The sequence below is a fragment of the Frigoribacterium sp. CFBP9030 genome (assembly GCF_034045195.1).
GTDB lineage: Bacteria > Actinomycetota > Actinomycetes > Actinomycetales > Microbacteriaceae > Frigoribacterium.
Map to the genome: position 1 here is coordinate 57,672 of NZ_JAXCWG010000002.1, position 228,859 is coordinate 286,530.

General features: G+C 70.6%; 204 protein-coding genes and 1 tRNA gene (2 of these 205 only partly in view). 111 read left to right on the forward strand and 94 right to left on the reverse strand.

Going from position 1 to position 228,859, the window contains the following annotated elements; genetic code table 11:
- The 3 genes from SOM13_RS02510 to SOM13_RS02520 form a co-directional block, all read left to right on the forward strand.
- Positions 1–650: the 3' portion of an alpha-L-glutamate ligase gene (locus SOM13_RS02510; RefSeq protein WP_320478830.1), read on the forward strand. Its footprint begins 310 nt before the window's first position; only the last 650 of its 960 coding nucleotides appear in the window; the start codon falls outside the window, past its left edge; the stop codon is at positions 648–650.
- Between the two features lie 194 nt (positions 651–844).
- Positions 845–4,369: a TM0106 family RecB-like putative nuclease gene (locus SOM13_RS02515; RefSeq protein WP_320478831.1), complete on the forward strand. Its 3,525-nt coding sequence runs from the start codon at positions 845–847 to the stop codon at positions 4,367–4,369.
- Between the two features lie 107 nt (positions 4,370–4,476).
- Positions 4,477–5,499, forward strand: a complete 1,023-nt coding sequence (locus SOM13_RS02520) for an SseB family protein (RefSeq protein WP_320478832.1) — start codon at positions 4,477–4,479, stop codon at positions 5,497–5,499.
- 493 nt (positions 5,500–5,992) lie between these two features.
- Here the strand turns inward: SOM13_RS02520 and SOM13_RS02525 are convergent, their stop codons facing one another.
- From SOM13_RS02525 to SOM13_RS02540, 4 genes are all read right to left on the reverse strand, one after another.
- Positions 5,993–6,406, reverse strand: a complete 414-nt coding sequence (locus SOM13_RS02525; RefSeq protein ID WP_320478833.1) for a hypothetical protein — start codon at positions 6,404–6,406, stop codon at positions 5,993–5,995.
- A gap of 66 nt (positions 6,407–6,472) precedes the next feature.
- Complete coding sequence (locus SOM13_RS02530; protein WP_192060513.1) at positions 6,473–8,299, reverse strand: DEAD/DEAH box helicase; 1,827 nt, start codon at positions 8,297–8,299, stop codon at positions 6,473–6,475.
- A 102-nt stretch (positions 8,300–8,401) separates the two neighbouring features.
- Complete coding sequence (locus tag SOM13_RS02535) at positions 8,402–9,916, reverse strand: threonine/serine ThrE exporter family protein (protein WP_320478834.1); 1,515 nt, start codon at positions 9,914–9,916, stop codon at positions 8,402–8,404.
- Positions 9,917–10,039: 123 nt separating this feature from the next.
- Positions 10,040–10,621, reverse strand: a complete 582-nt coding sequence (locus SOM13_RS02540; RefSeq protein ID WP_320478835.1) for a hypothetical protein — start codon at positions 10,619–10,621, stop codon at positions 10,040–10,042.
- A gap of 108 nt (positions 10,622–10,729) precedes the next feature.
- On the opposite strand from SOM13_RS02540, the gene SOM13_RS02545 reads away from it, so the two are divergent.
- Together SOM13_RS02545 and SOM13_RS02550 are read left to right on the forward strand one after the other, a co-directional pair.
- Positions 10,730–11,941: an SDR family oxidoreductase gene (locus SOM13_RS02545; RefSeq protein WP_320478836.1), complete on the forward strand. Its 1,212-nt coding sequence runs from the start codon at positions 10,730–10,732 to the stop codon at positions 11,939–11,941.
- Positions 11,942–12,225: 284 nt separating this feature from the next.
- Complete coding sequence (locus SOM13_RS02550; RefSeq protein ID WP_320478837.1) at positions 12,226–13,953, forward strand: alpha-amylase family protein; 1,728 nt, start codon at positions 12,226–12,228, stop codon at positions 13,951–13,953.
- A gap of 247 nt (positions 13,954–14,200) precedes the next feature.
- Here SOM13_RS02550 and SOM13_RS02555 read toward each other — a convergent pair whose 3' ends face one another.
- Positions 14,201–15,643, reverse strand: coding sequence for an APC family permease (locus SOM13_RS02555; RefSeq protein ID WP_320478838.1), 1,443 nt, complete (start codon positions 15,641–15,643; stop codon positions 14,201–14,203).
- A gap of 266 nt (positions 15,644–15,909) precedes the next feature.
- Here SOM13_RS02555 and SOM13_RS02560 point away from each other — a divergent pair, with 266 nt between their 5' ends.
- On the forward strand, positions 15,910–16,212 hold the full coding sequence (locus tag SOM13_RS02560) for a putative quinol monooxygenase (RefSeq protein ID WP_192060508.1): 303 nt from the start codon (positions 15,910–15,912) through the stop codon (positions 16,210–16,212).
- A 94-nt stretch (positions 16,213–16,306) separates the two neighbouring features.
- Here the strand turns inward: SOM13_RS02560 and SOM13_RS02565 are convergent, their stop codons facing one another.
- Together SOM13_RS02565 and SOM13_RS02570 are read right to left on the reverse strand one after the other, a co-directional pair.
- Entirely contained in the window at positions 16,307–19,756 is a 3,450-nt protein-coding gene (locus SOM13_RS02565) for a DEAD/DEAH box helicase (RefSeq protein ID WP_320478839.1), read from the reverse strand.
- A gap of 78 nt (positions 19,757–19,834) precedes the next feature.
- Positions 19,835–21,352, reverse strand: coding sequence for an MFS transporter (locus tag SOM13_RS02570; protein ID WP_320477282.1), 1,518 nt, complete (start codon positions 21,350–21,352; stop codon positions 19,835–19,837).
- Positions 21,353–21,427: 75 nt separating this feature from the next.
- Between SOM13_RS02570 and SOM13_RS02575 the strand changes: the two genes are divergently transcribed.
- From SOM13_RS02575 to SOM13_RS02590, 4 genes are all read left to right on the forward strand, one after another.
- Positions 21,428–22,048, forward strand: a complete 621-nt coding sequence (locus SOM13_RS02575) for a TetR/AcrR family transcriptional regulator (protein ID WP_192060505.1) — start codon at positions 21,428–21,430, stop codon at positions 22,046–22,048.
- Positions 22,049–22,189: 141 nt separating this feature from the next.
- Entirely contained in the window at positions 22,190–24,826 is a 2,637-nt protein-coding gene (locus SOM13_RS02580; RefSeq protein WP_320478840.1) for a carboxylate--amine ligase/circularly permuted type 2 ATP-grasp protein, read from the forward strand.
- A 129-nt stretch (positions 24,827–24,955) separates the two neighbouring features.
- Positions 24,956–25,816 carry a beta-phosphoglucomutase family hydrolase gene (locus tag SOM13_RS02585; protein WP_320478841.1) on the forward strand — a complete coding sequence of 287 codons (861 nt, stop codon included), beginning with the start codon at positions 24,956–24,958 and terminating at the stop codon, positions 25,814–25,816.
- Positions 25,813–28,323, forward strand: a complete 2,511-nt coding sequence (locus SOM13_RS02590) for a glycoside hydrolase family 65 protein (protein WP_192060503.1) — start codon at positions 25,813–25,815, stop codon at positions 28,321–28,323. The genes SOM13_RS02585 and SOM13_RS02590 overlap by 4 nt, the downstream gene beginning before the upstream one ends.
- Before the next feature lie 189 nt (positions 28,324–28,512).
- On the opposite strand, the gene SOM13_RS02595 is transcribed toward SOM13_RS02590, so the two are convergent.
- The gene (locus SOM13_RS02595) at positions 28,513–28,878 is read right to left on the reverse strand and encodes a hypothetical protein (protein WP_192060502.1); all 366 of its coding nucleotides are present in this window, start codon (positions 28,876–28,878) and stop codon (positions 28,513–28,515) included.
- A 262-nt stretch (positions 28,879–29,140) separates the two neighbouring features.
- On the opposite strand from SOM13_RS02595, the gene ligD reads away from it, so the two are divergent.
- The gene (gene ligD, locus SOM13_RS02600; RefSeq protein ID WP_320478842.1) at positions 29,141–30,157 is read left to right on the forward strand and encodes a non-homologous end-joining DNA ligase; all 1,017 of its coding nucleotides are present in this window, start codon (positions 29,141–29,143) and stop codon (positions 30,155–30,157) included.
- 126 nt (positions 30,158–30,283) lie between these two features.
- Here the strand turns inward: ligD and SOM13_RS02605 are convergent, their stop codons facing one another.
- The gene (locus tag SOM13_RS02605; protein WP_320478843.1) at positions 30,284–31,447 is read right to left on the reverse strand and encodes an ATP-dependent DNA ligase; all 1,164 of its coding nucleotides are present in this window, start codon (positions 31,445–31,447) and stop codon (positions 30,284–30,286) included.
- A gap of 39 nt (positions 31,448–31,486) precedes the next feature.
- Between SOM13_RS02605 and SOM13_RS02610 the strand changes: the two genes are divergently transcribed.
- Positions 31,487–31,780: a hypothetical protein gene (locus SOM13_RS02610; protein WP_192060500.1), complete on the forward strand. Its 294-nt coding sequence runs from the start codon at positions 31,487–31,489 to the stop codon at positions 31,778–31,780.
- A 55-nt stretch (positions 31,781–31,835) separates the two neighbouring features.
- On the forward strand, positions 31,836–33,455 hold the full coding sequence (locus SOM13_RS02615; RefSeq protein ID WP_320478844.1) for a molybdopterin-dependent oxidoreductase: 1,620 nt from the start codon (positions 31,836–31,838) through the stop codon (positions 33,453–33,455).
- A gap of 85 nt (positions 33,456–33,540) precedes the next feature.
- Here the strand turns inward: SOM13_RS02615 and SOM13_RS02620 are convergent, their stop codons facing one another.
- Together SOM13_RS02620 and SOM13_RS02625 are read right to left on the reverse strand one after the other, a co-directional pair.
- Positions 33,541–34,269, reverse strand: coding sequence for a response regulator (locus tag SOM13_RS02620; RefSeq protein WP_320478845.1), 729 nt, complete (start codon positions 34,267–34,269; stop codon positions 33,541–33,543).
- Positions 34,263–35,927, reverse strand: a complete 1,665-nt coding sequence (locus SOM13_RS02625; protein ID WP_320478846.1) for a sensor histidine kinase — start codon at positions 35,925–35,927, stop codon at positions 34,263–34,265. Before SOM13_RS02625 ends, SOM13_RS02620 begins: the two co-directional genes overlap by 7 nt.
- 252 nt (positions 35,928–36,179) lie before the next feature.
- On the opposite strand from SOM13_RS02625, the gene SOM13_RS02630 reads away from it, so the two are divergent.
- The 3 genes from SOM13_RS02630 (at position 36,180) to SOM13_RS02640 (ending at position 40,398) form a co-directional block, all read left to right on the forward strand.
- Positions 36,180–37,643: a cation:dicarboxylate symporter family transporter gene (locus SOM13_RS02630; RefSeq protein ID WP_320478847.1), complete on the forward strand. Its 1,464-nt coding sequence runs from the start codon at positions 36,180–36,182 to the stop codon at positions 37,641–37,643.
- A 122-nt stretch (positions 37,644–37,765) separates the two neighbouring features.
- Positions 37,766–38,767, forward strand: a complete 1,002-nt coding sequence (locus SOM13_RS02635) for a zinc-binding dehydrogenase (protein WP_320478848.1) — start codon at positions 37,766–37,768, stop codon at positions 38,765–38,767.
- Positions 38,764–40,398 (forward strand): NAD(P)/FAD-dependent oxidoreductase, encoded by a 1,635-nt coding sequence (locus SOM13_RS02640; protein WP_320478849.1) that lies wholly within the window; start codon positions 38,764–38,766, stop codon positions 40,396–40,398. Before SOM13_RS02635 ends, SOM13_RS02640 begins: the two co-directional genes overlap by 4 nt.
- An 83-nt stretch (positions 40,399–40,481) precedes the next feature.
- Here SOM13_RS02640 and SOM13_RS02645 read toward each other — a convergent pair whose 3' ends face one another.
- Both SOM13_RS02645 and SOM13_RS02650 read right to left on the reverse strand, forming a co-directional pair.
- Positions 40,482–42,605, reverse strand: coding sequence for a RecQ family ATP-dependent DNA helicase (locus tag SOM13_RS02645; protein WP_320478850.1), 2,124 nt, complete (start codon positions 42,603–42,605; stop codon positions 40,482–40,484).
- 321 nt (positions 42,606–42,926) lie between these two features.
- Positions 42,927–43,424, reverse strand: coding sequence for a DoxX family protein (locus SOM13_RS02650; RefSeq protein WP_192060496.1), 498 nt, complete (start codon positions 43,422–43,424; stop codon positions 42,927–42,929).
- 120 nt (positions 43,425–43,544) lie between these two features.
- Between SOM13_RS02650 and SOM13_RS02655 the strand changes: the two genes are divergently transcribed.
- Complete coding sequence (locus SOM13_RS02655; protein WP_192060495.1) at positions 43,545–43,997, forward strand: DoxX family protein; 453 nt, start codon at positions 43,545–43,547, stop codon at positions 43,995–43,997.
- A 25-nt stretch (positions 43,998–44,022) separates the two neighbouring features.
- On the opposite strand, the gene SOM13_RS02660 is transcribed toward SOM13_RS02655, so the two are convergent.
- Positions 44,023–44,682, reverse strand: coding sequence for a TetR/AcrR family transcriptional regulator (locus tag SOM13_RS02660; protein ID WP_192060494.1), 660 nt, complete (start codon positions 44,680–44,682; stop codon positions 44,023–44,025).
- Between the two features lie 104 nt (positions 44,683–44,786).
- On the opposite strand from SOM13_RS02660, the gene SOM13_RS02665 reads away from it, so the two are divergent.
- Genes SOM13_RS02665 through SOM13_RS02680 form a run of 4 tightly spaced genes read left to right on the forward strand, consistent with a single transcriptional unit; the run spans position 44,787 to position 51,209 of the window.
- The gene (locus tag SOM13_RS02665) at positions 44,787–46,124 is read left to right on the forward strand and encodes an ABC transporter substrate-binding protein (protein WP_192060493.1); all 1,338 of its coding nucleotides are present in this window, start codon (positions 44,787–44,789) and stop codon (positions 46,122–46,124) included.
- A complete protein-coding gene (locus SOM13_RS02670) occupies positions 46,121–47,017 on the forward strand; it encodes a carbohydrate ABC transporter permease (RefSeq protein ID WP_192060492.1) in 897 nt (298 codons plus the stop codon). Before SOM13_RS02665 ends, SOM13_RS02670 begins: the two co-directional genes overlap by 4 nt.
- The gene (locus SOM13_RS02675; protein WP_192060491.1) at positions 47,014–47,988 is read left to right on the forward strand and encodes a carbohydrate ABC transporter permease; all 975 of its coding nucleotides are present in this window, start codon (positions 47,014–47,016) and stop codon (positions 47,986–47,988) included. The genes SOM13_RS02670 and SOM13_RS02675 overlap by 4 nt, the downstream gene beginning before the upstream one ends.
- Positions 47,985–51,209 carry a glycoside hydrolase family 2 TIM barrel-domain containing protein gene (locus SOM13_RS02680; protein WP_320478851.1) on the forward strand — a complete coding sequence of 1,075 codons (3,225 nt, stop codon included), beginning with the start codon at positions 47,985–47,987 and terminating at the stop codon, positions 51,207–51,209. Before SOM13_RS02675 ends, SOM13_RS02680 begins: the two co-directional genes overlap by 4 nt.
- Here the strand turns inward: SOM13_RS02680 and SOM13_RS02685 are convergent.
- Positions 51,196–53,001 carry a bifunctional NAD(P)/FAD-dependent oxidoreductase/class I SAM-dependent methyltransferase gene (locus tag SOM13_RS02685; RefSeq protein ID WP_320478852.1) on the reverse strand — a complete coding sequence of 602 codons (1,806 nt, stop codon included), beginning with the start codon at positions 52,999–53,001 and terminating at the stop codon, positions 51,196–51,198. The two genes, SOM13_RS02680 and SOM13_RS02685, sit on opposite strands and share 14 nt — an antisense overlap.
- 129 nt (positions 53,002–53,130) lie before the next feature.
- On the opposite strand from SOM13_RS02685, the gene SOM13_RS02690 reads away from it, so the two are divergent.
- Together SOM13_RS02690 and SOM13_RS02695 are read left to right on the forward strand one after the other, a co-directional pair.
- Complete coding sequence (locus tag SOM13_RS02690) at positions 53,131–53,643, forward strand: hypothetical protein (RefSeq protein WP_320478853.1); 513 nt, start codon at positions 53,131–53,133, stop codon at positions 53,641–53,643.
- Between the two features lie 44 nt (positions 53,644–53,687).
- The gene (locus SOM13_RS02695; protein WP_243216327.1) at positions 53,688–54,197 is read left to right on the forward strand and encodes a DUF427 domain-containing protein; all 510 of its coding nucleotides are present in this window, start codon (positions 53,688–53,690) and stop codon (positions 54,195–54,197) included.
- 141 nt (positions 54,198–54,338) lie between these two features.
- Here the strand turns inward: SOM13_RS02695 and SOM13_RS02700 are convergent, their stop codons facing one another.
- From SOM13_RS02700 to SOM13_RS02740, 9 genes are all read right to left on the reverse strand, one after another.
- Complete coding sequence (locus SOM13_RS02700; RefSeq protein WP_192060486.1) at positions 54,339–54,935, reverse strand: hypothetical protein; 597 nt, start codon at positions 54,933–54,935, stop codon at positions 54,339–54,341.
- A 209-nt stretch (positions 54,936–55,144) separates the two neighbouring features.
- Positions 55,145–55,660 carry a hypothetical protein gene (locus SOM13_RS02705; protein WP_192060485.1) on the reverse strand — a complete coding sequence of 172 codons (516 nt, stop codon included), beginning with the start codon at positions 55,658–55,660 and terminating at the stop codon, positions 55,145–55,147.
- A gap of 19 nt (positions 55,661–55,679) precedes the next feature.
- A complete protein-coding gene (locus SOM13_RS02710) occupies positions 55,680–56,159 on the reverse strand; it encodes a heme-degrading domain-containing protein (protein ID WP_243216322.1) in 480 nt (159 codons plus the stop codon).
- 98 nt (positions 56,160–56,257) lie between these two features.
- On the reverse strand, positions 56,258–57,547 hold the full coding sequence (locus SOM13_RS02715; protein WP_192060483.1) for a glycosyltransferase: 1,290 nt from the start codon (positions 57,545–57,547) through the stop codon (positions 56,258–56,260).
- A 127-nt stretch (positions 57,548–57,674) separates the two neighbouring features.
- A complete protein-coding gene (locus tag SOM13_RS02720) occupies positions 57,675–58,553 on the reverse strand; it encodes a patatin-like phospholipase family protein (protein WP_320478854.1) in 879 nt (292 codons plus the stop codon).
- Positions 58,554–58,668: 115 nt separating this feature from the next.
- Positions 58,669–59,832, reverse strand: coding sequence for an MBL fold metallo-hydrolase (locus SOM13_RS02725; protein WP_320478855.1), 1,164 nt, complete (start codon positions 59,830–59,832; stop codon positions 58,669–58,671).
- Positions 59,833–60,039: 207 nt separating this feature from the next.
- Entirely contained in the window at positions 60,040–61,071 is a 1,032-nt protein-coding gene (locus SOM13_RS02730; RefSeq protein ID WP_320478856.1) for an NADPH:quinone reductase, read from the reverse strand.
- Between the two features lie 141 nt (positions 61,072–61,212).
- Positions 61,213–62,175 carry an acetylxylan esterase gene (locus SOM13_RS02735; RefSeq protein ID WP_320477259.1) on the reverse strand — a complete coding sequence of 321 codons (963 nt, stop codon included), beginning with the start codon at positions 62,173–62,175 and terminating at the stop codon, positions 61,213–61,215.
- A gap of 143 nt (positions 62,176–62,318) precedes the next feature.
- Positions 62,319–63,362: an LLM class flavin-dependent oxidoreductase gene (locus SOM13_RS02740; RefSeq protein ID WP_320478857.1), complete on the reverse strand. Its 1,044-nt coding sequence runs from the start codon at positions 63,360–63,362 to the stop codon at positions 62,319–62,321.
- Positions 63,363–63,428: 66 nt separating this feature from the next.
- Here SOM13_RS02740 and SOM13_RS02745 point away from each other — a divergent pair, with 66 nt between their 5' ends.
- A complete protein-coding gene (locus SOM13_RS02745) occupies positions 63,429–63,830 on the forward strand; it encodes a hypothetical protein (RefSeq protein ID WP_192060478.1) in 402 nt (133 codons plus the stop codon).
- Positions 63,831–63,941: 111 nt separating this feature from the next.
- Positions 63,942–65,513 carry a hypothetical protein gene (locus tag SOM13_RS02750; protein ID WP_320478858.1) on the forward strand — a complete coding sequence of 524 codons (1,572 nt, stop codon included), beginning with the start codon at positions 63,942–63,944 and terminating at the stop codon, positions 65,511–65,513.
- Positions 65,514–65,651: 138 nt separating this feature from the next.
- Here SOM13_RS02750 and SOM13_RS02755 read toward each other — a convergent pair whose 3' ends face one another.
- Positions 65,652–66,980: an MFS transporter gene (locus SOM13_RS02755; protein WP_320478859.1), complete on the reverse strand. Its 1,329-nt coding sequence runs from the start codon at positions 66,978–66,980 to the stop codon at positions 65,652–65,654.
- Between the two features lie 91 nt (positions 66,981–67,071).
- On the opposite strand from SOM13_RS02755, the gene SOM13_RS02760 reads away from it, so the two are divergent.
- From SOM13_RS02760 to SOM13_RS02785, 6 genes are all read left to right on the forward strand, one after another.
- Positions 67,072–67,929, forward strand: a complete 858-nt coding sequence (locus tag SOM13_RS02760; RefSeq protein ID WP_192060476.1) for a LysR substrate-binding domain-containing protein — start codon at positions 67,072–67,074, stop codon at positions 67,927–67,929.
- 116 nt (positions 67,930–68,045) lie between these two features.
- Entirely contained in the window at positions 68,046–68,489 is a 444-nt protein-coding gene (locus SOM13_RS02765; protein ID WP_320478860.1) for a hypothetical protein, read from the forward strand.
- 118 nt (positions 68,490–68,607) lie between these two features.
- A complete protein-coding gene (locus SOM13_RS02770) occupies positions 68,608–69,492 on the forward strand; it encodes a 5-oxoprolinase subunit PxpA (protein WP_320478861.1) in 885 nt (294 codons plus the stop codon).
- A complete protein-coding gene (locus tag SOM13_RS02775) occupies positions 69,489–71,318 on the forward strand; it encodes an urea amidolyase family protein (protein WP_320478862.1) in 1,830 nt (609 codons plus the stop codon). Before SOM13_RS02770 ends, SOM13_RS02775 begins: the two co-directional genes overlap by 4 nt.
- Entirely contained in the window at positions 71,315–72,841 is a 1,527-nt protein-coding gene (locus SOM13_RS02780; RefSeq protein ID WP_320478863.1) for a biotin carboxylase N-terminal domain-containing protein, read from the forward strand. The genes SOM13_RS02775 and SOM13_RS02780 overlap by 4 nt, the downstream gene beginning before the upstream one ends.
- 54 nt (positions 72,842–72,895) lie before the next feature.
- Positions 72,896–74,371, forward strand: a complete 1,476-nt coding sequence (locus tag SOM13_RS02785; protein ID WP_320478864.1) for an NCS2 family permease — start codon at positions 72,896–72,898, stop codon at positions 74,369–74,371.
- Positions 74,372–74,469: 98 nt separating this feature from the next.
- On the opposite strand, the gene SOM13_RS02790 is transcribed toward SOM13_RS02785, so the two are convergent.
- Both SOM13_RS02790 and SOM13_RS02795 read right to left on the reverse strand, forming a co-directional pair.
- The gene (locus tag SOM13_RS02790; protein ID WP_320478865.1) at positions 74,470–75,330 is read right to left on the reverse strand and encodes an aldo/keto reductase; all 861 of its coding nucleotides are present in this window, start codon (positions 75,328–75,330) and stop codon (positions 74,470–74,472) included.
- On the reverse strand, positions 75,327–76,100 hold the full coding sequence (locus tag SOM13_RS02795; protein WP_320478866.1) for an EI24 domain-containing protein: 774 nt from the start codon (positions 76,098–76,100) through the stop codon (positions 75,327–75,329). Before SOM13_RS02795 ends, SOM13_RS02790 begins: the two co-directional genes overlap by 4 nt.
- 73 nt (positions 76,101–76,173) lie before the next feature.
- Here SOM13_RS02795 and SOM13_RS02800 point away from each other — a divergent pair, with 73 nt between their 5' ends.
- Positions 76,174–76,689 carry a hypothetical protein gene (locus SOM13_RS02800; protein WP_320478867.1) on the forward strand — a complete coding sequence of 172 codons (516 nt, stop codon included), beginning with the start codon at positions 76,174–76,176 and terminating at the stop codon, positions 76,687–76,689.
- 3 nt (positions 76,690–76,692) lie between these two features.
- Positions 76,693–77,184, forward strand: a complete 492-nt coding sequence (locus SOM13_RS02805) for a hypothetical protein (protein ID WP_320478868.1) — start codon at positions 76,693–76,695, stop codon at positions 77,182–77,184.
- Here the strand turns inward: SOM13_RS02805 and SOM13_RS02810 are convergent.
- Both SOM13_RS02810 and SOM13_RS02815 read right to left on the reverse strand, forming a co-directional pair.
- Positions 77,150–77,701 carry a YbhB/YbcL family Raf kinase inhibitor-like protein gene (locus SOM13_RS02810; RefSeq protein WP_320478869.1) on the reverse strand — a complete coding sequence of 184 codons (552 nt, stop codon included), beginning with the start codon at positions 77,699–77,701 and terminating at the stop codon, positions 77,150–77,152. The two genes, SOM13_RS02805 and SOM13_RS02810, sit on opposite strands and share 35 nt — an antisense overlap.
- Positions 77,702–77,816: 115 nt before the next feature.
- Entirely contained in the window at positions 77,817–78,680 is an 864-nt protein-coding gene (locus tag SOM13_RS02815; protein WP_192060468.1) for an aldo/keto reductase, read from the reverse strand.
- Positions 78,681–78,867: 187 nt separating this feature from the next.
- Here SOM13_RS02815 and SOM13_RS02820 point away from each other — a divergent pair, with 187 nt between their 5' ends.
- Genes SOM13_RS02820 through SOM13_RS02830 form a run of 3 tightly spaced genes read left to right on the forward strand, consistent with a single transcriptional unit; the run spans position 78,868 to position 81,217 of the window.
- Positions 78,868–79,302 carry a PGPGW domain-containing protein gene (locus SOM13_RS02820; RefSeq protein ID WP_320478870.1) on the forward strand — a complete coding sequence of 145 codons (435 nt, stop codon included), beginning with the start codon at positions 78,868–78,870 and terminating at the stop codon, positions 79,300–79,302.
- A 46-nt stretch (positions 79,303–79,348) separates the two neighbouring features.
- Entirely contained in the window at positions 79,349–80,293 is a 945-nt protein-coding gene (locus SOM13_RS02825; protein WP_192060467.1) for a DnaJ domain-containing protein, read from the forward strand.
- Positions 80,294–80,323: 30 nt separating this feature from the next.
- Complete coding sequence (locus SOM13_RS02830) at positions 80,324–81,217, forward strand: NUDIX domain-containing protein (RefSeq protein WP_320478871.1); 894 nt, start codon at positions 80,324–80,326, stop codon at positions 81,215–81,217.
- Positions 81,218–81,275: 58 nt separating this feature from the next.
- Here SOM13_RS02830 and SOM13_RS02835 read toward each other — a convergent pair whose 3' ends face one another.
- On the reverse strand, positions 81,276–82,775 hold the full coding sequence (locus SOM13_RS02835; protein WP_320478872.1) for a S1C family serine protease: 1,500 nt from the start codon (positions 82,773–82,775) through the stop codon (positions 81,276–81,278).
- A gap of 231 nt (positions 82,776–83,006) precedes the next feature.
- Here SOM13_RS02835 and SOM13_RS02840 point away from each other — a divergent pair, with 231 nt between their 5' ends.
- The 3 genes from SOM13_RS02840 to SOM13_RS02850 all read left to right on the forward strand — a co-directional run bounded on the left by SOM13_RS02840 (position 83,007) and on the right by SOM13_RS02850 (position 84,899).
- A complete protein-coding gene (locus SOM13_RS02840; RefSeq protein ID WP_320478873.1) occupies positions 83,007–83,495 on the forward strand; it encodes an FHA domain-containing protein in 489 nt (162 codons plus the stop codon).
- On the forward strand, positions 83,495–84,193 hold the full coding sequence (locus tag SOM13_RS02845; RefSeq protein ID WP_192060464.1) for a MerR family transcriptional regulator: 699 nt from the start codon (positions 83,495–83,497) through the stop codon (positions 84,191–84,193). The genes SOM13_RS02840 and SOM13_RS02845 overlap by 1 nt, the downstream gene beginning before the upstream one ends.
- A 157-nt stretch (positions 84,194–84,350) precedes the next feature.
- Positions 84,351–84,899, forward strand: coding sequence for a MerR family transcriptional regulator (locus tag SOM13_RS02850; protein WP_192060463.1), 549 nt, complete (start codon positions 84,351–84,353; stop codon positions 84,897–84,899).
- Positions 84,900–85,018: 119 nt separating this feature from the next.
- Here SOM13_RS02850 and SOM13_RS02855 read toward each other — a convergent pair whose 3' ends face one another.
- Positions 85,019–85,831, reverse strand: coding sequence for a ParA family protein (locus SOM13_RS02855; protein WP_192060462.1), 813 nt, complete (start codon positions 85,829–85,831; stop codon positions 85,019–85,021).
- 93 nt (positions 85,832–85,924) lie between these two features.
- Between SOM13_RS02855 and SOM13_RS02860 the strand changes: the two genes are divergently transcribed.
- Positions 85,925–86,422, forward strand: a complete 498-nt coding sequence (locus SOM13_RS02860) for a peptide deformylase (protein ID WP_192060461.1) — start codon at positions 85,925–85,927, stop codon at positions 86,420–86,422.
- A 20-nt stretch (positions 86,423–86,442) separates the two neighbouring features.
- Here SOM13_RS02860 and SOM13_RS02865 read toward each other — a convergent pair whose 3' ends face one another.
- The gene (locus tag SOM13_RS02865) at positions 86,443–88,281 is read right to left on the reverse strand and encodes an AMP-dependent synthetase/ligase (RefSeq protein ID WP_192060460.1); all 1,839 of its coding nucleotides are present in this window, start codon (positions 88,279–88,281) and stop codon (positions 86,443–86,445) included.
- 102 nt (positions 88,282–88,383) lie between these two features.
- On the opposite strand from SOM13_RS02865, the gene SOM13_RS02870 reads away from it, so the two are divergent.
- From SOM13_RS02870 to SOM13_RS02880, 3 genes are all read left to right on the forward strand, one after another.
- Positions 88,384–89,334, forward strand: coding sequence for an ROK family glucokinase (locus SOM13_RS02870; RefSeq protein WP_320478874.1), 951 nt, complete (start codon positions 88,384–88,386; stop codon positions 89,332–89,334).
- Between the two features lie 64 nt (positions 89,335–89,398).
- Positions 89,399–90,088 (forward strand): lysophospholipid acyltransferase family protein, encoded by a 690-nt coding sequence (locus SOM13_RS02875; protein ID WP_192060458.1) that lies wholly within the window; start codon positions 89,399–89,401, stop codon positions 90,086–90,088.
- Between the two features lie 55 nt (positions 90,089–90,143).
- Positions 90,144–91,514, forward strand: coding sequence for a class II 3-deoxy-7-phosphoheptulonate synthase (locus SOM13_RS02880; RefSeq protein ID WP_192060457.1), 1,371 nt, complete (start codon positions 90,144–90,146; stop codon positions 91,512–91,514).
- A 91-nt stretch (positions 91,515–91,605) separates the two neighbouring features.
- On the opposite strand, the gene pknB is transcribed toward SOM13_RS02880, so the two are convergent.
- Positions 91,606–93,579, reverse strand: coding sequence for a Stk1 family PASTA domain-containing Ser/Thr kinase (gene pknB, locus SOM13_RS02885; RefSeq protein ID WP_192060456.1), 1,974 nt, complete (start codon positions 93,577–93,579; stop codon positions 91,606–91,608).
- An 86-nt stretch (positions 93,580–93,665) separates the two neighbouring features.
- A complete protein-coding gene (locus tag SOM13_RS02890) occupies positions 93,666–94,985 on the reverse strand; it encodes a muramidase family protein (RefSeq protein ID WP_320478875.1) in 1,320 nt (439 codons plus the stop codon).
- 225 nt (positions 94,986–95,210) lie between these two features.
- On the opposite strand from SOM13_RS02890, the gene SOM13_RS02895 reads away from it, so the two are divergent.
- Positions 95,211–95,570 (forward strand): Rv2175c family DNA-binding protein, encoded by a 360-nt coding sequence (locus tag SOM13_RS02895; RefSeq protein WP_341850017.1) that lies wholly within the window; start codon positions 95,211–95,213, stop codon positions 95,568–95,570.
- A 60-nt stretch (positions 95,571–95,630) separates the two neighbouring features.
- On the opposite strand, the gene SOM13_RS02900 is transcribed toward SOM13_RS02895, so the two are convergent.
- Complete coding sequence (locus SOM13_RS02900) at positions 95,631–96,752, reverse strand: polyprenyl synthetase family protein (protein WP_243213972.1); 1,122 nt, start codon at positions 96,750–96,752, stop codon at positions 95,631–95,633.
- A 98-nt stretch (positions 96,753–96,850) separates the two neighbouring features.
- Between SOM13_RS02900 and SOM13_RS02905 the strand changes: the two genes are divergently transcribed.
- The 21 genes from SOM13_RS02905 to dnaE all read left to right on the forward strand — a co-directional run bounded on the left by SOM13_RS02905 (position 96,851) and on the right by dnaE (position 121,248).
- Positions 96,851–97,255 (forward strand): DUF3040 domain-containing protein, encoded by a 405-nt coding sequence (locus tag SOM13_RS02905; protein WP_192060454.1) that lies wholly within the window; start codon positions 96,851–96,853, stop codon positions 97,253–97,255.
- A gap of 299 nt (positions 97,256–97,554) precedes the next feature.
- Positions 97,555–97,986 carry a division/cell wall cluster transcriptional repressor MraZ gene (gene mraZ / locus SOM13_RS02910; protein ID WP_192060453.1) on the forward strand — a complete coding sequence of 144 codons (432 nt, stop codon included), beginning with the start codon at positions 97,555–97,557 and terminating at the stop codon, positions 97,984–97,986.
- Between the two features lie 102 nt (positions 97,987–98,088).
- The gene (rsmH, locus tag SOM13_RS02915) at positions 98,089–99,039 is read left to right on the forward strand and encodes a 16S rRNA (cytosine(1402)-N(4))-methyltransferase RsmH (protein ID WP_192060452.1); all 951 of its coding nucleotides are present in this window, start codon (positions 98,089–98,091) and stop codon (positions 99,037–99,039) included.
- On the forward strand, positions 99,036–99,734 hold the full coding sequence (locus tag SOM13_RS02920) for a hypothetical protein (RefSeq protein ID WP_243213973.1): 699 nt from the start codon (positions 99,036–99,038) through the stop codon (positions 99,732–99,734). Before rsmH ends, SOM13_RS02920 begins: the two co-directional genes overlap by 4 nt.
- Before the next feature lie 74 nt (positions 99,735–99,808).
- Positions 99,809–101,596 carry a penicillin-binding protein 2 gene (locus tag SOM13_RS02925; protein ID WP_320478876.1) on the forward strand — a complete coding sequence of 596 codons (1,788 nt, stop codon included), beginning with the start codon at positions 99,809–99,811 and terminating at the stop codon, positions 101,594–101,596.
- A gap of 14 nt (positions 101,597–101,610) precedes the next feature.
- Positions 101,611–103,161, forward strand: a complete 1,551-nt coding sequence (locus SOM13_RS02930; protein WP_192060450.1) for a Mur ligase family protein — start codon at positions 101,611–101,613, stop codon at positions 103,159–103,161.
- Positions 103,158–104,558 carry a UDP-N-acetylmuramoyl-tripeptide--D-alanyl-D-alanine ligase gene (locus tag SOM13_RS02935; protein WP_320478877.1) on the forward strand — a complete coding sequence of 467 codons (1,401 nt, stop codon included), beginning with the start codon at positions 103,158–103,160 and terminating at the stop codon, positions 104,556–104,558. Before SOM13_RS02930 ends, SOM13_RS02935 begins: the two co-directional genes overlap by 4 nt.
- Positions 104,555–105,658 carry a phospho-N-acetylmuramoyl-pentapeptide-transferase gene (mraY, locus tag SOM13_RS02940; RefSeq protein WP_192060448.1) on the forward strand — a complete coding sequence of 368 codons (1,104 nt, stop codon included), beginning with the start codon at positions 104,555–104,557 and terminating at the stop codon, positions 105,656–105,658. Before SOM13_RS02935 ends, mraY begins: the two co-directional genes overlap by 4 nt.
- Positions 105,655–107,223 carry a UDP-N-acetylmuramoyl-L-alanine--D-glutamate ligase gene (murD, locus tag SOM13_RS02945; protein WP_320478878.1) on the forward strand — a complete coding sequence of 523 codons (1,569 nt, stop codon included), beginning with the start codon at positions 105,655–105,657 and terminating at the stop codon, positions 107,221–107,223. Before mraY ends, murD begins: the two co-directional genes overlap by 4 nt.
- A complete protein-coding gene (gene ftsW, locus SOM13_RS02950) occupies positions 107,216–108,487 on the forward strand; it encodes a putative lipid II flippase FtsW (protein ID WP_243213977.1) in 1,272 nt (423 codons plus the stop codon). Before murD ends, ftsW begins: the two co-directional genes overlap by 8 nt.
- Positions 108,484–109,617, forward strand: a complete 1,134-nt coding sequence (locus SOM13_RS02955) for a UDP-N-acetylglucosamine--N-acetylmuramyl-(pentapeptide) pyrophosphoryl-undecaprenol N-acetylglucosamine transferase (protein WP_320477236.1) — start codon at positions 108,484–108,486, stop codon at positions 109,615–109,617. The genes ftsW and SOM13_RS02955 overlap by 4 nt, the downstream gene beginning before the upstream one ends.
- Positions 109,614–111,044, forward strand: coding sequence for a UDP-N-acetylmuramate--L-alanine ligase (gene murC / locus SOM13_RS02960; protein WP_192060444.1), 1,431 nt, complete (start codon positions 109,614–109,616; stop codon positions 111,042–111,044). The genes SOM13_RS02955 and murC overlap by 4 nt, the downstream gene beginning before the upstream one ends.
- Before the next feature lie 454 nt (positions 111,045–111,498).
- Positions 111,499–112,230, forward strand: a complete 732-nt coding sequence (locus tag SOM13_RS02965; protein WP_243213979.1) for an FtsQ-type POTRA domain-containing protein — start codon at positions 111,499–111,501, stop codon at positions 112,228–112,230.
- Positions 112,231–112,367: 137 nt separating this feature from the next.
- A complete protein-coding gene (ftsZ, locus tag SOM13_RS02970; protein WP_320478879.1) occupies positions 112,368–113,531 on the forward strand; it encodes a cell division protein FtsZ in 1,164 nt (387 codons plus the stop codon).
- Between the two features lie 2 nt (positions 113,532–113,533).
- Positions 113,534–114,232 carry a YggS family pyridoxal phosphate-dependent enzyme gene (locus tag SOM13_RS02975; RefSeq protein ID WP_243213980.1) on the forward strand — a complete coding sequence of 233 codons (699 nt, stop codon included), beginning with the start codon at positions 113,534–113,536 and terminating at the stop codon, positions 114,230–114,232.
- Positions 114,233–114,267: 35 nt separating this feature from the next.
- Complete coding sequence (locus SOM13_RS02980; RefSeq protein WP_192060440.1) at positions 114,268–114,801, forward strand: cell division protein SepF; 534 nt, start codon at positions 114,268–114,270, stop codon at positions 114,799–114,801.
- An 80-nt stretch (positions 114,802–114,881) separates the two neighbouring features.
- Positions 114,882–115,175, forward strand: coding sequence for a YggT family protein (locus SOM13_RS02985; protein ID WP_192060439.1), 294 nt, complete (start codon positions 114,882–114,884; stop codon positions 115,173–115,175).
- A gap of 230 nt (positions 115,176–115,405) precedes the next feature.
- Positions 115,406–116,152 (forward strand): DivIVA domain-containing protein, encoded by a 747-nt coding sequence (locus SOM13_RS02990; protein ID WP_192060438.1) that lies wholly within the window; start codon positions 115,406–115,408, stop codon positions 116,150–116,152.
- Between the two features lie 4 nt (positions 116,153–116,156).
- On the forward strand, positions 116,157–116,768 hold the full coding sequence (gene lspA / locus SOM13_RS02995; protein ID WP_243213981.1) for a signal peptidase II: 612 nt from the start codon (positions 116,157–116,159) through the stop codon (positions 116,766–116,768).
- Positions 116,765–117,688, forward strand: a complete 924-nt coding sequence (locus tag SOM13_RS03000) for an RluA family pseudouridine synthase (RefSeq protein ID WP_192060437.1) — start codon at positions 116,765–116,767, stop codon at positions 117,686–117,688. The genes lspA and SOM13_RS03000 overlap by 4 nt, the downstream gene beginning before the upstream one ends.
- A gap of 98 nt (positions 117,689–117,786) precedes the next feature.
- Complete coding sequence (dnaE, locus tag SOM13_RS03005) at positions 117,787–121,248, forward strand: DNA polymerase III subunit alpha (protein WP_192060601.1); 3,462 nt, start codon at positions 117,787–117,789, stop codon at positions 121,246–121,248.
- A 39-nt stretch (positions 121,249–121,287) separates the two neighbouring features.
- On the opposite strand, the gene SOM13_RS03010 is transcribed toward dnaE, so the two are convergent.
- Entirely contained in the window at positions 121,288–121,824 is a 537-nt protein-coding gene (locus SOM13_RS03010; protein WP_320477231.1) for a flavin reductase family protein, read from the reverse strand.
- Between the two features lie 89 nt (positions 121,825–121,913).
- Between SOM13_RS03010 and hisD the strand changes: the two genes are divergently transcribed.
- The 3 genes from hisD to SOM13_RS03025 all read left to right on the forward strand — a co-directional run bounded on the left by hisD (position 121,914) and on the right by SOM13_RS03025 (position 124,810).
- The gene (hisD, locus tag SOM13_RS03015) at positions 121,914–123,224 is read left to right on the forward strand and encodes a histidinol dehydrogenase (RefSeq protein ID WP_243213983.1); all 1,311 of its coding nucleotides are present in this window, start codon (positions 121,914–121,916) and stop codon (positions 123,222–123,224) included.
- 63 nt (positions 123,225–123,287) lie between these two features.
- Positions 123,288–123,770, forward strand: coding sequence for a transcriptional regulator NrdR (gene nrdR, locus SOM13_RS03020; RefSeq protein ID WP_320478880.1), 483 nt, complete (start codon positions 123,288–123,290; stop codon positions 123,768–123,770).
- Positions 123,767–124,810: a quinone-dependent dihydroorotate dehydrogenase gene (locus tag SOM13_RS03025; protein WP_320478881.1), complete on the forward strand. Its 1,044-nt coding sequence runs from the start codon at positions 123,767–123,769 to the stop codon at positions 124,808–124,810. Before nrdR ends, SOM13_RS03025 begins: the two co-directional genes overlap by 4 nt.
- Before the next feature lie 118 nt (positions 124,811–124,928).
- On the opposite strand, the gene SOM13_RS03030 is transcribed toward SOM13_RS03025, so the two are convergent.
- On the reverse strand, positions 124,929–125,507 hold the full coding sequence (locus tag SOM13_RS03030; protein ID WP_192060432.1) for a DUF3043 domain-containing protein: 579 nt from the start codon (positions 125,505–125,507) through the stop codon (positions 124,929–124,931).
- 41 nt (positions 125,508–125,548) lie between these two features.
- Between SOM13_RS03030 and SOM13_RS03035 the strand changes: the two genes are divergently transcribed.
- The 5 genes from SOM13_RS03035 to SOM13_RS03055 all read left to right on the forward strand — a co-directional run bounded on the left by SOM13_RS03035 (position 125,549) and on the right by SOM13_RS03055 (position 130,705).
- Entirely contained in the window at positions 125,549–126,967 is a 1,419-nt protein-coding gene (locus SOM13_RS03035) for a dipeptidase (protein ID WP_192060431.1), read from the forward strand.
- A gap of 96 nt (positions 126,968–127,063) precedes the next feature.
- The gene (erpA, locus tag SOM13_RS03040) at positions 127,064–127,444 is read left to right on the forward strand and encodes an iron-sulfur cluster insertion protein ErpA (RefSeq protein WP_192060430.1); all 381 of its coding nucleotides are present in this window, start codon (positions 127,064–127,066) and stop codon (positions 127,442–127,444) included.
- 239 nt (positions 127,445–127,683) lie between these two features.
- Positions 127,684–128,526, forward strand: a complete 843-nt coding sequence (coxB, locus tag SOM13_RS03045; RefSeq protein ID WP_192060429.1) for a cytochrome c oxidase subunit II — start codon at positions 127,684–127,686, stop codon at positions 128,524–128,526.
- Between the two features lie 10 nt (positions 128,527–128,536).
- On the forward strand, positions 128,537–130,282 hold the full coding sequence (ctaD, locus tag SOM13_RS03050) for a cytochrome c oxidase subunit I (protein ID WP_192060428.1): 1,746 nt from the start codon (positions 128,537–128,539) through the stop codon (positions 130,280–130,282).
- Between the two features lie 6 nt (positions 130,283–130,288).
- Entirely contained in the window at positions 130,289–130,705 is a 417-nt protein-coding gene (locus tag SOM13_RS03055; protein ID WP_192060427.1) for a cytochrome c oxidase subunit 4, read from the forward strand.
- Positions 130,706–131,733: 1,028 nt separating this feature from the next.
- Here the strand turns inward: SOM13_RS03055 and SOM13_RS03060 are convergent.
- From SOM13_RS03060 to SOM13_RS03075, 4 genes are read right to left on the reverse strand one after another with little or no spacing between them, the layout of a single operon-like run.
- On the reverse strand, positions 131,734–133,392 hold the full coding sequence (locus SOM13_RS03060) for a cytochrome b (protein ID WP_243213988.1): 1,659 nt from the start codon (positions 133,390–133,392) through the stop codon (positions 131,734–131,736).
- Positions 133,389–134,456, reverse strand: a complete 1,068-nt coding sequence (locus SOM13_RS03065; RefSeq protein ID WP_192060426.1) for a ubiquinol-cytochrome c reductase iron-sulfur subunit — start codon at positions 134,454–134,456, stop codon at positions 133,389–133,391. The genes SOM13_RS03060 and SOM13_RS03065 overlap by 4 nt, the downstream gene beginning before the upstream one ends.
- A 34-nt stretch (positions 134,457–134,490) precedes the next feature.
- Positions 134,491–135,306, reverse strand: a complete 816-nt coding sequence (locus SOM13_RS03070) for a c-type cytochrome (protein WP_320478882.1) — start codon at positions 135,304–135,306, stop codon at positions 134,491–134,493.
- Positions 135,307–135,327: 21 nt separating this feature from the next.
- Positions 135,328–135,969 carry a cytochrome c oxidase subunit 3 gene (locus tag SOM13_RS03075; RefSeq protein WP_192060424.1) on the reverse strand — a complete coding sequence of 214 codons (642 nt, stop codon included), beginning with the start codon at positions 135,967–135,969 and terminating at the stop codon, positions 135,328–135,330.
- Positions 135,970–136,075: 106 nt separating this feature from the next.
- On the opposite strand from SOM13_RS03075, the gene trpD reads away from it, so the two are divergent.
- A complete protein-coding gene (trpD, locus tag SOM13_RS03080; RefSeq protein ID WP_192060423.1) occupies positions 136,076–137,131 on the forward strand; it encodes an anthranilate phosphoribosyltransferase in 1,056 nt (351 codons plus the stop codon).
- A 133-nt stretch (positions 137,132–137,264) separates the two neighbouring features.
- Here the strand turns inward: trpD and glpK are convergent, their stop codons facing one another.
- Together glpK and SOM13_RS03090 are read right to left on the reverse strand one after the other, a co-directional pair.
- On the reverse strand, positions 137,265–138,782 hold the full coding sequence (gene glpK / locus SOM13_RS03085) for a glycerol kinase GlpK (RefSeq protein WP_192060422.1): 1,518 nt from the start codon (positions 138,780–138,782) through the stop codon (positions 137,265–137,267).
- Between the two features lie 102 nt (positions 138,783–138,884).
- On the reverse strand, positions 138,885–139,559 hold the full coding sequence (locus tag SOM13_RS03090; protein ID WP_197981916.1) for an MIP/aquaporin family protein: 675 nt from the start codon (positions 139,557–139,559) through the stop codon (positions 138,885–138,887).
- A gap of 248 nt (positions 139,560–139,807) precedes the next feature.
- Between SOM13_RS03090 and dhaK the strand changes: the two genes are divergently transcribed.
- From dhaK to dhaM, 3 genes are read left to right on the forward strand one after another with little or no spacing between them, the layout of a single operon-like run.
- On the forward strand, positions 139,808–140,809 hold the full coding sequence (dhaK, locus tag SOM13_RS03095) for a dihydroxyacetone kinase subunit DhaK (protein ID WP_192060420.1): 1,002 nt from the start codon (positions 139,808–139,810) through the stop codon (positions 140,807–140,809).
- A gap of 37 nt (positions 140,810–140,846) precedes the next feature.
- Positions 140,847–141,497 (forward strand): dihydroxyacetone kinase subunit DhaL, encoded by a 651-nt coding sequence (dhaL, locus tag SOM13_RS03100; protein WP_320478883.1) that lies wholly within the window; start codon positions 140,847–140,849, stop codon positions 141,495–141,497.
- 3 nt (positions 141,498–141,500) lie between these two features.
- A complete protein-coding gene (gene dhaM, locus SOM13_RS03105) occupies positions 141,501–142,184 on the forward strand; it encodes a dihydroxyacetone kinase phosphoryl donor subunit DhaM (RefSeq protein WP_243213495.1) in 684 nt (227 codons plus the stop codon).
- Positions 142,185–142,236: 52 nt separating this feature from the next.
- Here dhaM and SOM13_RS03110 read toward each other — a convergent pair whose 3' ends face one another.
- From SOM13_RS03110 to SOM13_RS03135, 6 genes are all read right to left on the reverse strand, one after another.
- A complete protein-coding gene (locus SOM13_RS03110; protein WP_320478884.1) occupies positions 142,237–142,998 on the reverse strand; it encodes a pyrimidine reductase family protein in 762 nt (253 codons plus the stop codon).
- The gene (folP, locus tag SOM13_RS03115) at positions 142,995–143,975 is read right to left on the reverse strand and encodes a dihydropteroate synthase (RefSeq protein WP_320478885.1); all 981 of its coding nucleotides are present in this window, start codon (positions 143,973–143,975) and stop codon (positions 142,995–142,997) included. The genes SOM13_RS03110 and folP overlap by 4 nt, the downstream gene beginning before the upstream one ends.
- A complete protein-coding gene (gene folE, locus SOM13_RS03120; protein ID WP_320478886.1) occupies positions 143,972–144,565 on the reverse strand; it encodes a GTP cyclohydrolase I in 594 nt (197 codons plus the stop codon). Before folE ends, folP begins: the two co-directional genes overlap by 4 nt.
- Before the next feature lie 12 nt (positions 144,566–144,577).
- Complete coding sequence (locus tag SOM13_RS03125; protein WP_320478887.1) at positions 144,578–145,081, reverse strand: hypothetical protein; 504 nt, start codon at positions 145,079–145,081, stop codon at positions 144,578–144,580.
- A gap of 118 nt (positions 145,082–145,199) precedes the next feature.
- Positions 145,200–145,664, reverse strand: a complete 465-nt coding sequence (locus tag SOM13_RS03130; protein WP_243213486.1) for an NUDIX hydrolase — start codon at positions 145,662–145,664, stop codon at positions 145,200–145,202.
- Positions 145,661–146,428, reverse strand: coding sequence for an SDR family oxidoreductase (locus SOM13_RS03135; RefSeq protein WP_192060413.1), 768 nt, complete (start codon positions 146,426–146,428; stop codon positions 145,661–145,663). Before SOM13_RS03135 ends, SOM13_RS03130 begins: the two co-directional genes overlap by 4 nt.
- Positions 146,429–146,610: 182 nt before the next feature.
- On the opposite strand from SOM13_RS03135, the gene SOM13_RS03140 reads away from it, so the two are divergent.
- From SOM13_RS03140 to SOM13_RS03155, 4 genes are all read left to right on the forward strand, one after another.
- Positions 146,611–147,090, forward strand: a complete 480-nt coding sequence (locus tag SOM13_RS03140) for an NfeD family protein (RefSeq protein WP_320478888.1) — start codon at positions 146,611–146,613, stop codon at positions 147,088–147,090.
- A 3-nt stretch (positions 147,091–147,093) separates the two neighbouring features.
- Entirely contained in the window at positions 147,094–148,215 is a 1,122-nt protein-coding gene (locus tag SOM13_RS03145; RefSeq protein ID WP_320478889.1) for an SPFH domain-containing protein, read from the forward strand.
- Positions 148,212–148,991 (forward strand): glycerophosphodiester phosphodiesterase family protein, encoded by a 780-nt coding sequence (locus SOM13_RS03150; RefSeq protein WP_320478890.1) that lies wholly within the window; start codon positions 148,212–148,214, stop codon positions 148,989–148,991. Before SOM13_RS03145 ends, SOM13_RS03150 begins: the two co-directional genes overlap by 4 nt.
- 107 nt (positions 148,992–149,098) lie before the next feature.
- Positions 149,099–149,464 (forward strand): RNA polymerase-binding protein RbpA, encoded by a 366-nt coding sequence (locus SOM13_RS03155; protein ID WP_192060410.1) that lies wholly within the window; start codon positions 149,099–149,101, stop codon positions 149,462–149,464.
- A gap of 12 nt (positions 149,465–149,476) precedes the next feature.
- On the opposite strand, the gene lnt is transcribed toward SOM13_RS03155, so the two are convergent.
- The 9 genes from lnt to SOM13_RS03200 all read right to left on the reverse strand — a co-directional run bounded on the left by lnt (position 149,477) and on the right by SOM13_RS03200 (position 159,753).
- Positions 149,477–151,093 carry an apolipoprotein N-acyltransferase gene (gene lnt / locus SOM13_RS03160; RefSeq protein WP_320478891.1) on the reverse strand — a complete coding sequence of 539 codons (1,617 nt, stop codon included), beginning with the start codon at positions 151,091–151,093 and terminating at the stop codon, positions 149,477–149,479.
- Positions 151,094–151,141: 48 nt separating this feature from the next.
- Positions 151,142–153,643: a DEAD/DEAH box helicase gene (locus SOM13_RS03165; protein ID WP_320478892.1), complete on the reverse strand. Its 2,502-nt coding sequence runs from the start codon at positions 153,641–153,643 to the stop codon at positions 151,142–151,144.
- A 4-nt stretch (positions 153,644–153,647) separates the two neighbouring features.
- Entirely contained in the window at positions 153,648–154,403 is a 756-nt protein-coding gene (gene tatC, locus SOM13_RS03170; RefSeq protein ID WP_243213481.1) for a twin-arginine translocase subunit TatC, read from the reverse strand.
- 75 nt (positions 154,404–154,478) lie between these two features.
- Positions 154,479–154,763 carry a twin-arginine translocase TatA/TatE family subunit gene (gene tatA / locus SOM13_RS03175; protein WP_320478893.1) on the reverse strand — a complete coding sequence of 95 codons (285 nt, stop codon included), beginning with the start codon at positions 154,761–154,763 and terminating at the stop codon, positions 154,479–154,481.
- Positions 154,764–154,842: 79 nt separating this feature from the next.
- On the reverse strand, positions 154,843–155,829 hold the full coding sequence (locus SOM13_RS03180; protein ID WP_243213477.1) for a helix-turn-helix transcriptional regulator: 987 nt from the start codon (positions 155,827–155,829) through the stop codon (positions 154,843–154,845).
- Complete coding sequence (locus tag SOM13_RS03185) at positions 155,822–156,847, reverse strand: WYL domain-containing protein (protein WP_320478894.1); 1,026 nt, start codon at positions 156,845–156,847, stop codon at positions 155,822–155,824. The genes SOM13_RS03180 and SOM13_RS03185 overlap by 8 nt, the downstream gene beginning before the upstream one ends.
- 68 nt (positions 156,848–156,915) lie before the next feature.
- The gene (locus SOM13_RS03190; RefSeq protein WP_320478895.1) at positions 156,916–157,839 is read right to left on the reverse strand and encodes a hypothetical protein; all 924 of its coding nucleotides are present in this window, start codon (positions 157,837–157,839) and stop codon (positions 156,916–156,918) included.
- Between the two features lie 103 nt (positions 157,840–157,942).
- Positions 157,943–158,974: a tRNA (adenine-N1)-methyltransferase gene (locus tag SOM13_RS03195; protein ID WP_320478896.1), complete on the reverse strand. Its 1,032-nt coding sequence runs from the start codon at positions 158,972–158,974 to the stop codon at positions 157,943–157,945.
- An 86-nt stretch (positions 158,975–159,060) separates the two neighbouring features.
- Positions 159,061–159,753, reverse strand: a complete 693-nt coding sequence (locus tag SOM13_RS03200; RefSeq protein ID WP_192060402.1) for an HAD family hydrolase — start codon at positions 159,751–159,753, stop codon at positions 159,061–159,063.
- 123 nt (positions 159,754–159,876) lie between these two features.
- On the opposite strand from SOM13_RS03200, the gene SOM13_RS03205 reads away from it, so the two are divergent.
- Complete coding sequence (locus SOM13_RS03205; RefSeq protein WP_192060401.1) at positions 159,877–160,785, forward strand: proteasome assembly chaperone family protein; 909 nt, start codon at positions 159,877–159,879, stop codon at positions 160,783–160,785.
- 38 nt (positions 160,786–160,823) lie between these two features.
- Here the strand turns inward: SOM13_RS03205 and SOM13_RS03210 are convergent, their stop codons facing one another.
- From SOM13_RS03210 to SOM13_RS03230, 5 genes are read right to left on the reverse strand one after another with little or no spacing between them, the layout of a single operon-like run.
- A complete protein-coding gene (locus SOM13_RS03210) occupies positions 160,824–161,546 on the reverse strand; it encodes a response regulator (RefSeq protein WP_192060400.1) in 723 nt (240 codons plus the stop codon).
- The gene (locus SOM13_RS03215; protein WP_320478897.1) at positions 161,543–162,889 is read right to left on the reverse strand and encodes a sensor histidine kinase; all 1,347 of its coding nucleotides are present in this window, start codon (positions 162,887–162,889) and stop codon (positions 161,543–161,545) included. Before SOM13_RS03215 ends, SOM13_RS03210 begins: the two co-directional genes overlap by 4 nt.
- Before the next feature lie 43 nt (positions 162,890–162,932).
- Positions 162,933–164,273 (reverse strand): cysteine--1-D-myo-inosityl 2-amino-2-deoxy-alpha-D-glucopyranoside ligase, encoded by a 1,341-nt coding sequence (gene mshC / locus SOM13_RS03220; RefSeq protein ID WP_320478898.1) that lies wholly within the window; start codon positions 164,271–164,273, stop codon positions 162,933–162,935.
- Positions 164,270–165,112, reverse strand: a complete 843-nt coding sequence (locus SOM13_RS03225) for an undecaprenyl-diphosphate phosphatase (RefSeq protein WP_192060397.1) — start codon at positions 165,110–165,112, stop codon at positions 164,270–164,272. Before SOM13_RS03225 ends, mshC begins: the two co-directional genes overlap by 4 nt.
- A 24-nt stretch (positions 165,113–165,136) precedes the next feature.
- Entirely contained in the window at positions 165,137–166,486 is a 1,350-nt protein-coding gene (locus tag SOM13_RS03230; RefSeq protein ID WP_192060396.1) for a M20/M25/M40 family metallo-hydrolase, read from the reverse strand.
- Positions 166,487–166,618: 132 nt separating this feature from the next.
- Here SOM13_RS03230 and SOM13_RS03235 point away from each other — a divergent pair.
- The 4 genes from SOM13_RS03235 to SOM13_RS03250 all read left to right on the forward strand — a co-directional run bounded on the left by SOM13_RS03235 (position 166,619) and on the right by SOM13_RS03250 (position 169,622).
- Positions 166,619–166,703 (forward strand) — tRNA-Leu (locus tag SOM13_RS03235).
- Between the two features lie 151 nt (positions 166,704–166,854).
- Positions 166,855–167,832 carry an aldo/keto reductase gene (locus SOM13_RS03240; protein WP_320478899.1) on the forward strand — a complete coding sequence of 326 codons (978 nt, stop codon included), beginning with the start codon at positions 166,855–166,857 and terminating at the stop codon, positions 167,830–167,832.
- A 79-nt stretch (positions 167,833–167,911) separates the two neighbouring features.
- The gene (locus tag SOM13_RS03245) at positions 167,912–168,142 is read left to right on the forward strand and encodes a hypothetical protein (protein WP_192060394.1); all 231 of its coding nucleotides are present in this window, start codon (positions 167,912–167,914) and stop codon (positions 168,140–168,142) included.
- A gap of 130 nt (positions 168,143–168,272) precedes the next feature.
- Positions 168,273–169,622, forward strand: a complete 1,350-nt coding sequence (locus tag SOM13_RS03250) for an NAD(P)/FAD-dependent oxidoreductase (protein WP_192060393.1) — start codon at positions 168,273–168,275, stop codon at positions 169,620–169,622.
- A gap of 15 nt (positions 169,623–169,637) precedes the next feature.
- On the opposite strand, the gene SOM13_RS03255 is transcribed toward SOM13_RS03250, so the two are convergent.
- The 3 genes from SOM13_RS03255 to SOM13_RS03265 are packed head-to-tail and all read right to left on the reverse strand — an operon-like array spanning position 169,638 to position 173,250.
- On the reverse strand, positions 169,638–170,885 hold the full coding sequence (locus SOM13_RS03255; protein WP_320478900.1) for an MFS transporter: 1,248 nt from the start codon (positions 170,883–170,885) through the stop codon (positions 169,638–169,640).
- 27 nt (positions 170,886–170,912) lie between these two features.
- Complete coding sequence (locus SOM13_RS03260) at positions 170,913–171,656, reverse strand: aspartate/glutamate racemase family protein (protein WP_320478901.1); 744 nt, start codon at positions 171,654–171,656, stop codon at positions 170,913–170,915.
- A 13-nt stretch (positions 171,657–171,669) separates the two neighbouring features.
- Positions 171,670–173,250, reverse strand: coding sequence for an NCS1 family nucleobase:cation symporter-1 (locus SOM13_RS03265; protein WP_320478902.1), 1,581 nt, complete (start codon positions 173,248–173,250; stop codon positions 171,670–171,672).
- A gap of 145 nt (positions 173,251–173,395) precedes the next feature.
- On the opposite strand from SOM13_RS03265, the gene SOM13_RS03270 reads away from it, so the two are divergent.
- From SOM13_RS03270 to SOM13_RS03300, 7 genes are all read left to right on the forward strand, one after another.
- Positions 173,396–174,028: a helix-turn-helix domain-containing protein gene (locus tag SOM13_RS03270; protein WP_320477208.1), complete on the forward strand. Its 633-nt coding sequence runs from the start codon at positions 173,396–173,398 to the stop codon at positions 174,026–174,028.
- Between the two features lie 79 nt (positions 174,029–174,107).
- On the forward strand, positions 174,108–175,496 hold the full coding sequence (locus SOM13_RS03275) for an LLM class flavin-dependent oxidoreductase (protein ID WP_192060390.1): 1,389 nt from the start codon (positions 174,108–174,110) through the stop codon (positions 175,494–175,496).
- Positions 175,497–175,617: 121 nt separating this feature from the next.
- The gene (locus SOM13_RS03280; protein ID WP_197981868.1) at positions 175,618–176,268 is read left to right on the forward strand and encodes an ABC transporter permease; all 651 of its coding nucleotides are present in this window, start codon (positions 175,618–175,620) and stop codon (positions 176,266–176,268) included.
- Entirely contained in the window at positions 176,255–177,565 is a 1,311-nt protein-coding gene (locus tag SOM13_RS03285; protein WP_320478903.1) for an ABC transporter ATP-binding protein, read from the forward strand. The genes SOM13_RS03280 and SOM13_RS03285 overlap by 14 nt, the downstream gene beginning before the upstream one ends.
- The gene (locus SOM13_RS03290) at positions 177,562–178,332 is read left to right on the forward strand and encodes an ABC transporter permease (RefSeq protein WP_371740726.1); all 771 of its coding nucleotides are present in this window, start codon (positions 177,562–177,564) and stop codon (positions 178,330–178,332) included. The genes SOM13_RS03285 and SOM13_RS03290 overlap by 4 nt, the downstream gene beginning before the upstream one ends.
- Positions 178,333–178,335: 3 nt before the next feature.
- Positions 178,336–179,385 (forward strand): glycine betaine ABC transporter substrate-binding protein, encoded by a 1,050-nt coding sequence (locus SOM13_RS03295; protein ID WP_243213461.1) that lies wholly within the window; start codon positions 178,336–178,338, stop codon positions 179,383–179,385.
- Positions 179,386–179,477: 92 nt separating this feature from the next.
- On the forward strand, positions 179,478–180,008 hold the full coding sequence (locus SOM13_RS03300) for a hypothetical protein (protein ID WP_320478904.1): 531 nt from the start codon (positions 179,478–179,480) through the stop codon (positions 180,006–180,008).
- Here SOM13_RS03300 and SOM13_RS03305 read toward each other — a convergent pair.
- The 4 genes from SOM13_RS03305 to SOM13_RS03320 form a co-directional block, all read right to left on the reverse strand.
- Entirely contained in the window at positions 179,957–180,211 is a 255-nt protein-coding gene (locus SOM13_RS03305; protein WP_320477204.1) for a hypothetical protein, read from the reverse strand. The genes SOM13_RS03300 and SOM13_RS03305 overlap by 52 nt on opposite strands.
- 84 nt (positions 180,212–180,295) lie before the next feature.
- Positions 180,296–182,089, reverse strand: coding sequence for a DEAD/DEAH box helicase (locus SOM13_RS03310; RefSeq protein WP_320478955.1), 1,794 nt, complete (start codon positions 182,087–182,089; stop codon positions 180,296–180,298).
- A gap of 62 nt (positions 182,090–182,151) precedes the next feature.
- Entirely contained in the window at positions 182,152–183,480 is a 1,329-nt protein-coding gene (gene dinB, locus SOM13_RS03315) for a DNA polymerase IV (RefSeq protein ID WP_320478905.1), read from the reverse strand.
- A 36-nt stretch (positions 183,481–183,516) separates the two neighbouring features.
- A complete protein-coding gene (locus SOM13_RS03320) occupies positions 183,517–184,710 on the reverse strand; it encodes an acyl-CoA dehydrogenase family protein (RefSeq protein ID WP_320478906.1) in 1,194 nt (397 codons plus the stop codon).
- A gap of 39 nt (positions 184,711–184,749) precedes the next feature.
- Between SOM13_RS03320 and SOM13_RS03325 the strand changes: the two genes are divergently transcribed.
- A complete protein-coding gene (locus SOM13_RS03325; RefSeq protein ID WP_192060383.1) occupies positions 184,750–185,538 on the forward strand; it encodes an SGNH/GDSL hydrolase family protein in 789 nt (262 codons plus the stop codon).
- A 51-nt stretch (positions 185,539–185,589) separates the two neighbouring features.
- On the opposite strand, the gene SOM13_RS03330 is transcribed toward SOM13_RS03325, so the two are convergent.
- Both SOM13_RS03330 and SOM13_RS03335 read right to left on the reverse strand, forming a co-directional pair.
- On the reverse strand, positions 185,590–186,828 hold the full coding sequence (locus SOM13_RS03330) for a D-alanyl-D-alanine carboxypeptidase family protein (RefSeq protein WP_192060382.1): 1,239 nt from the start codon (positions 186,826–186,828) through the stop codon (positions 185,590–185,592).
- Positions 186,825–187,649: an RNA methyltransferase gene (locus tag SOM13_RS03335; RefSeq protein ID WP_320478907.1), complete on the reverse strand. Its 825-nt coding sequence runs from the start codon at positions 187,647–187,649 to the stop codon at positions 186,825–186,827. The genes SOM13_RS03330 and SOM13_RS03335 overlap by 4 nt, the downstream gene beginning before the upstream one ends.
- Positions 187,650–187,751: 102 nt before the next feature.
- Between SOM13_RS03335 and SOM13_RS03340 the strand changes: the two genes are divergently transcribed.
- Positions 187,752–188,618, forward strand: coding sequence for an NAD-dependent protein deacetylase (locus SOM13_RS03340; protein ID WP_320478908.1), 867 nt, complete (start codon positions 187,752–187,754; stop codon positions 188,616–188,618).
- Positions 188,619–188,648: 30 nt separating this feature from the next.
- Entirely contained in the window at positions 188,649–189,293 is a 645-nt protein-coding gene (locus SOM13_RS03345) for a histidine phosphatase family protein (protein WP_320478909.1), read from the forward strand.
- Positions 189,294–189,314: 21 nt separating this feature from the next.
- On the opposite strand, the gene SOM13_RS03350 is transcribed toward SOM13_RS03345, so the two are convergent.
- Positions 189,315–190,394: a glycosyltransferase family 1 protein gene (locus SOM13_RS03350; RefSeq protein ID WP_320478910.1), complete on the reverse strand. Its 1,080-nt coding sequence runs from the start codon at positions 190,392–190,394 to the stop codon at positions 189,315–189,317.
- Positions 190,391–191,296 (reverse strand): alpha/beta hydrolase, encoded by a 906-nt coding sequence (locus SOM13_RS03355; protein WP_320478911.1) that lies wholly within the window; start codon positions 191,294–191,296, stop codon positions 190,391–190,393. Before SOM13_RS03355 ends, SOM13_RS03350 begins: the two co-directional genes overlap by 4 nt.
- 70 nt (positions 191,297–191,366) lie before the next feature.
- Between SOM13_RS03355 and treS the strand changes: the two genes are divergently transcribed.
- Both treS and SOM13_RS03365 read left to right on the forward strand, forming a co-directional pair.
- Positions 191,367–193,106, forward strand: coding sequence for a maltose alpha-D-glucosyltransferase (gene treS / locus SOM13_RS03360; protein ID WP_192060377.1), 1,740 nt, complete (start codon positions 191,367–191,369; stop codon positions 193,104–193,106).
- A 99-nt stretch (positions 193,107–193,205) separates the two neighbouring features.
- Positions 193,206–193,916, forward strand: coding sequence for an exonuclease domain-containing protein (locus SOM13_RS03365; RefSeq protein WP_192060591.1), 711 nt, complete (start codon positions 193,206–193,208; stop codon positions 193,914–193,916).
- A 135-nt stretch (positions 193,917–194,051) separates the two neighbouring features.
- Here the strand turns inward: SOM13_RS03365 and SOM13_RS03370 are convergent, their stop codons facing one another.
- From SOM13_RS03370 to glgA, 3 genes are all read right to left on the reverse strand, one after another.
- Entirely contained in the window at positions 194,052–194,300 is a 249-nt protein-coding gene (locus tag SOM13_RS03370) for a type B 50S ribosomal protein L31 (protein ID WP_192060376.1), read from the reverse strand.
- A gap of 133 nt (positions 194,301–194,433) precedes the next feature.
- Positions 194,434–195,219: an ABC transporter ATP-binding protein gene (locus SOM13_RS03375; RefSeq protein ID WP_243213446.1), complete on the reverse strand. Its 786-nt coding sequence runs from the start codon at positions 195,217–195,219 to the stop codon at positions 194,434–194,436.
- Between the two features lie 9 nt (positions 195,220–195,228).
- A complete protein-coding gene (gene glgA / locus SOM13_RS03380) occupies positions 195,229–196,413 on the reverse strand; it encodes a glycogen synthase (protein WP_320478912.1) in 1,185 nt (394 codons plus the stop codon).
- A 47-nt stretch (positions 196,414–196,460) separates the two neighbouring features.
- Between glgA and SOM13_RS03385 the strand changes: the two genes are divergently transcribed.
- Both SOM13_RS03385 and serB read left to right on the forward strand, forming a co-directional pair.
- Positions 196,461–197,702, forward strand: coding sequence for a glucose-1-phosphate adenylyltransferase (locus SOM13_RS03385; protein ID WP_243213442.1), 1,242 nt, complete (start codon positions 196,461–196,463; stop codon positions 197,700–197,702).
- Positions 197,703–197,739: 37 nt separating this feature from the next.
- Positions 197,740–198,381, forward strand: a complete 642-nt coding sequence (gene serB / locus SOM13_RS03390) for a phosphoserine phosphatase SerB (RefSeq protein ID WP_192060372.1) — start codon at positions 197,740–197,742, stop codon at positions 198,379–198,381.
- 58 nt (positions 198,382–198,439) lie between these two features.
- Here the strand turns inward: serB and fabG are convergent, their stop codons facing one another.
- On the reverse strand, positions 198,440–199,150 hold the full coding sequence (gene fabG, locus SOM13_RS03395; RefSeq protein WP_192060371.1) for a 3-oxoacyl-ACP reductase FabG: 711 nt from the start codon (positions 199,148–199,150) through the stop codon (positions 198,440–198,442).
- A 130-nt stretch (positions 199,151–199,280) separates the two neighbouring features.
- On the opposite strand from fabG, the gene SOM13_RS03400 reads away from it, so the two are divergent.
- From SOM13_RS03400 to SOM13_RS03410, 3 genes are read left to right on the forward strand one after another with little or no spacing between them, the layout of a single operon-like run.
- Positions 199,281–199,649, forward strand: coding sequence for a DUF3099 domain-containing protein (locus SOM13_RS03400; RefSeq protein ID WP_308196137.1), 369 nt, complete (start codon positions 199,281–199,283; stop codon positions 199,647–199,649).
- Positions 199,649–199,891 carry a hypothetical protein gene (locus SOM13_RS03405; protein ID WP_243213438.1) on the forward strand — a complete coding sequence of 81 codons (243 nt, stop codon included), beginning with the start codon at positions 199,649–199,651 and terminating at the stop codon, positions 199,889–199,891. The genes SOM13_RS03400 and SOM13_RS03405 overlap by 1 nt, the downstream gene beginning before the upstream one ends.
- Entirely contained in the window at positions 199,888–200,754 is an 867-nt protein-coding gene (locus SOM13_RS03410; RefSeq protein ID WP_192060369.1) for an SURF1 family protein, read from the forward strand. The genes SOM13_RS03405 and SOM13_RS03410 overlap by 4 nt, the downstream gene beginning before the upstream one ends.
- A gap of 31 nt (positions 200,755–200,785) precedes the next feature.
- Here SOM13_RS03410 and SOM13_RS03415 read toward each other — a convergent pair whose 3' ends face one another.
- Positions 200,786–202,384, reverse strand: coding sequence for an ABC-F family ATP-binding cassette domain-containing protein (locus SOM13_RS03415; RefSeq protein ID WP_192060368.1), 1,599 nt, complete (start codon positions 202,382–202,384; stop codon positions 200,786–200,788).
- Between the two features lie 148 nt (positions 202,385–202,532).
- Here SOM13_RS03415 and SOM13_RS03420 point away from each other — a divergent pair, with 148 nt between their 5' ends.
- The gene (locus SOM13_RS03420; protein WP_192060367.1) at positions 202,533–203,138 is read left to right on the forward strand and encodes a biotin transporter BioY; all 606 of its coding nucleotides are present in this window, start codon (positions 202,533–202,535) and stop codon (positions 203,136–203,138) included.
- 115 nt (positions 203,139–203,253) lie between these two features.
- Here the strand turns inward: SOM13_RS03420 and SOM13_RS03425 are convergent, their stop codons facing one another.
- Genes SOM13_RS03425 through sufB form a run of 5 tightly spaced genes read right to left on the reverse strand, consistent with a single transcriptional unit; the run spans position 203,254 to position 207,358 of the window.
- Entirely contained in the window at positions 203,254–203,586 is a 333-nt protein-coding gene (locus SOM13_RS03425) for a metal-sulfur cluster assembly factor (protein WP_192060366.1), read from the reverse strand.
- A gap of 2 nt (positions 203,587–203,588) precedes the next feature.
- Entirely contained in the window at positions 203,589–204,371 is a 783-nt protein-coding gene (gene sufC, locus SOM13_RS03430; protein ID WP_243213432.1) for a Fe-S cluster assembly ATPase SufC, read from the reverse strand.
- Positions 204,372–204,383: 12 nt separating this feature from the next.
- A complete protein-coding gene (locus SOM13_RS03435; protein WP_192060364.1) occupies positions 204,384–204,722 on the reverse strand; it encodes a non-heme iron oxygenase ferredoxin subunit in 339 nt (112 codons plus the stop codon).
- Positions 204,719–205,939, reverse strand: a complete 1,221-nt coding sequence (gene sufD, locus SOM13_RS03440; RefSeq protein WP_320478913.1) for a Fe-S cluster assembly protein SufD — start codon at positions 205,937–205,939, stop codon at positions 204,719–204,721. Before sufD ends, SOM13_RS03435 begins: the two co-directional genes overlap by 4 nt.
- A complete protein-coding gene (gene sufB, locus SOM13_RS03445) occupies positions 205,940–207,358 on the reverse strand; it encodes a Fe-S cluster assembly protein SufB (RefSeq protein WP_192060362.1) in 1,419 nt (472 codons plus the stop codon).
- Positions 207,359–207,733: 375 nt separating this feature from the next.
- Here sufB and SOM13_RS03450 point away from each other — a divergent pair, with 375 nt between their 5' ends.
- Entirely contained in the window at positions 207,734–208,672 is a 939-nt protein-coding gene (locus SOM13_RS03450; RefSeq protein WP_414655508.1) for a COX15/CtaA family protein, read from the forward strand.
- A 17-nt stretch (positions 208,673–208,689) separates the two neighbouring features.
- On the opposite strand, the gene SOM13_RS03455 is transcribed toward SOM13_RS03450, so the two are convergent.
- Positions 208,690–209,613 carry a heme o synthase gene (locus SOM13_RS03455; protein WP_320478915.1) on the reverse strand — a complete coding sequence of 308 codons (924 nt, stop codon included), beginning with the start codon at positions 209,611–209,613 and terminating at the stop codon, positions 208,690–208,692.
- Between the two features lie 297 nt (positions 209,614–209,910).
- On the opposite strand from SOM13_RS03455, the gene tkt reads away from it, so the two are divergent.
- From tkt to pgl, 6 genes are all read left to right on the forward strand, one after another.
- Positions 209,911–212,004, forward strand: coding sequence for a transketolase (gene tkt / locus SOM13_RS03460; protein ID WP_192060359.1), 2,094 nt, complete (start codon positions 209,911–209,913; stop codon positions 212,002–212,004).
- 29 nt (positions 212,005–212,033) lie between these two features.
- Positions 212,034–213,161 carry a transaldolase gene (gene tal, locus SOM13_RS03465; RefSeq protein ID WP_192060358.1) on the forward strand — a complete coding sequence of 376 codons (1,128 nt, stop codon included), beginning with the start codon at positions 212,034–212,036 and terminating at the stop codon, positions 213,159–213,161.
- Positions 213,158–214,753, forward strand: coding sequence for a glucose-6-phosphate isomerase (locus SOM13_RS03470; RefSeq protein ID WP_192060357.1), 1,596 nt, complete (start codon positions 213,158–213,160; stop codon positions 214,751–214,753). The genes tal and SOM13_RS03470 overlap by 4 nt, the downstream gene beginning before the upstream one ends.
- Before the next feature lie 97 nt (positions 214,754–214,850).
- Entirely contained in the window at positions 214,851–216,386 is a 1,536-nt protein-coding gene (gene zwf / locus SOM13_RS03475) for a glucose-6-phosphate dehydrogenase (protein ID WP_192060356.1), read from the forward strand.
- Positions 216,383–217,333, forward strand: coding sequence for a glucose-6-phosphate dehydrogenase assembly protein OpcA (locus SOM13_RS03480; protein WP_320478916.1), 951 nt, complete (start codon positions 216,383–216,385; stop codon positions 217,331–217,333). The genes zwf and SOM13_RS03480 overlap by 4 nt, the downstream gene beginning before the upstream one ends.
- A gap of 14 nt (positions 217,334–217,347) precedes the next feature.
- Positions 217,348–218,118 (forward strand): 6-phosphogluconolactonase, encoded by a 771-nt coding sequence (pgl, locus tag SOM13_RS03485; protein WP_192060354.1) that lies wholly within the window; start codon positions 217,348–217,350, stop codon positions 218,116–218,118.
- 92 nt (positions 218,119–218,210) lie between these two features.
- Here pgl and SOM13_RS03490 read toward each other — a convergent pair whose 3' ends face one another.
- The 9 genes from SOM13_RS03490 to uvrA all read right to left on the reverse strand — a co-directional run.
- A complete protein-coding gene (locus SOM13_RS03490) occupies positions 218,211–218,567 on the reverse strand; it encodes an RNA polymerase-binding protein RbpA (RefSeq protein WP_055797491.1) in 357 nt (118 codons plus the stop codon).
- The gene (secG, locus tag SOM13_RS03495; protein WP_055797488.1) at positions 218,567–218,818 is read right to left on the reverse strand and encodes a preprotein translocase subunit SecG; all 252 of its coding nucleotides are present in this window, start codon (positions 218,816–218,818) and stop codon (positions 218,567–218,569) included. The genes SOM13_RS03490 and secG overlap by 1 nt, the downstream gene beginning before the upstream one ends.
- Before the next feature lie 115 nt (positions 218,819–218,933).
- A complete protein-coding gene (tpiA, locus tag SOM13_RS03500) occupies positions 218,934–219,722 on the reverse strand; it encodes a triose-phosphate isomerase (RefSeq protein WP_320478917.1) in 789 nt (262 codons plus the stop codon).
- The gene (locus SOM13_RS03505; RefSeq protein ID WP_192060352.1) at positions 219,716–220,927 is read right to left on the reverse strand and encodes a phosphoglycerate kinase; all 1,212 of its coding nucleotides are present in this window, start codon (positions 220,925–220,927) and stop codon (positions 219,716–219,718) included. The genes tpiA and SOM13_RS03505 overlap by 7 nt, the downstream gene beginning before the upstream one ends.
- 82 nt (positions 220,928–221,009) lie before the next feature.
- Positions 221,010–222,014, reverse strand: a complete 1,005-nt coding sequence (gene gap / locus SOM13_RS03510; RefSeq protein WP_055797479.1) for a type I glyceraldehyde-3-phosphate dehydrogenase — start codon at positions 222,012–222,014, stop codon at positions 221,010–221,012.
- Positions 222,015–222,200: 186 nt separating this feature from the next.
- Entirely contained in the window at positions 222,201–223,181 is a 981-nt protein-coding gene (gene whiA, locus SOM13_RS03515; RefSeq protein WP_192060351.1) for a DNA-binding protein WhiA, read from the reverse strand.
- 58 nt (positions 223,182–223,239) lie between these two features.
- Positions 223,240–224,121 carry an RNase adapter RapZ gene (rapZ, locus tag SOM13_RS03520; RefSeq protein ID WP_192060350.1) on the reverse strand — a complete coding sequence of 294 codons (882 nt, stop codon included), beginning with the start codon at positions 224,119–224,121 and terminating at the stop codon, positions 223,240–223,242.
- A 43-nt stretch (positions 224,122–224,164) separates the two neighbouring features.
- Positions 224,165–226,117 carry an excinuclease ABC subunit UvrC gene (uvrC, locus tag SOM13_RS03525; RefSeq protein WP_320478918.1) on the reverse strand — a complete coding sequence of 651 codons (1,953 nt, stop codon included), beginning with the start codon at positions 226,115–226,117 and terminating at the stop codon, positions 224,165–224,167.
- Positions 226,114–228,859 carry the 3' portion of an excinuclease ABC subunit UvrA gene (gene uvrA, locus SOM13_RS03530; protein ID WP_320478919.1) on the reverse strand. 209 nt of this gene lie beyond the right edge of the window, so 2,746 of the gene's 2,955 nt are visible here — the last part of the coding sequence; its start codon lies off the right edge, out of view — the gene reads right to left on this strand; its stop codon occupies positions 226,114–226,116. Before uvrA ends, uvrC begins: the two co-directional genes overlap by 4 nt.

The window sequence follows — 228,859 nt, forward strand, 5'->3', positions numbered from 1 at the left end:
TGAGCAAGGTCGCGCAGTACCTGGCGCTCGCGCAGGCCGGTTTCGACGTGCCGGCCACGACCGCCGTGTTCGGCACCGCCGACCTCAAGGCCCGGGCGCGCGAGCAGAAGCTGCCGTTCATCACCAAGCACAACCAGGGTGGCAAGGGTCTCGGCGTTCGGCGCTTCGACGACCTCGAGTCGTTCGACGCCTACGTCGACGGCCCCGACTTCGAGGTGCCGGTCGACGGGATCACGCTGCTGCAGGAGTTCCTGCAGGCCGAGGAGCCCTTCAACACCCGTGTGGAGTTCGTCGGCGGGCGCTTCGTCTACGCCGTGCGGGTCGACACCTCGGCGGGCAGCTTCGAGCTGTGCCCCGCCGACGCGTGCGTCGTGCCCGACGGCGCCGACCCCGCCACGTTCGCACCCTTCGCCGTCCGATCGTCGGTGACCGCGTCGCACCCTCTCGTGCAGCGGCTCGAGGCCTTCCTGGACCAGCAGGGCATCGAGGTCGCGGGGATCGAGTTCATCGAGACCGCCGACGGCCGCGTCGTGCCGTACGACGTCAACACGAACACCAACTACAACCCCGATGTCGAGCGGTCGTCGAGCGTGTCGGCCGCGGCGACGCTCGCCGGCTGGCTCGGCTGGGTGCTCTCGAGCGAGGGGTAGCACGCGCCGGTCCGCCTTCGGAGGCGTGCGCGCGGGCCGAGGAGGTGCGGGCCAGGGAGCCGAGGAGGCGCGGGGCCGGGGAGGCGCGGGTCGACGATCGATGTCGGGGGTCGGCGTTAGCGTGTGCAGCACGGGCCGACGACCGTGCGGACCGTGAATCGAAAGGCGACGCCATCTACCTCGACGACGACACCGTGGTCACGAGCCCGTCCGACCTCAGCACGTGGGCCGCGTGCGAGTGGGCGTTCCTCCGACGCCTCGACGCCAGGCTCGGGCGCATCCCGGCGGTGCCAGAGGTGGCCGACGCCATGCTCGACCGCACGGCCCGACTGGGCGACGACCACGAGATCCGGTTCCTCGAACGGCTGCGCGAGACGCACCGGGTCGTCGAGTTCGAGCGCCCCGAGCGTGCGGGGTACCCGGCCGCAGCGGCGGCCGCCGAGCAGGCCATGCGCGACGGCGTGCCGGTGCTCTATCAGGCGACGTTCTTCGACGGCTCGTTCATCGGCTTCTCCGACTTCCTGCTCCGCACCGACGACGGCGCCTACGAGGTCTACGACACCAAGCTCGCCCGGCACGCCAAGATCCCCGCCCTCCTGCAGCTGGCCGCCTACGCCGAGCAGATCGCCGCGCTCGGTCTCCGCGTCGGGCCGCAGGTGCACCTCGTGCTCGGCGACAGCACGACCTCCAGTCACGCTCTCGCCGACATCGCACCGGTGTACCGCGCGCAGCGCGACCGGCTGAGGTTGGTCGTCGACCGTCGCCTGCACGCCGAGGCCCCGCTGGCCTGGGGCGCCCCCGGGGTCGTCGCCTGCGGCCGCTGCGGACAGTGTTCGGTGCAGGTCGACGAGCACCGCGACCTCGTGCTCGTCGCCGGGCTCAGTCTCGGTCAGCGGTCGGCGCTGCTCGCGGCGGGCATCGCGAGCATCGACGACCTGGCTGCGAGCACCGGGCCCGTGGCCGGCGTGGGCGGTGCCGCCCTCGCTCGCCTCCGCGGTCAGGCCCGGCTCCAGATCGACAGCGCCGGGGCGCCCCTCCCCGAGGTCCGCCTGATCGACCCGGGTGCGCTGGCGGCCATCCCCGCCCCCGACCCCGGCGACATCTTCTTCGACTTCGAGGGCGACCCGCTCTACACCGAGGGCGACTCGTCGGTGTGGGGGCTCGACTACCTGTTCGGGCTGGTCGACGACCGGTCGCGCTTCACGGCGTTCTGGGCGCACGACCTCCGACAAGAGCGCCGTGCTCTGATCGACTTCCTCGCGTTCGTCCGCGAACGGCGGGCGGCCCACCCGGGCATGCACATCTACCACTACGCGTCGTACGAGCGCAGTCACCTGCTGTCGCTCGCCGCCCGGCACGGCGTCGGAGAAGACGACGTCGACGACTTGCTGCGGGCGGGGGTGCTGGTCGACCTGTACCCGATAGTCCGCAAGGCGCTGCTCGTGGGGTCGCGCAGCTACTCGATCAAGAAGCTCGAGCCGCTCTACATGGGCGCCGAGCACCGCGACGGCGACGGGGTGGTCTCGGCCGTCGACAGCATCGGCGCGTACGTCGAGGCGGCGGCCGCCCTCCGTGCCGGAGACCCCACCGGTCAGACGCGCCTCGACCAGGTCGCCGACTACAACGAGTACGACTGCCGATCGACCCTCCGTCTGCGCGACTGGCTGCTGACGATGCTCCCCGCCGACACCGTCAGCGACGACACCGTGGCCCTCGTCGACGACGAGCGCGTCCGGGCCGAGCCCGACCCCGTCTTCGTCGAGCTCACGGCGCAGCTGGCCGACGTCGATCCCCTCGACCGCACGCCCGATCAGACCGCCCTCGCCCTGGCGGCCGCGGCCATCGACTACCACCGCCGCGAGGCCAAGACCTTCTTGCAAGAGCACTTCGATCGTCTGCGCGAACCGCTCGACGAGTGGGCAGACACCCGCGACGTGTTCGTCGTCGAGCACGCCGAGGTCGTCCGCGACTGGGGGAAGCCGCCGCGCAAGCGGACCCTCTCGAGAGACCTCCGCCTCGTCGGGTCGCTCGCCCCGGGCAGTCGGTCGCCTCTGGGCTCCACGCCCATGGCCGTCTACGACGCGCCTCTGCCTCCCTCGGTGAATCGCGCGGGCCCGGGCTCCCGAGGCTGGGCCGCCCGGGCGACGGTCGTCGACGCCGACCCGGGCGCCGACGACGTCGTGCTGCTCGTCACCGAGACCGTCCCCACGGGGGCCGAGCCCCACGGGTCGTTCCCGGTGGCGCTGACCCCCGCCGCACCTCCTCGGGCAGCCCCGCAACCCGAGGCCATCTCGGAGTGGGGGCGCCGGGTGCTCGACGACCTGCCGGGGTTCGTGCCCGACGCCGCGCTCGATCTGCTGCGCCGTGTGCCGCCCCGCGGCGGCGTCCGACCCGTCGTGGGCGACGACACGGTCGGGGCCGTGATGGGGACCCTGCTCGACCTCGACCGGTCGTATCTGGCCGTGCAGGGCCCTCCGGGCACCGGAAAGACCTACGTGGGCTCGACCGTCGTCGCCCGCCTCGTCCGCGAGCACGGCTGGCGGGTCGGCGTCGTGGGGCAGTCGCACGCCGTGGTCGAGAACTTCCTGGCGGCCGTCGTCGGCAAGGGCGTCGACCCCGAGAGGGTCGTCAAGGTGCCGAAGAAGGGCACCAGCCCGGAGGCCCTCGAGGCCTCGGCGTGGACGCCCGTCGCGAACGGCGCGGGTCTCGCCGCGTTCCTGTCCGGGCCGGGTGAGACCGGGGGCGTCGTCGGCGGCACCGCCTGGACCTTCGCCAACGCCGATCACATCGCGCGCGGCTCGCTCGACCTCCTCGTCGTCGACGAGGCCGGGCAGTTCTCGCTGGCCCCCACGATCGCGTCGTCGCTGGCGGCCCAGCGTCTGCTGCTGCTCGGCGACCCGCAGCAGCTGCCGCAGGTCAGCCAGGGCTCGCACCCCGAACCCGTCGACCAGTCGGCGCTCGGCTGGCTCGCCGACGGACACGACGTGCTCCCGGCCGAGCTCGGATACTTCCTGTCGCGCACCTACCGGATGCACCCGGCGCTCACGGCCCCGGTCTCACGGCTGTCGTACGACGGGGCCCTCGAGTCGAGAGCGCCCGAGCGGCGGCTCGAGGGCATCGTGCCCGGTCTCCACGTCGAACCGGTCGCCCATCAGGGCAACACGACCTCGTCCGCCGAGGAGGCCGAGCGCGTCGTCGCGATCGCCACCGACATGGTGGGGCGCACCTGGACGGACGGCGACTCGACACGACTGCTGAAGGCTGCGGACGTCATCGTCGTCGCCCCGTACAACGCGCAGGGGGCGCTGATACGCGACGCTCTCGACCGGGCCGGGCTCGCCGAGACCACCGTCGGCACGGTCGACCTCTTCCAAGGGCGTGAAGCCGTCGTGGCGATCCTCTCGCTGGCGGCGTCGTCGGCGGCCGAGATCCCGCGCGGACTCGACTTCCTGCTCATGCCGAACCGGCTCAACGTCGGCATCTCGCGCGCGCAGTGGGCGGCGTACCTCGTGCACTCGCCGGCCCTGGCCGCGTCGATGCCGACGTCGATCGCCGGGTTGGGGCTGCTGTCGCGGTTCATCGACCTCGTCGCGCCTGGGCCTGTGTCTGTGTCTGCGACCGCGCCTGCGCCAGCGACCACGTCTGCGCCTCCGTCCGCGTCCGAGCCCGGGCCCGGGCTCGAGACAGTCCCTTCCGGCATCGGATCGTCGCCGTGTTGAGCAGGTGCGATCCGAGGCCACCGGCGTCGTCCCTCCTGAGCTGTGCGGTGCGTCCTGGCGCCCGGGTGATGCGCCGCGCCTCCTCGGCTTCGCCCTAGGCTCGACGTATGGGGCTCTTCTCGCGCAAGAAAAACACACCCGCCGACGACACCACGACCGATCGGACCACGTCCGACCCCGCCGACGGGGTGAAGGTCGACACCGCAGACGACTCAGCCCCGCAGGTGGCCCCGGCGCAGGCGCCGCCCGTCGTAAGGATCACGCGCGCTGCGCCGACCAACTCGACCGGGGCGGACCCGTCGGCCGTCCCGACCGGTGCCTCGGCCGGCACCTCGGTGCCCCCGCTGCGTGCCGCCGCGCCCGTCGTGCACACCGCGCTGCAGGAGGCGCTCACCGGCTGGAGCAAGGCCAAGAACGTCCAGACGATGTACTCCGTCGTCAAGGAGCTCGCGGCGGGCGACCTGCTGCTCGACATCGGATCGTCGACGATGGCCGATCCGAAGGTCGGACCGCAGAAGGGCGACACGATCTCGATCGCCCACCAGGTCGACAACGCCGGCAAGAAGGTGCTCCTCGCCTTCACCAGCGGCGACAGACTCGGCTTCTACCGCAAGACCAGCGACCCCGTGTCGCTCGTCGACGCGGCACCCGACGTCGTCGCGATGGCCGTGTCGAAGTACGACGGACTCGTGCTCGACCCCGGATCGCCCGAGACGCAGTGGATCGGCTACACCGACGAGCTCGTGCGCGGGCTCACCGAGAACCCGGCCGAGAACAGGGCCGTCAAGCAGGCCATGGCCGAGAAGCGGATCGCCTGGCCGGCCATGCTCGAACTCGTCCGGGCGGCCCCGGCGCTCTACATCGCGTCCGTCGCGCATCGCGACGAGAGCGGCGAGATCACGTCGATGGGTGTCGCGACGGTCACGTCGCACGAAGGTCAGACGTTCTCGGTGCTGCTGACGTCACCGGCCGAGGTGGGCGCCTGGGCCCCGAGCGCTGATGCGAACGCGACCCGCTTCGACGCCGTGGCACGCGTCGCACTCGACCAGGGTCATGCGGGCATCGTCGTGAACCCCGCCGGGTCGATGCTGACGATCACGGCCGAAGAGCTGCGCGCACTCGTCGGCTGACCGCGGCGCCGGACGCCCGGAGTCGAGCCCGGCCCGGGAGGGTGGGCGGTAAGTGCCCTTCGGCGGTGAGGGAGGGGCGTTTCCTGCCCACCGTCGGAGCCGGGCGCGCGAGGGTGGGCGCTTATTGCCCTTCGGAGGTGAGCTAGCGGCGTTTTCTGCCCACCGTCGGGGGTTGAGCGCGCGAGGGTGGGCGGTTGGTGCCCTTCGGCGGTGAGCGAAGGGCGTTTTCTGCCCACCGTCCGAGCCGGGCGCGCGAGGGTGGGCGCATATTGCCCTTGGGTGGTGGGTGCGGGGCGTTTTCTGCCCACCGTCGGAGCCGGGCGCGCTGAGGTGGGCGGTTGGTGCCCTTGGGCGGTGGGCGAGGGGCGTTTTCTGCCCACCGTCGGAGGCGGCGCGCCCGAGGGTGGGCGGTTGTTGCCCTTCGGTGGTGAGCGAGGGGCGTTTTCTGCCCACCGTTGGATGTGCGCCGGAGGTGGGCCCGCGAGGGTGGGCGCTAGCGTCCGGGCGCAGGGGGCGCAGGGGGCGCGGGGGACGCGGCGAACGCCACGGCGGACACCACCGTCAGCGTCAGCGCCCCGATGTTGAGGGGCACCAGTGGCCCGGCGAACGCGTTCACCAACCCGATCGACGTTCCGAGACCGACCACGAGCTGCCCGACGAGCAGCAACGCCGTTCCGAACGCCGAGCCGAGCAGCGCCACACGGGCCAGATCGTGCGCCCGCTGCCGTGCAGCCGCACTGTCGCCGCCGGCGCCGCCGCCGCCGTCCGACGCCGCCGAGTTCGTGGCTCGCGTCCGCAAGAACAGAACCAACGCCACGAGGCCCAGCAGCAGCGGGATGAGGCAGCCGATGGTCAGCGCGGTCTGCACGACGCCGAAGAGGGCGTCGGTGCCGGTGGCGGGGTTCATGCGGGGCTCCTCGGCGGGGGAAAAACCGAAGGCGGACCCGAACGGGCCCGCCTTCGGAGGGTGTCGCTAGTAGCGGGGCTTGCGCGGCGGGCGATCCCCGCCGTACGACCCGGAGGAGCGGTCGCCGCGGTCGCCGCGGTCGTCACGACGAGCACCGCCACCGGCGGCGCCGCCGCCACGGCGATCCTGCTTGATCTCGATCAGCTTGCCGCTGATGCGGGTGTCGCTGAGTCGGTCGAGCATGTCGCTGCTGACGTCGGAGGCCAGCTCGACGATCGAGAAGTCGGGGCGGATCGCGATCGCGCCGAAGTCGTCTCGGCTGAGACCGCCCTCGTTGGCGAGCGCACCGACGATCTGACGCGGCTCGACACGGTGACGACGACCGACCTCGATGCGGTACGAGGTCATCGGCTTCGACGTGCGGGGGCCGCGGTCGCGACGCTCGCCTCGGTCGTCGCCCTGACCGGCCCGCGGAGCCCGGTCGTCGCGCTCGCGCAGCGGACGCTCGTCGCGCTGCGGACGCTCGTCTTTCGGGTCGAGCAGCAGCGGCGTCTCGCCCTGCGCCACGACCGCGAGGGCCGCGGCCACATCGGCCTCGGGCACGTCGTGGTGCTCGACGTAGTGCGCGATGATGTCGCGGAAGGCCGAGATGCGGGCCTCCTGCGACAGCGCCTCGGTGATCGCGTCGTCGAAGCGCGTGAGGCGCGTGCTGTTGACGTCGTCGACCGACGGCAGCTGCATCTGCGTGAGGGGCTGACGCGTCGCCTTCTCGATGGCGCCGAGCAGGCGGCGCTCACGCGGGGTGACGAAGCTGATCGCCGCGCCGCTGCGACCGGCACGGCCGGTGCGGCCGATGCGGTGCACGTACGACTCGGTGTCGATCGGGATGTCGTAGTTGACGACGTGGCTGATGCGATCGACGTCGAGACCACGGGCCGCGACGTCGGTCGCGACCAGGATGTCGAGCTTGCCGCTCTTCAGCTGGTTGACGGTGCGCTCGCGCTGGGCCTGGGCCACGTCGCCGCTGATCGCCGCCGCCGAGTAGCCGCGCGCACGGAGCTTCTCGGCGAGGGTCTCGGTCTCGCTCTTGGTGCGGACGAAGATGATCATGCCCTCGAAGTTCTCGACCTCGAGGATGCGCGTCAGGGCGTCGACCTTCTGCGGGTACGACACCATCAGGTAGCGCTGCGTCGTGTTGACCGACGTCGTGGTCTTCGCCTTGACGGTGATCTCTTCGGCGTCGTTCAGGTACTGCTTCGAGATGCGACGGATCTGCGGCGGCATGGTGGCCGAGAAGAGCGCGACCTGCTTGTCGTCGGGGGTGTCGGCGAGGATCGTCTCGACGTCCTCGGCGAAGCCCATCTTGAGCATCTCGTCGGCCTCGTCGAGCACGAGGTACTTGAGCTCGGAGAGGTCGAGGGTGCCCTTCGCGAGGTGGTCCATGATGCGACCGGGCGTGCCGACGACCACATGGACGCCGCGGCGCAGAGCGCTCAGCTGGACGCCGTAGGCCTGACCTCCGTAGACGGGCAGCACGTGGACGCCGCGCATGCCGGAGGCGAACTGCTCGAACGCCTCGCAGACCTGGAGGGCGAGCTCGCGGGTGGGCGACAGGACGAGCGCCTGCGGCTTCTTCGCGCTCACGTCGAGGCGCGACAGGATCGGCAGCGCGAAGGCTGCCGTCTTGCCGGTGCCCGTCTGCGCCAGGCCGACGACGTCGCGACCGGCGAGGAGGGTGGGGATCGTGGCGGACTGGATGGCCGAGGGGGTCTCGTACCCTATGTCTTTGATGGCCTTGAGGACCTGATCGCTCAAGCCCAGGTCGGCGAACGTCGAGGGTGTTTCGGCTTGCTCCGTGGCGTCGCTCGGGGCTTGTTCGGTGGTGTCACTCATAGTGCAACGGTAGCCGGTCTCGGGGCCTGTGCCGTGCTGACATGGCGAGGAGCCCCGATCGGACGACCCGCGCCTCCTTCGCGGCCCACCCGCGCCTCCTGCTCAATCGGCCCGGGGCGCCTCGGCGTCGTGCGCGACGACGATGTTGATCGGCGTCGTGTCGCTGTGCAGCGACTGCACGTAGACCTTCTTGCGGCGGCGCAGCCAGCGACGCGCGCCGGGGGTGGCGAGCAGGTTGCCGAGCACGAGTCCGGCGCCGATCGCGAGCGTCGTCAGCATGGAGAAGACGAAGTCGACCTCGGCCCCCTCCGTGCCCGACATGAAGTTGAGCAGCGCCGACGCGACCGCCAGCGACGGCAGCAGAGACCCGCAGAACGCCGGCACCGCGATGACCGTCGCGGCCGTGCGGAGTCGCGCCGCGGCGACCGTCGACAGCGCGCCGAGCAGGATCGCCGCGAGGAACGTCGCACCCATCAGGGGCACGCCGAGCAGTCGCAGGGTGAAGAGCGAGAGGTTGCCGACGAGCGCGACGCCGATCGTGATGGGGATCATCCGCGCGCTCGACCCCTGCGCCACCGCGTTCGCCGACGCCGCCGCGAAGCTGGAGCACAGCGACAGCCACAGGGGCAGCGCCTGCAGCGTGATGTTCGTCGGGTCGACCTCGAAGTCGACGAACCCGGCGGTCACGGCAATGCCGGCGGGGATGCCGCAGACGATACCCGCCACGATCAGACCGATCACCAGGGCCCGGCCGAGGGCCATCGCCCGGAACCCCGAGATGGCGTCCTGCGCCCAGGTGACGATGGTGGGGTGCGGGAGCGTCAGGACGACCACCGCCGCGACCATCGCCGCCGCGCCTCCGGCCGATAGGAGATCGAGCGAGATCCCGACGGTGCCGAGGGCCGCCGTGGCGCCCGCCTGCAGACCGACGACGAAGAACTGGGGGATGCCGCGGGCCGCGAGCCCCCGTCCGGTCGCCATCACCCCGATCATCAGGACGAACGCCCCGACGGCCGCCTGCCAGGTGCCGCCGGCCTGCAGCGTGACCGAGACGCCGAGCATGCCCATCGCCAGATCGGTGATCCACGACGGCCAGCGCGGGGGAGAGCGCAGCACGTCGACGAGACCGGCCACGGCCGTGGTCATGTCGCGGTCGTCGTGCAGCAGGTCGTCGACGATCTGGTAGACGAGCGACAGTCGGTGCAGGTTCGAGCCCTCGGCGTAGACGACGCGGGTCTTGATCAGCGGCGGGCCCTCGACGGGCGCGTACTGGACGGTGATCGCCGTGCCGGTGATGTCGAGCTCGAGCGGGGCGAGGTTCCACTTCGTGCTGACCGCGACGATCGCGACCTCGGTGCTGCGGACGTCGGCCCCCGACGCGAGCATCACGTCGCCGAGGTCGAGGCAGAAGTCGACGATCTGGCGCGGCGAGTAGAGGTCGCCGCCGATGCCGTGCTCGGGCGTCGTGCCCTCGTAGATCGTGCCGCGGAGGCGGGCGCGGACGTCGCGCATCTCCTGCGGGTTGACGTTGCGGGCCCTGACCCGGGTCGGCTTCGCCGGCGGGCGGGGCGGGCGGGCAGGACGATCGCGTCGGCCGGGTCGCTGGGGATCGCTCACGGTCGAGCTCCGATCGGTCACGTCGGGGTGGTGCGGGGTCACGGGAGATGGCCCTCGGGTCGGGCCCCGCTCGACACGGCTGGCGCGGTCGCGGCGGGGCCTGCTCGGCGGGCTGCGTCGAGTCTAGGAGGCGCGGTGGTCGTCGTCAGGACGGCGGCCGTCGGCGTGCTGGTCGTCTCGACTCGTGCCGGCGACCAGGTCGTCGAAGGCGTCGTCGAACGCGGCGTTGTCGCGGTCCGCGATCGCGTCGGAGCCGGGGGACCGGTCATCGGCGCCCGGTGCGGTCGCGTCGCCGGCGCCCGCTCCGGCGCCGGGTGCCGTCCCAGCGTCGGATGCGCTCTCCGCGTCGGGCGCGTTCTCCGCCTCGGGCTGCGTCTGCGCGAGCACGGCCTCGGCGGCCGAGCCGAGCACGACGCCGGTGTCGACGCCCTTCGTGTGCGCGAGCGCCTCCGAGAGCCCGGCGGCGAGACTGCCGCCGGCGGCGCCGAGAGTCGCGACGACGTCCTCCTGGCGCGGGGTGAGGGGAGCGTCCGAGAGGCCGGTGACGACCTCGCGGAGGTTGTCCTCGCTCGCGTCCAGCGCTTCCTCGTCGCCCTGCGTGATGGCCGAGGCCTGCGACACGATCGCGAGAGCGAGGGCGGCGGCCTCCTGCTCGGGGGTCGAGGGGGGCCGGTCGGTCGAGTCGTCGCCGCTGTTCTGATCCATCGCTCGACCGTACGCGGTGGACACCGGGAGCGGTCGCGGTCGTCCGCCGCGCGAACGGACGAGGGGACGCCCGGGAATAGAAGGAGGCGCGCTCGGATTCTCTCCCGGATGAGCGACGACCGCACCCCGCAGACCGACCGCCCGCAGACCGACCCCGCGACGAGCGACATCCGCGACCCCGAGACGGGCGCCCCCGAGAGCATCGCCCTCGAGTCCGTCGAGCCCCGGCACGACGCCACCGCACCGGGCACCCGCCCCGGCACCGCACTCGTGGTGGGCGCCAGCGGCATCACGGGCACCGCGCTCGTCGAGCAGCTGACCCGCGACGGATGGGACGTGCTCGCCCTGTCGCGCCGCGCCTCCTCGGCTCCGGGGGTCACCGGTATCGCCGCCGATCTGCTGAGCGCCGAGAGCCTCGCGACCGCCCTGGCCGACGTGCAGCCCACGCACGTGTTCTTCGCCGCCTGGCAGAAGCGCGACACCGAGGCCGAGAACATCGAGGTGAACGGCGGCATGGTCCGCGATCTGCTCGCCGCCCTCGAGCACGCCCCCGTGCAGCACGTCTCGCTCGTGACCGGTCTGAAGCACTACCTCGGCCCGTTCGAGGCGTACGGCAAGGGCGTCATGCCCGACACGCCGTTCCACGAGGACGAGCCGCGCCTCGACTACCCGAACTTCTACTACGCGCAGGAGGACGAGCTGTTCGCCGCCGCCGAGCGTCAGGGCTTCACCTGGTCGGTGCACCGCTCGCACACCGTGATCGGGTTCGCCGTCGGCAACGCCATGAACATGGGGCTGACCATCGCCGTGCAGGCGGCGCTGACGATGCGCCTCGGCCTGCCGTTCGCGTTCCCGGGCAGCGAGACGCAGTGGAACTCGCTCGTCGACATGACCGACGCGGGCGTGCTCGCCGAGCAGATGATCTGGGCCGCGACCGACCCCGCGGGCGGCGACGAGGCGTTCAACATCGTGAACGGCGACGTCTTCCGCTGGCGCTGGATGTGGCCCCGCCTCGCCGCGCACCTCGGCATCGACCCCGCCCTCGTCGAGGGGTTCGAGGGCGCGCCGCGACCGCTGGAGGAGCAGATGGCCGGGCTCGAGCAGGACTGGCGCGAGCTCGTCGCCGAGCACGACCTCGTCGAACCCGAGCTGGCGCGCGTCGCCTCGTGGTGGCACACCGACGCCGACCTCGGTCGCGACCTCGAGGTCGTCGCCGACATGGGCAAGGCGCGCGACGCCGGCTTCTCGCGCTACCGCCGCACCGAGCAGGCGTTCGTCGACCTGTTCGAGCGGTACCGGGCGGCTCGCCTCATCCCGTGACCGTCGAGGTGACCCGGATGGTGTGGTAGCGGCCTGTGGCGGCGCCCATCGGGTCACTTCGACGGGCGGTGGGCGCGGTGCGCGGGGCGCAGCGCGAGGGGCTCGGGGCGCAGCGCGCGGCGCGGTGGCCGCGATGCGCGCGCTCAGGGGATCGACAGGACCGAGGAGGCGCGGCGTCGGTACGGTCGGCGGAAGCGACCCACCCGAGACGGAGCCGACATGACCCGCCCGACCCGCGCCTCCTGCGCCTGCCCCCGTCGCGCCGCGCGCGACACCGCGACCCGATGAGGGTCACCGACACGAGCGACCTGTGGTGGAAGACCGCCGTCTTCTACAACCTCGACGTCGAGACGTACCTCGACTGGAACGACGACGGCGTCGGCGACCTCGAGGGGCTGGCGCACCGCCTCGACCACCTCGCCGAGCTGGGCGTCACCTGCCTCTGGCTGGCGCCGTTCTACCCGTCGCCGCAGCGCGACAACGGGTACGACATCTCCGACTACTTCGGCGTCGACCCGCGCTACGGGCACCTCGGCGACTTCGTCGAGGTCGTGCGGACGGCGAAGGACCGCGGGATGCGCGTCATCGTCGACCTCGTGGTCAACCACACGAGCGATCAGCACCCGTGGTTCCGCGCGGCGCGCAGCGACCGCGACAGCCGGTACCGCGACTTCTACACCTGGCGCGACGAGGTGCCCGCCGACCAGCCGGCGAACATGTTCCCCGACGTCGAGGACGGCGTCTGGTCGTTCGACGACGAAGCCGGCCAGTACTTCCGGCACTCGTTCTACTCGCACCAGCCCGACCTCGCGACCGACCGTCAGGAGGTCCGCGACGAGATCGCCAAGGTGATCGGATTCTGGCTGCAGCTCGGGATCGACGGGTTCCGCGTCGACGCGGTGCCGCACCTGATCGACACCGACGACGGGGCCGAGCACGGGTTCCTGCAGGCGCTCCGCGGGTACGTCGCCCGACGGAGCGGCAGCGGCATGATGCTCGGCGAGGTGAACCTCCCGTACGACGAGATGGTCGCGTTCTTCGGCGAGGACGACGGCGACGAGCTGACGATGCAGTTCGACTTCGTCGCCAACCAGGCGCTGTACCTCTCGCTGGCGCGGCAGGACGCCCGTCCGCTGGCCGCCGCGCTGTCGACCCGTCCGACGCTGGCGCGGGGCAACCAGTGGGGCAACTTCGTGCGCAACCACGACGAGCTGACCCTCGATCAGCTGAGCGACGACGAGCGCGACGAGGTGTTCGAGGCGTTCGCGCCGCTCGAGTCGCAGCGGATCCACGGTCGCGGCATCGTGCGTCGTCTGCCGCCGATGCTCGACGGCGACCCGCGGCGCATCCGCATGGTCTACAGCCTGATGTTCTCGACGCCCGGTGCCCCTGTGCTGTTCTACGGCGAGGAGATCGGCATGGGCGAGAACCCGTCCGTCAGCGGTCGCGGGGCCGTCCGCACGCCGATGCAGTGGACCGACGAGGCGGGCGGGGGCTTCTCGCGCGCCGAGGCCGACGACCTCGTCGCGCCGCTGGCCGTCGAGGGCTGGGCGCCCGAGCACGTGAACGTGTCGCGCCAGCGGCACGAGCCCGACTCGATGCTGCGATTCGTGCAGAGCCTCGTGCGGCACTATCGCGCGTCGCCCGAGATCGGCTGGGGCGAACTGACCCTCCTCGACTCGGGGCACGACTGCGTGCTCGCTCACGCGGTCGTCAGCAGCACGGGGACGCTCGTCGCCGTGCACAACTTCGCACCGGACGGCCGCTCGGTCGACCTCGACCTGAGCGGGCTGCTCGGCCCGGATGCGGGGGAGGCGGGCGCAGTGGGTGAGGCGGCTGGTGCCGCCGCGGGCCACGCCGCGGGTGCCGCCGCGCCTCGCCTCGTCGATCTGCTCGCCGAGCGGTCCGTCCCCGAGGCTCTGGCCGGCGACGCCCACCACCGCATCGAGCTCGAGGGCTACGGGTTCCGGTGGCTGCGCGTGCTGCGGGCGGGCGAGAAGCGGCTCGTCTGACTGGGGTTCCACGGCGGGTTCGGCGGGTTCCCGTCCTTCGCGGCGGGTCAGCGCTGACCCGCCCCCGATGACGGGAACCCGCCGAAGGTCGCGTACGCGTGTGTCCAACCGACCCGCCCGCGCGCCCGCCCGCGCGCCCGCCCGCCCGCCCACCCGCCCGCCTCGTCTGCGGCCATCGAGGTGACCCGAAGGGTGCCGTAGCGGGCTGCCGCGGCTCCGTTCGGGTCACATGGATGCGCGTGGCCGGCTACGCGGGCGGCTCGGCGCGATCGGCCTCGGCGATCGCCTCGCTCGGCACCGGCTTGCCGCGGCGCGACACGAAGGTCACCGCCCACAGCACGATCCCGATCGCGAGCAGCCCTCCGGCGATCTCGTACTGCTCGGTCCCGCGCCCCGACGACATCGGCAGCACGAGCCACAGGCACGCGACGACGCCCACCACCGGCAGCACGGTGCCCGCCCGGAAGTGCTTCTGCGTGACGCGGTCGCGGCGCAGCACGAGCACCGTGACGTTGACGACCGCGAACACTGCCAGCAGCAGCAGCGACGTCGTGCCGCCGAGCACCGCCACGATGGGCGACTCGGGCGACAGCGACACGTAGCCGATCAGCCCGAGCGCGAGCGCCGTGGTGAAGACGATCGCGGCCCAGGGGGTCTGGCGCTTCGCGTGCACCTTCGACAGGAACCCGGGCAGCACGCCCTGGCGGCTCATGCCGTAGAGCAGGCGGCTGGCCATCATCATGTTGATCAGGGCGCTGTTGGCGACGGCGAACATCGAGATGAAGGGCAGCAGCTGACCGATGGGGAAGTCGGGGGCTGCCGTGTTGACGACGGTCACGAGCGGCGTCTCGTTGTCGGCCAGCTCGCCGATCGGCACGACCGCGACGGCGCAGATGGCGACCAGCACGTAGATGACGGCGGCGATGCCGAGCCCGGTGAGCATGACCTTCGGGAAGATCCGGCTCGGGTCCTTGGTCTCCTCGGCCATGTTGACGCTGTCCTCGAAGCCGACCATGGCGAAGAACGCGAGCGACGTCGCCGTGCTGATGCTCAGCAGCAGCGACTTGTCGCCCGGCGTCTCGAACAGCACGACCCGCCCCCAATCAGCGTTGCCGCCTGCGATGAACCAGAAGCCGATCATGATCACCATCAGCAGACCGGACAGCTCGACGAGCGTGAGCACGACGTTCGCCTTGACGCTCTCGCTCACGCCCCGGAAGTTGATCGCCATCACCAGCAGCATGAACCCCATCGCGATCGCCATGACGACGCCGTTCGACAGCTCGACGCCGATGCCCGCCGCGAGGTTGGCCGCGAAAGCGCGCGCGGCGGTCGAGGCGCTCGTGATGCCCGAGCACATCACGACGAAGCACACGATGAACGTGACGAAGTGGATGCCGAACGCCTTGTGCACGTAGAGGGCGGCCCCGGCCGTCTGCGGGTACTTCGTCACGAGCTCGAGGTACGAGAACGCGGTCACCAGGGCGACGGCGAACGCGATCAGGAACGGCAGCCAGGCCGCGCCTCCCACCTCGGCGGCGACCTGCCCGGTGAGCGCGTAGACGCCCGTGCCGAGGATGTCGCCCACGATGAACAGCAGCAGCAGCTTGGGGCCGATGGCCCGTTTCAGCTCGGTGGGCGTCTCACCGGTGTCGGTGGTCGGCGGCTTCGTGTTGCTCGACGTGGTCATGGCGACCTCCGGGTGCGTCGGTGGAGCACGGATGTCCACGACATCCTGCCCCCGCTCCGCACCGCCTGTCGACCCCGGAGCCGAGGAGGCGCGGTGCAGCCGAGGAGGCGCGGTGCAGTCGGGGAGGCTCGGTGCAGCCGAGGAGGCGCCGCGTGGGTGGATTGCGGAGGCGCGAGCGGGGAGGCGCGTCGCGTCCGAGGAGGCGCGGTGCGGGCAGACGGGGGAGACGCGCGTAGCGTCGACCCTCCGACCGCAGGAGGAACCGCATGACCACGACCGTCCATCTCGAGGTGCACTTCGACGCCGACAAGCTCGACCTCGCCCGCGACATCGTCCGGGAGACGCTCGTCGCGACCCGTGCCTGGCCGGGCTGCCAGGACCTCGTGGTCGTCGTGGACGACGACGACCCGACGCGCGCCATCGTCGTCGAGACCTGGGCGACGGCCGCCGATCACGAGGCGTACGTCGCGTGGCGCGCGACGCCCGAGGGCGCCAACCGGCTGCCCGAGGTGCTCGTCGAGCCGCCGACGACCCGCTCGTTCTCGACGACGATCCCGCTCGACGCGTAACGCCCCCGCGCGGACCACGACCCGGGCCCGGCGCCGACGCTCAGCGCCGGTGCCGGGTCAGGGTCGGCGCCGGGCGCGCAGACCCGGCGCCGGCTCAGACGTCGAGCAGACCGCGGATGTCGTCGGCGGTGAGCGCCGAGCTGAAGACCGCGTCGTCGTCCATGACGGCGTCGAACAGCTGCGCCTTCTTCTTCTGCAGCGCCAGCACCTTCTCTTCGATGGTGCCGTTCGCGATCATCCGGTAGACCATGACGTTCTTCGTCTGCCCGATGCGGTGCGTCCGGTCGACGGCCTGCGACTCGGCCGCGGGATTCCACCACGGGTCGAGCATGAAGACGTAGTCGGCCTCGGTCAGGGTCAGCCCGAACCCGCCGGCCTTGAGGCTGATCAGGAATGCGGGGGCGTCGCCGGTCTTGAAGCGCCGGATCACCTCGGCCCGTCGACGCGTCGACCCGTCGAGGTACTCGTGGGCGATGCCCCGCTCGTCGAGCCGCGCGGCGACCCGCCCGAGGAACGACGTGAACTGACTGAACACGAGCGCGCGGTGCCCGCCCGCCACGACGTCGTCGAGCTCGTCGATCAGCTGGTCGAGCTTCGCCGACGGGATGTCGGCGTAGGCCTCGTCGAGCAGCGCCGCGTCGAGTGAGAGCATGCGCAGCAGCGTCAGCGATCGGAACACGATGAAGCGGTTGCGGTCGAGGTCGTCGATGAGGTCGAGCAGCTTCAGGCGCTCGCGCTGCAGGAAGGTGTCGTAGAGCTCGCGATGCGCGGGCGCCAGATCGACGCGGAGCACCTGCTCCTGCTTGGCCGGCAGGTCGGCCGCCACCAGCTCTTTCGTGCGGCGGAGGAGGAGCGGGCGGATCCGCCGACGCAGCCGGTCGAGGTGCTCGGGTCGCCCGCCGGCCTCGATGGGCTTCACGTAGTTCTCGGTGAACGCGCTCGCCGTCGAGAGCAGACCCGGGGCGACGATGCGGAACAGCGACCAGAGATCCATCAGGCTGTTCTCGAGCGGAGTGCCCGTGATGGCGATCGCGACCCGGGTGTCGAGCTCGACGGCGACACGGTGCGCCTGCGACGCCCGGTTCTTGACGAACTGCGCCTCGTCGAGCACGAGCGCCGCCCAGGTGTGCCCCTGGTAGGCCGCGGCGTCGAGTCGGAACAGCGCGTACGAGGTGACGACGACGTCGGGCACCGGCCCCGCGCCTCCGTCGAGGGCGGTCGCGAGCGCGCCCCGGCTCTTCCGCTCCGTCTCGGTCACCCCGTGCACGACGAGACCCGGGGCGAACCGGGCCGCTTCGAGCACCCAATTCGCCACGACCGAGGTCGGCGCCACGACGAGGAACGGCCGCCGCTCGGCAGGGTCCTCCGTCTCGCGCACGTGCGCCATCAGGGTGAGGGTCTGCAGGGTCTTGCCGAGACCCATGTCGTCGGCCAGCACCCCGCCGAGCCCGTGCTCGTAGAGGAAAGCCAGCCACTCGAAACCCTCGCGCTGGTACGGGCGCAGGGTCGCGTTGATCGATGCGGGCACCGCCGGGGGAGTCGTGACGAGCCCCGACCCGTCGCCGTCGTTACCGCCATCGCCATCGCCCCGCTGGGCGAGCGCCAGGAGCCCGCCCACGGCCGAGCGCCACCGGTCGGCCTGCACCGTCTCGTCGGCGAGGTCGTCGATCTCGGCCCAGAGACCCGCCTGGTACCGGTTGATGCGCGGCCCGGTCTCCCACTCGTCGAGCGAGGCCGCCTCGTCGAGCAGGCGCTTCAGCTCGTCGAAGACGGGCGAGCCGAGCGAGAGGTACGAGCCGTCGACCAGCAGCATCTTGCGCTGCCGCTTGGCGATCGCCGTGAGGAGCGGCACGAGGGGCAGCGTGCGCCCCTCGACGGTGACCAGCACCCCGAGGTCGAACCAGTCGCGCTTGTCGGTCTCGATCGTCGTCACGGTCAGATGCGGCTCGTCGGTGAGCTCGCGGTAGTCGGGTCGCGTGCCGACGAGGTCGACGAGGACGTCGGCTCGGGCTTCGAGCGCCGGCAGCACCTCGGCGGCGAACTCGGCCGCCGCGACCCCGGTGAGAACCGTGTCTCGAGGAGGCGCGGCGAGCTCGTCGAGGACCGGCACCGGTCCATGGGCGTCGAGGGGCAGCCGTCGGCCGTCGATCGACCAGCCCCACGAGAGCCGCAGCGTGTGCGACCTCTCGAAGCCGACCGTGAGCAGGAGGCTCGGCGGCACGATCTCGGGCAGCTCGACGGACGAGTCGGAGCTGACCACGTCGACGCTGCGGCGGAGCGCGGGGTAGAAGTCGGCGAGGAACTCGGCGGTCTCGGCGGCCGGCACGAGGATCTCGGGGGTGAGGGTCAGCAGCCGACGCTCGTCGGCGCCGAGCGGCGCGGCCGTCGGAGCCAGCACCACCGACAGCGCCCGCGACGTCTCGGCCGTCCACACCCCGTGGTCGCCGACGACCCCTGCGATCGGCGCGCGACCGGTCGAGCCGTCGATCGAGACGCCGGCGGTCAGCAGCACGGACCCGTCGGCGGCGCGGGTCGCGTCGACGGTCACCTGCGCCTGCTCGCCGATCGTCACATCGGTCGCGCGCTTGCCGGTGACGAAGGCCACCCCCAGTCGCGAGGCCTCGGCGAGCAGCGGCCAGAGCAGCGGGCTGGCGAAGTCGTCGAGGTGCAGCCAGTCGGCGTCGCCGGGCACGTAGGTCGCGACGACCGACCGGTGCAGGGCCGCGAACTGACCGAACCAGGCGTGCTGATCGGGGTCGACGGCGAGACGGTTGAGCTGATAGGGCAGCGACGTCCAGGTCAGGGAGCCTCTGACCCAGTTGCCGGTCGCGCTGAGCGTGACCGGTCGCACGCCGAGGCGGGGCGGCATCGATCGACCCGTTCCGCCCGGCGGGCGTCGGCCGCCCGGCCGTGGGGCGGGAGCCCGGTCGCGCACCTCGAACAGCAGCCCCATGCCGGTCGTTCGAGCCGAGGAGGCGCGGGTCGACCGACCGAGGGAGCCCACGACCGATCGCCAGTCGCCCGGGTCGACCGCACGCGTCGGCGACCCTGCGCTCGACGCCGAGGTGATCTCGCCCAGGGCGGACCCCGCCAGGCCGCCGGACGACAGCGCACCGGACGGCAGCGCACCCGACTGCAGCCCGCCGCTCGACGCCCCGCGTCGCTGCAGCAGGGCCGCGGTGTTGCTCTGCAGCAGCACGGCCGCGATGTGCTTGCAGTCGCCGCCGATGGGGCAGCTGCAGGCGCTGCGCAGCGGTCGGCTGTAGTCGCCCCGGCCGGCTCGCACGACGATCTCGCTGAGGTACGGGGTGGCCTCGGTGCCCTGCACGGTGCCGGTGATGCGTTCGTCGGCGGGGTGCCACGACGTCTCGGTGACGGCACCCGTCGCCGCGTACTCCTTCGCCCGGTTGAAGGCCATCGGCCCGACGAGTCGGATGATGTCGACGGCGTCGATCAGCGGCGTGAGAGGGGAGAAGTCGGCCTCGGCCCCGTCGTCGCCCATGCCGTCCGTGTGGTCCATGCCGACCATGATGTCAGCAGCCACCGACGCCGAGAGCGTCGAGGGCGGGCCCTGTGGAGAGCCCGCCCCGAGGGGTCGTGCGCGGCCGCGAGACCGGGACGATCAGGCGGGGACGGCGACCGGCCCGGTCTCCGTCGAGATCCCGGCCCGCGCCTCCTCGTCCGGCGCCTGGGGCGCACGTCGGCGGAACAGCAGCGCGGCGATGACGGCGCCGACCGCGAAGAACGCGGCTCCCCACCAGTACGCGGTCGCGTAGCCCGCGACCGCGGCCTCGGCGGCGACCGCACCCGTCGTCGACGTGCTGTCGATCAGGTAGTTCGCCGTGGCCGTGGCCGCCAGCGTGTTCAGCAGCGCGGTGCCGATCGATCCGCCGACCTGCTGGCTGGTGTTGACCATGGCCGAAGCGACTCCGGCGTGCTCGCGGTCGACTCCGAGGGTCGCGGTCTGGATCGACGCCGGCATGATCGACCCCATGCCGAAGCCGAGCACCATCAGAGCGGGCAGCACGTCGCCGGCGTAGCCGCTGTCGAGATCGAGCCTGGTGAGCAGCAGCATGCCGATCACGCCGAGGGTCATGCCGAACGGCACCATGATCTTCGGACCGAAGCGCGGCACGAAGATGTTGGTCGACAGCTGCGCAGCGAGCACGAGCATGCCGATCATCGGCAGGAACGCGAGACCCGTCTGCGTCGGCGTGTAGCCGAGCGAGGTCTGCAGGTAGTACGTGACGAACAGGAAGATGCCGAACATGCCGGCACCCGCGATGGTGACCGAGCTGTACGCGGCGCCCCGGTTGCGGTCGAGCACGATCGACATCGGCAGCAGCGGGTGCTCGGCACGGCGCTGCCAGAGCACGAAGGCGGTCAGCAGCACGACGGCCGCGACGAGGAACCCCCAGGTCAGAGGTGAGCCCCAGCCCTCGTTCTCGGCGTTCGAGAAGCCGTAGACGAGCGAGAAGAGCGCGGCCGAGACGAGCACGGTGCCGGGCACGTCGAGCTTCGGGCGCGGGCCCGTGCGGGTGATGTGCGAGACGAAGACCGCGGCGCCGGCGATGGCCACGACGGCGATGACGACGTTGATGTAGAGGTTCCAGCGCCAGGAGGCGTACTCGGTCAGGAACCCGCCGAGCAGCAGGCCGATCGCCCCGCCGGCGCCGGCGATCGCGCCGAAGACGCCGAACGCGCGGGCGCGCTCCTTCGGCACGGTGAAGGTCGTGGTCAGCACGGCGAGCGCGGTGGGGGCGAGCAGTGCGCCGAACGCGCCCTGCAGCGCTCGCGCGAAGACGAGCAGCCCGAAGCTGTCGGCGGCGCCGCCGAGGGCCGAGGCGAGCGCGAAGCCGATCAGGCCGACGATGAAGGTGCGCTTGCGGCCGATCAGGTCGGAGATGCGGCCGCCGAGCAGCAGCAGGCTGCCGAAGGCGAGCGAGTAGGCGGTGATGATCCACTGCCGGTCGCCGTCCGAGAAGCCGAGGTCGGCCTGGGCGGCGGGCAGCGCGATGTTGACGACGGTCGAGTCGAGCACGACCATCAGCTGGGCGAGGGCGACGGTGGTGAGGGTCCACCAGCGGCGGGACGAGGAGGCGCGGGTCGCGTCGCCAGAGAGCGGAGAGGTCCGAGACATGGGCGCGAGCATATACGAGCCTCGTCGGTTTCGGATATGCCCGGTCTCGCAAACTCGCGAGGTAGAGTCACCGGCATGACCGATGCACCGACGCCCGGCCGCCCGGGGCGGAAGCGCGATCACAGCCGCGACCCCGAGATCCTCCGCTGCACCATCGACGTGCTGGCCGAGACGGGCTTCGAGGGCATGACCATCGAGATGGTCGCCGCCCGCGCCAAGGCCGGCAAGGCGACGCTCTACCGCCGGTGGGCGTCGAAGGGCGAGCTCGTCGTCGACGCGGTCGCCTGCTTGAAGCAGGGCGCGGTCGATCTCGACGACCTGCCCGACACCGGCACCCTCCGCGGCGACCTCGTCGCGATGATCAAGCCGCAGAGCATCGACGAGGCCGAGAAGAAGATGCGGGTGATGGCCGGGGTCGTCACGATGCTCTCGACCACGCCCGAGCTGGCCGACGCCGTCGACAGCGCCATCGTGCAGCCGCGGGCCCAGGCCAATCGGCTGCTCATGCGCCGCGCCCTCGAGCGCGGCGAGATCGACCCCGCCACGGACATCGAGTCGCTCGCGCTCGTCACGCCGTCCATGGTCTCGTACCGGGTGCTCGTGCTCCGCAGGCCCGTCGACCGCGACTTCCTGATCTCGCTGATCGACGGCGTGCTGCTCCCCGCCGCCGGAGTGCGGCAGCCCGCCGACGCCTGATCCGCGGGCTCGCCGGCACCGCGCCTCCTCGGCACCGCGCCTCCTCGGCACCGCGCCTCCTCGGCGCCGCGCCTCCTCAACTTCTTGTGAATTCCTCATGTAACCCGCCCCAACGGTGTCCCTGAGCCCTAGGGTCGGGCCATGACTGCGGAGTTGACGCTCGGGGCCGAAGAGGAGCTGCATCTGATCGACGTCGCCACGGGGCGGTTGTCGACGAGGGCGCCGCACCTGCTGAGCCGCCTGCCCGCCGACCGGTTCGGCGCCGAGCTGCAGCGCTCGACCATCGAGACGAACGTGCCCGTCGTGCGGACGCTGAGCGACCTCCGTCGCGAGATCGTCGAGCTGCGCCGCGAGGTCGCCGAGGTCACCGCCGCCGAGGGTCTCGCCGTCGCCGCCGTCGGCACGGCGCCCCGGTCGGAGTTCGCCGACTTCGAGCTGACCCCCACCGGGCGCTACGGGCGCATGCACGAGCAGTACCGACTGCTCGTCGACGAGCAGCTGATCTGCGGGCTGCAGATCCACGTGGGGGTCGCCGATCGCGACGTCGCCGTGCGGATCGCCGGTCGCGTTGCCCCCGTGCTGCCCGCCCTCCTGGCGCTGTCGGCGAGCTCGCCGTTCTGGAACGGACAGGACACCGGCTACGCGAGCATCCGATCGATCATCTGGCAGCGCTGGCCGAGCGCCGGCGCCACCGGCCCGATGCGCGACGCCGCCGAGTACGACCGCCTGCTCGACGACCTCATCGCCTCGGGCGTCATCGCCGACGCGAAGATGGCCTACTTCGACGTGCGGCCGTCCTCGCACGCGCCGACCCTCGAGCTGCGCACCTGCGACGCCTGCCCGCTCGTCGACGACGCCGTGCTGATCGCCGGTCTGTACCGGGCCGCCGTGCGGCACGCCGAACTCGATGTGCTGGCCGACCGGCCCTACGAGCTCCGGGCCCAGCCGCTGCACCGCGCGGCGATGTGGCAGGCGGCGCGGGCGGGCCTCTCGGGCGAGCTGCTCGACCTCGACGCGCACCCGTCGCGCCTGCCGGCCCGTGACGCCGTCCGCGCGCTCGTCGAGCACCTCCGGCCCCAGCTGGAGGAGCTCGGCGACTACGACGACGTGCGCGACCTCGCCGAGGCCACCCTCGCCCGCGGCAACAGCGCCGACCGGCAGCGCGCCGCCTTCGCCGAACGGGGCGAGCTCGACGACGTGGTGGCGCAGGTGCTCGACGAGACCCGGGGCCCCGCCGCCGGGCGTCGCGCGGCCGTGCCGACCCTGACCGGCTACCGGCTCCGGGCCGGAGACGAGGCGATCGGGCCCGGACTGCAGCCCCGTGCCGCCTACGCCGACATCGCCGCCTTCTTCGTCGACCTCGGCGCGGAGGGCCTCCGCGAGCGCGTCGCCCACCGGGACCGCTGGGCCGAGGAGGCGCGGGTCGGCCCCGTCGTCGACGGTCACGAACGCGAGTTCCGCGGCGACCTCGTGCCCCGCGTCGTCGGCCGGCACGAGTGGGCGCGACTCGAGGCGGGGCTCACCCAGCGCGCCCGGGCCATCGAGGCGTTCCTCCGCGACGCCTACGGCGACCGCCGGGTCGTGGCCGACGGCGTCCTCGCCGAGCACCAGGTGGTCGGCGCCTCGGGCTGGCGCGACGAGGCGACGCGGCTGCCGGCCGACGTCGTCCGCGCGCCCCTCCAGGGGTTCGATCTCGTCCGCACCGAGTTCGGCTCGTGGCGGGTGCTCGAGGACACCGTGCGCTCGCCGGGCGGCGCCGCCTTCTCGCTCGCCGTCCGCGCGATGCTCGACGCGGTCGTGCCCGACGCCCCTCGACCGGCCGGGCTGCTCGACCCGACGACCGTCTTCCCGATGCTGCGACGGACGCTGCTGGCGCACGCCGCGCCTCCTCGGTCCGTCGACGGCGACCTCGCAGGCGACCGGGATGGCGACCTGGGCGGCGACCGCGGCGGCCACCGCGACCGCGAGCGCGTCGCGGCGCTGCTGAGCGACGGACCGGGCAGCTCGGGCTGGTACGAGCACCGGGTGCTGGCCGACGGCGCCGGGCTGCTGCTCGTGCGACCGGGCGACCTGATCGTGCGCGACGGGCTCGTCGTCGAGCGGGCGACCGGCACGGTGATCGACGCCCTGTACGTGCGCCTCGACGGCGAGCTGATCGACGCGGCGTCGCCCGACGACGACCGGCTCGGCGAGCACCTGATCGACGCGGCCGTCGGCGGGGGAGTCGTGCTCGCGAACACCCCCGGCACCGGTCTCGCCGACGACAAGTCGATGTACTGCGCCGTGCCCGACCTCATCGCCTACTACCTCGGCGAGAAGCCGCTGCTCGAATCGGTGCCGACCTACCGACCCGGCGACCCGGCCGAGCGGGTCTCGGTGCTCGAACGGGTCGGCGAGCTCGTCACCAAGCCCGTCGACGGCCGAGGAGGGCACGGGGTGCTGATCGGACCGTCCGCCTCGGCCGCGGCCGTCGGCGCGCGCCGGGTCGCCATCGCCGCCGACCCCGCGCACTGGGTCGCCCAGGAGGTCGTCCAGCTGTCGTCGCACCCCACCCTCACCGCCACGGGGCTGCAGCCGCGGCACGTCGACCTGCGCTGCTTCGTGCACCTCACCGGGCTCGGCGAGGGCGAGAGCGCGCTCGCCGACCTGGCCCTCACCCGGGTCGCCCCGGAGGGCAGCATGGTGGTGACCGCCGAGCAGGGCGGCGAGCTGAAGGACACCTGGATCGTCGGACCCGAGGAGGCGCGCGAGGGGGAACTCGTCGACGCGCGGTCGTGACGGGCCCCGTCCGTCGCCGCCGACCTGACAGACTGAGCGCGGACACCCCGCGGGGTGTCGTGCCTCACCGGATCACCGACGCTCCGATGACGACCTCCTGACTCGACATCGCTCGAAAGTGATCGGCCCGTGCCTGCATCCCCGCCCTCCGAGGCCCCGCGCGACGTCTCCCGTCTCGCCTCGCTCGACGCTCTGCTCTTCGATCTCGACGGGGTGCTGACACCGACCGCCGAGGTGCACATGCGCGCCTGGTCGCGACTGTTCACCGAGTACTTCGAACCCCGAGGGCTCGCGCCGTACACCGAGGCCGACTACTTCGAGCACGTCGACGGCCGCCCGCGCTACGACGGCGTGCGCGCCATGCTGGCCGCCCGAGGCGTCACCCTGCCCGAGGGGTCGGACGACGACGGGCCCGACGTCGAGACCGTGCGCGGTCTCGGCAACCGCAAGAACGCCGCCTTCGCGGCGGAGCTCGACGAGAACGGGGTCGCCGCGTACCCGGGGTCGGTCGAGTTCCTCGACCGGGCGATCGCGCTCGGCATCCGCGTCGCCGTCGTCTCCAGCTCGCGCAACGCCGTGCCCGTGCTCGAGGCCGCCGGTCTCCGCGACCGCTTCGACGTCATCGTCGACGGCGTCGTCGCCGCGGCGGAGGGCATCACGGGCAAGCCCGCCCCCGACACCTACCTCGAGGGCGCTCGCCGTCTCGGGCTGACCGCCGCCGACTGCGTCGTGGTCGAAGACGCCCAGTCGGGCGTCGAGGCCGGTCGTCGCGGGGCCTTCGGCCTCGTGCTCGGCGTCGACCGCGGCACCGGGGCGCAGACCCTGCTCGACTTCGGGGCCGACGTCGTCGTCGACGACCTCGCCGAGGTCGTCGGGAGCCTCGGTTCGTCGCGGACGCAGGCCGACGCGCCCTCGGACCCACCGCCTCCTCGGATCGCTCCGAACACCGACCACGACATCAGCACCAGCCCGCGAGAGGACCAGCCGTGAACCACATCACGTCCGACCCGCTCGACCGCCGCCGGTTCCCGGTCGACGAGTGGGCCCTGATCGAAGACGAGTACCACCAGGGCGACGAGGGTCGCACCGAGACGGTCTTCGCGGTCGGCAACGGCTACCTGGGTCTCCGCGGCAACCCCGACGAGGGGCGCGGCGGGCACTCGTTCGGCACGTTCATCAACGGGTTCCACGAGACGTGGCCCATCCGCCACGCCGAAGAGGCCTTCGGGTTCGCGCGGGTCGGTCAGACCATCGTCAACGTGCCCGACGCCAAGGTGATCCGCCTCTACGTCGACGACGAGCCGTTCGTGCTGTTCGAGGCCGACATCCTCCGGCACTGCCGCCGCCTCGACTTCCGCGACGGCGTGCTCGTCCGCGAGATCGAATGGCGCACCCCCTCGGGCAAGCAGGTGCTCGTCACCAGCCGCCGCCTGGTGTCGTTCGAGGAGCGTCACCTCGCCGTCATCCAGTACGAGGTGACGGTGCTCGACGCCGACGCGTCGCTGCTGATCTCGAGTCAGATCCTCAACCGCCAGGACATGGGCGACGAGTACCACGCCGGGATGCGCGCGGCGGCCGACGCCTTCGACCCGCGACGGGCCGAGTCGTTCGACGACCGCGTGCTGCAGCCCGAGCTGCGTCGCAACGGCGGGTCGCGCGCCATCCTCGGCTACCGCACCACCAACTCGGGCATGACCCTCGCCGTCGGCGCCGACCACGTGCTCGAGACCGAGAACGGCTGGGACGAGTCGTCTCAGATCGACGACGACATCGCGAAGCACGTCTACCGCGTGCGCGCCAAGGCCGGTCAGAAGGTCACGCTGACCAAGACCGTCGCGTACCACACGTCGCGCGGGGTGCCGCCGCGCGAACTGGCCGATCGCTGCGACCGCACCCTCGACCGCATCGCCGATCAGCCCATCGAGAACGTCTTCGCCGAGCAGCGCGCCTGGCTCGACGACTACTGGGCCCGCAGCGACGTCGAGGTCGCCGGTCAGCCCGAGGTGCAGCAGGCCATCCGTTGGAACCTCTTCCAGCTGGCGCAGGCGACGGCCCGCACCGACGGCCAGGGCATCGCCGCGAAGGGCGTCACCGGCTCGGGTTACGGCGGGCACTACTTCTGGGACACCGAGATCTACGTGCTGCCGTTCCTCACGTACACGTCGCCGAACGTGGCCCGCAACGCGCTGCGGTTCCGGCTCGGCATGCTCGACGCGGCACGCGACCGCGCCGTCGAGCTGAACCAGCGCGGGGCGCTGTTCCCCTGGCGCACGATCAACGGTCTCGAGTCGTCGGCGTACTACGCCGCCGGCACCGCGCAGTACCACATCGACGCCGACATCTCGCATGCCCTCAGTCAGTACGTGCAGGCGTCGGGCGACCAGGACTTCCTCGAGCGGGGCGCCGTCGACATCCTCGTCGAGACCGCCCGTCTCTGGGCCGACCTCGGCTTCTGGCGGTCGAACGGCGATCAGCGGTTCCACATCGACGGCGTCACCGGGCCCGACGAGTACACGACCGTCGTCGACGACAACCTGTACACGAACGTCATGGCCCGCGCGAACCTCCGGGCCGCCGTCCGCACGGTCACCTGGCTGGCGAAGGAGTCGCCGGCCGCCTACGACCGGCTCGTGGCGCGCCTCCGCCTCGAGGACCACGAGGTCGACGGTTGGAGCCTCGCCGCCGAGGCCATGCACATCCCCTACGACGAGCACCGCGGCATCCACCCTCAAGACGCGCAGTTCCTCGACAAGGAGCTCTGGGACCTCGACGCCACGCCCGAGAACAAGCGCCCCCTGCTGCTGCACTACCACCCGCTCGTGATCTACCGCTTCCAGGTGCTGAAGCAGGCCGACGTCGTGCTGGCGCTCTACCTGCAGGGCGACGAGTTCACCGCCGAGCAGAAGCTGCGCGACTTCGAGTACTACGACGCGCTGACGACCGGCGACTCGACCCTCTCGGGCGTCGTGCAGTCGATCGTCGCGGCCGAGGTGGGGCACCACCAGCTGTCGCAGCAGTACTTCCTGTCGTCGCTCTTCGTCGACCTCGCAGACCTGCACAACAACACCTCCGACGGGGTGCACGTCGCCTCGACCGGCGGCATCTGGAGCGCGCTCGTCAACGGGTACGGCGGCATGCGCGACTGGCTCGGCCGCTTCAGCTTCGACCCGCGTCTGCCCGGCGAATGGACCGAACTCACGTTCCGGGTGCAGATCCGGGGCAGCCGCGTGCGCGTCGACCTGGCCCAGCACGAGATCGTCTTCACCATCGAGACCGGCGGCGAGGTCGAGCTGTGGGTGCGCGAGCAGGGCTTCACGGTCACGCCCGAGGCGCCGGTGCGCATCGCGCTCGACGACCAGGGGCCGCGCATCACCACCAAGGTGCCGACGACGAACGACCTGCGCGGGCTGATGCGCGCCGACGGGTCGGTCATCACGGCGTCGATCCCGACGATCAGCGTCGACCGGTACGAGACGGACGACGAGGCGGGCGCCTAGGCACCGCTCCGTCTCGCGCGGGTGCGTCAGTGGTCAGAAGGTGTCCTCCGCGGCGCGCGGAAGGGCGGTTTCTGACCACTCGAGTCGCGAGGTGGGCCCGCCGGGTGCGTCGGTGGTCAGAAGATGTCCTTCGTGGCGCGCCGAAGGGCGGTTTCCGACCACTCGGGCGAGGGCGGGCCGCAGGCTCGCTCAGAAGGGGCCGGCGGCGGCAGCCAGCGCCTCGAAGAGGGCGGTCGCATCGTCGTCGCGACGCTTGACCGAGGCGCCGATCGTCCCCGTCGGGGGCCGCAGCTCGCCATCGACGCGCGTCCCGCCGTCGACCGCCGTGAACGTCAGCCGGAACGCGACGTCACCCGTCGCCGTCGCCGACCGGCGAGACAGCACAGCGCCGTCGTCGTCGACGCTGGTCACGGTGAACGACGGGCTCGTCTGCACAGCCCGACGCACCAGCGCGGGGACCATCGTCGGAGGAAGACCGAGCACCAAGGAGGCGCGGGTCAGCTCCGCATCTCCCCGCTCGACCCGAGGACCCTTGGACTCGCGAGAGCTGCTCATGCGCACAATCTAGCGCGGGCGTTCCCCGCCGCCACCTCCGCTCCATGAACTGCGTCCGCGAAGCGGGCCACTCCTCCCCATGAACCGCGTTCGCGAAGATGAACCGCAATAGATCGCGGTTCATCTTCGCGAACACGGTTCATCGTCGCGCATGTCACCCGCCGGGCCGCACCCCCACCCCGCCCGTCGGGCCGCACCCCGCCCGCCGGGCCGCACCCCGCCCGCCGGGCCGCACCTCGCCCGGCGGACTAGCGTCGCGCGCATGGCCTCCGAATCGACGACCCTGCGGGTGGGCGACCGCGACGTCCGGGTCAGCAGCCCCTCCCGGGTGCTCTGGCCCGACCTCGGCGTCACGAAGCTCGACCTCGCCCGCTATCTCGTCGAGGTGGGTGCGCCGTTCGTCGAGGCGAACGGCGACCGCCCGATCTCGCTGCAGCGCTTCGGCGGCGACGTCGACGGCGACCAGTACTTCTCGAAGAACCCGCCGCGCGGCACCCCCGACCACGTCCGCGCCGTCGACGTCACGTATCCGAGCGGGCGCGTCCACCCGCAGCTCGTGATCGACGAACCCGCCGCCGCCGTCTGGGCCGCGCAGATGAACACCCTCGTCTTCCACCCGTGGGCGTCGCGCGCCGAGCAGCCCGATCTGCCCGACCAGCTGCGCATCGACCTCGATCCGCAGCCGGGCACGGGGTTCGACGACGCCGTCCGCGCCGCTCTCGACCTCCGCGAGGTGCTCGCCGAGGCGGGACTGACCGCCTTCGTCAAGACGAGCGGCAACCGCGGGCTGCACGTCTTCGCACCGATCGAACCCGAGCACGAGTTCCTCGTGGTGCGGCACGCGGTGATCGCCGCCGCCCGCGAGCTCGAGCGTCGCGCCCCCGACCGCATCACCACCGCCTGGTGGAAGGAGCAGCGCGGCGAGCGCATCTTCGTCGACTACAACCAGGCCAATCGCGACCGGACCATGGCGGGGGCCTGGTCGCCTCGGGCGCTGCCCCGCGCCTCCGTCTCGCTGCCCGTCGGCTGGGACGATCTGCCGACCGTCGACCCGGCCGAGCACACGGTGCTGACGGTGCCCGACCGGCTGCAGCGGCTGGGCGACCCGTGGGCGGGCATGCACGACAGCCCGGGCCGCATCGATACCCTTCTGGGCTGGTGGGAGCGCGACGTCGCCGACGGTCTCGGCGAGCTGCCGTTCCCGCCCGACTTCCCGAAGATGCCGGGTGAGCCGCCCCGCGTGCAGCCCAGTCGCGCCCGCACGCCCGCAACCGACTGACCCGCCCGCTACCGAGCCGAGGAGGCGCGGGTCGCCAACCGAGGAGGCGCACGGAACCGAGGAGGCGCGGGTCGCCTCCCGAACAGGCGCCTCCCGAGCAGACGCACCCGGGGAGGCGCGGCGCGCCTACCCGAGCACGTCGCCGAGGTCGTACGCGGCCGGCACCTCCAGCTGGTCGAAGCCGCACGAGCGGGCGTCGCGATCGGGCCGCCAGCGGGCGAACTGCACCGTGTGGCGGAACCGCGACCCCTCCATCTGGTCGTAGCGGACCTCGACGACCCGCTCGGGCCGGAGCGGCACGTACGAGACGTCCTTGCCCGACGAGAACCGGCTCCGTTCCGTCTCGGCGTGCGACACGCCGCCGTCGGCATCGTGGGCCACGAGGGGTTCCAGCTCGGCCACGAGCTCGAGGCGACGCGCGTCGGAGAACGCCGACGCGCCTCCTACGTTCCTCAGCTCGCCGTCGGCGTCGTACAGGCCGAGCAGCAGCGACCCGACCCCGGCGCCGCTCTTGTGCACCCGGTAGCCGAGCACGACGACGTCGGCCGTGCGGTGGTGCTTGATCTTGAGCATGGTGCGCTTGCCGGGGGAGTACGGGGCGTCCAGGGGCTTCGCGACCACCCCGTCGAGCCCGGCGCCCTCGAACTCGGCGAGCCAGCGGCGGGCGAGATCGACGTCGTCGGTGGTGCGGCTGACGTGCAGCGGCCCGGTGCCGTCGCCTCCGCCGACGGTCTCGACCAGGAGGGCACGCCGTTCGTCGAAGGGCGCGTCGACGAGCTCGCGGTCACCGAGGGCCAGCAGGTCGAAGGCCACGAAGAGGGCGGGGGTCTCGACCGACAGGGTGGCGACCCGGGACTCCGCGGGGTGGATCCGCGCACCGAGCGCCTCCCAGTCGAGCCGCTCGCGACCCGGCTCGCCGGTGCGGACGACGATCTCGCCGTCGAGCACGCACGGACCGGGCAGCAGCTCGGCGAGCGACGCGACCAGCTCGGGGAAGTACCGGGTCAGCGTCTTCGAGCCGCGGCTGCCGATCTCGATCTCGAGGGGGCGGCGGCCGGTGCCGCCGTGCGGGGCGCCTGGTTGGGTCGCTCCGCCGGAGTCCGTCTCTCCGCCGGCGTCGGTCGCTCCGCCGGGCTGGTCCGCGTCCAGGTATCGGGCGTAGACGATGCCGCGGAAGCCGTCCCACTTCGGCTCGTACGACAACCCGCCCGGCACCGAGTCGGGCTCGGGCACCTCGGCGACGGCCTTCGCGAGCATCGGAACGACGGGATGAGCGGCGTCGGGGATCATCACCCGAGTGTGCTCCGGTCACGCGCCTAAGGTGAGGGGATGAAGACCCTGCACTACGCCGGCGCCCGCCTGACCGTGACCGACGAGCTCGCCGAGACGCTGCTCGCCGCCTCGATGGAGTTCGCCGACGACGACCGCACGTTCCGCGTGCCGGTCGCCTGCCGCATCGAGGGGCGCTCCGAGATCGCCCAGCTGGTGCTCGGCCCCGGCATCCCGCTGCTGGTCGTCGACGCCCCCGACGCCGAGGCCGACGCCGGCGACCCGCCCGGCTCGGAGTCGGCCGTCGCGCTGATCGTCGAACTGATGGAGAGCCTCGTCGGCGACGACGACTGACCGCGGCGCGGCTGCGCGGAGGCGACTCCCCGGAGGCGCGGCCTAGCCTGGCAGCATGTCCGTGCGTCTGGAGTCCCCGCCCCGTCCCGCCGGCGTCGGGATGACGACCCGCGCCTCCTCGGCCTGGGCCGCTCTGGCCGGCGTCGTGTCGGTGACGGCGTTCCTCGCGTCGGCCGAGGCCGTGGCGTGGGTCACCGGCGCCGGCGGCAGCCCGCTGTTCGGCGTGGGCTCGGCCGCGATCGACCTGGCCCCCGCGGCCGTCAAGAACCTGATGGTGTCGCTGTTCGGCACCGGCGACAAGGTGGCCCTCTTCGTGCTGATGGGCGTGCTGCTCGTCGCGATCACCGCGGGGGCCGGCGTGCTCGAGCATCGCCGCCCGCCCGGCGGCAAGATCGTCTTCGGCATCGGCGGGGTCGTCGCGCTCGTCGCCGTGCTGACCCGGGCCGACAGCACCTCGCTCGACGGCGCCCCGACCGCCGTCGGCACCGTCGTGTCGCTGGTCGTCCTCACCGCGCTGATGACGCGCCTGCACCGCTGGGAGGCCTCGACCGAGCCGGGCTGGGCCGCCGCGACCGTGCCCGAACCGCCGCTGCGCGGCCCCGGGCTCGAGCGCCGCGGGTTCCTGGTGATGGCGATCGCCGTGGGTGCGGCGTCCGTCGTCGTCGGCACCGGCGCCCGTCTGGTGAACGCGACCCGGGCGAACGTCGGGGCGCTCCGCGACGCCCTGACCCTGCCCGCGCCGGCGCAGGCCGCTCCCGCGGTGCCGGCCGGCGCCTCCCTCGACGTCGAGGGCATCACGCCGTACGTCACCCCGAACGCCGACTTCTACCGCATCGACACCGCCCTGCAGGTGCCCTCGATCGACCCGGCCGAATGGAGTCTGCGGATCCACGGTCTCGTCGACCGCGAGATCGAGATCTCGTTCGACGAGCTGCTCGCCCTGCCCCTCGAAGAGCACTACGCGACCCTCAGCTGCGTGTCGAACGAGGTCGGCGGCGACCTGATCGGCACGGCGCTCTGGCTCGGCTACCCGATCCGCGCCCTGCTCGAGCGGGCCGGTCCGCAGAGCGGCGCCGACATGGTGCTCTCGACCAGCAGCGACGGGTTCACCGCGGGCACGCCGCTGTCCGTGCTGGTCGACGACGGGACCGACGCGATCCTGGCCGTGGGGATGAACGGCGAGCCCTTGCCTCAGCAGCACGGGTTCCCGGTGCGGATGGTCGTGCCCGGGCTGTTCGGCTACGTCTCGGCGACGAAGTGGGTCGTCGACCTCGAGGTCACCCGGTTCGCCGACACCGAGGGCTACTGGACGCCGCGCGGCTGGGACGCCCTCGGGCCCGTCAAGCTGGAGTCGCGCATCGATACGCCGAAGGCGGGCGCGTCGGTCGACGCCGGCCGGGTGCCGATCGCCGGGGTGGCCTGGCATCCGCACACGGGGGTCTCGGGCGTCGAGGTGCGGATCGACGGCGGGGCCTGGGTCGCCGCCGAGCTCGCCGAGTCGGTCTCGGCCGACACCTGGGTGCAGTGGGTCCACCGCTGGGACGCCACGCCGGGCGACCACACCGTGCAGGTGCGGGCCACGGGTGCCGACGGCGTCACGCAGTCGGAGACGCCGCTGCCCCCGGCCCCGAACGGCGCCGAGGGCTGGGACGAGCACACGATCACCGTGCGCTGACCGCGCCGGGACGTCACTCGGGCCGGGGCGCCCGTCACTCGCGCCGGGGCGTCACTCGCGGCCGCGCGTCACTCCCGCCTGCTGGTCACCGGCGCCCCAGCCACCGGTACGTGCTCTCGGGCCGCCCGGGCGAGCCGTAGCGCTGGTCGCGGCGCACGAGGCCGGTGGTCTCGAGGTGCTCGAGGTAGCGGCGCGCCGTGACGCGCGAGACCCCCGTCGACCCGGCCAGCGCCTCCGCGGTCCACGGGTCGGGTCCGCCGCGCAGCACCGCGACGACCCGGTCGAGCGTGGTGGGCGAGAGGCCCTTGCCGAGCGCGGGCGCCGTCGTCGTGCGGAGGGTCGCGAGCCCCGCGTCGACGTCGCCCTGGGTCACGAGTCCGCCGTCGGGCGTCAGCGACGACCGGAACGTGCGGTACCCCTCGAGGCGCTCGGCGAACGTCGCGAAGGTGAACGGCTTGATCAGGTACTGCACGATGCCGAGCGAGACGGCGGCGCGGACGACCTGGACGTCGCGCACGGCCGTGACCGCGATCACATCGACGGTGGACCCCGCAGCGCGCAGGGCCCGGCAGAGGGCGATGCCGTGCGTGTCGGGCAGGTTCATGTCGAGCAGCACGAGGTCGATCGAGGGGTCGTCGCGGAGCCGATCGAGGGCCTCTCGCCCGTCGTGGGCCGTGGCCGCCACAACGAAGCCGTCGACGCGGCCGACGTAGGCGACGTGCGCCTCGGCGGTCAGCGGCTCGTCCTCGACGACGAGCACCCGGACGTCCGCGGCGGCTGAGGGCCCGGGCTCCGAGGAGGCGCGGGTCACCATCGCCCACCCCCGCCGTCGATCGTCGCGGCCGCGTCGGCGGTCGCGGCGTCCGAGAACCGCACCGAGAAGGCGGTCCCGTCGTCGCCCGTGGTCACCGTGATGCCGCCGCCGGCGCGGGAGACCGCCTGCCGCACGAGCGCGAGCCCGACGCCCCGACCGGTGCTGCCGGGCTCCTTCGTGCTGAAGCCGCGGTGGAACGCCTGCTCGACGTCGCCGAGCCCCGGCCCGTCGTCGGCGACCGTGAAGACGACGGCGCCGCCGAGCTCGCCGCCCTCGCTCTGCTCCCGTCGCGCCGTGATCCGCACGGTGCCGGCGGCGGCGTCGAGGGCGTTGTCGAGCAGGTTGCCGAGCACCGTCACGAGGTCGCGCGGCTCGACGTCGACGGTGCCGAGCGCGGGGTCGACGTCGATCACGAGGTCGACGCCGCGTTCGCGCGCCTGGGCGGACTTGCCGAGCAGCAGCGCCGCGAGCGCCGGTTCGGCGACGGACGAGACGAGGCTGTCGGCGAGTCGCTGGTCGACGTCGAGCCCGGTGGCTGCGAACCGCAGGGCCTCGTCGCCGCGACCGAGCTCGATCAGCGAGACGATCGTGTGCAGCCGGTTCGAGAACTCGTGCGTCTGCGAGCGCAGGGCGTCGGCGAGCGTCCGCATCGTCTCGACCTCGTCGGCGAGGTCGGTCAGCTCGGTGCGGTCGCGCAGCGTGGTCACCGTGCCGAGGGTGCGTGCCGGGACGACGCGACCCGCGCCTCCTCGGCTCGGGGTCCCGGTGCGCTGCTGGTTGACGACGAGGACGCGCTCGTCGGTCACGTGCACCTCGTCGACGGCGACGCGCCCCTCGACGAGGAGGCGCGCGAGGGAGTCGGGGAGGTCGAGGCTCTCGAGGGGCACCGGCCGGTCGACCCCGCCCGGCGGCAGACCGAGCAGCTCGGCCGCCTGGTCGTTGCAGAGGGTGAGGCGACCGCGTCCGTCGACGAGCAGCAGGCCCTCGCGCACGGAGTGGAGGACGCCCTCGTAGTAGTCGAAGAGGCGGCCGAGCTCCTCCGGGCCGCGGCCCCTCGTCACTCGACGGAGGTAGCGGCTGAGCAGCCACGAGGCGAGGGCGCCGATCAGCACGGTCGCGAGGGCGGCCGCGAGCACCAGCGTCAGTCGCTGCTCGAGGGTGTCGGCGATCGCCGACACGGTGACCCCGGCCGCGACGAGGGCGACGACCTCGCCGTCGGCGCCGAGCACGGGGACGACGGCCCGCACCGACGGGCCGAGCGTGCCCGTGTAGGTCTCGGTGAACGAGCGCCCGGCGAGCGCGGGCTCGATCGTGCCGACGAACGGCCGACCGATCTCGGCGGCGTCGGGGTGCGTGAGACGGGTGCGGTCGGGGCTCATGATCGTGACGAAGTCGGTCGACGTGTCGCGCATGAGGTCGAGGGCGTAGGGCTGGAGGCGCGCACTCGGATCGGTCGTCGTCAGCGCGTCGAGCACGAAGGGGTTGTCGGCGATCCCGGTGGCGAGCGCGAGGCAGGCGCGGGCGGCGGAGGAGTCGGCGTCGGTGCGCGCCGAGCGGATCGTCCACACGGTCGCGAGGGCGGCGATCAGCACGATGACGACGACCTGCAGGGCGAACAGGCGCGCGGCGATGCTCCACCGGGGGTGCGGTCGGGTCATCGGGTGGCTCCTCGTCGAGTCGGGCGGCGCGGGGTCGTGCGGCGGGGGTCGCGCTGCACCGGTCGCGCTGCACCGGGTCGCGCTGCACCGGGTCGCGCTGCACCGGATCGTGCGCCGCGGGCCCGCGCGAGCCGGCGTGACCAGTATGACCAGAACCTCGACCGGGGCCGGACCGCACGACAGGCTCGCCCGAATGCACTCCGCAGACCGTCGACGACGACGTCGATCGGACATGAGAACGAGGAAGTCCCCATGGCTAGGACGCACAAGGGCGCCGGCGCGCCCGCCCCCGGTGGCAGCACGACACCGTCGACACCCACGGCGGGCGGCGGGCGGACGCGCCGTCGCATCGACCGCTCGCACTGGCTGTACATCGCCGTCATCGTCGCGGTCGCGGCCGGCATCCTCGTCGGTCTCACCGCGCCCGAGGTGGCCGTGCAGCTGAAGCCCATCGGCACGGCGTTCGTCTCGCTCATCTCGATGATGATCGCCCCCGTCATCTTCTGCACCATCGTGCTCGGCGTCGGGTCGATCGCGAAGGCGGCGACGGTGGGCAAGGTCGGCGGTCTGGCGCTCGGCTACTTCATCGCGATGTCGACCTTCGCGCTCGGGATCGGCCTCGTGGTCGGCAACCTCGTGCACCCGGGCGAGGGTCTGATGGTCGGCTCGACCGGCTACGAGGCCCCCGCGTCGGAGGAGGCCGGCGGCACCGCGGGGTTCCTGCTCGGCATCATCCCCGAGACCCTGGTGTCGTCGCTGACGTCGGGCTCGATCCTCCAGACGCTCTTCGTGGCCCTGCTCGTCGGGTTCGCACTGCAGCGCATGGGCACCCGCGGCGCCACCATCCTCGAGGGCGTCCGCAACCTGCAGGTGCTGGTCTTCCGCATCCTCGCGATGATCATGTGGGTCGCGCCGATCGGCGCCTTCGGGGCCATCGCCGCGGTCGTCGGCGAGACCGGCGTCGCCGCGATCATCGCGCTCGGCACCCTGATGATCGCGTTCTACATCACCTGCATCGTGTTCGTCGCGGTGGTGCTCGGCTCGATCCTCAAGCTCGTCACCGGGGTCAACATCTTCCGGCTGATGAGGTACCTCGGTCGCGAGTACCTGCTGATCGTCTCGACCTCGTCGAGCGAGGTCGCCCTGCCCCGCCTCATCGCCAAGATGGAGCACCTGGGCGTCTCGAAGCCGGTCGTCGGCATCACGGTGCCCACCGGGTACTCGTTCAACCTCGACGGCACGGCCATCTACCTGACGATGGCGTCGCTGTTCATCGCCAACGCCATGGGCACGCCGCTCAGCGTCGGCGAGCAGATCTCGCTGCTGCTGTTCATGATGATCGCCTCGAAGGGCGCCGCCGGGGTCACCGGCGCCGGCATCGCCACGCTCGCGGGCGGGCTGCAGGCTCACCGTCCCGACCTGGTCGACGGCGTCGGCGTGATCGTCGGCATCGACCGGTTCATGTCGGAGGCCCGCGCGCTGACGAACTTCACCGGCAACGCGGTCGCGACCGTGCTCGTCGGCACCTGGACGAAGCAGATCGACCCCGAGCGCGTCGAGACGGTGCTGTCCGGACGGGCGCCCTTCGACGAGGCGACGATGAACGCCGACGGGCACGGCTCGTCCGACAGCGCGGTCGACGACGCCGCCGCCGCGGGTGAGGCGCCCTCCGCCGCCGCGGTCGCGACCGACGCGGAGACCGGCACCCGACGCTGAGACCTCCCGTGGCCGTGCGTGGGGCACGGCCACGGGAGCGGGCGTACCGTCGCCGAGGAGGCGCGGTGCGAGCCCGCGGTCACCGACGACCGAGAGCGTGCCGCCCCCAGATCGGAAGAACCATGCTCGCCGGACGCCTGACCGTCACCACCCGCCAGTTCAAGGTCGTCGAGGTGCCCACCCCCGACGCCGGCCCCGGAGAGGTCCGCATCGCCGTCGCCGCCGCCGGGGTCTGCCTGTCGGACGTCCACCTCATCCAAGGGTCCCTGACACCGCTCCACCTGCCGGGCGACACCGTCACCCTCGGTCACGAGGTCGCCGGGACGATCGACCAGGTCGGCGACGGGGTCGCGCACCTCGCGGTCGGCGATCGCGTCCTGCTGCAGGCCGGCCAGGAGGACGACGGGCGGGTCCTCACCCGCGGCGTCGACTACGACGGCGGCTGGGCCGAGTACGCGGTCGCCCGGGCCGACACGGTCGTCCCCATCCCCGACGGGCTCCCGTTCGAGCAGGCCTGCTTCATCCCCGACGCCGTCTCGACCCCGTGGGCCGCGCTCACCACCACGGCCGACACGAAGCCCGGTACCGCCGTCGGAGTCTGGGGCGTCGGCGGACTCGGCGCCCACGCCGTGCAGCTGCTCGCCCTCATCGGAGCCGCCCCGATCATCGCCGTCGACCCGCTGCCGCAGGCGCGGGAGCGGGCCCTGGCCTTCGGCGCCGACCTCGCCCTCGACCCCGCCGCCCCCGACTTCGCGCAGCAGCTCGGGCAGGCCACGCGCGGCGCCGGTCTCGCACGCGCCTTCGACTTCGCCGGGGTGCCGGCCGTCCGCGAGCAGGCCATCGCCTGCCTCGGCTACCGCGGCCGACTCACCCTCGTGGGTCTGACCGACAAGCCCATCACGATCGCCGACGGCACCAAGTTCAGCTACCTGCAGCAGCAGGTGCTCGGCCACTACGGGTCGGAGCCCGCCGACGTCACGACGCTCGTCGCCCTGGCCGGGCAGGGCCGCCTCGACTTCTCGCGGTCCGTCAGCGCCACCGTCCCCCTCGCCGAGGCGGCCCGCGCGGTCGAGATGCTGGAGCGCAAAGAGGGTGACCCGATCCGGATCGTGCTGGTCCCGTGACCGGCTCGAACCGCGCCTCCTCGGCGGGCGTGTCGTCGGGTGAGCCGCTGCACGGGGAGCGGTCACGCGATAGACGGTCGTCGGGTGAGCCGCTGCCCGGGCACGTCGACGTGCTCGTGGTCGGCGCTGGGCTGTCGGGCGTGGGCATGGCCGCGCGCCTGCTGCGCGACTTCCCGCGACGCACCCTCGCCGTGGTCGAGGCCCGCCAGGCGATGGGCGGCACCTGGGATCTGTTCCGCTACCCCGGCGTGCGCTCCGACAGCGACATGTTCACCCTCGGCTACGCGGATCGCCCGTGGCGCGACCGTCGCTCGATCGCCCCGGGCGCGGCCATCCGCGACTACGTGCGCGACACCGCCGACGAGACCGGGGTCGCCGAGCGGGTGCGCTACGGGCACCGGGTCGTGGCCGCCGACTGGTCGTCCGCCGACGCCCGCTGGACGGTCGAGATCGACGTCGCCGCGCCTCCCGCCGGGGGAGCCGGGGGAGCCGCGGGTGCCGGGGGCGCCTCCGCCGGTTCCGCCGACCGGTCCGTCGGCGCCCACCGCCTCACGGTGACCTGCGGTGTGCTCGTCGCCTGCTCGGGGTACTACCGCTACGACGAGGGCTACACGCCGACCTTCACCGGCCAGCAGGACTACGCCGGCACCCTCGTGCACCCGCAGCACTGGCCCGCCGACCTCGACGTCACCGGCAGGCGGGTCGTCGTGATCGGGTCGGGCGCGACCGCGATCACGCTCGTGCCGGCGCTCGCCGAGCAGGCCGAGCACGTGACGATGCTGCAGCGCTCGCCGACGTACGTGCTGTCGCTGCCGTCGGAGCGGAAGCGACCGCGGCCCTGGCGGCGACTGCTGCCGCGGTCGGTCGACGATCGGCTCGTCCGGTGGCGGAGCGTCGGCATGGCGCTGCTGAGCTTCCAGGCGAGCCGCAGATCGCCGGAGCGGATGAAGGCGTTCCTCCGGTCGGGCGTCGAGCGCCGCCTGCCCGAGGGCTTCGACGTCGACCGGCACTTCCAGCCGAGCTACGACCCGTGGGATCAGCGTCTCTGCATCACCCCGGACGGCGCGCTGTTCCGTGCGCTGCGGTCAGGGTCGGCGTCGATGGTGACCGACGGCATCGAGCGGTTCGTGCCCGAGGGCGTGGCGGTCGAGGGGCGTGACGGGCAGGAGGCGCGGGTCGTGCCCGCGGACGTCGTCGTCACCGCGACGGGGCTGAATCTGCTGCTGTTCGGCGGCATGCGCCTGTCGGTGGACGGGGCGGTGGTCGACCCGGCGACCAAGCTGACGTACAAAGGGTTCATGCTCGCGGACGTGCCGAACTTCGCGTTCGCGATCGGGTACACGAACGCGTCGTGGACGCTGAAGATCGACCTGGTCGGCCGGTACCTGTCTCGGCTTCTCCGACACCTGGACCGCCGGGGTCTGCGGTGGGCGGTGCCGACGGCGCCTCGACGCACCGGTCGGACGATGCCGCTGATCGACCTGTCGAGCGGGTACGTCGCGCGGGGTGAGCATCTGCTGCCCCGCCAGGGCGGGCGTGCTCCGTGGCGGATGCACCAGAACTACCCGCGCGACGTCTGGGCCTTGCGGTTCAGCTCGCTGACGCGGGACGGCATGCGCTTCGGGCGCTGATGCGGGGGCGGTGACGGGGTCTCCCCTGGTCGTAGGCGGCCCGTCGCTCGTGCCGTCGGCGGGCGACCTCGGCGGCCCGGTGGTCAGCCGACGATCGCTAGTCCGAAGGGCAGCACGGCGGGTGCCCCTGCTCGGCGCAGCTCGCGACCGGCGACGGTGAGCGTCCAGCGGCTGTCGACGAGGTCGTCGACGAGCAGCACCGGGCCCTGCACGCCGGCCAGGGCGGCGGCCAGCTCGGGGCCGACCTCGAACGACTGCCAGACGTCGGCGAGTCGGTACACGCTGTTGCCCCCCTGGCCCCGCCCCGCGGACGGACGGGTGGGGGTGAGCGCCCCGAGCAGGGGGAGTCGCCCGACGGTGCTGATGGCCTCGGCGAGCGAGCCGACGAGCAGCGGTCGCGACGCCGACGGCATGGCCACCACGCCGACGGGTCGTTCGGCCCAGGGCCATTCGCGCAGCACGCGCACGACGCCGTCGAGCAGGTTCTTCGACAGGGGGGCGTCGGGGGTCGAGGGTGCGAAGACCTCGCGCAGCGTCGTGCCCCAGCCCAGGTCGGTCAGCCGTGCGAGTGCCCGGCCCTGCTCGACGCGCTCGCCCTCGAGGAGCTTGCCCTTGACGGGCACCCCGGCGCGGTCGGCGCCCGTGGGCCACTGCGCGCGGGGCTCGATCTCGACGCCGACCCGGTCGAGCGACGACGTGGCCGAGGTGGCGGCCTCACCGCTGATGTCGGTCGGGTACCAGGCGCCGGCGCAGACGTCGCAGCGCCCGCACGGCTTGGCGTCGGGATCGTCGAGATCGGTCTGCAGCATCTGCATGCGGCAGGTGGTGGCGTGCTGGTAGTCGAGCATCGACTGCTGCTCGGCCACGCGGGCGGTCGCGATGCGGTCGTAGCGCTCGGCGTCGTACACCCAGGGCTGCCCGGTGCTCACCCACCCGCCCTGGACCCGCCGGACGGCCCCGTCGACGTCGAGCACCTTCAGCATCAGCTCGAGGGGGGTGCGTTTGATGTCGACCCGTGCCTCCAGCGCGGGGGTCGACAGCGGGGTGTCGGTCAACTCGGCCAGCACGGCGGAGGCCCTGGCTTCGGACGGCATCGAGGCCGTGGCGAAGTACTGCCAGATCTCGGCGTCTTCGCTGCCGGGCAGCAGAAGGACGTCGGCGTTGTCGGTGGCCCGACCGGCTCGACCGATCTGCTGGTAGTACGCCACGGGCGACGACGGCGCGCCGAGGTGGATGACGAACCCGAGGTCGGGCTTGTCGAACCCCATGCCGAGGGCGCTGGTCGCGACGAGGGCCTTGAGGTCGTTGTCTTTCAGCCGCTGCTCGAGCTGCTCGCGCTCTTCGGGGTCGGTGCGCCCCGAGTACGAGCGGACGTCGTGACCGGCCTCGCGCAGCAGCCGCGCGGTGTCGTCGGCAGCCGAGATGGTCAGCGTGTAGATGATGCCGCTGCCCGGGAGGTCGGCGAGGTGGCTGAGCAGCCAGCCGAGCCGGTCGCGCGAGGTGGGCAGCTGCAGCACCCCCAGCCGCAGGGAGGCGCGCGCCAGCGACCCGCGGATGGTCAGCACGTCGTCGCCCGGCCCCACCGCCAGCTGCTCGGCCACGTCGGCGACGACCCGGGCGTTGGCGGTCGCGGTGGTCGCGAGGACGGGGACGCCGTTCGGCAGCGTGCGGATGAGCTCGGCGAGACGGCGGTAGTCGGGCCGGAAGTCGTGGCCCCAGTCGGAGATGCAGTGCGCCTCGTCGACGACGAGCATGCCGAGTCGGGCGATCAGCACGGGCAGCTGCTCGTCTCGGAACCTCGGGTTGTTGAGGCGCTCGGGCGAGACGAGCAGCACGTCGATCTCGTCGTCGACGAGCTGCTGCTGCACGTCGGACCACTCGTGCGCATTGGCGGAGTTCACGGCGACGGCCCTGACCCCCGCCCGCGCGGCGGCCGCGACCTGGTCGCGCATCAGGGCGAGGAGGGGCGAGACGAGCAGCGTCGGCCCGGTGCCGCGACGACGGAGCAGCAGCGTCGCGATGAAGTAGACCGCCGACTTGCCCCACCCCGTGCGCTGCACGACGAGAGCGCGGCGCCGGTCGGCCACGAGGGCGCGGATGGCCTCGAGCTGACCGTCGTGGAACACCGCGTCGTCGCGACCCGTCAGAGCCCTGAGCAGATCGAGGGCCTCGGCGTCGATGTCGGTCGTGGTGCTCGTCGAAGTCATGCCGTCATGCTGTCAGACGCCACCGACAGTGCCGGGCCCTCGTCGGGTGCCTGCACCGCGCCTCCTCGGCAGGGCCGTCTGGGGAGGGACGACCGGGCCGGGAGTTCTCGGGCTGCTCTGGGCGGATGGCGACCTGCGGCGTCGCTTCGGCGTGCCGAACCCGACCGGCGGGCGTCGCGTCGGCGTGCCGAACCCGACCTGCCGGCCGCGACACGCCGCGCACGCGTGAAGGTGAGCGGCGTGTCGCGCCCGGACGGTCGCGATTTGCACAAGCGGTTCAGCTGGTGCTGGTGCTGGTGCTGGTGCTGCGGGTGCGGCGGGTCAGGCGTCCTTCGGCGCGGCGCGGCGGCCGAGCTCGACGACCACGAACGAGCCGATCGTGCCGGCGACGAGGGCGAACAGCGTGCCGCCGGTGCCCCAGGTCTTCTTGCCGAAGGCCTGGTCGATCGAGGGCCCGCCGGGGCCCGCGGCGACGGCGGCGGCCGCGGCGATCAGGACGGCGTTGTACTCGAAGCCGCCCTCGGTGTTCCACGGGCCCTTCGAACCGTGCACCTTGCGGACGGCGGTGACCATGGTGGCGACGACCGTCGCGGCGGCGAGCGGGGTCGCGGCGCCGAGGGCCAGCGCGGCGCCGCCGGCGGTCTCGGCGACGGCGACGAGTCGTGCGGTGCGGGCGGCCGGGTGCATGCCCGTCCCCGCCATCATCTGCTCGGTGCCCTCGAGCCCGGGGCCGTCGAAGGCGCCCGTCAGCTTCTGGAGTCCGTGGCCCACGAAGAGGCCGCCGATCGTCGTGCGGAGGAGTGTGGATGCGAGGCTCATCCGTCTCTTCTACCCGACGACCCTGGCACCGGTCCGCAGACACGACGCCCACGGCCCGAGCTGCACGGACGTGCAGCGACACGGGTCGACGACGCACCGGGGGAGGAGCAGACTGACGGGATGTCACGTCGAACCACGCGCCCGCGCCCCACGTCCGTCCCCCGCGTCATCGGGCGTCTGGCCCTCGGCGGCATCCTCGTCCTCGCCGGCGTCAGCCACCTCACCTTCGCCCGCGACGACTTCCAGGCGCAGGTGCCCGAGTGGCTGCCCTTCGACGACGACGCCGTGGTGCTCGCCTCGGGTGTCGTCGAGATCACGCTCGGCGGGGCGCTGCTCGTGCTCGGCAAGAAGCGCGTCGCCGTCGGCTGGGCCGTCGCGGCGTTCTTCATCGCGATCTTCCCCGGCAACATCTCGCAGCTCGTGACGCACACCGACGCGTTCGGCCTCGACACCGACACGAAGCGGGCCGTCCGCCTGATCGGCCAGCCCCTCCTCGTCCTCCTCGCGCTCTGGTCCACGGGCGCGTGGCGCGACCGTGCGGCGCTCCGTTCGCAGCTCACCCGCTCGAAGTAGCGGCGCCGAGGAGGCGCGGCGCAGCTCAGCCGGGCAGCACCAGCGACCCGAGGTGGTCGCGCAGCTGCTGCTCGACGTCGACGCTCGACGGGTCGATCAGCCACTGCAGCTGGATGCCGTCCCAGAGCGCCACGAGCCCGGACGCGGCCCGGGCGGGGTCCACTCCCGGACGGAGGCGCCCCTGCGACTCGAGGTCGCGGAACCCGGCCGTGTACTCGGCCCGCAACCCCTCGAAGCGCGTCGCCACGTAGCCGCGCACGGGTGCGTCCTCCGTGGCGGCCTCTCCGGCCAGCACCGCGTACAGCGCGATCAGACCCGGCACCGTCTCGTTGTGGCGTGCCTGTCGCAGCACCCCCTCGATGAAGTCGCCGTCGGTGGTCCCGTCGCGCACGGCGCCGCTCGCCATCGAGTCCCGTCGCTCGAGCACGGCCCGCAGCAGATCGCGCTTCGAGGGGAAGTAGTGCAGCAGGCCGGTCTGGCTGACGCCCACGCGATCCGCGACCTCCTGCAGCGAGCCGCCGCGGTAGCCGCGGGTCGAGAACACCTCGAAGGCGGCGTCCACGATCGCGGCCCGGCGCTCGGACGACTTCGCGTACGGGCCGCGCGGGCCCCGCGGGCCGCGGGCGACCGGCGCGTCGTGCCGGGCGGCGGGCTCCGGGTGGGCGGCGGTGGTGTCTGCGGTCATGAGGGGACTCTACGGCCGACCCGCGCCTCCTCGGCTCAAATCCGAGTGAGCACTCGGAATTGTGTTAGGTTCGGCGGGTCCCGTCCACGATGAAGTGAGTCACGATGAGCCCCCTCAGTCGACGTCAACTGCTCGGCTTCGGCCTGAGCGCCGGCGCTGCCGCGATCCTGGCCGGGTGCGCGACACCCGGCACGACCTCGGTCAACAGCCTGCCGACCATCCCGCCGGCCGACGGCCGCGTCCGCCTCGAGTACTGGGCCTGGCTCAAGGGCCTCGACCAGGTGACCGACCTCTACAACCGCAGCCAGGACCGCGTCCAGGTCGAGACCGTGTTCATCCCGGGTGGCAACGCCGGCGGCTACCAGAAGCTGTACTCGGCGCTGGCGGCGGGCGCCGGCCCCGACATCGCCCAGGTCGAGCTGCGGTCGCTGCCCGAGTTCCTGCTGGCCAACGGCGTCGTCGACCTCTCGCGCTACGGGATCGACCAGTACCGCGAGCTCTACGACCCCACGCTCTGGAACCAGGTCAGCTACACGGGCGGCGTCTACGCCGTGCCGCAGGACAGCGGCCCGATGGGCATGTTCTACCAGCCGGCCGTCTTCGACCAGGTCGGCGCCTCCGTACCCGCCACGTGGAGCGACTGGGCCGCCGTGGGCGCCGAGCTGAAGGGCGCGGGCGTGCTGATGGACTCGTTCCCGCTCGCCGACGCGTCGCCGTTCGCCGCCTACGCCACCCAGGCCGGCGCCTCGTGGTTCCGCGCGGAGGACGACGGGTGGGTCATCGACATGACCGACGAGGCGACGATGAAGGTCGCGGCCTTCTTCGACCAGGCGATCGACGACGGGATCGTCACGACGGCCTACGGCGCGTACACGCCCGCCTGGTTCTCGGCCGCCGCCGACGGGAAGATCGCGTCGGTCGCGACGGGCTCGTGGGGCGACGCGCTCATCGAGGGCGTCAGCGGCGCCTCGGGCAAGTGGCGCGCCGCGCCCCTGCCGACCTGGGAGGACGGCTACGCGTCGTCGTTCCTGGGCGGGTCGACGGCGGCGATCCTCGCCAACAGCCGGCACCCGCAGGAGGCGCTCGACTTCGCCGTCTGGATGACCACGACCCCCGAGGGCGTCAACGCGCTGATCGAGTTCTGCGGCATCGGCTGGTCGCCCGCCGTCGACGTGGTCGGCGACCTGCGCGAGAAGCCGAGCGAGTTCTTCAGCGGTCAGAACTACAACCAGGAGGTGTTCGTGCCCGCCACGAAGGAGTCGAGTCAGAACCAGGACTGGAGCTGGTGGCCCGTGACGCAGCAGTCGTTCAACATCCTCAGCGACGGATTCCGTGGCAAGGCCTCCGGCGGAACCCTCGTCGACGCGGTGGTGCAGGCCGAGAAGGACATCATCACCGTCATGAAGAACAAGGGCCTCTCGATCCGCAAGGCCGGCGCATGAGCGGCCCGTCGTCGCGTTCGGTCGCCCGGGCGCCGTGGGTGCTGCTCTTCCCGTTCCTCGCGCTGTTCCTGCTGACCTTCATCGTGCCGATCCTGATGGCGCTCGTGTCGAGCTTCACGCAGGTGCGCCGAGGCGGTCTCTTCGGCGAGACCGGCGTCGTGACGCAGTTCGCCGGGTTCGGCAACTACGCCCAGGTGCTCGGCGACCCCAACTTCGTCGCCTCGATCGGGCGCATGTTCCTGTTCGGCATCGTGCAGGTGCCGCTGATGCTCATCCTCTGCACGGTGCTCGCCCTGCTGCTCGAGTCGGCGTCGGCGAAGTGGCCGGGGCTGTTCCGCGCCGCGTACTTCCTGCCGTACGGGGTGCCGGGCGTCATCGCGACCATCCTCTGGTCGTTCCTCTACGTGCCGGGGCTCAGCCCGATCATCGACGTCGCCGAGACGTTCGGCGTCTCGCCCGACTTCCTCGGGCCGAACACCGTCCTCTGGTCGATCGCGAACATCGTCACCTGGAGCTACACCGGCTACAACATGCTGATCATCATCGCCCAGCTCAAGTCGATCCCCGTCGAGCTCTACGAGGCCGCGAAGGTCGACGGCGCGTCGCCTCTGCGCGTCGCGACCAGCATCCAGCTGCCGTTGATCCGCCCGGCCCTGCTGCTGACCGCCGTCTTCTCGATCATCGGCACCCTGCAGCTGTTCGCCGAGGCGCAGGTGCTGCAGCGCGTGGCCCCCGCCATCGACAGCCAGTACACGCCGAACCTCAGCGCCTACACGACCGCCTTCGCCTACAACGACTACAACGTCGCCGCGGCGCAGTCCGTGCTGATCGCGCTCGTCGCCTTCACGCTGTCGATCGTGTTCCTCACCATCACGAACAGGAAGTCCGCATGAGCCCCCGCGCCACGGTCGCCGAGCACGCCACCGAGACCGAGTCGATCGTCACCGCCGGGCAGGGCGGGAGGCGCGGCGCGGGTCGCGTCTCCGCCCGACGCTCGCGCGGGGCCGGGCCCGACCGGTCCGCGGGTCGCAGCCGCGCCTCCACCATCATCGTCACCGCCGTGCTCACGGTCGTCGCGCTGTACTTCCTGATCCCGGTCTACTGGGTCGTCGTCGCGGCCACGAAGACCACCGGCGACCTCTTCGGCACCTTCGGCTTCTGGTTCGCCCCGTCGTTCGCCCTGTGGGACAACCTCGGTCAGGTGCTGACCTACGGCGACGGGGTCTTCGTCCGCTGGCTCGGCAACTCGGTGCTGTACGCCGGCGTCGGCGCCCTCATCGCGACCTACTTCGCCGCGGCCGGCGGCTACGCCCTCGCCAAGTACGAGTTCAAGGGCCGCAATCTGGTCTTCGGCACGATCCTCGGCGGCGTGCTGGTGCCCGGCACCGCGACCGCGCTGCCGCTGTTCCTGCTCTTCAGCCAGATGGGTCTCGCGAACACCTACTGGAGCGTGCTGCTGCCGTCGTTGGTGTCGCCGTTCGGGCTGTTCCTCTGCCGCATCTACGCGCAGGCGACGGTCGACACCTCGCTGATGGAGGCCGCCCGCCTCGACGGCGCCAGCGAGCTGCGCATCTTCCACACCCTGGGGCTGCGCATCCTCACCCCGGCGCTCGTCACGGTGTTCCTCTTCCAGCTCGTCGGCATCTGGAACAACTACTTCCTGCCGCTGGTGATGCTGAGCGACGTCGACAAGTTCCCCGTCACGCTGGGTCTCAACAACTGGCTGAGCCAGACCGACCGACTGCCCGAGTTCTACCAACTGACGACCGGCGGCGTCCTGCTGTCGATCATCCCGCTCGTCATCGCCATGATCGTGCTGCAGCGCTTCTGGCGCGGCGGCCTCACCGAAGGATCCGTGAAGTGACCTCCGTCGTCCCCTCGACCACCGCCTCCTCGACCACCGCCTCCTCGACCACCGCCGGCTCGCCGCCCGTCGGGTACCTCTCCGACACGGGCCCCGGCAGCGGTCGCCGCTCGCCCGCGCGCTCGTGGCTGCACAGCGACGCCCCGCGCCTCTCGCTCGACGGCGAGTGGTCGTTCCGCCTGCTCGCCGGGGTGCCGGGGCTGCCCGGCGGGCGCGGCGTGCTGCCCGACGGCGAGGGCGCGTACGACGTCGGCTCGGTCGACCTCGACGACTCGGGCTGGGAGACAATCACGGTGCCGTCGCACTGGGTGCTCACGGGCGACGGTCGTCGCGGCGCCCCGATCTACACGAACGTGCAGTTCCCGTTCCCGACCGACGCGCCGCACGTGCCCGACGCGAACCCGACGGGCGACCACCGGCGCACCTTCGAGCTGCCCGCCTCGTTCGAGGGCGCCGAGCGCGTGCTGCTGCGCTTCGACGGCGTCGAGTCGACGGCGGTCGTCTGGGTCAACGGCGTGCACGTCGGCGTCGGCGTCGGCAGCCGTCTCGCGCAGGAGTACGACGTCACCGACCTCGTGCACCCCGGCACCAACACCGTGGCCGTGCGGGTGCACCAGTGGTCGGCCCAGAGCTACGTCGAGGATCAGGACCAGTGGTGGCTGCCCGGCGTCTTCCGCAGCGTGTCGCTCGAGGCGCGACCGGTCGGCGGCATCGACGACGTCTGGCTGCGAAGCGAATGGCACGGGACGGCCGGCGAGACGGCAGGAGGCGCGACGATCGTCGCCGAGATCACGGCCGGCCCCGCCGCGTGGCCGGTCACGCTCGCCGTCCCCGAGCTGGGCGTCGACGTCACGTGGGAGTCCCCGGCCGACGTCGCGCCGATCGAGCTGATCGACGTCGAGCCGTGGAGCGCCGAGGTGCCGCGACTCTACGAGGCGACCGTGTCGAGCGCCGACGCGGTCGAGACGATCTCGCACCGGCTCGGGTTCCGCACCGTCCGCATCGTCGGCGACCGGTTCGAGGTCAACGGCCGCCGCGTCGTCTTCCACGGCGTCAACCGGCACGAGGTGCACGCCGACAAGGGGCGCGTGTTCGACGAGGAGTACGCGCGCCGCGACCTCGAGCTGATGAAGCGGTTCAACGTGAACGCGATCCGCACGTCGCACTACCCGCCGCACCCGCGCCTCCTCGACCTCGCCGACGAGCTCGGCTTCTGGGTCGTGCTCGAGTGCGACCTCGAGACGCACGGCTTCGAGCGCGAGCGCTGGGTCGGCAACCCGAGCGACGACGCCGACTGGCACGACGCCTACGTCGACCGGATGGTCCGCACCGTCGAGCGCGACAAGAACCACCCGAGCATCGTGATGTGGTCGCTCGGCAACGAGGCGGGCACCGGGCGGAACCTCGCGGCGATGGCCGCGTGGACCCACGCGCGCGACCGCGGTCGACCGGTCCACTACGAGGGCGACTACACCGGCTCGTACACCGACGTCTACTCGCGCATGTACTCGTGGATCGACGAGACCCGGGCGATCGGCGCCGGCGACGAGGGGTTCCGCCTGCTCGGCTGCACGGCCTCCGAGGCGGCCCGTCAGCGCTCGAAGCCGTTCGTGCTCTGCGAGTACGTGCACGCCATGGGCAACGGCCCCGGCGCGGTCGACGAGTACGAGCGGCTCGTCGACGAGTACCCGCGTCTGCACGGCGGCTTCGTCTGGGAGTGGCGCGACCACGGCCTCCGCACGACGACGCCCGACGGCGTCGAGTACTTCGGCTACGGCGGTGACTTCGGCGAGGTCGTCCACGACGGCAACTTCGTCATGGACGGCATGGTGCTCTCGGACGGCACGCCGAGCCCTGGTCTGCACGAATGGGCCCAGGTCGTCTCGCCGATCCGACTCACGGCGACTCGGGCCGCGGGCACCGACGCCGACGCCGACCTCGCCGGCGCGTCGATCGTCGTCGAGAACCGCCGGCACAGCGCCACGACCGCCGACGTCGAGCTGCTCTGGTCGCTCGAGCACGACGGCGACGTCGTCGCCACCGGGCGCCTCGACGCGCTCGACGACCGCGGACGCGCACTGGCCGCGGGGGAGCAGGTCGCCCTCGCCCTGCCCGGACTCGAGGTCTCGGCGACCGGCGAGACGTGGCTCACGGTGCGGGTCGCCCTGCGCGCCGACCACGGTTGGGCCGACGCCGGTCACGTGCTCGCGACGACCCAGGTCGACCTGAGCGCGCCGGCGGCCGTGCGCCACGTCGCCGCCTACCCGCGGCCCGCGGCACCGGGTGCCGGGCGGGACGACTCGACCCGCGCCTCCTCGGGGGCCCTCGACGGCGCCCTCGCGCTGGGCCCCGCGTCGTTCGTCGACGGCCGGCTCGTCTCGCTGGCCGGGCGACCCGTCTCCGGCCCGCGGCTCGAGCTGTGGCGCGCCACGACCGACAACGAGCGCGGTCACTGGGATGCCCCGCGCGACATCGACGCCGACCCGATGCGCGACCGGCACCGCACCGACCTGCCGACCGACGAGCTGCTGCCGAGCGCCGAGACGATCGCGAAGCGGGCCGGGCTGCACCGCCTGACCTCCCGGGTCGAGTCGGTGCGGTCGTCGTCCGAGCACGTCGCGGTCCGCACCCGCTGGGCCGCCGCCGACAGTCGCCACTCGGTCACCGTCGACGAGCGGTGGAGCCTCGAGCGCGGCGAGCTCTGGCTCTCGCTCGACCTCGTGCCGTCGGCCGGCTGGGACCTCTCGTGGCCGAGGGTCGGCGTGCGCTTCGACCTGCCGCTCGACGTCGACCGCGTCTCGTGGTTCGGCACCGGCCCGCTCGAGTCGTACCCCGACAGCCGCGAGGCCGCCCGGGTGGGTCGCTTCGAGTCGAGCGTCGACGACCTCACCGTCGACTACGCGCGGCCGCAGGAGAGCGGGCACCGCAGCGACCTCCGCAGCCTCGAGCTGCGGACCGGGGCGGGCGCCCCGTGGCTGCGTCTCGACGCCGCGCCCGACACCGCCGGGCGGCGCCCCGGGTTCTCGCTGCGGCGGCACACGGCCCAGCAGGTCGACGACGCCGAGCACCCGTTCGAGCTGCCCGAGCCCGAGGCGACCCACCTCTGGATCGACGCGGCGCAGAACGGCGTCGGCTCGCGGGCGTGCGGGCCCGACGTCTCGGCCCCGCACGTGCTGCGACCCTCCGCCCGGGCGATCCGGCTGCGGGTCAGAGGGCTCTGACCGCGCGGACGACCACATCGCGGACCGTCGCCGGGCCCTCGTGCCCGGCGGCGGTCTCGCGTTCGCGGGTCTCGGCCGTGACGATCGTCCACTCGACCGGGTCGAACAGCGCGACGAGCTCGTCGACGCCGAACATCAGCTCGGGGTGGTGCAGCCGGTGCGCGTCGGAGTCGAGATCCGACAGGTCGTGTCCGACGATGAGCACGCTGCCGCCCGACGCGACCGCCTCGCCGAGCCCGCGGAAGACCCGGTCGCGGTCCGCCGCCGGCAGATGCATGAAGTGCGACGTGACCAGATCGTAGGAGGCGCGGGGCGGCGTCCACCCGGTGATGTCGTGCTGCTCCCAGGTGATGCGCCCGGCGGCCTCCGCGTCGACCTCCTCGGCCCGAGCGCGTGCCTTGTCCAGTGCGTTCACGGCGATGTCGGTGCCGGTGACCGTCCAGCCCCGGCGCGCCAGCCAGATCGCGTCGCCGCCCTCGCCGCTGCCGATGTCGAGGGCGCGACCGGGTGTCAGCGCCGAGACCTCGTCGACCAGCGCGGCGTTGGGGTCGCCGCTCCAGGCCCAGCCCTCGGCGCCGTAGCGGTCCTCCCAGTAGGCGGCGTCGAAGAGCTCGCCGCCGGGGCGGGGCGGGTGCTGGTTCTGGGGTGAGGTCGGGGGCGCGGTCTCGGGTGCGGTCTCGGAGATCGTCGGCGGGGCGGTCGCCGACCGGCGGGGCGCGTCGGCGCTCCAGGTCTCGACGGCCTCGACGGCGGCCCGGGTCTCGGCCGAGACGAGGTCCATGTTGAGCGCGGCGCCGGCCATGACGCCGGACGCCGCGGCCATCACGACCTGGTGACCGGGGTTCGTCAGGTTGCCGGCCAGCCAGACGCCCGGTTCGGCGCTCTGCCCCGTGACGGGGTCGGCGGCGACGATCGTGCCCATGCCCGACGGGTGCGGTTCGGCGTCGAGACCGAGCGAGACGAGCACGTCGCTGCGAGCCGCGACGCTCGTCGCGACGGCGACGGCGCCCACCGGGACGGTCGTCCCGTCGGCGAGCACGACGCCTGTGAGGCGGTCGTCCTCCACGCGCACCGAGGCGACGGGCCCCTCGACGATGCGGACCCCGCGCGCCTCGAGACGCGCGCGGTCGGCGTCGTCAGGGGCCAGGCGGTCGTTCGCGAACAGGGTGACGTCGTCGCTCCACTGCCGGAAGAGCAGCGTCTGATGAATGCTCATCGGCCCGGTGCCGATCACGCCGATGGCGCGGTCGCGCACCTCCCAGCCGTGGCAGTAGGGGCAGTGCACGACGTCCCGGCCCCAGCGTGCGGCGAGTCCGTCGACGGGCGGCAGGGCGTCGACGAGGCCGGTGCTGACGACGAGGCGGCGGGCGCGCAGGGTGCGGTGGCCGCCGTCGGGGGTGGCGACCTCGACGGTGAAGCCGGGCGCGCCTCCTCGGCCGGTGCGGCGGACGTCGGTGGCGGTGCCCGAGACGATGACCCCGCCGTACGACTCGACCTCGGCGCGCCCGCGACGGAGCAGCTCGAGCGGGGCGATGCCGTCGAGGCCGAGGAACCCGTGGACGCCGTCGGCCGGGGCGTTGCGCGGCTCGCCCGCGTCGACGACGACGACGTCGCGGCGGGCCCTCGCGAGGGTCAGGGCGGCGCTGAGGCCGGCGGCCCCTCCGCCGATCACGACGGCGTCGTGCTCGATGGCGGGTTCGTGTTCGGTCTCGTGTGCGTGTGCGTGTGCGTGTGCGTGTGCGTTCTCGGTCTCGGGGGAGTCGGTCCGGGGATGGGTGGTGTCGTGCGTCATGGTCGATGACCTCCTGACTCCAGGGTGCCGGTCGATGACCTGCGCGGCAACGTCTGTTGCCGAAGAGGCAAAAGATGATCCGCGCCCGCCGGTCGTCCCCGTCTCGGCGGCGATGCGAGGATGGTTCCCGTGACCGAGACCCGATCGGCCTTCCTGGCCTGCGCCTCCGTGGCCGTCCGGCTGCTGGAGCGACCCGAGCTGGCGGCGGCCTGGGCGCTGCCGTCCGTGCACGACGGGCTCCGGGTGCGCGACGTCGCGACGGAGCTGGTGCGGGGGCTGCGTCTGAGCGCGCTCGATCTGGGCCGGGGTCCTTCCGTGCCGTCGGTGCTGCGTCCGACCGCGGAGTCCACGGCCCGTGAGGCGCGACTGCTCGTCGAGCGCCTCGAGCAGCATGCGGTCGGCGGTCCGGCGGGTGGTCCCATCGAGGGCGGCCACGTCCCGGCCTCGCGACTCGCCTCCCTCGCCGCCGATCTCGAGGACCTCGCGCTCAGCGTCGGTCAGCACGTCGACGTGTCGCCGACGACCGCCCGGGCCGCGCTCGAGCTGCTCGTCGCGTCCGCTCGCGGGGCCACGGGCGGCGTCGCGGCCCTCGACGGCCTGTCGTCGACGCTCCGTTCGGCACCCGCGGTCGTCCGGGCCTGAGCATCGCCCCGACGACTCGTCGGCCCGGGGTGCACGATGGCGGGATGAGACGCAGCGTCCGCCGACCCGACCGCGACATCCCCGGCCCCGGTCAGGAGTCCGTCTGGGACTATCCCCGACCCCCTCGCGTCGAGGCGCGCACCGAGCGCATCGTCGTGCGACTCGGCGGGCAGGTGGTGGCCGACACGACCCGCTCGTTCCGCGTGCTCGAGACCAGCCACCCGCCGGTCTACTACCTGCCGCGGAGCGCGTTCGTCGAGGGCGCCCTGACCCGGGGCGACGGATCCAGCATGTGCGAGTTCAAGGGCAGCGCCGGCTACGTCGATCTGCGGGGCGGGGCGGACCGGTCGAGCGGAGCCGGCTGGTTCTATCCGTCCCCGTGGGCGGGGTACGAGCAGCTCGTCGACCATGTCGCGCTCTACCCGGGTCGCGTCGAGTCGATCGAGATCGACGGTGAGACCGTGCGGGCGCAGGAGGGCGACTTCTACGGCGGCTGGATCACCGACGCGATCGTCGGCCCGTTCAAGGGACCGCCCGGCACGCTCGGCTGGTGACCCGCGCCTCCTCGGTTCCGTGCTGGCGGCCTCGAGTGGTCAGAAGATGCCGTTCGGGCTCGGATGAACGGCATCTTCCGACCATCGACGCGAACACCGAGGAGGCGCGGGTCGGCCTGCGAACGACGCCCGGCCCCCGGGTCAGGGCGACGTCGAACCCGACAGCGCCGCGACCACCTGCTCGGCCTCGGGGAACCACCGCGCGTAGTGGTCGGGGTCGTCGTTGATCTGGACGGCGTGCGCCGCCTCGGTCGGCGACAGCTCCTTCCAGCCGGGGATCGCCACGAGCTTCGAGAAGAACCGGGTGGCTGCCGAGTACGGGTCCATCCGCTCGGCATAGGTTCCCCAGGCGCCGTTGTCGCGTTGCTGGAAGAGCCCGCGACTGTCGGGTCCGACCGCGTCGCCGTGGTCGATGTTGCGCAGGCTGGACTCGCCCATCGCCGTCATCACGCCGATCGCCTGGGTGTGCTCGCCGATGCCCTGCGCCCGGGCGGCCTGCATGATCCACGCCGCGTTGATCAGGCGGTCCTGGCAGTAGCCGGCGACCGGACCGGCAGGCACCTCGATGTCGCCCACCATGACCGGGTCGACCGCGGGGCAGGTCACCGGCGGAGTCACGGGCCGTGCCACCTGATCTCGCGGCGCCGCCAACGACGACACGACCATCACGAGCGCGACGACGAGAGCCAGCACCGCGGCGCAGAAGACGATCGACGCGGCGATCAGCACTCGGCGCACAGGTGGGCCTCTCGGTCGGGCGGATGGAGCAGACGACTCGGAGGCGTCTGACGGAGTCCGAGGATATCGCCCGGTCTCGGAGCCTCACTGGGCGCGAGCCGAGGAGGCGCGGCGTGCCTCACCGACGACGCCCGCCCCCCTGGAGCGGAACGCCTAGAGCGGATCGCCTAGAGCAGATCCCCTAGCGCGGATGGCCCGGAGCGGATCGCCTAGAGCAGGTCGCCTCGGTCGGCCAGGTACGCCGCCGCGTCGCGCACCTCGCCGGGCCCGGCGCCCCAGCGCACCAGTGCCCGGCCGTCGGAGACGAGGAGGCGCTGGTCGCCGGCGACGAGGGCCTCGGTCGAGAGGTCGACGGGCAGATAGGCGTAATCGACGACCTCGCCCTCGGCGAAGTGACCCCGGGCCGCAGCCCGCCGTTCGGCCTTGCGCCTCTCGACGGACGGCGAGAGGTTCTGCGATCGGGTCGGTTCGAGGGCCCGGGTGATGCGACCCGTCTCGTGCACACGGCCGTCGGTCTCGAGCAGCAGCACGCCGAGGCGCCAGGCCCGGCCGACGGGCTCGAGCGAGTCGGCGGTCTTCACGACGACGATCCGGCGCGACGGCCGGTAGCGGGCGAGCGCCTCGGTGCGGGCGTCACGCGCGGCGAGGTCGCGGGCCGTGTCGGCGAGCAGCGTGCGGAGCTGCGCGGCCGCCTGCTCGTCGGCCTCGCTCGGTGCGGGCGCCATCGGTGCGGGCACGATCGGCTCAGGAGTCGTAGCCGTGCGCCAGGAAGTCGTCGAGCACCTCGACGACGAGGGCGTGGTCGTCGGCCTGCGGCAGCCCCGACACCCCGACGGACCCGACAACGCCCACCCCGACCACCGTCACCGGGAACAGACCGCCATGGGCGGCGTAGAGGTCGGTGTCGAGACGGGACTTCTCGTCGAAGGTAGACCCGGCGACGCGGAACGACTCGCCGACCCGGTACGAGCTCTGCCCGTAGCGCTCGACCACGCGGGCCTTGCGGTCGAGCCACTCGTCGTTGTCGAGCGACGTGCCGGGCAGCGCGGCGTGGAAGACCCGCTGGCGGCCCTTGCGCACCGTGACGGTGACGGCGAGACCGCGGCGACGCGCCTCGGCGAGCAGGAACGCGCCGAGATCGAGAGCGGTGTCGGTGGTGAAGCGGCGGAAGACCAGGCGCTCCTCCTGCTCGGCGAGCTCGGTCAGCAGGGTGTCGTCGGTCATGAGGGCCTCCGGTCGATGCGGGTCGTCTGGTCGGATCCGAGCATAGGCCGGGCCCCTGACATCGGAGCCCGGGGCGTCGGAGGCCCGCCGCCGGACGGTCAGCGGCGGACGCCGGCTGACGCGAGCTCGGAGCAGTCGTCGCTGCCCGCGACGCGGCAGTACACGTCGGCCAGCTCGGCGGCCGACCACGCCCACGGGTGATCGAGCGCCCTCGCCCGGGAGGCGCGCGACAGTCGCCCGGCCCACTCGACGTCGCGGACGACGCGGGTGATGGCGGCCGCCCAGACGTCGGGATCGCGCGAGTCGAGCACGACGCCGGTGACGCCGTCGACGACGCTCTCGCGGAGTCCGCCCGAGGAGGCGGCGATCACGGGCACCCCGCTGGCGGCCGCCTCGAGGGCGATCAGGCCGTAGGTCTCGGAGTGCGACGGCACGAGCACTGCGCGGGCTCCGCGCAGGAGCGTCGCGAGACCGGTGCGCGTGCGGGGGCCGACGAAACGCACGGTGACGTCGAGCTCGTCGACGAGGGCCAGGAGGTCGTCCTCGTAGCCGGCGAACTCCGTCGACGCGCCGCCAGCGATCACCAGGTCGGGGCGCACCTCCGCGGGCACGGCGGCGACCGCGCGGATGGCGAGGTCGGGGGCCTTGAGCGGCTCGAGGCGCCCGGCGACGACGACGTAGGGGCGTGCGGGGTCGACGACCCGCGCCTCCTCGGTGCCCTCTGATGCGGTGTCTTCGTGAGCCGTCTCGTCCGACACCGTGCCGTCGAGCGGGTGGAACAGCTCGCTGTCGACGCCGGGCAGCACGACGGCGACGCGATCGGGGCTGCCGCCGAGACGGGTCAGCACGGTCTCGGCCTCGGCGCGGCTGATGGCGACGACGGCGTCGGACTCTCGGGCCAGGTGGGCCTCGCCGGCGAGGCGGCCGGGGGACTCCGCGCGCTCCCCGTGCGAGAGGGGGGTCGAGTCGGCGGCCGCGATCGAGTGGAAGCTCTGCACGTGGGGCACGCCGAGCGCTCGGGCGACGGGCAGGGCGGCCATGCCCGAGAACCAGTGGTGGGAGTGCACGACGTCCCATGGGCCGAGCTCGGCGAGACGGTCGCGGAACTCGTCGACGAAGAGCTCGTTGCGGCCCTTCGTGACGGGCTCGGCGGGGCCCGCCGCGACGAAGTGGAGCGTGACGCCCGGCGACAGGTCGACGCGGGGCGGCTCGTCGGGCGACGAGCGTCGCGTGACGATGTCGACCCGGTGGCCGGCGGCGCCGAGCGCCTCGGCCTGGTTGCGCACCACGACGTTCATCCCGCCGACGTCGCCCGAGCCCGGCTCGGCGCCGGGGGAGGTGTGCAGCGACACGAGCGCGATGCGGAGCGGGGAGGAGGCGGTGGTCACTTCCCGAGGGTACCGGCCCGCAGGTGCGCGCGGCCCGCGCGCCCGGTGCGCCGGACGATGCGGGCGAGTCCGGCCAGGACGGTCGCCCGGACGCGCCCGTCTTCGCCGGACCCGCCCGGCCGGCGGATCAGGCGGCCGCGCCGGTCCAGAACATGCGGACGTCGTCGAGCAGCGCCTCCGCCTGGCGTCGTCCGGCCTCGGCAGCGGGGCGGCGGGTGGCGGTCGACAGCACGTCGCCGCCGAAGGCCGCGAGAGCCTCGGCGTCCGCCTGGATCACGAGCACCTCGCGCCCGGCAGCACGGCGGGCCGCGACGACCTGGGGCAGCGTCGGCCCGAGCGGCGAGACGTCGAGCTCGGGGCCGCACGAGAGCACCAGCACCCGGTCGTACTCGTCGCCCAGGTCGGCGTTCGTGCCCGAGCGGACCCCGCCGTCCATGGTGGGGTGCCCGTCGATCTCGACGGTGGGCCAGACGACGGGCACCGAGCAGCTGGCGGCGACGGCGCGGTGGAGGTCGACGCCCGAGTCGGCGTCGAGGGGGCGGAAGGCGCCGTCGGTCGCGTCCACGGTGCAGACCGTGAACGCGCCGGTCGGCCAGCCGACGTCGCCGAATCGCGCGCGCATCGTCGTGAGCAGGGCGGGCTCGTCGCCGGTGACCGGTGTCTGCCGGGCGAGCGCGCCGATGCGGGCCCGCGCCTCCTGCTGGTCCGTCGCGCCCATCAGCGCCTGACCGAGCGTCTGCTGGAACGCCTCGGGGTCGATCGAGCCGGTCGGCAGCTCCGTGACCGCCTCGTACTGCTCGCGCAGACCCTCGTCCACGCGTCCGAGCCGCACCATCGTGCCGACGACCGAGCCGGCCGACGTGCCGACCACCAGATCGGCGTCGTCGAGGGCGACACCGGCCTCGAGGAGGCGCGACAGCACGCCGAGCTCCCAGGCGATTCCGGTGATGCCGCCGCCGCCGAGGACGAGAGCGGTGCGTGAGCGGGAGGGGGCGGTGCTGGTCATGTCGTGCGTCTCCGGAGTGTCGGCGGTGTGTCGGTTCGGTGGCGTCTCGGGCGCGGGTCGTCTCGGGTGCGAGATCGCGCTGCCACGGGGCCGGCCCCGACGGTAGGCCCGTCGCCTAAGAGGACGGTCGGAGTTCGCCGAGGCGGCCGAGCGCCTGCACGTGCCACTCGGTCTGGGCGAGCGCCGAGCCGAGCCGGTAGCCGTGCAGTGACGCGATGCCGCCGGTCCACGACATGCGTTCGGCGACCTGCCAGACCGTCGGACGGTCGAGCGACGCGTCGGTCGTGCCGGCATCGGTCGCGCTGGGGTCGGTCGTACCGGCGTGCGTCGTGCCGGCATCGGACGCGCTGGCGACCGTCGTGTCGGCGTCAGTCGGGCTCTCGCGAGCCCCCGCGAGAGAGTCGAGCGCGGCTGCGGCGTCGGCGCTGCGGGCGGCACGGTGATCGACGAGGGCCTGCGCCCGCTCGGCGAGACCGACGAACCGGTACTCGTGCCCCGGGCAGACCTCCAGGGCGTCCGCCCCCGAGACGTCGAGGGCGATGACCCGACCGAGCGACGCGAGGTAGTCGTCGAGGGGGTTGCCGTCCGCCCGACCGCCGAGCCCGATGCCCGGGTTGATGCGCGGCAGCACGTGGTCTCCGGTGAAGATCAGCCGCTGCTCCGGTTCGACGAAGCAGAGGTGCCCGGCGGTGTGACCGGGGGTGTGGACGGCGCGCAGTCGTCGCCCGGCGATCGGCAGCTCGTCGCCGTCGGCGAGCAGCAGGTCGGCGGTGACGCGGGGGAGGTGGCGACCCGATCCCCACGACGCGACCAGCGCCTCCTCGTCGTCGGCCGGTGCGCCCCAGCGGGCGATGTCGGCGTCGGCTGCGGCGGCGTCGGCGGTGCGCTCGTCGAGCGCGCGCTGCTCGGACGCGTGCAGGGCGATGCGGGCTCCGGAGGCGCGGCGCACGGCATCGGCACCACCCAGGTGGTCGGCGTGCAGATGGGTGACGGCCACGAGGGCGATGTCCGCCATCGAGTGTTCGATCTCGCGGAGTGCGGCTTCGAGCCGGTCGAGGTTCGCGTCGTCGGCCCACCCCGGGTCGATGAGCGTGAGCGCACCGTCGGAGCCCTCGATCAGGTAGCCGAGCGAGAAGTCGCCGTCGCCGAACGGGAAGGCGATCGACCAGACTCCGTGCCGCACCTCCTCGACCGGGGGCAGCTCGCCACGGTCGAGCGCCTGCGCCTGGACGGCGCTGACGGCGGTGGGAGGAACGGGTCGGCTGGCGGGGTCGCTCACCCTCCGAGCCTAGCCAGGCCCGCCCCGCCTCCCGCCCGCCCGCCGCCCGCCCTGCCGCCCTGCCGCCCGCCTGCCGCCCGCCCGCCGTGCCGCCCGCCCGCCCCCGCCGCCCGCCCCGGCAGCGATGAACCCCGTTCGCGAAGATGAACCGCGATATACGGCGGTTCATCTTCGCGAACGGGGTTCGCGGGGCAGAGCGGCCGACGGCTACTCGGCCGACACCTCGATCAGCACCTTGCCGACGATGTCGCCCTCGACGGCCTCGTGCGCGGCCGCGGTCTCGGCGAGCGGGAACGTGTGCACCGGCAGGCCCGCGGCCTCGCCGATCGGCAGGACCCCGTCGCGGAGGGCCGCCGTGACGTCCTCCGCGGCGGCGTCGAGCGCCGCCGCGCCGACCGTGTACAGCAGCACGAACTGGTACCGCGTGTTGGTGATCATGTTCGCGCGGATCGGGATCGTCGTCGTGTCGCCGCCGTTGTCGGCGTAGATGGCGACGGAGGCGCGGTGGGCGACGACGTCGGCGAGCAGGTCGGCGTTCTGCGAGATGGCGACCTCGACGACGACGTCGACCCCGTCGGGTGCGATGGCGCGGATCTCGGCGGCGGCGTCGCCGGTGCGGTAGTTCACGACGTGGTGCGCGCCGGCGGCGGTGGCCAGCGCCGACTTGGCGTCCGAGCTGATGGTCGTGATGACCGTTGCACCGGCCCAGCGGGCGAGCTGGATGGCGGCGTGACCGACGGCACCCGCGCCTCCGGCGACGAGAACGGTCGCGCCGTCGAGGCTGCCGGGGGTCAGGCGGCTCGGGCCGTCCTCCCAGACGGTGAGCGCGCGGTGGGCGGTCATCGCGGGGACGCCCAACGCGGCACCGACGTCGAGTCCGATGCCCGCGGGCAGCGGGACGACGAGTCGTGCGGGCAGCACGGTGAACTCCTGCGCCGTGCCGGTCGGGCGTTGGTAGGCCGAGAGGTACGTCCAGACCCGGTCGCCGACCGAGAGCCCGGTGACGCCGTCGCCGACGGCGTCGACGATGCCCGAGCCGTCCTGGTTCGGGGTGACCTCGTCGAACGGCAGGCTCTCGCCCGGCTCGCCGCCGGCTCGGGACTTCCAGTCGGTGGGGTTGACGCCCGACCACACGACGCGCACGCGCACCTCGCCGGCGGCGGGTTCGGGCACCTCGCGGTCGACGAGCTGCAGCACGGTGGTGGCGGGTCCGGTCTCGGTGTACACGATCGACTTCATGCCCGGAGCCAACCAGACGCGGCCGCCCGATGTTCCCGGCGACTCGGAGACCGCACTCGAGGAGTCACGACACGCCGCGCCTCCTGCAGTCCCGCGGCGTGTCGTGACTCCCCGAGACCGGAAACGGGGCCAGGCCCCGGCTCAGGCGGACGCGCGGCGGAACGCGGCGAGCGCCAGCAGGTCGTCCTCGGGCCCGCCGCCCTCGTGCCCGTTGTACGGCCAGATCGTGATGTCCTTCGGTCCGCCGTAGGCGTGGAACGCGCCGAACACGGTTGACGGCGGGCAGATCGGGTCCATCAGCGCGGTGGTGAACACGGCGGGAGCACTGCCGCGGCGAGCGAAGTTCACCCCGTCGAAGTACGACAGGACCTCGTGCACCGAGGAGGCGCGGTGCCGGTGGACGGCCAGGTACCGTCCGATCTCCTTGTACGGGTCGGCGTCGGTGATGACGCTGGCCCGGCGGAAGTCACAGAGGAACGGCACGTACGCCGCGACGGCCGCGAGGTCGGGCACGAGGCCGGCGACGGCGAGTGCGATGCCGCCGCCCTGGCTGCCGCCCACGACGGACACCCGGGCGGGGTCGACGACCTCGAGCGAGCGAGCGGCCTCGACGGCGCGCACGGCGTCGGCGAACACGCGTCGGAAGTAGTACGTCTCGCGGCTGTCGATGCCCCGCGTCATGACGCCGGGGTGGGCGGGCCCCGAGCCGTCGGGGTCGGGGGTGTCGCCGCGGCTCCAGCCCGAGCCCTGCCCGCGGGTGTCCATCTGGAGGTGCGCGTGGCCGGTCGCCGACCAGAACAGGTTCTCGGTGGGGGCGCCGCGGCCGCCCCCGTAGCCGACGTACTGCACGACGGCGGGCAGCGGCCCGGTCGCACCGGCGGGAACTCGCAGCCACGCCCGCACCGGCTGCCCGGCCCAGCCGGCGAAGGTGACGTCGTACACGTCGACCGTCGTCAGTCCGGTGTCGACCGCCTCGACCCGCACGTCGAGGGGGTGCGCCCGGGTCTCGTCGAGGGTGGCGGCCCAGAACGCGTCGAAGTCGTCGGGCTCGGTCTGGGTGCTGCGGTGCTCCCAGAGGGCGGTCTCGGGCATGTCGGTGAACATGACTCACTGTCTACCCGTCGAGCGGCTCGTCGAGGAGTCACGACATGCCGCGCGCCTCCGATGCGACGCGGCGTGTCCCGACCCCTCGAGCTGGTGAGCCGGTGAGCCGGAGAGCCGGACAGGCGGAGCCGAGGAGGCGCGGGTCAGGCCGCCGGCACCAGGTTCGGCACCCAGCCGAACGCGGGAGCGACGTGCTCCGCCACGGTCTGCAGCAGGCGGGCGTTGTACTCGACGCCCAGCTGGTTCGGAACGGTGAGCAGCACGGTGTCGGCGGCCTGCACGGCCGCGTCGGCCGCCAGCTGCTCGGCGATCACGTCGGGCTCGCCGATGTAGCTCTTGCCGAAGCGCGACTGCACGCCGTCGAGCAGACCGACCTGGTCGCCGCCGTCGGCCTGGGCGCGCACGCCGAAGTAGCGGCGGTCCTCGTCGGTGGTGATCGGGATGACGCTGCGGCTGATCGAGACGCGGGGCTCCCGGGTGTGACCCGCGTCGGCCCATGCCCGGCGATAGAGCTCGATCTGCTCGGCCTGCAGCTGATCGAAGGGGACACCGGTGTCTTCGGTCAGGAGGGTGCTGCTCATCAGGTTCATGCCCTGCTGCCCGGTCCAGGCGGCGGTGGCCCGGCTGCCCGAACCCCACCAGATGCGCTCGCCGAGACCGGGGGACTGCGGCTCGATCGACAGGCCCTGCGACCAGCCGGTCATCTTCGGGTCCGACCGAGCGACGTCCGCTCCGCCGATCGCGGCCCGGAACAGCTCCGTGTGCCGACGCGCGAGGTCGGCGTCGCTCTCGCCGTCCGCCGGCGCGAAGCCGAACGACTCCCAGCCGCGGAGGGCCGGCTCGGGTGATCCCCGACTGACGCCGAGCTGCAGTCGCCCGGCGCTGATCAGATCGGCCGCCGCGGCCTGCTCCGCCATCGACAGCGGGTTCTCGTAGCGCATGTCGATCACGCCGGTGCCGAGTTCGATGCGGCTGGTGCGCGCCGCCATGGCCGCCAGCAGCGGGAACGGGCTGGCCAGCTGACGCACGAAGTGGTGCACGCGCACGGCGGCCACGTCGATGCCGATCTCCTCCGCGGCCTCGGCCAGCTCGATCGACTGGACCAGCGCCTCCCGGGCGGTCGGGGTCGCCGACCCGCGGACGTCCTGATAGTGGCCGAACGACAGGAACCCGATGCGCTTCTTCATGACCGGGCGAACCATCGGCGCTCTCAGCCCATTCCGCCCGGCCGCTCATCTCGGTAGCGTGATCGTGTGGAGAATCGGTTTCGCATCGACGACGACGACCTCGGGGTCGACCTGCAGGCCTCGAGCGTCACGCTCGACGACGACGGGGTGATCGACGCGGTCGTGGTCGCCCAGCGGGTGCCCGCCGCGGCCGACTGGACGGAGTCGCCGCCGCGCCTCCGGTTCCGCGACGTGCCGCTCAAGTTCGACGGGGCCAGCTTCGGGGCGACCGTCGACGACGACCTGCTCGACGAGCACGACATCGCCTTCTGGCTCGAGGGCAGCGACGACGTGCACGGGGTGCTCAGCCTCCGCGCCGGCGATCTGCTGCGCTTCGTCGGCACCACCCACGTCTCGGGCGAGCCCACCTCGTGGCGACTCGACGTCGCCCTCGCGTTCGGCGGCACCAGGCGCGCACCCGCCGTCTGACGTACTGGTGCCCCCGTTGGTTGCCACTGTCACGCTCGCAGATTGAGGCCTGAAATTAACTCGACCTAATTTGAACTTGTTTCTTTTGACGTGGAGCGATACGGTCCGAGCATGACGTCGCCTATCAACTCGGCCATTCTGAAGCTGCACCGCCGCGCGGAGGGAAGCAAGACTGAGGAGCTGGTCAAGACTTTTGTGAGCGCGGGTCCCATTATTGATCTTTTGGGTTCTCAAGACCATCAGGTCGTCTACGGGAGACGAGGTACCGGCAAGACGCACGTATTGCAATTGCTGGCGGATAGAGCGCATGGAGACGGCGGAGTGCCCGTCTACATCGATCTACGCACGATTGGCTCAAATGGCGGGATCTACGGTGATCCCAGTGTCCCGCTGCCTGAACGCGGAACTCGCTTGCTCGTCGATGTTCTCAGTCACGTGTATAACGTCTTGAGTGCTCGTGTTCTAGAGGCTGCCGACGCTGGATTCCATGATTATCAATTGGCACTCCGCCATCTGGACGACCTTGAGAGAAGCATCTCCGATGTACGTGTCTCAGGTGAAGAGGAGCAGGCCTACCGGCGTCAGCGAACAGTTTCCGAAAGCGGGGAGTCTGGGGGAGGTATTGGTCCGAACTATGCACACCTGACTGCCACCGCGTCAGACAGCGAGGAGAGCGTCGACGAGGTCAACGTCCGCGTCCGGGGGCCCCGCCGATACCACGTTCACTTCGGCGCGGTTTCTGGGTCAATTCGAGGACTCGCAGAAAACTTGCCGGGGCGCCTCTGGCTGATTCTCGACGAGTGGTCTGATGTCCCCCTGGATCTCCAGCCGCTCCTTGCGGACCTCCTTCGCAGATGTGTGATGCCTGTCCAAAATGTCACGGTGAAGATCGGGGCAATTGAGCAGCGAAGCCACTTCTCAGAACCCGATGGAGTCGGTGGCTATATCGGTTTTGAGTTGGGAGCAGATATATTTGCTGATCTAGAACTCGATGACTTCATGGTATTTGGTAACGATGAGGAACAAGCTAAGGCTTTCTTCTCCGAACTGCTTTTTAAGCATGTAACAAGCTTTCTGTCTGCCGAAGACGCGGCACAAGTCAAGACCCCCGCAGAGTTCATCAGAAAGGCATTTACTCAGAAGAATGCGTTTGTCGAATTTGTTCGCGCTGTTGAGGGGGTGCCTCGAGATGCCATCAATATTGCCATCCTTGCGGCGAAATCAGCGCTGGATGATCCGATTTCGATTCCTCATGTCCGACAGGCCGCTCGTAGGTGGTATCTCAGTGATAAAGAAAAGCCCATTCAGGCGAATGAGCGAGGCATCAAGCTCTTGCACTGGGTAATTGACGAGGTGATTGGGTCGAGGAAGGCCCGTGCTTTCCTGTTGGAACAAGGTCAGTCGGCGAAACACGAGCTAATCGCTTCCCTCTACGACTCACGAGTTCTGCATGTCATCAAGCGGGGTGTCTCTTCTAATGATCGACCGGGGAAGCGCTTCGATGTATTCACACTTGATTTTGGCTGCTACGTGGAACTCGTTTCGACAACGGCGGCACCGATCGGACTCTTTGAAGCTGAAGTCGACGAAAACGCCGAAGTGTTCGTAGACGTGCCAAAAGACGACTATCGCTCAATCAGACGTGCAATTTTAGATTTGGACGCGTTTGAGGCGAGTGTTTGATGAAGTCGGGGGTGGACTAACGAATCACCACGTAGCGAGTCCACGGCGCGGCGCCGCGTGGTGATATTCGGCTTTGGTGCGGGTGGGCGCGTAGCGGTGGTCTAATACCTCTCTAGCTCCCCGGCCCTTGACGCAGACTCAGCGGTGCGCGATCTCGACCACCGGCACGTATCGCCGCACGCGCATCTGCAGGGTCAGCTGCCCCCGCCGGGCGAGCACGAGGGCGGTGATCGCCGCGACGAGCGCGGGCACTCCACCCGACAGCACCATCGCCGCGTGGGTTCCGAACGTCTCGACGACGAGCCCCATCAGCGGCCCGCCGATGGCCTGCCCGCCGAGCAGCACCAGCACGTACAGCGACATGACGCGGCCTCTGATGGCGATGTTGCTCGAGAGCTGCACCAGCTGGTTCGCCGCCGTCAGGAACAGCAGCGACGCGAAGCCGACGGTGACGAGGGTGACGGCGAAGAGCCCGACCGACGGCATCGAGCCGGCGACCGTCTGGAGCAGGCCCGTCGCCAGCAGACCGAGCACGATGGTCCGCAGCCGGATGGTCGCCCGCCGCGTCGACAGCAGCGCGCCGGTGAGGGCGCCCACCGCGATCATCGAGTTGAAGAGCCCGTAGCCGCCCGCCCCCACGTCGTAGACGTCGTCGGCGAACGAGGCCAGCAGCACCGGCATGGTCAGGCCGAACACGGCGTACGAGGCGACGAGCACCACCGGCACCAGGATCGTCGGCTTCGCCCGGGCGTAGGCGAGGCCCGCCCGCAGCTGACCGCGACTGCGCGGGCCCGGCGTCGTGCGGGTCATCTGCGCCGTCTTCAGCAGGCCGAGCATGACGACCACCAGCAGGCAGGCGACCCCGTTGACGACGAACGCCCAGCCGGCGCCCACCGCCAGCAGCAGCACCCCGCTCACGGCGGGTCCGATCATCCCGCCGAGCTGGAACACGCTGGAGTTCACGCTGATGGCGTTCCGCAGGTACCTGTGCCCCACGAGCTCCGACACGATCACCTGCCGTGCCGGGTTGTCGATGACCGTCACGAGACCGGTCGCGAACGCGATGGCGAAGACGTGCCAGGGCATCACGACGCCCGAGAGCGTCAGAGCCGCCAGCCCGAGACTGAGGACCGCGAACACGCTCTGCGTCGCGATCATCAGGGCGCGCTTCGAGAAGCGGTCGACGATCACCCCGCCCAGCAGGCCGAAGAAGAGCATCGGGGCGAACTGCAGCGCCACGGTGATGCCGACGGCCGTCGCGCTGCCCGTCAGCTCGAGCACGAGCCAGTCCTGCGCGATGCGCTGCATCCAGCCCGCCGTCATCGCGACGACGTTGCCGGCCGTCCACAGCCGGAAGTTCGGCACGCTCAGGGCGATGAAGGTGTGGCGCCACGGCGGGCGCTCGGCCATGACGGGCAGGGGTTCGGTGGCGGGGGGCGGGGCGACGGTGCGGGGCGGGACTGACATCACCCACGACGCTACGGCCCGAACCCTCATTCGGACCCGCTATGGTTCGAATCAGTGCCATTGGTCATCCCAATGCACCGAGAGGAGCCCCGTGTTCGACCCCGCCCTGCTCGCCACGTTCCTCGCCGTCGCCGAGACCCGCAGCTTCACGAACGCCGGGCTCCGACTCGGCATCAGCCAGCCCACGGTCAGCCAGCACATCGGCCGTCTCGAGAAGGCCGCCGGCCGCACGCTCGTCACGCGCGACACCCGCGAGGTCCGACTCACCGACAACGGCGACGCCATGGCCGGCTTCGCCCGCACGATCCTCGCCGCCCACACCGCCGCCGAGAGCTACTTCAGCGGCTCCGCCATGCGCGGGCGACTCCGCTTCGGCGCCGCCGACGACCTCGCCATCACGCAGCTGCCCCGCATCCTCCGGCACTTCCGTCAGCTGCATCCGCAGATCGACCTCGAGCTGACCGTCAACCAGAGCGCCCCGCTCCGTCGCCGCCTCGCCTCCGGACACCTCGACCTCATCTTCGTCAAGCAGACGGCGGGCGAGAGCACCGAGGGCACCCGGGTCGCCGGAGACACCATGGTCTGGATGGCGCAGGAGAAGCTGCAGATCGAGACCGGTCACCCCGTGCCCCTAATCGCCTACCAGGCGCCGAGCCTCAGCAGACAGCTCGCCATCGACGCGCTCGAATCCGCCGGCCGCACCTGGCGCATCACCTGCAACACCCGCGACGTCAACGGCATGCTCGCCGCCGTGCGCGCCGGCATGGGCATCGCCGCCTTCCCCTTCTCCCTCATCCCCACCGACCTCGTCAAGGTCAGCCGCCGCTTCTCGCTGCCCGACCTCGGAGACGTCGACTACGTCCTCGTCGCCAACCCCGTCGCCCCCCGCGAACCCGTCGACGCCCTCACCACCGCCATCATGAGCCGCGGGGTCAGCCGAGCCGTCTGACCCGCCCACCGCGATCAGCGCCGCCCCCGGCCACGCCGACCCCCGGCCACGCTGACCCCCGGCCACGCCGACCCCGCTGACAGGCCGAGGAGGCGCACGCGAGCACCATGGGCACCATGAACCGGCGCCCCTCCCGCACCCCGAACCCCCTCCGCCCCACCTCCGGGGCGACCCGCCCCGACGCCGACCGCGCCCGCACCACGGCACGGGCGCTCGCCGCGGCCCTCGGGGTCAGCGGAGTCCTGCACCTCGTCCGCCCCGCGGTCTACGACTCGATCGTGCCCCGCGTCCTCCCCGGCCCCGCCCGGGCCTACACGGTCGTCTCGGGCGTGGCCGAGATCGGCATCGCGGCGGCTCTGCTGTCGCGGCCGACCCGCCGTCTCGGCGGCACCCTCGCCGCGGCGCTCTTCGTCGCCGTGTTCCCGGCCAACGTCTCGATGGCGGGCCGATCCGTCCGCAGCGGCCGCGCCTCCTCGGTGCGCACCGCTATCGCGATCGCACGGCTGCCCCTGCAGTGGCCGCTGGTGAGTCGGGCGCTGCTCGTGCGCCGCGCCTCCTGATCCCCGACGCACCGGCCGCCCGGCGGCGCCCAGCAGCCGACTCGCCGACCCCGCTACGGTGGGGAACGACCCCTCTGCGCATCCCGTCGCACCGCCCGAGCCGCACGGAAGGCCCCGCATGACGACCATCGACCTGAACGCCGACCTCGGCGAGGGCTACGGTCGCTGGACTCTCGGCGACGACGACGCGATGCTCGCCGCGGTCACGAGCGCCAACGTCGCCTGCGGGTTCCACGCGGGCGACCCCCTCACCATGACCGCCGTGGTCGACGCGGCGCACCGACGCGGCGTCGCCGTGGGCGCCCACGTCTCGTACCGGGATCTCGCGGGCTTCGGGCGCCGTTTCGTCGACGCCTCCGAGGCCGAGCTGGTCGGCGACGTCGTCTACCAGATCGGTGCGCTGAACGGGGTCGCGGCGTCGGTCGGGGCGACGGTCCGCTACGTCAAGCCGCACGGTGCGCTGTACTCGGTGATCGCGGGCGACGACGAGCGCGGTCGCCGGCACGCCCATGCCGTCGTCGAGGCCGTCACGCGGGTCGACCCCGGCCTGGTGCTCGTGGGCCTGGCGGGTTCGCCGCTGCTGACCCGGGCCACCGAGGCGGGGCTGTCGACCATCGCCGAGGCCTTCGCCGACCGGGCCTACACGCCCGACGGCCGTCTCGTCCCGCGCACGAACCCCGGCGCCGTGCTGCACGACCCCGCCGAGATCGTCGACCGCGTGCTGCGGCTCGTCGAGACGGGGCGCATCCGGGCCGTCGACGGCACCGATCTCGAACTCCGGGCCGAGTCGGTCTGCGTGCACGGCGACACCCCCGGCGCCGTCGCGATCGCCTCCGGGCTGCGCACGGCTCTCGAGGCGGCGGGCGTCGACGTCCGCTCGTTCGTCGCCGTCCCGCGCCAGGTCGCGGCCACCGAGTCCGCCGTCCCGCCGGCGGCGCATACCGCAGCGCTCCCGCTCCCGCTCCAGCCCTCGGCCGATTCCGCCGCCGGGTCGCCGTCGTGAGCGACGATCACGGGGTCGACCTCCAGTCGGCGATCGCGCGACTGCGCGTGCTCCCGCTCGGCACCGACGGCATCCTGATCGAGACCGGCGGGCTCGACGAGTCGCTGGCGCTATTCGGAGCGCTGCTCGCGCAGCCCGTCGCCGGTCTGCTCGACGTCGTGCCCGCGGCGCGGACGGTCGCGGTGCGGTTCCTGCCCAGCCTCCTACCGGTGCGGTCGCTGCTCGCGGTGATCCGATCGCTGCCGAAGTCCCGCGACGCGGCGACCAGCGGTCGACTCGTCGAGATCCCCGTGCACTACGACGGGGCCGATCTCGACGAGGTGGCGCGACTCACCGGGCTGAGCGTCGACGAGGTCGTGCGGAGGCACACGGACGCCGTGCACACCGTCGCGTTCACCGGCTTCGCGCCCGGCTTCGCCTACCTCTCGGGCGGCGACCCGGCTCTCGACGTGCCCCGGCGGGACGTCCCCCGCACCGCCGTGCCCGCGGGCGCCGTCGCCCTCGCCGCGGGCTTCTCCGGCGTCTACCCTCGAGAGAGCCCGGGCGGCTGGCAGCTCCTCGGTCGCACGACCGTCCCGATGTGGGATCTCTCCGAGCGCGTCCCCGCCCTCCTGCAGCCGGGCATGCGCGTCCGCTTCGTCGCCGTGCCGGAGCGCGAGGGCGGCGTCGATCTCGACGGCGTCACGACGCCCCACGGCGACGACCGCACCGAGGAGGCGCGGGTCGGCTCCCCGACGACGGCTCCCGTCGCGCTCCGGGCCGCCACGGTCGAGCACGCGGCGGACCCGGCGGTGTCGCCGACGCGCGCGCTCGTCGTGTCGGCTCCCGGGCCGTTCAGCATCATCGAAGACCTGGGGCGCCCCGGCCGGTCGGGTCTCGGCGTCTCGCGATCGGGCGCGATGGACCACCGGGCGCTCCGCGAGGCGAACCGGCTCGTCGGCTCGTCCACCGGGTCCCCGGCTCTCGAGATGGCCTACGGGGGTCTCGTGGCCACGGCTCGGGGCGACCTCGTCGTGGCGATCGCCGGGGCGCCCGTCGCCATCACCGTCGACCGCGGCGGCGATCGGATCGCCGGCGTCGTCGGAGCCCCCTTCGCGCTCGACGACGGCGACGTGCTCGAGGTGGGCGCGCCTCCTCGGGGCGTCTACTCGTACCTCGCCGTCCGCGGCGGCTGGCTCGTCGACCCGGTGCTCGACAGCGCGTCAGGCGACGTCCTGGCCGGGCTCGGGCCCGAGCGCCTGCAGGCGGGCGACGAGCTCGTCGTGGCTCGCGGGTGGTCCGAGTCGGTGGCCGCCGCGGCCCCTCACGTGCAGCGGAACGTCTCGGGGCCCGACGAGGTGACGTTCCTCGACGTCGTGCTGGGACCCCGTGACGACTGGTTCACCGACGAGGCGCTCGCCCGCCTGACCGAGCAGGAGTGGACGGTCACGCCGCAGTCGAACCGCATCGGGCTCCGGCTCGAGGGCGCGGTCCCGCTCGACCGCGCCGTGACCGACGAGCTCGACAGCGAGGCCACGGTCTCGGGCGCCCTGCAGATCCCGCCCGACGGGCAGCCGGTCCTGTTCATGGCCGACCACCCCGTCACCGGCGGGTACCCGGTCGTCGCCTGCGTGGTCGGCGATCAGCTCGATCGCGCCGCTCAGGTGCCGATCGGCGCCCGGGTGCGCTTCCGCGCCGTGCCCGGCCCGGCGCTGACCGGCCGCGCCGCTGCGGCGGCCGCCGCAGCCTCGTCGCCCGGGGCCGGGTCCGGGCCCCGGTCCGAAGCCGCCGACACCGCACCCGTCGGGCCGCCGGCCGCCGTGCCCGAGCGAGGTGACGCGGCGTGAAGAAGGTCCTGATCGCCGAGCGCGGTCTGATCGCCGTCCGCATCGCGGGCGCCTGCGCCGAGCTCGACCTCGGCTCGGTCGCGGTGCATGCGGCCGACGACGCCGAGGCCCTCCACGTCCGTGCGGCCGACGAGGCGTGGGCCCTCGACACCGGCGACGCCCTCGACGCCTACCTCGACATGGACGCCCTGATCGTGGTCGCTCGTCGCAGCGGAGCCGACGCCGTCCACCCCGGCTGCGGCCCGCTCTCCGAGAACGCCGAGTTCGCGCGCCGCGTGGTCGCCGCCGGGCTGACCTGGATCGGCCCGGCCCCCGAGACGATGGAGACGCTGGGCGACAAGATCGCCACGCGCGCCCTCGCCGACTCGGTCGGCGCGGCGCTGGTCGTCGGCACGGCGGGGCCGATCGAGAGCGCCTCCGACGCCGTCGTGTTCGCTCAGCGGCACGGCATGCCGATCGCGCTCAAGGCGGCGCACGGCGGGGGAGGGCTGGGCCTCCGCGTCGCCCGCCGCCTCGACGAGGTCGCCGACTTCTTCGATTCAGCGGTGCGCGAGTCGGCGGCGGTCTTCGGTCGGGGCGAGTGCTTCGTCGAGCAGTACGTCGACCGGCCGCGGCACGTCGAGGCCCAGGTGCTCGGCGACGGCCGCGGCGGGGTGGTCGTCGTCGACGTGCGCGACTGCTCGGTGCAGCGACGTCATCAGAAGCTCGTCGCCGAGTCTCCCGCGCCGTTCCTGACCGACGCCCAGCGCGACACGGTCGTCGAGACCGCGAGGTCGATCGCGGGTGCGGTCGACTACCGGGGGGCCGGCACGGTCGAGTTCCTCGTCTCGCAGGCCGGTGCGGTCTCGTTCCTCGAGTTCGGCACGGCCCTGGCGGTCGAGCACGCCGCGACGGAGCAGTCGACGGGGGTCGACCTCGTCCGGCAGCAGCTGCTCGTCGCTGCCGACCGGCCCCTCGAGGTCGACGACCAGCCGCCGGTGCTCGGTCACAGCATCACCTTCCGCGTCACCGCCGAAGACCCTGGGCGGGGCTTCCTGCCGACCGACGCCGCGGTCACCGCCCTGTCGCTGCCCGGCGGCCCCGGGGTCCGGGTCGATCCCGGCGTGGTGTCCGGCGGAGCGGTGCCCGCGGGGCGCGACTCGCTCCTCCTGACCGTCACGGCCAGCGGTCGCGATCGCGACGAGGCGCTGCGGCGGGCCCGACGAGCGCTCTCCGATCTCGACGTCGTCGGGCCTGCCACGACCGTGCCGTTCCACCGTCTGCTTCTCGACGAGGGGGCGTTCACCGCCGACGACGGGCGGTTCGGGGTGCACACCCGCTGGATCGAGACCGAGCTCGACGGCCTCGACGCCCTCGCGGTCGCCACGCCGCCGAGCGGTCGCGAGCCGGGCCCCGTCCGCAGCTGGATCGAGGTCGACGGCAGGCGGGTCGAGGTCGCCCTGTCGGCCGCGCTGGCGTCGTCCGAGGTCGTGGCCGCCCTGGTCGCGGCGTCGACGACGGAGGGCGATCCGCCGCCGCTCTAAGATGGGCGTCTGCCCGCGGCCGTCGGGCCACGTCCCCCACCTCGGAGTCGCCTCATGACCACGTCCGCGCCCACCGGCCCCGCCACGACACCCACGAGGCCCGCCGGCCGTCTCGATCGGTACTTCGAGATCACGGCCCGAGGCTCGTCGTTCGCACGGGAGTTCCGCGGCGGCATCGTGACCTTCGTGACGATGGCGTACATCGTCATCCTGAACCCGCTGATCCTCGGCGGCTTCAGCGCCGACCAGGCCGCACAGGACGTCACGGGCGGCTGGCTGCAGAACGACCAGGTCGCCGCGGTCACGGCCCTCACCGCGGGGGTGATGACCATCCTGTTCGGAACGGTCGCGCGCCTCCCGTTCGCCTTCGCCGCAGGGCTCGGCATCAACTCGTTCCTCGCCGTCAACGTCGTGAACGACGTCACCTGGCCCGAGGCGATGGGGCTGGTGGTCATCAACGGCCTCGTCATCACGATCCTCGCCGTCACGGGCCTCCGCGGGTTGATCTTCAACGCCGTCCCGGCCGCCCTGAAGACCGCGATCACGGTCGGCATCGGCCTCTTCATCGCCTTCATCGGACTCGTCGACTCCGGCTTCGTGCGCCCGAGCGGATCGGCCTCGCCGCCGGTGCAGCTCGGCGACGCCGGCTCGATCGCCAGCCTGCCGACGCTCACCTTCGTGATCGGACTCATCGCGATCGCCGTCCTGATGGCCCGTCGCGTCAAGGGCGCCATCCTCATCGGCATCGTGGGCACGACGATCGTGTCGATCGTGCTCGAGTCGATCTTCCGCGTGGGGCCGTCGCTCGGTCAGGACGCCGACAAGTGGAACCTCAACGCCCCCGTGCTGCCCACGCAGATCATCGCCCTCCCCGACCTGTCGCTGATCGGCGACGTCAGCTTCGGCGCCTTCGCCCGCATCGGCGTCCTCTCGGCCGTCATGCTCGTCTTCACCCTGGTCTTCACGAACTTCTTCGACGCCATGGGCACCATGACCGGCCTCGCGAAGGCGTCCGAGGTCGCCGACGACAGGGGCACGTTCCCGCGGCTGCGTTCGGCGCTGGTCGTCGAGGGCATCGGCGCGGTCGCCGGCGGGGCGACCAGCTCGTCGTCGAACACGGTGTTCGTCGAGTCGGCCTCGGGAATCGGCGAGGGTGCGCGCACCGGGTTCGCCTCGGTGGTCACTGGTCTGCTCTTCATCCTCGCGATGTTCTTCACGCCGCTCACGCAGGTCGTGCCGCTCGAGGTCGCGTCGGCGGCGCTCGTCATCGTCGGTGCGCTGATGGTCTCGCAGATCCGCGACATCGACTGGACCGACTTCTCCGTCGCCCTGCCCGTCTTCCTCACGATCATCGTGATGCCGCTGACCTACTCGATCGCCAACGGCATCGGCGCGGGCTTCATCAGCTGGGTGCTGGTCCGAGCGTTCTCAGGCAAGGCGCGGGGCATCAGCCCGCTGCTGTGGATCGTCGCCGCCGGGTTCCTGGTCTACTTCGTGCGCGGGCCGATCGAGGCTCTGCTCGCCCGGTAGCGGACTGCTGCCCGTCGCCGGTCGGCGAGGCGGCGATCGGGCGACCCACCGGTGAGCGAGTCGTCGACCCGGCGACGCCCGAGCCGAGGAGGCGCGGGTCAGCGCATCTCGAGCGGCACCGGTCCCGACGGGGCCGGGAACGCCCGCTCGAGCTGCACGAACGCCTGATCGTCGAGGTCGACGGCCAGCGCGGCGGCGTTCTCGAGCGCGTGCCCGGTCGTCCCGGCCTTGACGGCCGCGAGCATGTCGGGGGCGAGTCGAAGCACCCAGGCGAGCGCGACCTGCGCCGGTGCGGCCCCGAGGTCGGCGGCGACCGACGTCAGCACGGGGTGGTCGAGCAGCTCACCGCTGTCGACGGGGGAGTACGACATGAGCGGCATGCCGTGGTCGCGCGCCCAGGGCAGCAGGTCGAACTCGGGCCCGCGGTGGGCGAGGTTGTAGAGCACCTGGTTCGTCTGCACGTTCACGCCCCCGGCGGGGCCGACGAGCTCGGTCATGTCGTCGACGTCGAAGTTGCTGACCCCCCAGCCGCCGATCGATCCCTCGGCGACCAGCGCCTCCATGGCCTCCACGGTGTCGGTCACCGGGTGCCCGCCGCGCCAGTGCAGCAGGTAGAGGTCGAGCCGTTCGACGCCCAGTCGCCCGAGACTCGCGTGACAGGCCTCGATCGTGCCGCGGCGCGAGGCGTTCCCCGGCAGCACCTTGCTCACGAGGAACACCTCGTCGCGCCGACCGGCGACCGCCTCGCCGACGAGACTCTCCGACGCCCCCTGCCCGTACATCTCGGCCGTGTCGATCAGCGTCAGGCCGGCGTCGATGCCGGCGCGCAGTGCTGCGATCTCGGTGTCTCGGCGGCGGGGATCGTCGCCCAGTCGCCAGGTGCCCTGGCCGAGTGCGGGCACGACGCGTCCGTCGGGAAGCGGCACGGACGGGTTGGTGGGGGAGGCGGGGGTCGTCATGCGGGGCGATGGTAGTCGCCGGGCGGCTGGGCGAGCACCTCTCGGGAGAGAAGGGTGGCGGCGGCCACGGCGGCGGGCATGACGGCGACGGCTCCGAAGGGCACGAAGAAGAGCAGGTAGGTGGCCGTGCCGAGACCGAGGGTGCGGGCCCTCCGCGTGGCCAGGAGCCGGCGTCGCTCGCGAAGGCTCCGGCCCCGGGCGTCGAAGGCGTAGCCCGTGAGCTCGACCGCCAGGAACCAGCCTCCCGTCAGCGCGCCCAGCACCGGGATCGCCGTCTGGCCGACCACGGGCACGAATCCGCCGGCGAACAGCAGGAGCCCGACTCCGCCGGTGGCGATCAGCAGGCGCACCGAGTCGCCGGCGCTGCGGGCGAGACCGGCCCAGAAGCCGCGGTCGACCTCGGCGGGGGCGTCGCCCTCCCCCTCCTCGACCCGACGCCAGATGCGCTCGTAGAACGGGTCGCCGACCAGCAGCGTCACCGCGGTGAAGGCGACGACGGCCAGCAGCACGGCGAGCGCCGTCACGGCCAGCCCGGCGACGAGGCGGGCGGCTGTCCGCGCCCACTCCGACCAGTCCTGCGCGAACGGGGTCACGGTCACGGCGATGTCGTCGGCGGCGAACCCCACGACGACGACGAGCGCGACGAACACGGCGCCGACGACGAGCGCCGGGACGGCGCCGAGCAGCATCAGGCGCGGCGACGTGCCCCAGAGTCGCAGGCCGCGTCCGAGCAGGCCGACACCGGCGAGGAACTCCCTGACCACGTCCACCCCGAGAGAGTACCGAGCCGAGGAGGCGCGGGTCCGGTCATGCCGTCCTCCTGTGTCCTCCACAGCCCGGCCCGTGTCCTCCCCTCCCCATCCGGTCGACGTCGACCCTCTCCACAACCGCCCCGTCGCCCGCCTCGAAGCGGTCTCCGTGCTGGGCATCCTCGTTCCCATGACAGCTCTCGAGACGTATCCACCCACCCTCGCCCCTCTGCCCACCGACGAAGAGCTGGCCGACTTCGTCGACGACTTCTGCCTCGAGCCGTGCGACATGCGCGCGATCCTCTGGATGTACCTCGACGACGACGGCGTCCCTCTCGCGCCGCCGATCGCCGTCAGCGGATGCCCGGCCGTGCCGACCCGCGGCGAGGCGGAGCTCTACGCCACACGCATCGTCGAGGTCGCCGGGTGGGTCGAGGCCGCCTCGGTCCTGCTGGTCTGGCAGAACGACGACGAGTCTCTCTCGGCCTCGTTCGACGACCAGCGCTGGGCCCAGGCGATCCTCTCCTGCGTCGATCCCGGCGGCCTGACGATCCATCCACCGATGCGGCGGACTCCGACCGACGTGTCACGACTCGTCCTGGCGGGCTGAGGGGTGCGAGTCCGCGGCCCCGAGGTCCCCCTCGACCCCGACCCCGAGTACCTGCGGCTGCCCGCCCTCGCCCCCGACGCCGATCCCGACACGGCCGACGCGTACGCCGCCGAGCTCTGCGCCGAGGCCTGCGACCGCGAGGTCGTGCACGTCGTGTTCCTCGGCGAGGCCGGCGAGCAGCTCTCTCCGGCCGGTCGCCTGCACAACGCCCCGCGCCTGCCGCGGGCGGCCGAACTCGACCAGTTCGTCGACATGCTGCGGCACCAGGGGCTCCGCGTCCGGGCCCGCCAGGTGGTGCTGGTCTGGCAGACGCCGGACGACGACATCACCGACCGGCTCGGCGTCGAGACCTGGGCGCTGGGTCTCCTCGACCGGATGACCGGCGGCCCTCTGGCGCTCCGGGCCCTCTGGCACCGGACGCCCGAGGGCTACTTCGCCCTGGTCGACTCGGGTCTCGAGTTCACGACCCGGCCGGAACCTCGAACGTCGCGCTGATGACGGCCCGCCCCAGGGTGTGGAAGTGCAGGTTGAAGCCCAGGTAGGCGGGGCTGGCCGAGCCGTCGATCCCCAACGTCTCGACGTCGAGGGCGTGCACCGCCACGAAGTAGGTGTGCGGTCCGTGCCCGGCGGGCGGCGCGGCGCCGACGAAGCGGGCCATGCCGGCGTCGTTCCTCAGCTGGATGGCACCGTCGGGCAGACCGGACCCCTCGTCGTCGCCCGCACCCGAGGGGAGCGACGTGGTGCCCGCGGGGAGGTCCGCGACGGCCCAATGCCAGAAGCCCGATCCGGTCGGGGCGTAGGGGTCGTAGACCGTGACGGCGTAGCTCTTCGTGCCGTCGGGGGCGCCGCTCCAGCTCAGCTGCGGGCTGGCGTCGTCGCCCCCGGGGCCCATCAGGCCGCTGACCTGGGCCCGGCCGAGCTCACCGCCGTCGTGGACGTCGGTGCTCGTCAGGTCGAACGACGGCACCTCGGCGATGATGTCGTACGGGCGGTCGAAGTGGGACTCGGTCATGGTGCTCCTCGGGTCGGGTCGGGTCGGTTCTGGTCTGGTCGTTTCGTGGCGGTCGTCGTGTCCGCGGTGCGTCGAGACCGGCGCCGGCGGGATGCCGGCGCCGGTCTCCGGGGCATCAGGCCGCGTCGAGACGCTGGATCTCGTCGGCGGACAGCTTGATCGTCGGGGCCGTCGCGGAGTTCATGATCGTCTGCGGTCGGCGCGCGCCGGGGATGGGGATGACGAGCTCCGACTTCGCCAGCTCCCAGGCGAGCGTCAGCACCTGCGGGGTCACGCGGCGGGCGTTGGCGATCTCGGCGAAGACGGAGTGCTTCGCGCCGAGCTCCGCGGCGTCGGTGATGCCGCCGAGCGGGCTCCAGGGCAAGAACGCGATGCCGAGCTCGTCGCAGAGGGCCAGCTCCACCTCGCTCGACCGGAAGGCCGGCGAGTACTGGTTCTGCACCGAGACGAGGCGGTTGTCGAGCACCGTGTTCGCCTCGCGGATCTGCTCGACCGTGGCGTTCGAGATGCCCGCCATCCGGATGACGCCCTCGTCCAGCAGCTCGGCGAGCGCGCCGATCGAATCCGCGTACGGGACGGCCGGGTCGGGGCGGTGGAACTGATACAGCCCGATGGCGTCCACACCGAGGCGTTTCGCGGAGGCCTTGGCCGCCTCCTTCAGGTAGGCCGGGTCGCCGTTCTGCGCCCAGGCGCCCTCCGTCGGCCGCAGGTGACCGCCCTTGGTGGCGACGAGCACGTCCGACGTGTCGCCGTGGAACCCGGCCAGCGCCCGCGCGATCAGCTCCTCGTTGTGACCGACCTCGTGCGCGCCCGCCTGGTGGTACGCATCGGCGGTGTCGATCAGGGTGATGCCCTGCTCGAGCGCGGCGTGGATGGTGGCCACGGCCTGACGCTCGTCGGGGCGCCCCTCGATCGACAGGGGCATGGCGCCCAGTCCGACGGCGCTGACCGTCACGTCTCCGATGGTTCTCGTTCTCATGGGTCTCTCCTTCTCACCACGCGGCGTCCTCCGACGACACGCGGTGCCCGGGGACGCACCCCGTCCGTGCGGGGTGCATGTCGTGCATCCGTCCTGACTACGCCTCCCACCGCCCGACGGCACGCCACTCAGCCGCTTGGCAGTCGGCGCGGCGGTCCCTGCCAGGGCCGCGCCGTATGGTTTCGACATGATCTCCGACGCCTCGGGCGACCCGCGCCACTCGACGCCGATGGTCCGCGCGACCTCGTCGGAGTCCGACGGATCGGGCTCCGGCTCGTCGGGCTCCGGCTCGTCGGGCGGGGGCGGCCGGTTCCGCGCCTCCTACCGCCGGCAGCGGGCGCGTCTCGACGCGTTCCCCCGGCTCCGTTGGCTGTACAAGGTCGGGGTGGCCCTGGTCGGGCTGTTCGTCGTCGTGCTCGGTCTCGTCCTCGTGCCGCTGCCCGGTCCGGGCTGGCTGATCGTGTTCGTCGGCGTCGCCATCCTCGGCACCGAGTTCCCGCTCGCGCACCGCATCTCGCTCGCGCTGCGTCGTCTCGCGCACCGTCTCCTCCTGCGGTGGCGCGCGTGGCGTGCCGCTCGGGCCGCTCGCGGGGGCCGGTCGACGGGTCCGGCGACCCGCTGACCACCCGCATCGAGACGTTCAGCCGCCCCCCGGTATCCTCGTCGTCGTGACGCCCAGCCCCGCCTCCTCGACCCCGTACGAGGTGCTCGGCGTCCCGGCCGCCGCCTCCGACGACGACCTGCGTCGCGCCTACCGGCGTCTCGCCCGCGAGACCCACCCCGACCTCGGCGGCAGCGCCTCGGCCTTCCGATCCCTCCAGCTCGCGTGGGAGCAGATCGGCACCCCCGAGGCCAGGGCCGCCTACGACCGTCGGCGACCGTCGTCCTCCCCATCGGCCTCCTCCGCCCGCACGGCAGGCACCGCCCCCGGCTGGGCGCCGCCGTCGCGGGAGACCGCGCGCACCGACTCGAAGCCCCGGGCTCGCGTCCACGGGCACCCGGGCGGCGCCAACCGCGAGCGGTATCTCGGCCTCATGCGCGAGTGGGTCGGTCGGGGCGTCCCCCTCGACGACCCGTACGACGAGCGACTCGTCCGCACCGCGCCTCCTGAGATCCGGCACGTGCTCGCCGACGCCCTGGCGGAAGAGGCCACGGTGGCCACGGTCACCGACCTCGGCATCGCCTTCACGATCTGGAGCGACGTCGACGCCGGCGCCGAGGGCAAGCTCGACCACATCGTGCTCGGGCCCGCGGGTCTGTTCGCGATCCAGTCGTCCGACTGGGGCAGCGAGGTCTCGCTGACGAAGGGCGAGCTGGTCGGCGCGGGCATCCCCGAGCACGAGCATCCCGTCCGAGACCTCACTCGTCAGGCTCGGGCCGTGCGCCGCGACACCCGGGTCTCGTTCACGCATCAGCTGATCGTCGTGCCCGACGACGACTTCGCCGCCGCGCTCGAGCCGGCCGGTCGGGGTCGCCGCGGGGGCACGTTCGTGCTCCGCCGCTCGCTGCTGCCGCAGGTGCTGAGGCACGGGCCCGACCTGTCCGACCGCACGACGATCTCCGACGTCTTCGAGATCCGTGATCGTCTGCAGCAGACCGTCCGTTTCGTCTGACGCCGTGCGCGCATGTGGCAAGCTCGACCCGTGACCATCCACGGACCGGCCGACGGCTGGGTCGAGAGCCCTGACGGCCGACGATTCTGGGGCCGAGCGGGGGCTGCGGGTCTGCTCGCCATCGACGCCGACGACCGCGTCCTGCTGCAGCATCGTGCCGAGTGGAGCCACTTCGGCGGCACCTGGGGCCTGCCCGGCGGCGCCCGCCAGTTCGACGAGTCCGCGGTCGAGGGCGCGCTCCGCGAGAGCGGCGAGGAGGCCGCCGTCCCGGGGGAGTCCCTGCGGCTGCTCTTCGCCTCGGCGCTCGATCTCGGCTTCTGGTCGTACTCCACCATCGTCGCCCGCGTGGTGACTCCCTTCGACGCCGTCGTGGCCGACGCCGAGAGCCTCGAGCTCCGGTGGGTGCCCCGCGCCGAGATCGACGGCCTGTCGCTGCACCCCGGCTTCGCGACGTCCTGGCCGGGGCTCGCGGGCTATCTCGATCTCGACGTGCGCCTGGTCGTCGACGCGGCGAACGTCGTCGGCTCGCGACCCGACGGGTGGTGGCGCGATCGTGCGGGAGCGGCCACGCGCCTCCTCGGCGGCCTGGCTGCGGCGCAGACCGTCGGTCTGCCGGCGTCGCTGGTGCTCGACGAGTCGCCTCAGGGGCCCGGTGCGCCGACCTCGTGGTGGCCCGAGACGACCGTGGTGCTCGAGGGCGAGGCCCGGGCCGCCGAGTCGTCGGACGCCGCGATCGACGTCCTGCGCGCCCCCGGCGACGGCGACGGGGCCATCGTCGCCCACGTCGAGCAGCTGACGCAGCGGTCTCCGGAGGCGCGGGTCGTCGTGGTCACGGCCGACCGCGAGCTGGCCGGTCGCGTCGAGCGCCTCGGGGCGAGCGTCGTGGGTCCGAGGCGCCTCCTCGACGCTCTCGCCAGCGACTGACGCCGAGAGCCCGCCGCCGCCATGAGGGCGGTGACGGGCTCGTCGATGGTGCTGCGGCTCAGGCGGCGGGGCCGTCGCCGAGGGTGACCGTGGCGGTGTGCGAGGCGCCGGCGGCGTCGGTCCAGGCGAGCGAGACGCTGTCGCCCGACTCGTGGGCCTGCACGGCCGCGGTGAGAGCCGACGCGTCGGCGACGGGGGTGCCGTCGAGCGCGGTGATCGTGTCGCCGGCGACGAGGCCCGCCGACTCCGCGGCGCTGCCCGCGACGGTTCCGGCGATGGGCACACCGGTCGTGGCGGCGCCCGTCGCGGTCTGCGAGATCTGCGCGCCGAGGAACGGCGGCAGGCCGATCCGGATCGTGTCGCTGCCGTTCCCGGCGACGATCTGCTTGGCGATGCTCAGCGCGTCGTCGATGGGGATGGCGTAGCCCGTGATCGGGGTGGTGCCCGAGGAGGCGGCCGTCACGATCCCGACGACGTCGCCGTCAGCATCGCGCAGCGGCCCGCCGGAGTCGCCGGACACGACGTCGGACTGGATCTCGATCAGGCCCGAGAGCGACTCGCCGCCGGTGCCCGTCTCGCTCTGCACCTGGATCGACTGGTCGGTGGCGAGCACGCTTCCCGCCGCGGTCACGAGGTCGCCCGTGCCCTCGGCGTTGCCCGTGGAGTGCACGGCGTCGTCGACCGACACGGAGTCGGAGTCGCCGAACGACACGGGGGTGAGCCCCGAGGCGTCCTGCAGCTGCAGGACGGCGACGTCGTTCGTGGCGTCGGTCCCCACGACGTCGGCGGTGTACGAGCGCCCGGTCGTCTCGTCGGTCACCTCGATGCTCGTGGCGCCCTGCACGACGTGGTTGTTCGTCAGGATGAGCCCGTCGGCGTCGAGGATCATGCCGGTGCCCGCCGACTTGTACGAGTCGTCGTAGTTCAGGGTGGAGACGATCGTCACCACGCCGGCCGTCTCGTCCGACGTGGCTGCGGTGGCGCTCGACTCGGCGCCGCCCGAGGAGCCCTGCGTGCCGCCCTGCGCTCCGTCGCCGGTGCCGCCCTGCGTCCCGCCGCTGCCCCGGCCGTCTCCGAACGGGGACGTGCCCGTCCCGCCCTCGGGCGACGTGTACTGCGGGGCGAGCTCGATCGACTGCTGCTGCGACGCCGCCTGGGCCGCCGCGATGCCGGCGGTGTGCCCGATGGCGTAGGCCGCGCCTCCCGCCCCGCCGGCGCCGAGCACGAGGGCCGCGGCCGCGCCGGTCAGCAGCATCCAGCGCTTCGGGCGGCGGGTCTCCCGAGGGCGTGCGAACGCGGCGGGGACCGACTCCGTCCCGGAGGCGGTGGTCGGGCCCGCGGCCGAGCTCGCGTCGTACGACTGGTGGGCCGTGTCGTGCGCGCCCGTCGACGACGGCGCGTTCACGTAGCGTGCGTCCGACGATCCGGTGACGTGGGGCAGCCTGCGGGCGTCCGCCGGGGCTGTCGGCGTCGGCGCCGGCGTCGTCGTCGCGTCGTCGGTGGGGCGTCCGGGTGCGCCGTCGGTTCCGTCGGTCGTGTCGCTCTCGTGGTCGTTCATGGGGTGCCTCCAGATGCGGTGGTGGTGCGGTGAGACAAGAGAAGCTCCCGTTCCCATGGAATCCCTATGACCCACCTCGGAGGCCGTGGGGAGTTCCGTGAGGACCTGCCCAGGAGGCGCGGGCCGGTCCGTCTCCAGGATGACGCCGTCCTCCGCGAGAGCCGTTCCGCCTCCGACGTTGCGGACGAGGTCCCGACTTCCGATACGCTGGGAGGCCGAAGGAGGTCCACGATGGCAGAGCACGCCAATCAGGTACCCGGCGAGCACCCCGGTGCTCAGGGCGCCCATCGCGAGGTCGACACCACCCTGAGTTTCAACGAGGAGTTCCAGGCGCAGCTGGCGGCCCTCGAGGGTGGCGTCTCGACCGACGAGCGTGATGCCGTCGCGGCGCTCCCGTCCGGCTCGGCGCTGCTGGTCGTCCGTCGCGGCCCGAACATCGGCGCGCGCTTCCTCCTCGACTCGGATGTCACCGTGGCCGGTCGCCACCCCGATGCCGGCATCTTCCTCGACGACGTCACGGTCAGTCGGAAGCACGCCGAGTTCCGTCGCCAGGGCACCTCCTTCAGCGTCGCCGACCTCGGTTCGCTGAACGGCACCTACTTCGACGGCGTCCGCATCGACGAGGCCCTGCTGAGCGACGGTGCCGAGGTGCAGGTCGGCAAGTTCCGTCTGACGTTCTACGCATCGCGCGTCGACCTGGCGCACCTGGCGATCCAGTAGTGCCCCGACCCGCCGCCGCTCGGTCGCCGCAGACCGGACAGACGGATCTCCTCACCATCGGGCAGGTGCTGTCGCGACTCAAGCCGGAGTTCCCCGATCTCAGCAACAGCAAGCTGCGATTCCTCGAAGAGCGAGAGCTCGTCACCCCGGTGCGGACCCCATCCGGCTACCGCAAGTTCTCACCTGCCGATGTCGAGCGTCTCCGCTTCATCCTCGGCCTCCAGCGCGACCACTACCTCCCGCTCAAAGTCATCCGGCAGCACCTGGCCGACCTCGACGCCGGTCGTCCTACCGCACTGCCCCCGGGGGCCGGCGGCGTGTCGCTGGTCACGTCCCCTCGGCGACTCTCGCGAGACGAGCTCATCGCCCGCACCGGGGCGACCCCTGCGCTCCTCGACGACGCGGTCGCCGCGTCGCTGATCCCTGCCGTCGAGCACCACGGCGACGAGTCCGTGACCGTCCTCGCCGCCCTCGTCGAGCTGCGGAAGACCGGTATCGAGCCCCGGCACCTCCGCACCGTCCGGGTCGCCGCAGAACGCGAGCTCGATCTGATCGAGTCGGCCGTCGCCTCGGTGGCCCGGCGTCGCGACGCCGCGGGTCGAGCCCGCGTGGCCGAGCTGTCGCGCGAGCTCGCCGAGCAGCTGGACGTCGTCCGCCGCTCCCTCGTCCGGTCGGCCCTCGACCGTCTCGACACGTAGACGCGCGGCCGCGCGGCGAATATCCTCGACACGCCGAGGTCTCCACGCGAATGTCGCCTGGTCGAGGTTCCCATGTGGGTACCGTGGGTCCAGGTCAAACCATCAACCCGACGTTGAACGTTCCGGGTCTGGGCAGAACACAGCGGAAGGCAACGGCATGAGTGAGTCAGGTTCCCCCGAGGGGTCCCGCTACGAGCTGGGGCTGCTGTTCACCGACGGGATGCCCGACCTCGACGCCGACAGCGGCTACCGGGGCACCGTCGCCGCCCGAGCCGCGGGCATCAGCTATCGCCAGCTCGACTACTGGGCCCGTACAGGGCTGGTCGAGCCGACCATCCGCAGCGCGGCGGGGTCCGGCTCCCAGCGGCTCTACGGCTTCCGCGACATCCTCGTCCTCAAGCTCGTCAAGCGACTGCTCGACACCGGCATCTCCCTCCAGCAGATCCGCACCGCGGTCAACCAGCTCCGTGAGTCCGGTGTCAGCGACCTGGCCCAGACGACGCTGATGTCCGACGGTGCGAGCGTCTACCTGTGCACCTCCGACGACGAGGTCATCGACCTCGTGAGCCGCGGCCAGGGCGTCTTCGGCATCGCCGTCGGCAAGGTGCTGCGCGAGGTCGAGACCAGCCTGGTCGAGCTCGACAGCACGCCGGCCGCCGACCCGTCCGACGAGCTCGCGGCCCGTCGCGACTCCCGCGCCAGCTGACCCACCGGGCGCCGGTGCGTCGTCCGAGACCGACGTACCCGGACAGATGACGAGAAGAGCCCCCACCGGCTGGTGGGGGCTCTTCTCGTGTCAGCGGTGGGCGCCGCCGGCTGCGACGATCAGCGGGTCGCGGGCTCGGCGTAGTCGCCGATCTTGGCCGTCCGCATGATGCGCTCGAGCAGCTGATCGAAGTTCCGCGCCATCTCCTGGGCGCTCTCGCCGGGCCAGACGTGCAGCGGCTTGGCCGCACCCTGCGCCTGCTGCAACGACGTGCGCTCGGGCAGCTGCGGGCTGAGGACGAGCGGGCCGAACATGTCGCGGAGCTCCTTGATGCGGAACTGGTGCTCGATCGACTGCACCCGGGCGCGGTTCACGATGATCCCGAGGGGCTGGAGGCGCGGCGAGAGACCTCGACGGATCTCCTCGATGGCACGGAGCGCGCGGTCGGCCGCGGCGACGCTGAAGAGGCCGGGCTCGGTCACGACCGTGACACGGTCGGAGGCCGCCCATGCCGTGCGGGTGAGCGCGTTGAGCGAGGGTGCGCAGTCGATCAGGACGAGGTCGTAATCGGCCTCGACGTTGGCCAGCGCCTCCTCGAGCTTCCAGATGTCGCGGATCGACGGGTGCGGGCCGTCGAAGTTGATGGCGGACGGGCTGCCGATCATGACGTCGACCTTGCCCTGGCTGCCCTTCGTCCAACCGCTCGGCGCGATGGCCGCTCGGACGGTCTTCTCCTTCGGCGAGGCCAGGACGTCGGCCACGTTGAGGTGGCCGGCCACGGTGATGTCGAGACCGGTCGAGACGTCCGACTGCGGATCGAGGTCGACGACGAGGGTTCTGAGGCCTTTGGCGAAGGCGGCCGACGTGAGTCCGAGCGTCACCGTCGTCTTGCCGACGCCCCCCTTGAGAGAGCTGACGCTGAGTACATGCACGAGCCACACGATACCTTCACTACTGTTGAAGCACCTAAAAGCCACGTCGGCGACCTCGATTCCCCTGCCACTCCCACCTTGGAGGTGCACGCCGTGAGCGTGAGATCCATCCGTCTGTTCGGCGACCCGGTCCTCCGGTCGCCCTCCGATCCCGTGACGATCGGCGACCCGCGGCTCGCGTCGCTCGTCGCAGACCTGCTCGACACCGTCCGCGAGCCGGGCCGTGCCGGTGTGGCGGCGGCGCAGATCGGCGTCAACCTCCGGGCGTTCAGCTACAACGTCGACGGCGACGTCGGCTACGTGCTGAACCCCGTGCTGGTCGAGACGTCGGGTGAGCGCGAGCTCGTCGACGAGGGGTGCCTCTCGGTGCCCGGGTTCTGGTTCCCGACTCCGCGCTGGTCGTACGCCCGGGTCGAGGGCGTGGACCTCGACGGCGAGCCGGTCGTGCTCGAGGGCACCGGTTTGATGGCCCAGGCCCTGCAGCACGAGACGGATCACCTGGACGGCACGCTCTACGTCATGACCCTCGAGCCGGCCACGCGACGCGAGGCTCTGCGGGAGATCCGCATGAGCGACTGGTGGAGAGCCTGATCGACGACCGGGCGCCCGACTCAGCGCTTCGGCTCGGTGACCGTCCGCACCGAGTCGGTGCTGGGGTACACCGTGTAGAGGTCCGCGATCTGCGGCGCGAAGTCCTTGACGATGACGGCGCGCTTGATGCTCATCTTCGGCGTCAGATGGCCGCTCTGCTCCGTGAACTCGGTGGGGAGCACGATGAACTTGCGGATCGACTCGGCGCGGGAGACCGCGGTGTTCGCCTCGTCGACGGCCCGTTGGATCTCCGCGATCACGGCGGGATGCTCCGCCGCCTCGGCGAGCGGCATGTCGGCGGCCTCACCGGCGTTGTTCAACCACACGGGCAGCATCTCGGTGTCGAGCGTCACCAGCGCCGAGATGAACGGCTTCTGGTCTCCGACCACGACGACCTGAGCGACGAGGGGGTTGGCGCGAATAGGGTCCTCGAGCACGGCCGGTGCGACGTTCTTGCCACCGGCCGTCACGATGATCTCCTTCTTGCGGCCGGTGATCGTGAGATAGCCGTCGGCGTCGAGGGAGCCGAGGTCCCCGGTGCGGAACCAGCCGTCCGACAGGACCTCGGCAGTGCCTTCGGGGTCGTTCCAGTAGCCGGCGAAGACGTTCTCGCCCTTCACGGAGATCTCACCGTCGTCGTCCGTGCGGATCGAGACGCCGGGCAGCGCGGGGCCGACCGTGCCGATCTTGAACTTCGAGACGAGATTGACCGATGCCGGCGCGGTGGTCTCGGTGAGTCCGTACCCCTCGAGGATCCGGATGTCGAGACTGCGGAAGAAGTGTCCGAGCCTCGTGCCGAGCGGCGCGGAGCCCGACACGGCGTACCGGATGTTCCCGCCCATGGCCTTCTTCAGCTTGCTGTAGACGAGTCGGTCGAACAGGGCGAAGCGCAGCTTCAGCCCCAGGGGCACGGCGCCCTCGTCGAGCGCCTTGCTGTGGGCGATGGCGACCGCGACGGCACGACGGAAGATGGCGCCCTTGCCGCCGGCCTCGGCCTTCTGCTCGGCGGAGTTGTAGACCTTCTCGAACACGCGGGGGACCGCCAGCAGGAACGACGGCTTGAACGACGCGAGAGACGGCAGCAGCTGCTTCGTGTCAGCCTGGTGACCGACCCTGACACCGGCATGGACGGACATCACGGCGATGAAGCGCGCGAAGACGTGCGCGGTGGTGATGAAGAGGAGCGTCGACGACCCCGGTGCGACGACGTCGGACATGGCGTGCGCGGCGTTGCGGCTCGTCTCGACGAAGTTCGCGTGCGTGAGCATGCAGCCCCGCGGCCGCCCGGTGGTGCCGGAGGTGTAGATGATGGTCGCGAGATCGCTCGGCCCGGCGGCGGACCGGCGGCGCTCGAGCTCGTCGTCGGCGACGTCGACTCCTGCGGCCGCGAGCTTGTCGAGATCTCCGAGATCGATCTGCCAGACGTGGGCGACCTCGGGCAGCTCGGGGTGGACCTCGTCGAAACGGGCGAAGTGGTCGGCCGTCTCGAGGATGAGCGCGACGGCCCCCGAGTCGCTCAGGTTCCAATGCACCTGGGCAGGCGACGAGGTCTCGTACACCGGTACGAGCAGGGCTCCGGCGAACCAGGTGGCGAAGTCGACGAGAGTCCACTCGTAGCGGGTCCGGCACATGAGCCCGACGGCGTCGCCGGGGCGGATGCCCGAGGCGATCAGACCCTTGGCGAGGGCGCGGACCTGGGCGAGGAACTCCGCGGCCGTGACGTCCGACCAGCCTCCGACGCCGTCGGGGACGGCGAACAGTGCTGCGTCGGGCGTGGCCTCGGCGCGATCGATCAAGAGGTCGGTCGCGTTGGCGTTCACGTCGGGCTCCAGGGCGAGGGGGACGGTGTGTTCGTTCACGGCAGCTCCTTCGGTACCGAACGATGGTCCCCACACCCTAGCGGGGAGCCCGTCGGAGCGGGATGCCTGGCCGAGCGGGGGCCGGGGATAGACTCGATCCTCGTGCAGGCAATCGGAATCGACATCGGTGGAACGAAGATCGCGGGTGGCGTCGTCACCGAGCTGGGCGAGATCGTCGCCGAGAGGCGGGTGCCGACGCCGGCGGGCGACTCGAAGGCCATCGTCGACGCCGTCGTCGAGATGATCACGTCGCTGCAGTCCGAGCACGGCGACGTCGTCGCCGCGGGCGTGGCCGCCCCCGGATTCATCGACGCGGCCCAGTCGACCGTCTACTACACGCCGAACATCGCGTGGCGGAACGAGCCCCTCCGGGCGCTGCTGTCCGAGCGCCTCGACCTGCACATCACGATCGACAACGACGCGAACGCCGCAGGCTGGGCCGAGTTCCGCTTCGGCGCAGGGCGACTCGCGAGCGACATGACCATGCTCACCATCGGCACGGGCGTCGGCGGGGCGATCGTCGCTCAAGACCGCCTCCTGCGCGGTGGCTTCGGCACGGGCGGCGAGCTCGGTCACCTGCGCGTGGTCCCCGACGGACTCCCGTGCGGCTGCGGTGCCCGCGGGTGCATCGAGCAGTACGGCTCGGGCCGGGCGCTCCTCCGCATGGCCGGCGAGGTCGCCGACCGCCCCGGTGCCGGCGCCGCTCTGGCAGCGGTCCGCGAGTCCCGGGGCGAGCTGACCGGTCACGACGTCGGCGAGCTCCTCAAGGAGGGCGATCCGGGGGCGGTCGAGGCGCTCCGCGAGCTGGGCGGCTGGCTGGGTCAGGCCGCCGCCTCCCTGTCCGTCGTCCTCGATCCCCAGGTCTTCGTCTTCGGCGGCGGCGTCGCCCAGTCGGGGGAGCTGCTGCTCGCTCCCGTCCGCGAGGCGTACCTCGCGCACCTCCCGGCGCGGGGCTATCACCCCGAGCCCAACTTCGTCATCGCCGAGCTCGTCAACGACGCCGGCGTCGTCGGCGCCGCCGACCTCGCCCGGCTGCACGCCACCGGGCTCTGATCCGAACCGGTCGCTCCGCGATCGGAACCGCCCACCGCACCATCGTCCGACGAGAGATGCATCGATGCTCTACTGGTTCCTGAAGACACTCATCGCGACACCCCTGGTGCTCTCGGTGTTCCGGCCCTGGGTCCGGGGTGCCGAGCACGTGCCCGAGACGGGCGCGGTGATCTTCGCCAGCAACCACCTCTCGTTCGTCGACTCGATCTTCCTGCCCATCGCCCTCGACCGACGCATCTCGTTCCTCGCCAAGAGCGACTACTTCACCGGCAAGGGCGTCAAGGGCTGGGCCATGCGGCTGTTCTTCACGGCGACGGGTCAGCTGTCCATCGACCGTTCGGGCGGCAAGGCGTCGGAGGCGTCGTTGGCCACCGGTCTCTCGGTGCTGAGCCGCGGCGAGCAGCTCGGCATCTACCCCGAGGGCACGCGCAGCCCCGACGGTCGCCTCTACCGCGGTCGCACCGGTGTGGCCCGGATGATCCTCGAGGGCCACGTGCCCGTCATCCCCGTGGCGATGATCGACACCGAGAAGGTCATGAAGACGGGCACGAAGATCCCCAAGATCCGTCGGGTCGGCGTGGTCTTCGGCGAGCCCCTGGACTTCAGCCGCTTCGAGGGCATGGAGGGCGACCGGTTCATCCTCCGCTCCATCACCGACGAGATCATGTACGAGCTCAACGCCCTGAGCGGTCAGGAGTACGCCGACGTGTACGCCTCCAGCGTCAAAGAGAAGCGCTCGGGGTCTTCGCGGTAGGCTCGCTCGTCGGGGTCGTTCGACCCCGAGCCCGCTTACGCTCGCAAGGAAGACCGTGACCCAGCCCAGAGAACCGTTCGCCACGTCCGACACCGACGTCGTCGAGGGTCTCGACTATTGGCGCACCCTTCCCATCAAGCAGCAGCCGTCGTGGCCCGACGCCGCGGCGGTCGAGGCGGCCTCCGCCGAGATCGCCACCCTGCCGCCGCTCGTCTTCGCGGGCGAGGTAGACACCCTCCGGTCCAGGCTCGCTTCGGCGGCTCGCGGCGAGGCGTTCCTCCTCCAGGGGGGCGACTGCGCCGAGACCTTCGCAGGGGCCACCGCCGACCAGATCCGCGACCGGGTGAAGACCATCCTCCAGATGGCGGTCGTCCTCACCTACGGCGCCTCGATGCCCGTGATCAAGATGGGCCGGATGGCCGGTCAGTTCGCGAAGCCCCGCTCCAGCGACGACGAGACGCGCGACGGCGTGACCCTCCCGGCCTACCGCGGCGACATCGTCAACGGCTACGACTTCACCCCCGAGTCGCGTCGGGCTGATCCGGCTCGACTGGTCAAGGGCTACCACACCTCGGCGTCGACGATAAACCTCATCCGAGCCTTCACCCAGGGCGGCTTCGCCGATCTCCGTCAGGTCCACAGCTGGAACCGGGGCTTCGCGGCCAATCCCGCGAACGCCGCGTACGAGCACCTGGCGAAGGAGATCGACAAGGCCATCCGGTTCATGGAGGCCGCCGGGGCCGACTTCGACGAGCTCAAGCGCGTCGAGTTCTACACCAGCCACGAGGGGCTGCTGATGGACTACGAGCGCCCCATGACACGGATCGACTCCCGCACGGGCGACCCGTACCTCCTGTCGTCGCACTTCGTCTGGATCGGCGAGCGCACCCGCGACCTCGACGGCGCCCACGTCGACTTCCTGTCGCGCGTCCGCAACCCGATCGGGGTCAAGCTCGGGCCGAGCACGACCCCCGACGACATGATGCGCCTGATCGACAAGCTCGACCCCGAGCGCGAGCCCGGTCGTCTGACCTTCATCACCCGCATGGGGGCGAAGAAGATCCGCGACGCCCTGCCGCCGCTGCTCGAGGCGATCACGCGGGCCGATGCGACTCCGCTCTGGGTCAGCGACCCGATGCACGGCAACGGTCTCACCACGCCGACGGGCTACAAGACCCGTCGCTTCGACGAGATCATGGACGAGGTCAAGGGCTTCTTCGAGGCGCACCGCGCCGCGGGCACGCACCCGGGCGGCATCCACATCGAGCTGACCGGCGACGACGTGACGGAGTGCCTCGGCGGCTCCGAGCACATCGACGAGGCCACCTTGGCGACGCGGTACGAGTCGCTCTGCGACCCGCGCCTCAACCACATGCAGTCGCTCGAGCTGGCGTTCCTCGTGGCGGAGGAGCTCGCGGCGAACTGACCCGCACCTCCTCGTCGCCTCGGGCCCCTGTCGATTCCCGGCAGGGGCCCGTCGTCGATTCAGGAGGCGCGGGTCGCGTCGCCGAGGAGTCTCACTCGACCCGGTAGCTGAGCCTGATCGTCGACCCTGCGGCCACGACGCTCCCGGGTGCCGGGTCGGTGGCGGTGACGGGCAGCGAGGCCTTCCAGTCGTAGAAGGCGCAGGTGAAGTTGAGGCAGTCGTCGAAGTCGGCGAAGAGGCCGAGGGCCTCGAGCTGCGCGGTGGCGTCGTCGATGGTCTGACCGGTGACGTCGGGGACGGTGACCGGAGCCGGGCCGTCCGAGACGATCAGGTCGATGGTGTCACCGGGTGTGACCGGACCCTGCTCCGTCGGCTGAGCGCGGATGACCGACCCGGCCTCCATCTCGCCGCTGTACTCGCTGCCCGACTGCGTGCCGACGAGACCGGCCCCGGTCAGCTCGGACTGGGCGTCTTCCAGGGTCTGGCCGACGACGTCGGGCACGGGGCCGAGCGACACGGTCAGCGTGATCGGCTGCTGTTCGCCGTACTCGGCTCCAGCCGACAGGCCGACCGCGTTCCCGTCCCCGCCGACGCCGGCGATGCCGATCACTGTCCCCTCGTCTTTGGCGTCGAACTGGCGGACGGGCTCCTCGACGGAGAAGTCGGACAGAGCCGCCCGGGCCGCGTCGAGGGTGGCGCCGAGCACCTCCGGGATCGCGATCTGCCGGGGGCCCTGCGACACCACGAGGGTCACCGTCGACCCCTTCTGCAGGGCGGTGCTCGCCTGCGGGTCCGTGGCGGTGACCTGGCCGGCCGGCACCACGGGGGAGAAGTCGCTGCGGTTGTCGGGGGCCACCGTGAAGCCCTCGTCGATGAGCTGCGCGGCGGCGGCCGCCGGGTCCTGCCCCGAGACATCGGGAACCTGGGCCTGAGCGCCGGGGCCGGAGCCGAAGTACCAACCCGCGCCGCCGGCGAGCAGCGCGAGCACCACCACGACGACGAGCCAGATCGCCCCGCGCCGGTGTCGACGGGCGGCGAGAGCCTGCAGGCGGTCGGCGTTGCCGTCTTCGGTGGCGGGGCCGACCGGTCCGGTCCGGTGGCGGGCTCTGGGCACGACCTCCGTGTCGCCCGTCGCGCCCGCCGCCGAGAAGCCCGGCAGCACCGCCGTCGCCGCGGCGGAGGGGAGGACCATCGTGCGGTTCGGCGGGGGACCGGAGGGGTCGGCCAGCGCGCGCTGGACGTCGAGCAGCTGGTCGAGCAGCGCCCGCGCGTCGCGGGGACGGTGCTCGGGGTCGCGAGCCGTGGCCCAGAGCACGAGCTCGTCCAGTTCGACGGGCACCGACGGGTTCACGATGCCGGGAGCCGGAACGGTGTCGTTGGCGTGCTGGTAGGCGATCTGCATGGGCTGGTCGCCCTTGTACGGCTGCTCGCCCGTCAGCATCTCGTAGAGCATGATGCCGAGGGCGTAGATGTCGCTGCGCGTGTCGGCGATGCCCCGGGTCACGAGTTCGGGCGAGAGATAGGCGATGGTGCCGAGCAGGGCGGCCCCGGTCGCCGTGTTGGCCGTCGCCGCCCGGGCCAGCCCGAAGTCGCCGATCTTGATGCGGCCATCGTCGGCGAGCAGGACGTTCTCGGGCTTGAGGTCGCGGTGCACGATGCCCGCGCGGTGCGCGGCCGCGAGACCTGCCAGCACGGCTTCCATGATGTCCATCGCCTGCTCGGGGGTGAGGACCTTGTGGTCCTGCAGCAGCTCCCGGAGGGTGATGCCCGGCAGGTACTCCATCACCAGGTAGGCGGAGTCGTCGTCCTGGCCCTGGTCGAAGACGTTGACGACGTTCGGGTGCGCCAGGCGTGCCGCCGAGCGCGCCTCCTGGATGAAGCGCTCCTTGAACGAGGCGTCGTCGGCGAGGTGGCCGTGCATGATCTTGATCGCGACGCGGCGCTCGAGTCGGAGGTCGGTCGCGAGGTAGACGGTGGCCATCCCGCCACGCGCGATCCGTGAACGGACCTGGTACCGATCGTCGATGAGCCGGCCGATCATCGGGTCAGTCTGGTTCACGCTCACGGCGCCGATTTTACGGTGCTACGGGCCGCCGGTCGCTCCGAATCACCGGCCGGAGCCGAAGTCGCCCGGCGGGGAGATCGTGCGGCCTAGCCCAGAGCGGCCAGCCAGGAGGCGGCCGACGACTCCCACTTGGCGTACGCGGTCGGGTGACCCGAGATCTGGACGGCCTGCGCCGCGCTCGTCAGCGACATGGACGACCATCCCTTGATGTCGAGCAGGCCCCGGGTGAAGCCCTTGTTGGGGTTGGTCGCGCCGCCGAAGAACAGCTTCGTCGCGTGCGTCGGGTCGAGCAGCTGCGCCCGGGTGCCCCACCCGGTGCTCGGACGCTGCTGGAAGAGCCCGACCGAGTCGCGGTCGCCGTGGTCGATGTTGCGGAGGCTCGACTCCTGTGCGGCGGCGGCGAGGGCGATCACGATGGCGCGGTCGTTCGCGCCGATCTGACGACCGACGGAGATGATCGCCCGGGCGTTGCGCTCCTGCTCGGCGCTCAGGGACGTGCCGGCGGGCCTCGGAGTGGCGGATGTGGCGGCGGGCGTGGTGGTGGGGGCCGAGGTCGCGCCGCGACCGGGGATCGTGAGGGTCTTGCCCGCGTAGATGGTGCTGGTGATGCGCAGGCCGTTCGCCGACAGCAGCGCCGAGACGCTCGTGCCCGTCGCCGACGCGATGCGACCGATCGTGTCGCCCGACTTGATCGTGTACTTCGACCCGGTCGCCGACGACGTGGACGGCGCAGGTGTCGCGGTCTTCTGCGGTGCGGCGGTGCTCGGCGTCGAGCCGCCCGGGACGGTGAGCTTCTGACCGGGGTAGATGATGCTCGACCAGCCGAGGCCGTTGGCCGCGAGGAGGGCCGAGGTGCCGACGCCGTGTGCCCCGGCGATCGAGCTGAGCGTGTCGCCCCGCTTGATCGTGTAGCTGCGGGCGGCTCCCGAGGAGGCGCGGGTCGGCTGAGCACCGGACCCCGCGGTCGTCAGGCTCAGCTTCTGCCCGGGGAAGATCGTCGACTTCCAGCTGAGGCCGTTGAGGGCCAGGACGGAAGCGGTGCTGAGTCCGAACGACCCGGCGATCGTCGCGACCGTGTCGCCCTTCTTCACCGTGTACGAGGAGGGGGCGATGACCGAGGCGCGGGTCGACGCGAGCTCGACCACGGCCTCCTCCACGACGGTCGCCCCGGCCGTCTCGATGGCGGGGAGCACCGGCTTGGGAGCGGCCTGGGGCTTCTTCACCTTGTCGCCCGACTCGTCGAGCGACGAGATCGGTCCTGTGAGACCGAGGCCCAGTGCCATGGAGCCGACCAGCATGATCGGCACGGTGTTGAGCATGGAGCGAGCGATCTTGCCGGTCGCACGCTGGTCGTCACCGGCTGTGTCGATGCGGCCGAAGGCGCTCGTCGTCGGGCTGTCGTTCATGCGGTGATCCTCGAGTCTCGGGGGGCGAGCGCGCCGTCGGCCTGATTCGGACGGCGTGTCTCGAAGATATCAAGTTGACACAGGTGGTGTGTCAAGTCAATCACCGTGACTGCTGTGACTCCGTTGACTGGTGTGACTGCTGTGACTTCTGTGACTGCTGTGGCTGCTGAGGTCGGTGTCATTGGTGAGGAGGCACATCGCCGCCGGGCATGGCAAGGTTGACCGGTGATCGATCTCTCTGCGCAGTCCTGGTTCTCCGACACCGAGTGGTTGGCGGTGCCCGACCTCGTCGAGAAGACGGGCATGAGCGTCAGTCGGGTCCGTCGCCTCTTCGACGACCACGCCCTCGTGGGTGCCAAGGTGGCTGGCGCGCTGCGGACCCCGTCGGTCTTCCTCGATGTGGACGGGCAGCCGCGAAGCGATCTCCGGGGCACGATCACCGTGCTGCACGACAACGGGTTCAGCGATGAGGAGACCCTCGACTGGCTGATGTCGACGGAGGAGTCGCTTGCCACCAGTCCCATCGAGGCCCTCCGGGCCGGTCGCAAGGCCGAGGTCCGACGCGTCGCACAGGGTCTCCTCTGACGCAGCCGCTGGTCGCTCCGCCGACGATGCCGACTGCGGAGTCGCCGCCCCCGCGGTGCGCTACGACGTCCGGCGTGTGACCGTGTCGGCGAGGCGCGTGAGCTGAGCGCGCGCCGACGGCGCGAGCCCCGAGCGGTCGAGGGCGTGCGTGGCCCGCTCGACCTGGTCGCTGATCGACTGCTCGACGGCGTCGACCGCGCCGGAGTCGCGCAGGGTCGCCTGGAGCATCGAGATCTGGTCGTCGTCGAGTTCGGGGTCGCCGAGGAGCTCGTCGAGCAGACGGACGGCACCGGCGGGCAGAGAACGCCGGGCCATGGCCACCAGCACGGTGCGCTTGCCCTCTCTGAGGTCGTCACCGGCGGGCTTGCCCGTCACCTCCGGGTCGCCGAAGACGCCGAGGAGGTCGTCTCTCAGCTGGTAAGCGATTCCGAGCGGCAGGCCGAAGTGACGGAGCGACTCGAGGGCCTCGGGGGAGCCCCCGGCCATCGCCGCGCCGATGGTGAGTGGCGCCTCGACGCTGTACTTGGCCGATTTGTAGACGATCACCCGCTGCGCCCGGGGGAGGAGGTCGATGTCGTCGACCGTGCGCCAGGCGTTCTCCTCGAGGATGTCGAGGTACTGCCCGACCGTGACCTCGGTGCGCATGCGGTTGAACTCGGCCCTGGCCGCCCGAGCGGCGTCGCGGGAGGCGAGCCCGTCGAACGCCTCGGACATGAGCTCGTCGCTCCAGGCCAGGAGCAGATCGCCCATCAGGAGAGCCCCGGAGGTGCCGAACGGGGTGGGATCGCCGAGCCACGAGCCCTCGCGGTGCAGTCGTTCGAATCGGCGGTGCGCGGACGGCATGCCCCTCCGGGTGTCGGAGTTGTCCATGATGTCGTCGTGGACGAGCGCCGCGGCGTGGAAGAACTCGAGCCCCGTGGAGGCGCCCATCACGGCGTCGAGGGAGCGTGCGTCGGGCGGCGTGCCCATGGGGTCGAACCCCGTGTCGAGACCGGCGACGGACTGCCAGCCCCAGTAGCAGAAGAGCGCCCGGAACCGCTTGCCGCCGCGCAGCAGATCGTTGGAGAAGACCGCGAACGGATCGAGGTCCGGAGCGATGGCGCGGAGCACCGGCCGCTGCCGCTCGAGGAACTGGTCTATCCGCTCTTGAACGACGTCCACTAACCGCGTACTCTCAGCCACGCTGCCTAGCCTAGCGACAGCACTCAGGCATACACTGCCAGCTACTCATACGCGTCGATCCCGAGGTCGTAGGGCCTGTGCTCGAAGGGAACACCAAGATGCCACTTTCCGAACAGGAGCAGCGGCTCCTCGACGAGATGGAGCGCAGCCTCTACAGCAACGACTCCGACTTCGTGGCGGCCGTCGGCAGTGGCCGCGGTCGACCGAACTACACGATGGTCGTCGTCGGCGTGCTGGGCGGTCTGCTCGGCATCGCCGTCATCGTCGCCGGGGTCATCCTGCGCCAGCCGCTCGTCGGCGTCCTCGGGTTCGTCCTCGTCGTGGCCGGTGCGCTCTTCGCCATCGCCCCGCCGAAGCGGAAGGGCGCGTCCGTCCCGCCGCCGCCGAGCTCGTCCCGGTCGTCGAGCACTCGGACGACCGCGTCCGGCAGGTCGTCGGCCAGCATGATGGACCGCCTCAACGAGCGCTGGGATCGCCGCAATGACGGCGACGGTGGTCGGTAACCGACTTCCTCCACAGCGCTCCACCGATCTCAGGGGTCGGCCTCCGGGCCGGCCCCTTCGGCGTGCACGGGGCTCTGAGACCGGCCGTTTCGGCGATGGGACGTGCTCCAGCTCGTCGACCCGCTCCTCCGGCAGTCCTGCTGCTCCCTCTTCCTCCACCCCCTCGATCCGCTGAACAGCGGCGATCGAGGGGGTTTTTCTGTGCCCAGAACGGGGCTTTTCGTTGTCGAGTGGTGGGTTGTGGAGTAAAGTGGAGGTACATGGCGCCACCGGGTGCGATGCGGGAGGGGGCGAGGCGCATGTTCCTCGGCACCTACTCGCCCAAGCTCGACGAGAAAGGCCGGATCATCCTTCCCGCGAAGTTCCGTGACGAGCTGGCCTCCGGCCTCGTCATGACCCGCGGTCAGGAGCGCTGCGTGTACGTCTTCTCGCAGCGCGAGTTCGAGGACATGCACTCGCGGATCCGACAGGCGCCCATCACGAGCAAAGAGGGGCGCGACTACATGCGCCTGTTCCTGTCGGGTGCCAGCGACGAGATCCCCGACAAGCAGAACCGGGTCACCATCCCGGCTCAGCTGCGCGACTACGCCGGTCTCGGGCGCGAGCTCACCGTCATCGGCGCCGGCAACCGCGCCGAGATCTGGGCCACCGACGCCTGGAACACCTACTACGAGGCCCAAGAGGCCGCATTCGCCAACACCACGGAGGAGGTGATCCCCGGCCTCTTCTAGGTCTTCGGCCCCGACTCCCAGCCGTCCGCCCTGGCGCACCTTCCCCGGTGCCAGGTCGGGACGGATGGGGATCAGGGCCTGAGAACACGAGCCGACATCGCCATGGCAGAACAGATCCACACCCCCGTCCTCCTCGACCGCACGCTCGAGCTGCTCGCCCCGTCGCTCGGTCGACCGGGCGCCGTCGCCGTCGACTGCACGCTCGGCATGGGTGGTCACACCGAGGCCCTGCTCGCGAGATTTCCCGAGCTGACGGTCGTCGGCCTCGACCGCGACACGCAGGCCCTCGAGATCGCCGGCGATCGTCTGCGGCCCTTCGGCGACCGCGCCAGGCTCGTGCACACGACCTACGACGGCATCGGCGACGCGCTCGACGGCCTGGGCATCGGCACGGTCGACGGAGTGCTCTTCGACCTCGGGGTGTCGTCGTTGCAGCTCGACCGGGTCGAGCGCGGCTTCTCGTACTCGAAGGACGCACCGCTCGACATGCGGATGGACCCGACGTCCGAGGTCACGGCCGAGACGATCCTCGCCGAGTACCCCGAGTCCGAGCTCCGACGCATCTTCTACCAGTACGGCGAAGAGAAGCTGGCTCCCCGCTACGCCCGTCGCATCGTCGAAGGTCGCGTCGACTCGCCGCTGACCCGCAGCGGCGAGCTGGTCGACCTCCTCGTCGCCGCCACGCCGATGGCCCTTCAACGCGCCGGTCACCCTGCCAAGCGGGTCTTCCAGGCCCTCCGGATCGAGGTCAACGGCGAGCTCGCCTCCCTCGAGGCGGCGGTACCCGTCGCCCTCGACCGGCTGGGGGAGTCTGGCCGCATGGTCGTGCTCGCCTACCAGTCCCTCGAAGACCGCTTCGTCAAGCGCGAGCTGGCGGCCCGCACGACTTCGACGGCGCCGCAGGGCCTGCCCGTCGAGCTCCCCGAGCACCGCCCCGAGTTCCGACTCCTCGTCCGCGGAGCCGAACTGGCCTCAGCGGAAGAGATCGACCGGAACCCCCGGGCCAAACCCGTGCGCCTCCGCGCAGCCGAACGAATCCGGAGATCAGCATGAGCAGCCAGTTCGCCCTCGTCGACCCGACGCCCCTCGTCGACGCAGCTCCCGGCCCCCGTGCTCGGCCGGTCGAGATCGTCGCCAGCCGCGCGCAACGGCGGGCCCGGCCGAAGATCGCCTACGCACTCGTCGCAACGGCGGCCCTCTTCGTCCTCCTCCTCGCGCAGCTGGCCATCAGCATCGCGTTGAGCGACGGGGCCTACAAGATCTCGGCGCTCCAAGCCTCGCAGACCGAGCTCACGCGTGACCAGCAGAAGTACTCCGAGCGCCTCGACGTGCTGTCGTCTCCGCAGAACCTTGCGAACAACGCCGAGGAGCTGGGGATGGTGCGGAACTCCAACCCCGTCTACCTCGATCCCTCCACCGGGGTGGTGCACGGTCAGCCGTCACCCGCCGACGGTGAGGCCGATGGCACCGACAATCTCATCCCCAACACCCTCCTCGACGGCGTCCCCCTGGCGACCGCTCCCGAGAAGGCGGCACCGACCGAGGCCGCACCGGCCGAGGTCGCGCCGTCCGTCGCGGCCGCAGGCGCGGGTGACTCGGGCACCTCGGCGTCCGACACGACGGTCGCCTCCGCGGGGTCGGCCGCGTCGGCGACCGACTCCGCAGTGGCGGGCGCGCCGAGCGAGGGATCGCCCGAGCAGTCGGTAGCGTCTGACCCGAATCAGCTGGCGGCTCCGCAGACCCGTTAGCGGTATCCCCGTCCGGGCCACCGGACGACGACAGCGGTCGGGGCAGCACGGCCCGCCGCGGTGAGGAATCCTTCGTGAACGCAACACCCCGCAGCCGCCGGCTTCGAGCGACCCTGGCCATGGCCCTCGTGATCGCGCTGATCGGGGTGTTCGTCGTCCGACTTGCCGACATCCAGCTCGTCCAGGCGGCCGAGCTGAACGACCAGTCGCAGAACAAGCGCGAGATCAGCCAGGTCATCTACGGAGATCGCGGCGACATCCTGGCCTCCGACGGCACGGTCCTCGCCGGCAGCGTGACGCGTTACAACATCACCGCGGCACCGGCATTCGCCAAGACGCGGACGATCACGGAGAAGGACGCGGACGGCGAGAAGACGAAGAAGACGCTCACCGTCGAGCAGGTCATGGCCCAGGTGGCCGAGATCACCGGCGGCGACGCCGACGCGATGTACGAGAGCATCACGAAAGACCCCACCGCGAACTTCGCGTACCTCGTCAAGGGGGTCGACGTCGACGCCTTCCGCGCCGTCCGCGATCTGAAGAACAGCGGCATCTCCTACCTCTACTACGAGCGCCAGTCGGCTCGGACGTATCCCAACGGATCGGTGGCCGGCAACCTGACCGGGTTCATCGGCACGGACGGTCCGCAGGCGGGCCTCGAGCTCAGCGCCGACCAGTGCCTGGCCGGCACGGACGGAAGCCAGATCTATGAACGAGGCGCCGACGGGGTCCAGCTGCCCGGCAGCACCGTGACCGACAAGGCAGCCGTCCCCGGCGGTGCGCTCACGCTGTCGATCGACAAGGACCTCCAGTACATGACGCAGCAGTCGCTCGCCGAGCAGGCGCAGGCCATCGGGGCCGAGTCGGCGACGGCGGTCGTCATGAAGGCCGACACCGCCGCGCTCCTCGCCGTGGCCGACTACCCGGCCGTCGACCCGAACGACGTCGACGGTACGGATGCGGATGACCTCGGATCGAAGGCGTTCACCGCTTCCTACGAGCCCGGGTCCACGTTCAAGGCGATGACCGCGGCCATGCTCCTCGACTCCGGCACGGCCACCCCGACGAGCCCGGCCACGGTGCCCTACTCGCGCAGCTTCCCCTGGGGTGGCTCGATCCACGACGCGGTGTTCCACCCGACCGAGAACCTCACGCTCACCGGCATCCTCCGCGACTCGTCGAACGTCGGCATCTCGCTGCTCGGCGAGAACCTGCCGGCGCAGGCCAGGTACGACTACATGCTGAAGTTCGGGCTCAACGAGCCCACGGGCGTGGGGTTCCTCGGCGAGCCCACGCAGGGCGTCCGCAACGTCTCCGACTGGGATCAGCAGACCAGCATCAACTCCATGTTCGGGCAGGGCGTCTCCACCACGGCCGTGCACCTGGCGAGCGTCTTCCAGACCCTCGCCAACCACGGTCAGCGGCTTCCCGTGAACCTGGTGCAGAAGTGCACGGCACCCGACGGCTCGGTGTCTCAGACGCCGAGCGCCGAGGGCACCCAGGTCGTCTCGTCGTACGCGGCGGATACGACGGTGAACATGCTCGAGAAGGTCGTCAGCGACGGCGACCTCAAAGACGTCCTGACCATCCCCGGCTACCGCGTCGCGGCCAAGACCGGAACCGCCGAAGTGGCGAAGTCGGACGGCACGGGCTACGGTTCGGACCGCATCGTGTCGGTCGCCGGCATCGCCCCCGCCGAAGACCCGCAGTTCGTCGTCGTCGTGACCTTCACGAAGCCCAGTACCATCAAGACGTCGGCCGCCGCGGCGCCGACCTTCAACAAGATCATGTCCCAGGCCCTCGAGATGTACCGCGTCCCTCCGTCGACGGAGCCGGCACCGGACATCGCCGAGACCTGGTGAGAGAAGAGGATTCATTGAACGCCCGGATCCCCCCGGTCCTCCGACCGGAACATCCGTCGGCGAGGTCCCTCGCCCAACTGGTCAGCGAGTTCGGACTCGAGCACGAGGGCTCCCTCGACGGCATCGAAGTCACGGGCGTCACGCTGAGCACGGCGGACCTCCACCCCGGCGACCTGTACGTCGGCATGCCCGGCGCGCACCGACACGGTGCCGAGTTCGCCGCCCAGGCCCGTGAGGGCGGTGCGGTGGCTCTACTCACCGACCAGGCCGGTCTCGACATCGCGCGCGAGTCGGGCCTGCCCGTCGTGCTGGTCGACTCGCCGCGCGCCGCCCTCGGCGACGTGTCCGCCTGGATCTACCGCACGGGCGGCGAGGGCTCACCCCTGCTGTTCGCCGTCACCGGCACGAACGGCAAGACCTCGACGTCGTACCTGCTCGAGGGCATCCTCCGCCAGCTCGGGCTCGTCACCGGTCTGAGCAGCACCGCCGAGAGGCACATCGGCGACCTCACGGTCGTCAGCCGACTCACCACGCCCGAGGCGAGCGAGATGCACGCCCTCCTCGCGCGGATGCGCGAAAGCGAGGTCCGTGCGGTCGCCGTCGAGGTGAGCGCCCAGGCTCTCAGCCGCAATCGCGTCGACGGGCTGGTCTTCGACGTGGCCGCATTCACGAACCTCAGTCACGACCACCTCGACGACTACGCCGACATGGAGGAGTACTTCCATGCGAAGCTGCCGCTCTTCCAACCCGATCGGGCGAAGCGCGCCGTCATCTCCCTCGACTCGCCTTACGGTCAGCGCGTCGTCGACAACGCCCGCATCCCGCTGACGACGATCACGGTCCTGCCCGACGTCGAGGCGGACTGGACGGTCGAGATCGTCGACGAGCAGGCGGCCTACACCGAGTTCCGCCTGACCGGCCCCGAGAACCGGTCGCTCGTGACGAGGGTCCCGCTCATCGGCTGGCACATGGTCGCCAACGCGGCGCTCGCGATCGTCATGCTCGTCGAGGCGGGCTTCGAGCTCGGGGCGATCGCCCAGGCGCTCGAGACGGAGGGCGGCATCGTCGCGTACCTGCCCGGTCGCACCGAGCGCGTCTCCGGCGACAGAGGGCCCAGCGTGTACGTCGACTTCGGGCACAGCCCCGACGCCTTCCTGACCACCCTCGCCGCGGTCCGGCGCTTCACCACCGGCAAGGTCGTCATGCTCTTCGGCGCGGACGGCGACCGCGACACCACCAAGCGCGGCGAGATGGCCCGCGTCGCAGCCGCCGGTTCCGACATCCTGGTCGTCACCGATCACCACCCGCGGTTCGAAGACCCCGCAGCCATCCGACGCACGCTCGTCGACGCTGCGCGCGAGGCCTACCCCGAGCACGAGATCCACGAGGTGAGTCCGCCCGAGGCCGCCATCCGTGCCGCAGTGGCACTGGCGGGCGAGGGTGACTCGATCCTCTGGGCAGGCCCCGGTCACCAGGACTACCGCGACATCCGGGGTGAGCGCACGCCCTACTCGGCGCGCGATGAGGCCCGTGCGGCCCTGCGTGAGGCCGGGTGGGCCGAATGATCGCGCTGACCGCTCACGAGATCGCCGAGATCACCGGCGGAGCCCTCGGCGGCGCCGTCGTCGACGGGCTCGTCCTCGACGGCTCCGTCGAGACGGACTCGCGTCTCGTCACCCCGGGGTCGATCTTCTTCGCCCTGCGCGGAGAGGTCACCGACGGTCACCTCTTCGTCGACGCCGCAGTCTCCAACGGGGCCGCGCTCGTCGTCGCCGAGCAGCCGGTCGAGGCCGATGTCCCGACGATCGTCGTCGACGACGGCGTCGTGGCGCTCTCGCGTCTGGCCGCTGCCCTCGTCGAGCGCGTGCGCCGTCACGGCCGACTCAAGGTCGTCGGCATCACCGGCTCGAACGGCAAGACGAGCACGAAGAACATGCTCCGCGCCATCCTGTCGGACATCGCTCCGACGGTCGCTCCCGAGGGGTCCTTCAACAACCACGTCGGCGCACCGATCTCGATGCTGCGCATCGACGACTCGACCGAGTACCTCGTGGTCGAGATGGGCGCGGCCGGCCCGGGTGAGATCGCCCGTCTGGTCGACATCGCCCGCCCCGACACGGGTGTCGTGCTCAAGGTGGGGCTCGCTCACGCGGGCGGCTTCGGCGGGATCGAGGGCACTCGGGCAGCCAAGGCCGAGATGGTGACCGACCTCCCCGAGTCGGGCACCGCCGTGCTGAACGCCGACGACGAACGCGTGGCCGGCATGGCGTCCGTCACGGCGGCACGCGTGGTCACCTTCGGGCAGAGCCCGACGGCCGACTACCGGGCATCCGACGTCGACGTCACGGCCGGGGGCACCACCTTCGTCTTCGAGCACGGCGACCTGCGTCGCCGTGTCGCTCTGCGCATCCTCGGCGAGCATCACGTGATGAACGCCCTGGCCGCGCTCACCGTCGTGGGCGAGTGGGGTGTCGATCTCGATCGGGCGGCCACCGTCCTCGAGGGCGTGGCCCGAGCCGAGCGCTGGCGCATGGAGCTCTTCGAGGCACCGGGCGGGGTCGCCGTCGTGAACGACGCGTACAACGCGAGTCCCGACTCCGTCGCGGCCGCCCTCAAGACCCTCGCCCAGATCACGCCCACCGACGGCCGATCCATCGCCGTCCTCGGCGAGATGGCCGAGCTGGGCGAATTCGCCCGTGACGAGCACGACCGCATCGGCCGCCTCGTCGTGCGTCTCAACATCTCGCAGCTGATCGTGGTCGGTCAGGCCGCGCGGCACATCCACATGGCAGCCGGGCTCGAGGGCTCCTGGGACGGAGAATCACTGCTCGTGGACACCATCGACGAGGCGTACGACCTCCTCCATCCCGGACTCCGCACCGGCGACGTCGTGCTCGTGAAGTCGTCCAAGTCCGCGGGGCTCAGATTCCTCGGAGACCGTCTCGCGGGGGTCGACGCATGATCGCCCTCCTGATCGCGGGAGCCGTCTCCCTCGTCTTCACGCTGCTGATGACGCCTCTGTTCATCAAGCTGTTCCACCGTCTCGGCTGGGGCCAGTTCATCCGCGACGACGGTCCGCAGTCGCACCACACGAAGCGCGGCACCGCCACGATGGGCGGCATCGTCCTCATCCTCGGCACGGTGATCGGCTACTTCGTCGGCCATCTCGTCGCACAGGACGAGCTGACCTCGAGCGGTCTGCTCGTGCTGTTCCTCATGGTGGGTCTCGGGGCCGTGGGCTTCCTCGACGACTTCCTGAAGGTGCGCAACCAGCGCAGTCTCGGTCTCGGCGGCTGGGCGAAGATCATCGGTCAGGTCGTCGTGGGCGCGGTGTTCGCGATCCTCGCCCTCTCGTTCCCGAACGAGAACGGTCTGACGCCCGCGTCGACGAAGATCTCGGGGATCCGCGACATCCCGTGGCTCGACTTCATGTTCTTCGGCAGCATCATCGGCGGTGGGCTCTTCCTGATCTGGGTCGTGCTGATCACCGTCAGCACGTCGAACGGCGTGAACGTCGCCGACGGGCTCGACGGTCTGGCGACCGGATCCTCCATCCTCGCCATCGCGTCGTACATCTTCATCGGCTTCTGGCAGTTCAACCAGTCGTGCTTCAGCACGCGCCTCGACGAGACGACGCGATCCGCCTGCTACACGGTCGCCAACCCGCTCGACCTCGCCGTGGTCGCCGCGGCCATCTGCGGCGGTCTGATCGGCTTCCTGTGGTGGAACACCTCCCCGGCGCAGATCTTCCTCGGCGACACCGGGTCGCTCGGTCTCGGCGGCGCCCTCGCCGCCCTGGCGATCCTCAGCCGCACCGAGCTGCTCCTCGTGCTCATCGGCGGCCTGTTCATCGTCGTCACCGGTTCGGTCATCCTCCAGCGGGCGTACTTCAAGCTCACCAAGGGCAAGCGGATCTTCCTGATGAGTCCGCTGCATCACCACTTCGAGCTGAAGGGCTGGGCCGAGGTCACGGTGGTCGTCCGGTTCTGGATCATCGCCGGGCTCTTCGTCGCCGCCGGCGTCGGCGTGTTCTACCTCGAATGGATCTCCCGCACCTCATGACCGACGCACCTCTCGACGGCGGACCCGCCCAGCGCCTCCTCGGTCTCGACAGCTGGCACGCCGACTGGTCGGGTCTCCGGGTGGCCGTCCTCGGGCTGGGGGTCACCGGCTTCTCGGTGGCCGACACCCTGACCGAGCTCGGCGCACGCGTCGTGGTGCTCGCGCCGGCCGTCGACGACGATCGCGCCGAGCTCCTCGACCTGATCGGGGCGGAGCTGCTGATCGAACCCGAGATGTCGACCGCTCCGGAGGCGCTGGTCGCCTTCGCCCCCGAGGTCGTCGTCGTCTCGCCGGGATTCGCGCCGCACCACCCGCTCGTCCGCTGGGCGAACGAGAGCGGGGCAGCCGTCTGGGGCGACGTCGAGCTGGCGTGGCGCGTCCGCGACAAGACCTCGCGGGTCGCCGAGTGGCTCCTGGTCACCGGCACCAACGGCAAAACGACCACCACGCAGCTCGCGACGGCGATGGCCGTCGCCGACGGCAGGCGGGCCGCTGCGGTCGGGAACATCGGCGTGCCGGTGCTCGACGCGGTGCGCGACCCCGAGGGTCACGATCTGTTCGTCGTCGAGCTCTCGAGTCACCAGCTGCACAGCCTGCCGCTCGACGGCCCCGGCGCGCTGCGGCCGCTCGCGGCCGTCTGCCTGAATCTCGAGGACGACCACCTCGAGTGGCACGGGGGAGCCGACGCCTACCGGGACGCGAAGGCGAAGGTCTACTCGAACGCCGTCCGCGCCTGCGTCTACAACAAGGCCGACGACGCCACACGGCGCATGGTCGAAGACGCCGACGTCGCCGAGGGCTGCCGTGCGATCGGCTTCGGCCTGTCGGCGCCCGGTCCGAGCGACTTCGGCGTGGTGTCCGGCGACGACGGGGGAGTCCTCGTCGACCGTGCGTTCCTGGCGGCCCGCCGGACGAGCGCGCTCGAGCTGACCACGACGACGGCCCTCGACGAGGTCGGCCTCGGCGCCGATCACCTCGTCGCCGACGTGCTCGCGGCCGCCGCACTCGTCCGGGCCGCGGGTGTCGACCCGGTGTCGATCAAGACCGCGCTGGCGGGGTTCCGGGTCGACCACCACCGGATGGAGGTCGTGGGCGAGGCCGACGGCGTCACGTGGGTGGACGACTCGAAGGCGACGAATCCGCATGCGGCGCGCGCCTCCCTTGCTGCCTTCCCGTCGGTCGTGTGGATCGTCGGCGGCGTGTTCAAGGGCGTCGACGTCGAACCGCTCGTCGAGGAGTCCGTCGACCGGGTCCGTGCCGCGGTCGTGATCGGCACCGACCGGCTGGGCATCGTCCAGGCCTTCGCGCGACACGCGCCCGACATGCCCGTCTTCGAGGTCGAGGCGACCGACACTGAGCAGGTGATGCCGACGGCCGTGAGGCTGGCGGCCGAGGCCGCGCAGGCCGGCGATGTCGTCCTGCTGGCCCCGGCGGCGGCATCGTTCGATCAGTTCAGCGACTACACCGCGCGCGGCAGGGCATTCTCCTCCGCCGTCCACGACCACTCGGGAGGCACGGCCGATGGCCCATCCACCGTCCAGCCTCCCGCGTCGCCGCTTGGCTGACCTCACCGGGCGCCGCTCCCGCCCGACGACCGATCCGGGTGCCGACACCGACTCGACCGACCCGTCGGGGCGCCCCGCCGCGGCGGTCGTCGCGGTGAAGCGTCTGTTCGCGGCCGAGACCGGCTCGTTCTTCGTGATACTCGGCACGACCCTGTTCCTCGTCGTCCTGGGTCTCGTCATGGTCCTCTCGTCGTCGTCGGTGGAGTCGTACATCGCCTCCGGTCAGACCTCGTTCTTCGGATCGTTCGTGCGCCAGGGGATCTACGCCGCGGTCGGCATCCCGCTGATGCTGATCGTCTCGCGCGTCCCCATCTGGTTCTGGAAGCGCTGGGCCTGGCAGATCCTCGGCGCGACCCTCGTGCTCCAGCTGCTCGTCTTCACCGGTCTCGGCATCGAGGTCGGCGGCAACCGCAACTGGATCGACCTCGGCTCGTTCACCGCTCAGCCGTCCGAGGCCGTCAAACTCGCCCTCGCCATCTGGCTCGGCATGATCCTCGCCGTCAAGCGCGACCTCCTCGACGACTGGCGCCACCTGGCCATCCCGCTGGTGCCCGTCGTGCTCGTCGCGGTCGGCCTGGTCGTCGCCGGCGGAGACCTCGGTACGACCATGGTCATGCTGCTGCTCGTGTTCGGGGCCGTCTGGTTCGCCGGCATCAAGCTCCGCTACCTGCTCATCCCCATCGCCCTGCTGGCCGTGGTCGTCCCGATGATCGCGTTCGGATCGGTGTCGCGCAACGACCGGATCGCGGCCTGGATGGCCGGCTGCAGCGACGACAGCGCCTATCAGGGCATCTGCTGGCAGTCCCTGCACGGCACCTGGGCGCTCGCCTCGGGCGGGCTCTTCGGGGTCGGGCTCGGCAACTCGAAGGCGAAGTGGTCGTGGCTGCCCGAGGCGGACAACGACTTCATCTTCGCCGTGCTCGGCGAAGAGCTCGGCCTGATCGGCGCGGTCGTCGTCCTGGCCCTCTTCGTCGTGCTGGCCATCGCGTTCATCAAGATCATCCGCAAGACGCGCGACCCGTTCGTGCGCGTCGTCACGGGGGCCATCGCGGCCTGGATCGTCGGACAGGCCCTCATCAACATCGCCGTCGTGCTCGGCCTGCTGCCGGTGCTCGGGGTGCCCCTGCCGTTGATCTCGGCGGGCGGGTCCGCTCTGATCGTCACCCTGGTGGCGATCGGCGTCGTCCTCTCGTTCGCCCGGTATCCGGAGGAGTCGGAGCCGAGCCCGACCGTCGGTCGTCAACGAGTAGGGTCTCTCCGGTGACGACGTACCTTCTCGCCGGCGGAGGAACCGCCGGGCATGTGAACCCGCTCCTGGCCGTGGCCGACCGCATCCGCCTCCGCGAGCCCGATGCCGTCGTGCTCGTGCTCGGAACGGCCGAGGGCCTCGAGGCGCGGCTCGTCCCGCTCCGGGGCTACGAGCTGCTGACCGTCCCCCGTCTGCCGTTCCCGCGTCGACCCTCGGCGGCCGCTCTGCGATTCCCTTCTCGGCTGGTCCAGGCGGTCCAGGGTGTTCGAGAGCTCCTCAGGCGACACCGCGTCGACGTCGTCGTCGGATTCGGCGGGTACGCGTCCGCCCCGGCCTACGTGGCGGCGTGGCGATCGAAGGTCCCCTTCGTCGTGCACGAGGCCAATGCGAAGCCGGGCATCGCGAACGTCCTCGGCTCATACCTGACCTCGCACGTCGGAACGGTCTTCCGCTCGACATCGCTCCGTCACGGCCGCCAGGTGGGCATGCCGCTGCGCCACGAGATCGAGACCCTCGACCGTCGGGCCAGCCGCTCCGAGGCCGTGGCCGAGTTCGGGCTCGACGAGTCGAAGCCCACGCTTCTGGTCACCGGGGGGTCGAGCGGTGCGAAGCGCATCAACGAGACCATGTCGACGGCCGCAGCCTCCGTGCTCGGCGCCGGCTGGCAGATCCTCCACATCACCGGGGCGAAGTCGGATCTGGGGCCGAGCGACCTGCCCGACCACCACCTCCTGCGCTACTGCGACCGCATGGACCTCGCACTGTCCGCCGCCGACTTCGTCGTGTCCCGTTCGGGCTCGGCGACGGTGAGCGAGCTCACCGCCCTCGGTCTGCCCTCCGTGCTCGTGCCCTACCCGGTCGGAAACGGCGAGCAGCGCCACAACGCGACCGACGTCGTCCAGGCCGGAGGCGCGGTGCTGGTCGTCGACGCCGACTTCACACCCGAGTGGGTCGCCTCGACCCTCGTGCCTCTGCTCCTCGACCGTTCGCGGATCGCCGACATGGCGGTGCAGGCGTCGACGGTCGGAGTCCTCGACGGCACCGACCGCACCGTCGACCTCGTGGTCGACGCGGCGCGACCTCGAGACCGATCCACCGCCGACGCACCGGCGAGAACCCCCGCGACGAACGACGAGAACTCATGATCAAGCCCGACCTCAGCCAGCAGATCCCGACCGAACTCGGTCACGTCCACTTCGTCGGCATCGGCGGATCGGGCATGAGCGGCATCGCCCGGGTGTTCCTCGCGGCCGGGCACGAGGTGACCGGCTCGGACATCCGCGACACTCCCGGGGTCCAGGCCCTGCGCGATCTCGGCGCCACCGTGTCGATCGGCCACGACGCCGCCAATCTCGGCGACGCCGACACCCTCGTGGTGACCGGGGCGCTCTGGCAGGACAATCCCGAGTATCGGGCCGCCCTCGCGAAGGGGCTCCCCGTGCTGCACCGCTCGCAGGCGCTCGCCTGGCTGATCGGCGGTCAGCGCCTGGTCTCCGTCGCCGGCGCGCACGGCAAGACGACGTCCACCGGGATGATCGTGACCGCGCTCCTGGCGGCCGGCCGCGACCCCAGCTTCGTCAACGGGGGAGTCATCCAGTCCCTCGGCGTGAGTGCTCGGGGCGGCACGGAGGAGCTCGTGGTCGTCGAGGCCGACGAGTCCGACGGCTCGTTCCTGCTCTACGACACCTCCGTCGCGCTCGTCACCAACGTCGACGCCGACCACCTCGACCACTACGGCTCGCATGAGGCGTTCGACGAGGCCTTCGTGCAGTTCGCCGGTGCGGCTTCCGAACTCGTCGTCATCTCCAGCGACGACCCCGGCGCCCGCCGGGTCCGAGCCGCGCTCGAGCACTCGAACGTCGTCACCTTCGGACTCGACGCCGGGGCCGACGTGCGTCTGAGCGACGTCGCGACGGTCGGACCGGTGTCGTTCACCCTGCATCACGCCGGCACCGAGCGCCCCGTCCAGCTGAGGGTGCCCGGGGTGCACAACGCCGTCAACGCGGCGGGTGCCTTCGCCGTGCTGATCGGCCTCGGCGTCGACCCCGAGGCGGCGGTCGCCGGACTCGAGACCTTCGGTGGCACGGAGCGCCGCTTCGAGCTGCACGGCACCGTCGCCGGGGTCAGCGTCTACGACGACTACGCCCACCACCCGACAGAGGTGGCGGCGGCGCTGCAGGCGGCGCGGTCCGTCGTGGGCGACGGGCGGCTCATCGCCGTGCACCAGCCGCACCTCTACAGCCGCACCCGCATGATGGCCGGAGAGTTCGCCGAGACCTACGAGTCGCTCGCCGACCACACGATCGTCCTCGACGTCTACGGCGCGCGGGAGGACCCCGAGCCGGGAGTCACGGGCGCGCTGGTCTCCGAGCGCTTCGCCGACCCCTCGCGGGTCGACTTCGTCTCCGACTGGCAGGCCGCCGCCGTGCGCACGGCCGAGGTCGCCCGCGACGGCGACTTCGTCATCACGCTCGGCTGCGGCGATGTGTACCGCATCGTGCCGCAGCTGCTCGCCGCGCTCGACGCGGGCGCCGCGCCCGTCGATCCCGTGTCGGAAAAGACCGGAGCGTGACTCGACCGACCAGCCCCGGCGTCAGGGACCGGTCGTGAAGCGGCCCGAGGGATTCGACCCCTCGGCCCGCCCCGCGCCGAGATCCGACGCGCCGAACGGAGGCGAGACCCCGGGGGCTGCATCCGACGGGCGAAGCGAGGGATCCACCCCGGGTCGTCTGCGATCCCGGCTGGGTGCGCTGCGCCTCCCCGGTTCACGGGACGACTCGTCGCGACCGGTCGACCCCGGGGAGGAATCCGGCGCCGACGGGTCGGCATCGGCATCGGCCTCGATGTCCGACCGTCGACCGTCGGGCGGCGACGGTGACAGCGCAGCGGATGGACCGCGGCCGACGAAGAGCGAGCCGTCGGAGCCCGTGAGCCTGCCGACGCGCGACACGTCGCGCGACGAGGCGCGTCGTCGAGCGTCCGACGCCCGGCGGGCGAGTCGGCGTGCGTCCCGGCAGAGGAGGCGCGTGGAGCGTCTCGAGGTCCGCCGCTTCACCCGTCGGTCGAGGCACCGTCGGGCGACCTGGACCTCGGTCGCGGTCGTGGCCGCACTGCTCGGAGCATCCGTCGGCGTCGCCGTCTTCTCGCCCCTCCTCTCGTTGCAGACGATCACGGTCGACGGCACCGACCGGGTCGACGCGGCCGCGGTGCAGGCGGCCGTCGACGACCAGCTGGGTACGCCTCTGGCCCGCATCGACTTCGACCGAATCACGCGCGAGCTGGAGGCGTTCCCGCTGATCGCCAGCTACGTGACCGAGACCGCGCCTCCCCACACCCTGGTGATCCGCATCACCGAGCGTCAACCCATCGCGACGGTGGCGGACGGCGACGCGTTCGAGCTCGTCGACCCGGCGGGCATCGTCGTGCAGCGCCTCGACGCGCGTCAGGAGGGCGTGCCCCTCGTCGACGTCGCCGGGGCCCCGCTCGACGGCACGGCCTTCCGTGCGTCGACGGAGGTGCTGCTGGCCCTGCCCGCCGCCCTCCGATCGACGGTGGACCGGGTGACGGCGTCGACGGCCGACGATGTGACGTTGACCCTCACCACCGGTCAGCGGGTCGTCTGGGGGAGCGACGAGCACTCCGACCGCAAGGCGGAGGTCCTCGCCGGTCTGATGGCCGATCAGGCTTCGAGAGACGCCTCCGCCTCGGTCGAGTACGACGTCTCGGCGCCCGACAACGGCATCATCCGACCCATCTGATCATGCCGTTCGCGACACGCCTGCCACGATGTTGTCGGGTCCCGGTCGCGGCACATACCTTGTGACTGCATAACTTGCATACCATGTACAACCTTAACCTTCAACTTACGAGTTAAGGTTTCAGCGGAGGCCCGGACGTGACAACGAACCATAACTACCTAGCCGTGATCAAGGTCGTCGGTGTCGGCGGCGGTGGCGTCAACGCCGTCAACCGCATGATCGAACTCGGGCTCCGCGGAGTCGAGTTCATCGCGATCAACACCGACGCCCAGGCGCTCCTGCTCAGCGACGCCGACGTGAAGCTCGACGTCGGACGCGAGCTGACCCGCGGTCTCGGTGCGGGCGCCGACCCCGAGGTGGGTCGCCGCGCGGCGGAGGACCACGCGGAAGAGATCGAAGAGGCCCTCGCAGGCGCCGACATGGTCTTCGTCACGGCGGGTGAGGGTGGCGGCACCGGCACGGGCGGCGCCCCGGTCGTCGCGCGCATCGCGAAGTCGATCGGCGCACTCACCATCGGCGTCGTCACGAAGCCCTTCGGCTTCGAGGGCAAGCGCCGCCAGGCGCAGGCCGAGGCCGGGGTCGCCGCGCTGAAGGACGAGGTCGACACCCTCATCGTCGTCCCCAACGACCGTCTGCTCGAGATCAGCGAACGCGGCATCAGCATGGTCGAGGCGTTCGGCACGGCCGACCAGGTGCTGCTCGCCGGCGTCCAGGGCATCACCGACCTCATCACGACCCCCGGTCTCATCAACCTCGACTTCGCCGACGTCAAGTCGGTCATGCAGGGAGCCGGCTCGGCGCTGATGGGCATCGGCTCGTCGCGCGGCGCCGACCGTGCGATCAAGGCGGCTGAGCTGGCCGTCGCGTCCCCGCTGCTCGAGGCGAGCATCGACGGCGCCCACGGCGTGCTGCTCTCCATCCAGGGCGGTTCGAACCTCGGAATCTTCGAGATCAACGACGCGGCCCGCCTGGTCCAGGAGGCCGTGCACGCCGAGGCGAACATCATCTTCGGCGCCGTCATCGACGACACCCTGGGCGACGAGGTCCGGGTCACGGTCATCGCCGCGGGCTTCGACGGCGGAGAGCCCTCCACCAAGACGAAGGAGCGCCGCTCGAGCTTCGTCGAGTCCGAGGCTCCCGCGTCGGCGTCCGTCGCCGGCGTCTCCGCCATCGCCGACAGCGGTGCGTCGCACGACACGCCGTCCTGGAAGCGCCCCGACGACACCGCGTCCACCCAGGCCGCCGACCCCGTCTTCGACGACGGAGACGACGACCTCGACGTGCCCGACTTCCTCAAGTAGAGGTGTCGGTCGAACCCGCCGTCGGCGGTGACCTCGAGGTTCGCCTCGCCCGGGTCGCCGCCGACGTCGGCGATGCCGTCCGGGCCGCCGGTCGTCGGCCCGACGAGGTCACGACGATCGTCGTCACGAAGTTCCATCCGGCGGAGCTCGTCTCGAGGCTCTACGACCTCGGGGTCCGAGACGTCGGTGAGAACCGCCACCAGGAGGCGCAGGTCAAGGCGGCGGACCTCTCCGGTCTCGAGGGTCTCCGCTGGCACTTCGTCGGGCAGCTGCAGTCCAAGAAGGCGCGTCAGGCCCGTCGCTACGCCGCGGCGGTCCACTCGCTCGACCGGGCGAGCGTCGTCGACGCGCTGGCCGCCGACGACGGCGCCCTCGTCGACGGGTTCGTCCAGGTCAACCTCACCGACGATCCGGGTCGCGGCGGTGTCGCACCCGCCGACGTCGAGGCTCTGGCCGAACGCATCGTGTCGACGCCCGGCCTGCGGCTGCGCGGCGTCATGGCCGTGGCCCCGCTCGACGAGCCGGCGCGACCGGCCTTCGCGCGCCTCCGGGTCATCTCCGACCGGGTGCGTTCGATCGCGCCCGAGGCCGGCGACATCTCGGCGGGGATGTCCGGCGACTTCGCCGAGGCCGTCGCGGAAGGCGCGACACACCTACGAATCGGCACGGCAATCACGGGAATGCGGCCGCCTGCTCGTTAATGTCGGGGGAGACGTCCACGATCCGGAGGAAACACATGGCCAACCCGCTGCGCAAGACGATGGTCTACCTGGGCCTCGCCGACGAAGAACTCGAGTACGACGAGCAGACGCCCGCCGCTGCCGCTCCGACGCAGCCCGCCCGCCAGCCCTCCGCCGCGGCGACGTCGCCCGTGGCTCCGGTCGCCCCGGTGGCCGCACCGGCTCCCACCGCACCTCGCGCTCCCGTGACGCCCCTGCGTCGCGCCTCGACCACCACCACGACGAAGAACACGGTGCCTCACGACATGAACGAGATCCTCACGGTCCACCCGCGCGAGTACAAGGACGCCCAGGCGATCGCCGAGAGCTTCCGCGACGGGATCCCCGTCATCATCAACCTCTCGCAGATGACCGAGGCCGACGCCCGTCGTCTCGTCGACTTCGCGAGCGGCCTCTCGCAGGGGCTGTACGGCAAGATCGAGCGCGTCACCAACAAGGTGTTCCTGCTCTCGCCCGCGCACATCGCCGTCAGCGGCGAGCAGGCTGAGGTAGAGTCCGACATCGAGGCGTCCTTCTTCGCCCAGTCCTGACGGGTCGAGGCGCCGCCGCCACGCCGTCCTCTCTGAACGCGGTACGACCGCGCCGACTCGTGTGAGCTGATGACACCCCGATGATCGTTTCTCTGATCGCCACGATCGCCTACTACCTGCTGCTCCTGTTCTTCCTGATGATGTGGGCTCGCTTCGTCCTCGACCTGGCTCAGTCGTTCAGCCGCGGGTGGCGACCTCGCGGCCCGGTCCTCGTGCTCGCCGAGGTGACCTACACCGTGACCGACCCGCCCATCAGGGCGGTGCGGAAGGTGCTGCCGCCGGTGCGACTCGGCTCGGTCGCCCTGGACTTCGGCTGGAGTCTGATCATGCTCGCCGTCATCATCCTCATGAGCGTGACGTCCTACCTCCGCTGACGGCGGCACGCCGCGTCGCTGCACCCGCATCTCTGATGTTCGCTACGGTATACATGAACGTCGGGTGCCCCGACCGGCTCCGAGACTCCGTCCCGGCGTCTCGCGGCACCACAGCAGGACCCATGCGACAGCACGACCCATACGTCGGTCACGCCACACGGCGACCGGTACAGACCACGATCGACTGAGACCACGATCAATCGATCCACGAGATTCACGAGGTGACGGCAATGGCTTTGACGCCTGAAGACGTAGTCAACAAGCGGTTCCAGCCGACGAAGTTCCGCGAGGGCTACGACCAAGACGAGGTCGACGACTTCCTCGACGAGGTGGTCGCAGAACTTCGTCGCCTCAACCAGGAGAACGACGAGCTGCGTCAGCGTCTCGACTCGGGCGAGTCCCGCGACGACGAGGGCCAGGCGCCTGCTCCGGTCTCCGCCGTCGCAGCGCCTGTCGCGCCGACTCCGGCCTCGGTCCCCGCACCCGAGCCCGCACCGGCCCCCGAGCCTGCTGTCGCCGCGGTCGTCGCACCCGCCGCGCCGGCCTACGTCGGTCCGTCGGCCGACGAGACCGAGAGCACCAACAACCTCCTGCAGCTGGCTCGCCGCCTGCACGAAGAGCACGTCCGCGAGGGCGTCGAGAAGCGCGACGCGCTGATCGCCGAGGGTCACTCCACCGCGGCACGCGTCGTCGCCGAGGGCGAGGCCAAGAAGCGCGAGCTCGTCTCCGACGCCGAGACCCGAGCCCGCGACGTCGTCCAGACGGCCGAGGCCGAGAAGCGCGAGACCCTCGAGAAGCTCGCCACCGAGCGCACGGGACTCGAGCGTCGCATCGACGACCTCCGCACGTTCGAGCGCGACTACCGTCAGAAGCTCAAGAGCTACATCGAGGGTCAGCTGCGCGAGCTCGACGGAGAGTCGACCGGCGAGAACCAGCCGGTCGCTCCCGCCAGCGCGCAGGGCTTCGGGTCCAACTAAGGTCTTGGCACCCGACACCCCCTCGACGAAGGTCAGCGTCCGCCTCCTGGCGGCGCTGGCCTTCGTCGCTGTCTGCGTCTACGCGGCAGACCAGCTCACCAAGCACCTCGTGACCACGACGATGACCGAGGGCAGCACAATCGACGTCGTCGGCACCTTCTTCCAGCTCCACTTCGTCAAGAACCCGGGCGCGGCGTTCTCTCTCGCCAGCGGTTCCACCTGGATCTTCTCCCTCGCCGCCGCGGCGGTCGTCGTGGCGATCATCGTCTTCGCCCGTCGCATCCGCTCGAGCGCCTGGGCCGTCATGCTCGGCATGCTCCTCGGCGGCACGCTCGGCAACCTCACCGACCGTCTCTTCCGCGAACCGTCGTTCGGCATGGGGCACGTGATCGACTTCCTGTACTTCCCGGACCTCCTGCCGGCCATCTTCAACGTCGCCGACATCTTCATCGTGTCGAGCATGGGCCTGCTGCTGCTGCTGACCCTCCTCGGGGTCAACCTCGACGGCACCCGTGTGCTCTCGAAGAAGAGACAGCGCGAGCTCGATCGCGAGGCGGAGGACGCCGCGTCGACCGGCACCGCGCCTCCTGTCGACGCCCCGGTGGACCGCTCGTGAGCGAGTACCGTTCGCTGCCCGTGCCCGACGGTCTGGCAGGCGAGAGGGTCGATGCGGCCCTGGCCAAGCTGCTCGGCTTCAGCCGGACGTTCGCCGTCGAGGTCGTGAGCGCCGGAGGCGTGACCGTCGACTCCCGAACGGTCGGCAAGTCCGACCGGCTCGAGGCGGGCTCATGGCTCGAGGTCGAGTGGACCCCGAGAGAGGGCCCCTCGATCGTCGCACTCGACGTGCCCGGCATGGGCATCGTCCACGACGACGACGAGATCGTCGTGGTCGACAAGCCCGTGGGGGTCGCCGCCCATCCGTCCGTCGGCTGGACGGGTCCGACCGTGCTCGGCGGTCTCGCGGCCGCGGGTTTCGCCATCGCGACCTCGGGCGCCGCCGAACGGGCGGGGATCGTCCACCGACTCGACGTGGGCACCAGCGGTCTCATGGTGGTAGCCAAGACGGAGCGCGCCTACACCGTGCTGAAGCAGGCCTTCCGCGAGCGGACGGTCGACAAGATCTACAACGCCGTCGTGCAGGGGCACCCCGATCCCCTGACCGGGACGATCGACGCTCCGATCGGCCGTCATCCGTCGTCGGACTGGAAGTTCGCCGTCGTCGTCGACGGGAAGCCCTCCGTCACGCACTACGAGACCGTCGAGGCCTTCCCCTCGGCCTCCCTGCTCGAGATCCATCTCGAGACCGGGCGGACGCACCAGATCCGCGTGCACATGTCGGCGCAGCGCCACCCCTGCGTGGGCGACACGACGTACGGGGCCGACCCGACGCTGTCCGCCAAGCTCGGGCTGACCCGGCAGTGGCTGCACGCCGTGAGTCTCGGATTCCGGCACCCGGGCACGGGCGAGCAGGTCGTCTACCGGTCCGACCATCCCGCCGATCTTCGACACGCGCTCGATGTCCTCGGTGAGAGTTAGGCTGTTCCTCCAGCAGTCAGATCCACCATCAGACGGGGAGCCTCTTGGCCTCGAGCAACGACTCATTCGTCCACCTGCACGTCCACAGCGAGTACTCGATGCTCGACGGTGCCGCGAGGGTCACACCGCTGGTCACGGAGGCCGCCGCGCAGGGCATGCCCGCCGTGGCGGTCACCGACCACGGCAACGTGTTCGGCGCCTTCGAATTCTGGAAGTCCGCGACCGACGCCGGCGTGAAGCCGATCATCGGCACCGAGGCCTACATCACACCCGGCACGCACCGCAGCGACAAGACGCGGGTGCGCTGGGGCGACGGCGGTCGTGACGACGTCTCGGGCGCCGGCGCGTACACGCACATGACCCTGCTGGCCGAGAACACCGGGGGCATGCACAACCTCTTCCGGTTGTCGTCGAGGGCGTCGCTCGAGGGGTACTACTTCAAGCCCCGCATGGACCGCGAGCTGCTGTCCCAGTACGGCAAGGGGCTGATCGCCACCACGGGCTGCCCGAGCGGCGAGGTGCAGACCCGCCTTCGACTGGGTCAGTACGACGAGGCCGTCAAGGCCGCCTCCGACTTCCGCGACATCTTCGGGCGTGAGAACTACTTCGCCGAGATCATGGACCACGGTCTCGGCATCGAGCGGCGGATCATGGGCGATCTGCTCAGACTGGCGAAAGACCTCGATCTGCCCCTCGTGGCGACGAACGACCTGCACTACACCCACGAGCACGATGCGACGAGTCATGCGGCGCTGCTGTGCGTGCAGTCCGGCTCGACGCTGAACGACCCGAACCGCTTCAAGTTCGACGCCGACGAGTTCTACCTCAAGACCGCCCAGCAGATGCGTCACCTGTTCCGCGACCACCCCGAGGCCTGCGACAACACGCTGCTCATCGCCGAGCGATGCGACGTGCAGTTCAACACCTCCGCGAACTACATGCCGCGCTACCCCGTGCCCGAGGGTGAGACGGAAGAGACCTGGTTCATCAAAGAGGTCGAGAAGGGCCTCGTCTACCGCTACCCGAACGGGATCCCCGACGACGTCCGCAAGCAGGCGGAGTACGAGATCGGCGTCATCGCCGGCATGGGGTTCCCCGGGTACTTCCTCGTCGTCGCCGACTTCATCAACTGGTCGAAGGAGAACGGCATCCGCGTCGGGCCGGGTCGAGGCTCGGGCGCCGGTTCGATGGCGGCCTACGCCATGCGCATCACCGACCTCGACCCGCTGCGGCACGGCCTCATCTTCGAGCGGTTCCTCAACCCCGACCGCGTCTCGATGCCCGACTTCGACGTCGACTTCGACGACCGTCGCCGGGGCGAGGTCATCCAGTACGTCACCGAGAAGTACGGCGACGAGCGGGTGGCGCAGATCGTCACGTACGGCACCATCAAGGCCAAGCAGGCGCTGAAAGACAGCTCGCGGGTGCTGGGATTCCCGTTCGGGATGGGCGAGAAGCTCACGAAGGCCATGCCTCCGGCCATCATGGGCAAGGACATCCCGCTCACCGGCATCTTCGACAAGCAGCACGACCGGTACAAAGAAGCGGGCGACATCCGTGCGGTCGTGGAGTCCGATCCGGAGGCGCGCACGGTCTTCGACACGGCACTCGGACTCGAGGGCCTGAAGCGGCAGTGGGGCGTCCACGCCGCCGGTGTCATCATGTCGAGCGATCCGCTGCTCGACATCATCCCCATCATGAAGCGCGAGCAGGACGGTCAGATCGTCACGCAGTTCGACTACCCCGCCTGCGAGTCGCTCGGTCTGATCAAGATGGACTTCCTGGGGTTGCGGAACCTCACGATCATCAACGACGCCCTCGACAACATCAAGACGAACCGCGACTTCGACCTGGTGCTCGAAGACCTCGAGCTCGACGACGCCGGCGCCTACGAGCTCCTCGCCTCGGGCGACACCCTGGGCGTCTTCCAGCTCGACGGCGGGCCGATGCGCGGTCTGCTCCGCCTGATGAAGCCCGACAACTTCGAGGACATCTCGGCCGTCATCGCGCTGTACCGACCGGGACCCATGGGTGCGAACTCGCACACGAACTACGCCCTTCGCAAGAACGGGCTGCAAGAGATCACGGCCATCCACCCCGAGCTGGAAGAGCCCCTGTCCGAGGTCCTCGGCGGCACCTACGGTCTGATCATCTACCAGGAGCAGGTGATGAGCGTCGCGCAGAAGCTCGCCGGCTTCTCGCTCGGTCAGGCCGACATCCTGCGGCGCGCGATGGGCAAGAAGAAGAAGTCCGAACTGGACAAGCAGTTCGCGGGCTTCTCGCAGGGCATGGCCGACAACGGCTACTCGCCGGAGGCCGTGCAGAAGATCTGGGACATCCTGCTGCCGTTCTCCGACTACGCGTTCAACAAGGCGCACTCGGCGGCCTACGGCGTCGTCTCGTACTGGACGGCCTATCTGAAGGCGCACTACCCCGCCGAGTACATGGCCGCGCTGCTGACGAGCGTCGGCGACTCGCGCGACAAGCTCGGTCTCTATCTGAACGAGTGCCGGCGGATGGGCATCAAGGTGCTACCACCGGACGTCAACGAGTCGATCGGGTTCTTCGCCGCCGTCGGCGATGACATCCGCTTCGGCATGGGCGCCGTGCGCAACGTGGGGTTCAACGTCGTCGATCACATCATCGCCGCCCGCCAGAAGGAGGGCGCGTTCACCACGTTCCACGACTTCCTGCGCAAGGTGCCGCTGCCGGTGACGAACAAGCGCACGGTCGAGTCGCTGGTCAAGGCCGGAGCCTTCGACACCCTGGGCTCGACTCGACGGGCGCTGGTCGAGGTCCACGAGTCGGCGGTCGAGGCGGCGGTCAGCGAGAAGCGCGCCGAGGCGAACGGCCAGGTCGGCTTCGACTTCGACAGCCTGTGGGACGAGCCGGCCGACGTGCAGCAGGTGCCCGAGCGACCGGAGTGGTCGAAGCGCGACAAGCTCGCCTTCGAGCGCGACATGCTGGGTCTCTACGTGTCGGACCACCCGTTGGCCGGGCTCGAGCTGCCCTTGGCGAAGCACGCCCAGACGACGGTCACGGATCTTCTGGCGAGCGACGCCTCGATGGACGGCGAGACCGTCACCATCGCGGGGCTGATCACGAGCGTGCAGCACCGGGTCGCGCGCAACAGCGGCAACCCGTACGGCATCATCACCGTCGAGGACTTCGGCGGTGAGATCACCGCGATGTTCCTGGGCAAGACCTATCAGGAGTTCGGCCCGACGCTCGTCGGCGACTCCATCATCGTCCTCAAAGGCCGGGTCAGCCTCCGCGACGACGGCATGAACCTTCACGCGGTCAGCATGTTCAGCCCCGATCTCGGCGCCGGCGTCAACCACGGGCCCCTCGTGCTGCAGATGCCCGAGTACCGTGCGACCACCGACACGGTGACGGAGCTGGCCGCGGTGCTCGGGCGCCACTCCGGGGGCACGGAGGTGCGCCTCCGTCTGCTCAAGGGCGACAACGCGCGCACCTTCGAGATCCCCATGCCGGTCGACATCACGGCCGACCTGTTCGGCGAGCTGAAGAGCCTGCTCGGCCCGGGCTGCCTGGTCTGAACCGGGCCACCGGTCGGTCGGTCGAACGGTGGCCCGGTCCTACTGGTCGACCGGCCGGCCGGGTGTGAGGTATCGGCGGTCGTGGTAGAGCAGGGCGTCGTCGTCGAGACCCGTTCCGCCGCCTTCGACACGGACCACGACGACGGCGTTGCCCTCGACAGGGAGTCGCTCGACGATGCGACCGCTGAACCAGGCCGTGACGCCCCGCATCAGTGGGAGTCCACCGGGCCCCACGAGCCAGTCGTCGTCGTCCGCGAAGCGCATCGCCGCCGGCCCCGCCATGCGCCGAGCAGCCTGCTCGTTCCGCGCGCCGAGCAGATGCACGATCACATCCTCGACCTCGGACACCGCACGCCAGGAGCTGGCCGTGCGGGCCATGTTGAAGGTCGCCAACGGGGGACTCGCGGCCAGAGAGGCCAGGGAGGTGGCGGTGAAACCCACCGGGCTCCCGTCGGACGCGCGGGTCGTCACGATGGCGACCCCGGCGGCGTGGCGGCGGAAGGCCTCGCGGAAGGCGAGGACGTCCTCGCCCGGCGATTGGGCGGGGCGGGGGTCCGCCTGCTGGGGCTCCGTCATGACAGGGGTGCGCCTCCTCGGCTTCGAGCGTCGTCTCCGGCGGTGCCCTCAGGACCTCGAGGCGGCACCATGACTAGGCTGGGGCGGTCATGATCCAGACCACAGACCTCCGCGGAACACACCCTACCCACGCCGACCTCCTCGACCTCGTACCCCGTGCGCGGGCGGACGTCAGCACCGCCTCGGAGGCCGCGGCGCGCCTCGTCGCCGATGTCCGAGAACGGGGCGCCGACGCGCTGCGCGATCAGGCCGAGCGCTTCGACGGCGTCCGCACCGAGACGTTCCGGGTGTCGGCCGACGAGATCGCCGCCGCCGTCGCGGGGCTCGATCCGCTCGTGCGCGAGGCGCTCGAGGAGTCCATCGCCCGCGTCACCGAGGGCAGTCGGGCGCAGATCCCGGCGGGCACGGTGACCCGGCCCGCCGACGGCGCCGTCATCGAGCAGCGCTGGCAGCCCGTGACCCGCGCCGGCGTGTACGTGCCCGGCGGCAAGGCCGTCTACCCCTCGAGCGTCGTCATGAACGTCGTGCCGGCCCAGGTCGCGGGCGTCGAGTCGATCGCGGTGGTGAGTCCCGCCCAGCGCGAGTTCGGCGGCGGGGTCCACCCGGTCATCCTCGGCGCCGCAGGGCTGCTCGGCGTCGACGAGGTCTACGCCATGGGCGGGGCGGGGTCGATCGGCGCGTTGGCCTACGGCGTTCCCGAGATCGGCCTCGAGCCGGTCCAGGTCATCACCGGGCCGGGCAACAACTTCGTCGCGGCGGCCAAGCAGATCGTCCGCGGCCACGTCGGGATCGACGCCGTCGCCGGCGCCACCGAGATCCTCGTCATCGCCGACGGCTCGGCCGACCCTGTGCTCGTCGCCGTCGACCTCATCAGTCAGGCCGAGCACGACGAGGAGGCCGCCGCCGTCCTCGTCACCGACTCCGCCGACCTCGTCGACGAGGTGCAGCGCGAGCTCGAGCGTCTGGTGCCCCTGACGATGAGCGCCGAGAGGGTCCGGGTGGCACTCGCCGGGCGGCAGTCGGCCCTCGTCATCGTCGACGACATGACGGCCGCCGTCGCCTTCAGCAACGCCTACGGCCCCGAGCACCTCGAGATCCAGACCCGCGACGACGAGTCCGTGCTGCGGTCGATCACGAGCGCGGGCGCCGTCTTCGTCGGGAGCAGCACGCCGGTCAGTCTCGGCGACTACCTCGCGGGCTCGAACCACGTCCTCCCTACCGGCGGGCAGGCGCGATTCTCGTCGGGTCTGGGCGCCTACACGTTCCTGCGTCCGCAGCAGATCGTCCGCTACGACGAGTCGGCCCTGGCCGTCGTCGCCGACCGCCTCGTCGCCCTGTCGCGCGCCGAGCTCCTGCCCGCGCACGGCGAGGCCGTGGCGGCACGCATCCGACGCCCCTGACCCGCGCCGCCGGTTCCTCCCCTCGACAGGGGAGGCCCCTGCTCCCAGTACGCTGAGGGCACCATGTTCTGTCCCTTCTGCCGTCATCCCGATTCCCGCGTCGTCGACTCGCGCACCAGCGACGACGGCACGTCCATCCGGCGACGCCGCCAGTGCCCGCACTGCAGTCGGCGTTTCAGCACGACCGAGACGGCCAGCCTCAACGTCGTGAAGCGCAACGGGGTGCTCGAGCCGTTCAGCCGCGAGAAGATCATCTCCGGCGTGCGCAAGGCCTGCCAGGGTCGACCCGTGACCGACGGTGACCTGGCCGTCCTGGCCCAGCGGGTCGAGGAGGCCGTCCGCGCCAGCGGCACGTCGCAGATCGAAGCCAACGACATCGGCCTGGCGATCCTGCCCCCGCTGCGAGAGCTCGACGAGGTGGCCTACCTGCGGTTCGCCAGCGTCTACCAGGCGTTCGACTCGCTCGACGACTTCGAGGCCTCGATCGCGACGCTGCGCGAAGAGCACGCCGGGCGGCCCCGCTCGACCCGATCGGTCGACGAATGACGACCCCGTACCGGCTCCTGTTCGATCTCGTCCTGTCGAAGCTCGACCCCGAAGACGCGCACCACCTGGCGTTCCGGGTCATCCGCGCCGTCCCCCGGCTCGGACTCGCGCCGCTCGCGAGGCGGTTCACCGCGCCGCACCCGTCGCTGGCCGTCTCGGCGCTGGGTCTCCACTTCGACTCCCCGTTCGGCGTCGCGGCGGGCTTCGACAAAGACGCCCGGGGCATCGCCGGGCTCGGAGCGCTCGGCTTCGGGCACGTCGAGGTCGGCACCATCACCGCCCGGCCGCAACCCGGCAACGAGCGCCCTCGGCTCTTCCGGCTCGTCCCCGACCTGGCGGTCGTCAACCGCATGGGGTTCAACAACGGAGGCGCGCAGCAGGCCGCGACGGAGCTCGCGAAGGCACGGAGCGCCTCCCGCCGTCCGGTCGTCGGGGTGAACATCGGCAAGAGCCGTGTCGTCGACGTGGACGACGCGGTCGACGACTACCTGGTCAGCACGAGGCTCCTCGCGCCGTTGGCGGACTACCTGGCGGTCAACGTCAGCTCGCCCAACACGCCGGGCCTCCGGGGGCTCCAAGAGCTGGATCGACTGGGCCCGCTGCTCAGCGCGGTCGCCGAGGCAGCAGGGTCGACTCCCGTCCTGGTGAAGATCGCGCCCGACCTCGACGACGAGGGCATCCGCACGATCGGCCGACTCGTCGGCGACCTGGGGCTGGCGGGGGTGATCGCCACGAACACGACGCTGTCGCGCGAGGGGCTCGAGACCGACGCGAGCGTGGTCGAGGCGGCCGGTGCCGGGGGGCTCTCCGGTGCGCCCCTGGCGGCACGTTCGCTCGAGGTGCTGCGACTGCTCGTCGACGCCGTGCCCGAGGGCACCTGCATCATCTCCGTCGGGGGAGTCACCTCCGCCGCCGACGTCGACGAACGGCTGCGCGCCGGTGCGACTCTGGTCCAGGGGTACACCGCGTTCCTCTACCGGGGTCCGCTCTGGGCCCGTCAGATCAACCGGGGCCTCCGCAGGCTCCGCTCCCGTCGTTGACGTGGGCGTGATCGGACCGTCGGTCGCCTGATCGGCCGTCACGGCCCCGCACGACGACGCCGCCCCTCCTCTCGATTCTCATCGAGAGGAGGGGCGGCGTCGTGGAGTCGGAGAGGCGTCAGACCGTCGGGTACTGACCGCGCTTGATCTGCGGCTTCGGCATGCGCATGGGCTTCATCTGCATGGCCCGCATGGCGGCGTACCACTTGTTGCCCCGCTGGACGTTGCCGGCACCGTACTTCTCGGTGAGCTTCGACGTGACCAGGCGACCCACCACGAGGCAGTCGATCACGGCGACGATGAAGAAGCCCCAGAGGACGAAGAGGGTGATCATCTGGATGGCGGCCACCTGGATGATGCTCATCACGATGACGAGCACCATGATCGGGATCATCGCCTCGCCGACGCTGTACCGCGCGTCGACGTAGTCGCGGATGAACTTGCGCTGCGGGCCCTTGTCGCGTTCGGGGAGGAACTTCTCCTCGCCGTTGGCCATACCCACACGCTGCCGCTCGCGTACCTCGGCGAGGCGGGCCCGCTGGGCCTTCTGCGCCTCCTTGCCGGTGGCGACCAGAGGACGTCGGTTCGCCTCCTCGCGCTCGCGCCTGGTCGGCGTCGGGCGACCCTTGCCGATCGTCGTCGATTCGGGGTCGACGACCTGCGTCGACGAGTCGGTCTTGTCTTCTGCCTTGGCCACGGATATTCCTCGGGGTTGAACGAGTTCCTAAGATTACCTGCATGACCGACTCGCAGCACCCCGTCCGACCGACCGACCCTCGTACTGTCAGCGAACTCGCGGAGGCCGTGCACGCCGGGCTCCCATCGACGATCGCCGATCTCTCGTCGCTCGTGCGCATCCCCTCCGTCTCGTGGGACGCCTTCGACCCCGCCCACGTCGCGGAGAGCGCCGAGGCCGTCGCCCAGCTGGTCCGCGAGACGGGCCTCTTCGACGAGGTGACGGTCAGCCGGGCTCCGATCGGCGACACCGGCGCGACCGGTCAGCCTGCCGTCCTGGCCCGTCGGGAGGCGCGCGACGGCAAGAAGACCGTCCTGCTGTACGCGCACCACGACGTCCAACCCCAGGGGGACGACGCGCACTGGGACACTCCGCCCTTCGAGCCCACGCTGAAGGGCGACCGCCTCTACGGTCGCGGTGCGTCCGATGACAAGGCCGGCGTCATGACCCACGTCGCCGCGCTCCGTGCCGTCCGCGAGGTCGTCGGCGACGACCTCGGCGTGGGCGTTGCCCTGTTCATCGAGGGCGAGGAGGAGTTCGGCTCGAGGTCGTTCGCGGACTTCCTGGCGCAGCACCGCGACCAGCTGGCCGCAGACGTGATCGTGGTGGCCGACTCCGACAACTGGAGCACCACCGTCCCGGCCATCACCGTGGGGCTCCGGGGCAATGTGACATTCCGACTCACGGTCCGCACCCTCGCCCACGCCTCGCATTCGGGGATGCTCGGCGGTGTCGTCCCGGACGCCATGATGGCGATGGTGCGCCTCCTGGCCTCGCTCCACGACGACGACGGCGGCGTGGCCGTCGCCGGTCTCCGCAGCCGCGACGCGCAGCACCCCGAGCAGTCGGAGGAGACCCTCCGGGAGGAGTCCGGCCTTCTCGAGGGCGTCCGGACGATCGGACACGGCCCCCTCCTGAGCCGGGTGTGGTCGCAGCCGTCGATCACCGTCACGGGGATCGATGCTCCGACCGTCGCGAACGCCTCCAACACGCTCTCGCCCGAGGTGTCCGTCCGCATCAGCGCGCGCGTCGCCCCGGGGCAGCCCGCGGCCGAGGCCTACGAGGCGCTGCGCGAGCACCTGCTGACGGACCCGCCGTTCGGTGCGCATGTCTCGATCGACGACGTCGACACGGGGGACCCGTTCCTCGTCGACACGAGCGGGCCGGCGATCGCCGACGTGACCGTGGCGATGACCGAGGGCTGGGGCGAGGCGCCGGTCCAGACCGGCATCGGAGGCTCGATCCCGTTCATCGCCGACCTCGTGAAGACCTTCCCGCACGCGGAGATCCTGGTGACCGGCGTCGAAGACCCCGACACCCGCGCGCACAGCCCCAATGAGTCGCAGCATCTCGGGGTGCTCCAGAAGGCCATCCTCACGGAGGCCATCCTCATCGCACGACTCGACGCCGAGATCCGCTGACCGGATCATCGACCCGGGGGAACAAATCCCCGGGTCCGCTGCTTACACTGGTCGACGAGGAGTGCAGAGCACTCGCACCCGCTTGAAGGAGGCTCCATGACCGACACCGCGACCCCCGTCGTCGAGACGGCCGTTTCGACCGAGACGCCCGCCCACGGCGTCAAGCTCACCGATACCGCAGCCGGAAAGGTCAAGAGCCTCCTGATGCAGGAGGGGCGAGACGACCTGCGTCTCCGTGTCGCCGTCCAGCCCGGTGGCTGCTCCGGTCTGATCTACCAGCTCTACTTCGACGAGCGCCTGCTCGAGAACGACGCGACCGTCGACTACGACGGTGTCGAGGTCGTCGTCGACAAGATGAGCGTGCCGTACCTCGACGGCGCCGCCATCGACTTCGAGGACACCATCCAGAAGCAGGGCTTCACGATCGACAACCCGAACGCCCAAGGGAGCTGCGCCTGCGGCGACAGCTTCCACTGACGCTCGACCCGTCACCGCTCCTCGTCGGGGGCCGCCCTCCGGGGTGGTCCCCGACAGGCGGTTAATGGTTCGGCGTCGAACATTGCGGCGTGCTGTGTACTGAGGTCGGTGCAACCTGCGAGTAGGCTAGGGAAGTCCCCGTCCAGACTGGGAGCACCCCCCGAAGTCGCGTCATCCGAGAGGTAACAGTGCGTTCTCACCGCCGTAATCGTTGGGCCGCCATTCCCGTGGCAGCCGTCATGGCCCTCGTCCTCGCAGGCTGCACGCAAGACCAGCTGCAGGGTTGGCTGCCGACCGAGCCGGGCACCACGAACCACGTCGACAGCATCATCGGCCTCTGGGTCACGTCGTGGATCGTCCTCCTCATCGTCGGGTTCATCGTGTGGGGTCTCGTCATCTGGGCGTCGATCGCCTACCGCCGACGCAAGGGCCAGACCGGCCTCCCCGTGCAGCTGCGGTACAACCTCCCGGTCGAGATCTTCTACACGGTCGTCCCGCTCATCCTGGTGCTCGGATTCTTCGCCTTCACCGCTCGCGACCAGGCCGCCATCGAGGCGCCGACCGCGAGCCCGGACGTCAAGATCGACGTCTACGCCAAGCGCTGGGCCTGGGACTTCAACTACATCGATCAGCAGAACGAAGACGAGAGCACCTACTACCAGGGCATCCAGGCCCAGGAGGAGGCGGACGGAACGGTCGACGAAGACCAGCTCCCCGTGCTCTACCTGCCCGTCGGCAAGTCCGTCGAGATCGAGCTCAAGTCGCGGGACGTCGCGCACTCCTTCTGGGTCGTCGACTTCCTGTACAAGAAGGACACGATCCCCGGCAAGACCAACTACATGTACTTCACGCCCGAGAAAGAGGGCACCTTCACCGGCAAGTGCGCCGAGCTCTGCGGCGAGTACCACTCCCTGATGCTGTTTAACGTCAAGGTCGTCAGCCAGTCCGAGTACGACGCCTACCTGCAGACGCTCGCGGACGACGGCAACACGGGTCTGCTCGGCGACGAGTACAACACCAACACCAACCAGCCGGACAACGAGGCCCCTGTGGCCGCCGGCACCGAAGACTCCGAGAAGTAAGGCACGGTCGATGAGCTCAGCCACCGCCACCCGCCCCACCGGCGGAACATCCTCCTCCGGCCCGAACTTCGGTGCCTCGAAGGTCGGACGCAAGGGCAATGTCGTCGTGACGTGGATCACGTCCACCGACCACAAGACCATCGGGTACATGTACCTGATCGCGTCCTTCCTGTTCTTCTGCCTCGGCGGAGTCATGGCGCTGATCATCCGGGCGCAGCTGTTCGCCCCGGGTCTCGACGTCATCCAGACCAAAGAGCAGTACAACCAGCTCTTCACCATGCACGGCACGATCATGCTGCTCATGTTCGCGACGCCCCTGTTCTCGGGCTTCGCCAACGTGCTGATGCCGCTGCAGATCGGTGCTCCCGACGTCGCCTTCCCGCGACTCAACGGCTTCGCCTTCTGGCTCTACCTCTTCGGCTCCCTCATCGCCGTCGCCGGGTTCCTCACCCCCCAGGGCGCCGCGTCGTTCGGCTGGTTCGCCTACGCGCCATTGTCGGATACGACGTTCTCGCCAGGCCTAGGTGGAAACCTCTGGGTGTTCGGTCTCGGTATGACCGGTTTCAGCACGATCCTGGGTGCTGTCAACTTCATCACGACCATCGTCACGATGCGCGCGCCCGGCATGACCATGTGGCGCATGCCGATCTTCACCTGGAACACGCTCATCACGGCGATCCTCGTGATCATGGCGTTCCCCGTGCTGGCTGCGGCCCTGTTCGGGCTCGGCTTCGACCGCGTTTTCGACGCGCAGGTGTTCAACCCGGCCAACGGTGGAGCCATCCTCTGGCAGCACCTGTTCTGGTTCTTCGGGCACCCCGAGGTCTACATCATCGCCCTGCCGTTCTTCGGCATCATCAGCGAGGTGCTCCCGGTCTTCAGCCGCAAGCCGATCTTCGGCTACAAGACGCTCGTCTACGCAACGATCTCGATCGCTGCTCTCTCCGTCACCGTGTGGGCTCACCACATGTACGTGACCGGCTCGGTCCTGCTGCCGTTCTTCTCGCTGATGACCATGCTCATCGCGGTCCCGACCGGTGTGAAGATCTTCAACTGGATCGGCACGATGTGGCGCGGTTCGGTCACGTTCGAGACACCCATGCTGTGGGCCATCGGGTTCCTCATCACGTTCACGTTCGGTGGTCTGACGGGGGTCATCCTCGCGTCGCCGCCCCTCGACTTCCACGTCTCGGACACCTACTTCGTCGTGGCCCACTTCCACTACGTCGTCTTCGGGACGGTCGTCTTCGCCATGTTCTCCGGCTTCTACTTCTGGTGGCCGAAGATGACCGGCAAGATGCTCAACGAGCGTCTCGGCAAGATCCACTTCTGGATGCTCTTCGTCGGGTTCCACACGACGTTCCTCATCCAGCACTGGCTCGGCGTGATGGGCATGCCCCGTCGTTACGCGACGTACCAGCCTGAAGACCACTTCACCTGGATGAACCAGCTCTCGACGATCGGAGCCATGCTGCTCGGTGTCTCGATCCTGCCGTTCCTCTACAACGTGTACATCACGGCGCGTCGCGCTCCCAAGGTCGAGGTGAACGACCCCTGGGGTTACTCGCGATCGCTCGAGTGGGCCACGTCCTGCCCGCCGCCGCGTCACAACTTCACCTCCATTCCCCGCATCCGCTCGGAGTCCCCGGCGTTCGACCTGAACCACCCCGAGGCCGGCCTGCCCGTCGGCATCGGCCCGGTGAAGGACGCCCCGGACGCTCCGACGTACGATGCAGCCAGCGACAAGGTGAAGTAGGCCCCGATGAAGACCAACGCAACGCTTTTCTGGATCCTCGCGATCTTTTTCTTCGCGATGGGCGCCGTCTACACGGTCTGGAACCTCATCGACACCGGTCAAGTGGAGTGGGCCGGTACCGTCGCCATCCCTCTGGCAGGCATGCTCAGCGTGTTCCTCGCCTTCTACATGAGCCGGTCGCACAAGGCTCAGGGTGGGGAGCTCGCGGAAGACCGTCTCGATGCCAACATCGACGACGGCGATCCTGAGCTGGGGCACTTCAGCCCGTGGTCGTGGTGGCCGATCATCCTGGCCTTCGCCTGTGGCCTGATCTTCCTGGCCTTCGCGGTCGGCATGTGGATCATCTACATCGGCGGCGCTCTCGTTGCGGTCGCTCTGGTCGGCTGGGTCTACGAGTACTACCGGGGTAACTTCGTCCACTGATCTATCTGCTCCATCTGAACGGCGTCCACAAAGTGGGCGCCGTTCGTGGTTTAACCGTGCGGAGTGACAGAAAAGGACTGGAAGTCGGACCGCCACGTCGCATGCGACGACAGGGCCGCTGCGGCAGTCTGAGGCAACCATCGATCGGCGGGCAGCTTCTGGTGCCTGCCCAAGAGCCGGCACGCGACTGCCAGTTGGCGTCTTCTCGCGTCCTTGAGGGGTTGGTGGCGTGGAAGCCGGCGAACGGGGTGCTCTCGGGCGCAGAACGTCCTCACGCGGGGGAGTGGCTGGTGCGTCGAGTACGGCTCAAATTCGAGATCGACCTGTAGGGCACGCATTCGACCGATATCGGCCAGATCGACGAACGGAACGGGTCGTCGATGCGGACTGGTTGTCGTCATGGACGGCGCACACCGCCTGCCGAGAGACCCCGCGCATCTCATCGTGCTGGTGAACGGCTGGCCCTGCTGCCCCATTCTCGGTGCCTCATCATCAAGGCAGAGCACAGCACAGCCCAGCCCCTCTGCCACCGACTGCTGGTCGACAGTACGACCGAGGCCGGCCGTCAGATCTGGGTCACGCGGAACGGCTGCATCTCCTGGCGGGTTGACCGCGACCATCAGTCATCGCCACGCAGATCCCCTGTCCGCCCTCGAGAGGCCTCGTGACGGCTGCCCAATGCTCGCCAATGACCGGCACCACCGGCCGAAGCACGACATAGGCAGGCGGAAAGGGGCGGCAGCGCGTCAGAGGGTGCTGCCCAAGGCCGACCGGGCTTTTGCGGAAGCTGCGGCGAACCGCACAGCCACCCGGGGGCACGTGAGCTCGTAGCGGTCTCGGTCCTATCAGACGGTGCACTGAACTCATGGGGCGTCGCCTAGTGGCCACGTCGCCGCAACACCGTCCGGTTGTCTCGTCTCGCGTCGTCTCGTCTCGGAGTCGGTGCTCGCCGTCCGAGTCCGGATTCCCAGGATGAACGACTGAGGCCCGACCACCGCGGGGGTGGTCGGGCCTCAGAACGACTCGGGTCAGTGACCGTCGTTGTGCGGTGCCTCGATCTCGGAACGCTTCACCGGGGCGATGCGGTCTTCGAAGAAGAACGACGACATCGATGCCCGCAGACGCTGCACCGGCGTAATCTGACCGTTGGCGTTGGGACGGATCATCAGGGGCTCGTACTCGGTGAAGTTGAGCAGACGCCAGCGCTCGTACTCGTCGAGCTGCTCGTGGACCTCGACGTACTCGCCGCCGGGGAGACGGACGATGCGTCCCGACTCGTAACCGTGCAGCGCGATCTCGCGATCCTTCTTCTGCAGACCCAGGCAGACCCGCTTCGTGATCCAGAAGGCGATGAATGGTCCGAGGATCAGACAGGCCTGCACGGTGTGGATCACGTAGTTCAGGGACAGATGGAAGTGCGTCGCCATCAGGTCCGAGCTGGCCGCGGCCCACAGGCTCGCGTAGACGACGATGCCGGCGGCACCGATCGCTGTACGCGTGGGAGCATTGCGAGGACGGTCGAGGATGTGGTGCTCGCGCTTGTCACCGGTGACCCAGGCCTCGAGGAACGGGTAGAGCAGGACAGCCAGGATGAAGATGACCAGGACGCCGATGGGCGCCAGGATGTTCATCGAGACGGTGTAGCCCCAGGCCACGAACTCCCAGTGCGGGGGCACCAGTCGGAGCGCACCGTCGGCGAATCCGATGTACCAGTCGGGCTGGGTACCGGCGGACACGGGGGAGGGGTCGTACGGACCGTAGTTCCAGATCGGGTTGATCGTGAACAGAGAGGCGATCAAGACGATCACGCCGAAGACGATGAAGAAGAACCCACCGGCCTTGGCGGCGAACACCGGCATGACCGGGACGCCGACGACGTTCTCGTTGGTCTTGCCGGGGCCGGCCCACTGCGTGTGCTTGTTGATGATCAGCAGCAGGAGGTGGACGCCGAGCAGGGCGATGAGGAGCGCGGGCAGGAGCATGATGTGCAGCGAGTAGAAGCGCGCCACCATGTCGGTGCCAGGGAACTCTCCGCCGAACAGCAGGTACGAGATCCACACGCCGATGACGGGGATGCCCTTCACCATGCCGTCGATGATCCGAGCGCCGTTACCGGAGAGCAGGTCGTCGGGGAGCGAGTAGCCGGTGAAGCCCTCGGCCATCGCGAGGACCCAGAGCGTGAAGCCGACGACCCAGTTGATCTCGCGGGGCTTGCGGAACGCACCGGTGAAGTACACGCGGAGCATGTGCAGCATGATCGCCGCGACGAAGAGCAGCGCCGCCCAGTGGTGGATCTGACGGAAGAGGAGCCCACCGCGGATGTCGAACGAGATGTCGAGCGTCGAGGCCATCGCCGCCGACATGTTCAAGCCCTTGAGGGGGACGTACGAGCCGTTGTAGTTGACCTCGGCCATGGACGGCTGGAAGAAGAACGTCAGGAACGTGCCCGAGAGCAGGATCACGACGAACGAGTACAGCGCGACCTCGCCGAGCATGAACGACCAGTGGTCGGGGAAGATCTTGCGACCGACCTCTTTCACGAGGCCGGACATGCTCGTACGCTCGTCGACGTAGTTGGCTGCGGCGCCGAAGAACTTGTTTGTCTTCGTCGGAGCGAACGCGGGGACCGTCGTCGTCGTGTTCGACGTCTTGGTCTCGGTCTCCGGTGCAGGGGTGGTGGTGATCACTTTTCGCGCTCCCAGTAGCTCGGGCCCACGGGCTCGTGGAAATCGCTCTGCGCGACGAGGTAACCATCGGCGTCGACTGCGATGGGCAGCTGCGGGAGAGGCCGTTTGGCCGGTCCGAAGATCACTTCGCAGTTGTTCTTCACGTCGAACGTCGACTGGTGGCAGGGGCAGAGCAGGTGGTGGGTCTGCTGCTCGTAGAGGGCCACAGGGCACCCCACGTGCGTGCAGATCTTCGAGTACGCGACGATGCCGTCGTACTGCCAGCCCTCGCGTCCTTCCGGAATGTTGAGGTCTTCCGGCTTGAGGCGCATCAGAAGGACTGCGGCCTTGGCTTTCTCTTCGAGCAGGTGCTCCGACTCGTTGAGGGTCTCGGGGATGACGTGGAACACGGAACCGAGCGTGATGTCGGAGGCTTTGATGCGGGCCCCCGACGGGTCCATCGCGAGGTGCGTCCCCTCCTCCCAGAGGGTGTGACGCAGGACCTCGTTCGGGTCTTCGGCGGGTGCGAGGTCGCGGAACAGGACGACGGCGGGGAGCGGCGTGGCCACGAGGGCGCCGATCAGGCTGTTGCGGATGAGCGTGCGGCGGCCGAAGCCGGACTCCTGGTTGCCCAGTGCGAAGACCTCGACGGCCTTCTCGCGGGTCTCATCGGTGCCACGCGTCGAGTGACGCATCTCGGTGATCTCGCGAGCCGGCATCAGCGTCTTCGACCAGTGCACTGCACCGATGCCGATCGAGATCAGCCCGAGGGCGATGCCGAGACCGAGGAACAGGTTGTTCAGGCGGACCGAGTTCGAGTCTCCCGAGGTGATCGGGAAGGCGATGTAGGCACCGATTGCGGCGATGCTGCCCACGATGGAGAGGAAGAACCAGACGCTGACCTGACGCTCGGCGCGCTTCTCGGCCTTGGGGTCGATGTCGGTGACACGGTCGCGGTGCGGCGGCTCACCCGGGTTCTCGAAGACGTCGGCAGTGACGACGGCCGTGCCGGCCGACACCTGTCGAGGCTCGTGCCTCTCGACAGCCGAGCCCGCGGTGGGGGCCTCGTCGTCGTGCTGTGCCATGGGTTTTGCCTTTCGGTGAAGTACGGGAGAACGACTAGTTGGATCGGGCAGTGAGCCAGATGGTCACGGCGACGATTCCGCCGAGGCCGAAGATCCAGATGAACAGACCCTCGGCTACGGGGCCGAGGCTTCCGAGTTCGAACCCGCCGGGGGACGGGTTGTTCTCCAGGTACTTGAGGTACGTGATGATGTCGGCCTTGTCTTGGGGCGACAGGTTCATGTCGTTGAAGACGGGCATGTTCTGCGGGCCGGTGAGCATGGCCTCGTAGATGTGGTTGGAGTCGACCCCGTCGAGTGCGGGAGCGAACTTGCCCTCGGTCAACGCGCCTCCGGCGCCTGCGACGTTGTGGCACATGGCGCAGTTGATGCGGAACAGCTCGGCGCCGTTGGTGGTGTCGCCGTCGGCCTGGAGGTACTCCTCGGAGGGGATGCTCGGACCGGGGCCGAGGGAGGCGATGTAGGCGGCCATGTCGGCGACCTGCTCGTCGCTGAACTGCGTGGGCTTCTCTTCGGCCTGCGGCCCGTTGAGCGCCATGGGCATGCGGCCGGTGCCGACCTGGAAGTCGACGGCGGCCGAGCCGACGCCGATCAGGCTGGGGCCGTCGGCCGTGCCGGCGGCGCTGAGGCCGTGGCACGTCGCGCAGTTCGAGGCGAAGAGCTTCTGACCCTCGTCGATGCTCTGCTGCGATGCGACGGGGGCCACATTCTCGTCGGCGGTGGCCGTCGACGAGAAGAGGGCGTACGCGCCACCGGTCGTGAGGAGACCCACGAGGATGAGGGACGCGGTCGCGAGCGGGCTGCGACGACCCGTCTTGATCTTGCGTCGCGAGGACGAGGTTCGAGTGAACATGCTGTGTGAACGATCCAATGCCTATTTGAGGACGTAGACGACCATGAAGAGGCCGATCCACACCACGTCGACGAAGTGCCAGTAGTACGAGACGACGATGGCTGTCGTCGCTTCTTTGTGGCCGAAGTTCTTGACGGCGAACGCCCGGCCGATGGTGAGGAGGAACGCGATGAGACCGCCGATGACGTGCGCGCCGTGGAAGCCGGTCGTCATGTAGAAGGCGGAGCCGTACGCGTTGGAGCTGAGGGTGACGTGCTCGGAGATGAGGTGCGCGTACTCGAACACCTGGAGGCAGATGAACGCCGAGCCCATGGCGTAGGTGAGGAAGAACCACTCGACCATGCCCCACTGGCCGACCTGGAACAGGCGGCCCGTTCGGCGCGACTGCATGCGCTCGGCTGCGAACACGCCGAACTGGCAGGTCACCGACGAGAGCACCAGCATGATGGTGTTCGTGAGGGCGAACGGCACGTCGAGCTTGGCCGTCTCGAACTCCCAGAGACCGGGCGAGGTGCTTCGCAGCGTGAAGTAGATCGCGAACAGACCCGCGAAGAACATGACTTCGCTGCCCAGCCACACGATGGTGCCGACGGCGACGGTGCTCGGTCGGTTGACGACCGGCCCGGAAGGTCTGGAGAGAGAGGTACTTGTCACGAGGTCCATTATGCCTGGAAACCTCCCCTGGGTTTGCGCAGGAAACCCCGGGTCGGGAATTTCTCTTGACGACGAGCTATAAGACGGGCTAGGCGGACGCCGCTAACCTTGCGGCATGACCAACGAGCTCTCCTGGCCCACGATCATCGAGTCCCTCCTGGCCCGTCGGGACCTCTCGATCACCGAGGCGACGTGGTCGATGGAGCGGGTGATGCTCGGCGAGGCGACTCCCGCTCAGCTGGCCGCGTTCCTCGTCGCGCTGCGCTCCAAAGGGGAGACGGTCGACGAGATCGTCGGCTTCCGCGACGCGGTGCTCGCCCACGCCGTCCCTCTGCCCGTCGACTCGCTGGCCGTCGACATCGTCGGCACCGGTGGCGACCGGTTCGGCACGGTCAACGTGTCGACGATGGCCTCCGTGGTCGTCGCGTCGACCGGTGTGCCCGTCATCAAGCACGGGAACCGCGCGGCGAGCTCGTCGTCCGGCTCGTCCGACGTGCTGGCCGCCCTCGGCATCGACCTGACCCTGTCGGCCGAGCGCGTCGCGGACGTCCTCCGGGAGGTCGGCATGACGTTCGCCTTCGCCGCGGCGTTCCACCCGGGGTTCGGCAACGCGGCACAGGTCCGACGTGAGATCGGCGTGCCCACGGTGTTCAACTTCCTCGGGCCGCTGGTCAACCCGGCACGCCCCGAGGCGAGCGCCGTCGGCGTCGCGTCGCTCGACAAGGTGCCGCTCATCGTCGGCGTGTTCCAGACGCGGGGGGCGACCGCGCTGGTGTTCCGCGGCGACGACGGCCTGGACGAGCTGACGACCACCGGTCACAGCCACATCTGGGAGATCTCCTCGGGCTCCGTGACCGAGCACGACTTCGATCCGCTCGAGCTCGGCATCCCGCGGGCCGCCATCGCCGACCTCGTCGGCGGCGACGCTCAGCACAACGCCGACGTCGCCCGCCGGGTGCTCGCCGGCGAGACGGGACCGGTGCGCGACATCGTTCTGCTGAACGCCGCGGCCGGTCTGGTGTCGTACCGGCTCGCCGTCGACCCGTCGGAGCGCGACCGCCCCGTCGTCGTGCGATTCCGTGAGCAGCTCGCGGTGGCGGCCGAGGCGATCGACTCGGGCGCGGCCGCCGCCAAGCTCGACGCGTGGGTGACGGCCACGAAGACGGCATGAGGCCGCCCCGGTCGGCCGACCCGCGCCTCCTCGGCTCGATGGACGGGCTGACGGGGTCGATGGACAGGACGACCGCCTGAGACGCGGAACGGGCCCGCTCCCCGAGGGGAGCGGGCCCGTTCGTCGTCGGGACTCAGTTCACGTCGTCGTCGACCCAGTCGAAGGTCTTCGTGACGGCCTTCTTCCAGAGGCGCAGGGTGCGGTCGCGCTCGTCGGCCTCGATGTTCGGAGTCCAGCGCTTGTCCTCCTGCCAGTTCTGACGCAGGTCGTCGAGGGTCTCCCAGAAGCCGACCGCGAGACCGGCTGCGTAGGCCGCGCCGAGCGCCGTGGTCTCGGCGACCACGGGGCGGACCACCGGGACGTCGAGGATGTCGGCCTGGAACTGCATGAGAGCGTCGTTGGCGGTCATGCCGCCGTCGACCTTCAGCTCGGTCAGGTCGACGCCCGAGTCGGCGTTGACCGCGTCGAGCACCTCGCGGGTCTGGAAGGCCGTGGCCTCGAGCGCCGCGCGGGCGATGTGGCCCTTGTTGACGTAACGGGTCAGACCCACCAGCGCACCGCGGGCGTCCGAACGCCAGTACGGCGCGAAGAGGCCCGAGAACGCCGGCACGAAGTACACGCCGCCGTTGTCGTCGACGGTCTTGGCCAGCTCTTCGACCTCTGCCGCCGAGCCGATGATGCCGAGGTTGTCGCGCAGCCACTGGATGAGCGATCCGGTGACGGCGATCGACCCCTCCAGCGCGTAGTGCGGGGCGGCATCGCCGAGCTTGTAGCCGAGCGTCGTCAGCAGACCGTTCTTCGAGTGGACGATCTCCTCGCCCGTGTTGAAGATGAGGAAGTTGCCGGTGCCGTAGGTGTTCTTCGACTCGCCCTGGTCGAAGGCGGCCTGACCGAACGTGGCGGCCTGCTGGTCGCCGAGGATGCCGGCGATCGGCACCTCGCGCAGCAGGTTCGAGGACTCGACCGTGCCGTAGACCTCGGACGAGCTCTTGATCTCGGGGAGCATCGACTTCGGCACGTCGAACGCCTCGAGGATGTCGTCGCGCCACTGGAGCGTCTCGAGGTCCATGAAGAGGGTCCGCGAGGCGTTCGTCACGTCGGTGACGTGCACGCCGCCGTCGACGCCGCCGGTGAGGTTCCAGATGACCCACGAGTCGGTGGTGCCGAACATGAGGTCGCCCGCCTCGGCCTTCTCGCGTGCACCCTCGACGTTCTCGAGGATCCAGACGATCTTGGTTCCCGAGAAGTAGGTCGCGAGCGGCAGCCCGACGATGGGCTTGAAGCGCTCGACGCCACCGTCGGCGGCGAGCCGGTCGACGATGGACTGCGTGCGGGTGTCCTGCCAGACGATCGCGTTGTAGACCGGCTTGCCCGTGGTCCTGTCCCACACGACGGCGGTCTCGCGCTGGTTGGTGATGCCGACGGCCTTGATGTTGTGACGCGTGATGTCGGCTCGCGAGAGGGCCTGGCCGATGACCTCGCGGGTGTTCGTCCAGATCTCGAGCGGGTCGTGCTCGACCCAGCCTGCACGCGGGAAGATCTGCTCGTGCTCCTTCTGACCGGTGGACACGATGGTGCCCGAGTGGTCGAAGATGATGGCGCGGGTGCTCGTGGTGCCCTGGTCGATGGCGAGAATGTAGTCGTCGCTCACGGGTGTGTCTCCTTCGTCGTTGATGGTGTCGACCGCGGCGGGCCGGGTGCGCCCCGGAGGGGCGTCGGCCCGCCGCGATCAGCGATGAGTCGTGGGTTCGGGTCAGGCGATGGGGAGCAGCGCGCCCGAGACGACGGCGGCGAGTGCGCCACCGATCAGCGGGCCGGCGACGGGGACCCAGGCGTAGGACCAGTCGCTCGAGCCCTTGCCCTTGATGGGGAGGAAGGCGTGCGCGATGCGCGGGCCGAGGTCACGGGCCGGGTTGATGGCGTAGCCGGTCGGCCCACCGAGGGAGGCGCCGATCGCGATCACGAGGAAGGCGACGGGGATGGCGCCGAGCTCGGCCGGGGTGCCGCCGTTGGTGAAGCCGATGACGACCAGCACGAATGCGAAGGTCGCGATGATCTCGGTGACGAGGTTCCAGCCGTAGTTGCGGATGGCGGGCCCGGTCGAGAAGACGCCCAGCTTGGCGGCGGGGTCGGGCTCTTCGTCGAAGTGGTTCTTGTACACGAGCCAGACGAGCACGGCGCCGATGATCGCACCGATCATCTGCGCGGCCAGGTAGACGAGGAACGCGACGAAGTCGATGTTGCCCAGGATCAGCTGCGCGAGGCTGACGGCCGGGTTGAGCGCCGCACCGGACGAGTACGAGACGGTGACACCGGCGAAGACGGCGAGGCCCCAACCGAAGTTGACCATCAGCGTGCCGCCGTTGAAGCCCTTCGACTTCGTGAGTGCCACGTTGGCGACGACGCCGCCACCGAGCAGGATGAGCATCGCCGTGCCCACCACTTCAGAGAGAAAAATCAGTCCCAGGTCCACGTCGACCTTCCTTAGTCGTCGGGCGGGCTGCGACTGTGCAACCCGCGGTGAGCGTGTGAGCACACACTAGTGCGGGGACGGCACACCATGACTGGCCGAATCAGGTGGTTTGCACACATGTGCACGGATGTCCGAGCGGAGTACTTTCGTGGAGGAATGAAGCGAGCCCGGTCGACGGGCTCCCATCACGAGGAGGACCTTCGATGAAGAAGCTCATCAACGATCCGGCGGATGTCGTCGCCGAGGCCGTCGCGGGATTCGGGGCGGCCCATGCCGACCTGGTCGTCGTGTCGCACGATCCGACGTTCGTGAGGCGCGCCGAGGGGCCGACGCCGGGCAGGGTGGCCATCGTGAGCGGCGGCGGCAGCGGACACGAGCCGCTCCATGCCGGGTTCGTGGGCTACGGGATGCTCTCCGCAGCGGTGCCCGGCCCCGTGTTCACCTCGCCCACCCCCGATCCGATCCTGGCGGCGACGTCGGCGGTCGACGGGGGAGCCGGGGTGCTCTACATCGTCAAGAACTACACGGGCGACGTGCTCAACTTCGAGACGGCGGCCGATCTCGCCGAGGCCGACGGCATCACCGTGGAGTCGGTGCTGGTTGACGACGACGTCGCCGTCAAGGACTCTTTGTTCACGGCGGGTCGTCGCGGCGTCGCCGGGACGGTCGTCGTCGAGAAGATCGCCGGTGCCTCCGCCGAGCGGGGCGACGACCTCGCCACCGTGGCGGCCCTCGCCCGTCGTGCCGTGGCCGCGACCCGATCGATGGGCGTCGCACTCGCCGCCGGCACCGTTCCCCACGCCGGCGAGCCCGGCTTCGTGCTCGGCGACGACGAGATCGAGTTCGGCGTCGGCATCCACGGCGAACCGGGCCGCGAGCGCATGCCGCTGGAGCCGGTGGACGCCATCGTCGAGCGCCTGCTCTCGGCGGTGACCGACGACCTGGGCGTCGCAGCGGGCGACCGGGTGCTGCTCTTCGTCAACGGCATGGGCGGGACCCCTTCCATCGAGCTCTACATCGCGTACCGCCGGGCGGCCGAGCTGCTGTCCGAGCAGGGGGTGACCGTGGCGCGCAGCCTCGTCGGCGACTACGTGACCTCGCTCGAGATGCAGGGGCTGTCGATCACCGTCACCCGGCTGGACGACGAGCTGACCGAGCTCTGGGACGCACCCGTCGAGACGGCCGCGCTGCGGCGCGGACGCTGACCGTGACAGCCCTCACCGACCACGAGAGGAACACCGAATGACACTGGACTCCACCTGGGTGCGCGCCTGGATCGAACGGACGGCGGAGGTGCTGACGACCGAGCGGCACACCCTGAGCGAACTCGACCGCCAGATCGGCGACGGCGACCACGGCGAGAACCTCGCCCGCGGATTCGCCGCCGTCCGGGAGCGCATCGGCCAGACGCCCGACGACGCGACGCCGGCGACTCTCGTCAAGCTCGTCGCCACCACCCTCATCTCGACCGTCGGGGGAGCGGCCGGCCCGCTTCTCGGGACGGCCTACCTCAAGGGAGCGGCGGCCCTGGGCGACGCGTCCGAGCTGGACGCCCGAGCGGTCGTCGCCCTGCTGACCGCGGCGCGCGACGGCGTGGTCCTCCGCGGCAAGGCGGAGACGGGCGACAAGACCATGGTCGACGCCTGGACCCCGGCCGTCGACGCGGCCGCCGCGGCAGCCGGGAGCGGCGCCCCTCCGGCGGACGTCCTCCGGGCCGCGGCCGACGCCGCCGCCGAGGGCGCCGCCGCGACCGAGCCGCTCGTCGCCCGCAAGGGACGGGCGAGCTACCTCGGCGACCGCGCCATCGGGCATCGCGACCCGGGAGCCCAGTCGTCGTCCCTCATCATCACCGCGGCCGCCGACACGGCGGCCGGATCGAACAAGGAGTCGTAGAGCATGCCCACCATCGGAATCGTCATCGTCTCGCACAGCGCCAAGATCGCCGAGGGGGTCGTCGAGCTGGCGAGGCAGATGGCCCCGTCGACCACGCTCGTCGCCGCCGGCGGCACCGACGAGGGCGGGATCGGCACGAGCTTCGACCGCATCTCGGCCGCCCTGACGACGGCCTCGGCCGGCGGCGGAGCCGTCCTGCTCTGCGACCTCGGCTCGGCCATCCTCACCTCCGAGACGGTCGTCGACTTCCTCGACGATGCCGAGAAGGAGCGCGTGGTCATCGCCGACGCACCGCTCGTCGAGGGTGCGGTGGCCGCCGCGGTGGCCGCCGAGACCGGGGGAGACCTCGCGCAGGTGGCCGCCGCGGCGTCCGGCGCGACCGGGATCGCCGACGTCCACGCCGACGAACGCGATCTGCGTGGCGGCGACGCCGTCGAGCGGTCGACGACCATCGTCAACACCTCGGGGCTGCACGCCCGCCCCGCGGCCGAGCTGGTCAAGCACGCGTCCGCCTTCCAGGCCGACATCACCGTCAACGGCGTCGACGCCAAGAGCCTGCTCCGCATCATGGGTCTGAACGTCGGTGCGGGGTCGACCGTCGCGATCATGGCCACGGGACCCGACGCGGAGGCGGCGGTCGACGAGCTGATCGCACTCATCGACGACGGGTTCGGCGAGAGGGCCTGACCCGGGGAGGGCGATCGAGGAGGCGCGTCCCGAGAACCGGGGCGCGCCTCCTTCAGGTCGGACGGCGGCGCGAGTACCTGGCCAGCAGCACATCCTCGGAGGCGAGCAGGTGATCGAGGGTCATCCCGCGGACCGCCCCCGCGCCGGAGCCGGAGACGATGCGCGGGCCCTCGCCGGCCACGAGCGCCGGCGACACGGTCACGTTGAGCTCGTCGAGCAGATCGGCATCGACGAGGTCGCCGAGCAGACTCGGGCCGCCCTCGGTGTGGATCTGCGGCAGACCCCTCTCGACGAGCAGGGCCACGAGGAGGCGCGGGTCGACCCGGTCCGCACCGCAGACCACCACGTCGGCCACGCCCTCGAGTCGCGACCTCGCGTCGCGCGGGGAGGACTCCGTCGTGACAACGAGGGGGCGCACCGGGGCCTCGGCGAAGACGGCGCTCGACGGATCGAGGTCGAGGGAACCTGACACGATCGCGAACACCGGGTGATCGGGCAGGTCGTGCGACCGGCGCCAGGCCACGTCGTCGTCGTGCAGACGCATCGCGCCGTACCCCTCGGAGCGCACGGTTCCCGCGCCGACCACCACGACATCGCACACACGACGGAGCAGATCGAAGACGAGCAGATCGGCCGGCCCGCCGAGACCCCCCGACAGGCCGTCGACGCTGGCCGAGCCGTCGATGCTGGACACGGCGTTCGCGCCGACCCGCGGGATGCTCCGGTCGATGGGGGAGAGGAGCGCCACGAGCGCCTCGTGATCGAGCGGCTCGGGAGGGCCGGGGAGCACCCTCGTGAGGATCGGGGAGGTCATGAGCGCGCCTCCTCGGCGTCGGAGACCTCATCGGGTCGAGGAGCGGACTCGGGGCCCAGGTTGTGCACCTCGCGGACGGGCTCGCGCCAGCCCGCGATGGCCTCGACCATGCGGACGGCGTCGACGGCCGCTCTGACGTCGTGCATGCGGACGATGCGGGCGCCGAGCATGATGCTCACCGTCGCCGCGGCCAACGAACCCGGCAGGCGGTCGGGCTTCTCTCGCCCGAGCGATTCGCCGACGAAGTCCTTGTTCGACACGGCGGCGAGCACGGGGTGGCCGAGAGCCGCGACCTCGGCGAGTCGGCGCGTCACCTCGAGGGTGTGCCGTGTCGTCTTGTTCAGATCGTGGCCCGGGTCGACGACGATGCGCTCGAGGGGGACGCCGTGCTCGAGGGCGAGGTCGACCCGCCGGCGGAGGAAGTCGATCACCTCGACGGTCACGTCGTCGTAGTGCGGACTCGGGTGGGGACGGCGCGGTGCGGCCAGACTGTGGGTGATCACGAGCGTCGCGTCGCTGTCGGCGACGACGTCGGCCAGCCGCGGGTCGTGCAGCCCCGTGGTGTCGTTGATCACCCCGGCTCCGGCCGCGATGACCGCCTCGGCGACGTCGGCCCGGAAGGTGTCGACCGAGACGACGACGTCGGAGCGCGCGGCCAGGGCCTCGACCACGGGGAGGACTCGTTCGAGCTCCTCCGCAGCGGGCAGTTCGGGCCCGGGCGCGAACGGCACGCCGCCGATGTCGACCCAGTCGGCGCCGTCGTCGGCGGCCCGGACGGCGGCCGCGACGGCCTGGTCGAGGGCGAAGGTGGCGCCCTGGTCGAAGAACGAGTCGGGGGTGCGGTTCACGATCGCCATCACCGCGACCTGGCGGGAGAAGTCGAACGTGCGCCGGCCGATCCGTCGCACGGGGGAGTGCAGCGGGGGGAGGAAGGGGGCCGTAGAGCCCTCGACCCACCGGTCGCGCGACGTCGTCACGCCGAGCGCCCGTCGTGCGGGGCGCCGATCAGCGCCATCGCCTCCTCCCTCGCCGCGGGGCCGGTCAGCGAGCCCCGGCTCGCCAGGGTCACCGTGCTGCTGTCGCTCTGGCGCGGCCCGCGGGTGGTGACGCAGCCGTGCGCGGCGTCGAGCACGACGAGCACCCCGGTCGGTTCGGCGCCGTCGCTCAACGCCTGCGCGATCTCCTCGCCGAGTCGCTCCTGCAGCTGGGCGCGCGACGCCACGGTGTCGACCAGGCGGGGGAGCGCCCCCAACCCGACGATCTCGCGCCCGGGCACGTAGGCGATGTGGGCGACGCCCACGAAGGGGAGCAGATGGTGCTCGCACATCGAGCGGAAGCGGATGTCGCGGACGATCACGAGCTCGCCCGACTGATCGGCTTCGGCGGGCACCACGCTGTCGCGGACGACCTGCGCGGCATCCACCCCGACACCGGAGAAGAACTCGGCGTACGACTCGGCGACGCGCCGCGGCGTGGCCTCCAGGCCGGGGCGGGCGAGGTCCTCGCCGACGGCGGCCAGCAGCTCGCGGACGGCGGCCTCGATTCGGGGCTGATCGATCGGCGTCATGCCGACATCATCTCAGGCGGGACCGTGGGGTTCCCCGTCGTCGGGGTCGTGGGGGAGCGCTGCATGGTGGCGATGGCCCGGCGTGCGCCGCGCCTCCTTCATCTCCGCCTCGAACAGATGTCTCCTGCCGCCGGCGAGAGAATCACGAGCGTTCTTCTCGCTCTCGCGGAACAGCGCGTAGTAGCCGTCGTCGTAGTCCTCGACGATCTGGAAGGTCCATCGCCCGTCGATCACGTTGCGGCCGATCAGCTCCCGGTCGAGCCGGTCGGCGATCTCGCCGTGCCCGGCCGCCCGCAGCTTCTCGACGGCGTCGCCGAGGGCCAGGTCGGCCTTGCCGGTCAGCCGGTGGAATCCGTAGAGGAATCCTCGGGCCTGCTCGACGACCTCGAGGGCCGCCGAGAGTTCGCCGAGGGCGTCGACGGTCGCGTCGTCGAGGCCCTCCGGTCGGCGGTGCCGACCGTCGGGGCCGTCTCGCTCGTCGTCGTGTGCGTCGCGTGCATGGGGTGCGCTGGTCATGCGTCGAGCCAACACCGAGGAGGCGCGAGAGGGGTGCTCGAGATCGGCAAGCTGACATAATGTGCATTATCAGCGCACTGCTGAGTCGGCCGAGAAGGGGTCTCGGTCGAGGAACGACTCAGAGGATGCGGCGCAGCAGCGGCACGAGCGCCGCCGGTTCGACGGCGTCGTCGGCCGCGTCGAGTCCGTCGAGCTCGTCGAGCTCGTCGATCGTGAACCAGCGCGACTCGAGGATGTCGACGCGTTCGTCGTCCGTCCAGCCGGCGTCGTCGATCTCGAAATGCGGCAGTCTGACGATGAAGAACTCGGCGTGACCGTGCGTGTGATCAGCGTCGTCCCACGGGACGACGAAGTCCTCGACGTACACGACGTCGCCCGGGTCGGTGATGATCTGACCGGTCTCCTCGCGGAGCTCCCGGATGGCCGCTTCGGCCTGGGTCTCACCCGGGTCGACTCCCCCGCCGGGTGTGATCCAGCGGGCGACGCCGCTGGTGTCGGGGGCCTTGGTCAGCATGAGCAGGACCCGGCCGTCGTCGTCGACGACTATCAACCGAGACGTCGCCCGGACGACCCGCTCGGTCATGACAGGGGCGCGAAGTCGCTCGTGTCTCCGACATAACGGGTGTGATCGGTCGGCACCGGGTCGACGGCCGCAGATGCGACCTCCGCCGCGAACTCGGCGACGTTGTACAGCTTGCCGGCGCTCTCCTTGCGCGACGAGATGGCGCCTGGGTTCGAGCGCTCGAGGAGGGTCGCCGTGATGGTGCCCTCGATCATGTCGCCGGAGACCACGACGAACTCGACGCCGGCCGCCTCGAGCTGCGGGATCATCGCGCGCAGGGCGTCTTCGCCGGCCCGCTTGCTGAGGGCGACGGGCAGGTACTCGGGCATCGTCTCGGTCGTCTCGATGAAGTGCGCCTGGTGGCTGGTGACGAAGACGACCCGCGAACCCGGGGCCAGCAGCGGCAGCGCGGCGGTCAGCAGCTCCACCTGGGCGTCGCGGTTGAGCTTGAGGGCGTAGTCCTCGGCCATGCCGCTCTCCATGCCGCCGGAGGCGTTCATCACGAGGATGTCGAGCCCGCCGAAGCGCTCGCCCACCGTGGCGAACATGCCCCGGACGCTCTCGGGATCGGTGAGGTCGGCCCCGATCGCGATGGCCTCTCCGCCGGCGGCCTCGATCTTGTCGACGAGCTGCAGCGCCCGGCGCTCTTTATTGCGGTAGTTGACGACGACCTTGGCACCGGCCTCGGCCAGGTACGCGATCGTGTCGGCGCCGATGCCGCGCGATGAACCGGTGACGAGGGCACGGGCGCCGGACAACGAGCCGGCGGCGAGGGGGTTGGACAAGGCGTACTCCTGACTGAGCGGGCGGAACGGGGTGCGGATGCTGCGGGGCGCCGAGGAGGTGCGACGTCGATCTCGACGGAGCGCGCCTCGCTGAGGACCAGCCCCGAGACTACCAAGCACCTACTCGACGTCGGTGGGAGGTGATACTTTTCCATAACAGGGGAACTGAGGGAGGTTCGGGGATGGAAGTCGTCGCCCAGTACGCATGGATCATCTGGATCGCGCTGATCCTCCTCTTCGTGGTGATCGAGGTCACCACCCTCGAGCTCACGTTCCTCATGCTCGCCATCGGGAGCGGCGGCGGACTCGTCTCCGGTCTGCTCGGCGCACCGTGGTGGCTGCAGATCGTCACCGGCGGCATCGTCGCCGTCCTCCTGCTCTTCACCGTGCGGCCGGCTCTGCTCAAGGCGCTGAAGAAGGGCGGGGATCCGACGCCGAGCAACATCGAGGCCCTGCTCGGGCTGCACGGCACGGTCGTCGTGCCCATCGGGCTCGACGCCGGGCAGGTCAAGCTGACCAACGGCGACACGTGGACCGCCCGACTGCTCACGACTCCCCCGATGCCGGGCGAGTCCATCACACCTCTCGACACCGGCGCGCCGGTCGTCGTGACCGCCATCCAGGGGTCGACCGCTCTCGTCGTCCCCGTGCGAAGGGACTAGCCCATGGATTCCGTCACCCCCGCCACCGTCGCCACGATCGTGGTGGTCGCCATCATCGTCGTGCTCGTCCTGGTCGTGCTCTTCCGGGCCGTGCGGATCATCCCCCAGGCCAGCGCCGGTGTCGTCGAACGACTCGGCCGCTATCACAAGACGCTCAACCCGGGTCTGAATCTGCTCGTGCCGTTCATCGACCGCGTCCGGCCGCTGATCGACATGCGCGAGCAGGTGGTGTCGTTCCCGCCCCAGCCGGTCATCACGGAAGACAACCTGGTGGTGTCGATCGACACCGTCGTGTACTTCCAGGTGACCGACGCCCGCGCGGCCACCTACGAGATCGCCAACTACCTCGGGGCCGTCGAGCAGCTCACCACGACGACCCTCCGGAACGTCGTCGGCGGTCTGAACCTCGAGGAGGCGCTGACCAGTCGCGACAACATCAACGGGCAGCTGAGGGTGGTCCTCGACGAGGCCACCGGCAAATGGGGCATCCGGGTCGGCCGCGTCGAGCTCAAGGCCATCGATCCGCCCCTGTCGATCCAGGACTCGATGGAGCAGCAGATGCGCGCCGAGCGGAACCGACGTGCAGCCATCCTCACGGCCGAGGGGACGAAGCAGTCGCAGATCCTCGAGGCCGAGGGCATGCGTCAGTCGGCGATCCTCCGAGCCGAGGGCGATGCGAAGGCGCAGGTGCTCCGAGCCCAGGGCGAGGCGGAGGCGATCCAGACCGTCTTCAACGCCATCCACGCCGGCGATCCCGACCCCAAGCTGCTGGCCTATCAGTACCTGCAGACCCTCCCGAAGCTGGCCGACGGGTCGGCGAACAAGCTCTGGATCATCCCGAGCGAGCTGACCGAGGCCCTGAAGGGCATCGGCTCGGGCTTCTTCGCTCCCAAGAACCCCGACGCACCGGGCTGGGTGCCCCGACCGGGGCCGTCGGTGGCGGACATGGACGCCACACCCGATCTGGCGAGCACGGTCGACCTCGGATCGGAACCCGACCTCGGATTCCCGACCGTGACCGAGCCCGGCTCCGTCGACCCGGCGAGCGGATCGGCCGACGGCCCGACCGCCGCCCCGAACGGATCGGACGACGGGTCGGCGACTCCCCCGAGCGACCGACCGTGACGACGCACGCGGCTGATCGCCCCACCCGGTGGTTCGACCCCGAGACGCCCCGCCTGCTCGCCCATCGCGGACTGCACACCACGGCGCCCGAGAACACCATGCTCGCGTTCGCGCAGGCGATCGCCATCGGCGCCGACTACCTCGAGACCGACGTGCACGCCACGCGCGACGGGGTCGCGGTCATCAGCCACGACGCCGACCTGCGACGACTCGCAGGTCGCGACCAGCGCCTCCTCGACCTCGACTGGTCGGAGGTCTCCAGCATCCGCCTGCCCGACGACCAGACCATGCCCTCCCTCGTCGAGGCGCTCGACGCGTTCCCCGAGACGCGTTTCAACATCGACGTGAAGTCGGACGACGCCGTCGAGCCGACCATCCAGGCCATCCGCCGGGCCGGTGCCGTCGATCGCGTTCTGGTGACGTCGTTCGACCAGTCGCGCCGCGCCCGCACGGTGGCCGGGCTGCCGGGTGTCGCCACCTCGGCCTCGTCTCGTCTCGTCGTCTCGGCCGTCCTGATCGGGGTGATCCCCCTCCGATCCGTCCGACGCCGTCTGCTCGCCACGGTGCTCGCGGGCTGCGGGGCGATCCAGGTGCCCGAACGGCGAGGGCCGGTCACGATCGTGACCGCCCGGCGGGTCGCGGACCTCGCCTCGGTCGGGGTCGAGACCCATGTCTGGACGGTCGACGACCCCACGGACATGCACCGCCTCGTCGCGCTCGGGGTCGCCGGGATCGTCACCGATCGGGTGGATCTGGCACTCGAAGAACTGCGTTGACCAGGCATCTCCGCACTGTGAAGGCACTGTGAAAGGCCGTCGGGCGAAACAACCGCACCGAATTCCGGGTTACAACGGGAGATTGCACCGCGAGAGGAGACCACACAATGGCAGATCGCAGTTTGCGCGGTATGAGACTGGGTAGTCAGAGCCTGCAGAGCGAAGAGGGCGTCGAATTCTCGCCCCGCAAGAAGGCCGTCTACCAGACGACCGACGGCACGACGTTCGAGATGGTGTTCGCCGCCGATGCGGACATCCCCGACATCTGGCAGTCGCCGAAGAGCGGCCTGGAGGGGCGTCTTCTGACTGCCGACGGGAAGCTCGTCGAGATCGACGAGGCCGACGTGAAGGTTCCGAGGTCGCACTGGGACATGCTGCTCGAGCGTCGCACGCGCGACGAGCTCGAGGAGCTGCTGCAGGAGCGGCTCGACTTCCTCCGGGCCCGCAAGGGTCAGGTGAAGATCGGCGCCTGAGCCGCAGCCCGGTCAGCGCACCAGGACGGCCCCGTCACCGCCACGGATCGTGGTGACGGGGCCGTTCGCGGTGTCACGGGCGGCCCGGCGTCGGCCCCTCCACAGACCGGCCATCAGGAGCGTGGCGAGGCCGAAGAACGACACGAGCAGTTCGATCGCCCGGCTCGCGACGACGGCAGGGGTCGTGCCCGTGCCCAGATCGACCGTGGTGACCATCGTGCCCGGCTCGTAGTCGCGCGTTCCGTCGACGACGTCGCCGTGGGCGTCGATGACCCGGGTGGAGGCGACGGTCGACACGTTGACGACCGATCGGGCCGTCTGGATGGCCCGCATCTTGGCGATGGCGAGCTGCTGCTCGTTCTCGTCGGTCTGCCCGGGTCTCGACCCGAAGTCGGCGTTGTTGGTCTGCGCGACGATGACCTGGGCGCCCTGATCCATCATGTTCGTGATCAGCTGGTCGTCCACGATGTCGAAGCAGATGGAGATGCCCGCCACGAAGTCGCCCACATCGATCGCCTCGTCGCGCGTGCCCGGCGTGTAGTCGCGGCCGATCAGGTCGATCAGCTCGGGTGCGAACGGACGCCAGAAGGCGCGATCGGGCACGTACTCGCCGAACGGCACCGGGTGCTTCTTGTCGTACTGGCCGACGACCTCGCCGTCGTCCCACAGGATCGACGAGTTGTACGTGGTCTCGCCGTCGGGGCTCTCGGTGATGACACCCGACAGGAGCGGTGCGCCGTAGCCCCGGTTGATGGCGTCGAAGACATAGCGGCCGAACTCGTCCCGGGTCGGATCGCGGTCGCTGCCGCCCTCGGGCCAGACGATCAGATCGAGGTCGTTCGCGGCGGGGTCGAGCCCCTGCATCGCCAGCACCTGCGAGTCGGTCAGGTCGCCGTAGGCGCGATCGGCCGAGTCGAAGTAGCCGGCCTTGCCGTTGCCCTGGACACCCGCGATCGTCGCCGTGCCGTCGGTGAAGGTCGGCCATGCCGGGACGGCCAGCGCCGCCGCGATCACGATGGCACCGGCCAGGACCCGCGTCGAACCCCGGATGGTGCTGAGCAGCGCCAGTTCGATCAGGACGGCGACGACGGCGACCATCAGGAAGCTCAGGCCCGAGATGCCGAGATAGGCGACGAGACCCTTGAACGGGCTCTCGGACTGGCTCAGGGCGACCCTGCCCCAGGCGAAGCCGCCGTAGGGCCAGTTGCCGGCGATGAACTCGCGGAGGGTCCACAGCCCGGCCACGACGACGGGCAGCAGCAGCGCGCGCCCGAGGGTGCCGGGCCAGACGACGGGCACCCAGCGGTAGGCCAGGGTGATGAGCACGGCTCCCCCGGCGAAGAACAGCGCCTCGAGACCCGCCAGCGCCGCCCACGGCACCACGCCGAGGAAGAGCGTGGCCCACTGGATGTGGATGAGATAGAACGACAGCCCCGCGACCAGCCCGACGAGGAACGCGCTGCCGGCTCGGCGGCCCCTCAGCGCGACGAGCACCAGGCCGATGCCGACGAAGGTAAGCGGCCAGACGTCGCCGTCGGGGAACCCCGCGTCGAGGACGGGCCCGGCGAACAGGGCCACGACGAGGGCCAACCAGAGGGGCAGACGGAGCTCGGTCACACGGGAGGGCACCTGAGGATTCTAGGTCGACCCGGCTGGGAACCCCTCCGCCGGTCGCCGTCAGACCGCCGAGTAGGCGACGATGCCGCGCCGGACGGCGTCGAGGGCCTGCCGCGCCGTCGGACCGACCGGCAGATCGGCCACCACCGACAGCTGGTCGAGGAGGTCGATCGTCTGCTTCGTCCAGCGGACGAAGTCGCCGGCCGCCAGTTCGGCGTCTTCGAGGACGCTGTCGAGACTGGCGCCCCGTGCCCACCGGTGCATCGCCAGCGCGAGGCCGGGGGCCGGGGGGATGCTGCCCGGGAGCCGGTGCTCCTGCTCGAGGTCGTCGAGCTCGGCCCAGAGCTTCTGCGTCTCGTCGAGTGCCGTGCGGTACTCGCCCCGCGGGAGGAACCGCTCGGCGAGCTGCCCCTCGTCACGCCTCGGCTCGTAGACGAGCGTGGCGGCCATCGCGGCCAGGGAGGGGACGTCGAGCATGTTCCAGAGACCGAGTCGCAGGCTCTCGGCCACCAGGAGGTCGCGATCGCCGTAGATGCGCCGAAGGGTGCGCCCGGCCGGGGCGACGTCCACCTCGACGGTCGCAGGGAGCCGACCCGTGCCTCCTCGGGACGACGCCGGACGGGACTCCGAGGAGGCGCGGGGCACGAGATACCCCCGGTCGAGCAGCACGTCGGTCACCCGGTCGAAGACCTTCGCCACCGCACCCGTGCGGCTGCGGATCTGCGCCGACAGCTGATCGGTCTGCTTCTTGAGCTTGAACCACCGCTCGGACCACCGGGCGTGCTGCTCGCGATCGGGACAGGCGTGGCACGGGTGCTGACGCATCTCACGCCGCAGGTCGCCCAGCCGGCGCTGACGCTTCTCGTGCTCGCTGCGCGACTGGGCGTCGGCCCGCGCCGCGCCCTGCTTCTCGAGGTCGCCCAGCTCGCGACGGATGAGCGTGTACTGGCGGAAGTCGCCGAGGTGGCACTCCATGCTCGCGGCGTAGCCGTCGAGACTCGCCTGCTGCGTGCGCACCTTGCGGGCGAGATCGACGACCGAGCGGTCGGCCTGGAACTGCGCGAACGAGGTCTCGAGCACCTCACGGGTGCGTGAACGGCCGAACTGCTCGATGAGGTTGACCGCCATGTTGTACGTCGGGCGGAAGCTGGAGTTCATCGGGTACGTGCGCCGCGATGCGAGGGAGGCGACCGCCTGCGGGTCGAGCCCCTGCTGCCACTGGATGAGCGAATGGCCCTCGACGTCGATGCCGCGGCGACCGGCACGCCCCGTGAGCTGCGTGTACTCCCCCGGGGTGATCGGGACCCTGGCCTCGCCGTTGAACTTCTCGAGCTTCTCGAGAACGACCGTGCGGGCGGGCATGTTGATGCCGAGGGCGAGGGTCTCCGTCGCGAAGACGACCTTGACCAGCTTCTTCTGGAAGAGCTCTTCGACGACCTCCTTGAACGCCGGGAGCAGACCGGCGTGGTGCGCCGCCACTCCGCGTTCGAGTCCGTCGAGCCACTGCCAGTAGCCGAGCACGGCGAGGTCCTCGTCGCGGAGCGTGCGGCACCGGGCCTCGACGATCTCGCGGATCTCCTGGCGTTGATCGGCGGTCGTCAGTCGGATGCCGGATCGGAGGACCTGCTTGACCGCCTGATCGCAGCCCACCCGGCTGAAGACGAAGAAGATGGCCGGCAGCAGATTCTGGTCGTCGAGCATCTCGACGATCTTCCAGCGGTCGAGTCGGCCCTGAGCCTGCTGGATGGGGGCCATCACATGGCCCCGCGGCCCACGCCTCGAACCGCCGTCGCCTCGACGACCCGACCCGCCCTTGCGCGAGAGGGATGTGGCCCGCAGCAGCTCGGGGTTGACGCGGTTCGTGGCCGCCTGGCCGCTCGAGTCGAAGAGGTCGAGGAACTTGCCGCCGACCAGGACGTGCTGGTCGAGGGGCACGGGGCGGTCTTCCGAGACGATGACGTCGGTGCCTCCCCGCACCGTCTGCAGCCAGTCGCCGAACTCCTCGGCGTTCGAGACCGTCGCGCTCAGGGACACGAGACGGACGTCGAGCGGGAGGTGGATGATGACCTCCTCCCAGACGGCGCCCCGGAACCGGTCGGCCAGGAAGTGCACCTCGTCGAGCACGACGTAGCGGAGGTCGTCGAGCATCTCGGACCCCGCGTAGATCATGTTGCGGAGCACCTCGGTCGTCATCACGACGATGCGCGCACGGGAGTTGACGTTCGTGTCGCCGGTCAGCAGGCCGACCTCGGACGCACCGTACTCGGCCACGAGCTCTTGGAACTTCTGGTTGCTGAGCGCCTTCATCGGCGCCGTGTAGAAGACCTTGTCGCGGGCCTGCTGCATGGCGAGATGGATCGCGAACTCGGCGACGAGGGTCTTGCCGGCCCCGGTCGGGGCGGCCACGAGCACGCTGTTGCCCTGTTCGACCGACTCGCATGCGGCGATCTGGAACGGATCGAGGGCGAAGCCGAGACGGGAGCGGAACGACTGCAGCTGCGGCGTGCGCACCCTGTTCTTCGAGGCGGCGAATCGTTCGGCGGGGCTCGCTTCGGTGCTCATGAGGTCATCCTGTCGCGAGTTCGGCGTCGAGGGCCGCCGCACGTTTCGCGACCCGGCGATCGTGCAGCCAGGCCACGCCGGCGGCGGCGAAGTAGAGGACCACCATCGGGACGGCGAGGAGGAACATGGAGAAGACGTCGGCCGCGGGGGTGGCGATCGCCGTGAACAGGGTGATCAGCAGGATCGCGACCCGCCAGCCCTTGATGATCGACACGGCCGAGATGACGCCCACGAAGTTCAGGAGGACCAGGAACACGGGCAGGACGAAGGCGATGCCCACGGCGAGAACCAGTTTGAGGACGAAGTCGTAGTACTGCTTCGCGTCGATGATGGCGGCGTCCTGCTGAGCGGCGAAACCCGTGAGGACCTCGACGATGTGCGGAAGGACGAAGAGTCCGCTCGTGCACCCGAGGAGGAACAGCGGGATGGCCGTGCCGATGAAGCCGATGGCGTACAGCTTCTCGCGGCGCACGAGCGCGGGGACGATGAAGGCCCAGATCTGGTAGAGCCAGACGGGACTCGAGATGATGACCCCGACCGTCACCGAGATCTGGATCCGCAGGTCGAAGCTGGAGCTGACGCCGGGGTAGTTCAGGGTCGCCTCGCGCGAGCGGGCCTCGGCGATGCGGGTCACGGGCTCACGCAGGAAGTCGAGGACGAACTGCGAGAGGAACCACCCGGCGATGCTCGCCACGATGAGGGCGAGTGCGGCCAGGAACAGCCGCTTGCGGAGCTCGATGAGATGCGCCCCGAGAGACATGCGACCGTCTTTGGCCCTGCTTCTCGGCTGCTGCTCTCCGCCGCTGCGGCCACGAGTCGTCGTCGTGGCCACGGATCAGGACTTCGGCGGGAGGTCGCCCTGCGACGGGCGGACGACCGGACCGTCGGTGGTCGGACGAGCCGTCGCGTCGTCGCGTCGGCTGTACTCGTCGCGGCGGGCGTCGTCGCGACGGGTGTAGTCGTCGGACGGTGCCTTGTCGTCGTCGCGGACCTCATTCTTGAAGATGCGCATCGACTGGGCGATGCTCTTCGCGAGCGCCGGCAGCTTGGGAGCGCCGAACAGCAGGAGGATGATCGCGAGGACGATGATGAGGTGGAATCCGGTGAGGTTTCCGAGCATGAGGTGTTCTCCTTGCGTGGCAGGGGAGGTCTCAGTCTAACCCCGGCTCCACTCCCCCGAGCTGAAGCCCGAGCGGTCGTCAGGAACGCGGGTCGGCGTCGTAGCCGGCCAGCGCCCGTGAGGCCCAGTCGCCGACGGCCGCTCGGGCGGCGATCGGCGAGACGACCTCGGGATCGCCGGGCAGGCCCGCCACGAGTCGCGCGACCGTCCCGAACTGGCCGACGCGCACTCTCAGACGGGAGCGACCGTCGTCGAGGGGCTCGACGTCGTCCGGGGCGTAGTCGGCGAGGAGGGGCGCGGCCGCCGAATCGATGTCGATCGTCACGGTCTCGTCGTCGGGCGACCCCTCGAAGAGGGTGTCCGGCAGGACGACGTCCGACGCGCGGTGCGCGAGCGGCTCGTCGGTCAGGGCCGGTCGGGCGATCCGGTCGAGCCGGAACGTCCGCAAGGCGTGTCGCAGATGGTCGTAGCCGCGCAGGTACCAGTCGGCGTCGACGGACTCGACCCGCAGAGGGTCGACGCGCCTCCGCTCGACGACGTCACGGACCCCCGCGTAGTCGAACTCGAGCTGGCGACCCTGGGCGACGGCCAGCTCGACGAGGGACAGGACGTCGCTGGTCTCGCGCTGGTCGACGGCGACCTGGCTCGGAGCGGACGACGCGCCCCGTGCGAGCTTGGACATCAGGGTGGCGATGGCGGCGCGATCGGCGTTCTCGGGAAGCGACGACAGGTACTGCAGACCCGCGATCAGCGCCGCGGCCTCACGGGCCGAGAAGCGAGGCGACTCGTCGATCGCCACCATGTGCGTGAGGACGATGACGTCGTTCTGCTCGAAGTCGTCCCACGCGATGTCGAAGAGGTCGTCGTGCTGGTACTGGTTCGTCTCGCCGGGCACGCCGGATACGGCGATCAGCTCGACCGCCCGGCGGATCTCCCCGACGGACACGCCGAAGTGCTCGGCGGCCTCGGCGACGGAGACCCGCCCCCGATCGATGAGGTACGGCACCAGGGAGAGCAGGAAGGCCAGCTTGTCGGTGGCGTGCAGGGCGGATCTCTTCTCAGCCATGGTGACTCCCCCCGGCGGCGCGGACCTCGGTGTGGACGGCGACGAGCCGACGCAGCCGCGCGATCACCAGGTCCCTGACCGAGGCGGGCTCGAGCACGGTCACCTCGGGCCCGAAGGACGCCAGCTCGTCGGCGACGATCTGCTCGTCGGAGAAGTGGATCTCGAGGAGGCAGTCGTCGCGGACCACCGTCGAGCGTCGTTTGGTCAGTCTGGTCTCGGCGTCGGAGCCGGCGACCACGCGGATGAGCGCCGTCCTGGTGCGCCAGACCTCGTCGAGCGCCGCGAGGGCCGACTCGGCCGTCGCATCGACGGGGCGCTCGACGGCGATCGCGGTGATGACGACCGGGCCGATGATGCGCGACAGCAGGAAGGTCTTCCGGCGGCCGGTGTCGGGCTCGAGGCACGAGACCATCCAGCGGCCCTGATGCTGGATGAGGGCGAACGGAGCGACCTCGCGCCTCCTCGCCTCGGACTCGCCGGGCTTCAGATAGGGGAACCGCACGAGCACTCCACGGTCGAGCGCGTCGCGCAGCGGTTCGAAGGCGGCGTCTCGCGAGCGGATGCGAGGGGCGTAGTCGAGCCCGGGGACGGTCGCCGTGCCTCCGAGCGAGCGGAGCTTGAGGAGCGCGCGTCTGCTCTCCCCCGAGAGCGTCCCCTCGCGCCAGACCATGGCGGCGAGGGTCAGCAGGGCGGTCTCCTCCGATGAGAAGGCGATGTCGAGGGGAAGCTCGTACGCGCCGCGGGGTATGCGGTAGCGGAGCATCTGGTTGTTGCCCGACGCCGCCGGGTCGTCGAGGGTCTCGAGCGGCACGCCCAGCTCGCGGATGTCGTCTTTGTCGCGCTCGAACTGACGCTCGAGAGCGGTGTTGTCGTCGTTCGGCGAGTACTTCTGCCGATAGCCCTGGACCGTGGCGAGGATGTCGGACTTCGTCAGGCCGGGCTCGGTCGCGAGGAGGGCGAGGACGAGGCTGAAGAGGCGCTCTTCGACGGGTACGCGAGGGGCGCGGGCGGCTGACACGGGTCGAGCCTAGGCCACGGCCGGGGTGGGGCGCCCCGGCCGTCGCGGCGCGTGGATCGACGTGCCGGTCAGAGCGAACCCAGGACGTCGAAGACGTAGACGTAGGTGCTGGGGTTCTCGTCGCTGGCGGGGACGACCGTCATGACCTGCGACCCGACCGTCTGACCGACCAGCGCGTCGCGGAGCGCGGCGGGCAGCGTCGCGTCGTCGAGCGCCACCGTCGTCGCGGTGTCGCCGTTCGTCCACGTCGACCCGGCCACGGTCGACGGCTCCGCCCAGGTCACAGCCGTGAACTGCACGACCGCCGTCGAGTCGGCGGTCAGCCGCGACCCGTCTCCTTCGCGGACGAGGTGCGTCTGCTGCGTGGTCGGCGCCGGGGCGACGGGGACGGTGATGCCGGGGGCGCCGTCGGGTGCCGTCACCACGGCGGGCAGGCCGTCGGCCCCGGGGACGAGGCGTCCGTTCGCCTTGGCCAGGAACGACTGGCGGATGTCGACCACGGCGATGTACGCGGCGTCGGGGTCGTCGCTCGCGGGGGCGGTCGAGCCGGACAGCGACGCCTGGAGCTCGGAGGCCTTCAGGGCGACGACCACGCGCGAACCGACCGTCGAGCACTCCAACGCGTCGGCGAGGGGCGCGAGGGCCGAGCCGCCGACGGTCACGGGGTTGCCGATGGAACCGTCGTAGCCGCTGTTCTCGACCTCCGTGCCCGCGCTGCCGTCGAACAGCGTGTAGTCGATGAGGACGGGCGAGCCGTCGACCAGACGGGCGCCATCGCCCTCGATCACAGTCGAGACCTGGGTCTCGGTCGTGACGATCGGACTCGGCACGGTCGCCTCGGGCTTCTCGCCGAACGCACCCGTCGTGGTCACGACCGAGGCGGCGTCGCCCGTGGGCGGGCAGCCGGCCGACCCGGGGGCGGCGCTGGTCGCGCATGCCGAGAGGGAGGCCACGAGGCCGAGGGTCACGACGAGTGCGGGGATCTTGCGCACGGGTACTCATTTCGTTGCGGCGGCCGGCGGGCCGGGAAGCGGCCGGGGCCGCGGATGCGGGAACAGCCTAGTCGGGGTGGGAGGGCGGGGAGATCGGCGCCGTTCAGGCGGAGGACGACGGGTCGCCGGCCGACCTCGAGGTCGCGTCGGACTCCGTCGCGGCCACGGCGGCGTCGGCGGCCGACCTCGCCTGGCGCGCCGTCTTGCGGAGCTTCTTGTCGCTGGCCGTGCGGTCGCCGAGGGCGCCGGGGGTCCAGAGCTCGACGTCCTCGTCGGAGTAGTCGGACTTCGACGGACGGCGCTTGAGCTGCGGCAGCTCGGCACCCGGCGCGAGCCGTCGTGCCGTGATGAGGAACCCGGTGTGCCCGATCATGCGGTGGTCGGGACGGACGGCCAGCCCCTCGACGTGCCAACCGCGGACGAGCGTCTCGGAGGCGTCGGGCTCGGTGAAGACGCCGGATGCGCGGAGGGCCTCGGCGACGCGCGAGAGCTGGGTCGCCGTGGCGACGTAGCAGACGACCAGTCCGCCGGGGGTGAGGGCGGCGGCGGTCGCGTCGACGCACTCCCAGGGGGCGAGCATGTCGAGCACGACGCGGTCGACCGTGCCGTCGGGCATCGTCTTCGGCAGCTCGTCGACGAGGTCGCCGACCGTGACGCTCCAGTTCGGCTGCTCCGAGCCGAAGAAGCTGACGACGTTGCCCTCGGCGACGTCGGCGAACTCCTGGCGGCGCTCGAACGAGGCCAGTCTGCCCTCGGGGCCGATCGCTCGCAGCAGCCAGAGCGAGAGGGCGCCCGACCCCACCCCGGCCTCGACGACGGTGGCGCCGGGGAAGATGTCGGCGAAGGCGACGATCTGGGCGGCGTCCTTCGGATAGACGATGGCGGCACCGCGCGGCATCGACATGACGAAGTCGCTGAGCAGCGGGCGCAGGGCCAGGTACTCGTCGCCGGTGGTGCTCGCCACGACCGAGCCGTCGGGCAGACCGACGAGCGCGTCGTGGGCGATCATGCCCCGGTGGGTGTGGAACACCGCGCCGGGGGTCAGCACGACCGTGTTCATCTTGCCCTTCGGGCCGGTCAGCTGGACCTTGTCGCCCTCGAGGAAGGGGCCGGACTGGCGACGGGTGGCGGTCATGCGGTGCTGCTTTCGGTCGGAGGGGCGGCTCGGTCGAGGGCCGGGAGCCGAGGAGGCGCGGGTCGGCGCCGATCGGCGCCCCGCGGTCAGAGGGCGGAGGCGGGTGGTCGGCTCGTGTCGCGTGCCGCGGCGTGCAGCCGGCGCAGGTCGGCCACGGTCACACCGCGGAGGGTCGTGGCACGGGTGTACCCGGCGTCGTCGACGAGCGGTGCGGCGTGCTCGACGCCGAGGACTACGGCGCCGGACGCGACGGCCGACGCGGCCCCGGGCGGGGAGTCCTCGATGGCGACGCAGTCGGCGATGTCGACGCCGAGCAGGGCCGCGCCGCGCAGGTACGCCTCGGGGTGGGGCTTGCTGTTCTCGACCTCGTCGCCGGCCACGACGGCGTCGAAGGCCGGGAAGTCGATCGCCTCGATCATGAAGTCGGCCATGCGCCGGATGGACATCGTGACGAGCGCCGTGGGCACGCCCTCGCTCCGCAGCTCGGCGAGGAGCTCTCGGGCGCCGGGGCGCCACGGGACGTCGTCGGCGACGAGCGCCAGGACCCCGGTCGTCAGGCGGTCGATGATCTCGTCGAGCGGGAGATCGACGCCGTGCTGCTGGATGACCCGGGCGGAGTCCCACAGGCCCGTGCCGATCATGGCGTCGCCGTCGGCTCTGGTCCAGGTTCCGCCGAACGACTCGACCAGTTCGACCTGGCATTCGTACCAGTAGGGCTCGGTGTCGACGAGAGTGCCGTCCATGTCCCAGAGGACCGCGGCGGGAAGAGAGGAGGTCACGGGCATCGAGTCTACGGGAGGCGCCCGGCGGTCCGGCCGACCCGGCCGGGGACCCGGCGACGCACGGTCTACTGTGGAGGGTCAAGACGCCGGTGCAGCGGGCCCGGCTCGGTGAGGACACAGGTGACGAACACGTCGAACACGTCGGACTTCGCGAAGGGGCGACTCCTGGTCGTCGCCTTCGAGGGGTGGAACGACGCCGGCGAGGCGGCCAGCGGGGTCGCACGGAGCCTCGTCGAGTCGCTGGGCCTCGAGCCGGTGGCCGAGCTGGACGGCGAGCGGTACATCGACTACCAGTTCAACCGCCCGCAGATCGGGCTCGACGACGACGGCGGGCGGACGCTCGTCTGGCCGCGGATCGAGCTGCTCGCCGCACCCGACTCCTCCGAGGTCATCGCCGCGTCGTCCGACGTCGGGTCCGACACCGAGGTCTTCGTCCTGCTGGGCGCCGAGCCGTCGCGCAGCTGGCGCGGGTTCGCGGCCGAGATCGTCGACCTCGTGGACGTCCACGCGATCACCTCCGTGGTGTTCCTCGGGGCGATGCTCGCCGACGTCCCGCACACCCGGCCGATCTCCGTCTTCGTCAGCAGCGACAACGCCGACGTCCGAGGTCAGCTCGGCCTCGAGCGCAGCACGTACGAGGGCCCGGTGGGCATCCTCTCCGTCCTCGGCGACGCCGTCGAGACGGCCGGCGTGCCCTCGCTGTCGGTCTGGGCGTCCGTCCCGCACTACGTGCACAACGCCCCCTCGCCCAAGGCGACGCTCGCGCTCGTCGAGAAGCTCGACGAGCTGTCCGCCGTGAGCGTGCCCCGCGGCGACCTCGTCGAGGAGGCCGCCGCATGGGAGGCCGGCATCGACGCCCTCGCGGCCGACGACGATGACATGGCGGGCTACATCGAGCAGCTGGAGCAGGCGCGCGACACCGTCGACTCCCCCGAGGCGAGCGGCGAGGCCATCGCGCAGGAGTTCGAGCAGTACCTCCGCCGACGCGACGGCAAGGGCGACGACCCGCGGTACCCGCCGGCCCCCTGAGCGCCGGGCGGAGGGCGCCGCCCATCGACGCGGCTGACCTAGTCGACCCCCGCCGCGCCTCCGTCGCCCAGCTCGCCGGGGACGACGACGCCGTTCTCGTAGGCGAACACGACCGCGGCGGTGCGATCGCGCAGCGCCAGCTTGGCGAGGACGTTCGAGACGTGCGTCTTCACGGTCGCCTCGCCGACGAACAGCCCGCGTGCGATCTCGGCGTTGGAGGCGCCCCGAGCCATGCCGTCGAGCACCTCGCGTTCGCGGCCCGTGAGGAGACTCAGCCGTGCGTTCGGCACGACGGCGTTCTCCGTCGTGTCGACGAGCGCACGGGTGACGACTGCACGGGTCAGCTCGGGGCAGACGAGCGCGTCACCGCGATCCACGACGCCGATCGCCTCGATGAGCTCTTCCGGGCCGGCGGTCTTCAGCAGGAAGCCGCTCGCCCCGGCCTGGAGCGACCGGAACAGGTAGTCGCCCCGGGCGAAGGTCGTGAGGATCAGCACCGACGGGCGGTGCTCGCCCGACGACCCGAGGATGCGCCTGGTGGCCTCGACGCCGTCGATGCCGGGCATCTCGATGTCCATCACGACGACGTCCGGCTCGAGGCTCGCGGCCAGGTCGACGGCCTCGACGCCGTCGCGCGCCTCCCCCACGACCGTCACGCCCCTGGCGGTCTCGAGGATGATCCGGAACCCCGCTCGCACGAGATCCTGGTCGTCGGCCAGGAGCACCCGCACCGGCCGGTCGTTCGTCTTCTCCATGCTCATTCCCCCTCGAAGAGGGTAGCCCCCTTCGGAGGGTGGGCCACGACGGGGAGGTCGACGCGGACGCGGTAGCCGCCTCCCTCGCGGGGGCCCACGGTGAGGCGACCGCCGTGCAGATCCACCCGTTCGCGCATCCCCCGGTGCCCGAGACCCGAACCGGAGGGGGCCGCCGCCGGATCGAGCGCACCGGTCGCGCCTCGGCCGGCGCCCTCGGCGCGTGCAGCGCGCCCGCTCGAGCCGAGTCCGTCGTCGACGACCTCGAGGCCGACCGACCCCTCACCGTGGACGATCCGGACGACGGCGCACCTGGCCGCGCCGTGCTTGAGGGTGTTGGTCAGCGCCTCCTGGGCGATCCGGTACAGCGTGGAGCCGACGCCGTCGGGGACGTCGCGGGTGTCGCCGTCGATCTCGAGTCGGACGTCGAGTCCGAGGGCGCGGGTGTCGGCCACGAGGTCGGGGAGGGCGGCCAGACCGGCCACGGGCTCGGGAGGCAGCCCGTCGCGCGAGCGCATGACGGTCAGGAGGCGGTCGAGCTCGTCGATGGTCGTTCGTGCGGTCTCCTCGACGGCGGCGAGTGCGCCTCGGGCGATCTCGGGGCGGTCGAGCGTGCGTCGCGCGGCACCGGCCTGGATGCCGATGACGGCGACGTGGTGGGCCACCACGTCGTGCAGCTCGCGGGCGATGCGGGCGCGCTCGTCGCCGATCGCCTGCTCGGCGATCCGGTCGTTGGCCGCACGGAGGGCCGCGTCGGACCTCTCGAGCGCGCGCCGGCGTGACCTCGACTCACGCGAGACGCGGCCGAAGTGGATCGCGGCGATGAAGAACAGGGCGTTCAGGACGACCGAGTAGAGGCTGGAGGCCAGGACGACGTCGGCGGAGTCGGAGTCGTCGCTCACCTGCGCTGCGATGTCGATGGCGAGCCAGGCGAACATGGCGACGACGACCGCCAGGCTCCAGACGAGCGCACGGCGCCGCGAGGGCGACCAGACGTTCGCGGAGAACACGACGAGGAACTCTGCGATGGAGGGCAGGAGGTCGTCGGGATGCCCCCTCACCCCGAGCACGATGAACGCCGTCGAGACGATGATCATGACCGACACCGGGAACCTCCGGCGGAACGCGATCGGCAGGCTCACCGCCACCGCGCCCGCCAGGGTCTCGAGGGTCGACGGCATGGCGTGCCCGTCGGAGCTCAGGATCACCGACGCCAGCGCCGAGGTGACGAGCGCCAGCACGAGGAACCCGACGGCCAGCGCGGAGTCGACGAGCCGCTCGCGCCGCATCGAGCCCCGGGACGGGCCGTCGGCGCCGGAGGGCGCGGCGGGACGGGAGCTGCGGGGCGACATGACCACGCCAGTCTGCCAGAGCGGCGACCTAGGTGAGGATCAGTCAGGCGGTGGCCTCGACGGCACGGGACGGCAGCTCGACGCCGAGCAGGTCCACGCCGAGCAGAGCGGTGACGGCGTCGAGGTCGACGGACGTCGCGTCGGCGCCGGAGGCGATCCAGCGGTCCACGGCCTCGATCGCGGACGGCGTGTCGAGGTCGTCGGCGAGGGCGGCGCGGAGGCTCGTCAGCAGACCGGTGGGGACGGACTCGACCGGGGTCGCGCCGAGGGGCGACGTCGTCGCGTGGTCCGCAGCGGCGTCGGGCCGCGGCGGCGCGGTATCGGCCCACGTCGACCAGACGCGCAGGCGGGCCTCGGCGTCGACGAGGTCGCTGTCGAACCACTCCCAGTCGGACCGGTAGTGGTGCGCGGCCACGGCGAGGCGCACGGCCCTGGCGTCGGCCCCGCCGGCGACGAGCTCGCTCACCTTCACGAGGTTGCCGAGCGACTTGCTCATCTTCTCGCCCTGATACGCCACCATGCCCGTGTGGGCGAACAGGTCGGCGTAGCGACCCCCCGTCAGCGCCTGGCCGTGCGCCGCGCTCATCTCGTGATGCGGGAACACCAGGTCGCTGCCACCGCCGTTGACCGTGATCGGCGAGGCGAGGGTCTGCTCGGCGATCACCGTGCACTCGATGTGCCAGCCGGGCCTCCCCTCGCCGACCGGGGACTCCCAGGAGGGCTCGCCCTCCCGGGCGCCCCGCCACAGGAGGGGGTCGAGCGGGTCGCGCTTGCCCGCGCGGCCGGGATCGCCGCCGCGTTCCGCCGAGAAGCGCGCCATGGTCTCGGGGTCGAGTCGGCTCTCGAGTCCGAGGTGCCACGACGTGTCGCGTTCGGCGGCGCGGACGTCGAAGTAGACGTCGTCGACGGCGGAGCCCTCGGTGGGCACGCGGTAGGCGGATCCGGAGTCGAGGAGGCGCGCCACGGCTCGGGCGACGTCCGTCACGACGTCCGTCACGGCGACGTAGTGCGTCGGCGGCACGACGGCGAGGTGCTCCATGTCGGACCGGAAGAGGTCGGTCTGGGAGGCCGCCAGCTCGCGCCAGTCGACGCCCGTCGCGGTCGCCCGCTCGAGGAGCGGATCGTCGACGTCGGTCGTGTTCTGTGCGTACGTGACGTCGACGCCCGCATCCGTCCAGACGCGGACGAGCGTGTCGAAGGCGAGGTAGGTCGACGCGTGCCCGAGGTGGGTGGCGTCGTAGGGGGTGATGCCGCAGACGTACAACGCTGCCGCGCCGTCGACGATCGCGGGGGCGCGGCGCATGCCGGTGGCGGTGTCGTGCAGCATCGGCAGACGCCCGGCGCCCGGGAGCGTGGGGACTCGGGGGCGGGCCCACGACCTCACGCCGTCACCACGCCCGTCGAGAGCAGCACGATGAGCACGACGCCGAGGACGAGCCGGTAGGCGACGAAGGGCATGAAGCTGCGGCGGGAGATGTAGTTCATGAAGAACGCGATGACGAGGAACCCGACGACGAACGCGACGACGGTGGCCGCCAGCGTGAGCCCCAGCGAGTAGGGGCCGGGGTCACTGAAGCTCTGGACGAGCTCGTAGAGACCGCTGCCGAAGACCGCGGGCACGGCGAGCAGGAACGAGAAGCGCGCTGCCGCGGGCCGCGTGTAGCCGAGGGCGAGAGCCGTGGTCGTGGTAGCACCCGAGCGCGAGACGCCGGGGATCAGCGCGAGCACCTGCGCGACGCCGACGGCGATGCCGTGACCGTACGACATGTCTTCGAAACGCGCCGCCTTCTTGCCGAGGTGGTCGGCGAGACCCAGGAGGATGCCGAAGACGATGAGGACGACGGCGACGATCCAGAGCGACCGGAAGACCGAGCGGATGTACTCCTGCGCGACGTATCCGACGACCACGATCGGGATGGTGCCGATGATGACGAGCCAGCCCATCCGCACGTCGGGGTCCGTGCGCGGGATCCGGCCCGTGACGCCCTGGAACCAGCGGACCACGATGCGCTTGATGTCGCGCCAGAAGTAGATGACCACCGCCAGCTCCGTGCCCAGCTGCGTGATGGCCGTGAACGTCGCCCCCGGGTCGAACTCGACCGTGCTGTTCGGATCGGAGAACAGGAGGCCGACGATCCGGAGGTGCGCGCTCGACGAGATGGGCAGGAACTCCGTGAGGCCTTGGACGAGGCCGAGGAGGAGTGCCTGGAGGAGTTGCTCCATGGGGATCCTTCTGGTGCGTGGTGCTCAGTACGTCGCGAGGAGGTCCCGGAGGACGCGACTGCCAAAGGATAGTGCGTCGAGGGGGACGCGCTCGTCGACCCCGTGGAACATCGCGGGGAAGTCCATGCCCTCGTCGAGACGCAGGGGGGCGAAGCCGTAGCCGGCGATCCCGAGGAGGCTCAGCGCCTTGTTGTCCGTGCCGCCCGAGAGAAGGTAGGGCAGCACCGGGGCACCCGGATCGTGACGGTGCAGGGTGGCCTCGATGGCCTCGACGAGGGGCCCGGAGAACGGCGTCTCGAGCCCGATGTCCGTGTGCATGGTCACGATCTCGATGTCGTCGCCGACGAGGTCGCGCACCTCGTCGAGGACGGCCGCCTCCTGACCGGGCATGCAGCGGATGTCGACCAGCGCCTCCGCGGTGTCCGGGACGACGTTGTGCTTGTAGCCCGCCGTCAGCATCGTGGGGTTCGTGGTCGTGCGGAGCGACCCCCGGATGAATCCCCTGGCCGTGCCCGTCTGGAGGACGAGCTCGTCGGGCGACACCTGTTCGACGTCGACGTCGAGGATCCGCGCCACCTGCCGCAGCAGAGCGGAGGTGGTGTCGGTCAGCGTGATCGGCCACTGTCGACGCCCCAGCGCGGCGACCGCCTCGGCGAGCCGGGTGACGGCGTTCGCCTCGATCATCTGGGATCCGTGGCCGGCCGTTCCGCGGGCGATCAGCTTGACCCAGATGAGGGCCTTCTCGCCCGTCTGCAGCAGATACGACCGTCGGCCGTCGATGAACGTCGAGTAGCCGCCCACCTCGCTGATGGCCTCGGTGGCCCCGTCGAAGAGCTCGGGGTGCTCCTTCACGAGGAAGTGCGACCCGAGTACTCCCCCGGCCTCCTCGTCGGCGAGGAATCCGACGACCAGATCGCGCGCCGGTCGTTCGCCCGACCGGAGGATGTCGCCGATGGACGAGAGCATCATCGCGTCCATGTTCTTCATGTCGACGGCACCACGGCCCCAGAGCATGCCGTCGCGCACCACGCCGGCGAACGGATCGACCGACCAGTTGGCCGGATCGGCGGGCACCACGTCGAGGTGACCGTGCACGACGAGGCCCGGCTTGGCCCGGTCGCGACCCTCGATCCTGGCCACGACGCTGACACGCCCGGGCTCGGACTCGAACAGCTGCGGCTCGACGCCGAGCGCCCGCAGCCGGTCGGCGACGTAGTCGGCCGCCTCGGCCTCGCCGTTCGACCGGCCCCCGCCGTAGTTGGAGGTGTCGAAGCGGATGAGGTCGCGGGCGATCGTCGCCGTCTCGTCCAATTCGGGCTCCGGGGCGGAACCGGCGGTGTCGCCGTCGAGGGGCTGCGCAGGTGTCGTCGTCATGGCGACCACGCTACCCGGAGGGTTCCTCGGCCCTGTCGTCGGGCCGCGACGAGCGGCCCACCCGCCCTGTGGTCGAGAGGCCCTCTCGAGCCGTGCTAATGTTTCGTGGTCGGCTTCGGCCGGCACCATCCAGTCCGGGTGGCGGAAATGGCAGACGCGCTAGCTTGAGGTGCTAGTGCCCGTATAGGGCGTGGGGGTTCAAGTCCCCCCTCGGACACCGAAGACAAGCCTTGCAGGCGGACTTCACACGGTCTGTGTTGAGACAGACGAAAGACCCGATCACCACTGGTGATCGGGTCTTTCTGGTTTCCGCGGTCGCAGGTGCCGCCGGGGTAGGGTTCGGGCCAGCACACGACGAGAGGACCCCCATGGAGTACGCACGACTCGGAACCAGCGGACTGACGGTCTCGGCCGTCACCCTCGGCTGCATGAGCTACGGAGTCCCCGAGCGGGGCTCGCACGCCTGGACGCTCGGCGAGGACGACAGCCGGCCGTTCATCCGCCGCGCCCTCGAGCTCGGCGTCACGACCTTCGACACCGCCGACGTGTACTCCGACGGCACCAGCGAGGAGATCGTCGGCCGGGCCCTGCGCGACTTCGCCACGCGTGACGAGGTGGTCCTGGCGACCAAGGTGCACGGTCGGATGCGCCCCGGGCCGAACGGCGCCGGTCTCAGCCGCGGTCACATCATGAGCGCCGTCGACGACAGCCTGCGTCGTCTTGGCACCGATCACATCGACCTGTATCAGATCCACCGCTTCGACCCCGAGGTGCCGGTGGAGGAGACCATGGAGGCGCTCCACGACCTGGTGCGCGCCGGCAAGGTGCGGTACCTGGGCGCGTCGAGCATGTGGGCCTGGCAGTTCGCGTCGATGCAGCACGCCGCCGACCTCGGCGGGTGGACCCGCTTCGTGTCGATGCAGGACCAGTACAGCCTCATCCAACGGGAGGAGGAGCGCGAGATGCACCCCTACTGCGTGGACCAGGGCGTGGGCGTGCTGCCCTGGTCGCCGCTCGCCCGCGGCCGTCTGACGCGCGACTGGGACGCCGCCACCTCGCGCAGCGAGACCGACGAGTTCGGCCGCACCCTCTACCGTCAGCGTGAGGAGGGCGACCGCCGGGTGGCAGCCGCCGTCGCGGAGGTCGCGGAGGCGCGGGGCGTCTCACGCGCGCAGGTCGCGTTGGCCTGGGTGCGGCAGCAGGACGCCGTCACCTCCCCCCTCGTCGGAGCGACGAAGATGCAGCACCTGGACGACGCGGTCGCGTCCGTCGACCTGTGGCTGACGGACGACGAGCTCGACGCGCTCGAATCCCCCTACGTCACGCGCGAGAACGAGGGCTTCTGACCCGCGGGCCCGTGGTCGGGCCTACTGTGAGCGACACGCGCGGCGACCACGTCGTGCGAACCATCCGACGGAGGCAACCATGGGCAGCGAGTCGAACGAGAACGTCGAGCACACCGAGAAGACGGAGAAGACGGGCGGTGCGGGCGACGCGACCGTGACGCGCACCGAAGAGACCACGACCGAGCGGAGCGGCTCGTACGTCGACAGCGACATCCCCGCCGACGGGGACGAGGGGCACGAGGCGCACGGCGCGAAGTCCGACGAGGCCGACGGCGAGTTCACCGACTCGGACATCCCCGCCGACCGCTGACCACCACGTCGACCCGGCGACCGCTGCGCCTCGCGCGGCGGTCGCCGGGTCGACGCATCCCCGACGGACTTCGTGCGCGTCGGACCGCCGGGCATCACGCACGGTACGGTCGACGCGGGAGGAAACATCTATGACAACGCGCATCGTAATTCTCGGCGGCGGTTCCGCCGGGCTCACCACAGCTCTCGAGCTCCAGAAACGCCGACCCCCGCAGAACGCGAGCATCACGCTCGTCGATCAGGCCCCGTACTTCACGTACCAGCCGTTCCTGCCCGAGGTCGCCGGCGGCCACATCGCGCCTCGCGACGTCACCGTGCCGCTCCGCAAGGCGCTCCGTAAGACCAAGGTCGTCGAGGCGGCCGTCTCGGGTCACGACCGCGCGGCGAAGACCGTGTCGGTGACGACCGGCGACGGCGTCACGAGCACCATCGCCTACGACCAGCTGGTCGTGGCCCTCGGCGCCGTCACCCGCACGTTCCCCACCCCCGGGCTCGCCGAGAACGGCGTCGGGTTCAAGAGCGTCGAGGAGGCCCAGTACGTCCGCGACCGCATCCTCGGGAACATCGCCGAGGCGGCCTCGGTCTCAGACCCGGCCACGCGACGCAAGCTCCTGACCGTCGTCTTCGTCGGCGGCGGCTACACCGGCGTCGAGGCGATGGCCGAGCTCGACGACGCGGCGAAGGCCGCGGTCGACTCGTTCCCGAACCTGTCGCGCGACGAGCTCCGCTTCGTCCTCGTCGAGGCCCTCGACCGCGTCGCCCCCGAGGTCGGCCCCGAGCTGTCCAAGTGGACTCTCGGGCACCTGCGCTCGCGCGGCATCGACATCCGCCTCAAGACGACGATGCCCTCGTGCATCGACGGCGACGTCGTCCTGAGCGACGGCGAGACCATCCCCGCGGGCACCATCGTCTGGACGGCCGGCGTCAAGCCGAACCCCGTGCTCGCCGACCTCGGTCTGCCCCTCGGGCCGCGCGGCCACGTCAACGTGTCGGCCACGCTGCAGGTGCAGACCGACGAGGGCGACGTCCTCGACGGCGTCTGGTCGCTCGGCGACGGCGCCCAGGTCCCGAATCTGCTCAGCGAGCAGCAGCCGGCCTACTACCCGCCGAACGCGCAGAACGCCGTCCGACAGGCGGTGACCGTCGCCGACAACATCATCGCGCAGCTCTCGGGTCAGCCGATCGCCGAGTACCGTCACGAGTCCGTCGGAACGGTCGCGAGCTTCGGCATCGGCAAGGGCGCGGCGAACATCAAGGACGTCAAGATGAAGAACGTCCCGGCCTGGCTCGCCCACCGGGGCTACCACCTGTACGCGATGCCGACGCTCAATCGCAAGTGGCGCATCCTCACGGGCTGGATCACCAACTTCTTCGGCGGACGCGATCAGACGCCGCTGGTCGGCATGGCCGACCCGCGCGCGGGCTTCCTCAAGGTAACCCCGTCGGTCCCGGCCGACGGCGGAGCCAAGAAGAAGAAGTAACGCTCGAGCGATCGATCAGGAGGCGCGTCCCGGGGAACCGGGGCGCGCCTCCTCGGTCTGCGCGGTCGGTGCCGCACCCCGGGGCAGGCGCAGCGAGATGATCGCGCTCACGGCCAGCAGGGCCCCGGCCGACCCGAAGGCGACTGCGTACGACGTCGTGTCGACGAGCAGCCCCGCCACCAGCGGGCCCGCGATGGCGCCCAGGTCCGAGCACATCGAGAAGACGGCCACCGGGCGCCCGCCGCGGCCGCCCGCCGCGTCGCCCACCAGAGCCGCCGGGGCCGTGCCCATGAAGGCCGTGGCGACGCCGTAGACCGCGAGCAGCACGCCGAGCATCACGATGTCGGTCGAGAACGCCACCGCCGCGAGGGTCACGGCCGCGACGGCGAACGCCCCGATCATCGCCGGGCGGCGACCGACCGTGTCGACCAGCTTCGCGGCCGGTGCGAGGGCGAGCGTCTGCGCGACGGCGGCCACGGCGAAGACGATGCCCGTCCAGGCGGTCGTGCCCTTGAGCACCTCGACGACGAGGACGGGCACCAGCGCGCTCCGCACGCCGAGCGACGACCACCCCTGGCTGAAGCTCGCGACGCAGGCGGCGCGGAACCGGATGTCGCGGAGCACCACGGCGAACGGCACGGGCGGCTCGGTCGAGGTCGTCGACGTGCGCCCTCTCGCCGGGCGCAGCAGGACGACGCCCACGAGACCGGCGATCAGCAGCGTGGCGGCGTAGAAGAAGAACGGCGCCGTCAGCGAGATCGTCGCCAGCACGCCGCCGAGGGCCGGCCCGGCCATGCCGCCGACCAGGAACCCGCCCTGGTAGAAGCCGATGGCGCGCGCCCGGTGCGAGGGCGCCGTCGTGGCGAGCAGGAGGGTCATGGCGGCGATGCTGAACATGGCCGATCCGATGCCGCCGAGTCCGCGCAGCAGCAGCAGCTGCGGGTACGTCTCGGCCAGCCCGGCCAGACCGCTCGAGACGGCCACGATGCCGATCCCCACCGAGAGCACCAGCCTCTCGCCGGCCCGGTCGAGCAGCTTGCCGACGAAGGGGCTCGCCACGAGGCGCATCAGGGCGAACGCCGAGAGGACGGCGCCGACCAGGGTGTTGTCGACCCCGAAGCTCCGGGCGTAGACGGGCAGCACGGGCACGACGACGCCGAAGCCGACCATCACGAAGAAGGCGATGACGCCGAGCACGACGACGTCGCGTCCGAGACGGACACGGGGGGAGGCGGTGGGGGCGTCGGGCGCCGGGGTCGACATCCCCTCAGGGTACGTGCCCGGCCGCGGTCAGACGCGCGCGCCCGCGAGCGAGAACGGCGCGAGCAGACCCGCGAAGTCCTTGCGCGGCGGTGCGGCGGACTCGCCGCGGGTGCTCGTCCGCAGGCGCAGCCGGACGAGCGACTCCGCGAAGGCGGTCGCGGCTCCGACGCCGTCGACGACCGGGGCACCGAGCTCGCCGCTCAGGTCGTGGCACAGGTCGGCCATCCCCGCGCAGCCGAGGACGACCGCGTCGGCCCCTGCGGCGAACACGGCGCGGCACTCGTCGGCGACGACCCGCCGCGCCTCCGAGGCGGGGTCGTCGAGCTCGAGCACGGCGATCTCGCAGGCCCTGACCTCGACGCAGGCCGGCCCGAAGCCGTAGCGGTCGACCAGCTCGCGGGCGCGGCCGGTCGTGCGACCGAGCGTCGTCACGACCCCGAACCGACGCGCGACGAACGAGGCGGCATGGAACGCGGCCTCGGCGATGCCGATCACCGGGCCCCGGGCGAGCTCGCGGGCGGCGTCGAGACCCGGGTCGCCGAAGCACGCGACGACGTACGCGTCGACCCCGTCGCGCTCGCCCAGTGCGATCTGCTCGAGGAGGCCCGGCACGGCCAGCGCCTCCTCGTAGTGACTCTCGATCGAGGCCGGCCCCATGGTCGGGTTGACGGCCGTGACGCGGGTCGACGGCGAGGCCGCGGCCCGCGCCGCGATGCCGATCGATCGGGTCATGCCGACGCTGGTGTTCGGATTGACGACGCGGACGTGCATGGTGCGGGGCTCCTCAGGCGGTGGCGACGATCGTGCCGTCGTCGACGGTCGTGCCGTCGTCGACGGTCTCGTCGTGGGCGTCGAGCGACGGCATCTGCGGCCGGCGTCGTTCGAGGAACCGGAAGGAGACGAGACCGAGCCCGCAGCCGACGAACCAGCTGTAGTCGCTGATCCAGGTCGCCGACGGCCCGCCGAGGTCGACGACCAGGGCCGGGACGACGGCGATCGCCACGGACATGAGACCCGACCCGACGAGCGCACGGACGGCGTTCGGATTCACTCCCCCGCGATACCAGTACCGCCCGGCCGGGCCCATCGTGTACAGGTCGTCGACCGCGATGCGCTGCCGCCCGACGAGGTAGTAGCCCGCGATGAGGATGCCGAAGAGCGGGCCGATCAGCGCGCCGAGCACCCCGAGGGAGTACTGGATCGCCTGCGCGTCGCCGTACCAGTTCCAGGGGGTGAGGGCGACGCTGCCGACGGCCGCGATCATGCCGCCGGCCCGCCAGCTGATCCGACGCGGGCTGACGTTCGTGAAGTCGAACGCCGGCGAGATGAAGTTCGCGACGATGTTGATGCCGACGGTGGCCGTGATGAACGTCAGCCCGCCGAGCAGGATCGCGAAGGGCGTCCCGATGGCGTCGACGGTCTCGATGGGGTCGGTGATCAGACGGCCGAACACCGGGACGGTCGCGGAGGCGCAGATCACCGTGAGCAGTGAGAAGAAGAGGAAGTTGACGGGCAGACCGAGGAGGTTGCCCCTCTTCACCGCGCGGAAGCTGCGACCGTACCGGGCGAAGTCGCCGAAGTTCAGCATCGGACCGGAGAAGTAGCTGACCACGATCGCCACCGCCGAGAGCATGAGCGGGATCGAGGCTCCGAACTCCAGGGGCGGCCCCGCGGAGAGGTTCAGGCTGATGGCGCCCCAGCCGGCCTGCGAGACGAGGTAGACGGCCAAGACGATCATGACGACGTAGACCGCGGGGCCCGCGAAGTCGATGAACCGGCGGATGGACTCCATCCCCCGCCAGAACAGCGCGGCCTGAGCCACCCAGAGGATGCCGTAGCTGATCCAGCCGAGGGCGTCGAGACCCAGGAACGACGGCCCGAGCAGAGCGGCGCTGGCGGGGAGGAACTTGAGGAACACGATGGTCAGGGCCTGCGACGCCAGATAGGTCTGCACGCCGTACCAGGCCGTCGCGATGAGTCCGCGGATGATCGCCGGGATGTTCGCCCCGCGGACCCCGAAGACCGCTCGGTTGACGACCGGGTAGGGCACGCCGGTCCGCTGGCTGGGCTTGGCGACGAGGTTCGTGAAGACGTTGACGATGAGGATGCCGGCCACGAGGGCGACCAGCACCTGCCAGCTGGCGATGCCGAGGGCGAACAGGCTGCCCGCCGTCACGTAGCCCCCGACGGAGTGCACGTCGGACATCCAGAAGGCGAAGATGTTGTAGCCGCCCCAGGTCTGCCGGGCGAGCGGCGCCAGGTCGTCGTTCGTCAGATCGGGGTGGTAGCCCGCCTTCGCGGCGGTGGCCGAACCCGACGGGTGCTGCGCTGCCGTCTCGACGGGCGGTGCGGTGTTCGATGCCACGATTGCCTCCTGAGGGACGAGGTAGCGTGAGTGGGAGGTGATCCTCGTCGTGCTGTGAATCTATGGCTTCACACGGCGTCGTCGGTTTCCGGCTTGTAACGAGCGTGTGACAGCAGTCGCTTCACACCCGACCGATCGGCGAACCGTGACCGTTCCGCGCCTGCCCCGCCCCTCCGTCGACCCCGTCGAGCTCGACGCGGCCGTGCTCGGGTCGCGCCTCCGAGAGCTCCGCCTCGCCCGCGGCATGTCGTTGCGATCGCTCGCCGCCAGGCTCGAGATCTCGCCGAGCGCCGTGTCGCAGCTCGAACGCGGTGCTCGACGGCCGTCGGTGAGCCGGCTGCTCACCATCGTGCAGGTGCTGGGCGTCCCGCTGGCGGACGTGTTCGAGGCCGAGACGGCGGGGGCGCTCGACGAGACCGACACCGCGCCTCCTCGGGGCCCGGTCGTCGCCCGGGCCGACGAGACCCGGCCGGTCGTGCTCGGCGACGGGGTGGTCTTCCGGCGGTTGTCGCCCGGCCACCTCCGCGGAGTCGACTTCTTCGAGTCGACCTACCCGCCCGGAGCCTCGGCGACCGGGGTCAACGACCTCGTCACGCACGAGGGGTACGAGGTCGGCACCGTCGTCTCGGGCGAGCTCACCATCGACTTCCCCGACGAGCGCGTCGTCGTCGGGGCGGGCGACTCCGTGACGTTCCCGTGCGATCTGCCCCACCGGCTCGGCAACCTCGGCGCGGTCGACGCCGTGGCCACCTGGCTCATCGTCCACCCGGGGGCCTGAGCCGCCCGGCGCCGAGCACTGTGTGACGCCGTGTGTCGCCGCCCGGGAAACGTCGCGCGAGTGCCCGAACAATGGACGCATGACTCGACGAATCCGGTTCAACGCCTTCGACATGAACTGCGTGGGGCACCAGTCCCCCGGGCTGTGGCGCCACCCCGACGACCGTTCGGCGGACTACACGAAGCTGAGCTACTGGACCTCGCTCGCGCGCCTCCTCGAGAAGGGCGTCTTCGACGGGCTCTTCATCGCCGACGTGCTCGGCACCTACGACGTCTACGGCGGGAACCACGACGCCGCGCTGCGGAACGGAACCCAGACCCCCGTCGGCGACCCCATCCTGCTCGTCTCGGCCATGGCGGCCGCGACCGAGCACCTCGGCTTCGGGATCACCGCCGGCACGGCCTACGAGCACCCCGTGCCCTTCGCCCGCCGCATGTCGACGCTCGACCACCTGACGGAGGGGCGCGTCGGCTGGAACGTCGTCACCGGCTACCTGCCGAGCGCGGCCCGCAACATGGGAGCCGACGACCAGCTCGACCACGACACGCGCTACGACCAGGCCGACGAGTACCTCGAGGTGCTCTACAAGCTCTGGGAGGGGTCGTGGGAGGACGACGCCGTCGTCCGCGATCGCGAGAGCGGCGTCTTCACCGACCCGTCGAAGGTGCACTCGATCGATCACGACGGCACGTACTACAAGGTGCCCGGCATCCACATCGCCGAGCCCAGCCCGCAGCGGACGCCGGTCATCTACCAGGCCGGGGCATCCCCCCGCGGCATCCGGTTCGCCGCCGGGAACGCCGAGTCGATCTTCGTCGCCGCGCCCACGAAGGAGCGCCTCGCGGCGACCGTCGCGAAGCTGCGCGACGCCCTCGAGGCGGCGGGGCGCGACCGCTACTCGGCGCGCATCTACACGCTGCTGACGATCATCACCGACGCGACGCCCGAGGCGGCGGCGGCGAAGCACGAGGAGTACCAGCGGTACGCGTCGCACGAGGGCGCCCTCACGCTCATGTCGGGCTGGATGGGCGTCGACCTCTCGACCTACTCGCTCGACGACCCGGTCGGCGACGTCGAGAGCAATGCGATCCAGTCGGCGCTGGCCAACTTCCAGGCGCAGGCGGGCGACACGGGCAGGGAGTGGACCATCCGCGACATCGCCGAGGCGGCGGGCATCGGCGGCCTCGGACCGCGCATCGTGGGCTCGGGCGAGGAGATCGCCGACCAGCTCCAGGAGTGGGTGGACGAGACGGACGTCGACGGCTTCAACCTCGCCTACGCCATCACGCCCGGCACGTTCGAGGACATCGTCGAGCACGTGATCCCGGTGCTCCAGGCCCGCGGCGTCTACCCGACCGGGTACGAGCCGGGCACCCTCCGCCAGAAGCTCTTCGGACGCGGCGACCGGCTGCCCGCCGAGCACCACGGAGCCCGATTCACCGTAGGAGGCGCGGCGACGGCCTCGTAGTGGGGGCCCAGCCCGCGATGACACGGCTCTCGCATCCTGGTTAGGGTGGAACACCTTCGCGTCCTCGTCGGTCGTGGGGTGACGGGCCACGAGGCCCCGTCGAGACGAGGGGCGGGCGACGATGGTGTTCGATTACGTGGCCGCGAGGTGGGACCAGATCTGGTTCGCCTCGTGGCAGCACTTCTCCCTCGTGGTGCAGTGCGTCGTCCTGGCCGTCGTGCTGGCCGTCGTCATCGCGGTGCTGGTGCACCGCAGCGCCTGGTTGAGCGCCGTGGCCAACGGCGTGTCCGCCGTGGGTCTCACCCTCCCGTCGTTCGCGCTCGTCGGCCTCCTGATCCCGTTCCTCGGATTCGGCGTGCCGCCGGCCGTCGCCATCGTCACCTTCTTCGCGACCCTGCCCATCCTGCGCAACGCCGTCGTCGGGCTCAACGAGGTCGACGCGTCGCTGCTCGAGTCGGCGCGCGGCGCGGGGATGGGCTCGATGCGGACGCTGCTGACGGTGCAGCTCCCCCTGGCCTGGCCGATCATCCTCACCGGCGTCCGCGTCAGCGCGCAGATGGTGATGGGCATCGCCGCCGTGGCGGCCTACAGCCTGGGGCCGGGTCTCGGCGGCTTCATCTTCTCGGGTCTGTCCCGAACCGGCGGAGCGAACGCGCTCGCCTCCGTCGTCACCGGGGTCGTGGGCGTCGTCGTCCTCGCCGCCGTGCTCGATCTCCTGCTCGTCGGCCTCGGCCGCCTGACCATCTCGCGAGGTATCCGTGTCCAGAACTGACTCCCCCGCCGTCCCGTCCACCGGAGACGTCTCCGGCAAGGCGATCCGACTCGAGCAGGTGACCAAGCGGTACCCGGGTCAGGCGTCCCCGGCCGTCGACGGCATCACCCTCGAGATCCCGGCCGGCAAGATCGTCATGCTGGTCGGCCCGTCCGGCTGCGGCAAGACCACGACGCTGAAGATGATCAACCGCCTGATCGAGCCCACCGAGGGCCGCATCGTGCTCGGCGACGACGACGTCACCGACATCGACGGCGACGATCTCCGACGTCGCATCGGCTACGTGATCCAGGCCGGCGGGCTCTTCCCGCACATGACGGTGGCGACGAACATCGGGATCGTGCCCAAGATGCTCGGCTGGTCGAAGGAGCGGATCGCGGCCCGCGTCGACGAGCTGCTCGAGCTGGTCTCGCTCGATCCTGCGACGTACCGCGACCGGTTCCCCCGCGAGCTCTCCGGCGGGCAGCAGCAGCGCGTCGGCGTGGCGCGCGCCCTGGCCGCCGACCCGCCCGTGCTCCTCATGGACGAGCCCTTCGGCGCGGTCGACCCGATCACCCGCCAGCGCCTCCAGGACGAGCTGATCAACATCCAGCACGAGCTGCAGAAGACGATCGTCATCGTCACCCACGACTTCGACGAGGCCGTGAAGCTCGGCGACTGGATCGTGGTCTTCTCGGAGGGCGCGCACATCGTCCAGTACGACACCCCCGAGCGCATCCTCGCCGAGCCGGCGAACGAGTTCGTCGAGAACTTCATCGGCTCCGGTGCGGGGCTGAAGCAGCTGACCCTCAGCCGCGTCGGCGACGTGGATCTCGAGGAGGCGGTGGTCGCCTCCCCCGGCGAGTCCGGCGCCGAGGTGCTCGCCCGCGCGAAGGCCGCCGGTCACAATCACGCCGTCGTCGTCGACGAGCGCAACCGGCCCATCGCCTGGCCCTCCACGAGGCAGCTCTCGCGACTCACCACGGTGCCGTCGACCGTCGACGACGATCTGCCCGTCATCGGCAGCGGCGCCACCCTGAACGACGCCCTGGACACCATGCTCGTCTCGAGCGCCGGTGCGGCCCTCGTGACCGGGCGCCGGGACTCCTTCATCGGCGTCATCACGGTCGAGGTCGTGATGGAGGCCATCACGAGGGCGCGGAAGGCCGCCGCCGTCGCAGCCGACTACACGCCCGTGGGCACGAACACGGGCCCCCTCGACGCCCTGCCGACGTCGACGGCGGGCTCACTCCCCACGGCGGGCTCCGAGGCGGCGCCGGGCGGCGACGCGCGTCCTGCCGACGGCGGCCGACCGTGAGCGCCGCGGCCGCCGCCCCCGTCGCCGGCGCGCGCGGGCGACCACGCCGGGCCTGGCTGGCTCTCCTGCCCCAGCCGATCGCGGTCCTCCTCGGATTCGTCGCCTTCGCGGTCTGGCTGTCGGTCGCCGACCTCACCGCCGGCGAACGCACCACGTTGAACACCGACACCCTCCTGTCGCTGATGCGCGAGCACCTCGCGCTGACGTTCGTCTCGGCGCTCATCGTGCTCGTCATCGCCATCCCGCTCGGCATCCTCCTCACACGCAAACCGTTCGTGAAGGTCAGCGGCGGCATCCTCGCGGTCGCGAACTTCGGGCAGGCCGCCCCCGCCATCGGCCTCATCGTCCTCCTGGCGTTCTGGCTCGGCTTCGAGTTCCGGGCGGCGGTGGTGGCCCTCGTGCTCTACGCGGTCCTCCCCGTGCTGCGCAACACGATGATCGGCCTGCAGAGCGTGGACGCCCGCCTCGTCGAGGCGGGCCGGGGCATGGGAATGAGCGCGTTCTCCGTCCTGATGAAGGTCGAGCTGCCCCTGGCCGTGCCGGTGATGCTGTCGGGTATCCGGACGGCTCTTGTGCTGCTCGTCGGCTCGGCCGCTTTGGCCACGTTCATCGGGGCGGGCGGGCTCGGGCTGCTGATCACCACGGGCGTCAACCTCTTCCTCCCGCGCGTGCTCGTCTCGGGTGCGATCCTCATCGCACTGCTCGCACTGCTCATCGACTGGCTGGGGCGACTCGTCGAGCACGTCGCCCGTCCGAAGGGACTCTGACCCATGGCATCGACCCCCACCGGGCGCCCAGCCCTCGTGACACCTCGCCGCCTGCGACGCCTCGGGGTCGTCCGCGGAACGGCCGCCGGCCTCGTCGCGGTCGCGACCGTGGCCGGACTGACCGGATGCGGTCTGCAGCCGGCGACGGCCTTCGTCCCCGCCGTGGCACCCGGCTCGATCGAGGCGATCGAGGGTCTGCCCGACGACGCCGCGCTCACCGTCACGGCGAAGAACTTCACCGAGCAGCTCGTGCTGGGCAAGATCGCCGTCCTCGCGGCGCAGGCGGCGGGCTTCGAGGTCACCGACCTCACGAACGTGCCCGGCAGCGTCGCCGTGCGGCAGCTCATGCTCGACGGCGACGCCGACATGACGTACGAGTACACCGGCACCGCGTGGCTGACGTACCTCGGCGAGGCGGAGGGGATCCCCGACCAGGAGGAGCAGTACGAGGCCGTGCGCGACGCCGACGTCGCCAACGGCCTGACCTGGCTCGAGCCGGCACCGCTGAACAACACGTACGCCATGGCGGTCCGGTCGGAGGCGGTGGCCGAGCTGGGCGACGTCGCCACGCTCTCGGACATCGCGGCCCTCCCGGTCGAGCAGCGGACGTTCTGCGTCGAGGCGGAGTTCAACTCCCGTGCCGACGGGTTCAAGCCCATGCTCGAGCGCTACGGACTCGAGCTGGGCGCCCCCGACGGCGTGCCGACCGACAACGTCAGCATCCTCGACACCGGGACGGTCTACGAGGCGACCGACCGGGGCAACTGCAACTTCGGCGAGATCTTCACGACCGACGGCCGCATCGACGCGCTCGACCTCACCGTGCTGGAGGACGACGAGGGGTTCTTCCCCGCCTACAACGCGGCCCCGGTGCTGTCGACCGCGACGCTGGAGACGTACCCAGGGCTCGCGGACGTCTTCGACCAGATCTCGCCCGAGCTGACCGACGAGGAGCTCCGCCAGCTCAATCTGCGGGTCGACGTCGAAGGCGAGGAGCCTGCGGACGTCGCCTTCGACTGGATGGTCGACAAGGGCTTCGTCACCCGCCCCTGACGTTCCCTCCACACCTCGGTCGGGTGACACCCCCACGTGTCCGGGCTGTGGACGGCGTCCTGACGACGTCCGCGCCTCGGCACGCTGGTGCCATGACCTGTCGAACACCCCCGGATCCTCACCGCCCCGTGCCGGACGAGGCGGCCCTCGCCGCCCGGGCGTCCGAGCTGCTGCCGGTGGCCATCCGGCGTCAGCTGTGGACGCTCTTCTTCGACGCCGACGATGTGCAGTTGCCCATGATGGTCCCCTTCGAGGGGATCTCGGAGTGGCCGTCACCTCGTGCCGTCGACGACTGGGGCGTCGCCCTCGAAGCCGTCGTGGCCGAGTTCCACGTGGCGTGGCTCGCCTTCGTGGTCGAACGACCGGGCGCGTCGACGGCGAGCGAGTCGGATCTCGCGTGGCGCGACGCCCTGCTCGCCTTGGGTGCCACGGGCGGTCTGGTCGTACGGTCCGTGCTGGGCTGTTCGGACGACGGCGTGACATCGTGGTCCGCCCAGGGAGCACGGACGTCCGACCAGAGCGACGAACGGGCCCGGGTGATCAGCAGGGCGGTGGCCCGACAGACCCGTGGTCAGTCTTCGCCGAGGCGCCTGGCCCTCGCGGAGGTGCTCCCCCTGCGCTGACCCCGCTCCCGGTCGAGATGACGCCACCACGCGGTCTCCGCCTGCTCGGCCGAGGTGAAGACACCCAGCGGCCGTTGCTCGGTCTCGACGAGCGACCACAGCGTCAGGCGGTACCCGCCGCCGAACCGCTCGATCAGGGCCTGAGGTGCAGCGTCGGCGTCGCGGCGGACGAACCACCGATCGTGACCGATCTCATCCAGCATCCCCCGATCGTACGCGGCGGGAGCGCCAGCGGCTGCGTCGCAGTTCGGACCCGGCGGGGAGCTGCGCCCTCGGCCGGGTCCGACTCACTTGCGGTTGCCGATGCGGCCGCGCAGCACGTCGATGCGTTTCTGGATCTGCTCGGTGCTGGCCTGCGCCACGGAGGGGCCGCCGCTGATGCGCCGCAGGTCGGCGTGGATGAGACCATGCGGTTCGTTGGAATGACGCGACCAGATGGAGACCAGCCGGCTGAGCTCCTGACGCTGCTCTTTGATCGTCTGATAGAGGGGACGGGCCGTCTCGACGGGGGCGGCGACCGTCGGCAGACCCGTCTTCGACGAACGACGTGCCTGCGTCGCCTGCCGTTGCCGCAGCAGGTCGCGCACCTGGTCGGGTTCGAGCAGGCCGGGGATCCCGATGAAGTCGAGCTCTTCGAGGCTCCCGATCTCGCCGCCGGTGCCGAACTCGCCGCCGTCGTAGAGGACACGGTCGAACGAGGCCTGCGAGTCGAGGGCCTCGAAGGGCTGCTGCTCGAGCAGGCTCGAGGCCTTCTCCTCTCGATTGGCGGCCGCCATCATGTCCTCTTCGGGGGCGAAGATGCCGTCGTCGGCGTTCGTCGGGCGGTCGAGCGCGTGGTCGCGTTCGAGTTCGAGCTGCCCGGCCAGCGCCATCAGACTCGGGACGCTCGGCAGGAAGATCGACGCGGTCTCGCCCCGACGACGGGCACGCACGAAGCGACCGACGACCTGGGCGAAGAACAGCGGCGTGGATGCGGAGGTCGCGTAGACGCCCACCGCCAGCCGCGGCACGTCGACGCCCTCGGAGACCATGCGGACCGCGACCATCCATCGGCTCTCGCTCTCGGAGAACGCCTGGATCCGGTCGCTGGCCGCCTTCTCGTCGGAGAGGACCACGGTCGGGCGTTCGCCGGTGATCTTCTGCAGCACGGCGGCGTACTGACGCGCGACCGTGTGATCGGTGGCGATGACCAGCCCGCCGGCGTCGGGGACGCCGCGACGCACCTCGGTGAGGCGCTTGTCGGCGGCCGAGAGCACGGCCGGGATCCAGTCGCCCTGCGGCGAGAGGGCCGTCCGCCAGGCCTGCGCGGTGATGTCCTTGGTCACGGCCTCGCCCAGGGAGGCGCTCATCTCGTCGCCCATGCGCGTCCGCCACCGCATCTGCCCGGCGTAGGCCATGAACAGCACCGGCCGGACGACCCCGTCGGCGAGGGCGCGGCCGTAGCCGTAGGCGTAGTCGGACCTCGACGTCCGGATGCCGTGCTCGTCGGCCGAGTACGTGACGAAGGGGATGGCCGCGGTGTCCGAGCGGAAGGGGGTGCCGGTGAGGGAGAGCCGCCGCGTCGCCTTGCCGTAAGCCTCGCGGATCCCGTCGCCCCAGCTGAGGGCGTCGCCGCCGTGGTGGACCTCGTCGAGGATCACGAGCGTGCGACCCGCCTCGGTGAGCGCACGGTGGACCTCGGGGTTCATGCCCACCTGCGCGTACGTGACCGCGACCCCGTGGTAGTGCCGACCGAAGGTGACGTCCGCGTTCTTGAACATGGGGTCGAGTCGGAGGTTGACCCGGTCGGCCGCGTCGGCCCACTGGCGCTTGAGGTGCTCCGTCGGCGCGACGACGACCACCCGGTCGACGACCCCGCGCGAGAGCAGCTCGGTGGCGAGACGCAGGGCGAACGTCGTCTTGCCGGCACCGGGGGTGGCTGCGGCGAGGAAGTCGACCGGGTCGGAGGCGAAGTACTGCTCGAGGGCCTCGGCCTGCCAGGCGCGCAGCTTCGCGGCGGTGCCCCAGGCCGCCCTCTCGGGGAACGCCGGCGAGAGGTGCTCGGCGGCCGAGTTGCCGGCCGAGACGCCGACGTCGGTCAGATCGAGAGTGCCGTCGTCGCGGATGTCGTCGGGCCCCGAAGGGTCGTCCACGCTAGCTGTGCTCACTCGACCCCACTGTACCCGGGGTCGACGGACGGCTCGACCGGCGAAGGCCCCGGACGGCCCCGCGGCGGACGACCCGAGCCGGGTCGGCCCGGGCCCGGTCGACCGGTGCCCTGGCGGAGCAGCGACGCCGGCGTCAGCATGGCCGCACCGAATCGGGCCTGCAGGGCGTCCATCGTCGACTCGGCCTCGCGCCAGTCGGCGTCGTCGTCCCACAGGCCGAGCGAGAGCCCGCCGCCCCCGCCGGGTACGAGCTGCTCCACGCGCACCCCGACCAGTCTGATGCGCTCGTGCTGCTTGCCCGTCGCCTCGTAGACGGCGCGCACCTCGTCGTAGATGCGGCGCCCGAGGTCGGTCGGCTCGGCCAGCGTCTTCGACCGGGTGATCGTGGCGAAGTCTGTGGTGCGCAGTTTGAGCACGACGGTGCGGCCGCTCATCCCCGCCGCGCGCAGTCGCACGCCGACCTTGTCGCTGAGGCGGAGGAGCTCGCGCCGGATCTCGACGGGGTCGGTGACGTCGGTCGAGAAGGTGACCTCGTGCCCGACGCTCTTCTCCTCGGCCGTGGTCGTCACGGAGCGGGGGTCGCGGCCCCAGGCCAGCGAGTGCAGCTTGGCGCCGCCGGCCGGCCCGACGGCTCGGACGAGGGTGTCGAGGGGTGCGTTGGCGACGTCGCCGATCGTCCGCAGGCCGAGATTGAGCAGGGTCTCTTCCGTCTTGCCGCCGACCCCCCAGAGCCCGCTGATCGGACGCGGGTGCAGGAACGCGAGTGTGGCCTCGTGCGGCACGATGAGCAGACCGTCGGGCTTGGCGACGCTCGAGGCGAGCTTCGCGACGAACTTCGTCGACGCAGCGCCGATGCTGCAGTGCAGACCCGTCTCGGCGTGCACGCGCCGACGGAGCTCCGTCGCGATGTCGAAGACGGACCCGAGCAGTCGGATCGACCCCGAGACGTCGAGGAAGGCCTCGTCGATGCCCAGCCGTTCGACCATCGGCGTGACGTCGTCGAACATCGACATGACGATCGACGAGTAGTGCCGGTACTTCTCGCCATGCGGTTCGAGGACGATCGCCTGCGGGCATCGCCGGAGGGCGATCGCCATGGGCATGGCCGAGTTGACGCCGTACTTGCGGGCCTCGTACGTCGCCGCCGTGACCACGGACCTGTCCGACCGGTGACCGATGACGACCGGGAGTCCGCGCAGATCGGGGCGGTCGAGCAGCTCGACCGACGCGAAGAAGGCGTCCATGTCGACGTGGAGGATCGGCGCGGTCGCATCGTCGGTGGGCACGGTGGTGACCAGCCGCCCGCTGCCGTCCTGTTTGCTCACCCGTGCATCCTCACACGGGCCTCCGACATCCGCTGCTCAGGAGACGGGCCCGAGCAGCCAGGCCGCCGTCGTGGCGTGCGCCGAGTCGGTGCTCGAGGGGTGGAACCTGCCGGCGAGCACGTCGCGCTGCAGGCGTCCCAGCTCGGACGACCTGCGGTACGAGGCGCCGCCGGCTACCGAGACGGCCTGATCGACGACGGCGCGGGCGGTCTCGGTCGTGCGGGTCTTCAGCCCCACGACACGGGGGAACCACGACGCTCCGTGGTCGACCATCGAGTCGACGTCGCGGGCGATCGAGTCGACCTGCGGCTCGATGCCGTCGAGCGCGATGGCCGCGTCGGCGATCCGCCAGCGGACGATCGCGTCGTCCGAGAGCGGCGCCCCGCCGGCTCGACGCGACCCCCGGGTCGTGGCCGACTCGACGGCCAGTTCGACGGCACGCCGGGCGATCCCCCGGTACACCGCCGACACCAGCGTCTCGAAGACCGCGAACACGGCGAAGACGAACGGGTCGGCGCTCGGTCCGACCGGCAGACGACGGACGATGCGCGACGCCGCGACGGGAGCCTGCTCGAGACGCGTGGTGTGACTCTGGGTGGCCCGCATGCCGATGGTGTCCCAGTCCCCCAGCGACTCGTGTCCGCCGTCCTCGCGTCGCAGGAACCCGTGCACCAGCGCAGGGGCGTCGGGGTCGCCGTCGTCGCGGCCGAACACGCCGAGGCGGGTCCAGACCGGCGAGAGCGAGGTGAAGATCTTGGTGCCGGTGAACCGGTAGCCGCCCTCGCCGTCGGGCTCGGCCCTCGTGACCGAGTCGAAGAGCACCAGGTCGTTGCCCGGCTCGCTGACGCCGAAGGCGAAGATCTCGTCGCGGCCGGCCTCGTCGAGCACGTACCCGAGCGAGTCGTCGCCGCGGGCGTGCAGCAGTGCGGCGCAGCCCGTCCACACCAGGTGCATGCCGACGGCCAGCGCGGTCGCCGGGGCCGCCGTGGCCAGGCGACTCTGCAGGGCCGCGACGGCCTCGAGTCCGAGACCCGCGCCTCCTCGGTCCTCCGGGACGAACAGTCGCAGCCAGCCGCGAGACCTGAGCTCGTCGAGGTCGTCGACCGGGAACGCGTTCTCGTGATCGGACACGGCCGCCCGCTGCCGGAAGCGCTCGAGGAGCTCGTCGGGCAGCGCCTCCTCGGGCGTGGTGCCGCGGGTGATGGGCGAGACGGGGCCTGGTTCGTGCACGGGTCGAGAGTAATCCGCCCGGCGGGTAACGTGGTGGGCATGTCGCAGCAACATCCGTGGTCTCGTTACGTCGCCCTGGGCGACTCGTTCACGGAGGGCATCGGCGATCCCGAAGAACGCTCGCCGGGCGGGCACCGGGGCTGGGCCGACCGGGTGGCCGAGGTCCTCGGGTCGTCGACGGAGGACTTCGCGTACGCCAACCTGGCCGTCCGCGGCCGACTGCTGCAGCAGATCATCGACGAGCAGGCCGACGCCGCGCTCGCGCTGCGCCCCGACCTCGTCACGGTCTCGGCCGGGGGCAATGACATCATCCGCCCGGGCACCGACCCCGACCGGGTCGCCGCCGGCTTCGAGGGGCTCGTCGAGCGTCTCGGCAGCGACGGGGCCACGGTCGTCGTCTTCACCGGGCCCGACATCGGGTCCACCCCCGTGCTCGGCCGACTGCGCGGCAAGGTCGCGATCTACAACGAGCACGTGCACTCGATCGCGGCGCGGCACGACGCCGTGGTGGCCGACATGTGGGCGCTCCGCGAGCTCTCCGGGCCGGGCATGTGGGCACCCGACCGGCTGCACTTCAGCCCGCTGGGTCATCACACCATCGCGCGGATGGTCCTGGCCTCCCTCGCCGTCGAGAACGATCTCGAGCCCTACCGGCCCGAGCCGCTCGCGCGGCGCCCGTGGCGGCAGGCGCGCTCGGAAGACATGGGCTGGGCGCGCGAGTACTTCGTGCCCTGGGTGGTCCGTCGGATCCGGCACCAGTCGTCGGGCGACGGTCGGCAGGCGAAGCGGCCCGACGCCGTCATGGTCGTCCACCGCGACGAGCCCTGAGGTCAGCCCTCCCCCGGCATGCCTCGAGAGGCCGAGGAGGCGCGGTGCGATTCAGGAGGTGCGGCTCAGCCCGGCCGCGATCTCACGCGGGTGCGTCAACCGCCACCACGCCCCCGGCTCGGGGATGTCGCGATCGAGCTCGAGGGGCACGTCGACGACCTGGTCGTCGACCGTGAAGCGCACGGACCCGACCTCGGCCCCCGCCGCGTCGGGCCCGATCGGCTCCGTCGTCACGACGGCGTCGACCGCCTCGTCGCCCCAGACGAGCACCGAGGCGTCGTCGGCGGCGACGGCCTCGCCCTCGGCACCCCACGGCATGTCGTACCGTCCGAACGAGTCGCCCGCCCGCGCGAGGTCGATGGTCTGGAAGCGCGCGACCGAGCTGGCGAGCAGGGCCTGCACGTCGACGTCGAGGGCGTCGTGGTCGACGCCGCCGAGCATGACGCCCACCACCGTGACCGTCTGATCGTCGATCGCGTAGTCGGCGGAGAAGAGCAGACAGGCGCCGGCCTCGTCGAGGGTGCCGGTCTTGATGCCGGTGACGCCGTCGAGTCCGAGCAGCTCGTTCGAGTTCTCGATCTCGCCGACGCCGGGGACGGTCACGGCGTCGGTGCGGACGATCTCGGCGACGACGGGGTCGGCGAGGGCGAGTCGGCCGAGGGCGACGAGGTCGGTCGCGGTGCTCGTGTTCGCCGGCGACATGCCCGTCGGCTCGACGATGGTCGTCGAGGTCAGGCCGTTCTCGTCGAGCCACGCGTCGGTCGCGGCGACGAACGCGTCGGTGCTGCCGAAGGCCCACAGCGCCAGGGCGTCGGCGTAGTTGTTGGCCGACTCGATCAGCGACACCTCGAGGGCCTGACGCTGGGTCAGACGGAGACCGGCTGGCATCGGCGCCACCTTGCCGTTCCGGGCGAGGTACGCGTCGTAGAGCGCGGCATCGTCGGCGTCGAAGGTGATGACCGGCCCGTCGCCGCCGTCGAGGGGTCTCGCGTCGAGCACGACGAGGGCGCTGACGATCTTGCTGATGCTGGCGATCGGTCGGGGTCGGTCGTCGCCGCTCGTCGTCAGGCTGTCGTCGTAGCCGAGCGCCTGGACCGCCGTGGCCCCGTAATCGGGGAACGTCAGCGCCGGGGCGGCTTGACGGGGGGCCTCGAAGACGGAGGCGGTGGCCGACTGCGGCGACGTGGGGCCGGCGAGGGCGAGGGACGTGTACGACCCCGTCAGGACGACGAGCACGGCGACGGCCGCGGCGACCACACGACGGCGCGGTCGCCCGGGGCGCCGGCTCATCGACCCTCGACCGTGGCGGCCGGGACGCGCAGGGCCCAGAGGGCCACGGCCGAGGCCGCGGCGACGTTGAGGCTGTCGACGCCGTGCAGCATGGGGATCGTCACGACCACGTCGGACGATCGGAGGGCCGCGCGGCTGAGTCCGTCGCCCTCTGTGCCGAGGAGGAGCGCCACCCGCTCAGGAGGATCGGCGGCGTAGGCGTCGAGCGGCACCGCGTCGTCGGACAGGGCGAGGGCGGCCACCTCGAACCCCGCGGCGCGCAGCAGCTCTCCGCCTTCCGGCCAGTCGGGGAGGCGCGTCCACGGCACCTGGAGCACGGTGCCCATGCTGACGCGGACGCTCCGGCGGTAGAGCGGGTCGGCGCAGCGGGGGGTGACGAGGACGGCGTCGGCGCCGAGCCCGGCCACGGCCCGGAAGATCGCCCCGACGTTGGTGTGGTCGACGATGTCCTCCAGCACCACGACCCGGCGGGCGCCGGCGAGGACGTCGGCGAGTTCGGGCAGCGCGGGGCGGTGCATGGCCGCGAGGGCGCCGCGGTGCAGGTGGTAGCCGGTCAGCGTCTCGAGCAGGGCGGCGTCGCCGATGAAGATCTCGCCCTCGAGGTCGGCCACGAGCGGTTCGATGTCGGCCAGCCAGCGGTCGGTCATGAGCACCGACCGGGGCACGTGACCCGCCCGGAGGGCCCGCTCGATCACCTTCGACGACTCGGCGATGTAGAGGCCGCCCTCCGGCTCGGTCACCCGGCGGAGCGCGACGTCGGTGAGTCGGCGGTAGTCGGCCAGAGCCGGGTGGTCGAGATCGGTGATGCGGGTGATGCGCACGGTGCTCCGGGGCGGTGAGGTCCGGGGCCGTGGCCGGCCGGCGGAAGGAAAACGGGGGGTGACGACGTTTAGGCTAACGTCCACCGACCCGAAGGAGCCCCGATGGTGCCGGACGCCACGTCCTCGAGCAGCAGCGCCGTCGAGCCCGCCGCCGATGCCGCCTCGCTCGACGCCGCCGTCGAGGTCCTCCGAGGCCGCCGCGTCGCCGTGCTGACGGGCGCCGGTGTCAGCACGGACTCGGGCATCCCCGACTACCGCGGTGCGGGTGCTCCCCCGCGCAACCCGATGACGTTCCAGCAGTTCCTCTCGAGCGAGCGCTACCGGAAGCGCTACTGGGCCGGCAGCCACCTCGGCTGGAAGTCCTTCCGGTCGTCCGAACCGAACACCGGCCACCGCGCGCTGGCCGACCTCGAGCGCGCCGGGGTGATCAACGGCGTGGTGACGCAGAACGTCGACAACCTGCACGTGCGGGCCGGTTCGCGTCGGGTCGTCGATCTGCACGGCACGGTCGACCGGGTGATCTGCCTGACCTGCGGCCAGTCGTTCGCGCGCGACATGGTCGCCGCCCGACTCGCGGCGGCGAACCCCTGGCTCGAGCATCCCGAGAGCGTCCGGCTCGCGCCCGACGGCGACGTCGAGGTCGACGACATCGACTCGTTCGAGGTGCCGGTCTGCACGGTGTGCGGCGGCATGCTGAAACCCGACGTCGTCTTCTTCGGCGAGTTCGTGCCGGTCGAGCGCTTCGCCGAGGCGCGCTCGCTCGTCGTCGCCGCCGACGCGCTGCTCGTGGCGGGCTCGTCGCTGGTCGTCAACTCGGGCATCCGCCTGCTCGACCAGGCGACGCGTCGACGTCTGCCCGTCGTCGTCGTCAACCGCGGCGTCACGAAGGGCGACGGTCGGGCCGCGGTTAAGCTGAACTCCGGCACGTCAGAGACGCTGGCGGCCCTCGCGGAGCGTCTGATCCCCTGACGGGTCGTTCCGCCGATCGGAGGAACGACGGTGACCCTCTTGTACCTGGTGCGACACGGTGAGACCGACTGGAACCGTGCGCGGCGCATCCAGGGCGCGACCGACATCCCCCTGAACGACCTGGGGCGGTCGCAGGCCCGCGAGACCGGCGACCTCCTTTCGCGGAGGCGGGTGACCGCGGTCGTGGCGAGCCCCCTCGTGCGCGCCGTCGAGACGGGCGCGATCATCGCCGACGTCCTGGGGCTCCCCGCTCCCCTGCACGTCCCCGCGATCGCCGAGCGCCGCTACGGCGAGGCGGAGGGCCTGACCGGAACCGAGGTCGAAGCCCGTTTCCCGGCGGGCACCCCTGTGCCAGGACGCGAGAGCCGCACCGACCTGGTGGCCCGGGTGCTGCCCGCCCTGGCCGACATCGCCCGCAGGCACGACGGCGGGCTCGTCGTCGTGGCCACGCACGGAGCGGTCATCCGCGCCGTGGTCAACCACGTCTCCCCCGACACGGAGGCGCATGCGGGCATCCCGATCCGCAACGGATCGATCCACTCGTTCGCCTCCGACGGGGGCGATCTGGTGCTGCGCGAGTTCGACGACCCGATCGAGGTCGAGTCCGAGCGACCCGGCACGTTCGACTTCGACTATCAGAACGCCCTCGAGTCGGAGGCCGGCGGGCGCGACTGAGCCGGCGCCTCCTCGGAGGGGTCAGCTGCGGGTCGTGGTGCCGCGCGCCGCCGAGACCGACTCGAGCACGTCGGCGAGGGCCGACGCCGAAGCGTCCCAGGAGAATCGCGCGGCCTGGGCGATCGAGGCGGTCGACCGGGCGGCCCACTCGCGCTCGAGCCGACGCACCGCCGCGGCGATCGAGGCCGGCGACTCGGGGTCGAAGTAGACCGCGGCCTCGCCGCCGATCTCGCGGAAGATCGGGATGTCGCTGACCACGGCCGGGGTGCCGAGCGCCATCCCCTCGACCAGGGGGATGCCGAAGCCCTCAGCACGCGAGGCCGTCACGACCGCCGTCGCACCGAGCAGCACGTCGCGGTACTCGTCGTCGCTCGCGCCGTCGTGGAACACCAGCGACCCGGCGGGGGCCAGGGCCGACAAGGAGGCGCGCTCGCGTTCCGACACCCGGCTCATCAGATGCAGCCGGTACCCGTCGAGCAGCGGAAGCGCCCTCGCCAGCGCCGACACGTTCTTGTACGGCATGAACGAGCCCATGTAGACGAGGTCGCGGTGACGAGGCGCCGTGCGCGGGGGCGCGGCCTCGACCGGGTCCGCCGCGTTGGTCACGACCGTGACGGGTCGGCGGGTGAGTCGATGGAGGCGCATCTCGTCGAGGGTCGTCCGGCTGACGGTCACGACGGCATCGGCGCGGTTCAGCAGCAGTCGCTGCGGCCACCAGGCGAGGTGGTACAGCCGCCAGAGCAGCCGGATCGGCAGGGCGAACTCGGGGGGCGGCGTGCGGTTGGTGTAGTAGATGAGGTCGTGGAGCGTGAGCACGAGCGGGTAGCGGCGCCCGAACGAACCCATCGTCTGCATGGGCGACCACACGACGTCGGGTCGCAGACGGTTCACCTGCAGCGCCACGAGGGGCTCGAGGGGACTCGTGGGCGCGCTGACGAGCACGTGCGGTCGATCGGGCAGCTTGTCGAGCTGCCGGGGGTCGCTCACGAGCAGGGTCACGTCGTGGGTCGTCGCCAGCGCCCCGACCACCCCCGCGGTGAAGCGGCTGATGCCGTCGTGGCGCCCGACCCTGATGTAGCGGCAGTCGACGACGACCCTCATCGCACGAACGCCTCGACGGCGGCGGCGGCCTCGCGGGGCTTCTCGTAGTGGATGAGGTGACCGACCCCGTCGATGACAGCGAGGGTCGCGTCGGGGAAGAGCGCCCGGAGCTCGTGCTGCGCGGGCAGAGCCGTGATGTCGTCGCGATCGGCCGCGACGAGCAACGTGGGCACGTCGACGCCAGCCGCGTACGTGCTGACATCGCTCGAGACGGAGGCGCGGAAGGCGTCGAGCACGACGCGGCGGTCGGAGAACCGGGAGAAGTACGAGTCGTGCTGATCGTGGATCCACCGCCGCAGACCGCGGTCGTGCGTCTTGACCATGGCGAGACTCGTGAACCGCGTGACGAGCGGGCTCTGCAGGGCGGCGAGCCCGGAGCGCTCGGGCAGCGCGGCCCCGGCCCAGTAGTAGAAGACGGCCAGGCGCGTCACCACGCCCCTCGGGCCCTGCAGCGCCGGCGCCGCGATCGGGTTGACGAGGACGAGTCGGGAGGCGCGGAGCCCGGAGGCGACGGCGGCCGACGTCACGATCGACCCGAAGGAGTGACCCAGCACGACGACGTCGTCGCCGAGACCGATCGCCTCGACGAACGCGGTCAGCCAGGCCGCGTAGGCCTCGACGCTGTGCTCGCCCGTGAGCGGCGACGACTCGCCGAAGCCGGGAAGGTCGGGCATGATCACCCGGATCCCGGTGAGATGCGCCACCACGGGCTCGAGACCGTGGTGATCGCCGCGGAAGCCGTGGACGGCGACGACGGTGACCCGCGCCTCCTCGGGGCCCACGGGCTCGTACGTCCAGTAGCGGGTCGAGCTGCCGGCGACCTCGGCGACCCGCTCCTCGACATCGAACGCCGCGAGGCGCGAACGGTAGGGCGACGGGACGCGGGGCTCTCGGACGATCACCCCGCGAGTCTACGAGCCGCGCCTCGAACCCGACGCGCGAAGGGACGCGAGCCACCGTAGAGTTGCACGCGTGAGCTTCACTGCCCCGATTCAGCAGCCCGGACTGACCCTCGACCCGAACTGGCACCGTCGTGCCGTCTTCTACGAGGTGATGGTCCGCTCGTTCGTCGACAGCAACGGGGATGGGGCGGGCGACCTCCAGGGTCTGCACTCCCGCCTCGACTACCTCCAGTGGCTCGGGGTCGACGCGCTCTGGCTGCCGCCGTTCTTCCAGTCGCCGCTCCGCGACGGCGGGTACGACATCGCCGACTACAAGTCGATCCTGCCCGAGTTCGGCACGCTCGACGAGTTCCGCGACCTCGTCACCAAGGCGCACGAGCGCAACATGCGCATCGTCATCGACATGGTGCTGAACCACACTTCCGACCAGCACGAGTGGTTCCAGCAGAGCCGCGAAGACCCCGAGGGCCCCTACGGCGACTTCTACGTCTGGCGCGACACCGACGACGAGTACGAGAACATCCGCGTCATCTTCGTCGACACGGAGGAGTCGAACTGGACCTTCGACCCGGTGCGACGCCAGTTCTTCTTCCACCGCTTCTTCTCGCACCAGCCCGACCTCAACTTCGAGAACCCCGCCGTCCAGGAGGCCGTCTTCGACGTCGTGCGCCACTGGCTGTCGATGGGCGTCGACGGTCTGCGACTCGACGCCATCCCGTACCTCTTCGAGACCGAGGAGGGCAACGGCGAGGGCGAGCCCGCGACCCACGAGTTCATCAAGCGCCTGCGTGCGATGGTCGACGAGGAGTTCCCGGGGCGGGTGCTCATCGCCGAGGCCAACCAGTGGCCCGCCGAGACCGCCGCGTTCTTCGGCACCGAAGACGAGCCCGAGTGCCACATGGCGTTCGACTTCCCCGTCATGCCCCGCATCTTCTACTCGCTGCGCGCCCAGCACGGCGGCGAGCTGAAGCGGATCCTCGCCGAGACCACCGAGGTGCCCCCGGGCGCCGCCTGGGCGGTGTTCCTCCGCAACCACGACGAGCTCACCCTCGAGATGGTCAGCGAGGAGTACCGGCAGGCGATGTACGGCTGGTACGCCTACGACCCCCGCATGCGCTCGAACATCGGCATCCGTCGTCGCCTCGCGCCGCTGCTCGACAACTCGCGCGCGGAGCTCGAGCTCGTGCACGCCCTCCTGTTCGCGCTGCCGGGCAGCCCGTTCCTGTACTACGGCGACGAGATCGGCATGGGCGACAACATCTGGCTGCCCGACCGCGACTCGTCGCGCACGCCCATGCAGTGGACGCCCGACCGCAACGCCGGCTTCTCGACCGCCGACCCGGGCAAGCTGTTCCTGCCCGTCGTGCAGTCGCTCGTCTTCAACTACAACCTGGTCAACGTCGAGAGCCAGCTGGCGCAGTCGCGCTCGCTGCTCCACTGGATCCGCAACGTGATCCACGTGCGGAAGGCGCACCCCACCTTCGGCATGGGGACCCTGTCGGTGCTCGACACCGACCACGAGTCGGTGCTCTCGTTCGTCCGCTCGTACGAGGGGTCCGAGACGCAGTTCGGCGACTCGGCCGAAGACATCCTGTGCGTCTTCTCGTTCGCTCACAACCCGACGTCGGTCACGATCCACGCCCCGCAGTTCGCGGGTCGGACGCTCTACGACCTCTTCGGCGGAGCCCAGTTCCCCTCGTTCGACGACGAGGGTCGCGTGACGCTCACCCTCGGCACGCAGGCGTTCTTCTGGCTCCACGTCGGTGACGTGCCGAACACCGGTCAGGGCGTCGTCGGTGGTGCCTCGTAAACTCGAGGCGTGACCGACACCGACCTCTCCCCGAACGCACCGTCTGACGAGGCGGTCTCCGGCGACGGATCCGCTGGCGGCGGGTTCGCGGCCGGGCCGGTGCCGTCCGAGTGGTGGAAGGCGCTCGGGGTCTTCGACCTCGAGACGACCGGAATCGACGTCGAGACGGCTCGCATCGTGACGGCTCACGTCGGCCTGATCGACGCCGACGGCACGAGCATCGCGCACGGCGCCTGGCTCGCCGACCCGGGTGTCGAAATCCCCGAGCAGGCGAGCGCGGTGCACGGCATCTCCACCGAGCAGGCCCGTGCCGAGGGGCGCCCCGCGGCCGAGGTCGTCGCCGAGGTCGTCGCCGCGGTCCGTGCGGTGTTCGCCCGTGGTGTCCCGCTCGTCGTCTACAACGCGCCGTACGACCTGACCCTCCTCGACCGTGAGGCGCGTCGGCACGGCATCGAGCCGCTGGGCGACGTCAGCACCATCGGGTGCGTCGTCGACCCGCTCGTCATCGACAAGGCCGTCGACCGGTACCGCAAGGGGAAGCGCACGCTCGAGGCCGCCGCCGGCGTGTACGGCGTCACCCTCGACGACGCTCACGATGCCGGGGCGGATGCCATCGCGGCCGGCCGGGTGGCCCAGGCCATGGCCGAGAAGTTCCCCGACCAGCTGGCGGTCCCGTCGACCCGGCTGCACGATCTCCAGATCGACTGGTGCCAGACCCAGGCCGAGAGCTTCCAGCAGTACATGCGTCGCAGCAAAGACCCGACGTTCGTCGCCTGGGGCGACTGGCCGCAGCGGCCGATCAGCGGCTGAGTCCGCCGCCGACACTCCGACTGCGGGCGCCGCGACCTGCACGAGCGGCCGCATCCGCAGAAGGCCGTCCCCAGGCGCGCGAAACGGGGCGGCCCACCGAAGTGGACCGCCCCGTCAGGCGGAAGAGACCGAGGTCTACTTGCCGAAGTTCTTGTAGCGCGAGTTGAACTTCTCGACGCGACCGGCCGAGTCGAGGATGCGCTGCTTGCCCGTGTAGAACGGGTGCGACTCGGACGAGATCTCGACGTCGATGACCGGGTAGGTCTCACCGTCGAGCTCGATGGTCTTGTCGCTCGTCGTCGTCGAGCGCGTCAGGAACGTGGCGCCCGATGCGAGGTCGCGGAAGACGATCGGCTTGTACTCGGGGTGGGTGTCGGTCTTCATGATTGTCCTAGGTCTAGCGAACGAGTGATGGAGTGGATGTCTGGGGACGTTTCCGTCGGCGGCCACGAGACCTGAGTCTCGGACCAGCTATGAACGATACCAGACGAGAGGCCGGGAACGCAGGAGGCGCGGGTCAACCGGCCGCGCGCGCCGAGTATCGCCCGTCGCGCACCTCGACCTCGAGCGAGACGCCGAACGTCGCACCGAGCGTCTCGGCCGTGAGGACCTCGGCGAGCGGCCCGGCCGCGACGACCGAGCCGTGATCGAGGAGGAGCGCGTGGGTGAAACCGCGGGGCACCTCCTCGACGTGGTGCGTCACCATGACGATGGCAGGCGCGTCGTGCGACTGCGCGTACCCGGAGAGCATCTGGAGAAGCTCCTCACGGGCGCCGAGGTCGAGGCTCGCGGCGGGTTCGTCGAGCAGGAGGAGCTCGGGGTCGGTCATCACGGCCCGGGCGATCTGCACCCGCTTCTGCTCGCCGTCGCTCAGCTCGCCGAAGGTGCGATCCGCCAGGTGATCGAGGTTCCATTCGTCGAGGACGCGATGGGCACGGCGCACGTCGACGTTCTCGTACTCCTCGTTCCACCGGCCGGTCACCGAGTAGGCGGCGGTCAGGACGACGTCGACGACCTTCTCCTTCGGCGGGATCCGACGGGCGATCGTCGTCGACGCGAACCCGATGCGGGGGCGGAGGTCGAAGAGGTCGACGGAGCCGAGGTCTCCGCCGAGCACCTCGGCGGTGCCGGAGGACGGGTGCGACTGCGCCGCGGCGACCTGCAGCAGCGAGCTCTTGCCGGCGCCGTTGGGGCCGAGCACGACCCAGCGTTCGTCGGACTCGACACTCCAGCTGACGGTGTCGACGACGGCTTTGCCGCCCCGGACGATCGAGACATCGGACAGCTTCAGGACGGTAGGCATGACCCCAGCCTATCGACGGAGTCCGGCGTAGACCCCGAGGGTCCGCTCGGCGATCCGCGACCACGAGAACTCCGCCTCGGCGCGCATCCGGCCGGCTCGACCCATCAGCTTCGCGAGGCCCGGGTCTGACACGACGTCGGTGAGGATCCCGGCGAGGTCCCGGACGAAGCGATCGGGGTCGGTGGGCGTCCCCGTGCCGTCCTGCGCCTGGTCGAGGGGGACGACGCGCCCGGTGAGTCCGTCGGCGACGACCTCGGGGATGCCGCCGGTGCCCGAGCCGACGACGGGCACGCCGCAGGCCATGGCCTCGAGGTTCACGATGCCGAGCGGCTCGTAGATCGAGGGGCAGACGAAGGTCGTCGCCGAGGTGAGCACGGCGCTGAGCTCGTGCCGCGGGAGCACGCGATCGATCCAGACGACGCCGGTCCGCGCCTCCTGCAGCTCGTGCACGAGGGCCGTGACCTCGGCCATGATCTCGGGGGTGTCGGGGGCTCCGGCGCAGAGGACGAGCTGGACCTCGGGAGGCAGGAGGCGCGCGGCGCGGAGCAGATACGGCAGACCCTTCTGCCGCGTGATGCGACCGACGAAGACCACGGACGGGCGGTCGGGGTCGATGCCGAGCGACCGGACGACGTCGTCGTCGGTGACGGGGCGCCAGGCGTCGAGGTCGATCCCGTTGTAGACGACGCTGACCTTGCCCTCGTCGATGGTGGGGTACGACCGCAGGATGTCGCGGCGCATGCCCTCGCTCACCGCGATGACCGCATCGGCGGTCTCGTAGGCCTGACGCTCGATCCAGCTCGACACTCGGTAGCCGCCGCCGAGCTGCTCGGCCTTCCAGGGGCGGAGGGGCTCGAGGCTGTGAGCGGTCAGCACGTGCGGCACGTCGTGCAGCATCTGCGCCAGCTGGCCGGCCGCGTTGGCGTACCAGGTGTGGCTGTGCACGACGTCGGCACCGGCGACGTCCTGGGCGGCGAGGAGGTCGCTGCCGAGGGTCCGCAGAGTGGGATTCGCCGACGCGAGGGCGGGGATCTCGGGGTAGCCGGTCGTGCCCGGCTCGTCGTCGACGTCGCCGAGCGCGCGCACACGCACGTCTATCGACTCGCGCAGGGCCTTGACGAGCTCGACGACGTGGACGCCGGCGCCTCCGTAGACGTTCGGCGGATATTCCTTGGTGATGACATCGACTCGCACGAGAGTCACCGTAGTCGTGCCGCGACGAAACGTGCCATTCTGACCTCATGGCATCAAAGAAGATCTTCGGCATCGTCCTCGCCGGCGGCGAAGGCAAGCGACTCATGCCCCTGACGGCCGACCGGGCGAAGCCCGCCGTGCCGTTCGGCGGCAACTACCGTCTGGTGGACTTCGCCCTGTCGAATCTGATCAACTCGGGTCTCCGTCAGATCGTCGTGCTGACGCAGTACAAATCGCACAGCCTCGACCGGCATGTCTCGCAGACCTGGTCCATCGAGGGGCTCCTCGGGGCGTACGTCGCCTCCGTCCCCGCCCAGCAGCGTCTCGGCAAGCGGTGGTTCGCCGGCAGCGCCGACGCCATCCTGCAGAGCCTGAACCTCCTCCGCGACGAGAAGCCCGACATCGTCGTCGTCGTCGGGGCGGATCACGTCTACCGCATGGACTTCTCCCAGATGATCGAGGCGCACATCGCCTCGGGTGCCGGCGTCACGGTGGCGGCGATCCGCCAGCCCATCTCCCTCGCCGACCAGTTCGGCGTCATCGAGGTCGACTCCGACGACCCGACGCGCATCGGGCGCTTCCTCGAGAAGCCGAAGGACGCGGTCGGTCTGCCCGACTCCCCCGACGAGATCCTCGCGTCGATGGGCAACTACGTGTTCGACGCCGACGTCCTGATCGACGCGGTGCTGCGCGACGGCGAGAACGCCGACTCCGACCACGACATGGGCGGCGACATCGTCCCCGACTTCGTCTCGCGGGGCGACGCGGCCGTCTACGACCTGAACCGCAACGAGGTCCCCGGCTCGACGGAGCGCGACCGCTACTACTGGCGCGACGTCGGTACGATCGACTCGTTCTACGACGCGCACCGCGACCTGATCTCGGCGTTGCCGATCTTCAACCTTTACAACACCGACTGGCCCATCTTCAGTCAGCAGCTGAACTCGCCTCCGGCGAAGTTCGTGCGCGACGGGCACGGCAACCTCGGCACGACCATCGACTCCATCGTCTCGCTCGGCTCGCTCCTCTCCGGCGCGCACGTCGAACGCAGCGTGCTCGGGCCGTGGAGCACGCTCGACTCCGGCTCGAAGGTCATCGACTCGGTCGTGTTCGAGAGGGCGCACATCGGGCCGAACGCGACGGTGAACCGCGCGATCCTCGACAAGGACGTCGTCATCGCCGAGGGCGCGTCGGTCGGCGTCGACCACGAGGCCGACCGGGCCCGCGGTTTCACGGTGACCCCGTCCGGCATCACCGTCGTCGGCAAGGGCGTGCGGGTCGACCAGTAGGCGACGAGCACGCTGGCGGCACCCCTAGGCTGAGCGGGTGCCGCGCTTCCTGACCGTCCTCGACGTCGACTCCACGCTGATCCGCGACGAGGTCATCGACCTCCTCGCCGAGGCCGCGGGCTCGCGAGACGAGGTCGCCCGCATCACCGAGAGCGCGATGGCGGGCGAGCTCGACTTCGCCGAGAGCCTCGCCGCCCGCGTCAAGACGCTCGAGGGGCTGCCGGTCTCGGTCGTCGACGACGTCGTCGCCCGTGTGCGTCCGACTCCGGGCGCGGCCGAGCTCGTGGCCGGGTTGCACCGGCACGGCAGTCGTGTGGCCGTGGTGTCCGGCGGGTTCCACGAGACCCTCGACCCGCTGGCCGAGTCGCTCGGTCTCGACCGGTGGCGCGCGAACCGACTCGACGTCGCCTCCGGGCGGCTCACCGGCGAGACGACCGGGCCGATCGTCGACGCCGCGGTCAAGGCGGAGTGCCTGACGGCCTGGGCGACCGAGTTCGGCATCCCCCTCGGTCAGACGATCGCCGTCGGCGACGGGGCCAACGACCTCGAGATGATGCGCGCCGCGGGGCTATCGATCGCGTTCAACGCCAAGCCCCGGGTGCGGGCGCAGGCCGACCTCGTGGTGGCCGACCCGGAGCTCTCGCAGGTGCTCGCGGTCATGGGCCTGTCGGGCCGCTGACCAGCCGAGGAGGCGCGGTGCCGGTATCCGAGCCGCGCCTCCTCGGTCTCCGCTCCGGTCAGTGACCCATGCCGAGACCGCCGTCGACCGGGATGACCGCACCGGAGATGTACGCGGCGTCGTCGCCGGCCAGCCAGGTGATCGTGCGGGCGACCTCGGTCGCCGTCCCGTAACGCCCGGCGGGGATCGACTTCTTGTACTCGGCCTGCTTCTCGGGCGCCAGGACGGCTGTCATGTCGGTCTCGACGAAGCCGGGGGCGACGACGTTGGCCGTGATGCCCCGGGCGCCGACCTCGCGGGTGAGCGAGCGCGCGAAGCCGACGAGCGCGCTCTTCGACGCGGCGTAGTTCGCTTGACCGGCGCCGCCGTAGAGACCGACGACGCTCGAGACGAGCACGATGCGGCCGAAGCGCGCCTTGAGCATGTTCTTCGACGCGCGCTTGACGACGCGGAAGGCCCCGCCGAGGTTCGTGTCGACGACCGACGAGAAGTCCTCTTCCGTCATGCGCATCAACAGGACGTCCCTCGTGATTCCCGCGTTCGCGACGACGACCTCGACCGGGCCGAGCGCGGCCTCGACGGTCGTGAACGCCGCGTCGACCGATTCGGGGTCGGTCACGTCGGCGACGACGGTGAGGGAGCCCTCGGGGCCGGACCCGCTGCGGGCGGTGACGGCCACGCGGTGCCCGGCGGCGACGAACTCCTCGGCGATCGTGTAGCCGATGCCGCGGTTGCCTCCCGTGACGAGGACGGTACGGGGCGTGGTCATGGGAGTCTCCTCGGGGCGAGCTGAAGGGGGTGGTCCGCAGGCCGTTGATGCCCGGACCGCCCACCAGCCTACTGTCGGCTACAGGGCTTAAGATCGCTCGAGGCGCCCGCCCGAGACGCACACAGAGTCCGTGAGTGAATTGAAGACATCGCAACCGATCACCTCGCTACCGCCGTCGCCGGCCGACGATCGCCATGCCCGCATGATCCGCTACCTGGTGGCCATGGGCATCCGCATCGTCTGCATCGCGCTGTGCTTCGTGATCCCCCTCAGCTGGTGGACGCTGCTCCCCGTCGCGGGAGCCGTGCTCATCCCCTACTTCGCCGTGGTGCTCGTGAACGTGGGCCACGACCCCGGTCAGAACGTCGAGCGGCCCGGCGCAATCGAGACGTATCGTCAGCCCGAGCAGCCGTGGGCACCTCCCACCGCGACACCCAGCTGGCACGAGCCGAGCAGCGACGACGGATCCGAGCGGCGGGGCCGCGGAGGCACGGCCTGATGCTCGGTCTCGGTGATGTCGGGCCCGATCGCGTCCAGTGCTCGCGTGCCGGCTGCACCGCGGTGGCGACCCGGTCGGTCAACTGGCGGAACCCCAAGATCCACGGTCTCGAACGCGTCAAGGTCTGGTCGGCCTGCGACGAGCACGTCGACTATCTCAGCGACTTCCTCCTGGCGCGCGACTTCCCCGTCGTCGTCACGGCAGCGGGTGTGACCGTCGACTCTGTCGGAGCCGCGACGTGACCGGTTGGCGCGCGGTCCTCTCGAAGAAGTGGCTCGGATACCTCGGTGTGGTCGTGGCCTTCGCCCTGATCTGCGCCATGCTCGCCAACTGGCAGTGGAACCGGCACGAGGAGAAGATGGCGGTCGTCCATCAGCTCGAGCAGCGCTACGACGCGGCGCCCGTGTCTGTGGCGGAGGCTCTGCCGTCGCTCGACTCGTACGATGCGGCCGACGAGTGGCAGCCCGTCGAGATGACGGGTCGCTACCTGGTCGACGAGACCCTGCTCGTCCGCAACCGGCCGTACAACGGCCAGCCGGGGTTCGCCGTCCTCGTGCCGTTCCGCATCGACGGCGGCGACGTCTTCGTCGTCGACCGCGGCTGGGTGCCCACCGGCAACGACCAGGACGCCCCCGACGAGATCCCCGCGCCGCCGTCGGGCGAGGTGACCGTGACGGCGCGGCTCAAGCCCGGCGAGCCGGCGGTCGGCGATCGCACGGCGGTCGCGGGCACGAACCAGATCGCCACCATCCAGCTCAGCGAGGTGCAGAAGCAGGTCGACGGGGCCATCTACTCGGCCGCGTACGGCCAGCTCATGGCTGAGAGCCCGACGCCGGCGACGGCTCCCGTCAAGTACGCCGAACCCGAGATCGACACCGGTCTCAACCTGTCGTACTTCGTGCAGTGGATCATGTTCGCCGCAGGGGCGTTCCTGTTCCTCTTCTACGTGATCCGCCAGGAGCAGCGGAACACCCGGGCCGACGCCGAGGAGGCGCTGGAGGACGGCGACGACGAGCGAGCCGACGAACGACGCCGACGTCGCGCGGCCCGGCCGCGCCACGACGACGACGTCGAAGACGAGATCCTCGACGCCGTCGGTCGCTGACGCTCGCCCTCCCCCGTCGCGACGCTGCGGATCAGGCCAGGTTGATGAGCTCGCTGTAGTCGGGCGTCCAGTGGTCTTCGGTGCCCTCGGGCATGATGAGCACGCGTTCGGGATTCAGCGCCTCGACGGCGCCCTCGTCGTGACTGACCAGCACCACGGCGCCCTCGTAGTTGGCCAGGGCGTCGAGGATCTCGAGTCGGCTGGCGGGGTCGAGGTTGTTCGTGGGCTCGTCGAGCAGCAGGACGTTGGCGCCGGAGACGACGATCATCGCGAGGGCGAGTCGGGTCTTCTCTCCGCCCGAGAGCACCCCGGCCGGTTTCGCCGAGTCGTCTCCCGTGAAGAGGAACGAACCGAGCACGCGCCGCGCCTCCATCTCGGTGATGTTCGGCGAGGACGAGACCATGTTCTCGAGGACGCTGCGCTTGACGTCGATCGTCTCGTGCTCCTGGGCGTAATAGCCGACACGGAGACCGTGACCCGGCTCCAGCTGCCCGGTGTCGGGTTCGTCGACACCCGCGAGGATGCGCAGCAGCGTGGTCTTGCCCGCACCGTTCAACCCGAGGATGACCACCTTCGAGCCCCGGTCGATCGCGAGATCGACGGCGGTGAAGATCTCGAGCGAGCCGTAGCTCTTCGAGAGGTTCGAGGCCATCAGCGGGGTCTTGCCGCAGGCGACCGGTGTCGGGAACCGCAGCTTCGCCACACGGTCGACCGCGCGGACCTCGTCGAGGCCCGCGAGCAGCTTCTCGGCACGGGCGACCATCTGGTGGGCCGCGGCGGCCTTCGACGCCTTCGCGCCGAATCGAGCCGCCTGCTTCTGCAGCGCGCTCGCCTGCTTCTCGGCGTTCGAGCGCTCCTTCTTGCGGCGCTCCTCGTCGGCGGCGCGCTGGCGCTGGTAGTTGCGCCAACCCATGTTGTAGATGTCGATCGCCTGGCGGTTGGCGTCGAGGTAGAACACGCGGTTGACGACCTCCTCCACGAGCTCGATGTCGTGACTGATCACGATCACGCCGCCCTGGTACGTCTTGAGGTACTCGCGGAGCCAGACGACGGAGTCGGCGTCGAGGTGGTTCGTCGGCTCGTCGAGGATCATCGTGTCGGCCGCGGAGAAGAGGATGCGCGCCAGCTCGATGCGTCGACGCTGACCGCCCGAGAGGGTCGACAACGGCTGCTCGAGGATGCGGTCGGGCAGGCTGAGGTTGCTGGCGATCGATGCGGCCTCCGCCTCGGCCGCGTATCCGCCGAGCGCGTTGAAGCGATCGTCGAGATCGCCGTAGCGCTTCATGGCCCGGGCCGCGACCGCCGGGTCGTCGCTGCCCATCTCCATCGAGGCCTCCTGGATGCCCAGGAGGATCTGGCCGAGGCCGCGGGCGTCGAGGATGCGCGTGCGGGCGAGGTCCTCCGGGTTGCCGCTGCGAGGGTCTTGAGGGAGGTAGCCGATCTCGCCGGTCTTCTCGATGGAGCCCCCGGTCGGCAGGGTCTCGCCGGCCAGCGTCTTGGTCATGGTCGTCTTGCCGGCGCCGTTGCGACCGACCAGGCCGATCTTGTCGCCCTTGTCGACGCGGAACGTCACATCTTCCATCAGCAGGCGCGCGCCGACGCGAATCTCGAGGTCGTGCACGGAAAGCACAGCAGAAGTCCAATCGATTGGGGAGATGTCCACAACGCCGCCCGCCGTTGGGTCGCCCCTAAAATGATCACATCGTGTCGTGAGGGGCCGTGCGCATGGGCGTCGACCCGCCCTCAGGCCGATCAACCTACCCATTCTAGGAGACTGCATGACGAACGCCACCGCATCGACCTCACGACCGGTGCTCGCCGACCGGTTCGTGACCTCCAGCCGAGCGACCGATGCGGCTCTCGTGCTCGGTGGCGTCGCCGTCGTCTCGGTGCTCGCTCAGGTCCAGGTCCCCCTCTGGCCCGTGCCCGTCACCGGTCAGACGCTCGGGGTCATGCTCGTCGGTGCGAGCCTCGGCGCCCGCCGCGGTGCGCTCTCGCTGCTCACCTACCTCGTGCTGGGTGTGGCGGGGCTGCCGATCTTCGCCGAGTTCTCCGGTGGTCCGCTCAGCGTCCTGAAGCCGAGCTTCGGCTTCATCATCGGCTTCGTGCTCGCCGCCGGCCTCATTGGCTGGCTGTCCGAGCGCGACTGGGACAAGAAGTGGTTCCGTTCGGCGGCCGCGTTCTTCGCCGCGAGCCTCGTCCCCTTCGTCGTCGGACTCCCCTACCTGGCCGTCGTGCTCGGTCAGCTCGGATTCCCCGCCGACCTGCAGAGCGTGCTGGCCGCGGGCCTCTACCCGTTCATCGTCGGCGGCGTGGCCAAGTGGCTCATCGCCGCCGCAGCGCTGCCGGTGGCGTGGCGGGTGCTCGGACGACGCGACCGCTAGGAGGCGTCCTGCGGGGCGCGACCCGCGCCTCCTCGGAGGCACGTCGGGTTCTCCCCGGACGACGAAGAACCCCTGACCACCACAGTGGTCAGGGGTTCTTCGTCGTCGTCGTGGATCAGATCGAGAAGCCGATCGAGCGCATCATGTCTCGACCGTCGTCGGTGATCCGGTCGGGGCCCCACGGCGGCATCCACACCCAGTTGATGCGGAACGCGTCCACGACGCCGTCGAGGGCGTTCGCCGTGTCGCCCTCGATGACGTCGGTGAGAGGGCATCCGGCGGAGGTCAGCGTCATGCTGATGATGAGCGCGTTCTCGTGCTCTTCGTCCATGGCGAGGTCGTAGATCAGACCGAGGTCGACGATGTTGACACCCAGCTCGGGGTCCACGACCTCTTTCAGGGCCTCGGCGACCTCGTCGAACTTCTCGGGTGCCAGTGCGACGGCCATGGTCAGTTCACCGCCGCAGCGGCCTCGGCGGCGGCTGCGGTGACGTAACGGTCGTAGCCCTCGTCCTCGAGGCGGTCGGCGAGCTCGGGCCCGCCCTGCTCGGCGACGTGACCGTCGACGAAGACATGCACGAAGTCGGGCTTGATGTAGCGGAGGATGCGCGTGTAGTGCGTGATCATCAGCAGCCCGAGACCCGTGTTGGCCTTGGCCCGGTTGACACCCTCGGAGACGATCTTCAGAGCGTCGACGTCGAGACCGGAGTCGGTCTCGTCGAGTACCGCGAACTTGGGCTTGAGAAGCTCGAGCTGCATGATCTCGTGACGCTTCTTCTCGCCGCCGGAGAACCCCTCGTTGACGTTGCGCTCGGCGAACGACGGGTCCATCTTGAGGTCCGACATGTGCGTCCGCAGGTCCTTGACCCAGCTCCGGATTGCAGGCGCTTCGCCGTCCAGGGCGGTCTTGGCCGTGCGGAGGAAGTTCGCGACCGTGACGCCGGGGATCTCGACGGGGTACTGCATCGCGAGGAACAGACCGGCCTTGGCGCGCTCGTCGACGGTCATGTCGAGGACCTCACGGCCGTCGAGGAGGATGGAGCCGCCGTCGACGTTGTAGCGGGGGTGGCCGGCGATCGTGTAGGCGAGGGTGGACTTGCCGGAGCCGTTGGGCCCCATGACGGCGTGGATCTCGCCCTCGTTGATCGTCAGGTCGACGCCCTTGAGGATGGGCTTGACACCCTGATCGGTGTCGATGCTGACCTTGAGGTCTCGGATCTCGAGTGTGGACATGATGCGTTTTCCTTACTGTGCGACGCCCGCCGGCGAAGGCGTGGCACTGGTGTCGACGTAGACGTCGCCGTCGACGACGGAGACGGCGAAGACCGGGACGGGTTCGTAGGCGGGGAGGGTGAGCGGCTTGCCGGTCGTGAGCTCGAACTTGGAGCCGTGGGCCCAGCACTCGAGGGTGTCGTCCTCGACGAAACCCTCTGCCAGGGAGATGTCTCCGTGGGTGCAGGTGTCGCCGATCGCGTGGATCGTGCCGGCGCTGTCCTTCACGACGGCGATGGCGACCCCGTCGACGACGACGCGGAGCGCCTGTGACGGCGTGACGTCGTCGACTCCGCAGATCTTGACGCTCATCGGGTGACCGCCCGGGTTCCGGGAGCCGAGGTGAGCTCGACCTCGAGAGCCGCGATCAGACGATCCTGGAGCTCGGGCTCGCCGATCTTCTGGACGACCTCGCTGAGGAACCCGAGGACCACGAGGCGACGTGCCTCGTCTTCGGAGATGCCGCGCGACTGCAGGTAGAACAGGTGCTCGTCGTCGAAGCGACCCGTGGCGCTGGCGTGACCCGCGCCCTGGATGTCACCGGTCTCGATCTCGAGGTTGGGGATCGAGTCGGCCCGCGTGCCCTCGCTGAGCACGAGGTTGCGGTTCTGCTCGTAGCTGTCGGTGCCCGGTGCGGTGCGCCCGATCAGGACGTCGCCGATCCAGACCGTCCGGGCGCCCTCGCCCTGGAGCGCGCCCTTGTAGTTGACCCGGCTTCGCGAATTCGGCGCGTCGTGGTTCACGTACACCTGCTGCTCGAGGTGCTGGCCCGAGTCGGCGAAGTACACACCGTAGAGCTCGGTGTCGGCGCCCTGGCCGGCGAGATGCGCCGACGGGTTGACCCGCACGATGGACCCGCCGAGGCTGACGACGAAGTGCTTCAACTGCGCGTCGCGCCCGATCGTGGCAAAGTGACTGGCGAGGTGCTCCGCGTCGTCGTCCCACTCCTGGAGCGTCACCACGGTGAGGTGGGCGCCGTCGTCGACCACGATCTCGACGTTCTCGACGAGTCGCGCCGAGCCCGTGTTCCGCAGAACGACGAGAGAGGTCGTGTGGGCGGCGGCGTGGATGACGGTGTGACCGGCGCGCGGTTCGCGGTCGAGCCCCGAGCGACCGATGGTCACCGTGGAGGGCTCCTCGCCGGTCAGTTCGACCAGGAGGACCTTCTCGACGCTCGCCCAGGCGTTCGCCGAGGCCTTGTCTTCGGGGGTTCCGGCGGTGCCGACCCGTGCATGGGACGCGTCGACCCAGTCGACCGTCGCCCCGCCCGTCTCGCGGGCGAGATAGGCGTAGGGGGAACCGTCGAGAGGACCGTCGATGAGGGGACGGAGGCGCGCGACCGGACTGAGCTTCCAGTCCACCTCGCGACCGGTCACGTCGGGGAAGGCCGCGGGATCGGTCGACGAGAAGCGACCTGACCGGGTCTGGACCGGTACGAGACCCCATCCGCCGTCGGTGTGGGCTCCGGCGCCGTGCTGGACGCGTTCGGAGGTGCTGCTGTCTGTGGTGGTGGGTGCTGCGGCAGACATCTAGCCGACGGATCCTTCCATGCTCATCTCGATGAGCTTGTTGAGTTCGAGCGCGTACTCCATGGGCAGCTCTCGGGCGATGGGCTCGATGAAGCCGCGCACGATCATCGCCATGGCCTCGTCTTCGGCCATGCCGCGCGACATCAGGTAGAAGAGCTGCTCTTCGCTGACCCGCGACACGGTCGCCTCGTGACCGAGCTGGACGTCGTCGACGCGGATGTCGATGGCAGGGTACGTGTCGGATCGGGAGATTGTGTCGACCAGCAGAGCGTCGCAGCGGACGGTGTTCGCCGAGTGGTGCGCGGACGGGTCTACGCGGATCTCGCCGCGGTAGCCGGCGCGGCCGCCTCCACGGGCGATGGACTTCGACACGATGGAGGACGTCGTGTACGGCGCCATGTGGACCATCTTCGCGCCGGCGTCCTGGTGCTGGCCGGGGCCCGCGAAGGCGACGGAGAGGGTCTCGCCCTTGGCGTGCTCGCCCACCAGGTAGATGGACGGGTACTTCATCGTGACCTTGGACCCGATGTTGCCGTCGATCCACTCCATCGTCGCTCCCTCGTGAGCGATGGCGCGCTTGGTGACCAGGTTGTACACGTTGTTCGACCAGTTCTGGATCGTCGTGTAGCGGACGCGGGCGTTCTTCTTGACGACGATCTCGACGACCGCCGAGTGCAGCGAGTCGGACTTGTAGATGGGAGCCGTGCAGCCCTCGATGTAGTGCACGTAGCTGTCCTCGTCGGCGATGATCAGCGTGCGCTCGAACTGACCCATGTTCTCCGTGTTGATACGGAAGTAGGCCTGCAGGGGGATCTCGACGTGGACGCCCTTGGGGACGTAGACGAAGGACCCGCCCGACCAGACGGAGGTGTTGAGCGCCGCGAACTTGTTGTCGCCGGCCGGGATCACGGTCCCGAAGTACTCCTGGAAGAGCTCGGGGTGCTCGCGCAGGGCCGTGTCGGTGTCCATGAAGATGACACCCTGCTGCTCGAGGTCCTCGCGGATCTGGTGGTAGACCACCTCGGACTCGTACTGCGCGGCGACACCGGCCACGAGACGGTTGCGTTCCGCTTCGGGGATCCCGAGCTTCTCGTAGGTGTTCTTGATGTCGTCCGGGAGGTCGTCCCAGGTGGTCGCCTGCTTCTCGGTGGAGCGGACGAAGTACTTGATGTTGTCGAAGTCGATGCCGGAGAGGTCTGCTCCCCAGGTCGGCATCGGCTTCTTCTCGAAGAGGGCGAGCCCCTTGAGGCGGTTCTTGAGCATCCACTCGGGCTCGTTCTTGAGCGCCGAGATGTCCGAGACGACCTCGGGTGACACGCCGCGCCGCGCCGATGCGCCCGCCGCGTCGGAGTCGGCCCAGCCGAACTCGTACTGGCCCAGGCCTGCGAGCTCTGGTCGATCGATCAACACGTCTGACATCTCTAACCTCTTCCTTCTGCCGGAGCGAACACGGGGAGACGGATGACCATTCCCACGCCCTTCCTGCGAGCGGGCCCCGTCGGGATCCGCTCTTGTTGTGGCTCAGCCACTCGCGACGCGAGGCGACCACACCGGCGGCCGTCACCCGCACCTCTACGACCTTATTCACGGTCGGATGACAGGTGCGCGTTGCCTAGACTCGTTCTTCGTAGGGCGGCCAAGCCGCCGTACTCACATCGGTCCGAGCAGACCATGTGCGTCGACGTCGACGCCATACCGGGTTGTGTTCCTGAACCCGTTGATTCTACAGGTCGAAGCGCCGAAAGCGACGAAAGGCAGCAGTTCGTGAGCAACACACAGGTGGGTCCGGTCGGAATGCTGTCGCGCGTCAGGTCGTGGCTGCCGACGACGGTCGACCGACGGGTCCGCATCATCGCCTGGGCGTCGTTCGCCTGCCAGGTCCTCCTGATCGGCACAGGAGGCGCGGTCCGGCTCACCGGGTCGGGTCTCGGCTGCCCCACGTGGCCGCGGTGCACGCCCGAGTCGTTTGTCAGCACCCCCGAGATGGGGATCCACGGCGTCATCGAGTTCGGCAACCGTCTGCTCACCTTCGTGCTCACGATCGTCGTGATACTCGCGTTCCTGGCCGTCATCCGGATGCGCGCCGTCCGACGCGACCTCTTCGTCCTGACGCTCGTCCAGGGTCTCGGCATCCCGTTCCAGGCGGCTCTGGGCGGTGTCACGGTGCTGACGGGTCTCAACCCCTACATCGTGGGTGCGCACTTCGTCGTGTCGATCTTCCTCGTCGCGCTGACGACCGTGCTCCTCTGGCGCGTCTTCAAGGGACCACGCGGGGCGTACGCGGCGACGTCGAGCGGCTACGCCCGACTCGTGCACGTCGCGGCGGCCGTCGTCGGCGTCACGGTGATCGTCGGCATCCTCACCACGGGATCCGGTCCGCATGCCGGCGACGCCGCCACACCTCGCAACGGACTCGACCCGGCCGTCATGGATCACGTCCACAGCTGGCCGGCCTACGCCACGCTCGCCCTGACCATCGCGATCGTGGTGTGGACCATCAGGGCCGGTCTCCCCCGGCGGTTCCCCGTCCTCCTGCTGGGCGTCGAACTCGTCCAGATCGCCGTCGGCATCACCCAGGCCCGCACCGGTCTTCCGCCCGTGCTGGTCGGAAGCCACATGGTGCTGTCGGCGCTGCTCGTGGCCGCCATGACCGCGGTCGTCCTGTCTCTCAAGAACGACCAGGCGCCCGACGAGATCGACGCTCCGATGGAACGGGACGTCGCGCGGATCTGATCTGCTCTCGGACCGTCTCAGAAGGCCAGGAGCGGGTCGATGCCGACCGCCAGGAAGAGCAGCGTGAGGTACGTGATCGAGCTGTGGAAGACCCGCATGGGTCGGACCTCGGCCACCTGCTGGATCGCGCGGCTGTACAGCCGGTGGGACTCCCAGATGAACCAGAGTCCGCTGGCGACGGCCACGACCGTGTAGAGGACGCCCATGCCGGCGACGGGGATGAGCAGCAGCGAGCAGACGACCGTGGCCCAGGCGTAGAGGATGACCTGCAGCCCGACGATCGATCGACCGCGCACCACGGAGAGCATGGGCACCTCGGCGGCCGCGTAGTCGTCGCGGTACTTCATCGACAGCGGCCAGTAGTGGGGCGGCGTCCAGAGGAAGATCACCATGAAGAGGATGACCGGCGCCCAGGTGAGCGAGTTCGTCACCGCCGCCCAGCCGATCAGTACGGGCATGCACCCGGCGATGCCGCCCCAGACGATGTTCTGAGGCGTGCGACGCTTCAGCCAGAGCGTGTAGACGACGACGTAGAAGAGGATGGCGCCGAGCGACAGAGCGGCGGACAGCAGATTGACCGTCAGCGCGAGCCACACGATCGACGCGACACCCACCACGTACGAGAACACGAGCGCCTCGCGATCGGACACCTCGCCGGTCACGAGCGGGCGACCCTGCGTCCGCTTCATGATCCGATCGATGTCGCGATCGATGTAGCAGTTGAAGGCAGAGGCCGAGCCCGCGCTCAAGGCGCCACCGATCAGCGTGGCGGCGACGAGCCACAGATTCGGCACCCCGCCCTGCGCCAGGAACATGGTCGGCGCCGTGGTGACGAGCAGGAGCTCCATCACGCGGGGTTTCGTGAGGGCGACGTAGGCCCGAGCCTTGCGACGGATGCCCCGGGGTTCGGTGTCGGGGCGGGTGTCAACGGCTGCGGTCATGAGTCCTCTAACGAGATGAGCGGATTGCTCGAAAAGTCTAGGCGATGATCGTCGGCGGTGACGGTTCTCTGGGAGTCACATGCGGGCAGGACCGGCATGTTCGTCCCTATACTGACAGGTGCTTGCCAGTCGCACGCCCGTTCGGCGCTGGAATCTCCGACATCGGAACCCATTTCCCCGTCTTGATCCCACCCTGCGGTGTGCGTTCGACCGAAGCCGACGACGTCTCGGCAGGCGCATGTCAGCGCGGGAGCGAATCGACCCCGCGCAATCCGCATCAAGAAGGGTCAACTTCCAGTGGCAGATCTGCAATGGGAATCCATTGACAACAAGGCAGTCGACACCGTCCGCGTTCTCGCGGCCGACTCGGTCGAGAAGGTCGGAAACGGCCACCCCGGCACGGCGATGAGCCTGGCGCCCGCCGCCTACCTCCTCTTCCAGAAGGTCATGCGCCGTGACCCGAGCGACAGCGAGTGGATCGGTCGCGACCGCTTCATCCTCTCGGTCGGTCACAGCTCGCTGACGCAGTACGTCCAGTTCTATCTCGGTGGCTACGGCCTCGAGCTCGACGACCTCAAGGCCCTCCGCACCTGGGGTTCGAAGACGCCGGGTCACCCCGAGTACGGACACACCGACGGCGTCGAGATCACGACCGGACCTCTGGGTCAGGGTCTGGCCTCCGCCGTGGGCATGGCCTACGCCGCCCGGTTCGAGCGTGGGCTCTTCGACCCCGAGGCGGCCGTCGGCACCTCGCCGTTCGATCACCACGTCTACGTGATCGCCGGCGACGGCGACCTGCAGGAGGGCGTCACCAGCGAGGCCTCCTCGCTCGCCGGCCACCAGCAGCTCGGCAACCTCGTCGTCATCTACGACTCCAACCAGATCTCGATCGAAGACGACACGAACATCGCCTTCACCGAAGACGTCCACAAGCGCTACGAGTCCTACGACTGGCACGTCCAGGTCGTCGACTGGAAGAAGACGGGCGAGTACGTCGAAGACGTCCGCGCCCTGAACGACGCCATCGAGGCCGCCAAGGCCGAGACCGGCAAGCCGTCGCTGATCATCCTCAAGACGATCATCGGCTGGCCCTCGCCCAAGAAGCAGAACAGCGGCAAGATCCACGGCTCCGCACTCGGCGCCGAAGAGCTCGCCGGCCTCAAGGAGGTCCTCGGCTTCGACCCGGAGAAGACCTTCGACGTCGACCCCGAGGTGCTCGAGCACACCCGCAAGGCCGTCGAGCGCGGTCAGGCGCAGCACGCCGAGTGGACCACGTCGTTCGACGAGTGGGCCACCGCCAACCCCGACAAGAAGACGCTGCTCGACCGCGTCCTCAAGGGCGAGCTGCCCGAGGGCCTCGACGCGGCTCTGCCCGTCTTCCCGACCGACAAAGAGGTGTCCACCCGTGCCGCCTCGGGCAAGGTCATCAACGCCATCGCCGAGGTCGTCCCCGAGTTCTGGGGTGGCTCCGCCGACCTGGCCGAGTCAAACCTGACCACGATCGCGGGCGGTGGCTCGTTCGTCCCGACCGAGTGGTCGACGCACGAATGGCAGGGCAACCCCTACGGGCGCGTCCTCCACTTCGGCATCCGCGAGCACGCCATGGGCTCGATCATGAACGGCATCGCATTGCACGGCAACACGCGCGTGTTCGGCGGGACCTTCCTGATCTTCAGCGACTACATGCGTCCTGCAGTGCGTCTCGCGGCTCTCATGAAGTCGCCCGTCACCTACGTGTGGACGCACGACTCCGTCGCCCTCGGCGAGGACGGCCCCACCCACCAGCCGGTCGAGCAGCTGGCCGCGCTGCGCGCCATCCCCGACTTCGACGTCGTCCGTCCGGCCGACGCCAACGAGACCGCCTGGGCCTGGAAGACCATCCTCGAGCGACACAGCGGCCCCGCCGGTCTGGCGCTCAGCCGCCAGAACCTCCCCGTCTTCGAACGCGGAGAGGGCGACGCCGACGGCGACACCTTCGCCTCGGCGAAGAACGTCGCGAAGGGCGCCTACGTCCTCGCCGAGGCTCCGGGAGGCACGGCGGACGTCATCCTGATCGCCACCGGCTCCGAAGTGCAGATCGCCGTCGAGGCCCGCGAGGTGCTCAAGAGCGAGGGCATCAACGCCCGGGTCGTCTCGGCTCCCAGCCTCGAGTGGTTCGACGAGCAGAGCGCCGAGTACAAGGAATCCGTCCTGCCCGCCGCCGTCAAGGCGCGCGTGTCCATCGAGGCCGGCATCGCGATGCCGTGGCGTGCGATCGTCGGCGACGCCGGCCGCAGCATCTCGATCGAGCACTTCGGTGCCTCCGCCGACTACAAGACGCTCTACCGCGAGTTCGGCATCACGACCGAAGCCGCCGTCGCAGCCGTCAAGGACTCGCTGGCCGCTCTCTGAGCGCCTGCGAAGAAGAGAGAAGAAGAGAAATGACCGAATCAAACACCGCTCAGCTGTCCGCCGCCGGCGTCAGCATCTGGCTCGACGACCTGTCGCGTGAGCGCATCAACGCGGGCGGGCTCCAGAAGCTCATCGCCGAGCGCAACGTCGTGGGGGTCACCACGAACCCCACGATCTTCGCCTCGGCTCTGGCCAAGGGCGAGGCGTACGACGACCAGGTCGCGCTCCTCGCGAAGAGCGGCGTGAGCGTCACCGACGCCGTCTTCGAGATCACGACGGACGACGTGACGCGTGCCAGCGACATCTTCCGCGAGATCTACGACAGCTCGAAGGGATTCGACGGCCGTGTGTCGATCGAGGTCGAGCCCGGTCTGGCCCACGACGCCCAGGGCACCATCGACCAGGCGATCAAGCTGGCCGCCAAGGTCGGTCGTCCCAACGCGCTCATCAAGATCCCCGCGACGGTCGAGGGCCTCGAGGCCATCACCGCGGTGATCGCCCAGGGCATCAGCGTCAACGTCACGTTGATCTTCAGCCTCGAGCGCTACCGCGCCGTCATCAACGCCTACCTGACCGGTCTCGAGCAGGCCAAGGCCGCCGGCATCGACATCACGACGATCCACTCGGTCGCCTCGTTCTTCGTGTCGCGCGTCGACACCGAGATCGACAAGCGCCTGGACGCGGTCGGAACCGACGAGGCGAAGGCCCTCAAGGGCAAGGCCGGCGTCGCGAACGCCCAGCTCGCCTACGAGGTCTACACGCAGGCCTTCGACACCGAGCGCGCCAAGGGCCTGCTGGCCGCCGGTGCCAACAAGCAGCGTCCGCTCTGGGCCTCCACCGGTGTGAAGGACCCGAACGTGCTCGACACGACGTACGTCGTCGAGCTCGTCGCGGCCGACGTCGTCAACACGATGCCCGAGAAGACGCTCGAGGCGACCTTCGACCACGGTGACATCCGCGGCGACTCGATCAGCTCCTCCTACGCCTCCGCCAACGAGGTCATGGACGCCATCGCCGCCCAGGGCGTCTCGTACGACGAGGTCACCGAGCTGCTCGAGAAGGAGGGCGTGGAGAAGTTCATCGTCTCCTGGAACGAACTGCTCGACACCGTCACCGCCGCGCTCGAGGCGTCGAAGCCCGCCGAGGCCGCCAAGTGACCATCACGATCGCAGCGAGCGGCGCCGCCGCGGAAGCCATCGAGAAGGTCGTCCCGCAGCTGGTCGACGACCTGGTCGCCTCCGGCATCACCGCTCAGAACCCCACTCTCTGGGGTCCTGACGCGGAGGACGAGTCGGCCAAGCGACTCGGCTGGACGGAGGCGGTCGTCGTCTCGACCCCGCTGATCGACCAGATCGCCGAGCTCCGCGAGGAGCTCGCGGGCAAGGGCGTCGACCACGTCGTGCTCGCGGGCATGGGCGGTTCGTCGCTGGCTCCCGAGGTCATCACACGCACCTACGGCGTCGAGCTGACGGTGCTCGACGCCACGGAGCCCGGTCAGGTCCTGACGGCCCTCGCCGACCGCCTCGAGCGCACCGTGCTCGTCGTGTCGTCGAAGTCGGGCTCGACCGTCGAGACCGCCAGCCAGCGCAAGACCTTCGAGAAGGCCTTCCGTGACGCCGGCATCGATCCCGTGGACCGCATCGTGGTCGTGACCGATCCGGGTTCGCCCCTGGACGCCTCCGCCCGTGAAGCCGGTTACCGCGTCTTCAACGCCGACCCCAACATCGGCGGTCGTTACTCGGCGCTGTCCGCCTTCGGTCTCGTGCCGTCCGGTCTGGCCGGTGCCGACATCCGCGAGCTGCTCAGTGAGGCCGACGCCGTCACCGTCGAGCTCGCGCAGGACTCCGTCGACAACCCGGGGCTCGTGCTCGGCGCCGTCATCGCCGGCACTCAGCCGCTGCGCGACAAGATCGCCATCGTCGCCGACGGCACGCACATCATCGGGTTCCCCGACTGGGCGGAGCAGCTGATCGCCGAGTCCACCGGCAAGCAGGGGCGTGGGCTCCTGCCCGTCGTCCTCGGCACCGACGGACCGGAGATCTCGCTCGACCTGCACGACGTGCAGGTGGTGCGCCTCGTCGCCAACGCAGCGGAGACCCGTGAGGTCGCCCCCGGCGAGGTGGAGATCTCCGGCTCGCTCGGCGGTCAGATCATGGTCTGGGAGTACGCGGTCGCCGTCGCCGGTCGACTGCTCGACATCAACCCGTTCGACCAGCCCGACGTCGAGTCCGCGAAGATCGCGACGCGGGCTCTCCTGGACGACCGACCCGCTCCGACTCCCCCGGCCTTCACGGCCGAGGGCGTCGAGGTGCGTCAGGTCGGCGGCCTCGAGGTCGGGGACTCGCTCGACAGCGCTGTGACGGCGCTGCTGTCGCATCTCGACGACGACGGCTACGTGTCGATCCAGGCGTACATCGATCGGGTCGCGAACCCGGAGCTCGAGACGCTGCGCGACGCTCTCGCGGCGCGCACGAAGCGCCCCGTGACGTTCGGCTGGGGACCTCGGTTCCTGCACTCGACGGGTCAGTACCACAAGGGCGGTCCCGCCAACGGCGTGTTCCTCCAGATCACGCAGGTCGCCGAGCGCGACCTCGAGATCCCGGAGAGCCCGTTCACCTTCGGACAGCTGGTCCAGGCGCAGGCCGCCGGCGACGCGAAGGTGCTCGCCGAGCACGGCCGTCCGGTGCTCACCCTGACCGTCACCGACGTGGCCGCGGCGCTCCCCGCGCTGCTCGCCTCGCTCCGTTGACCGAGCGGGTCGGCGTCGTCCGCGACGCCGACCCGCCTCCCGGTCGGGGTGTGCGAGACCCCGCCGGACAATCACGACCCGAAAGAAACCACCACGCATGTCACCGGTCGAGATCACTCCCGAATCGAATCCCCTGCGACTCCCCTCCGACCGTCGTCTCAATCGCATCGCCGGGCCCAGCGGTCTGATCATCTTCGGCGTGACCGGTGACCTGTCGCGCAAGAAGCTCATGCCGGCGGTGTACGACCTCGCGAACCGCGGCCTGCTGCCACCCGGCTTCGCCCTCGTGGGCTTCGCCCGACGCGAATGGGAGGGGCAGGACTTCGAGCAGGTGGTCTACGAGGCGGTGAAGGAGCACGCCCGCACGCCCTTCGACGAGGACGTCTGGCGCCAGCTCAAAGAGGGCTTCCGCTTCGTCCAGGGCGTCTTCGACGACGCCGACGCGTTCACCCGTCTGAAAGACACCATCGAGGAGCTCGACCGCGAGCGGGGGACGATGGGCAACCACGCGTTCTACCTGTCGATCCCGCCGAAGGCGTTCCCGATCGTCACCGAGCAGCTCCGCAACTCCGGACTCGCCGAAGAACGAGACGGCGCCTGGCGTCGTGTCGTCATCGAGAAGCCCTTCGGCAGCGACCTGAAGACCGCGCGTGAACTGAACGCGGTGGTCGAGACCGTCTTCGAACCCGACTCCGTCTTCCGGATCGACCACTACCTCGGCAAGGAGACCGTCCAGAACCTCCTCACGCTCCGGTTCGCGAACCAGATGTACGAGCCCCTCTGGAATTCCAACTACGTCGACCACGTCCAGATCACCATGGCCGAGGACATCGGCGTCGGGGGTCGCGCCGGCTACTACGACGGGATCGGCGCCGCTCGGGACGTCATCCAGAACCACCTCCTCCAGCTCCTCGCCCTCACCGCCATGGAAGAACCGGTGTCGTTCACCGCGAAGGACCTCCGCGCCGAGAAGGAGAAGGTCCTCTCGGCAGTCCGTCTGCCGGAGGACCTCGCGACGGGCACGGCACGCGGTCAGTACTCCGGCGGCTGGCAGGGCGGTGAGAAGGTCCTCGGGTTCCTCGATGAGGAGGGCATGAACCCCGAGAGCGTCACCGAGACCTTCGCCGCGATCAAGCTCGAGATCGCGACGCGCCGGTGGGCCGGAGTCCCGTTCTATCTCCGGGCAGGCAAGCGCCTCGGACGCCGGGTCACCGAGATCGCGATCGTCTTCAAGCAGGTCCCGGAGAACATCTTCGGCTCTCAGACATCACTGGGGCAGAACGCCCTGGTCGTCCGGGTCCAGCCCGACGAGGGCGTGACCCTCCGCTTCGGTTCGAAGGTTCCCGGCATCGGCACCCAGGTGCGTGACGTCACGATGGACTTCGGCTACGGACACGCGTTCACCGAAGCGAGCCCCGAGGCTTACGAGAGGCTCATCCTCGACGTCCTCCTCGGTGATCCGCCGCTCTTCCCCCGACACGAGGAGGTCGAGCTGTCCTGGAAGATCCTCGACCCCATCGAGGAGTTCTGGGCCGGTCGAGGCCAGCCCGAGCAGTACCGCCCAGGCACCTGGGGTCCGAAGTCCGCCGACGAACTCATGGCCCGCGACGGCCGCACCTGGAGGCGACCATGATCGTCGATCTGCCCGACAGCACCATCTCCCGAGTGCAGAAGTCGCTCGTCTCCATCCGAGAGGAAGGAGGCGCGGTCGCTCTCGGTCGGGTGCTCACCCTGATCATCTCCACCTCTCTCGGCGAGGAGGAGGAGGCCATCGAGGCGGCGAACGAGGCCTCGCGCGAGCACCCCATGCGGGTCATCGTGATCTCCACGTCACGCGGCGAGGGCTCCGACGCGGACGCCCGCCTGGACGCGCAGATCCGCGTCGGCGGAGACGCGGGAGCCAGCGAGGTCATCGTGCTCCGTGCCTACGGCGACACCGCCAGCGACGAGGAGGGTCTCGTCACCGGGCTGCTCCTCCCCGACGCCCCGGTCGTCGCCTGGTGGCCGGGCAAGGCGCCGGCCGTCGTGTCGGAGTCCCCACTCGGACGCATCGCCCAACGCCGCATCACCGACGCTGCCAGCCAGGACAACCCGCGACAGACGATCGTCGACCTCGCCGAGACCTACGCCCCGGGTGACACCGACTTCGCCTGGACCCGGCTGACGCTCTGGCGGACTCAGCTCGCGGCTGTTCTCGATCAGCCTCCGTACGAGCCCGTCACCGCGGTCGAGGTCAGCGGCGCGCCGGACTCCCCCTCCACCCTCCTGCTCGCGGCGTGGCTGCGGTTGCAGCTCCAGGTGACGGTGGACAACGAGCTGACGACACGCGCCACCGGCTCGAGCGGCATCCAGGGAGTGCGGCTGCTGCGCGCCTCCGGAGCCATCGAGCTCGAGCGCGAGCAGGACAACGTCGCGACGCTGCGGCAGCCGGGTCAGCCGACGCACGACCTCGCGTTGCCACGCCGTTCGCTCCGCGACTGCCTCGCCGAGGAACTCCGTAGACTCGACCCCGACGACCTCTTCGGTGAGGTCGTCGAACATGGGGTTCGCCAACTGAGCGAACCCGTCCAGGACAGCTAGGGCAGACGATAACCGTGACAAACGAACGCCGGGTGCTCGTGCACTCCACCAAGGAATCGCTGGGGGCGTCCGTCGCCGCCCGGTTCATCACCAAGATCATCGACGTGATCGAGGAGCAGAACTACGCCTCGGTCGTCGTGAGCGGTGGCTCGGTCAGCACACTCGTGCTGGCGGCCATCAACGCCTCGCCGGCACGCGACAGCGTCGACTGGTCGAAGGTCTCGTTCTGGTGGGCCGACGAGCGTTGGGTGGAGGCCGGCCACGCCGACCGCAACGACCACCAGGCCGGAATCGATCTGCTCGACCACATCGGCGTCGATCCGGCGAACGTGCACCGCTTCGGTGCCGTCGGAGACTTCGAGGACGTCGAGGATGCGGCCGCCTCGTATCGGGCCGAGCTCCTCGAGCACGCCCAGGGCGACGACACCTCGCCCCGCTTCGACATCACCCTCCTGGGGGTCGGTCCCGACGGGCACATCGCGTCGTTGTTCCCCGACAAGGAGCAGATCCGCGCGACTGATTCGACGGTGCTGACCATCGACGACTCCCCCAAGCCGCCGCCGGTCCGCCTGACTCTGAGCCTGCCGGCGATCAACAACTCGCAGCGCGTCTGGATGATCCTCGCGGGTGCCGAGAAGGCGTCGTCGCTGGGTCTCGCTCTCGCCGGGGCGGGTGCCGACCAGGTGCCCGTCGCCGGGGTCAAGGGTCGCAAGCGAACCGTCTTCTTCGTCGACGACGCCGCTGCCGCCGAGGTTCCCGAGAAGCTCATCGCCTCCACCTACTGAGTCCGCGCACGACGAAGCCCCGCAGCATCGCTGCGGGGCTTCGTCGTCGTCACCGGTGCATGACCCCGGTGGTGCCGGAGAGGACGACCGGGTCAGGCCTTGCCGCGGCGGACCCGCAGCTGCTGCAGAGCCTCTTCGAGCAACTGCGCGGCCTCTTCTTCGGACCGACGTTCTTTGACGTAGGCCAGATGCGTCTTGTACGGCTCGAGCTTGGCGACGCTCGGCGGGTTCGCCTTGTCACGACCGGCCGGGAGACCGCTCGACGGCGAGTCGACGGTCTCGGGGATCTCGTCTTCAGGGACGTTCGCGGCGAAGTGCCGCACGACCTCGTTGCCCAGGGCGTCCCAGTAGGAGATGGTGATCCGCTCGGCGTGGTAGCCGCGATCCTGCTCGCCCATCGGACCTGCACCGACACGCGAACCCCGGATGGCGCTACCGCCCGATGCCATCAGGCCACCGCCGAGAACTTGGTGATGAGGCCGAGCACGACGATGCAGGTGATCCACACCAGGCCGAGGAAGACCGTGATGCGGTTCAGGTTCCGCTCGGCGACGCCGGACGCGCCGAGGTTGCTCGTGACACCGCCCCCGAACATGTCGGAGAGACCGCCACCCCGACCTCGGTGGAGCAGGATGAGCAAGGTCAGCAGGAGGCTCGTGATGCCGAGCAACACCTGCAGGATGACCTGAAGAATTTCCACGTGGGACCTTTCGATGCGGTGAGACCGCTAACGAGTATAACCGGTGGCTTGATCTCCGGCGTCCTCCCTCGCGGAACCACCCGGCGGTGACACCGTCTGCGAGGACGCCGGACCCTCAGACGCCGACGTGCGAGGGGAACCTGACGATGCTGGCGAACTCATCGACGTCGAGGCTGGCACCGCCGACGAGGGCGCCGTCGACGTTGGGCTCCCGCATGAACGACGCGATGTTGGAGGACTTCACCGACCCGCCGTAGAGGATCCGCGTCGCCGCAGCCGAGTCGGAGCCGAGGACGTCGGCGAGGGCCTCACGCAGGGCTGCGCAGACCTGTTCGGCCTGCTCGGCCGTGGCGGCCTTGCCGGATCCGATCGCCCAGACCGGCTCGTAGGCGACGACTATCTCGGCGTCGGCCGGGAGGTCGGCGACGGCCGCCCGGAGTTGCGCCACCGGGACCGCGCTCGGACCGTGCTCTTCGAGATCGGCTGCGGTCTCCCCCACGCACAGGACCGGGACGAGCCCGTTCCGGTGGGCGGCGACGACCTTGGCGGCGACGACCGCGTCGGTCTCCCCGTGCATCGTGCGCCGCTCCGAATGCCCCACGATGACGTAGCGGATGTCGAGCTTGGACAGGAAGGCACCGGAGATCTCACCGGTGTGTGCGCCGGAGTCATGCGCTGACAGATCTTGCGCCCCGAGGCCGAGGTGCAGCTTGTCTGCATCGAGGAGCGTCTGGACAGATCGGAGGTCGGTGAACGGCGGGAAGACGACGGCCTCGACGGTCGAGTAGTCGTGCTTCGCGTCCTTCAGGCTCCAGGCGAGCTTCTGCACGAAGGCGATGGACTGCAGGTGGTCGAGGTTCATCTTCCAGTTGCCTGCGATGAGGGGCGTGCGTGTGGTCACCATCCGAGGACCTCCAGTCCGGGAAGACGTTTGCCCTCGAGGAACTCGAGGCTGGCTCCACCACCGGTGGAGATGTGGCCGAACTGGTCGTCCGAGAATCCGAGTGCTCGGACGGCTGCGGCGCTGTCGCCGCCGCCGACGACCGCGAGGCCGTCGACGTTCGTCAGAGCCTCGGCCACGGTCTTGGTGCCGTGGGCGAAGGCGTCGAACTCGAAGACGCCCATGGGGCCGTTCCAGAACACGGTCTTCGATCCGAGGACGATCTCGGCGAAGCGAGCCGCGGTCTCCGGGCCGATGTCCAGGCCGATGGCGTCGGAGCCGAACGCCGACGACTCGATGCCGTCGATCTGGACGGTCTCGTGGTCCGCGTCGGCCGAGAACGCCGAGGCCACCTCGACGTCGACGGGCAGGACGATGCGGACGCCCCGCCTCTCGGCGTCGTCGAGATACCCCTGGACGCGTTCGATCTGATCGGACTCGAGCAGGCTCTTGCCGACCGGGTGACCCTGCGCGGCGAGGAACGTGAACAGCATGCCGCCGCCCACGAGGAGGTTGTCGACACGGGGCAGGAGATGCTCGATGACGCCGAGCTTGTCCGAGACCTTCGACCCGCCGAGCACGACCGTGTAGGGGCGCTCGGGCTCGACCGTCAGCTTCTCGAGCACGGCGAGCTCCGCGGCGATGAGCGAGCCGGCGGCGCTCGGCAGCAGCTTGGGCAGCTCGTAGACGCTCGCCTGCTCACGGTGGACGACACCGAAGCCGTCGGAGACGAACACGTCGCCGAGCTCGGCGAGACTGCGCGCGAAGGCTTCGCGCTCTTCGGCGACCTTGGAGGTCTCGGCCGCCGTGAACCGGAGATTCTCCAGCACGGTGATCTGTCCGTCCTGGAGGGCGGCGACCGCGTCGCTGGCTTCGTCGCCCACGGTCTCCGACACGAAACCGACGCTCTTCCCGAGCAGTTCGCTGAGTCGCTGGGCGACGGGACGGAGGCTGTACTCGGGAGCGATCTGGCCATCCGGCCGGCCGAGGTGGCTGATGACGACGACGCGAGCACCCTGGTTGATGAGCGTGTCGAGAGTGGACACGGAGGCGCGGACACGACCGTCGTCCGTGATGCGTCCGTCTTTCAAGGGGACGTTGAGGTCGCAGCGGACGATTACCCGCCGGCCGGAGAGGGAGCCCAAGGACTCGAGGGTTCGCAGGGTCATGACCTTCTCTTCATTCGACGAAGGCGGCCGGGCACGGGGCCCAGCCGCCTTCGGTGGTTCGGATCGATGGATGACGCCGGTGTTACAGGCGGTCGGCCACGTACTTGGTCAGGTCGACGAGACGGTTGGAGTAACCCCACTCGTTGTCGTACCAGGAGGTGATCTTGACCATGTTGCCGATGACCTTCGTGAGGCCCGAGTCGTAGATCGAGGAGTGCGGGTCCGTCGTGATGTCGGACGACACCAGCGGGTCTTCGGAGTAGGCCAGGATGCCCTTGAGCTCACCCTCGGCGGCGGCCTTGTAGGCCGCGTTGATCTGCTCGACGGTGACCGGGGTCGACGTCTCGAGCGTCACGTCGGTGATCGAGCCGGTCGGGACCGGGACGCGCAGGGCGTAGCCGTCGAGCTTGCCGGCCAGCTCGGGGATGACGAGACCGATGGCCTTGGCTGCACCCGTCGAGGTCGGCACGATGTTGACGGCCGCGGCGCGGGCACGGCGCGGGTCCTTGTGCGGGCCGTCCTGGAGGTTCTGGTCGGCCGTGTAGGCGTGCACCGTCGTCATGAGGCCGCGCTCGACGCCGAAGTTGTCGAGGAACACCTTCATGAGGGGGGCGAGGCTGTTCGTGGTGCACGAGGCGTTCGAGATGATGTCGTGCTTGGCGGGGTCGTAGATGCCCTCGTTGACGCCCAGGACGATCGTGGCGTCGTCGCCGGTCGCGGGTGCCGAGATCAGGACCTTCTTGGCACCGGCCGTGATGTGCTTGCGGGCGTCTTCCGCCTTGGTGAAGAAGCCGGTCGACTCGATGACGATGTCGACGCCCAACTCGCCCCAGGGCAGGTTGGCAGGGTCGCGCTCGGCGAGGACCTTGATGGGCTTGCCGTCGACGACGATCGAGTCGCCGTCGAGTTCGACGGTCGCGTCGAGGCGACCCGTGATCGAGTCGAACTTGAGGAGGTGCGCCAGCGCGGCGTTGTCCGTGAGGTCGTTGACGGCGACGATCTCGATGTCGGTGCCCTTGGCCAGCGCGGCGCGGAAGTAGTTGCGGCCGATACGACCGAAGCCGTTGATGCCGATCTTGACGGTCAATGAAACTCCTGTTGCTCAGGCGTCGTGGGGACGCGTGGAGGGGGTGGGCGACCAGACCCGAGAGCGCACCCGACACCGGAGGGGCAGAGGATGCGCAGCCGTACGCGACACTACCAGGCGAGGCCCCGTGTTACCCCAGCCCCGACGATGCCCGGGACACCCCGGTGAGCATCGGGGCGGCGGGTGTCAGCGGAGGTCGAGGTCGGCGGGGAGACCCGAGTCGGTGCCCGGGAGACCGAGGTCGGTGGCCTTCTTGTCGGCCATGGCGAGCAGACGACGGATCCGCCCGGCGACGGCGTCCTTCGTCATCGGCGGGTCGGCATGCTGACCGAGTTCGTCGAGGCTGGCGTCCCGGTGCGCGAGCCGGAGATCGCCGGCGTACTTCAGGTGATCGGGGATGTCGTCGCCGAGCAGCTCCATCGCCCGCTCGACCCGCGCGCAGGCCGCGACCGCCGCCTCTGCGGATCGACGGAGATTCGCATCGTCGAAGTTGACCAGACGGTTCGCCGTGGCACGGACCTCGCGACGCTGTCGCATCTCCTCCCACTCGTCGACGGATCGGAGGGCGCCCATGGTCTTCAGCATCGAGCTGATGGCCTCGCCGTCTCGGATGAGGACCCGGTGAACCCCTCGCACCTCCCGGGCCTTCGCCGGGATGCCGAGCCGACCCGCGGCGCCGACGAGCGCCATGGCCGCCTCGTTGCCGGGGCAGATGACCTCGAGCGACGCTGAACGACCCGGGTCGGTGAGCGTCCCCTGCGCGAGGAACGCGCCGCGCCAGATGGCTGCGAGGTCGTCGCGCGAACCGGTCGTCAACCTGTTGGGGAGCCCGCGGATGGGTCGGCGACGTTGATCCATCAGACCCGTCTGCCGCGCCAGCGTCTCGCCCGCCTCGTGGACGCGCACGAGGTAGTGGTTGGTCCGACGGACACCCGAGGCCGCGATCACCGACACGTCGCTGCGGGCGCCGTAGAGCTCGGCCAGGTCTTTGCGGACACGGCGGGCGATGACCGGACTGTCGAGCTCGGCCTCGACGGCGATCCGCCCCGAGATCACGTGGAGCCCGCCTGCGAAGCGCAGGATCGTCGCGACCTCGGCGGCCCGGACGGTCGTCCGGCTCACCTCGACCTGAGCGAGTTCTTCTTTGACGTCGGCAGTCTGAGCCAAACCTGGGTTCCTTCTCTCGGTTCGATCGGCGCACGCGAATGTCGGCCGATCGGCACGGTCATTCCCTGCCGAGGTCGCGATGCTTCACGCTGACGGCCACACCACGGAGCTCGCGCAGATGCGCTGCCAGTTCACCGACGAGGGTGACCGATCGATGCTTGCCGCCCGTGCAGCCAATGGCGATCGTAGCGTGTCTCTTGTTCTCACGCTGATAGCCCTCGAGCACGGGCTCGATGGCGGCGCCGAACGCCTCGATGAAGCGGCGAGCCCCCTGCTGCGCCATCACGTACGACGTCACGGGCTCGTCGAGGCCGCTCTGAGCCCTCAGCTCGGGGACCCAGAACGGGTTCGGCAGGAACCGCGCATCGCCCACCATGTCGGCGTCCGTGGGAAGTCCGTACTTGAAGCCGAAGCTGAGGACGGTCACCTGGACGCCGGGATCCTCCGACTCCGCGAAGGTCTCGGTGATGGCCGTGGCGAGCTGATGGATGTTCAGCTCGGACGTGTCGATGATCACATCGCTCGTCTCGCGGAGCTCCTCCATCCGGGCCCGCTCCGCGAGGATGCCGTCCAGGAGCGTGCCGTCACCCTGCAGCGGATGAGGCCGACGCACCTGTTCGAAGCGACGGACGAGGACGGCGTCGGTGGCGTCCAGGAACAGCACCCGCACCTTGCTGGGCATGCTCATCCGGAGCGTGCGCACCGCCTCCTGAGCCTCGGAGAACAGCCGTCCGCCTCGGACGTCGATGACCGCCGCGATCTTCGGCAGCGAGTCACCCGCCCGCTCGGCGAGGTCGAGGAGAGGACGGAGCATCTGCGCGGGCAGATTGTCGACGACGTACCAGCCCAGGTCTTCGAGGGCGTTCCCGACGGTTGATCGCCCGGCGCCTGACATCCCCGTGACGATCAGGACCTCTTGCTGTTCGCTTGCGTCGCTCATGTGTGGTGACCTTCGGTCGAGGCTGTCAGGCGGTGGGACGATTCTAGGCGGGTACCGAGGCGTCACCCGGAACGTCGACCCCCTCCCCCTCTCGGTCGTCGGGCTGGTCGACGTCGTCGCCGCCCGCCGCCTCCGGCTCGCCGCCGAGCCGGTCGGCCACGGCCGCGGCCAGGGTCGGACCGATCCCCTTGATCGATGCGATCTCGTCGAGCCCCGCCTCCTTCAGACGCTTCACCGACCCGAAGTGCTTGAGCAGGCGCGCCACCCGCGAGGGGCCGAGCCCCGGGATCTCCGCGAGTTGCGACGCGATGTCGCGGCGCCGGCGCTGCCGCTGGAAGGTGATGGCGAACCGGTGCGCCTCGTCGCGGATGCGCTGGATGAGGAACAGCGCGTCGGAGTTGCGCGGCAGGATGACCGGGAAATCGTCGTCCGGGAGCCAGATCTCCTCCAGCCGCTTCGCGATGCCGCAGAGAGCGATGTCCGTGACGCCCGCGTCGTCCAGGGCGCGCCGGGCGGCCGCGACTTGGGGCTGCCCTCCGTCGACGATCAGGAGGTTGGGGCGATACGCGAAGCGCTTCCGCTGCTCGCCGACCTCCTCGACGGGGGCCAGCTCGTCGTCCAGGCGTGCGAGGCGCCGGCTCAGGGTCTGATAGATCGACTCGGTGTCGTCGGTCGACTGCGGGATGCTGAAACGGCGGTACTGGTCTTTTCGGGGCAGTCCGTCTTCGAAGACGACCATGGACGCCACGATGTTCGTCCCCGAGAGGTGCGAGACGTCGTAGCACTCCATCCGCAGGGGCGCATCGGACATGCCGAGAGCCTCCTGGATGTCCGCGAGAGCCGTCGAGCGCGTCGCGAAGTCGGCACTGCGACGGGTCTTGTAGAGCATCAGGGCCTGCTGCGCGTTCAGAGTGGCCGTCTGCATCAACGCGGCCTTGTCGCCCCGTTGAGCGGTGTGGATCTGCACCTTGCCCCTCCCCCGCAGGCCACCCAGCACGCTCTCGAGCGCGTCGTTGTCGTCCGGTGTGGCGGTCACCACGATCTCCCGCGGCAGCTCCGCCCCGGCGGAGTAGGTGTCTTGCAGGATCTGCTCCACGAGTTCGCCGGTGCTGACGTCGATCTCCTTGTCGACCACCCATCCCCGGGATCCGCGGATGCGTCCGCTACGCACCGTGAAGAGCTGGACCGCGGCGGCGAGTTCGTCTTCCGCCAGTGCGAAGAGGTCGAGATCCACGGAGTCCCGGAGCACCACGGCCGACTTGTCGAGCACGGCCTCGAGGGCCTGCACCTGATCGCGGTAGCGGGCGGCCTCCTCGTAACGCTGCTCGATCGCAGCCGTCTTCATCTCCTTCTGGAGACCCGCGATGACCTTCTTGTCGTAGCTCTTCATGAATCGCACGAACTCGTCGACGATCCGTCTGTGCTCCTCGATCGTCACCTTGCCCGAGCACGGCCCGCCGCACCGGCCGATCTGACCGGGGAAGCAGGGCTTGCCGGTCTGCATGGCCTTCTTGTAGCTGCTGTCCGAGCAGGTGCGGATGGGGAACACCTTGATCATGAGGTCGATGGTGTCGTGGACGGCCCAGATCTTCGGATACGGACCGAAGTACTTCGCCCCCCGGATCTTGGGGTTCCGGGTGACCATAACCCGGGGCGCCTCGTCGCCGAGGGTCACAGCCATGAACGGGTAGGTCTTGTCGTCACGGAACTTGACGTTGAACGGCGGATCGAACTCTTTGATCCAGGTGTACTCGAGCTGCAGCGCCTCGATGTCGCTGCCGACGACCGTCCACGTCACCGAGCTCGCACTGAGCACCATGCGCCTCGTCCGCTCGTGCAGCGTCGGAAGAGGAGCGAAGTAGTTGCTCAGTCGAGCCCGGAGGTTCTTCGCCTTGCCGACGTAAAGGACCCGACCCCGTTCGTCGAGCCACCGGTAGACACCGGGGTCCGTCGGGATCTCACCCGCCTTGGGTCGCCAGGAGACCGTGTTGCTCATCGCGCCTCCATCGCCTCCCGACGGCGTCGCGCAGGAGCCTTCGAGGAGGTGCGTCCGGCTGTCGAGGTGTGCCCCGATTCGAGGATCTCGGCCAGGAAGACCCCCGTGTGGCTGTCGGGCACCTTCGCGAGGAACTCCGGTGTGCCGGCCGCGATCACGGAACCGCCGCCGGCGCCGCCTTCGGGGCCCATGTCGATCAGCCAGTCCGCCGACTTGATGACGTCGAGGTTGTGCTCGATGGTGATGACCGTGTTGCCCTTGTCGACCAGACCGTTGAGGACGATGAGGAGCTTGCGCACGTCTTCGAAGTGCAGACCCGTCGTCGGCTCGTCGAGCACGTAGATGCTGCGCCCGTTGGAGCGCTTCTGCAGCTCGGTGGCCAGCTTGACCCGCTGGGCCTCACCGCCGGAGAGGGTGGTGGCACTCTGACCGAGTCGGACGTAGCCGAGACCGACGTCGACCAGGGTCTTCATGAAGCGGGAGATCGACGAGATGGCCTCGAAGAAGTCGGCCGCCTCGCTGATCGGCATGTCGAGCACCTCGGAGATGTTCTTGCCCTTGTAGAGCACGGCGAGGGTCTCGCGGTTGTACCGCGCGCCGCCGCAGACCTCGCAGGCGACGTACACGTCGGGCAGGAAGTTCATCTCGATCTTGATGGTCCCGTCGCCGGCGCAGTTCTCGCAGCGACCGCCCTTGACGTTGAAGCTGAATCGGCCAGGCAGGTAGCCGCGCGCCTTCGCATCGGTGGTCTCGGCGAAGAGGTTGCGGATCTTGTCGAACACGCCCGTGTACGTGGCGGGGTTCGATCGGGGCGTCCGACCGATGGGGGCCTGGTCGACGTGGACGACCTTGTCGAGGTTGTCCAACCCCGTCACCCGGAGGTGCTTGCCCGGGATCTGACGCGCCCCGTTGAGCTTGTTCGCGAGCACCTTGTAGAGGATGTCGTTGACCAACGAGGACTTGCCCGAGCCGCTGACGCCCGTGACGGCGACGAACGCGCCGAGCGGAAAGTCGACCGTCACGTCTCGGAGGTTGTTGGCTTTGGCGCCGACGACGCTCAGCATCCGCTTCTTGTCGATGGGGCGTCGCTTCTTCGGCGTCTCGATCGATCGGCGACCCGACAGGTAGTCGCCCGTGTACGACTCGGTGTTGGCGACCAGATCCTCGTAGTTGCCGGAGTGGACGACGGTGCCCCCGTTCACCCCCGCACCCGGACCGATGTCGACGATCCAGTCCGCGGTCTTGATGGTGTCCTCGTCGTGCTCGACCACGATGAGGGTGTTGCCGAGGTTCTTGAGCTTCACGAGCGTGTCGATGAGACGGCGGTTGTCTCGCTGGTGCAGGCCGATGCTCGGTTCGTCGAGCACGTAGAGGACACCGGTCAGGCCGGAGCCGATCTGCGTGGCGAGTCGGATGCGCTGCGCCTCGCCACCGGACAGCGAGCCCGCCGAGCGACCCAGCGAAAGGTAGGTCAGACCGACCTCGAGGAGGAACTCGAGTCGGACTCGGATCTCGCGCAGGACCTGCGCCGCGATCCGTGCCTCGCGGGCGGTGAGAGTCAGACCGTTCATGAACTGGAAGGCGTCGGCGAGACTGAGCTCAGCCACGTCGGCGATGTTGCGGTCGGCCACCGTCACGGCCAGGACCTCGGGCTTGAGCCGCTTGCCCCGGCAGACGGAGCAGGGGATCTCGCGCAGGTACTCCGAGTAGCGCTGACGCTGGCTGTCGCTCTCGGCCTCCGCGTACTTCCGCTCGATGTAGGGCATGACCCCCTCGAACCCGGTCGAGTACTTCATCTCGCGACCGAAGCGGTTCTTCCACTTGACGGTGACCTCGAAGTCGTTGCCGTGCAGAACGGCCTGCTGGATGCGCTCGGGAAGCTGGCCCCACGGGGTCTTGAGGCTGAAGTCGAGGTCGACGGCAAGACCCTCGAGGAGCTTCTGGAAGTAGTTGTAGAGGCCCTTGCCCGAGTTCGTCCAGGGGAGGATGACGCCCTCGACGAGACTGAGCTCGGGGTCGCCCAGGACCAGGTCGGTGTCGACGGACATGCGGGTACCGAGCCCGGAGCACTCGGGGCACGCACCGAACGGGGCGTTGAAGGAGAAGGTCCGCGGTTCGATCTCGGTCAGCTGGACGGGGTGGCCGTTGGGGCAGGAGAGCTTCTCGGAGAAGGTCCGGTACTTGCCGGCCGCGCCCGCGTCCGTGTCGACGAAGTCGACGGTCACGAGACCGTCGGTCAGGCGGAGGGCGGTCTCGAGCGAGTCGGTCAGGCGGGTGAGGCCGGACGGGGACGCGACGAGACGGTCGACCACGACGGAGATGTCGTGCTTGATCTGCTTCTTGAGCTTGGGGGGCGCGCTCAGCTGGATGGGCTCCCCGTCGACGATGGCCCGCGAGTAGCCGGAGGACGCCAGCTCGGCGAAGAGATCGACGAACTCGCCCTTCTTCTGAGACACGACCGGGCTGAGCACCTGGTACCGCGTGCCCTCCTCGAGCGTCATCAGCTGATCGGCGATCTGCTGCACGGTCTGCCTGCTGATCTTCTCCCCGCACACCGCGCAGTGCGCGATTCCGATGCGGGCCCAGAGCAGGCGCATGTAGTCGTAGATCTCGGTGATGGTGCCGACGGTGGATCGGGGGTTCCGGTTGGTCGACTTCTGGTCGATCGACACGGCAGGGCTGAGCCCTTCGATGAAGTCGACGTCGGGTCGATCGACCTGACCGAGGAACTGACGCGCATAC

Excerpts from the sequence above, each read along its gene's own strand:
- SOM13_RS02520 (WP_320478832.1), top strand. The coding sequence starts at position 4,477 with ATGGGGCTCTTCTCGCGCAAGAAAAACACACCCGCCGACGACACCACG.
- SOM13_RS02525 (WP_320478833.1), bottom strand. The coding sequence starts at position 6,406 with ATGAACCCCGCCACCGGCACCGACGCCCTCTTCGGCGTCGTGCAGACC.
- SOM13_RS02530 (WP_192060513.1), bottom strand. The coding sequence starts at position 8,299 with ATGAGTGACACCACCGAACAAGCCCCGAGCGACGCCACGGAGCAAGCC.
- SOM13_RS02540 (WP_320478835.1), bottom strand. The coding sequence starts at position 10,621 with ATGGATCAGAACAGCGGCGACGACTCGACCGACCGGCCCCCCTCGACC.
- SOM13_RS02545 (WP_320478836.1), top strand. The coding sequence starts at position 10,730 with ATGAGCGACGACCGCACCCCGCAGACCGACCGCCCGCAGACCGACCCC.
- SOM13_RS02550 (WP_320478837.1), top strand. The coding sequence starts at position 12,226 with ATGAGGGTCACCGACACGAGCGACCTGTGGTGGAAGACCGCCGTCTTC.
- SOM13_RS02555 (WP_320478838.1), bottom strand. The coding sequence starts at position 15,643 with ATGACCACGTCGAGCAACACGAAGCCGCCGACCACCGACACCGGTGAG.
- SOM13_RS02560 (WP_192060508.1), top strand. The coding sequence starts at position 15,910 with ATGACCACGACCGTCCATCTCGAGGTGCACTTCGACGCCGACAAGCTC.
- SOM13_RS02570 (WP_320477282.1), bottom strand. The coding sequence starts at position 21,352 with ATGTCTCGGACCTCTCCGCTCTCTGGCGACGCGACCCGCGCCTCCTCG.
- SOM13_RS02575 (WP_192060505.1), top strand. The coding sequence starts at position 21,428 with ATGACCGATGCACCGACGCCCGGCCGCCCGGGGCGGAAGCGCGATCAC.
- SOM13_RS02580 (WP_320478840.1), top strand. The coding sequence starts at position 22,190 with ATGACTGCGGAGTTGACGCTCGGGGCCGAAGAGGAGCTGCATCTGATC.
- SOM13_RS02595 (WP_192060502.1), bottom strand. The coding sequence starts at position 28,878 with ATGAGCAGCTCTCGCGAGTCCAAGGGTCCTCGGGTCGAGCGGGGAGAT.
- ligD (WP_320478842.1), top strand. The coding sequence starts at position 29,141 with ATGGCCTCCGAATCGACGACCCTGCGGGTGGGCGACCGCGACGTCCGG.
- SOM13_RS02605 (WP_320478843.1), bottom strand. The coding sequence starts at position 31,447 with ATGATCCCCGACGCCGCTCATCCCGTCGTTCCGATGCTCGCGAAGGCC.
- SOM13_RS02610 (WP_192060500.1), top strand. The coding sequence starts at position 31,487 with ATGAAGACCCTGCACTACGCCGGCGCCCGCCTGACCGTGACCGACGAG.
- SOM13_RS02615 (WP_320478844.1), top strand. The coding sequence starts at position 31,836 with ATGTCCGTGCGTCTGGAGTCCCCGCCCCGTCCCGCCGGCGTCGGGATG.
- SOM13_RS02620 (WP_320478845.1), bottom strand. The coding sequence starts at position 34,269 with ATGGTGACCCGCGCCTCCTCGGAGCCCGGGCCCTCAGCCGCCGCGGAC.
- SOM13_RS02625 (WP_320478846.1), bottom strand. The coding sequence starts at position 35,927 with ATGACCCGACCGCACCCCCGGTGGAGCATCGCCGCGCGCCTGTTCGCC.
- SOM13_RS02630 (WP_320478847.1), top strand. The coding sequence starts at position 36,180 with ATGGCTAGGACGCACAAGGGCGCCGGCGCGCCCGCCCCCGGTGGCAGC.
- SOM13_RS02635 (WP_320478848.1), top strand. The coding sequence starts at position 37,766 with ATGCTCGCCGGACGCCTGACCGTCACCACCCGCCAGTTCAAGGTCGTC.
- SOM13_RS02645 (WP_320478850.1), bottom strand. The coding sequence starts at position 42,605 with ATGACTTCGACGAGCACCACGACCGACATCGACGCCGAGGCCCTCGAT.
- SOM13_RS02650 (WP_192060496.1), bottom strand. The coding sequence starts at position 43,424 with ATGAGCCTCGCATCCACACTCCTCCGCACGACGATCGGCGGCCTCTTC.
- SOM13_RS02655 (WP_192060495.1), top strand. The coding sequence starts at position 43,545 with ATGTCACGTCGAACCACGCGCCCGCGCCCCACGTCCGTCCCCCGCGTC.
- SOM13_RS02660 (WP_192060494.1), bottom strand. The coding sequence starts at position 44,682 with ATGACCGCAGACACCACCGCCGCCCACCCGGAGCCCGCCGCCCGGCAC.
- SOM13_RS02665 (WP_192060493.1), top strand. The coding sequence starts at position 44,787 with ATGAGCCCCCTCAGTCGACGTCAACTGCTCGGCTTCGGCCTGAGCGCC.
- SOM13_RS02670 (WP_192060492.1), top strand. The coding sequence starts at position 46,121 with ATGAGCGGCCCGTCGTCGCGTTCGGTCGCCCGGGCGCCGTGGGTGCTG.
- SOM13_RS02675 (WP_192060491.1), top strand. The coding sequence starts at position 47,014 with ATGAGCCCCCGCGCCACGGTCGCCGAGCACGCCACCGAGACCGAGTCG.
- SOM13_RS02685 (WP_320478852.1), bottom strand. The coding sequence starts at position 53,001 with ATGACGCACGACACCACCCATCCCCGGACCGACTCCCCCGAGACCGAG.
- SOM13_RS02695 (WP_243216327.1), top strand. The coding sequence starts at position 53,688 with ATGAGACGCAGCGTCCGCCGACCCGACCGCGACATCCCCGGCCCCGGT.
- SOM13_RS02705 (WP_192060485.1), bottom strand. The coding sequence starts at position 55,660 with ATGGCGCCCGCACCGAGCGAGGCCGACGAGCAGGCGGCCGCGCAGCTC.
- SOM13_RS02710 (WP_243216322.1), bottom strand. The coding sequence starts at position 56,159 with ATGACCGACGACACCCTGCTGACCGAGCTCGCCGAGCAGGAGGAGCGC.
- SOM13_RS02720 (WP_320478854.1), bottom strand. The coding sequence starts at position 58,553 with ATGACCAGCACCGCCCCCTCCCGCTCACGCACCGCTCTCGTCCTCGGC.
- SOM13_RS02730 (WP_320478856.1), bottom strand. The coding sequence starts at position 61,071 with ATGAAGTCGATCGTGTACACCGAGACCGGACCCGCCACCACCGTGCTG.
- SOM13_RS02735 (WP_320477259.1), bottom strand. The coding sequence starts at position 62,175 with ATGTTCACCGACATGCCCGAGACCGCCCTCTGGGAGCACCGCAGCACC.
- SOM13_RS02740 (WP_320478857.1), bottom strand. The coding sequence starts at position 63,362 with ATGAAGAAGCGCATCGGGTTCCTGTCGTTCGGCCACTATCAGGACGTC.
- SOM13_RS02750 (WP_320478858.1), top strand. The coding sequence starts at position 63,942 with ATGACGTCGCCTATCAACTCGGCCATTCTGAAGCTGCACCGCCGCGCG.
- SOM13_RS02755 (WP_320478859.1), bottom strand. The coding sequence starts at position 66,980 with ATGTCAGTCCCGCCCCGCACCGTCGCCCCGCCCCCCGCCACCGAACCC.
- SOM13_RS02765 (WP_320478860.1), top strand. The coding sequence starts at position 68,046 with ATGAACCGGCGCCCCTCCCGCACCCCGAACCCCCTCCGCCCCACCTCC.
- SOM13_RS02770 (WP_320478861.1), top strand. The coding sequence starts at position 68,608 with ATGACGACCATCGACCTGAACGCCGACCTCGGCGAGGGCTACGGTCGC.
- SOM13_RS02785 (WP_320478864.1), top strand. The coding sequence starts at position 72,896 with ATGACCACGTCCGCGCCCACCGGCCCCGCCACGACACCCACGAGGCCC.
- SOM13_RS02790 (WP_320478865.1), bottom strand. The coding sequence starts at position 75,330 with ATGACGACCCCCGCCTCCCCCACCAACCCGTCCGTGCCGCTTCCCGAC.
- SOM13_RS02810 (WP_320478869.1), bottom strand. The coding sequence starts at position 77,701 with ATGACCGAGTCCCACTTCGACCGCCCGTACGACATCATCGCCGAGGTG.
- SOM13_RS02815 (WP_192060468.1), bottom strand. The coding sequence starts at position 78,680 with ATGAGAACGAGAACCATCGGAGACGTGACGGTCAGCGCCGTCGGACTG.
- SOM13_RS02820 (WP_320478870.1), top strand. The coding sequence starts at position 78,868 with ATGATCTCCGACGCCTCGGGCGACCCGCGCCACTCGACGCCGATGGTC.
- SOM13_RS02835 (WP_320478872.1), bottom strand. The coding sequence starts at position 82,775 with ATGAACGACCACGAGAGCGACACGACCGACGGAACCGACGGCGCACCC.
- SOM13_RS02840 (WP_320478873.1), top strand. The coding sequence starts at position 83,007 with ATGGCAGAGCACGCCAATCAGGTACCCGGCGAGCACCCCGGTGCTCAG.
- SOM13_RS02850 (WP_192060463.1), top strand. The coding sequence starts at position 84,351 with ATGAGTGAGTCAGGTTCCCCCGAGGGGTCCCGCTACGAGCTGGGGCTG.
- SOM13_RS02875 (WP_192060458.1), top strand. The coding sequence starts at position 89,399 with ATGCTCTACTGGTTCCTGAAGACACTCATCGCGACACCCCTGGTGCTC.
- SOM13_RS02890 (WP_320478875.1), bottom strand. The coding sequence starts at position 94,985 with ATGAACGACAGCCCGACGACGAGCGCCTTCGGCCGCATCGACACAGCC.
- SOM13_RS02905 (WP_192060454.1), top strand. The coding sequence starts at position 96,851 with ATGCCACTTTCCGAACAGGAGCAGCGGCTCCTCGACGAGATGGAGCGC.
- mraZ (WP_192060453.1), top strand. The coding sequence starts at position 97,555 with ATGTTCCTCGGCACCTACTCGCCCAAGCTCGACGAGAAAGGCCGGATC.
- rsmH (WP_192060452.1), top strand. The coding sequence starts at position 98,089 with ATGGCAGAACAGATCCACACCCCCGTCCTCCTCGACCGCACGCTCGAG.
- SOM13_RS02920 (WP_243213973.1), top strand. The coding sequence starts at position 99,036 with ATGAGCAGCCAGTTCGCCCTCGTCGACCCGACGCCCCTCGTCGACGCA.
- SOM13_RS02935 (WP_320478877.1), top strand. The coding sequence starts at position 103,158 with ATGATCGCGCTGACCGCTCACGAGATCGCCGAGATCACCGGCGGAGCC.
- mraY (WP_192060448.1), top strand. The coding sequence starts at position 104,555 with ATGATCGCCCTCCTGATCGCGGGAGCCGTCTCCCTCGTCTTCACGCTG.
- murD (WP_320478878.1), top strand. The coding sequence starts at position 105,655 with ATGACCGACGCACCTCTCGACGGCGGACCCGCCCAGCGCCTCCTCGGT.
- murC (WP_192060444.1), top strand. The coding sequence starts at position 109,614 with ATGATCAAGCCCGACCTCAGCCAGCAGATCCCGACCGAACTCGGTCAC.
- SOM13_RS02980 (WP_192060440.1), top strand. The coding sequence starts at position 114,268 with ATGGCCAACCCGCTGCGCAAGACGATGGTCTACCTGGGCCTCGCCGAC.
- SOM13_RS02985 (WP_192060439.1), top strand. The coding sequence starts at position 114,882 with ATGATCGTTTCTCTGATCGCCACGATCGCCTACTACCTGCTGCTCCTG.
- SOM13_RS02990 (WP_192060438.1), top strand. The coding sequence starts at position 115,406 with ATGGCTTTGACGCCTGAAGACGTAGTCAACAAGCGGTTCCAGCCGACG.
- dnaE (WP_192060601.1), top strand. The coding sequence starts at position 117,787 with ATGCTCGACGGTGCCGCGAGGGTCACACCGCTGGTCACGGAGGCCGCC.
- SOM13_RS03010 (WP_320477231.1), bottom strand. The coding sequence starts at position 121,824 with ATGACGGAGCCCCAGCAGGCGGACCCCCGCCCCGCCCAATCGCCGGGC.
- hisD (WP_243213983.1), top strand. The coding sequence starts at position 121,914 with ATGATCCAGACCACAGACCTCCGCGGAACACACCCTACCCACGCCGAC.
- nrdR (WP_320478880.1), top strand. The coding sequence starts at position 123,288 with ATGTTCTGTCCCTTCTGCCGTCATCCCGATTCCCGCGTCGTCGACTCG.
- SOM13_RS03025 (WP_320478881.1), top strand. The coding sequence starts at position 123,767 with ATGACGACCCCGTACCGGCTCCTGTTCGATCTCGTCCTGTCGAAGCTC.
- SOM13_RS03035 (WP_192060431.1), top strand. The coding sequence starts at position 125,549 with ATGACCGACTCGCAGCACCCCGTCCGACCGACCGACCCTCGTACTGTC.
- erpA (WP_192060430.1), top strand. The coding sequence starts at position 127,064 with ATGACCGACACCGCGACCCCCGTCGTCGAGACGGCCGTTTCGACCGAG.
- coxB (WP_192060429.1), top strand. The coding sequence starts at position 127,684 with ATGGCCCTCGTCCTCGCAGGCTGCACGCAAGACCAGCTGCAGGGTTGG.
- ctaD (WP_192060428.1), top strand. The coding sequence starts at position 128,537 with ATGAGCTCAGCCACCGCCACCCGCCCCACCGGCGGAACATCCTCCTCC.
- SOM13_RS03055 (WP_192060427.1), top strand. The coding sequence starts at position 130,289 with ATGAAGACCAACGCAACGCTTTTCTGGATCCTCGCGATCTTTTTCTTC.
- SOM13_RS03065 (WP_192060426.1), bottom strand. The coding sequence starts at position 134,456 with ATGGCACAGCACGACGACGAGGCCCCCACCGCGGGCTCGGCTGTCGAG.
- SOM13_RS03070 (WP_320478882.1), bottom strand. The coding sequence starts at position 135,306 with ATGTTCACTCGAACCTCGTCCTCGCGACGCAAGATCAAGACGGGTCGT.
- SOM13_RS03075 (WP_192060424.1), bottom strand. The coding sequence starts at position 135,969 with ATGGACCTCGTGACAAGTACCTCTCTCTCCAGACCTTCCGGGCCGGTC.
- trpD (WP_192060423.1), top strand. The coding sequence starts at position 136,076 with ATGACCAACGAGCTCTCCTGGCCCACGATCATCGAGTCCCTCCTGGCC.
- SOM13_RS03090 (WP_197981916.1), bottom strand. The coding sequence starts at position 139,559 with ATGCTCATCCTGCTCGGTGGCGGCGTCGTCGCCAACGTGGCACTCACG.
- dhaK (WP_192060420.1), top strand. The coding sequence starts at position 139,808 with ATGAAGAAGCTCATCAACGATCCGGCGGATGTCGTCGCCGAGGCCGTC.
- dhaL (WP_320478883.1), top strand. The coding sequence starts at position 140,847 with ATGACACTGGACTCCACCTGGGTGCGCGCCTGGATCGAACGGACGGCG.
- dhaM (WP_243213495.1), top strand. The coding sequence starts at position 141,501 with ATGCCCACCATCGGAATCGTCATCGTCTCGCACAGCGCCAAGATCGCC.
- SOM13_RS03110 (WP_320478884.1), bottom strand. The coding sequence starts at position 142,998 with ATGACCTCCCCGATCCTCACGAGGGTGCTCCCCGGCCCTCCCGAGCCG.
- folE (WP_320478886.1), bottom strand. The coding sequence starts at position 144,565 with ATGACGCCGATCGATCAGCCCCGAATCGAGGCCGCCGTCCGCGAGCTG.
- SOM13_RS03125 (WP_320478887.1), bottom strand. The coding sequence starts at position 145,081 with ATGACCAGCGCACCCCATGCACGCGACGCACACGACGACGAGCGAGAC.
- SOM13_RS03130 (WP_243213486.1), bottom strand. The coding sequence starts at position 145,664 with ATGACCGAGCGGGTCGTCCGGGCGACGTCTCGGTTGATAGTCGTCGAC.
- SOM13_RS03140 (WP_320478888.1), top strand. The coding sequence starts at position 146,611 with ATGGAAGTCGTCGCCCAGTACGCATGGATCATCTGGATCGCGCTGATC.
- SOM13_RS03145 (WP_320478889.1), top strand. The coding sequence starts at position 147,094 with ATGGATTCCGTCACCCCCGCCACCGTCGCCACGATCGTGGTGGTCGCC.
- SOM13_RS03155 (WP_192060410.1), top strand. The coding sequence starts at position 149,099 with ATGGCAGATCGCAGTTTGCGCGGTATGAGACTGGGTAGTCAGAGCCTG.
- SOM13_RS03165 (WP_320478892.1), bottom strand. The coding sequence starts at position 153,643 with ATGAGCACCGAAGCGAGCCCCGCCGAACGATTCGCCGCCTCGAAGAAC.
- tatC (WP_243213481.1), bottom strand. The coding sequence starts at position 154,403 with ATGTCTCTCGGGGCGCATCTCATCGAGCTCCGCAAGCGGCTGTTCCTG.
- tatA (WP_320478893.1), bottom strand. The coding sequence starts at position 154,763 with ATGCTCGGAAACCTCACCGGATTCCACCTCATCATCGTCCTCGCGATC.
- SOM13_RS03180 (WP_243213477.1), bottom strand. The coding sequence starts at position 155,829 with ATGGCTGAGAAGAGATCCGCCCTGCACGCCACCGACAAGCTGGCCTTC.
- SOM13_RS03195 (WP_320478896.1), bottom strand. The coding sequence starts at position 158,974 with ATGACCGCCACCCGTCGCCAGTCCGGCCCCTTCCTCGAGGGCGACAAG.
- SOM13_RS03210 (WP_192060400.1), bottom strand. The coding sequence starts at position 161,546 with ATGAGCATGGAGAAGACGAACGACCGGCCGGTGCGGGTGCTCCTGGCC.
- SOM13_RS03215 (WP_320478897.1), bottom strand. The coding sequence starts at position 162,889 with ATGTCGCCCCGCAGCTCCCGTCCCGCCGCGCCCTCCGGCGCCGACGGC.
- SOM13_RS03225 (WP_192060397.1), bottom strand. The coding sequence starts at position 165,112 with ATGGAGCAACTCCTCCAGGCACTCCTCCTCGGCCTCGTCCAAGGCCTC.
- SOM13_RS03230 (WP_192060396.1), bottom strand. The coding sequence starts at position 166,486 with ATGACGACGACACCTGCGCAGCCCCTCGACGGCGACACCGCCGGTTCC.
- SOM13_RS03240 (WP_320478899.1), top strand. The coding sequence starts at position 166,855 with ATGGAGTACGCACGACTCGGAACCAGCGGACTGACGGTCTCGGCCGTC.
- SOM13_RS03245 (WP_192060394.1), top strand. The coding sequence starts at position 167,912 with ATGGGCAGCGAGTCGAACGAGAACGTCGAGCACACCGAGAAGACGGAG.
- SOM13_RS03250 (WP_192060393.1), top strand. The coding sequence starts at position 168,273 with ATGACAACGCGCATCGTAATTCTCGGCGGCGGTTCCGCCGGGCTCACC.
- SOM13_RS03255 (WP_320478900.1), bottom strand. The coding sequence starts at position 170,885 with ATGTCGACCCCGGCGCCCGACGCCCCCACCGCCTCCCCCCGTGTCCGT.
- SOM13_RS03260 (WP_320478901.1), bottom strand. The coding sequence starts at position 171,656 with ATGCACGTCCGCGTCGTCAATCCGAACACCAGCGTCGGCATGACCCGA.
- SOM13_RS03275 (WP_192060390.1), top strand. The coding sequence starts at position 174,108 with ATGACTCGACGAATCCGGTTCAACGCCTTCGACATGAACTGCGTGGGG.
- SOM13_RS03280 (WP_197981868.1), top strand. The coding sequence starts at position 175,618 with ATGGTGTTCGATTACGTGGCCGCGAGGTGGGACCAGATCTGGTTCGCC.
- SOM13_RS03295 (WP_243213461.1), top strand. The coding sequence starts at position 178,336 with ATGGCATCGACCCCCACCGGGCGCCCAGCCCTCGTGACACCTCGCCGC.
- SOM13_RS03300 (WP_320478904.1), top strand. The coding sequence starts at position 179,478 with ATGACCTGTCGAACACCCCCGGATCCTCACCGCCCCGTGCCGGACGAG.
- SOM13_RS03305 (WP_320477204.1), bottom strand. The coding sequence starts at position 180,211 with ATGCTGGATGAGATCGGTCACGATCGGTGGTTCGTCCGCCGCGACGCC.
- SOM13_RS03325 (WP_192060383.1), top strand. The coding sequence starts at position 184,750 with ATGTCGCAGCAACATCCGTGGTCTCGTTACGTCGCCCTGGGCGACTCG.
- SOM13_RS03330 (WP_192060382.1), bottom strand. The coding sequence starts at position 186,828 with ATGAGCCGGCGCCCCGGGCGACCGCGCCGTCGTGTGGTCGCCGCGGCC.
- SOM13_RS03340 (WP_320478908.1), top strand. The coding sequence starts at position 187,752 with ATGGTGCCGGACGCCACGTCCTCGAGCAGCAGCGCCGTCGAGCCCGCC.
- SOM13_RS03350 (WP_320478910.1), bottom strand. The coding sequence starts at position 190,394 with ATGAGGGTCGTCGTCGACTGCCGCTACATCAGGGTCGGGCGCCACGAC.
- SOM13_RS03370 (WP_192060376.1), bottom strand. The coding sequence starts at position 194,300 with ATGAAGACCGACACCCACCCCGAGTACAAGCCGATCGTCTTCCGCGAC.
- SOM13_RS03375 (WP_243213446.1), bottom strand. The coding sequence starts at position 195,219 with ATGCCTACCGTCCTGAAGCTGTCCGATGTCTCGATCGTCCGGGGCGGC.
- SOM13_RS03385 (WP_243213442.1), top strand. The coding sequence starts at position 196,461 with ATGGCATCAAAGAAGATCTTCGGCATCGTCCTCGCCGGCGGCGAAGGC.
- fabG (WP_192060371.1), bottom strand. The coding sequence starts at position 199,150 with ATGACCACGCCCCGTACCGTCCTCGTCACGGGAGGCAACCGCGGCATC.
- SOM13_RS03405 (WP_243213438.1), top strand. The coding sequence starts at position 199,649 with ATGCTCGGTCTCGGTGATGTCGGGCCCGATCGCGTCCAGTGCTCGCGT.
- SOM13_RS03420 (WP_192060367.1), top strand. The coding sequence starts at position 202,533 with ATGACGAACGCCACCGCATCGACCTCACGACCGGTGCTCGCCGACCGG.
- SOM13_RS03425 (WP_192060366.1), bottom strand. The coding sequence starts at position 203,586 with ATGGCCGTCGCACTGGCACCCGAGAAGTTCGACGAGGTCGCCGAGGCC.
- sufC (WP_243213432.1), bottom strand. The coding sequence starts at position 204,371 with ATGTCCACACTCGAGATCCGAGACCTCAAGGTCAGCATCGACACCGAT.
- SOM13_RS03435 (WP_192060364.1), bottom strand. The coding sequence starts at position 204,722 with ATGAGCGTCAAGATCTGCGGAGTCGACGACGTCACGCCGTCACAGGCG.
- sufD (WP_320478913.1), bottom strand. The coding sequence starts at position 205,939 with ATGTCTGCCGCAGCACCCACCACCACAGACAGCAGCACCTCCGAACGC.
- sufB (WP_192060362.1), bottom strand. The coding sequence starts at position 207,358 with ATGTCAGACGTGTTGATCGATCGACCAGAGCTCGCAGGCCTGGGCCAG.
- SOM13_RS03450 (WP_414655508.1), top strand. The coding sequence starts at position 207,734 with ATGCTGTCGCGCGTCAGGTCGTGGCTGCCGACGACGGTCGACCGACGG.
- SOM13_RS03455 (WP_320478915.1), bottom strand. The coding sequence starts at position 209,613 with ATGACCGCAGCCGTTGACACCCGCCCCGACACCGAACCCCGGGGCATC.
- tal (WP_192060358.1), top strand. The coding sequence starts at position 212,034 with ATGACCGAATCAAACACCGCTCAGCTGTCCGCCGCCGGCGTCAGCATC.
- zwf (WP_192060356.1), top strand. The coding sequence starts at position 214,851 with ATGTCACCGGTCGAGATCACTCCCGAATCGAATCCCCTGCGACTCCCC.
- SOM13_RS03480 (WP_320478916.1), top strand. The coding sequence starts at position 216,383 with ATGATCGTCGATCTGCCCGACAGCACCATCTCCCGAGTGCAGAAGTCG.
- SOM13_RS03490 (WP_055797491.1), bottom strand. The coding sequence starts at position 218,567 with ATGGCATCGGGCGGTAGCGCCATCCGGGGTTCGCGTGTCGGTGCAGGT.
- tpiA (WP_320478917.1), bottom strand. The coding sequence starts at position 219,722 with ATGGTGACCACACGCACGCCCCTCATCGCAGGCAACTGGAAGATGAAC.
- SOM13_RS03505 (WP_192060352.1), bottom strand. The coding sequence starts at position 220,927 with ATGACCCTGCGAACCCTCGAGTCCTTGGGCTCCCTCTCCGGCCGGCGG.
- rapZ (WP_192060350.1), bottom strand. The coding sequence starts at position 224,121 with ATGAGCGACGCAAGCGAACAGCAAGAGGTCCTGATCGTCACGGGGATG.
- uvrC (WP_320478918.1), bottom strand. The coding sequence starts at position 226,117 with ATGAGCAACACGGTCTCCTGGCGACCCAAGGCGGGTGAGATCCCGACG.